Consider the following 176,651-nt stretch of genomic DNA (forward strand, 5'->3'; position numbering starts at 1 on the left):
TACACAACCTGAGCGGCGCGGCTGAACGCGGCGGTATGGACGACGGCCTTGCTCGAACAAAACACCCACTGATACGCATTGCATCCCTCGATCCGCATGCCCGTCTCGTCACAGGCGACAACTTCGGCGCCGCGCAAGGCCGCCAGGGCATCGTCGCGTCCCGCGGCAAAGACCGGTGCGGTGCGTTTGAACATGTTCATCAGCGCGCCCTGGCTGAGTTGCAGGCCGAACAGATCGGCAAGCGCGCCTTGCAGCCGTTCATAGGAAAACAGCTGGTTCGATTTGAGATAAAGCGCCAGCGCATGGATCCTGTGCCCGAACGGCGTGCCTTGCGCTGCTGCCGGCAAGGGCGCCGCCGACGTCTTGCCGCAGCTGGCACAACGGCATTTCAGCCGCCGGTGCCGTCTGACCAGAGGCTTGATCTCGGGCAGGTCGATCTCGTCATACTCCCCGATCACCGCGCAGGACGCATCCTCGGCAAACGCCAGACCGCAGTGGTCACAATGCGCCGGGCGATGGTCTTCGTGAGCATCGGGCACTTCAGCCAGTACGCGGGCGTACCCCTTATGACCGAGCTTGGCGCCGCCGGGCCGCGAACTTTCCCGCTTTGCCTTCCTGTCCGTCGATGGTGGCTTCGAAGAGGTGCGCGACGTCTTGTCCGGGCGCTGCATCCCAAGAACCAGATCGATCAACTCAGGCTTCGTAAGCCCCTCGAGTTCCTCACGTTTCATAAACAGGATGAATCACGGACTGCCCGGTTTGACAAGGGGGTGGGTAATTACCGGTTGGGAGCACGTCGCGCATCCGGCCGGGCCTCAATGGGAAGGGCAGTTCTTCATCGACGAGATGCCGGGGGTCGAACGACTACTGCCGGTCACTCCGGGACAGGTACCTGACCGAATTCGGGAATTCGTCGAGGGGGTCGAAGGGAGTTTGATCATTGCGTTTTGGAGAGCGGATGAGAGCTATCCGCTTGGCATCGGGACTTACCTTAAAAGAGATCGCAAGGGCCGCCGGCGTCTCGATCGCGTTGCTGTCCAGGCTCGAGCGCGCGCAGGCGCCACGATCCCGCCTGTTCCGCTTGGAGCAGCGAACGGTGGATGGGGAGCAAGTGCCAGTGCTGGTAGTCCGCAACTCGCACCTAAATGCGATATGGTCCGCGCGCGACGTAGATTGACTGACTTACCGGCTGCTTCCGAGGTAATTCGGGTGGATAGCGGTCTGTCCGATATCGGAACGCGACCTGTGTAAACGGCCGTTCCTTCATGTGGCAGAGCGGCAACTCCGAGCGCGCGCCGGGTGTGCGAGCTCGATCCCCTGTCGCACGTGTTCGCCAGTGTTGACGGCCCGAAAGCACCGGAGTTCGTCAAGCGCGGATTGAGATCGACAGCTTGGGCGATCGCCATGAGCAGGACAGCGGTGTCCGTGGGATTTCGGATCACTCTAGCTGACTGGCGTAATGGGAGCGAGGTTGGACGCCATAAGATTGGGGCAGCCTTTCGATGCGCCTATGGTGCATAGCGCCAGGAACACGGCAATCGAAATGCAGCGCGGGTGAGCGTTCCCGCAGAGGTGAAGGCGATTTCGATCGACCGGGTCGGTCTGGATCGCGGCCAGTAGGCAACACCCGCGCTGTTGGGATTTCGCGTTCGGACAAAATTAATCCAATAGGTCTGCAGCGGGGGCGCTGCAGCCTCCAGGCCCGTATTTGGCGATGCGAACACGCTGCGCAATTCGCTTCCGTGGGTCACTGCCGCACCGTCTGGTGGCGTATAATCATACGTGTACCGCCAAACCGAACCGCCGCGCGTGGCCACGGCCTTGGCGGCTACGTTCGTCGGGCAACGGAAGGTCAAGTCGGTGGCGAGCTGCAGGGTCGCGTCACCCAGCCGCGGGTCGGACCGCGGAACCTGCCCCGGACCGAGCCCATAATAGGCGAGTGCGACGCCGGCGGTATCCCCGAACGCGCCTGTGGCGATCGCGCGCGCTGCGGAGAGGTCACCGTGCAGCGGCAGCTCGCGGGCATTGGTGCCGATGATCAGCGGCACGGGATTGGATCGCCCGCGCGCGAGCAGGCGCGCCGGCGTATCGGTCAACACGCGACCATCGACCACCGCCTGCAGCCAGATGAAGCTATTATCGTCGAGGCCCGGCACGACGACCGCTTCTTGCGCTACAAGAATGCGTTCGACCGGAAGCGCGCGCAGCTGAGCCGCTGTAGGGTCACGGGCGAGGCCCGCCGCCTGGGCGAACGACGCGCCGACCGCTTCGTTCTGCGCGAGACTGCGCGGCGGCACGCCGAACCCCGCAGTCCCGCTTTCCTGGATCGCAGCATGGAACAGCCCGTGCGCGAGCGGGGATAGTTGTTGCAACGCGACGTCTTGCGCGCCGGCCGATTCTCCAGCGATCGTCACTCGTCGCGGATCGCCGCCGAACCGCGCGATGTTCCGCTGGACCCACCGGAGCGCGAGCTGTTGATCGAGCAGCGCGTAGTTGCCCGAATGCCCACCAGCCTCGGCGCTAAGCGCCGGGTGACTGAGGAAACCGAGTGCGCCCAGGCGATACTGAATGCTGACGAGTACGATCCGGTGTTCGGTGATGCGGCTCTCGACGGTGCCGCCGGCGGCCCCGCCGCGATTGCCGCCGCCGTGGATCCATACCATCACTGGAAGCCTGGCAACGCGCGACAGGAACGGGGTGCGGACGTCGACGAACAGGCAGTCCTCCGCGCCGCTGCGCGCCGCCGCCCGGTTCCACGTGCCATAGTCGGATTGCGGGCAGGCGGCATGGTCGGCGACCGCCGCGACGGGCTGCGTCCAAGGGCGGGGGCGGACCGGCGCCCGCCAGCGCAAAGCGCCGGTCGGCGGTGCGCCATAGCGGATTCCGCGGAACACCGCCCCGCCGCCCGCGATCGCTTCGCCGCGGACCGGGCCGTCGTCGGTTGTCACGATTGGACCGGCGGCTGCCAGCGCCAGCGCCAGCAACAGGCTCACCGCGGCAGGCCGACCGGGGCAGGGCGGGCGAGCGCATCGCGGATCGCGGCCTCGGCCACCGGCGCCATCGCGGCATAGCCGGCTTCGTTGGGGTGAACCCCGTCGACGGTGAAGGCGGCGCGCTGCGCCTGGCCGTCGTGGAGCGCGCTCCAGTAATCGGCATAGGTCGCGCCGATCTGGGCGGCGTAGCGCTTGAGCCAGGCATTCATCCGCTCGATCTTCGACGAAACCTCGAGCCCCGGGCGCCACGGGAAATTGGCCGCGGGTGGGATCGACGCGAGGATCACGCGAGTCCCGTTCGCGCGCGCGAGATCGCACATCATGATGATGTTGGCCTGCGTCTGCTCGAGCGTCATCGGGCCGGTGTTGCTGGCGATGTCGTTGGTGCCGCCCATGATCTGGACCGCGGCCGGATGCAGGTCGATCACGTCCTGGTGGAAGCGCAGCACCATCTGCGGCGTAGTCTGGCCGCCGATGCCGCGATCGACACGGTCGGGGCCGAAGAAGCTCGGGACCTTGTCGAACCACCCCTGGGTGATCGAATCGCCGATGAAGACGACGCGCTGGCCTGTTGCAGAGGGGGCGAGCGCCGCATTGGCGGGCTGGTAGCGGCCGAGCCACGCCCAATCCTCATGCAATCGCTGTTCGGCTTCCTGCGCCTGGCGGGCCTTGGCATCTGCAGGCGTTTGCGCGTTTGCGGCCGTGGCCAAAGGCAGTAGCACGGACAGCAATATCATGGCGTGGCGCATCAGCGGGACTCCATCATCCGGGCGTGCATCGCATCGAGCGCGACGCCCTTGGTTTCGGGGAAGAACAGCAGCACGACGACGCATTGCACCGCCATCGCAACCGCGAAGATCACGAACGGCGCGCCCGCCGACCACGCGACGAGCACCGGAAACACGCCGGCGATGGCGGCGTTCATCAGCCAGTGCGTACTTGCCCCAAGACCGCTGCCGCGCGCGCGCACCGCGCTCGGGAAGATCTCCGACAGATAGACCCAGATGACCGCGCCCTGGCTGGTCGCGAAGAAGGCGATGAAGCCGACCAAGGCGGGCAGCAGCGCGGCGTTGCCGATCCGTCCGAACAGCACCAGCGCGGCGACCGACAGGCAGACCGTCATCCCCGCCGCGCCTGCGGCGAGCAGCGTCCGCCGCCCGACGCGATCGATAAGCGCCATGCCCACCAGCGTGAACAGCAGATTGGCCGCGCCGATCAGGATCGCCTGCCGATCGGGTGAAAAGCTGCCGGCTTTGGCGAAGATGTCGTTGAGATAATAAAGGACCGCGTTGATCCCGGCGAGCTGGTTGAACATCGCGGTCGCGACCGCCAGCAGGATCGGCTTGCGATGCTTGCGCCACGACAGCGTCTCGCCCGGCGCATCCTGCCGCAGCGCGTTCTCGACCGACGCAAGCTCGGCGGACGCCTCGTCCGCGCTCAGGCCGATCCGCGTCATCGCGGTGCGCGCATCGTCCAGTCGGCCCGACAGGATCAGCCAGCGCGGGCTGTCCGGAATGCGCGCGAGCAGGACCAGGAACAGGATCGCGGGCGCGGCGGTGACGCCAAGCTTCCAGCGCCATGCCGCCTCGCTGACGAGCGATCCGACAACCGCATTGCTGAGATAGGCGACTAGGATCCCGGTGACGATCGCGAGCTGGAACAGCCCGACTAGCATCCCACGCCGGGCAGGCGGGGCGATCTCGGCGATATAGACCGGTGCGAGCACCGAGGACCCGCCGATCGCCAGCCCGCAGGCGAAGCGGAAGGCGAGGAACGCGGTCCAATCGGTGACCAGGGCGCAGCCGAGCCCGGCGAGAACATACAATATGCCGAGCAGGCCGAGCACACGGCGGCTGCCATAGCGATCTCCCGGCTTGCCGGTGAACAGCGCACCGATCAGCGTTCCCCACAGCGCCGCGGACACCGTGACCCCGAGCGTTTCAGGGGTCAGGCGGTAGATCCGCGTGAGGTCGCCGGTGACGCCCGCGATCACCGCGGTGTCGAACCCGAACAACAGCCCGGCGAGCGCGGCGGTGCCGATGCTCGCCGCCAGGACGCCGCGGCCGCTCACCGCAGTGCCGTGCTCGATGCGGCGACGTTCCAGCCGCGCAGCGTGACGCTCGGGGTGGCAGCCTTGGCGGTCGGGTAGCGGATCTCGACCGTGCGGCTTTCGCCGGGCAGCAGCGAGACGTAATTGTCGGTGAAATAGGCTGGCAGGACCTGGCTGCCGTCCGCGTTCAGGACGGTCAGCTTGGTTTCGATCGCCGGGGTCTGGCTCGAATTGGTGAGCGTGACCGTCGCGACCGTCTCGGCGCCATCGACCCGGCTGCTCGCTTGGGTCTGCAGCGTGACTGGGGCGAGCGCATTGAGCGCCTGGAACTGCGGGTCGGTGGCGGCCTGCCAGTAGAGGTTGGTCGACAGGACCTTGCCCGCCGCGTCGCGCGCCTCGAGTCGAACCAATGCGACGCCCTTGGCGAGGATCGGCGCGAGGTCGAGCGTGAACGCCGTGTTGGCGGTCTCACCGGTCGCCGTCAGCGTGGTACGCTTTTCGGCGAGCACGCGGTTGTCAAGGCTGACGACCTTGGCCGAAACCGTCACCCCGCGCAGATCGCCGACGCGGTTGTTGACCAGCATCACGTTGTAATCGGGCAGGTTCATCTGGACGTGGACCGGTTCGGACGCCTTCTTGACGCCGTAGAACGACGCCTGCGTGTCGTAATCCGACGAGAACATCTGCCATGCCGACGACGGCCACGCCGGCTGCGTCATCCACAGCATCCGGCCGCTATTCTGCGTCCACAGCCCGGCGTTCATGCCCTCGAAGATCGCGCGGTACGATTCATACTGCATCATCTGCGCCTTGCGCTCGAAATCCTCGAGGCTCGTGCCCGGGCCGAAACGCGTCGCGAGCGCGTTCATATAGCTCGTCACTGCGCCGTTCCCGGTCTGGTGCCAGTCATGATATGCCCAGCTGTCGCTGATCGGCCAGCGATCGGGCTCGGGGATCGCACGCTTCCACGCCTCGAGCGTCGGCAGCGACGGCGTGCCGCTCTCGACCGAGAAACCCTTGGCGTGCTCGGTGAAATATTCGACCGGGGGACGCCAATTGTACGGCCCGCTGTTCTGCAGATTCACGCGATTTGACGAGCCCATGTAGATCCGCGTCCCATCCTCCTTGTGGATCAGCGCCTGCAGGCCTTCGTTGAGGATCGGCTGCGGCACGCCTTCGTTGCGGCCGAACCACACTACGATCGAGGGGTGGTTGCGATAGCGCTTAACCACGTCGGTCGCGTTCTTGAGGAACAGCGCCGGGTCCTGCGCCTCGATGTTATAGTCCTGCGTCGATTCCCAGAAATCGTTGAGGATCATCAGGCCGTATTCGTCGGCGAGATCGTAGAAAGAGTCCTCGGTGTTCTGCCCAACCCAGTTGCGGATCATGTTCATGTGCGCATCCTGATGAAGCCGGAAGAACGGCTCCAGCCGCGCACGGTCGACGCGCTTCATCAAGTCGTCCATGCCGATATTGCCACCGCGCGCCGCGATCCGCACGCCGTTGACGCGAATTACGAGATACGGCGTCAGGCCGTCCTCATCCTTGATCCGCCGTACCGCGGGCGAGCTTTCCGCGCCCGGCACCAACGACGCCGCCCAGCCGTCCTTGATCTTGCGGATCCCGTCATGGCTGCCGTCGACGATCTGCTGGCCGAGCGCGCGCGCCTTCGACAGATCAATCCCGACGCGTTCGAGCTCGCCCTTCTGGTCCATCAGCGAGATGTCGTAGGTGACCTGGCGCATGCCGAAGCGCAGCGTGCGGGTGTCGCTCGGCTGGCCGGCGATGGTGCTGGTCAGCGTCAGCGTGTGGAGCGCGGGGGCGCCATAGCCGTTCGGCCACCACAGCTTGGGGTTGCGGACGGACAATTGCGGGAAATCGGACGGACGCAGGACAACCTGACTGCTCTGTCCGGGCGCGAGCGTCACCGTCTTCTCGACCGCGACGTCGTCGAACGCGGCGCGCACGACGGTCATGACCGGCTGCGCCGACGCGTTGGCGACGGGCACGGTGATCTCGACATCGGCGACGCTGTTGTCGGCGCGTGGCAAGGTAGTGACGACCTGCGCATCGCCGAGCGTCGCCGCGCCCGTCGCCGCGAGCGTGACACCCTGCCACAGGCCGGTGTTGCGGTCGCGGATGCTCGGGATCCAGTCCCACCCTTCGGCCGCGCCGAAGGTCGGGCCGTCGAGCATCATGATCCCGCCATTCTCGCCGACGCCCGCAGTCAGCGATTCCTCCTGCGGGATGCCGGGATGCGGTGCGGGCGAGACCTTGACCGCAATCGCGTTGCGGCCGGGGAGCAGCTTGCCGGTCACGTCGAATTGGCCGCGGATGAAGGCGCCCTTCATCGTGCCGATCACCTGGCCGTTGAGCCAGACTTCGGCGGCATAGTTGACGCCCTTGAAGGTCAGCTGCTGGTGCTTGCCCGCGGCCTCTGCCGGAACGTCGAATTCGGTGCGATACCAATATTCCTGCCGCGCCAGCGTTTCGGGGATCGCCAGATTGTTGAGCCCGTGCGCCGGGTCGGGATAGACGCCACGATCGACCAGCGTGGTCAGCACGGTGCCGGGGACGGTCGCGGCGTACCAGCCCTTCGTGTCGAACCCGGCGCGGCTGAGCGTCGTGCCGGGGGCGACGACTTTCGGCGCCTCGGCCAGTTGCCAGCCGTTGACGTCCCATTGCCCCGGCCCGGTCGCGACGATCGCCGCCGCGGTCGATACCGGCTTCGCGACCGGCGTATCGAACGGAGCCTTCGACGTCGGTAGCGTCGCCGCGTCCTGCGGTGCGGTCTGGCCATACATCTGGTGGACCTGGACCGGCCAGGTCGGGCTGCCCTGCTGGAAGGCGATGAGCGCGGGGTCGGGCGCGCGCGCAGCGGCGGCAGCGATCGTAGCTGCGTCCGCTGCCCCTGCGACGAGCGCGAAGTTCGCGACACGTCCGGCAAAGACCGGCGCGTTCGCCCGCGGGGCGAGCGTCAGCACCGGCGACACCGCCGCCGCCGCCATTTTGCGCTGCGCGACTGGCTTGCCATCGACGAACAGCCGGGCGGTCGTCCCGTCGAAGCTGGCCGCGACATGATGCCAGGAAGCGGACCCGAGCCGCGCGGGGGAGACGAGCGTGCCAGCCTCGGTGACGAGGCTCGGCTTCCCGCCGTCGAGCGCGAGAAAGCGGCGCGGGCCAGTGCCGGGATCGCCGAATCCGCCGATCAGCGCACTCCCGGTAGGAAGCGCGCTGGGCTCGATCCACGCCGACAGCGTCCAGGTCGGCGTGGCGATCGCCAGGGCGTCGGCACCGCCTATCCGGCTCACGATCGCATCGCCGCCCGCAGGCAGGTTGGCGTTGATCGGTCCATAGGTTTGCGCGCGCGCCGTTGCGGCGGTCGCCAGCAGAGCGATCACTGTCGCGCTTATCCGTACCATGCCCATCGATCGCCTCCCAGGATGCCGATCACGTCGGCTTGCCGCGACCAAAAGCACAGCGGCGGTAGATTGCCAAATCAAATTTGTTTACTTCGGCAGCGGGCATCTCGAGTGCTTTTCGAGTGTCAGGGTCCCGTAGCGATGGGCGCGCACAGTCGGCCAGTGAGGCCTTTGCCGGAGGGAATGCCTTGAAAATCATCGTTCCGCAGCTGGCGCAACGAAAGGCTTTGGGACGTCAGAACCGTTACGAAGTGGAACCATATAAAATGCCAAATTGCATTATTTAATCGTTGACGTGCGCGCGGACTTGGTGGATTTGTCGCGCATCGGAGACGACGGCAAGTCGCGAACGCGGTTTTGGGGGAGGGGACAGGCACTGCCTGGACCGCACATTCTCTTCATCCCGTGCAACGTGACAAGGCCGCGGGCCGCCGACGCAGGGCTGGAGAGGATTGGGGAATGAAATTGAAATTTGGGCATAAGGCGACGTTGTTGATCGCCGTATCCGGCGCGGCCTTGCTGACCGGCACCGCCGCGTCGGCACAGCAGAGCGGAACGACACAAGGTGTGCTCGCGACTGCGCCAGCCGCGCAAGCCGCATCGCCATCGGCTGCGACCGCCGACCAGAAAAGCGCCGCGTCCGACCCCGTCGCCGCACCTTCATCCGCCGCCGACGACAGCGCCGCGACTCCGGACATCGTCGTGACCGGCATTCGCGGTGCGCAGCAGCGTGCGGTGAACCTGAAGCGCTCCGCTGGATCGGTGACCGACTCGATTTCCGCCGAGGATATCGGCAAGCTGCCCGACGTGACAATTTCGGATTCGCTCCAGCGTATCCCGGGTGTCCAGATCCGTCGCGACGCGGGCGAGGGCGCTGCGATCAACATCCGCGGCCTGCCGCAGGTGACGACGCTCCTCAACGGCGAGGCCTATCTCGGCGCACAGTCGATCACGACGATCCAGCCGAACTTCAACGATATCCCTTCGCAGCTGTTCGCCGGCGCCGACGTCATCAAGTCGAGCACCGCGGACCTGCTCAACGCCGGCATCACCGGTACGGTAAACCTGCGCACGCGGCGTCCGATGGACCTCAAGCGCGGCCTCACGCTCGCTGCAGCGGCGGAAGGGTCGTATGGCGACAAGTCGAAGGAGCTCGACAAGAGCTTCAACGGGCTGGTCGGTTATCACGGCGAGCGCTTCGGCGTGCTCGTGTCGGGCACCTATTCCAACCTGCATCTGTCGAATTCGCACAACGGCATCCAGGAAGGGTACGGCGTCGGGCTGCACAACGAGCAGTTCAACACCGCGGCCAATCCGAGCGGCGACGTCAACACGACCAACGGCTTCTCGCCCGCGAACCGGCCGCACGGGACGATCGTCGGCACCGGTCTCGACGTCAACGGCAACGGCACGTCGAACGACATCTTCATGACGCCGCAGGCGTTCACCGCGTGGAACAAGATCAACGAGCGCGAGCGGATCGGCGTCAACGCGTCGGCGCAATGGGAAATCAGCGATCAGCTGACGCTCGTCGCCGACGCCTTCTTCACGCGCCAGAACGAACATGACCGCACCGCGGGCATCCAGCTGCAAAACGTCAACTGGCAGGCGGGCGAAGCGACCCCGGGCGCCTCGCGCAATACCGGCGCGACGATCACGCAGACCGCGAACGGCATCCCGCACAGCTACAATCTCTATTCCACCCAGGTCTACAATTACGACCTCGGCAATTTCGATTCCTATTCGCAGAACGATCACTACAAGTCGCAATCGCAGAACTACAATGCCGAGCTTAAGTACGACAACGGCAGCGGTCTGAAGGCCAGCCTGCGCGGGATCTACGGCAAGGCTTCGCAGGATTACGACCAGAGCTATCTGCAGTTCAGCGTCAGCAACGGCGCGCAGTGGCAGCCGGGCGGCATCGGTCGCTATCCGAGCGGAAACGTCGCGTTCAACCCCGGCGGGTATGCGGTCAACACGATTGCGGGCGCCGCATCGCTACCGGCGACGGTCAATTTTTCCGGCAGCCAGCCGGTCTTCACGCTGCCATCGCAGCTCACCTCGCTGCTCGGCAACATCAACAATTATGCGATGAAGACGACCTCGTCGGAAGGGAATTACCGCCGCAACGGGGATCTCAAGCTGATCCGCGGCGATGTGTCATACGAAGCCAACGAGTCGGTCAGCCTCAGCGCAGGCGCGCGCTACAGCGAACGCTCGGTGACCGATTTCGAATTCGATCGCGCCGCGCCGCTCTATGCAGGGCAGGCCTCCAAGGCGGGCGGGTGTCTCGTCAAGTGGAAGGCGTTCGACGTTCCGCTGAACGATCCGAGCTGCTCGGCGGGCCCGGTCGGCGCCGCTTACACCGCCGGCGTCGTCCGCAATGCCAACAACGCAATCTTCAACGGCCAGGTGAAGCAATACACGCTGCCGGGCGTGGGCCTGCCGGGGATCTATGTCCTCAACCCTGGCGCGATGGACAATGCTCTGGCGTTCCAGAACAGCTTCTACCCGGGCAATGTCGAGGTGCAGAACCCCGGTGCGTCGTTCAACGTCGGCGTGAAGCAGATCTCGGGCTATCTGCAGATGAACGTGAAGGGCGAGATCTTCGGGATCCCCGTGTCGGGCAACGCCGGCGCAAAGATCATCAACACCAAGCTCGACATCGTCCAGTTCGTCACCGGTTCGCCGCAGCCTTATGGTCTGGCGAACCTCAGCAACGGGATCGTCGAGACCAAGCGCAACTTCACCGATGTGCTGCCGGCGTTCAACATGGCGTTCGATTTCTCGCGCAATCTCAAGCTGCGTGTCGCGTTCAGCCAGACGATGACGCTGCTCGATCTCAACCAGTGGGGCGGGGGTCTCAACCCGACCTATGCGATCGACACCACCAATGCCGGGTCGCCGGTGTTCCGCGTGACCGGCGGCAGCTCGAACGGCAACCCGCAGCTCGATCCGTGGCGTGCCACCAATGTCGAGGGTTCGCTCGAATATTATATCGGGCGGAGCAGCTTGCTGAGCCTCGGCGCCTTCTACATCGATGTCGCCAGCTTCATTCAGTCGGGCACGGTGACGCGCACTGACCTGCCCGACAATGACGGCGTCGTGCGCGGTCGCACCGTGTTCATCACGACGCCGGTGCAAGGACGTGGCGGCACGCTCAAGGGGCTCGAGGCGGGCTGGAAGCAGTCGTTCAGCGACTTGGGCTTCATGCCGCACGTGTTGTCGAACTTCGGCATCGACGCGAACATCACTTATTCGCCATCGAATTCGGGGCAGACCGATCTCGCGGGCGCGTCGATCCCGTTCCAGGACAATTCGAAGATCCAGACCAACCTCGCCGGCTTCTATCAGGACGGGCATCTGCAGGCGCGCGTCGCCTGGAACTATCGCTCAAAGCGGGCGGTGCAGTCGGATTTCAGCGGGATCAGCGGGCTCGAACTATACCAGCAGCCGACCAACTACGTCGATGCATCGCTCAGCTACGACATCAATTCGCACTTCACCTTCTACGCGCAGGGCTCGAACCTGACGGGCGAGTATGAGAAATATTACCTGACCTTCCCCGATGCGAAGGCGTACAACAACATCTACGAACGGCGTTTCACCGGCGGCGTCCGCGTCAAGTTCTGACGCTGGCACCGTACCCGACCGCCCCGACACCCGTTCGCTCCGACAGGCGCGAACGGGTGTCGGGTGCGGGCGGAACGCCTGGGCGCGGGCAGCGCTATGGGAAGATCGCATGACCGGACAGAGCGAGAGGATCCACGGCGAGCGAGCGATACGCTCGATCGTCATCGTTGGCGGCGGGACCGCGGGGTGGATGGCCGCGGCGATGCTCGCGCGCCGGCTCGAGAAGCAGCGGGTCAAGATCACCGTCGTCGAATCGAGCGCGATCGGCACCGTCGGTGTCGGCGAGGCGACCGTGCCCGGCATCCGCGATTTCTTCCGCGAGATTGGGGTGACCGAACGCGAGGTGATGGCGGCGTCGCACGGCACGGTTAAGCTCGGCATCGAGTTCGCGGATTGGAAGCGGCCGGGGCACAGCTTTTTCCATCCGTTTGGGCTGTACGGGATGCGCTCGCGCGGCGTCGCATTCCATCACTATTGGCAGAAACTGCGCGCGGCGGGCGAACCGGTCGAGCTCGCCGACTATTGCCTGGCAACCGCGATGGCGAAGCAGAACGTCTTCATGCTGCCGACCGATCGGCCGGTCCACGACCTGCTGTTCTTCGACTGGGCGGTGCATTTCGATGCCGGGCTGTTCGCCAAGTTTCTGGCGACTCGCGCCGTTTCGGATGGCGTCACGCGGGTCGACGCGACGATCAGCACCGTCCGGATCAACGCGCAGACCGGGCTGATCGACGGCGTTGACACCAATTGCGGCAAGGCGATCGACGGTGACCTGTTCATCGATTGCACGGGCTTCCGCTCGTTGCTGCTCGGGGCAGCGCTCGGCAGCGGCTATGAGGATTGGAGCAATCTACTGCCGTGCGATCGCGCGGTGGCGATGCCGTGCGAACGCGCAGGGCCGCTGACGCCGTTTACGCGCAGCACGGCCTTCGCACAGGGCTGGCAATGGCGCATTCCGCTCCAGCACCGCGTCGGCAACGGGCTGGTCTATGCCAGCCGGCATTTGTCCGACGACGAGGCGGTTGCCACGCTGCGCTCGCGGATCGAGGGGGCACCGCTAGCCGAGCCCAATCTGATCCGCTTCCGCACCGGGCATCGGCGCGACTTCTGGCGCGGGAACTGCGTCGGGCTCGGGCTGGCCGCGGGGTTCATGGAGCCGCTCGAATCGACCAGCATCACGCTGATCCAGACCGGCATCGAAAAGCTGCTCGCGCTTTTCCCGGATCGCGACTTCGACCCAGCGCTGGCGAGCGAATACAATCGCTCAACGACGCTCGAATACGAGCGGATTCGCGATTTCCTGCTGCTGCACTATTGGGCGAACGATCGGCGTGGCGAGCCGATGTGGGATCAATGTCGCGACACCGCCTTGCCCGAGGCGTTGGCCAACAAGCTCCGGCTGTTCCGTGCGCGCGGGCATCTGGTCCGGTACGAATGGGAATCGTTCCAGGATCCGAGCTGGCTTTCGATGTATGCCGGTTTCGACATCGCGGCGCGGACGTACGATCCTGCGGCCGATTATTTCTCGATTCCCGATCTGCAATCAGCGCTCGCGCGGATGCGGGAGTCGATCGGCAAGGCGGTCGCGCTGGGGGAACCGCATGATGCCTTCCTGAAGGCTTATGCTGTAGCGTCGGCATGATCGCCTGCGCAGCGCCCCTAGAGGCGCACGCAGGGGTGGGCGGGGGCTGGCGACCGCCAGGGTGCGGCGCTCGGGCAACGAGGATATGATGGTGCAGGGAGCGGACGGAATTTTGGATCTTTCGGACTTCACCCCGACGGGACCAGGCGTGACCGCGAGCGACCGCGCCGCGCGGCTCGGCACCAGCCTGTCGGGGACCAACCTCGTGCGCGCCGGCGACTATAATCAGCGCGTTGTCCTCCAGGTGATCCGCAAGAACCCCGACATCACGCGTACCGAGATTGCGGCGATGACCGGGCTGACCGCCCCGACCATCGCCAACATCACCGCCCGCCTGTTCGAGAGCGATCTGGTCGTCGAGTCGGGCCGGCGTACGGGCGGGCGCGGCCAACCCGCTACGCGCTTGCGGATCAACCCCGACGGCTGTTTCGCGATCGGTCTCAACGTCGACCGCGATCACGTCACGCTCGTATCGCTCGATCTTGCGGGAACGGTTCGGTCACGGCTGACGCGGCAGATCGCGTTCGCGATGCCCGACGATGTCGTCGCGATCGTCCGCGAGGGGCTCGGCGAGATCCAGCGCAGCGGCGCGCTCCGCGAGGACCGCATCCTCGGCATGGGCGTCGCCGTGCCCGACGATCTCGGCCGGGTTGCCCTGCCGCACCGCCCTGCGAATTACGAGCGCTGGAGCGAGGTCGATCTGCCCGCGCTGCTCGGCGCGATCGTGCCCTTGTCGATCCATGTCGACAACGACGCCGCTGCCGCGGCGATCGGCGAGGCGCAGTTCGGCGGCGGGCTCGACCATGAAAGCTTTTTCTACATCCTCGTCAGCGCCGGCCTCGGCGGCGGTCTCGTGATCGACGGTGCATATTACCGCGGCGCCAACGCCCGCAGCGGAGAGATCGGCTTCCTTCCGCTGCACCGCTACGATCCCGGCGGGCAGGTGTTGCAGGATGTCGTCTCGCTGTCGGCGCTGTCCGCCAGGATCGAGCGCGCGGGCGTATCGCTCGACGGGGTCGATCCGACGATCGCGTTTCCGGACGCCGCCAAGCCGTATATCGACGGATGGATCGACGATGCGACTGACGCGCTGATACCCCCGCTGACCGCGGTCAATTGCCTGATCAACCCGGCGGTGGTGTTGATTGGCGGGCGCCTGCCTGACGAGATCCTCGACCGGCTCGCGGAGGCGAGCAATCGCAAGCTGCGCGCAATGGCGCCCAACATCCCCGCGCTGGCGCCGATGGCGCGCGCTACGCTGTCGCGCGATGCCCCTGCCGTTGGGGCGGCGATCTTGCCGTTTCTCGATCGGATCCTTCCCTCGGATTCGATCCTGATCAAGAGCAAAGCGGCGATTATATAAATTGACTTTGTTTATTGGCGGGGCAGGGTTGCCCGGTGCGATATGTCGCGCCGGACAGCGCGGCGGACCCTTGGAAGGCATTTAAGTGGTGATACAGATCGGCGTCGATTTCGGCGGGACCAAGATCGAAGCGGCTGCGCTCGATGCGGCGGGGCAGTATGTCGTGCGGACCCGGATCCCCAATCCCGGCAGCTACGATGCGGCGATCCGCGACGTGCGCGATCTGATCGCTGCGGTCGAACGCGACGCCGGTGCGACGGGAACGATCGGGATCGGCACGCCGGGGTCGGTCGACCCGCGGTCGGGGCTGATGCGCAACGCAAATTCGACCTATCTTAACGGTCGCACCTTTCGCTACGACCTCGAGCATGCGATCGGGCGCGAACTGCGCATCGCCAACGATGCCAATTGCATGGCGCTGTCCGAAGCCGTCGACGGCGCGGCGGTTGGCGCCCGCACGGCCTTTGCCGTCATCATCGGTACCGGCGTGGGCGGCGGTCTCGTGGTCGACGGGCAGATCGTCGAGGGTGCAAATGGGATCGGCGGCGAATGGGGCCATGTTCCGTTGCCGTGGATGACCGCCGAGGAATTTCCAGGCCCGGCCTGTTGGTGCGGCCAAGCCGGGTGCCTCGACATGCTGATTTCCGGGACGGGGCTTCGCAAGGATTACGCCGCGTGCGGCGGCGAGGGGCTAGATTGCCCCGCCATTGTGGCCGCGGCGCGAGAGGCCGATCCGCTCGCGGTGGCGGCCCTTGATGCCTATGTCAGCCGGCTCGGACGGGCGATGGCGATGATTGTGAATATCGTCGATCCTGATGTGTTCGTGGTTGCGGGCGGCATGTCGAACGTCACCGAAATCTATCCTGCTTTGCCCGATATCGTCCGCGCGCATGTATTTGGCGGGGTGTGGGAGGGGCGCATTGTTCCGGCACAATGGGGCGATGCGTCGGGAGTGCGCGGTGCGGCGCGGCTGTGGGGACGCTGATGACCGAGACATCGCGTCGAACCGGACCTTGATAGATACGGGCCAGTCCCGATAGCGTCATAATCGCCGGCACATCTTCCCCCCTTTAGAGCGGCGTTTCCAAAAGCCGATTGAGCATTCCTTGATCGATCCGGCACCCAGGAGACGCAGCAGTGGCAGACGCGTGATTGAACGAGCGCGCGCCTGAAAGGCAGAACATCCGGACGCCACTATCGTGTTGGGACAGCTCGAGCGTTCCACGCAAACTTGGCTATAGTTTTCCGCGGACCAAACGGACAGCCTAGAGCCGAAACTGCGCCAAAAAGGGGTCATGAACAGACGGCGAGTTTTGAGGAGCGGATAGGGCCTTCTCACTCTCGGATACTGGGTCCGCTCAGACCTCAGTGCGTTCGGCCAGTTCCAAAGCGTCCTCCACGTCAACGCCCAAGTAGCGCACCGTGCTGTCGATCTTGGCATGGCCAAGAAGGATCTGAACGGCGCGGAGGTCGCCAGTCGCCTTGTAGATGATCGATGCTTTCGTGCGCCGAAGCGAGTGCGTCCCGCAATCCTGAGCCGGAAGGCCGATGCCGACCACCCACTCGTGCACGAGACGGGCATATTGCCGCGTGCTCACGTGGGCCATGTAGTCGTTTGGGCTCGGGAAGACGAAGTCGTTCAGTGTCCCGCCGCGTCGCTCCAACCATGCCCGCATCGTCTTTCGTGCCGTGTCCATCAGCTCGAACTGGACCGGTCGTTTGGTCTTCTGCTGAACCACGACGGCGCGGTCACGGACGCGCCCGCCGGAAACCACATCCCCGATCCGCACCCTGACCACATCACAGCCGCGCAGCTTGCTATCGATGGCGAAGTCGAACTTCGCTCTGTCGCGCAGTCGGCTATGCTGGTCGAGCCAGAAGCGAATGGCCCAAGCGCCTGCGATGTGGTCCTGCCGTTTGCTTACCTACGGAGGTGAAATCGACAATCTCTGGATCACTTCGTTGAGAGAGTGTGAACGAACGGCCGTTTACGCATTTCCCCGTCCGAAAGTGGACAGGCTGTTTTCACCACGTTCCGCCGTTCGACCGGCTGTAGCGCGTGGTGGCCCTGAGCAAGGGGGATGGGATTGAAACCTTTCCCTCAAAGCTGGAAGGAGCGCGGGGCAGGGGGTCAAACTGAAACCAAAAGAGAATGTCGCACTCGGCTCGTGCGCCTCCCCGCAACCACACCCACATACCAAACCGTCTCAGGGTACCCCGAGGCGGTTTTTTTGTGCCTGCTTTCCGTGGCTTGTCGCCAATTCGTCGCCGCTTGCTGCGCGCTATTGGGTGCCTTTTTGAACGATGATGTCGAGTTTCTTGGGATATTTTGAGGATCCAACGCTGCATCCACGCATGAGATATCTCCATGGCGCTCAGCGCCAGCCTCTATGCGTTCGTCTGCCCGAACCGCTCGAAGCTCTGGCGATTTACGTATCGGTTCGACAATGACAAGAACCTGCTGTCGCCCGGTCGCTATCCGAGGCTTGGCCTCGCGGTTTCGTGGCATCGCCGCGGGGGAGCCAAGCTGGCATTGCAGCAGGGCCGGGACCGGCGCGCTCAGCTGGTGCCGGTTTCGTGGACACCAGGATACAGAAGGTTTTGGAACCGCACGGTGAAATGCGGCAGCGCAAGTTCGCGCGCAAATTCCAGCGCGAGGTGACGAAATCTACCCGCGATCGGCGGCGGCGGTCACATTGGCCGCGCATGACCTGGCTCTGTACGAGAACGTCCGGCGCAAACCCGTCGGCGAAGCCGAAGCCCATCCCCCGTCGGTAATCCCTGACACCGGCCAGATGAAGCCCGAACAGCAGGACGCAGTCAGTTAGGCGCAAAACAGGAGCGAGACAAGTGGCCGGGGTTGCGCAGCTTCGGGACCACGTGGATGTCGTCCCGGGGCCGCGCCGCCCGTTTCAGTTTCTCAACTGGCTCAAGGCCGCTGCCAGGTCGTCCCTACGGAACGGTTTCGTCAGCCGCGGAAGGGTGGCGTCGATCCCGGCTGTCTCCGCGTAGCCCGACACGATGAGCACGGGGCGCTCGGGGGACAGGTCGCGCACGGCGTAGGCGAGGTCGGTGCCGGTCATCCCCGGCATCAGATGGTCGGTCACGAGCACATCGAATCGAACGCCCGCGCCGATCAACCGCATCGCTCCCTCGCCCGAGCTTGCCTCGATGACGTGATATCCCAGATCGACCAGCATGTCCGCGGTGGTCATGCGCACCAAATCCTCGTCATCGACGACCAGTGCAGTGCCGGTGGCGACGTGCGAAACGATCTTTTCGACGGCCATCTCTACTGGTGTTTCCCCGGCGCTCACCGGTAGCCACAGCTCGACGGTCGTGCCGACGCCGGTCTGACTGTGCAGCGTGAGCGCGCCGCCGAGCTGCGAGGCCAGTCCGTGGACCATCGACAAGCCCAGGCCGGTCCCTTTGCCCACGCCCTTGGTGGAAAAGAATGGCTCGGTCGCGCGCGCGAGCGTTGCTTCGTCCATTCCGGATCCGGTGTCCGAGATTGCAATGCAGAGATAGCGGTCGGGGTTGAGACCAGAGCGGTGGCCTTGCCCAATGGCCGCGGTGCTCGCCGACAGGCGCAACGTGCCGCCATCGGGCATCGCGTCGCGCGCGTTGACCGAGAGGTTTAGGATGGCCATTTCGAGCTGGTTATGGTCGGCGCGCGCGCAGGGTAGGTCGGCGCCTGCGTCGATCACCACATGGACCTGGGGGCCGGTGGTGCTCGATATGAGCTCGCCCATGCCGCTCACGAGCTTGCCGATGTCGACCGCCACGGGTTGGAGCGGCTGACGCCGCGCAAACGCCAACAATCGCTGAACGAGGATCTTCGCGCGTTCCGCCGATTGCATGGCGCCCGCGATCAGACGCTGCTCGCGTTCCCCGCCGACGCCCTTGCGCTGGAGCAGGTCCAAGCTGCCGATGATCGGCGTGAGCAGGTTGTTGAAATCATGCGCCACGCCGCCGGTCAGCTGACCCATGCTTTCCATCTTCTGGCTCTGGCGCAGCGCCTCCTGCACTTCCTCGCGGTCTTTGAGCGCCGTCGCTATGCGGGCTTCCAGCGTCGCGTTGAGCTCGCGCAGCGCTTCCTCGGCCCGCTTACGCCCCGTAATCTCGACCACCGTGCCCGCGACGCGGAGGCAGCGCCCCGTTTCGTCGAAGACGCCGCGACCCTTGGCGGCGATCCAGCGAACGATCCCGTCCTCCTTGCCGACCGTGCGATACTCCACGTCGTAGAGCGCGCGCTGGCCGGGATCGATCGCCGCCGTGAACGCGACGGCGGTCGGTTCGCGATCTTCGGGGTGCAGGCCTTCGTAAAAGTCCGTCAGCGTGACCGGAACGTCGGGTGAGATGCCGAACATCGCCTTGGTGCGCGGCGGCCAGACCAAGGCGTCGTTGACGACGTCCAGATCCCAGAAGCCGATCTCGGCATTGTCGACCGCGAGCCGCAGGCGCTCCTCGCTTTCCCGCAGCCGCGCCTCCGCGCCGATCCGCCCGACATGCGCCCAGCACCGCTCGACCACCTCCTTGACGAGCAGGATTTCGTTTGCGGTCCAATCGCGCGCGTGGTCCTGATGCACCGCCATTATAGCCGAAAGCCGACCGTCGCCGCCGATCAGCGGGCAGCAGATGATCGCGTCGATCGAGATGCCCTGGAACATCTCGCGCCCACCGCCGGGCTCAAGTTCGCGGGCGATATCGCGCAAGACGACCGCCTCCCCGGCGCGAAGGTTCTGCGATGCGCGGGGCCCGAACAGGTCGAGACTGTATGCCCCGACCGAACTTTCCTGTCCCGGCGCGGTATAGTCGCTCCGGATCCAGAACCGGTCGCCGTCGCGATCGACGTCGGCATAGGCGCAGCGCGATGCGCTCAGCTTGCGTCCGAGCAATTCCGAGGCGGCGCTCATCGCATGCCACGCGTCTGACGACCGGAGCAGCCGGTCGTTGAGCTCGCTGAAGAAGTGCAGGCGTTCCTCGCGCTCGGCGCTTGTCCGCAAGAGGTGCTCGACCCAAACCGCCGCGAGGCCGAGCAGCAGAACGAACAGCGTGACCAAGCCGATCGCGGTCGCCAGGTACGCCTGTCCCAGGCTCGCAAGCCCGTTCGCCTCGCCGACGCCGCGCGACCGCGTGAACGTCGCCGCGTACATCCCCACGTAATGCATTCCGGCGATGGCGAACCCCATGACGACCGAGGCTCCCGCGCGGCCGCCCGATCGCTGATCGCGACCCGCCAGCCAGACGGCCAATGTCGCCGCGACGATCGCGATCGCAACGGAAACGGCAACCCAGCGCGCGTCGTAGCGCAGCGTCGCGGGCATGCGCATCGCCGCCATTCCGAGATAGTGCATCGAAGCAACGCCAGTGCCGATCAACAGGCCCGCCGCAAGCATTCTGGCAACCGACGCGCGCTGCCAATCGACGATCGCCAGGCCCGCGCCGGTGAACCCGATCGCGAGACATAGCGAGAGCAGCGTCGGGGCGAGCTCGTAGCGCATCAACATGCCGGGCATGCTGAATGCGAGCATCGCGACGAAGTGCATCGACCAGATTCCGCCCCCCAGCGCAGCCGCAGCCGCCGCGAGCCAAGCGGCGCGGGAACGGCCGCTCGAGCGCCGGATCCGGCTCGCGAGGCTGAGCGCGGTGAACGATCCGATAATCGCGATCACGATCGACAGGGAGACGAGATATGGGTCGTGAACCCCGGTCATGGTCATGACGCGACATTTCCACAGAGAACTGACGTTCGCAACTCCGGCGCGGCCGCGCGCAGCGGATGTGCGTGAGGAGGGTCGCATGGGTCGCCCGGCGCGCCCCGATGTGACGCGGCTAACGTAGCGTAACGCCGACCGAAACCGAACCGCGCCTGCAAAACGAGAAACCTAACTGGCCAAGAAAGATCAAGTCGCCGTGGTTTCTCGATAAAACCCGCAGAGGAGGAAACGCATTTCGGGAGTGCGCATTCGGCAACCGCCGCCGTGGGGCGCAGTCACGAACGGGAAGGCTGTGCTGTCGGAGTCGGACGAGCCGTTCGGCACTGTCGCCCGCAACGCAATTTCGATCGCCCGCGTGAGGGAGGAGGACATAGGCCGCCGCGCCCCATTCAGCGCATAAGGTTCAAGGTGCCGCCAACGCGGAGGGCCGGGTACTGGAATTCGGGCAGGTGCCCGTCACCGATAGCCCGCGGCCTGGAGTTCGAACAACTCGGCATAGCGGCCGCCGGCAGCGAGCAGATCGCCATGGGTTCCGGATGCCTCGACACGACCGTTGCTGAGGACGAGGATCCGATCCGCCATTCGCACGCTGGAGAAGCGGTGCGAGATCAGCACGGCCGAGCGTCCGGCGCTCAACTCGCGGAACCGTTGGAACACCTCATATTCCGCTCGCGCATCAAGCGCCGCCGTGGGCTCGTCGAGAATCAACACCTGGGCGTCGCGCATATAGGCGCGGGCGATCGCCATCTTCTGCCACTCGCCGCCCGACAGGTCGACGCCGCCCTGGAACCGCCTGCCGATCATCTGGTCATAGCCGTTCGGCAGGTTGGCGACCACACCGTCGGCGAGCGCGGCGGATGCCGCAGCCTCGATCCGCGCGCGATCGCCCCGCGCTTCGATGCGGCCGACCGCGATGTTATCGGTGGCGGGCAGATTATAGCGGACGAAGTCCTGGAAGATCACGCCGATCGCGGCGCGCAGGCCGTCGAGGTCGTAGTCGCGCAGGTCGCGTCCATCGAGCAGGACGCGGCCCTCGACAGGATCATAGAGCCGCGAGAGCAGCTTCACGAGGGTGGTCTTGCCAGCCCCGTTCTCGCCGACCAACGCCAGCACCTCGCCGGGCGCTAACGTGAACGACAGATGCCGCACCGCCCATCGTTCGGCACCCGCATAGCGGAAGCCCACATCCTCGAAGACGAAGCCTTGCCGGACGGGATCGGGGAACGGCAGCGCTCCTGCGGGCGAGCGGATGCCCGGCTCCGTCCGCAAGAAGGAGAACAGGTCGTCGATGTACAATGCCTGCCCAGCGGTCGAGGAAAAGCCGGTGAGCAAGTTTTCCAATAGCCCACGAAGCCGCAGGAACGAGGCGGCGAGGAAGGTGAGGTCACCGATCGTGATGACCCCGCTCACCGCGCGCCAGGCGATGTAGGCGTAGGCGGCGTAATAGGCGATCGTGCCGAGGGCTGCGAAGCCGGATCCCCAGACTGCGCGGCGCAGCGCCAACCGCCTGCTCGCCTGGTAGGTGTCGCGTGAGATGGTGCGATACCGGTCGATCAGGAACGGGCTGAGGCCGAAGATCTTGACCTCCTTGGCCGTGTCCGCGCTTGCCGCGACCTGTCGGACATAATCGAGCTCGCGGCGTTGCGGCGTGCGGACGTAGCTGAGCGCGTAACTCAGCGCGTTGAAGTGCGCCTCGCCGAGGAACGAGGGTATCAGGGCGATGGCGAGCAGGACGATCAGCCACGGCGCATAGACGACCAGGCCGGCGGCGAAGCTCAATACCGTGACGATGTCTTGTACCTGTCCGAACAGCTGCCCCATCAGCGACATGCGCCCGCTCGCCTGCATGCGCGCGCGATCCATGCGGTCCTGGAAGGCGGCGTCTTCAAAGTCGGCGAGATCGAGGGTGGCGGCGTGCTCCATCAGCCGTACGCTCGCGTCGTTGCTGACACGGTCGGAAAGCAGCCCGTCGACCAGCGAGACGGCCCGGCCGAGGAGATCGGAGGCGACCGCCAGAGCGAACTCGACCAGGAGCAGCAGCTCGAGCCGGCCGAGCAGACCGGAGCCCAGCCAAGCCGCGAGGCTATCGGGGGGAACCGCGAGGTGACTTAAGTGCACGACCTCGTCGATGATGAGCTTGCCGACAAACAGCGTCGCCACCGGTAGCAACGCACGCACCAGCCGTACGGCGACGGTCGTGGCGGTCAGCTGCCAACTGCTGTCCCACACCATGGCAAGGAACGGGGGCAGGTTGCGCAGCGCACCCAGCCGCTCGCGCCAGCTGGTAGGCCGGGGCGGAACACCGCCACGACCCTGTCTAACGCCGAGAGCCATTCAACCGTTCCGAGACGACATGCTGGCCGCTTCGTACCGGGGTCGGGAAGGGGATAACGTCATCTGCATACCCACCCGATACACAATCGGTACCTGGGTTGGCAGGGGTACTCGATGTTTCCCTCTCGATGCTGCGAGCAGTTCGATCCTAGCCGAGCGGCACCGACACCTGTTCGTCGAAGAGACCGACGTGCGCGAACGATGAATGCGTGCCTAAAGTTGGCGCGAAAATGCAGTTGGGAGAGACGGCTTGTGGGTCAATTGGCAGGGATTCGCTCCACGATGACGTCTTACGCTGAAATCAGACGAAACCGAGATTCCAGGACGACGGATTGTAATTGCCGATGTTCGGCAACACCGTCGGCATGGCGCCGGCCGACACGCCGAACCAGCTCGCGAGTGTCGCGGCATATTGATCGACCGAGATTGTCGGCAGCAAGCGGCCTTGCCCGACATCGTCGGCGGTGCCGTTGCCGATCGCCGGCGGGGTGCCGTAGATCTTCCGGCCGTTGACCGCGCCGCCCATGACGAAGTGCATCGACCCCCAGCCATGATCGGCACCGCTGGTGTTCGACACGAGCGTGCGGCCGAAATCGCTCGCGGTGAAGGCGGTCACTTGGTTGGACACGCCCAGCGCGACGGTCGTGTCGTAGAACGCGCGCATCGCATCGGCGACGAGCCCGATCTGTGTCGGATGCGCGGTGGCGAGGTTCTGGTGCATGTCGAAGCCGCCGAGCGAAACGAAGAACACTTGCCGTTTGGCGCTCAGCGTTTGCGACACCGAGATCATCTGCGCGACGATGCGCAATTGCAGCGCGAGCGAGTTGGTCGTCGGAAAGAGCGGGAAGTTCGCCGCGGGTGCGCTCGCCAGCGCGCTCGAGACCTGGCTGTAGAGGTTGAGCGCCCGCGCGCTGACCTTGCCGTGTTCGTTCGCGAGGATGTTCCCCGAGGACGCGGTCATCAGCGTGCGCAGCGTCGACGCGGCGGTGGTCGAGCCGTAGAGGCTCGTCGCATTGTTGATCAGCGCGGTCGGGCCACCCGTGCCGATCGCATATTGGATCGCCTGTTTGCCGGCGAGGTATACCGCGTTGCCGCTGGCGTTGATGCACGTCAGCGTCGCGGTGCCGTTGCCGCTTTCGAACAGATCGCCCATCCGTCCGCCCCAGCCCGAGGTCGCGCCTTCGGGGCTCGATGCCTGGAAATAGCTTTGCTGGTCGTTGTGGCTGAACAATTTCGGCGGCAGCCGGACCGAGGCGGCGCTGTACTGCGCCTTGGTCGTCGGCTGGACGAGCGTGCCGACGTTGAGCGCGACCGCCATCTTGCCGGCGTTGAACACCGGGAGCAGCGACCCCATCGTCGGCGCCATCGCATATTGCCGCCCGCCGAGGCTATTGGTCGGGCTGAGCGCGGTCGCCGCGAGCGCATCGCGGGCGTGCGCGATGTTCGATCGCTGCGCCTGATAGAGTGCGTAGCTCTCCGCGTCGTAGGGCGGCAGCGTGTTGGCGTAATCGTTGCCGCCGTACAGGAAGATGCAGACCAGCGCCTTGTAATCGCCCGCCGTCGCCGCCGCGGCCTCGCCGATCGCGCCTAGGCTGGTCACGAAGGGCGTCGCAACGCCCGCCAGCCCCAATTGCGCCGACCGGCGAAGGAATGCGCGCCGTGACTCATCGTGATCGAAAACGCTCATGTCACTTCACCGTCAGATAATCGGGCGACGCAAGCGCCAGGAGGATCGCGATCTGAACACGGGTGCTCGCTCCGTTGGTCGCGCTCGCCGCGACGCTATCCACCGCGCTCTTGATCGAAGCGATGGTGGTCGCCGACAATTGCCCCGCCGCCAGCACCGTGTTGACCTCGTCGACCAGCGCTGCGCTATCCGATGCCTTGGTCAGGATATCGGTATAGTCGGCCTTCACGTCGCCGATCCCGCTGGCGACGAGCGTCTGCATGAAATTGACATAGGCGACGACGGACTGTTCGTTGGTGATCTGGAACTCGGGCGCAACGAGCCCGGCGGTGGCGATCGCGGTGTCGGGCGGGGTGTAGCCGGGGCGGAACCAGTTGAAGACCGTCTGGCTGCGCCCCATCGACTGGCCGAGCCGTGTCGTCGTGCTCGACGTGTCGCCGATCGCCCAGGCGGCAGACGGCGATGTGACACCATAAGCGCGCGCCCAGCTCGTCAATCGCAGCACGGGCTCGCGCAATTTGCCCGCGGCGGTCGCGCTCAGCGTGGCGTCGCTGCGCGCCTCGGTATCGAGCAGGATCGCGCGGAGCACCGCTTGCATGTCGCCGCGCACGCCCTTGCCGTTGTCGGCGAACACTCCCGCCACGCGCCCGATATAGCCCGGCGAGGGATTGCTCGTGACCAATCGCTGGATAAGCTGCTTCGAGACGAAGGGCGGTACGTTGGGATGCGCGAAGATCGTGTCGAGCGCGGTGTTGACCGCCGCCACGCCGCCACCCGACACGCTGGTGCCGAGAAAGCTGGCGCTCCCGGTCTCGTTGAGCGCCGCGTTCATCACCAGCGGGGCTCGGTAGACATCGGGCGTGGTCGTGCTGCTCGAGGCGAGCGAGAGGCCGGTGAACACGCGCGCGAGGCCCGAGACGTCGGCTTGGGTATAGGTCTCGAGCGGGGCACCGTTTGCGGTCTTAATGCTGCCGTCCATGTTGAGCTGGTAGAGCCCCAGCGTGAACAGCTGCATCAGCTCGCGTGCGTAATTCTCGTCGGGCTGCGATCCCGTCGTCGCATTGGCCTTGCGGTTGCCGAGGAAGGTGAGGAACGATCCCATCGCGGGATTGGTGGTGATCGCGCCAAGGATTTGGCGATACGTGCTGAAGGCGTTGTCGAGCAGCACGTCGACATAGGCGGCCGTCGCAAACGCCTTCCAGTTGACGTTCACCCCGTCGATGCCGACCACCAGGATGTCGAGCAGCGCCATGCCGACGCGCTGGCGCAGCTGGTCGGGGTCGGAAATCATCCCGCGCCACATCGTCGGATCGAAGCCGGTTTGGCTATTGATGTTGGCGGCGGCGTTGTAGCCGTTTGCGACCAGCCAGTCCCAATGCGTCGTCGTCCGGGCTCGCGCGAACTGTGCAGTCAACCAGCCATCGAAACCGGTCGATACGACCTCGGTGATCATGCCGCGCGTTGCACCCATCGTTGATTGCGCTAGAAAGCGGCTCGCCTGGCTGGACGTGATTGCTTGCGCCACCACGATCGGGGGCGGCGGGCTGCTGCTGGATGCGCTGGAGCTGCCATCGCCGCCACACGCCGCCAGCGCGACGGCGGGGGTCAGCGCGCCGATCGCCTTGAGGATAGACGATCGATCGATGCCACCTGAGTCGAAATCAGCATCCGCGACGCAAACGTCGCTAGGGCGCGGCAACAACACGGTGTCCGAAATTCGCATTACCATCACCCCACCACGACTTTTCTTTGCGCCTGGAATGCTGGTTCGCGCAAGTGCCATGCGCTCGAAAGATCATGACAGGCCTAACGGCGGTTGTGGCGCAACGTCACTCGATCTCGACTGCGCGATGAAACGAAAAACGTCATATTTGATCGCGGGTCAGAGGCCGAGGCAAGGCAGACCAGCTTCAAACGCCCCAACAGGGTGAGGGGGCGGACTGGTAGCGGGACGCTGCTCAGCACGACCGAGAGGACATGCCTGGGGCTTGGCGCTGCAAGTACAGTCCGTCCCGTAGAGGACGGACCGTCTGCGCGATCAGAGGCTCGACGTGTTGCCGTAGCGCGCGCGCTCGGCCGCAACGTCGTCGTCGGTGTAGGCGGGCGCCGTGTCGTCGAAGCTGTTCCAGCCCGACTGGCGATAGGCGGCGCCGCGCGCGGTGGCCTCGACCGACTTGTTGCGCTCGAGCACCGCCTCGGCATCGGCTGCGAGCGCATCATCAACTCGAGCGCTGACCAAGGTGCCGCCGCGGCGTACGCCCTCGGAATAGACGTTTGCCTCTTCGTCGGTATGGCCCGCTTCCTTCAGCGCCCCGACGACCCCACCGGTTGCTGCGCCGCCGGCCGCGCCGATCCCAGCGCCGACCGCAGTGGACGCGAGCCAGCCCGCCGCCACGATCGGACCCAGGCCTGGGATTGCGAGCAGACCGAGGCCAGCGAGCAAGCCGCCCGCGCCGCCCAGCAGCGCGCCGGTCGAGGCGCCACGCGTCACGTCACCGTCGTCATTGACGTCGTCGATGCCGGTCGTGCCGTCACGGTCGGTATGGTCGCGCGAGTTGGCCATGATGCTGAGGTCGTCGTGCGGGACGCCGAGCCGTTCGAGTTCGTTCACCGCGTTGGTCGCGTCGGCATAGCTATCAAACAGGCGGGTGATGGTCTTGGTCATGATGTCTCTCCTGAAGGTGTCGCTTAGCGGGTTGTAACGTTGCCCTTATAGTCGAGCCCGACTTGCACCCGCTTGCCATGGCGCATCGCCACGCCGCGCCAGACGCCGTCGCGGTCCTTCGCCAGCTTCGAGACTCCGGCATAGCCAGCCTTAGCGATCCGACCGCGGGCCTGCGCTTCGGTGAATGAATTGCTGCCGCTTGCCGGGGTCGCGACTTGACCGACGTCGCTGTCCTTGATGGCTGGGTTGTGCGATCCGGGATGCCCGGACTGCGCGAGCGCGATCGACGACAATGCCGCGACTGCGGCGGCGGCGAAAATGATACGCTTCACGATTGCTCTCCTGTGATCGGTGCCGACTGCACCGCGATCCTAAAAATGCCGCGGCGATCCGGAGCCGGATCGCCGCGTTGTCCCTCAGCGAACGGTGCCGCGACGAAGAAGGTTGACGATCGCAAGCAACACGACCGCGCCGAGCAGCGACACCAGAATCGACTGGATATTGATCGCGCCATCCATGATCGACGCGCCGCCGATGAGCGGGGTGATGATGAACCCGGCGAGCAGCGCGCCGACGATCCCGACGACGACGTTGAGGATGATCCCCTGTTGGCCGTCGGTCCGCATGATCATGCTGGCAACCCAGCCGATGAGACCGCCGACGACGAGAAGAATGATAAGGTTCATAGGTAAAGCCCTCCAGTTTTGGTAAGGCGACTAAAACCAAGGGGAAGGCGTCGATGTTCCGGTTCCGCCTTCCGCGGCCTCCGCTCGACTTGGTTGTTTCGCATCAGCACGATTGGTAGATTGCCGGGCCTGCGAGGGAACTTGCAGCGCTGTCTTGCGCTTCGACACGATGATCTCTCGCACAAATCGCCCCGTTCACGGTCCCACGCTCCATCATCTCGAGCAGTTGATGGAAAGTCTGCTCGCTGGCGTCATTCTGATGGACCCGACCGGCGTCATCCTCGGCGCCAATGCCGCAGCGCTGGAGATGCACGGCATCGACCGGGTCGAGGATCTGGGCGGGACGGCGGACGATTATGCGCAGCGCTTCTGCCTGCGCTACCGCGACCAGCGCCGCCTGCCGCGCCGCGAATATCCGCTCGTGCGCTTGCTCGCGGGCGAGAGCTTCCCCGACCTGATCGTCGAGGTCGCGCCGCTCGGCAGCAACACGCCGCGCTGGGTCCATCAAGTGCGCGACGTCGCGATGGACGACGATGGCGGCGAACCCGACTGCCTGGCGCTGGTCATCCACGACGTGTCGGAGCGCTTCGACGCAGAGGACCGCTTCGAGGCGATGTTCCAGGCCAATCCCGCACCCGCGATCATCGTCCGCGTGTCGGACCAGCGCTATGTCCGCGCCAATCAGGGCTTTCTCGATCTCGGCGGCTATCATCGCGGCGACATCGTCGGTCGCAGCCTGTTCGAGCTCGACCTGCTGGCCAACGTCGATCGGCGCGACCACGTCAAGGACTGCGTCGCGGCGGGCAAGGTCATCCCGCAGCTCGAGGCCGAGCTGCCGCTCGCCGACGGATCGACCAAGCTCGTCATCCTTGCCGGCCAGCCGATCGAGGTCGAAAACGATCCGTGCCTGCTGTTCACCTTCGCCGATCTTGAGCCGCGCCGCCGGGCGGAGCGAGCACTGGAGACCAGCGAGCAACACTTCGCGACGGTCTTCGACATGGCGCCCGTCGCGATGGTGGTGACCAAGGGCGACGACTATCGCATCATCAACGTGAATGACGCGTTCCGGCGCCTGACCGGCTATTCCGGGCACGATGCCATCGGCAGGGTCGCGGACGATCTGCAGCTCTGGAACGACGCCGCCCAGCGCGAGGGGCTGGAGGCGGAGATCGTGTCGCGCAGCGGCTTTCGCGGGCATGACGTCCGCGTGATCGGCAAGGACGGCGCGCCGGTCGACTGCATCGTCTCGGCCGAACGGATCAGCGTGCGCAGCGACGAGTGCGTGCTCTGGCTCTACCAGGACATCAGCGCCCGCCGGCGAAGCGAGCTGGAACTGGTCGAGGCGATCGAGGCGGTGATGAAGGACGCCAATTGGCTCAGTCGCTCGATCATGGACAAGCTGGCGACGCTCCGCGGCCCGCGCGGTGCAGCACTGGTGCGCAAGGATGCTGCCGAAATCAGCCCACGCGAGCGAGAGGTGCTCGAACTGATCTGCCAGGGCGTCGACGATAGCGGCATCGCGGAAAAGCTCGCGCTGTCGCGCAACACGGTGCGCAACCATGTGGCGCGGCTGTACGCGAAGATCGGCGTCAACCGCCGCAGTGCGGCGATCGTCTGGGCACGCGAACGGGGCATCGAAGGGTGAGCGCGACGCGGTCTTTCGAAAGGCGCGACCTGAACCCGCGCGGAGGTATGGGATGAACACCGCAGGGGCGCACGCCTTCGTCGATCAGCTCGCCAAGCTGCTCGAACTCGTCGGGGTCGGAATCATCATCGGCGGGGTCGCGCTGGCGGCGGTCGTGTTCGTGCGATCGGGATTGCGCAGTGGCCAGTGGCAGGCCGCCTATCAGGACTGCAGGTCCAACCTCGGTCGCGGCATCCTGCTCGGGCTCGAGTTGCTGGTCGGGGCGGACATCATCTCGACGATTACCGCACCGCTCACCGTCCAGAGCGTCGCGCTGCTCGGCGGCATCATCGTGATCCGGACCTTTCTCAGCTTCTCGCTCGAGACCGAGATCGAAGGCTGCTGGCCTTGGCAGCGCGCCGGCCGCAACCGGAGCGAACGGGAGGGGCCTACCTCGCCCGGCTAAGCACTTTGGCGGGTCGATTTCGCACGCAGCGAACCGTAGAACAGCAGAATACGCGGCCGAGCGCTGGCAGATGGTCGGGGTCAGCGAACAGATTCAGACGGGGTGCAGGGGGTATCGACGACAAGGGGCGGGCGTCATCGAGATCCTATATCGGCCAGTCGAGCTGCCGATAGGCCGAGTCCCAGAACATCCATTCGTAGCGGGTGGCCGTGCGAAAAGCCTTGGCCATTGCCGCGCGGACCGATGGCGGCGCAAGGCTTGCGGCGTGGTCCACCAACGCGCTGACCCGACGCGTTGCTTCGCCGAACCCGGGGTCGGCATAGGTGGTGATCCACGCCTCGTACGGATTGGGCGATCTGGCGATCGATTTGATCGCGCATCCAACCTCCCAATACACCGAAAAGCACGGCAGGATCCCGGCGATCAGTTCCTCGTAGCTCCGCGTGGCAGCGAGGCTCGCAAGGTAGCCGGTATAGCCGAGACAGACCGGGCTGGGCTCGCTCATGGCCACCATTGCGGGGGTGATATCGAAGTGTTCGAAGAAGGTCTGGTGCAGGATTTCCTCGACCTGCACCGCAACCTTGGCGCCGTCGGAAAATTCGAGCCGAGCCGCAGCACTGGGCGCGCGCGCCGCGGCGATCGCCAGGACGCGTGCGTACTCGGCCAGATACAGGCTGTCCTGCACGATGTAATGCCGAAAGCTGTCGGGCGCGAGCGATCCGTCGGCGAGTTCTGCAAGGAACGGCTGCGCGAGGATGGACTGTCGCAGCGGGGCAACGTCTTCCCATACCGCTTCGCAGAAGCTCATCGTAGAATCCTCCCTGAAAGTCTTGCAATCGCCATGCAGGCTGACGCGCCCGCCGTCACTCGCCGATTGCGGCAGCAAACCGAGGTGCGCCGTGACATTCCCGTCATAGCGCAGATTCGTATTGAGTTGCGGACCGCGGCTAGTGCACGCCTGGCAAGGCTGCCTCGAGTCCGTCATCGAACTTTGTCGGCTGGTCTCTCGGAGGGCACCGTGACCGGTATCCCGACCGCGCCGAGGCCCGGCCGGCAGCTCGATTTTGGCTAAACGACGAACCAATCCGCCGTCGCGACGCGTAGTTTCCCGTCGAGATCGGCCTGGCGGAGATACAGGCGAAGATCGCGCGACAGCCGACCGATCTCGCTGCCGCGGCGATGCATCGCGGTGCCGTTGATGCGCTCGACCAACGCCAGCAGGCGCGTTGCGGCTTGCTCGATCGCTTCGCGCGCGAACAAGGTGGTCGCTACCGCCTCGCCCGGGGGCGCTTGCGGGGTTTCCACCGCGAGGCAGGCGGCGCGGGCCCACAATGCGGCGCCCTTCGCCTCCATCGCAAGATGCCCGAGCCGATGCGCGGCGAGCGGGTCGCCGCGACTGCCTGTCCGGTTCACCTGGCGGGAGGTCAAGCGCGCCAATCGCTCCATCGCGCCGGCATAGCAGGCGCACAACCGCCACACTCCGCCGTTGAAATCGGGCTCGATGAACAGCGCATCGACCGCGCCGAGGCAGTCTGCCGGCCCCGCCGGGAGCCCCGTACACTCGAACCGGCCCGACTGGCTGCCGACCATGCCGTCGACGTCCCAATCGAGGATTTCGCCGCGCGCGGGATCGGTGGCGTCGGTCAGCACCATCCGCAGCCCATCGGCGACACGCGCGGTGACGATGGCGAGCGTCACGTCGCCGAGCCCCGAGGCGAACGTCTTGACCCCCGTCAGCAGCCCGTCGCCGTCGATGCTGACCGGCTGATCGCGCTCCGCACCCCAGACGCCGAGGATCGCGCCCGCGACGACCGCATCGCAGACCCGGTCCTGCTGGCTCCGGTCCCCATGGCGCAGGACGAGCTTGATCGCGTTGACATGCCCTTCGTAGATCCGCGCGAGCGGGAGGCTGGCGCCGCCCAGCGTCGCCAACAACGCGAGCATCGGCTCTGCGCCTGGCGCGCTCGTTCCCCAACCGCGGCCACCACGATCCGCCGGTAAGGGCGCCGAGAGCAAACCGGCGTCGGCGAGCAGCGCGAGTTCGCGCGTCGGTCCGCGCTCACCGCGATCGAGCGCTTCGTCGCCAGCGCGGATCGCCGCGAGCAGATCATCGGCCAATATCGTCTCAGGCATTCGAGGCTATCCAGTCGCGCAGGCGGTCGATTTCGGCAGGGAGGTCGGCCGGGCGCAGCCGGGGGGCGATATGCGATTTGCGCACGGTCGCCGCCCACGCGGCGCCGAAGGTCGATCGATCCGTCGCATCGGCCCGCCATGTGGCGCGTGCGGCATGACGCGCTCGCCACATCGCAACCAGCGCATCGGCAGGCGCGAGCTGGTCATCGCACAGATAGTCGGCCGCCAGCCGCAGGCGCAACGCGTCGGCCATGCCACCGCCGGCGCGTCCGACCAGGCGTGCCGAGGCCGTGACATGCGGCGCGCGATCGTGGCGGATGCGACCGTCCGCCAGCTCGACCGCGGCAAGCAGCGCGCGGTCTTCGCCGGTCGCCAGCGCGGGCACCCCGCCGACCCGCTCGAGCATCGCGCGGGTTATGCCGAGATTGGCGCCGCAGCGTTGGGCGTGGCGGGGGGCGGGGTCGTGCGCGAGCGGGTCGAAAAGCGGCTCGGCCTCGGCGATCAGGCCGAGATAAGTCCATTCGAGCTCGCCGATCCGCAGCGCGGGGGCGGGGTGGAGCGACAATTCCGACCAGTCCGCGCTGACCCGCCCCGCCACCGCATCGGCGCCACGCGCAAAGGCCGCGCGATGCGCGCGGACCCAGTCGCGATCGGCAACGCAATCGGCATCGGTGGTGAGCACGATCGTGCCAAGCTGCGCAGCCTGCGCCATCGCCATGCGGCGCGCCGCGCCCGCGCCGCGTTCGTGCTCGGCGAAGGCGTGTTCGACGACCTCGACTTGGATTGCGCGCGGCGCGCGCGCGATCTCGGCGGTCACATCGCTGCAATTGTTGGCGACGACGACCGCGACGATCGGCCCGGGATCGTCCTGCGCCGCGAGCGAGTCGAGGCATCGCCCGATCCGGTCGGCTTCATCGTACGCGGGTATCGCAATGGCGACGATATCGCTGATCATACCCGGGCCATGACGTCGATCCTGAGGCGATCGGTGCGTTCGGCGTGGATCCGCGTCCAGCCCGGAAGATGCGCGATCGCGATCTCGGCGGCCATCTCGCCGGTGATGACGGTATCGGTCTCGCCGAGATAGCTGGCCAGGAAGATGCGCGCATCGGGCGTCGCAGACCGCTCGATCGCGGCCATCAGCGCGACAACGCCGTCGAGGCCGAGATAATACAGCATGTCGCTCGCGACGATCAGGTCGAAGCGCGCGTCGGGCATATCCTGTGGCATCGTCCGTTGCTCGAGCACGACATTCGCGCGCGCACCGATGCGATCGCGCGCCGCGCTCAGCGCAGCCTGCGAAGCGTCGGTCGCGAGCAATCGGTCGCACAACGGCGCGAGCTGCTCGGTCAGCGCGCCGTTCGCGCAGCCCAGTTCGAGCGCGGAGCGATACCGGCGCCCGGCCAGCGCGGCGACCGTCCGCTGGAACCGATCGCGTTCATAGGGCTCGCTGTCATAGCGCCACGGGTCGGGCGACTGCGTGAACAGCGAATCGAAATGCGCGGCAGGGATCGCGTCGTTGCTCCGGTCGAGGCGGTCATAAGCGGTCCGCACATATTCGACCGTGGTGAACGCGTCGCAAATGTCGGGCGCGAGCGAAAATCCCGCAACCGGGTCGAGCTGGCTCCGGTGACAGGCGAGGGCTGCCCGCTTGCGCGCGGCGAAATCCCCGACCGCGATGGCGTCATAGCCAGTCGGGTCGAACCGGCGATCGACTCGCTGGCTCACCGGCATCACTTGAAGCACCCGGCCGGTACCCGAGCCGATGATGCGGCTGGCGAGGCCGAACGCGGCCTTGTGATCGGGGTGCCCGTCGGCAGGATCGGTGACGAGAATCGTATCCGGCGCCGCCTCAGCGACAAATGCCGCGAGTGCGGCCATCTGGGGGCGGGGGATCGCGGTGCTCGACAGGCTGCCATCGGGCTGGTCGAGGAAGAGGAGCGGGGGGACATATCCCAGCATCCGCTCGAGCCCGGCCCGGCATTCTTCGCGCCGCAGGCTCGCCAAGGTCGTGGCGTCGCGCCCGGGGTCGGACGCCGCGCCGTCGGTCGCGACGATGACGGCCACCCGCGCACCGGCCTGCGCGGCGCGCGCCATGATCGCCCCCGCGCCCAGGATTTCGTCGTCTGCATGCGGCGCTATGACGAGCAGCGACTGGCTCATGCGAGTTCCGCCACGATGGCGTCGAGCCGGACGCGCGTCGCTGGCGTCAGCGCGATGTCGGTGGCTACGACCAGGGGTTGCGGCAGAGACGCAAACGCAATGCCTAGGTCGGCGAGATCGATCGGGACCGGGGCGGGGGAGGTTCCCGGACGCCAGTCGGCGACCCTCTGCCACAAGGCCGTGCGATCGTCCCTGCGCCGGGCACTCGCATAGCCCGTCGCGGTGGCTGCGGTCAGGCTATCGGGTTGCTCGTATTTGTCGAGCAGGACATCGTCGATGAACCAGATATGCGCGCCCGCCATCAGCGCGCGGTTCCGCAGGTCGCGATCTTCCTCGACGCTCTCGGCATAGCCGCCGATCCGGGTGAAGAGATGACGCCGAAACAGCCCGCTGTTGATCAACACCCAGTCGCCGGGCGGCCCTGCGGAGAATTGCAGATTGGGGAAGAAATCCTCGACCAGCGAAAGCGTGCGGGCGATCCGCGCCGCGCGACCATCCGCCGAAAGGAAGCGATGTGCGGTCAGCACCAAGTCGAGTTCGGCGGGCGCATCCGCGACCTGGCCGCCGCCCGCAAGATGCCAGGGCGCGCAATCGGCAGCGACGAGACCCGAGCGCGCGAGCGTGCGCTGTTGGCGGAGCAGCTTGTCGATATGCGGAATGTCGTCGGAATCGTGGAAGGTGATCGCATCGAACGCAAGCAGCGCAAGCGCGACATTCTTGGCGGCCGCCGTGCCGAGGTTCCGGTCGAGCTTGATGTAGCCGAAGCGGGGGTGGCCGAACCACTGCGCACACGCGGCTTGGGTTTCATCGGTCGATCCATCGTCGATCACGACGACGCTGACGTCGTGCTGCGATTGCGCCAACGCCGCTTCGACGGCACGCACGATCTGATGCGCGCGCTGGTAGGTCGGGATCGCTATGAGACTTTGCATGGGCGACCTGACGCGAGGAAAATGAGAGCGGTCCGAAGGATCCAATCGTGCCCGATTTCGACGATGCCACTCTGCCCAGGTCTTCTGGGTATTTTATTTTCTGCGCGCATTCTCGACCTCCACATAACCGCTGAACGCGTGTCACGGGAATTCGACGCCTCAGGCCGTGAGTGCAGGGCGATGTCATGCGTCGAAATACCCGCCCGCTAAAGAGTAGGAGCCTTCGCGCTGATGCAAATCAATATAAAATCCAGGGCAATTGGGGTTTGCATGCGCAACCACACCATGAACCCTGCGTTAATGGGGTCGGCTCCGGCAGGAGCACCTATCCCTTGACTTGAGGTTTTGCGTCCCTTGTTCATCATGTCGGTTGCCCTTGGCGGGTGCCTTAAAGGCCCGCCCATTGAATTCGGCCTGACCGAAGATACCGGCGGACATATCACCTATGCGCTGGGGGCAGCCCAGGCGTTGGCGCAGCGCGGCGATGTCGACCGGGTCGAGATCGTCACGCGCTTGATCGAAGATGGGATTCTGGGTGCGGCCTATGCGGTCCCGTTCGAGCCGATCACCGAAAAGCTCGCGATCCGTCGCATCGAAACCGCCGATCGGCAATACCTCTGCAAGGGCGCTGCGGCGGCCGATCGTCCCGCTTTCGCCGCGGCGTTGATCGCGCACATCGCGACGCTCGACCGGCGCCCCGATGTGATTCATGCCCATTTCGCCGATGCGGCCGACGTCGCTGCGGCGGTGCGCGATCGTTTCGACATTCCCTTCGTCTACACCGCGCATTCGCTCGGCATCGACAAGGCGAACCATGCGACGGGGCTTAGCGAGGCGATGGCGTCGCGGATCGCCGAGGAGAACCGCGCGATCGCCGCCGCCGATGCGATAATTGCATCGTCGCGCGACGAAGCCGAGCGGCAGCTGATGGCGTATCCCGCGGCGTGCCCCGCAAAGATCCATTGTGTCCCGCCCGGGGCCGGGCTCGCGCATACCACGCCAAGCGATTTGACCCGCGCCCGTGCGTTGATCGCGCCGTTCCTGCGCGATCCCGACAAGCCGATGATCCTCGCGATCGCGCGGCCGGTCGCGAAAAAGAACCTCGGCGGGCTGATCGACCTTTTCGCGGCCGATGCCGGGCTACGCGATCGCGCCAATCTGGTGATTGTCGCGGGTCTGCGCGACGGCCCCCACACGGGCGAGGATGAACAGCGCAGCGTGATCGCGGGCCTGCTGGCCGGACTCGACCGCCACGATCTTTACGGGACGCTGGCGCTGCCCAAGCGGCATACCGCCGACGATGTTGCCGCGCTTTACGCGCTTGCCCGCGAAACGCGGGGCATCTTCGTCAATCCCGCGCTGACCGAACCTTACGGATTGACGCTGACCGAAGCGGCCCTGCACGGGCTGCCGGTGGTGGCGACGTGCCACGGCGGTCCTGCCGACATCGTCGCGCGACTGGGCCACGGCATGGTCGCCGATCCGCGCGATCCCGCGAGCTTCGCGGCTGCGATCACGACATTGCTCGACGACGAGGTGGCATGGGCGCGGGCGTCGAGCGCCGGACGCGTAAATGCGCGGGCGCTCGACTGGCATGGCTATGCGGCGCGGTTCGTCGCGATCGTCGAGGGTCTTGCCACGGTCGCCCCGGCAAAACCGCGCCCCTCGCGGTTATTGCTCTGCGATATCGACAATACGCTGACGGGGTGCACCGTCGGAGCGCTCGGCATGGCGGCGTATCTCGAGGCTGAACCCAATCTCGCCTTCGGTGTCGCGACCGGGCGGTCGCTGCAGGAAGCCGAGCGATTGCTCGGCGAATGGGGGCAACCCGCGCCCGACGTCCTGATCACCTCGGTCGGCGCTGAAATCTACTGGCGTCACGGCGCGCGGCTCGTCGCGGACGCCGACTATGCCGCGCACATCGATCGCGGCTGGGATCCGGCGGCGGTCGATGCGCGCGTCTCGGGTCTTGCAGGCGTCGAGCGCCAGCCGGCGGTCGAGCAACGCCGCCACAAGCGCAGCTATTTCGCCGAGGAGCCCGCGGTGGTCGCTGCCATCCGCAGCGCGGTCGCCGATCTGCCGGTGCGCGTCATCCACAGTCACGGGCGGCTGCTCGACATCGTTCCGACGCGCGCCGGCAAGGGTGCCGCGATGCAATGGACGGCGCTCGCCTTGGGCGTCGCGCCCGATCAGGTCTATGCCGCCGGCGATAGCGGCAACGATCTCGATATGCTCGCGCAGTGCCAGAACGGCATCCTCGTCGCCAATTACAGCACCGAGCTTGCCGAACTGATCGGGCGTCCGACGATCTACCTCGCACGCCGCGCGCATGCCGCCGGCGTCGTCGAAGGTATGCGCGCCTTTGCGATGGCGCGCGCGGCATGACGCGGCCGATCGGCTATTTCGTCCATCATCAGGGGCGCGGCCATGCCGAGCGCGCCGCGGCGATCGTCAATGCCTTGCCCGCTGACCGTCCGGTGGTGCTCTTCTCGGCGCGCGCCGACATCTTCCCGCCGCTTGCTGCGAACGTCACGGTGCGCACGATCCCGTCGCTGTTCGAAGCGGTCGGCGACGAACCGGCCGGTCTGGCAAACGTACCGACGCCCGCGAACCTCCATTGCGCGCCGCTCGGCTGGAAGAGCATCACGCACGCTGTCGCGGTCATCGCTTCGTGGTTCGACACCGCCCAGCCTGCACTGTTCATCACCGACGTATCGGCCGAACTGGCGCAGCTCGCCCGGATCGCATCGGTCCCGTGCATAAGCGTCCTCCAGCACGGCGACCGTAACGATCCGGGGCATATGGCGGCGTATGAATCGGCGCTGGGGATCTTGGCACCCTATGCCCCGTCGCTCGAACAGCCGGGACGGCCGGCGTGGATGCTCGCGAAGACGCACTATGCGCCGGGCGTCGGGGTTGCGGTCGACACGATCGAGCGCGACGCTGCGCGGACTGCGCTTGGCCTGCCGCTCGATGCCGAGATCGTCGTCGTGATCGCCGGGGGCGGGGGTACCGGCACGCCCGCGACCCCGCTCACGCTCGGCGCGCGGGCCGAGCCCGACGTGCTCTGGCTGACGATCGGGTCGGTCGAGCACGAATGGCACGCGACGGCGCCGGGGAACCTCCGGCATCTCGGATGGGTCGATACGCCGGCGCTGTATATCGCGGCGGCGGATCGCGTCGTCTCCTCGGCCGGCAATACCACGGTCCATATGATAGCGGCGGTCGGGCGCCCGTGGATCGTCGTGCCCGAATGGCGCTATTTCGACGAACAGCTGTGGAAAGCGCGGATGCTCGATCACGCCGGCGCGGCGACAATGCTCGAGCATTGGCCGTCGCATGTCGGCGCCTGGACCCGGGCCTGGGCGCACGCTGCGTCGCTCGACCTGTCGCGGCAACGCGCGCTGTACAACGCCAATGCGCCACAGGATGTCGCCGCATGGCTGTCGCGCGTCGCGGAGTCGGCCTGGACGCCGCCCCGGGTCGCGGCATCGCCCGAACTCGCCCCTGTCGATCAGCTCCTTTGTGAAAGCCTGTCATGACCGTCTCGATCTGTACGCTCGCCCATGGTCGCTCGGCGCATTTGGTCAACGTCGTCCGTGCCCTCGATCTGCAGACGCAAACGCCCGACGAGTTGGTGATCGCGGTGATGCAAAGCGAAGCGTATGACTTGCCCGAGACGCGGTTTCCGGTGCGGCAGATCCTGATGGGGGCCGACGGCATCCCGTTGGCATCGGCGCGGAATGCCGCCGCCGAGGCAGCGCACGGTGAGCATCTGATCTTTCTCGACGTCGACTGCATTCCCGAGCCGTCGCTCGTCGCGGACTATGGCACGCAGTTGCGATCGGTCGATGCCGTGCTGATGGGGGAGGTCTTGTACCTGCCGTCGGGCGCCACCGCAGAGGGGCTCGATTTCGACCGGTTCGCCGCGATCGGGGTCAAGCATTCGGACCGGGCGGGGCCACCGGTCGAGGCGCTGGGCGATTGCACCGACTATCGCTGTTTCTGGTCGCTCAACTTCGCGATGCGGCGCGCGACGTTCGTCGCACTCGGCGGCTTCGACGAACGCTATGTCGGTTATGGCGGGGAAGACACCGATTTCGGGCGCGTCGCGATGACCGCGGGCGTGCCGATCAACTGGGTGCGCGGCGCGCGAGTCTATCATCAATACCACCCGCACCACATGCCGCCCGTCCACCATATCGACAGCGTGATCGCCAACGCCGCGCACTTCCGCGACAAATGGGGGCATTTCACGATGGAGCATTGGCTCAAGGCGTTCACGCTGATGGGCTTGATCACGCTGCGCGACGGCGAGCATGTTCGGTTGCGGGAGGTCGGCGAGGACGATCTGGCGCTGACCCGCCAGCAGGCCGACCAGCCCTATGCGAGCACCTCGGTCGTGCTGGCGCAGCTCGAGGCGCGCGCGCCCGCGATCGCGGCGGCATAGGCGGCTTCATACCCGTCGAGCATCGATGTCAGCGAGAACTCGCGTGTCACGCGTTCCCGGCATGCGGCACGCGGAAACGCTCGGGCGCGACCGATAGCCTCGGCAAGTGTCGCCGCGTCGGTCGCGAGCGCGCCGCAATCGCCAACGACTTCGCGCATCGCCCCGCGATCGAGCGCAGCGACGGGGACGCCGCACGCGAGCGCTTCTGCGGCGATCAGGCCGAACGGTTCGTCCCACATCGGGGTCGAGAGCAAGACCGATGCCGCGCCGATCGCATCGACCAACGCCTCACCGCCCAGATGGCCATGATAGACCCGGGCCTCGTCGAGCAGCGGTGCGACGTGATCGGTGAAGTAATCCATGCAGTCGATCGGCCCGATCACGTCCAGGCCTATGCCGGCCAGACGCGCCGCCTCGAGCGCGACTGCGGTGCCCTTGTTCGGCGTTATGCGCCCCGCCCAGACCGCCCGACCGTTGCCGGTCGAGCGGAATTGCCAGCGTGCGGTGTCGATGCCGTTATGGACGACCGAGGCTGTGTCGGGCGGGGTGGTCCACCACGTGGCCAGATGCGCCCGAGACGTGGTCGTCTGAAGCATCCAGGCTGCAATATTGGCCGCGATCGAGTCGGCGAGGCCCGCGAAAGGAGGAACGTGGAGCGACGTCACCATCGGTTTGCGATCGCGCTTGGCGAGGACGTGCAACGTCGGGTGCATCGTGTTGTTGTGAACGATATCGAAGTCCCCTCCGGCGATCTCGTCCCAGGCGTGACCGAAGGCGACGTCTTGGAATGCGGTGAGGTCGCGTGTTCCGTGCCATTGCGCCCACGGCAGCACGGCCTCGTAATGGCGTTCGGCGATGGGGTGAAGCGGCAGCGCGGGGTCGCTGTCGCCGCTGGCGAACAGCGTGACCTCATGGCCGCGTGCGACCAGCGCTGTGACGAGCTGATGACAATGCGCTTCCATGCCGCCCATGAACGGCATTGCAATCGGATGACGAAGATGCGCGATAACGGCGATCCGCAAGGGCGCACGTCCGTGAATGGCGGCATGTTGTGCGTCGATGGGCTCGGAGATGGTCATCAGGTCGAAACACCCCAATCGAGCTTTGGTGCCCACCACCGTAGCTGACAGCCGAGCCCCTCCTCGCCGGAAATAAAGCCCGTGCGATTGCCGCCGACGGCGTCGATACCGCGTTGATGGTTTGAAACCTGAAGTGGATAAAACGATGACGAACCCTCTGCTCGACACGCTGGACCTGCCGCGTTTCGGCGATATCCGGCCGGAGCACGTTGCGCCCGCGCTCGACAAGGTCATCGCCGACCATCGCGCGGTGGTTGAGCGGATCGTTGCGACGCAGCCGCGCAGCTTTGCCGAGGCATGGTTGCCGCTCGAGCGTGCGGACACTGCGATCACGGCGGTCTGGTCGGCGGTTTCGCACCTGCACGCTGTCGCCGACACGCCCGAACTGCGCGCCGCTTTCGTGGCCGGGCAGGAAAGGTTGGTCGAAAACAGCCTGCAGGTGATGCAGAACCAAGCGGTGTATGCGGTGCTGGTCGCGCTCACCACAACATCGGAATTCGCGGCGCTGGCAGACCCTGATCGCGCCGCCGTCGAGCACAGGATCCGCGATTTCGCCTTGGCAGGCGTCGCGTTGGAGGCAGCGGAGCGCGCGCGCTTTGCGGCGATCTCGGTCGAATTGTCGCACCTGTCGACCGCATTCGGCAACGCCGTGCTCGATGCGACCGACGCCTGGTTCGAGCATGTCGAGGATGCGGCCGTGTTGGCCGGCATTTCGGAGGCCGACACGGCGATGTTCGCCGCCGCGGCCGCCGCGCGCGGGCTGCCTGGATGGGTCGTGACGCTCCAGATGCCGAGCGTGAACGCCGTCCTGACGTTTGCCGAGGACCGCGGCCTGCGCGAGCGGGTGTATACCGCATTTGGCACGCGCGCATCGGATCAGGGACCGCATGCGGACCAGTTCGACAATTCGGGCCGGATCGCGGGGATCCTAGACCTGCGGCGCGAGGGTGCGCGGTTGCTCGGCTTCACCGATCCGGTCGCGTGGTCGCTGGCCACCAAGATGGCACCCGACGCCGGCGCGGTGCTGGCTTTTCTCCGCGATCTCGGCCGCCGGGCGAAGCCTGCCGCGACCCGCGAATATGCCGAGCTGGCGGAGTACGCCGCCGACCATCTGGGAATCGCGGCGCTTCAACCCTGGGATCTGGCCTATGTCTCGGATCGGCTGCGCGCCGCGCGCTATGCCGTCGACGAGCAGGCGGTGCGCGCTTATTTTCCGGTCGAACGCGTCATCGCCGGCTGGCAGCGGCTGCTCGATCGTCTGTTCGGCATCCGCATGATCGCGCGCGCCGACGTGCCCGTCTATCATCCCGATGCCTGCTATTACGACGTGACGGACGAGGATGGCGCAGTCATCGCCGGCATCTATGTCGACTTGCACGCTCGCAGCGGCAAGCGCGGCGGCGCGTGGATGGCGCAGGCGCGTCCGCGGCTGAAGGATGGCAACAGCCGACAGGTGCCGGTTGCCTATCTCGTCTGCAACTTTGCACCGAAAACCGAAGCAAGCCCCTCGCTGCTCAGCCACCGGGAAGTCGTCACCTTCCTGCACGAGACCGGGCATTGCCTGCACCATTTGTTCACCCGCGTCGATCGTCCCAGCATCGCCGGCACCAACGGGTTCGAATGGGACGCGATCGAGCTGCCGAGCCAGTTGATGGAGGATTTCGCCTGGGACCGCGACGTGCTGAGCGGCATGTCGGGCCATCACCAAACCGGTGCGCCGTTGCCAGACGGGGTGTTCGACACGCTGGTGGCGGCGCGCCGGTTCCTGTCCGGCATGTTCGTCGTCCGCCAGGTGGAATTCGCGCTGTTCGACCTGCTGCTGCATCTGGGCACGCTGGGCAGCGACCCGATGGAGGTGATCGAGGCCGTGCGCGACGAGGTCGCGGTGGTCCGCCCACCGGCATGGCACCGCTTCCCGCACGGCTTCACCCATATCTTCGCCGGCGGCTATGCATCGGGCTATTACAGCTATCTGTGGGCGGAAGTGCTTGCGGCGGACGGGTTCCAGCGTTTTGCGGAGGCAGGATTGGTCGACCGCGCCACCGCCGCTCTGTTTCGCGAAGAGGTGCTTTCGCGCGGTGCGAGTCGTCCAGCCGCAGACAGCTTCCGCGCCTTCCGCGGTCGCGATGCGGACCCGCAGGCAATCCTCGTCCGCCATGGCCTGGCGATGCACACCGACGGCTGATCGCAAGGTTGCCGATCGGCGGATCGGCTACGCTCGAGAAACTCAGCAAGGCCGCGGTCGAGAGCTATTTCTCTTGAGCGGGAACGCGATGCGCGCGGCATCGCGCGCTCGCCGTATTACACGGGCTTACAGATTGCACTGCGTGACAGCCCCTTCACCCAACGCAGCAGCATCAAGGGGATGGCGGGAACGCATGTGCGGGGCAATCTCGTAGGGGTGAACGCCAAGATGGGCCAAAGCCCGTATTGGGAGTCCGCTGTCACTATGGGAAGGCGACGCAGCGTCGGAGCGCAGCGATACCAACTCGCAAGAGGCGGTATGCGCTGACTTCAGGCGCGACACCGGCCCAGCCAAAGGATTCCATAATGACCGATCCACGCCACGATATCGTCGATACCGCCGTTGCTGCGGGTTCCTTCTCGACCCTGGTCGCCGCAGTGACTGCCGCAGGCCTTGTCGAGACGCTGAAAGGGGCCGGCCCCTTCACCGTGTTCGCGCCGTCGGACGACGCGTTCGCAGCCCTGCCCGCAGGGACCGTCGAGACGCTCGTCAAGCCCGAGAACAAGGACCAGCTGACCGCGATCCTCCTCCTCCACGTCATTCCCGGCAAGGTGATGGCGGCTGATGTCGCCGGCCAGGTGCTCGACCCGGCCACTGCCGGCGGTGCGACCGTCCATGTCGATGGAACGAATGGCGTGACCGTCGACGGCGCGAAGGTCGTCACCGCCGACATCGAGTGCACGAATGGCGTGATTCACGTCATCGACGCCGTGATCTTGCCCAAGGCCTGACCGTCGACACCGGCGGCGCTTGGTCTTTATAGCGCCGCCGGTGTCATACGTCGTGCCTATCGGACGGGAACTCGAATGAAGATCGCCATCGTCGGCGCAGGGATCGCAGGAGCGTCCTGCGCTGAAACGCTGCAGGCCCGCGGCCACACCGTCCTGATGTTCGACAAAGGGCGCGGGCCCGGCGGGCGGATGGCGACGCGGCGCGCGCCGGGACCCGACGGCGACGTCGCCTTTGACCACGGCGCGCAATATTTCACGGCACGCGACTCCGCCTTTGCCGCGCAAGTCGCGCAGTGGGCCACCGCGAACGTCACGGCGGCATGGCCGAGCGCGGGCGACGATGCCTGGGTCGGAACGCCCGGGATGAGCGCGGTGGTCAAGGCCATCGCAGAACGGTTGGACGTCCACTGGACCACCAAGGTCGACACGATCCGCCAGGACGGCGCGTTCTGGAAGCTCGACCCTGCTTCGGACATGGCGTTCGACGCGGTCGTGATCGCGACGCCTGCCGAGCAGGCAGCACCGCTGCTGGTCGCGCATGATCCCGCGATGGCGGCGATGGCGCAGGCGTGCCCGTCGGCACCGTGCTGGACCGCGATGGTGGCGTTCGACGAACCGATCGCGATAGCAACCGACATTCTGCGCGACACCGGCATCCTTGGCTGGGCGGCCCGCAACAGCGCCAAGCCCGGACGCGGCGCTGGGGAAGCCTGGGTGCTCCAGGCGACGCCGGACTGGTCCCGCCTACATCTCGAGGATGCGGCCGAGAGCGTCGTAGATGCTTTGCTCGCCGCGCTGGCGGACCAAGCCACGCGCGCACTGCCCCCGCCCACCGTCCGGATCGGTCACCGCTGGCGCTATGCGCGCGTCAAGGCGACACAGCACGGGGCGCTGTGGAATCCCGCCAAGCGCATCGGCGCGGTCGGCGACTGGCTGGTCGCGCCGCGGATCGAAAGCGCGTGGCTGTCCGGCCGGATGCTCGCCGACCGGATCGGCCCAGCCTAGCGCGCCGCCGGGACGCCCGCGACGATCGCCGGATCGATCGCGTAATCGCGCGCGATCTCGCGTGCGGTCATCTTCGCGGACATCATCACCGACGGCGTCCCGCCGCCCGGCTGCGTGCCCTGGCCGACGAGATAGAGGTTGGTGATGTCCTCACTGCGATTGTGCGGGCGGAAGAAAGCCGTCTGCGTCAACCGCGGCTCGACCCCGAAGCCGTTGCCGGCATACGCGCCGAGCACTTGCTCGAAATAGTCGGGCGTGACGAAGCTCTGATAGACCAGCCGCTCGCCGAGGTCGGGGATGTAGCCGCGCTCGTCGAGGAAGGTCAGCACCTTCTGCGCGAAGGCCTCGCCCACCACGTCCCAGTCGACATCGCCGAGCGTGTTGGGGACGGGGATCAGCGTGTAGGCCGCGTGATGCCCTGGCGGCGCGAGGCTGGGGTCGGTCATCGTCGGGATGTGGAGATATTGCGAGAAGTCTTCCGCGAGGATCTTGCGCTCGAAAATGTCGGTCAGTAGTTCCTCGTAGCGCGGGCCGAGGATGATGTTGTGGTGGCGCAAATCGGGATCGCCGTCGCGCTTCTGATAGCCGAAATAGATCACCATCAGCGACATGCTTTGCTTGCGGAACTTGACCACCGCGTCGCGATTGATCCGCCGATGCGCCTTGTCGATCAGCTTGAGATAGGTCGTCGCATAATCGCCGTTCGACACGACGAGATCGGTAGCGAGCCGCTCGCCCGACGCCAGCGTCACGCCCGTCGCGACGCGCTTGCTGCCGCGCTTCTCGACGTCGATCCGCGCAACCTCGGCGTTGAGCTGCACCGTGCCGCCAAGTTCCTCGAACTTGGTTACCATCGCCTTCACCAGCGCGCCGGTGCCGCCCATCGCGAAATGCACGCCCCAGGTCTTTTCGACGAAGTGGATCATCGCATAGATGGCGGGCACCTTAAGCGGGTTGCCGCCGATCAGCAGCGGCTCGAAGCTAAACACCTGCCGCATCTTGTCGCTCTTGAAATATTTGCTGATGAGCGAGAACAGCGGCTGGACCGCACCGAGCTTGAGCAGGTCGGGCACGACGCCGAGCATCGAGCCAAGGCTGCCGAAATAAGTGTAGCCGAGCTCGAGGAAGCCACGCTGGAAGATCGCACGCGCGGCTTCGTGGAAGCGTTCGTAGCCGTCGAGATCCTCGGGCGCGAGCTGGGCGATCTGCGCGCGGACGTTGACCGGGTCGGCGTCGTAATCGAAGAAAGTGCCGTCGTCGAAATAGATCCGGTAGAAGGGCAGGACGGGGACGATCTCGAGATAGCGACTGGTGTTGGGCCCACCGCTGACACCTTCGAGAATCCGCTTTTCGGCAAGTACTTCGGCGGGAAAGTCGGGTTGCGCCAGCATCGCGTGATCGCGCTCAAGCGAGAACAGTTCCTCGATGAAATGCGGCACGGTCAGCACGGTCGGCCCCATGTCGAAGGTGAAGCCCTCGGCGCGCCTAACATACGCGCGGCCCCCGACATCATCGAGCTGTTCGACGATCCTGGTGTCGAAGCCGAGGCTCTGCAAGCGGATCGCGCACGCGATGCCGCCAATGCCGGAGCCAATTACGATCGCAGTACGACGAGTCATGGGGTCGATGTCTTTTCGTGAGAGTAAGGCACGGCGATAAGCCGTCTTTCGATCCAGCGCGAGAGCAACAGATGCGGCACCGCCACCGACGCTAGCAGTTGAAACGCCTGCGCGACCAGGCTCGCGTCGACGCGGGACGGAACGAAGCCACGCAGGCACCACCAGCCAAGGATCGCGAGGCCGGAGAGCAAAGCGCCAGTCCCGATCCAGCGCCCTAGTGTCATGTCATGTAAGGCCGAACGGGTCTGCGCCAAGTGCCGCGGCGAATGGAGGAAGACGAAAAACAGCGCGAAGCCCGTGACGGGCGGGAGGATGACAAGCAGGACAAGGCACAGACTCATCGCCGCAGCCCAGTGGCGGCTGCCATCGCGCCACGCAAGCGCGACGCCGACCGCGGTGACGAGCAGCGCGACCGGCGCTGCGGCGGTGATGATTTGCGCAATGACCGCCGCGCGCGGATCGCTCATCGCGGCGAACAGCGCCGACACCTCGGCGGGATGACCAAGCGTCGCCGCCGCGATCACCGCGGCGCCCGCGGCAAACCGCAGCAGCGGTTCTTCGAGCATCGGCCAATCCTCGCCGAAATGGACCGACGCGACCGCCAGGAACACCACAAGAGCGACCAGCGGCAGCGTCATCCACAGCGCGACCATCAGCACGGCGATCGCCACATATCCGCCGACCGCGAGCCAGAGCCCCGAACGGTCGAGTGCGACCGATCGACGCAACAGCGCGATGTCATAGGCCCCGTGCGGGAGCCCGCCCGCGATAAAGACCAGCGCGGCGGCGGTTTGCGTGAGCGGAACGCCCATCAGCGTCATCCCGATCAGTCCGGCCGCCGCGATCCAATAGGCTGGATACACGACATCGCCGCGCCCGGGAGGGGCACGGCGAACCGATGGCGGGTGCGGGTAGGCAAGCGCCGTCATGCGATCAGGCAGCATAGCCCTTATGCCCGTCGGCTTCGGCTTCCGACTTGCGGACCGCGATCAGGAAAATCAGGATGCCGAGGCCGGCCTTGGCGACGATATCGGCGATCGTATACCCGATCTGGATCGTCGTGGTGACGTTGCCGCCGGTCAGCCCGGCATACGGTGCCATGTAGACGATCGGGTAGAAACCCCACGATGCGAAGGTCAGCAGGCGCGCCTTGCGAACCAGACCTTGTGCGCTGGCAGGCTGCTGCTTGATCGAGGCGCCGAGGCCGCTGAACAATTCCCACACGATGTAGACGAACGGGATCGCCGACAGCGTCCCCCAGATCGCGCGGGTCGGGATGTCGCTGGCGATCTCACCGGGATAGCCGAGGATGATCATCAGCGCCGCCGCCGAGCCGAGGCGGATCGCCTTGGACGACGTCTCCTCGCGCGACAGCCGCATCACGAGCACGAGTTCGATCAGCAGCAGCGGCACGGTCAACAGCCAGTCGACGTAGCGATACGCATCGTTGAACGCGTAGCCCGTCGCGGTGACGATGCCGTCCTTGAAGGTATAGGCTTCGTTCCAGCTCTCGAAGATCCGGAAATAGTGATAGGCGGCGATTCCGGTGACGAGCCCCGAAATGGTCAGCGCGGTGCGATAGGCCGGCGCGACTTGCCCGCGGCTGAGCCAGAGGAATGCGGTCGCGGCGCCCATCGCCGCGAAGGTGAACGAGAACGCATTGTAGACGAGCGAGAATTGAAAGGGCGTGACGATATCCATCGGAATCTCCGTCGCAAGGGTACGCGGCACGGATGCGCCGGGCAGGGGGGGATTCAGGATGCCGCTCAGTCGTGGCGGAGCGCCCCTTCATCTCCAGATTTGTCGCCACAGCAGCACCACACGGGCGAGGGTAACCCTGACCGCACACCGAATGGCTGAACGGGTGCGGCAATGCCGCTGTGGCAACCCCACTTTCCTAGAATGAGCCGGTAGCGGCGGCGATACGGGCTTTGTGCCGTACCGGGGTAACGCGGTATTACAGGCCAGCCTCGACAGCGAGGCGGATAAGGTCTGCGGTCGTGTTCAACCCCAGGCGATCCATCAGAATGGCACGGTGCATCTTGACCGTCTTTTCGGCCAGATTGAGTTCGGCCGCGATCTGCTTGTTGAGCAGGCCGTTCGCGACGAGCTTGAGCACCTGGCCCTGCCGCGGCGACAGCGCCTTGACCATTTCCGCCGCGCGGATACGGCGCATGCTCGATGGGCTTGCCGCGCCGGCGTCGATCTCGAGTTGCGATCCGAGGAAATACAGCAACGCGTCCTGCTCGTCATAGATCGGCGCGACGAGCACGGCATTGCGGAATGGCTGGCCGCTGCGCTTGTAGTTGAGGATTTCGACGAGCACGGGGCGATGCTCGCGGACCCCGCGCCGGATTTCCTCGGTCAGCCAGGGTTCGGTCGCGGGGCCAGAGAGGAAACGGCAGTTCCGTCCGACGACGAGGTCTGCCGGATATCCGGTCAAATCGCAGAACGCATCGTTGCAGGCGACGATCGGATTGTCGGGCAATCGCGGATCACTGATCACCGACGGAATCGGGCTATCTTTGACAAGACGGATGTGGCGGTTCGGGGCAGACGGGAGTTCCAACGTTTGTGCCATACCGAGTGTGCGCCCATTTCCTGTGGGCTGTTCTACCGCCGACAGGAGGATAAGCCACGCACTTTGTGCCCTATCTCGGGCCATTTTCCGATCACACTGATCGGAGCGATCATTCGACGCGATTTCCCTGATGTCGTCAGCCATTCTCGGCCCGATGCAGGATTTTCAGAGCTCCGGATCGTCATCCGCGGACCGAGGCTGCCTCGGGGGGCAGCCCACGGCAACGAACCCGCCGCAGACCCGCGCGATCATGCGATCCTGACACGCAAAATCCGTGTTCGGGGCTCCGCGCGATAGGACGAGACTAGCAGCCCGTGCGAGCTTCGACGGATGCAAGCATGCGGCGGGGATTACGCGGATTCTACGCGTTTGCCGCCCAAACAGTCTCGCGCCTTTATGCGCGCAGTCGCTATTTGGCTTCCTGCAAGGACATCCGCTCTCGAGCGTCGCTGCGGCGGTATCGGTTTCTGGGATGATCCGCATGAGGAAGTCGAGACATGACAGCATCACTCAACCCGGAGCCCGACCAAGCGCGCCCGGTTTTGAAAGTTGGACAGGATCGCGCCGGCCATTGGCTGGTGCAGGATAGCGGCGGCGCGCTCGAAGGCCGCTTCGTGTCGCGTGCCGCGGCGATCGGTTTTGCGCGCAGCGAGCTGCATGCCTTTGCGGGCGCCGTGATCGTGATGGCGGCGTCTCCGCTGGTCGCGACGATTTCCTTTGCGCCGGTTCAGCCGTGGGAAACCGCGCGCGATCATCGGAAGGCCGCCTGATGCGCCCGATCTCCCGCCGCAATGCGCTTTCGGGTGCACAGCAATGACCTATGCTGCCGAACATACGATCGATGGCCCGTCCTGCCTTCACCGCGGTACCCGCAAACGCATCGTCGCTGCCCCGCGCCGCCCGCGCTGCCGCGACACGCGCTGGCCCGAAGTTGCAGCGACGCTCGCCGCCTTGCGCGCCGCCAAGCGCTGCAGCGTGCGGATCGTCGATGTCGATTGCGGGGCGGGGACGCTGCTGCTGTGCGCGGTGCGGTTCGCGCGCGCGCTCGGCTTCACCGCGATCGAGGCGCGCGGCATCGACGCCGCCCCGACGCTGATCGGGCGCGCCAGGGTTGCCGCCGCGGCAGTCCGCGACCCGGCGATCGGAATCGTCTTCGAACGCGGTGATCCCGTTGCGGCGTTAGGCGCGGAATGCGATTTTCCGGCCGACATCGTGCTGTGGCACGGATGCGGCGGGGCCCATGGCGACGCTGCAATCCGCGCCGAGCGGACCGCGCTTTGTGCCGGCCATGCCGTGATCGTGGATCACCCGGCGGCACGGTGCGCGGCGTGACGCAGCGCGATCTCCTCTGGCGTGGGCTCGGCGTCGCGCTGGTCGTCGTCGCCACCAGCGTCCGGGTGGCGGATGGCGATGGCACGCACGCGGCGGCGAGCCTCGTCGCGTTCATCCTGACGCTCACCGGGCTCGTCCTGATCGTCCAGGGCAAGCGCGTCCCCGCTGCGCTCCGCGTCGAGCGCAGCCGACACCGCCTGCTCGCGCAGGCGATCCGCGTCCGACGCCACAAGCGGACCGACGACGGCAACGCTTGATCCACGCGTCTCCACACGATCCTTCCCGGAACGGACTCCTATGCCTTTTCCTTTCGACTGTCGTGACGGCGTCCTCCATGTCGAGGACGTCGCGCTGCCGGCGATCGCCGCCGCGGTCGGCACCCCGGCCTACGTCTATTCGACCGCCGCGCTCCGCACCTCCGCGCGCGCGTTCCGCGCCGGGCTGGCGTCCGTGCCGCGCAAGCAGCTTGCCTTCGCAGTGAAGGCCAATCCCAACCTCGCCGTGCTGAAGCTGCTCGCCGCAGAAGGTTATGGCGCCGATATCGTTTCGGCGGGCGAGATGCTGCATGCACGCGCCGCAGGAATGCCGGCTGAGAGCATCGTCTTTTCGGGGGTGGGGAAATCCCGTCGTGAACTCGCCGCCGCGCTCGACGCCGGGATCGGGCAGTTCAACCTCGAACTCGAAGCGGAAGGCGTGGTCCTCGCCGCGATGGCGGCAGCGCGCGGCGTGCGCGCCTCCGCGGTGCTGCGCGTGAACCCTGATGTCGACGCGGGCACCCACGCGAAGATCTCGACCGGCCGCAAGCAGAACAAGTTCGGTGTTGCGCTGGACGATGCGGCGGCGATCTATGCGCGTCTCGCCGGGCGCGACGGGCTCGATTTGCGCGGAATCGCGATCCATATCGGCAGCCAGCTGTCGGATCTTGCGCCGCTCGAAGCCGCTTACGCGCGCGTCGGCGCGCTCGTGGCGCGGCTGCGCGCGGCGGGGCACACGATCACGCACGTCGATCTCGGGGGAGGTCTTGGCTTGTCATACCGGCCGGGCGAGCAAATGCCGAGCCCGGCGGCGTACGGCGCGATGGTGGCGCGCGTGACGCGCGGCTGGGATGTGACGCTGCTGTTCGAGCCTGGCCGCTTCATCGCCGGCGACGCGGGCGTGCTGCTAACGGAAGTGCTGTGGGTGAAGCCGGGCGCGGTCGACCCCTATGTCATCGTCGACGCTGCGATGAACGATCTTGCGCGGCCCGCGCTCTATGACGCGTTCCACGACTTTGTAGCGGTCCGGCCGAGCGGGCAGCGGATGACCGCCAACATTGCCGGCCCGGTCTGCGAAAGTGGTGACACCTTCGCGATGGGGCGCGAGATCGATGCGGTGGCGTCGGGCGACCTCGCCGTGTTTCGCACCGCCGGGGCGTATGGCGCGACGATGGCGTCGACCTACAATTGCCGCGCACTGGTGCCCGAAGTGCTCGTCGATGGCGATCGCTTCGCGGTCGTCGCCGACCGGATCGCGCCCGAGGCGATGCTCGCCGCACAGCATATCCCGCACTGGATGGCGGAGGTCGAGGCGGCCCCGCGCAAGGCCGCCTGACGCCCCGCTACGGGGCGAGCGCTGGGGGCGGCTCGTGGACCGCGATCTCGTCGAAGCGCATCCAGCGATAGATCAGGAAGCTGATGATCCAGGCGCTCGCGAACAGGCCGATGATCCAGAAGCCGAGCAGATTGAGGTGGCTGCCGAGCCCGTTCGCCACGTCCCAGATCCCGCCCGACAGGCTGAGCTTGTCGGCGAGCAAGGCGGCGGTCTCGATCCCGCCGATCATCACCGCGACCAGCGCCGAGACCGCGGTGATCGTCACGTTATAATAGAGTTTGCGGATCGGCCGGACGAACGCCCATTCATAGGCGCCGAGCATGAGGATGGCGTCGGCGGTATCGACCAGCGCCATCCCGACCGCGAACAGCGCCGGGAACACCAGCACCGCGGCAAACGAGAAACCGTGTGCCGCCTGTGCGGTCGAGAGGCCGAGGATCGCCACTTCGGTCGCGGTGTCGAAGCCCAGGCCGAAGAGGAAACCGAGCGGCGCCATGTGCCACGGCCGCGTGATCAACCGGAACAACGGCCGGAACAGGCGCGAGAGGGGCCCCTTGCCGGCGAGCAGCACGTCGAGATCGTCGGCGTCGTAGCTCCCGCCGTCGCGGACGTGGCGGAAGGTCCTCCAGACCGAGCAGAGGATGACGAGGTTGATCGCCGCGATCGCGAACAGGAAGCCGGCGGAGAATATCGTCGCGATGACGCCCCCCGCGGCCTTGAGCGTCTCGAACTGCGCGAGCGCGTTGGCGGTGGCGGCGATCGCGACCGAGGCGATCAGGATCACCGCGCTGTGCCCGATCGCGAACCACAGGCCGACGCTGATCGGCCGCGTGCCGTCCTGCATCAGCTTGCGCGTGACGTTGTCGATCGCGGCGATGTGATCGGCATCGACCGCGTGGCGCAGCCCCAGCGTCCAGGCGAGCAGCGCGGTGCCGAGCATGGCAGGGGCGGCGTGGAACAGGCTGCCGGCCCAGATCCACGCGCCGATATTCGCCGCGAGAAGCAGCGCGAACAGCGCGATGATGCGCGCCCGCAAACGCCGTTTGCGGCTTGGCTGGAGCGCGGTCATCGGGCCGCCCGCTGCGCGCTGGAGTGATGCGCGGCCGGTACCCGATCCGCGCAGAACGATCGAAATCGCATGAAAAGTCCCCCGGCGTCGGACGAAACCGGCGGGCCTTCCGTATCGACGGCGACAGTCGTGCCGCCCGGACGCCATCGCGACCGGCACGCCTGCTCGTGCGGCCCCCCGCACTTTCGTCGCTCGACGGACTTCACCGTGCCGCGGCCATCCCCTGGACCAAGGCAAGAGCGACCCACGCCGGCAGGTCTCCTGGCTCACGGGTCACCGCCACGCTGCACGGCCTTCCCAGGGCGATCACGCAAGCGTGTCCGGCCCAGTGGCTGCCCCCGTCGCACAGACGCGGGCGATGTGCAGCGCGCTCGCCGCTTACAGTTGCAGGGACAGCCTCGGCTTCGGGGCAACCCCTCACCGCGTTCCCTTTTAAATCCCTCGCGGGACACCAGCGCAGTCACGAGACGGGCGATCCTGGGGACCGTTCGCCTCGATGGATGGCGTATCGAAACGACCGCGCGCGGGCAAGCGCGAATCGTCAGCGCTCGAAGAGGCGATCGGCGAGCGGTTCGCGCGCTTGCCAGTCGCGGCGTTCGAGCTCGGGAATGTCGGAGGGGGCGAGCGGCGTGCCGAGGCACAGCAGGGCGACGAACGACCAAGTCGCCGGCACGTCAAGCAGCGCCGTCACCGCCTCTGCATCGAGGATCGACACCCAGCCGAGACCGTAGCCGCGCGCGTGCGCCGCGAGCCAGAGCGTATGGATCGCGGTGACCGTGGAGTCGCGCAACGTCGCGGCGATCGTCGCGCGGCCAAGGCCGTGGCCGGCCAGTGGATCGAGCGCGTTGAACACCGCCAGGATCTCGGGGGCCTCGCGCAGGCCGTGGAGCTTCAGCGTGGAATAGTGCGCGCGGCGCGCCGGATCGACGAGGCGATCGGCCGCGGCGTGGCTGGCCGTATCGACATGCTCGGCAAGACGGTCGCGCAACGCCGGTGAACGGATGCGGATGATCCGCCAGGGCTGCGCATTGCCGACCGACGGCGCAAAGGCGACCGTCGCGATCAGGTCCTGCAGATCGCGTTCGGGGATCGGCCGCGTATCGAAATGCCGGACGTCGCGCCGCCAGCGGAACAGGTCATCCAGTCGCGCGACGAACGCGGCATCGAAGACCGGTGGCGTCATGGCGGTGCTGTCCGGCGCAGCAGATAGATGTCCATGATCCAGCCATGCTCGGCGCGCAACGCCGCGCGGCGCTCCACGATCTCCTCGGCAACGTCGCCAAGCGAGCCGGCGATCAGCGCCTCGTGTGGCATGCCGAGATAGGCGCCCCACCAGATCGCGGCACACTCCGGCGCCAGCGTGGTGAAGCCGCAATCACCGTCGAGCATCACCGCGACGCTGTCGGCCGCCTCGGGCCAGCCATGCTCGCGCAGCCGGCGACCGGTGGTGATGACCACCGGCGCGCCGAGCGTGTTGAGCGGGATCGCATGCGCGGCAGTCAGCGCCTGCAGGCTGGTGATGCCGGGGATGAGCTGGACACGCAGCGCCATGCCGTCCGCCCGCAGCCGCTCGGCGATGCGCAGCGTGCTGTCGTAGAGCGAGGGATCGCCCCAGACGAGCAACGCGAGCCGACCGCCCTGCGGCAGGTGCTCGGCGATCTGTGTCGCCCAGGTCGCGGCGATCGCATCGTGCCAGTCGCCCACGGCTGCAAGGTATTCACCAGTCGCGTCACGAATCGGCAGGTCGAACTCGACGATCCGAACCGGCCGCGTTAGCGCGGTGGCGCAGAGTGTGCGGCGCAGGTCGATCAAGTCCGACTTGGCGTCGCCCTTGCGCGGCAGCAGGATCAGGTCGGCGGCGTTCATCGCCGCCTCGGCCTGGCGCGTGAGGTGATCGGGATTGCCCGTGCCGATGCCGATCAGATCGAGGTCGATCATGGCGCCTCTTCCTCCATCAGCGGGCCATAGAGGATCAGCGCCGGCGCCGTGCCGATGTCGGTCGCGAGGCTTTCCGCCAGCTCGCTGATCGTCGAGCGGAGCAGCCGCTGATCGGGATGCCCGACATTTTCCGCGAGCAGGGCGGGGGTGGTCGGCGGCAGGCCGTGCTCGACGAGGCGCGCGACGAGCGCGGCGAAGGTGCGTTTGGGCATGAAGATCACCGTGGTCGCCTCGGCATCGGCGAGTGCGGCCATGTTGAGCGCGCCGGGCAAGCCGCCGGTGATGTCGTGCCCGGTGACGAACTGCACCCGCCGCGCGCTGAGCCGGCGAGTCAGCGGGATCGCGGCGGCGGCGGCCGCGGCCGAAGCGGAGGTGACGCCGGGGACGATCTCGAACGCGATCCCCGCGGCGCGAAGTGCGACGATCTCTTCCTCGAGCCGCCCGAAGATTGCCGGGTCGCCCGACTTGAGCCGGACGACGCGCGCGCCGGTCGCGGCATGATCGACCAGCAATTGCGAGACATGCGCCTGGCTCGGCGAGGCGCGCCCGGCGCGCTTGCCGACCGCAACGAGCTCGGCGCCGGGGCGGATATGGCCTAGAAGCGGGCCTGACGAGAGATCGTCGAACAGCACGACATCGGCCGCCTGCAGCCGCGCGACGGCTTTGAGCGTCAGCAGTTCGGGATCGCCCGGGCCCGATCCGACGAAGGAGACGAAGCCGCTCACTGTGCGGGCGCGATCAGGTGGAAGAAGGTGCCCGAGACCCGCCCGCGATACGATCCGGATTCGGCGACGGCCGTGCCCTCGGCATCGACGACATGCGCGAGTGCGGCGTCGGGCTGATCGAGGATCGTCGAATAATGGAATTCGTGGCCACGCAGCGCCGTGCCGCCGGGCAGCCCCGCCATCGGTGCGAGCAGCGTGGCATGGCGATAGCCGAGATGCATTTTGCGTTTCGCATAGCTCGTCACGAGCCCGAGCAGCCCCGCCATCCGGTGGCTGGTCCCGTCGGCATCGATCAGCGCCTCGCCGAGTGCCATATAGCCGCCGCACTCGCCATGGATCGCGCGGGTGCGGGCATGCTCGGCGAGGCCGGCTTGGAAGGTCGAAGCGGCGGCGAGGCGACCGGCGTGGAGCTCGGGGTAGCCGCCGGGCAGCCAGACGAGGTCTGCGCTGGCGTTGGGCGCCTCGTCGGCGAGTGGCGAGAAGGGCAGGATCTCCGCGCCCGCGTTACGCCACGCATCGAGGATATGCGGGTAAGTAAATGAGAACGCAGCGTCCTGTGCGAGCGCGATGCGCTGTGCGGGGGGTGCGAAACGCCATTCTTCGGACGCGATGTGAGGTTTAGCTGATGCGGCCTCGCGCAATGCGGCGAGGTCGACATGCTCGCGCAGGAAGGTCGCGTACTGTGCGATGCGCGCGTCGAGATCGGCATGTTCGCCGGCCTGCACCAAACCCAGATGCCGTTCGGGGAGCGTGAGGTCGCTCCGCCGCGGCAGCGCGCCGAACACGCGGATGCCTGCCGCCGCCATCCCGCTGCGCGCGAGCCGGTCGTGGCGCGGGCTCGCCACGCGGTTGAGGATCACGCCCGCGATCCGCAGATCGGGATCGTAGCGCGCGAAGCCGAGCGCGGTCGCGGCGGCGGATTGTGCCTGGCCCGACACGTCGATGACGAGCACGACTGGCCATCCCATCCGCCGCGCTATGTCGGCGCTGGCGCCGTTGCCCGTCGCGCCCGCCGCCGCGACGCCGTCGAACAGCCCCATCGATCCCTCGGCCAGCACGAGATCGGCGTCGCGCGCGCTGGCGGCGAGGCTGTGGAGCATCGGCTCGGGCATCGCCCAACTGTCGAGGTTGAACGATCGCCGGCCGCTTGCCGCATGGTGGAAGGCGGGGTCGATATAATCTGGGCCGCTTTTGAACGGCTGGACGCTCAAGCCGTCGTCGCTAAGCGCGCGGAGCAGGCCGAGCATCACCGTGGTCTTGCCGGTGCCCGAGGCGGGCGCGGCGATCATCAGGCCGGGGGTCATGTCGCGGACTCGCTGAAGGGGGAGGTGGCGCTCTGCGGGCGGAAGCGGCGGTCGTAGCCGGGGGCGTAGAGGCTGCTTTCGATGAAATCGTCCGCGGCGAGCACGCGGCCGACGAGGATCAGCGCAGTGCGTTCGGGGCCGTCCGCCGCAGCAGTCGCGATCGTCGCGAGCGTCGCGCGGACGATCCGCTCGTCGGGCCAGCTCGCGCGCCACACGATCGCGACCGGGCACTCCGGCCCGTAAGCGGGGATGAGGTCGGCGACGACGCGATCGAGCGCGTGGATCGACAAATGGATCGCGAGCGTCGCGCCGGTGGTGGCGAAGGTGGTAAGGCGCTCGGCGGGCGGCATCGTGCTCGCGCGGCCCGGGGTGCGCGTCAGCACGACCGATTGCGTCAGGCCGGGCAGCGTCAGCTCGGCCTCGAGCGCGGCGGCGGCGGCGGCGAAGGCGGGGACGCCCGGCGTGATCGTGAACGGAATGTCGAGCGCACGCAGGCGGCGGAGTTGCTCGCCCATCGCCGACCAGATCGAGAGATCGCCCGAATGGAGCCGCGCGACGTCCTGGCCCGCCGCATCCGCCGCCGCGATCTCGGCGACGATCGCGTCGAGCGACAGCGGCGCTGTGTTCACGATCCGCGCGCCCGGCGGGCAATGGTCGAGCAGCGCCTGCGGGACGAGCGACCCGGCATAGAGGCAGACCGGCGACCCGGCGATGCGGTCGCGCCCGCGCAGCGTCAGCAGGTCGGGCGCGCCGGGGCCGGCGCCGATGAAATGGACGGTCATGGATCAGGACTTTCGGCGATGGCGCAGCTGGCCATGCGGTCGGGGGAGATATGGCGCTGCGCGATCAGACGAGCGCCGGGGCCTGCGGCGGCGAGCGCGGCGGCTTCGGCCACGCTGCCCGCGCCGCGTGCGGCGAGGCTGGCGGGGGATTGGGTCGCGGTCGGCGTGGCGCGCAATGCTGGCGGTGCAACTGCGAGCAGCGGGATGCCCATCGCTTCGGCGAGCGCGGCGAGCAGCGCAGTCTTGTCGGATGGCGCCGCGAGCGCTGTGACCGGCGGATGTCCGGCGCGCGCCAGGTCAAGCGCTGCAGACAGCGATTCCTCGCGTGCGCCGGTGCGATAGCCGAAGCCTGCGACGATCACAGCGCCACGCTCCACTGCACGATGGGATAGTTCGAACGCCAGCCACGCCGAGTGCCGATCGGGGCGGCCCGCGCGAGTTCGATCCGCAGCAAGTCGCCGCCCTTATCGCGCTGCGACTGCGAGAGCAGCGCCTCGGATTCGAGCGTGACGGCGTTTGCGACGAGCCGCGTACCCGATGGCAGATGCTGCCACAGCCACACGAGCAACGCTTCGGACAACCCGCCGCCGATCACGACCGCATCGGGGATGGGCTCGCCGGCAAGCGTATCCGGCACACGACCATCGACAATGCGAAGCCGATCCATGCCGAGCGCGGCGGCATTGTCGCGCGCGCGGGCGGCACGGGACGGGTCGGCTTCGAACGCCAGCGCGCGCATCGATGGGGCGCAGAGCAGCCATTCGATTGCGATCGACCCTGATCCGGCGCCGATGTCCCACAGCAATTCCCCCGGACGCGGAGCGAGCGCCGAGAGGGTAAGCGCGCGGACCGGTTGCTTGGTGATCTGTCCGTCATGCGCAAACCAGTCGTCGGGTCGGCCGCTGGCGCCTGGCAGTACCGCGCCCTCGCCAGCAACCTCGATCGCGACAGCGACCGGATGCTGGATGTCAGCGAACGCTTCTGAAGAAGCGCCGGTCTGACGGATGCGTTCACGCGGCCCGCCAAGCGCCTCGAGGATCCACAGCGCGCTGTCGCCAAAGCCGCATCCGGTCAGATAGCCGGCCAGCCCTGCGACCGCCGCGCCATCGCGAACCGTGACGATCGCGCGGCGGCCGGGCGCGAGATGCTGGCGCAGCCGCTGGAACGGCGCGGCGTGGAGGCCGAGGCACTGCGTCTCCTCGATCGCCCAGCCGAGCCGGGCCGCAGCAAGCGCGAAGCTCGACGGGGCAGGGTGCGCCACCCATTCGTGCGGCGCCAGCTGCCGCGTGACGACCGACCCCGCGCCGAACCAGAACGGATCGCCCGACACGAGCATCACCACCCGGCGCCCACGCCGCGCAAGTACCGACGCGATGCCGTCGGCGAAGGGGACCGGCCAGCACGCCGTTTCGCACCCGGGATCGGCGAGCAAGGCGAGGTGCCGCGCCGCCCCCGTCAGCCAATCGGCCTGCGCGATCGCATCGCGGCTTGCGGCGGACAGGCCTGCCGGTCCATCCTCGCCGATCCCGACGATCGTCAGCCACGGATTGCCGACACCCTCAGCCATGACGCACGTCCTGATCCTTGGTGGCACGACCGAAGCCAGCGCGCTCGCGACCGCGCTCGCCGAACGCGGCGTGCCCGCGACGCTGAGCTATGCCGGGCGCGTCGCCAGCCCGAAGCCGCAACCGGTGGCGGTGCGGGTCGGCGGTTTCGGCGGCGTCGCTGGCTTGGTGGAGTGGCTGCGCGAGGCTCAGGCCACGCATCTGGTCGATGCGACGCATCCCTTCGCCGCGCAGATGAGCGCGAACGCCGTCTCCGCCGCGACGCTGGCGGGGGTACCGCACATTGCGCTGAGCCGTCCCGGTTGGGTCGAAGAGGATGGCGACCGCTGGATCCGCGTCGCCGATATTCCCGCGGCGGTCGCTGCCCTTGCCGGTCCGCCCCGAGACGTGATGCTTGCGCTGGGGCGGATGCATGTCGCGGCCTTCGCGGCGCAACCGCAGCATGGCTACTTGCTCCGCTTCGTCGATATCCCGTCTGCGCCGGTCGCGCTGCCCGACTATCGGCTGGTCGTCGATCGCGGCCCCTTCACCGTCACGGGCGATGTCGCGCTGCTGCGGGAGAACGCGATCGATCTGATCGTCTGCAAGGATGCCGGCGGCACCGGCGCGCAGGCGAAGCTGATCGCCGCGCGCAGCCTGGGCGTGCCGGTCGTGATGATTGATCGCCCGCCGTTGCCCCAATGGCTCGAGGTCCACGATGTAGCGGCGGTACTGGCCTGGATTGGTCATGCCGCCGACCGCGGCGTATAGAGGAAGCGCGTTCCGGGGATTATGCGCGTGCGGCTCGAGCCGACGATGACCACCGTGCGCATGTCGGCCATCTCCGCGCGAGCCTCTGGCAGCGCGACGACATCGAGCTGCTCGTCGGGCGTCGAGACGGCGCGCGCGAAGAGCACCGGGCGCGCGTCGGCACAGGTCTCGCGCAGGATCGCCAGCGCCGAAACCAACCCGTCGGGCCGCGCCTTCGAGCGCGGATTGTAGAAGGCGATCGCGAAATCGGCCTCCGCCGCGAGCCGCACGCGGCGATCGATCACCGCCTGCGGCTTGAGATTGTCGGAAAGGTTGATCGCGCAGAAATCGTGGCCCAGCGGCGCGCCGGCGCGCGCGGCGGCGGCGAGCATCGCGGTAATGCCGGGAAGCACCCGGACGTCGAGCGTCCGCCATTCGGGCGCGCCCTGTTCGATCGCCTCGAACACCGCCGCCGCCATCGCGAACACGCCGGGATCGCCCGACGACACGACGACGACGCGATGCCCGGCGAGCGCGAGCTCGAGTGCGTGCCGCGCGCGCTCGAGCTCGACGCGATTGTCCGACGGATGCAGCGTCAGCCCGTCGCGTGGCGCAACGCGCGCGACATAGGGGATGTAGCCGATCACATCGCTCGCCTCGGCGAGCGCCGCGCTCACCTCGGGCGTCACCAGCGCCGCGTCGCCCGGCCCCAGCCCGGCGATGGCGAGCCAGCCGGTCACGGTCGCCGCCCTTGCCCGTGGATCAGCAGGATCGCGAAATAGGGGGCGACCGCGCCCGCATCGACCAGCCGCGTGACGCGCTGGTCGGGCATTGCGGCATGTTCGACCAACCAGGCGGCATCCTCGCGCCCCGCAGCGGCGACGGCCCGGCGCAATTTGCCGAGGTGGCGGCCGATCTTCATCACCACCAGCGCGTCGGTATCGCGGATGCGCCGCGCGAGCTCGGCCTCGGGCATCGTCGCGGTCAGCACGGTCAGCACGTCGTCGCCCCAGGTGATCGGACTCGCGCTCGCGGTCCACGCGCCCGACATGCCGGTGATGCCGGGGACGACCTGGACGGGCACGAGTCCGGTCAGGCGGCTGTGAAGGTGCATGAACGACCCGTAGAAGAACGGATCGCCCTCGCACAGCACGACGACATCCGCGCCGCCCTGCGCCAGCGTCGCGAGGTGTTGCGCGCACTCGGCGTAGAAGCCGCTCAGCTGGGCGTTGTAGCGCGGGTCGGTGAGCGGGATCTCGGTGGTGACGGGATATTCCATCGCGAATTCGACCGCGTCGTCGCGCAGCATCCCCTCGACGATACAGCGCGCATGGCCGGGGCGCCCGGCCTTGCGGAAGAAGGCGATGTGGCGCGCCTGGCGCACCAGCCGGTCGGCGCGCACGCTCATCAGATCCTGCGCGCCGGGGCCGAGGCCGACGCCATGGATGGTGCCGCAGGTCATTCGGCGCGGCTCGCCAGCGCGTTGATCGCGGCGACGGTGATCGCGCTGCCGCCCATCCGCCCCTCGACGATGACGCACGGCACTGGCTGTTCGGCCCACAACGCCGCCTTCGACTCCATCGCGCCGACGAAGCCGACGGGGCAGCCGATGATCGCGGCGGGGCGCGGGCACGCCGGGTCTTCGAGCATGTTGAGCAAATGGAACAAGGCGGTCGGCGCGTTGCCGATCGCGACCAGCGCGCCGGCGAGATGCGGGCGCCACAGTTCGAGCGCGGCAGCCGAGCGCGTGTTGCCCATCGCGCAGGCGAGTTCGAGCGTCTCGGGCGCGTGGAGCGTGCAGATTACGGCATTGTCGGCGGGCAGGCGCGCGCGCGTGATCCCTTCGGTGACCATGCGCGCGTCGCACAGGATCGGCGCGCCGGCTTGAAGCGCCGTCCGCGCGACGCTGGCGAAGCCAGGCGAGAAGCGGATTTGGGCTGCGAGCTCGACCAGCCCGGCGGCGTGGATCATCCGTACCGCGACGGGTTCCTCGTCGCGGTCGAAGCGCGACAGCGCGGCTTCGGCGCGGATCGTAGCGAACGACTGGCGATAGATTGCGGCGCCATCGGTCTCATAGACATGCGGCATCAGGCGGCTCCGAAATGGTCGAGAATCTGGCGCACGTCGAGGCCCGCGCGCGCCGGCGGCGACCCGGCGCGGGCGTCGAACGCGAGGTCGTAGCGCCCGTCGCGGCCGGTCAGCACGACGGAAGCGGGGGCGGCACGCGCGCAGCCCTTGGCGCACCCCGAGACGTGGAGGTGGCCGGTGACGAACGGGGCGAGCCGGGTGGCAAGGTCGCGTGTCGTCACACTGGCTTGCGGGCAGGCGGGTGCGCCGACACAGGCATCGGTCGCGGCGAGCGGGTCGGGGGCGGGGATGTGGGTTGCGCCTTCGATCAGCAGTAGGCGCCACGGCGTGGTGCGGACGGCGCTGGCGGGCGAGGTGGCCAGCATCGCGATGAAGGTGTCGGCATCGATCCGGCCGAACGGAAGCGGCTGCGCGGCACCGAGCGGATGGCGGCCGGGGGCAAGCGGCGCTCCGGGCGGGGCGGGGTGATCGTCGCCGTTCGCCCAGCCGGGGAGCGGTGCTGTATGGCGCGCCATCCGACCGGCCTCCGCGCCGCCGGTGGCGACGAACCACTGGGCGAGCGCGATCAGCGCATCGACTTCTTTGCCGAGCGCGATCGCAACGCCAGTCTCGCGGCCTTCCGCTCGCAGGATCAGACGGCCTGTGGCGGCGCGTTCGATACGAAAGTCGGCGGGCGCGGTCGTCAGGATCGGTGCGGCACCAGCGTCGATTGCAAAGCCGACCTTGCCCGGCAACTCGGGAAGTTCTGCGAGGCGGACCTTGAGTTCGGTAGCGATGCGATACGTGTCGTCGCTTGTCTGCCAGTCGGGCGCGACGAGGATCGCCCGGCGGGCTTCGCGTTGTGGATCGGGATCGACCAAAGCCAGGTTCACCAGCGCGGCGACAAGCGCTTCCCAACTGGAGTCGGTAGCCCCGCGAATCTGCAAATTCGCCCGATTGGTCACGTCGATCTGGCCGTTGCCGTACTGCACCGCCGCCGCGCACAGGCCGAGTATCTGGTCACGGTCGAGCCGCCCGAGCCGCGGCCGCACGCGCACCAGCAAGCCGTCGCCCGCCGCCATCGGCCGCCACGCGGTCGGGCACCAGCCACGCACCGCGCTCATGCCGCGCCGTCCAGTTGCGCGAGGATCGAATTGCGCCGCGTCTGCCACAGGCCCGCCGTGCGCAAAGCCGCAAACCGCGCCTCCATCGCCGCGAGCGCACCCGGGTTGGCCTCCGCGATGAACGCGCGGACATCGTCGCGCGCCAGCGTCGCGTCGAAATAGAGGTCGAACGATTCGGGCGTCACCGCGCCCGCGAGATGCGCGAAGCTGCCGAGATGATCGAGCGTCGCCGCGATCTCCGCCGCACCGCGATAGCCGTGGCGCATCATCCCGGCGATCCAGCCAGGATGTGCGGCGCGCGCGCGGACGACGCGCGCGATTTCTTCGGGAAGCGGCCGCGCGCGCGGACGATCGGGATCGGTCGCATCGAGGTGATAGGCCGCCGCATTGCCGCCCGTCACCGCCTGCGCGGCAGCGAAGCCGGCTTCGTGCGCGGCATAATCGGCGGCGAGCAGCAGGTCGGTTTCGGGCAGGTCCTGGACATGGACGAACAGATCGGCCGCAGCGATCCGCGCGCGGATCCCGGCGGGATCCGCGTGTTCAGCCTGGCCATCGAACGCGTGCGACGAAGCGGCGAGCCACGCTTCGCCAGCCGATCGGCGCGCCTCGGGCGTGTAGGTGTCGACGCTGTCGCCCAGGCCGACGCCATAACGACCGGGCGCGGGACCGAACACGCGCGCTGCGGCCGGCGCGCCCACGAACGGGTTGCGATCGGCGGGCTCGTCGCGCGCGGCAATCGCGCGCACCGCCTGGCCGAACATAACGCACAGCGTCGGGAAAGCATCGCGGAACAGGCCGGATATGCGCAGCGTGACATCGATCCGCGGCCGGTCGAGCAACAGCAGCGGCAGGATTTCGACCCCGGTTATGCGCTCCGACCCCATGTCCCACACCGGCTCTGCGCCGAGCAGATGGAGCGCCATCGCGAACTCCTCGCCCGCGGTGCGCATCGTCGCCGATCCCCACAGGTCGATGACGAGCGCGCGCGGATAGTCGCCCTGATCCTGCAAGTGGCGGCGGATCAGTTCGTCAGCGAGCCGCACGCCCTGCGCGTGCGCCGAGCGCGACGGCACCGCGCGTGGATCGGTGGTGTAGAGGTTGCGTCCGGTCGGCAGCACGTCGCTTCGCCCGCGCCACGGTGAGCCCGATGGCCCCGCCGCCACACGTCGCCCATCGAGCGCGGCGAGCAGTCCGTCGCGTTCCGCCGCACCTTGGTGCTCGCGACCGAAGACGTGGAGCCCGTCGCCGAACTGGCTGTCCTTGACGTCGCAGACGAAGGTGTCGATCCGCGTGATCGCCTCGGCATCCGAGCGCGCCGCGTCGAGGCCGAGCACCCCGTCGAGCCCGAGCGCGCGCGCCTCGTCGCGGATGTCGCCGCGCAGCCGCGCACGTCGCGGCGGATCGAGCCCGTCGGCGTTGGAGAATTCGTCGAGCAAAACCTCGAGCCGCCCAAGCCCGGCGCCGCTCCCGCTGCGTTCGAGCGGGGGGGGGACATGCCCGATCGTCACCGCGCCGATGCGGCGCTTGGCCTGCGCCGCTTCGCCCGGATCGTTGACGATGAACGGGTAGATCACGGGCAGCGCGCCGGTCAGCGCCTCGGGCCAGCAGGCGTTCGACAGCGCGACCGCCTTGCCCGGCAGCCATTCGAGCGTGCCGTGCGCGCCGACATGGACCAGCGCGTGCGTGCCGCGCGCCTGCAGCCAGAGGTAGAAGGCGACGTACCCGTGGCGCGGGCAGCGCGACAGGTCGTGATATTCGTCCGACCGGACTGCAGGACGCCCGCGTTCGGGTTGCAGCGCGACGATGCTCTCGCCGCTGGCATAGGCGGCAAAACGAAACTGGCCTTCGCTGACGGTAGGGTCGCCCTCCGGCTCGCCCCACGCGGCGAAGAGATCCTGGCGCAACGTCGCCGGCAACCCGAGCAATGCCGCACGATATTCCGCGACCGGCCAGTCGAGCGTCCGCGTCGCGAGCAGGACGGGCAGATCGGCGGGGCCGGGTCCGGTCGCATAGCCGGCTCCAGCGAGATCCTCCAGCATCGCCGCGACCGAGGCGACCGCGTCGAGGCCGACCGCGTGCGCCATCTGGTGCGTCTTGCCCGGATAGGTCGAGACGACGATCGCGAGCCGTCGCTCCCCCACCGGAGTCTGGGCGAGCGAGATCCAGCCAAGGACCCGCGCCACAATCGCGATGATCCGCGCGGGATCGGCACGATGCTCGCGGCGCGCGAATTGCAGGTCGGGATCGAACGGCGCGTCGTCCTTGAAGCTCGCGACGCCCGCGAACAGGCGGCCATCGACCTCGGGCAGCACGACATGCATCGCCAGATCAACCGGCGACAGCCCGCGCTGCGCGCCTGCCCAGGCCGCGCGATCCGATGTGGCGAGCGCAACCTGGAACACCGGCACGCCCGCCCCATCGAGCGGCGTGGTGCCGGTTTCATCGCGCGCTGAGAACGCGGTGGCATTGATGATCGCGGCAGGCGCGAGGCTCGCGACCCAGCGCCGCATCCATCCGCTCGCTTCCGGGTCCTTGAGCGACGGCGCGAACAGCGCAAGGACGTCGCAGCCGCGCGCCTCGAACCCAGCTTGCAGCGCGGCGATCGGGTCGAGATCGGCGGCGGTGAGATACGATCGGTAGAAGACGATCAGGATCCGCAGCCGCGTCGCAGTGAGCGCGAACGCCGCGGGGCAGACGATGCCGCGCCCGGCTTGCCACCCCCCGACCGGCGCGATAGCGCGCGCGCCGTGAAGCGGTCGCACATAGCAGCCCGATGCCAGCGCGAACTGCGCAAGCGCCGCCTGCGCCGCCGCCGCGCCGCCGATATCGCACAGCTGCGCGATCCGATGCAGCGTCGAGACCGGCACCGTCGACGCGGCCTCGAGCCGTTCGTCGCGGCGTCCATCGGCCGGGATCACCGCCAGCGCGATTCCCTCGCGCCGCGCCAGCGCCGCGACCTGTTGCAACCCATAGGACCAATAGGCCGCGCCGCCGATCAGCCGGATCAGGATGCCCTTCGCGCCCGCCAAGGTGCGCTCGACATAGGTGTCGACCGACAGCGGGTGCGTCAGCTCGGCGAGATTGGCGAGCCGTACGCTCGGCAGCGCGGCATCGCCCGCATCCGCCACGGCGCTGCGCCACCCGGCCGCGAACGCGCCGAGATCGCTGTCGGAAAACGACAAGAGCACGAGATCGGCGGCGTCCTGCCCCAGATCGCGCGGCGATGCGCTCTCCTCCAACCCGTGGGTTTCGCGGAAGATGACGTGCATCGCGGCGTCAGCCCTGCAGCGCCGCCCGGATTGCCGCGGGGTCGAGCCGATCGCGCTCGGCGATCACCACCAGGCGCGTGGCGCGGGGTTCGTCGCTCCGCCACGGCCGGTCGTAATGCGTGCGGACGCGCGCGCCCACCGCCTGGACCAGCAGCCGCATCGGCTTGCCCGCCACCGCGGCATAGCCCTTCACGCGCAGCACCTCGCCACCGCCGCCGAGCGTCTCGATCCGCGCGGCAAGGTCATCGGGCGCGGCGATCTCGCCGAGGTCGAGCACGATGCTGTCGAAATCGTCATGCTCGTGCTCGTCCGCGCCATCGTGATGCGACGGGCGCGCGGCGATATCGTCCTCCGCCGCCGCGCCGATGCCGAGCACGATGCGCGGATCGACGACGCCGTCGATCAGTTCGAGCACGGGCAGCGCGCGCGGCGTCTCGGCGGCGATCACCGCGCGCGCCGCAGCGATGCCCTCGGGACCGGCCAAGTCGCATTTGGTGAGGAGTACCATATCGGCGCAGGCGAGCTGATCCTCGAACACTTCGGACAGCGGGGTTTCATGGTCGATGCTGGGATCGGCGGCGCGCTGCGCATCGAGTGCCGCGAGATCGGGGGCGAAGCGTCCGGCGGCGACCGCCTCGGCATCGGCGAGCGCGATGACACCGTCGACGGTGATCCGCGAGCGGATCGCCGGCCAGTCGAACGCCTTGAGCAGCGGCTTTGGCAAAGCGAGCCCCGAGGTTTCGATCAGGATATGGTCGGGTCGCGGGTCGAGCGCGAGCAGAGTCTCGACGGTCGGGATGAAATCGTTGGCGACGGTGCAGCAGATGCAGCCATTGGCGAGCTCGACGATATTCTCCGCTGGGCAATCGGGGATCGCACAGCCCTGGAGGATATCGCCGTCGACGCCGAGCGTGCCGAATTCGTTGACGATCACCGCGAGCCGGCGACCGCCCGACTGGCGGATTAGATGGCTGATGAGCGTCGTCTTGCCCGCGCCGAGAAAGCCGGTGACGATGGTAACGGGGATTTTCGTAAGATCGGACATCGGGATTCCCACGGCTCTGGCAACGACCGGCGGGGACCTCATGTCGGTCGGCGCACGCCTTCGATGGGCGCCGAAAGCCCCCCGCAAGCGCACACCGATGCGGCCCCAGCCACACAGGCTCGTCGCTCAGACGGAGAACCGTGCCGCAGCCATCCCCTGGGCCGAAGCAAGAGCGACCTTATCGCCGGCAGGTCTCCTGGCTTGCGGGTCAAAGCTCGGGCATCGCCTTCCCAGGAGCGCATCGCTGGATGCGGTATCCCAGTGGCTGCTCCTGAGTGGAGCCTGACGCCGTCGCTCACCGCTCACAGTTGCAGGGACAGCCGCGGATTTGGGGCGAACCCCGCACCGCATTCCCATTCAAGCCCCTCGCGGGGCACCGGCGCGATCATCGGGACGCGAAAACGCTTCCCGATCATGGTTGTAGCTCCGGCGCGACGGATTGCCAATCGGTCATTCGCGCGGCCGGCGATCATCGGCCGCCGGGATACGCCCTGCCTAGGCCGCGAGCTCTTCGCCCGGCAGGGTTTCGGTATCGATCTGCGCTTGCATCGCTGCGGGATAGCGTGCGCCCTTGAGCGCCCCCGCCGGAAACAGACGGTCGACCGCAGCGACCAGATCGGCGGCGAGCGGGCGTTCTGCCGCGGCGAGATTTTCGGCGAGATGCGCCAAGCTGGTCGTCCCCGGAATCGGCACGGTGAACGGCCGCTGCGCCAGCACCCAGCCGAGCGCGAGTTGCGCCGGCGTCAGCCCCGCTTGCGCGGCAAGCGCGTCGAAGTCCGCCACGGTCTTCAGATTCTGTGACAGCAGCGGCTCGACGAAGCGCGGCATGGGGCGGCGGATGTCACCCTCGGCATAGCTGTCGTCGTGGACCGCGCCCGCGAGCAGCCCGCGCGCCACCGGCGAGAAAGCGACGAGCGCGATGTCGAGCTCGGCGCAGGCATCGAGCACGGCGACTTCGGGATTGCGCACTGCGGGCGAATATTCGGACTGCACCGCCGCGATCGGATGGACCGCGTGCGCACGGCGGATCGTCTCCGCGGACATTTCCGACAGCCCGATTGCGCCGATCTTGCCCGCTTCCTTGGCGCGGACCAAGGCGCCGACCGACTCCTCGATCGGCACCTTCCGGTCGAGGCGGTGCATGTAATAGAGGTCGATATGGTCGGTCCCGAGCCGCCCCAGCGCGCCGTCGAGCGTGCGCGTGATCGCGGCTGGCGTTGCGTCGAGGATGCGCTTACCATCGACCAAGTCGAGCACGCATTTCGAGGACAGCGTGAATTCGGCGCGGCGATGCATCACCGCGCGCCCGATCAGCCGCTCATTCTCGCCGCCGCCATAAAGCGCCGCGGTGTCGAGCAGCGTGTAGCCGCGATCGAGCGCCGCGTTGAGCAAGCGCGCGCCGTCTTCTGCGCTCGGTGGCACGCCGTAAGCATGGCTGAGGTTCATGCAGCCAAGCCCGATCGCCGAGACGGTGAACGGGCCGATCGAACGGGTCGGCAGGGTCATGGCAGCTCCGAATGCAATGGGCGGGTCAGCCCAATTCCTCGGGCCAATACAGCCGCATCGGATTGTCGACCAGAAGCTTGCGCTGCAACTCGGCAGTCGGAGCGATTCGCGGGATGACGTCGACCAGCGTGCCGTCGTCGGGGATGCGATGCTCCATATTGGGGTGCGGCCAGTCGGTGCCCCACAGCACGCGGTCGGGGAAGCGCTCGACCACCGGGCGGATCACCGCGACGAAATCGTCGAACGGCGGGCCCTGCGGCGACAGCCGCTCGGCGCCCGATACCTTGGTCCAGATGTTGGGGTGATCGTCGAGCAGCTGCACGAAGCGCGTGATGTCGGCGCCGCCGGGGCCCTGCGCGATGTCGGGCCGGCCGAGGTGATCGACCACGATCGTCGTCGGGATCGCGGCGAGGAAAGGTTCTAACTCCTCGAGAATGTCCGCCTCGAAATAGACGACGACGTGCCAGCCGAGCGGGGCGATGCGCCGTACGATGTCGAGGAACTTGTCCTTGGGCGCATCGTCGACGAGGCGCTTGAGGAAGTTGAAGCGCACGCCGCGGATGCCGCCGTCGTGGAGCCTCTGCAGTTCGGCATCGTCGATATCGGGGCTGACCACCGCGACCCCGCGCGCTAGGCCGTCGGACTTGGCGATTGCGTTTAACGTCGCTGCATTGTCGGTGCCGTGGCAGCTCGCCTGGACGATCACGTTGCGCGCGAAGCCGAGCTGCTCGCGGAGCGCGAACAGCATTTCGGGCGTGGCGTCCTCGGGGTGATATTTCGCCTTGGGGCTGAACGGGAAGTCGGCCTCGGGCCCGAAGACGTGGACGTGCGCGTCGATCGCGCCGGGGGGCGGGGCGTAAGCGGGCGCGCTCGGCTGGTCGACCCAGGTCTTGGTGCGGCTCATGCGAAAACCTCTCCGTCCATCAACTTGCGCGCGGTGCGCAGCATGCCTGCCTCCACCGGTTGGCCGTTAGCGTCGATCGTCACGACGCATTCGGTGACGCCGCTGGGGTGCTCGACGCCGAGCGTCTTGGTATTGCCGTCGGGCACGTGCGCGAGCGCGGCGGCGGGCGAGCCCTCGATCAGGCACGCGGTCGCGACACTCACCGCACCGAGCACGCCGATCGAGGCATGGACGCGGTGCGGGATGAGCGAGCGCACCGCGATCGCGCCGCCATCCTTGGGCGCTGCAACGAGCATCATCTTGGGGACCGATTTTTCGGTGACGTCGCCGAGGTTCATCAGCGGCCCGGCCTTCAGGCGGATCGCCTCGATCTTCGCCTTCATCGCGGCGTTCGCATCGAGCGTCTCGCGGTCTTCATACCCGGTGACGCCGACATCGGTGGCTGCGAAGACGACGCAGGGCATGCCATTGTCGATCAGCGTGACCTGAACGCCATCGATCGTGTCGACGCCGTTGCCGGTCGGCAGCAGCGCGCCGCACGACGATCCGGCGGTATCGCGAAACGCGAGCGAGATCGGCGCGGCGGCGCCGGGGACGCCGCTGATCGCGGCAGCGCCATCGTAGCGGACCTGGCCGCCCGGCGTCTGCAGCGTGGCGACCGCGACTTGTCCCGTATTCTCCATGAAGATCGCGACGCGGGTTTCGTCGCCGCTCGGCGTCACCAGCCCGCGCTCGACCGCGAACGGGCCGACACCGGCGAGCATGTTGCCGCAATTCTGGCTGTCGCTGACGAGCGGCTGATCGACGAACACCTGGAGGAAGAGATAGTCGACGTCGACGCCCTCGCGCGCCGATTTCGAGACGACCGCGACCTTCGACGTGAGCGGATCGGCGCCGCCCATGCCGTCGATCTGGCGCGGATCGGGCGAACCCATGATCCGCAGCAGCAACGCGTCGCGCGCCGCGGGATCGGCGGGCAGATCCTCGGCAAGGAAGAACGCGCCCTTCGACGTGCCACCGCGCATCCACATGCAGCGCACGCCATCACTCATAGCGCAGCCCCAGCGCTTCGAGCTTGCCGCGCATGTCGTAAATGTCGAGCCCGAGCTCGCCCGCCGCGAGCCGCTGGCGCTTCGATTCCTCGTTCGCCTCGCGCTTGCGCGCCGCTTCGAGCACCGCGGGCGCATCGGCGCGTTTGACCGCGCAGACGCCGTCGTCATCGGCGACGATCACGTCGCCCGCCGCGATCGCCGCGCCCGCGCAGACGATCGGCACGTTGACCGAACCGAGCGTCGCCTTGATCGTGCCTTGCGCGAACACCGCCTTCGACCAGACCGGGAAGGCCATGTCCTTGAGGTCGCGGACGTCGCGCACGCCCGCGTCGATCACCAGCCCGCGACACCCGCGCGCCATCGCGCTGGTCGCCAGCAGGTCGCCGAAATAGCCGTCGACACACGGCGAGGTCGGCGCGAGGACGAGGATGTCGCCCTCCTTCAATTGCTCGATCGCGACGTGGAGCATCCAATTGTCGCCCGGCGGCGACGAGATGGTGACCGCCGACCCGGCGATCCGCGCTCCGGAATAGATTGGGCGCATGTAATGCGCGAGCAGGCCGATGCGCCCTTGCGCCTCGTGCACCGTCGCCACGCCGGCATGGGCGAGACCATCGATCACGCTCTGCTCCACTCGCGAAATCTCGCGTACCACGCGTCCGGCCATGCTCACTCTCCTTGCGGCGTCGGAGTGCCCGGCGCCGGCCAAACCCCCAAATCAAATCTCGTGCACGGCCATAAGATTATACTATGAGAGGATTATGGCGCACGATCCGCTCGACCTCAATCTCCGCCACCTCCACGCGCTGGCGACCGCGACCGAGCTCGGCAGCATCAGCCTTGCGGCCGAGGCGGAGAATCTGTCGCAGCCGGCGCTGACGCAGGGGATCGCCAAGGTCGAGCGGCAGCTCGGCGTCGCCTTGCTCGATCGCCGCGCCGACGGGGTGAGCGCGACCGCGCCGGGCGCCGCGCTGGTGGTGCGAATCCGCGCCGCTTATGCGCGGCTCGCCGAAGCGTCGCGGGCGAGTGCGCGGAGCGGGGCGCGGGGGTTCGCGCGGCCCGAACGGCTGATCACCGCGACGCAGTTGCGCGCGTACCTCGCTTTGGCGAATGCCGGCAGCTTCGCGGCGGCGGCGCTCCAGCAAGGGCAGTCGCAGCCGGCGGTGCATCGAGCCGTGCGCGATCTCGAGAGTCTCTACGGCGTGCCTTTGGTCGAGCGGCGCGGGCGCGGCGTGGCGTTGACGCATGCCGGGCGACGCCTCGCGCGCGGCGCGCGGCTGGCGGTGCTCGAGCTTGCTGCGGGTCTGGTCGAGGCGCTGCCCGAAGGCGCAGCCGAGCGGATCGCGATCGGCGCGATGCCCTTGTGCCGCGCGCTCGTGCTGCCACACGCGATCGCGGCGTTCGCGCGGAGCGAGGCGCGCGTGACGGTCGACGTGCGTGAGGGGTCGTGGCGCGAGCTGGTCGAGCCGCTGCTCGATGGCGAGATCGACGTGATGATCGGCGCGTTGCGCGACGTCGCGCCTGCCGGGCTCGAGCAGACGCCGTTGTTCGAGGATCGGCTGGTGATCGTCGGGCGGGTCGATCATCCGCTCGCCGGTCGCACGCCCGAACCCGCCGACTTGCTGCGCTATCCGTGGATCGCCGCCCCGCACGGATCACCGCTGCGCGCGTTATGGCAGGGCTTGTTCGCTGGCGGCGCTGTGCCCGAAGCCCTGATCGAATGCGGATCGGTGATGGTAATCCGCGGCGTGCTGCGCGACAGCGATTTCCTGACGCTGCTGTCGCCCGACCAGGTCGCGCCCGAGCTCGCGACCGGCGTGCTGTCTCAGATCGGGGCTCCGATCGATCACGCCGTGCGGACGATCGGGCTTACCGTGCGGCAAAATTGGCGGCCCACGCCCGAGCAAGAGCATTTCCTCCAGCTGCTCCATGCAGCGGTTGGAGAAACGAGACTTCCGGAAAACCGATAGCAGCGTGCAATTGTGATTGGCGGCGCGCGCGCGGGTTTGCCACCACCGCTGCATGGCGACGCAAGATCCCAGTTTCATCGGTTTCGGAGAGGCGGCGATGGCCTTCGCCGGTGGCCTCTCGTCATCGGGCTATGATCGCAAGCTCGCCGATCCCGCGACGCGCGCCGCTAAGCTCGCCGATTTCGCTACACTCCAGACGCATGCGGCAATGGCTAACCGCGAGGCGGTCGAGGGCAGGGCGGTGATCCTGTCGCTCGTCACTGCCGACCAGGCGCGCGCTGCCGCCGAAGAAACCGCCCTGTCGATCGCCCCGGGCGCTGTGTTCTGCGACCTCAACTCGGTCGCCCCCGAAACCAAGCGCAACGCCGCGCAAGCGATCGAGCAGGCCGGTGGCCGCTATGTCGACGTCGCGGTGATGGCGCCGGTCCATCCCCTCGGCCGCAAGGTGCCACTGCTCGTGGCGGGCCCCCATGCCGAGGCCGGCGCCGCGGCCCTCACCGCGATCGGCTTCACCAACGTCCGCATCGTCGGCGCCAGCATCGGCGCAGCGAGCGCGATCAAGATGATCCGCTCGGTGATGGTCAAGGGGCTCGAGGCGCTCACCGCCGAATGCCTGCTCGCGGCCGAAGCGGCGGGGGTGCGCGACGAAGTGCTCGCCTCGCTCGACGCCAGCGAACGCGCGCGGCCCTGGGCCGAGCGCGGCGCCTACAATCTCGAACGGATGATCGTCCATGGCGGCCGCCGCGCCGAGGAAATGTTCGAAGTCGTTAAGACGCTCGATGGGCTCGGCACCGGCTCGGCGATGGCGCGTGCCACCACCGAGCGCCAGCGCGCGATCGGCGCACTCGGCGTCGTCCCCACCGATACCCTCGATTCCACGCTCGCGCTCCTCAATGCGCGGCTTTCTCCTGCTGTCGGATGTGCCGCATGACCCTCGTGATCGACTGCCATGGCCATTACACCACCGCCCCGCCTCAGCATGACGCGTGGCGCGCCGAACAGACCGCGGCGTTCAAGGCGGGCACCCCGGTCCCGGCCTACCCCGCGATCAGCGACGACGAGATCCGCGCGACGATCGAGGCGAACCAGCTCAAGCTGATCCGCGAGCGCGGCGCCGACATGACGATCTTCAGCCCGCGCGCCTCGACGATGGCGCCGCACGTCGGCGAGGAGAGCATCGCGCTGCAATGGGCGCAGGTGTCGAACGACCTGATCGCGCGCGTCTGCGACCTCTATCCCGAGACCTTCGTCGGCGTCTGCATGCTGCCGCAGAACCCGCAGGCCGACATGGCGGGCTCGATCGCCGAACTCGAGCGCTGCGTGACCGAGCTTGGCTTCATCGGCTGCAACCTCAACCCCGATCCCGGTGGCGGCCATTTCACCGCGCCGCCGCTGACCGACCGCTTCTGGTACCCGTTCTACGAGAAGATGGTCGAGCTCGACGTGCCCGCGATGATCCACGTCTCGGGATCGTGCAATCCGGCGATGCACGCCACCGGCGCCTATTACATCGCCGCCGACACGATCGCCTTCATGCAGCTGATCCAGGGCGACCTGTTCCGCGATTTTCCGACGCTGCGTTTCATCATCCCGCATGGCGGCGGGGCGGTGCCCTATCATTGGGGGCGCTACCGCGGGCTCGCCGACATGCTCAAGCAGCCCGATCTGGCGACGCATCTGATGAACAACGTGTTCTTCGACACCTGCGTCTACCACCAGCCCGGCGTGAATCTGCTCGCCGAAGTCATCGACAGCAAAAACATCCTGTTCGGCAGCGAGATGGTCGGCGCGGTGCGCGGGATCGACCCGCAGACCGGCCACTATTTCGACGACACCAAGCGCTATGTCGACGCGCTCGCCATCCCCGAGGCGGATCGCGCGGCGATCTTTGCGGGCAATGCGCGCCGCGTCTTCCCGCGGCTCGATGCCAAATTGAAGGAGCGCGGGCTGTGAGCACCTGGGTCACCAACGCCTGGTACGTCGCCGGCTGGGACAGCGAAGTCGACCATACGCCGCTCGCGCGCACGATCTGCGGCGTGCCGGTGATGCTCTACCGCAAGCTCGACCGGCAGGTGGTGGCGATGCGCGATGCCTGCCCGCACCGCTTGCTGCCGCTGTCGATGGGGATCCGCGAGGGCGATTCGATCCGCTGCAAATATCACGGGCTGAAGCTCGGCCCCGACGGCGTCGCCGAGGAAATGCCGCTCAAGACCGACCGCGTGAACACGCGCGTCTGTGCCGAGACCTATGTCGTCGCCGAGAAGCATCGCTTCGTGTGGCTGTGGGTCGGCGACAAAGCCCGCGCCGATGAAGCGCTGATCCCCGATCTGTGGCCATGCTCGACGCCGGGCTGGACCTTCGACGGTGGCTATTATCATGTCGCGGCCGACTACCGGCTGATGATCGACAATCTGATGGACCTGACGCACGAGACGCACGTCCATTCGGGCTCGATCGGCCAGCCCGAACTGATGGAGGCGCCGCTGCAGACGCGCGTCGAGGGCGACCGCGCCTATGTCGCGCGCTGGATGCCGGGCGTCGATGCGCCGCCCTTCTGGCGCGGCGCGCTCAAGCAGCCGGGGCCGGTGGATCGCTGGCAGATCTGCGAATTCCTCGCGCCCTCCTCGGTGATGATCGACGTCGGCGTCGCGCCGGTCGGCGCGGGCGCGACGCTCGAGAGCCATGACCAGGGCGTGCGCGGGATGGTGGTCGATTGCATGACCCCCGAGAGCGAGGGCACGATGCACTATTTCTGGGGCATGGCGCGCAGCTTCGACCAGGACGATCCCGGCTTCACCGCGCGTTTCAAGCGCGCGCAGGGCGGCGTGTTCCTGGAGGACAAGGAAATCCTCGAGGCGCAGCAGCGCGCGATCGCGCTCAACCCCGATCTCAAGCTCAACGCCTACAATATCGACGAGGGCGGCACGCGCGCGCGGCAGATCATCCGCCGCCTGATCGCCGCCGAGGCGGCAAGGGCATGACGGCACCACGCGACATCCACGCCTATCTCGCCGAGCTGGAAACGATCCCCGGCACGCGCGTCTACACCGCGGCGCGGGCGCGCAAAGGCTTCCACCTCAACCAGTTCGCCTTCAGCCTGATGCAGGCCGGAAATCGCGAAAGGTTCAAGGCCGACGAGCGCGCCTATCTCGACGCCTGGCCGCTGACCGAAGCACAGAAGGCGGCCGTACTGGCGCGCGATTACAATGCGATGCTCGACGAAGGCGGAAACATCTACTTCCTGGCGAAGATCTTCTCCACCGACGGCAAGAGCTTCCAATATGCCGCCGGCACGATGACCGGCATGAGCCAGGAGGAATATGCCGCGATGATGCTCGGCGGCGGGCGCTCGCCCGAGGGCTTGCGCTCGCATGCCGAGCAAGCGGCGCTCGCCGAGGTGGCCGAGATCGCCGCCGAAATCCCCAACGCGCCGACGGCGGAGAACTGACATGGCCCGCATCACCGCCGGCATCACGACCAGCCACATCCCCGCAGTCGGCGCCGCGCTCGACAATGGCAAGGCAGACGAGCCCTATTGGCAGCCGGTGTTCGCCGGCTACGAGTTCGCGCGGGCCTATGAGCGCGACACCAAGCCCGACGTCGTGATCCTGGTCTATAACGATCACGCCTCGGCGTTCGACATGACCTTCATCCCGACCTTCGCGATCGGCTGTGCCGAGAGCTTTCCGATCGCGGACGAGGGCTGGGGCCCGCGCCCGGTGCCCGAAGTGCAGGGCCATGCCGATCTCGCCTGGCACATCGCGCAGAGCTGCATCCTCGACGAATTCGACATGACGATCATCAACGCGATGGCGGTCGACCACGGGCTGACCGTGCCGATGTCGCTGATGTTCGGGCAGGTCGATGCCTGGCCGGTCAAGGTCGTGCCGATCGCGGTCAATGTCGTCACCTATCCGCCGCCCTCGGGCAACCGCTGCTGGCTGCTCGGCGAGGCGATCGCGCGTGCGGTGGCGAGTTATCCCGAGGATCTCAACGTGCAGATCTGGGGCACCGGCGGGATGAGCCACCAGCTCCAGGGCCCGCGCGCCGGGCTGATCAACAAGGCATGGGACACCGCCTTCCTCGACAAGCTCACCGCCGACCCGGCCGCTTTGCGGCACATGCCGCACATCGACTATCTGCGCGAAGCGGGGAGCGAGGGGATCGAACTCGTCATGTGGCTCATCATGCGCGGCGCGCTGGGGCCCGAGGTGCGCGAGCTGCACCGTCATTATCACGTGCCGGCGTCGAACACCGCCGTCGGCCATATCGTTCTGGAGCCATTGCCATGGAGATCGCCCTCGCCGGTGCCGGCGCTTTCGGGGAAAAGCATCTCGACGCCCTGCAGAAGATCGACGGAGTCGAGGTCGTTTCGATCGTCGGCCGCCGATTGGAGCCGACCCAGGCGGTCGCCGCCAAATACGGCGTGCAGCATGCCTGTACCGAGCTCAGCGAAGCGCTCGAACAGCCCGGGCTCGATGCGGTGATCCTTGCGACGCCGACGCAAATGCATGCCGAGCAGGCAATCCAGTGCATGGCGGCGGGCAAGCATGTCCAGGTCGAGATTCCTTTGTGCGACAGCCTCGCCGACGGTGAATCCGTGCTGGCGAAGGCCGAGGAGACCGGCCTCGTCGCGATGGTCGGCCATACGCGGCGCTTCAACCCGTCGCACCAGTATATCCACGACAAGATCGTCGCGGGCGACCTCGCCGTCCAGCAGATGGACGTGCAGACCTATTTCTTCCGCCGCAAGAACATGAACGCCAGGGGCGAAGCACGCAGCTGGACGGATCACCTGCTCTGGCACCACGCCGCGCACACCGTCGACCTGTTCGCCTATCAGGCGGGGCCGATCGTCCAGGCGAATGCGATCGCCGGGCCGCTCCATCCCGAGCTTGGCATCGCGATGGATATGTCGATCCAGCTCAAGGCCGAGAGCGGCGCGATCTGCACGCTGTCGCTAAGCTTCAACAATGACGGGCCGCTCGGCACCTTCTTCCGCTAAATCTGTGACAACGGCACCTGGATCGCGCGCTACGACGATCTCGTGACGGGGCGCGAGGAGCCGATCGACCTGTCGGGCGTGGCGGTGTCGAGCAACGGCATCGAGCTGCAGGACCGCGAATTCGTCGCGGCGATCCGCGAGGGCCGCGAGCCCAATGCAAGCGTTGCGCAGGTGCTGCCGTGCTACCGCATTCTCGACCAGCTCGAGCGTCAGCTCGCGGCATGAGCACGCGCCGCACCCAAGTCGCGGTGATCGGCGCCGGACCCGCCGGGCTGCTGCTCGCGCATCTGCTGCGCGTCGAGGGGATCGACGTGATCGTGATCGAGCGCCAGACGCCCGATTACGTCCTCGGGCGGATCCGCGCCGGGGTGCTCGAACGCGGCACGACCGATCTGCTCCACCAGCTCGGGCTCGGCGCGCGGCTGACCGCCGAGGGGATGGTCGAAGACGGCTTCAACCTCGCCGATGGCGAACATCTGATCCGCATCGACATCGCCGCGCTGACCGGCAAGCGCGTCACCGTCTACGGCCAGACCGAGGTGACGCGCGACCTGATGGATGCGGCGCCGGCCCGCGGGATCGAGATCGTCTATGGTGCTTCGGATGTCGCGCTGCATGATCTCACTAACGACCGGGCGGCGGTGACCTTCAGCGTCGACGGCGTCGAACAGCGGATCGAGGCCGATTTCATCGCCGGCTGCGACGGCTTTCACGGCCCGTCGCGCAAAGCGATCCCGATGGCCGAGCGGCGCGAGTTCGAGCGCGTCTATCCGTTCGGCTGGCTCGGCATCCTCGCCGACGTGCCGCCGTGCCATCCCGAACTGATCTACGCCAACGGCCCCAAGGGCTTCGCGCTCGCCTCGATGCGCTCGCCGACGCGCAGCCGCTATTACATCCAGGTGCCGCTGACCGACCGGATCGAGCACTGGCCCGAGGCGCGGTTGTGGGACGAGCTCGAGGCGCGTTTCGCGCCGCTCGCCGCCGGGCCAGTGACGCGCGGGCCCGCGCTCGAAATGTCGATCGCGCCGCTGCGGTCGTATGTGTTCGAGACGATGCGCTACGGTCGGCTGTTTCTCGCGGGCGATTCCGCGCACATCGTCCCGCCGACCGGGGCGAAGGGGCTCAACCTCGCCGCGTCCGACGTCGCCTATCTCAGCCAGGCGATGATCGCGCATTACCGGCGCGGCGACGATAGCGGGCTCGACGGCTATCAGGCCAAGGCGCTCGCGCGGATCTGGAAGGCCGAGCGCTTCAGCTGGTTCCTGACCAAGCTGATGCACCGCTTCCCCGAGGATGGCCCGTTCGAGCACCGCATGCAATCCGCCGAGCTCGCCTATCTCGCCAGCTCGACCGCGATGCAGACGGCGGTGGCGGAGAATTACGTCGGCCTGCCATTATAAGAGGTTGAACCGGGTCAAGAACGGACGTGGACCCGCAGCGCCCGACGCTGCATAAGGCGCCGACCGCAATGGGAGCCGGACGATGACCTTTTCGCTATACGATGCCGTGGTGCCGTCCAACCTTCAGATCCTCGGGGCGATCGACGCGCTGCTCGACAAGGCCGCGGCGTTCTGCGCCGAGCAGGGGACGTCCGAGGCCGAGCTGATCGATGCCCGCCTCGCGCCCGACATGCTGCCGTTCGGCTATCAAGTGAAGTCGTGCGCGGCGCATTCGATCGGCGGGATCGACGGCGTCCGCGCGGGCACCTTCTCCCCGGATCTGAAGCCGTGGCCGACCAACTTTGCGAGCCTCCACGGCGTCGTGCAGGACGCCATCGCGAGCCTCAAGGCGATCGACCGCGCCGAATTCGATGCGCTGGCCGACAGCGATACCGAGTTCGCGTTCGGCGAGACGCGGATGCCGTATACGGGCGCCAATTTCCTGCTCTCCTTCTCGCAGCCGAACTTCTATTTTCATGCCACCACCGCGTACGCCATCCTGCGCGCGCAGGGCGTCAAGCTTGGCAAGCGCGACTTCATCGGCATCCCGCGTTTGAAGCGGTAAGCCTGATCGACCCGCGACGGCGCAGGCCGCCGGAGCGGGTCGATCCCATCGATAAGGACATCCCCTGCGCGCCGTAGCCCTCTTGAAATGGTTTCGCCGCCGCGTGCGCGCGAGCGAAGCGATGTTCATCGTACTCGCGACGATCGTGGGGGCGGGGGCCGGTCTGCTGAGCGTCGTCCAGGGGACGATGGCGCGGACGATCCAGCGAATCCTGTTCGGGCTGCCGCCGGGCCAGCGGCTCAGCGCCGTACCGTCCCTGCCGCTGGCTGCGTTGCTCGTGCTCCCGGTCGGCGGGCTCGTGCTCGCTGCCTTCTCCTGGGGCGTGCGCGCGCGGCGGCGGCGGTTGGTCGACGCGGTCGAGGCGAATGCGCTCCATGGCGGGCGGATGACGCTCGGCGACAGCTTGGTGATTTCGGGCCAGACGGTGATTTCGAACGGATTTGGTGCGTCGGTCGGGCTCGAGGCGGCTTATGCGCAGCTCGGCGGCGCGCTGGCGTCGCTCGCGGGCGGGGCGTTCAATCTGCGGCGTGCCGATCTGCGTAACCTTGTCGGTGCGGGAACGGGGGCGGCGATCGGCGCCGCGTTCGGGGCGCCGCTGGCCGGTGCCTTCTACGCTTTCGAGATCGTGATCGGTGCGTACACGCCGTCGGCGCTCGCGCCGGTGGTCGCGGCGGCGCTCGCGGGCACCTTGGTCGCGCAAGGCCTGGGCGCGCAGCCCTATGTCATCGACGCTGCGACGATGCCGACCGAGACGCATCATTACCTCATCTATGCCGGGCTCGGTGCGCTCTGCGCGGGGCTCGGGATCGTGCTGATGCGCGCGGTGGCCTTGGTCGAGGCGGGTACGCGGCGCTTGCCACTGTTCGATTGGGCGCGGCCCGCGATCGGCGGCCTGTTGCTGATCCCGATCGCGATGCTCTCGCCGCAGGCGCTGTCGGCGGGGCATGGCGCGCTCCATGCCGATCTCGCGCTCGGTGCGCCGCTGACGCTCATCCTGATGGTGTTGCTGGTGAAATGCGCGGCGTCGATCGTGTCGCTCGGCTTCGGTTTCCGCGGCGGGCTGTTCTTCGCGTCGTTGTTTCTCGGCACGCTGGTCGGGCATCTGTTTGCGGGTGGATTGGCGCTGGCGATCGGCCACGATGTCGTCGATCCACGCAATGCCGCGCTCGTCGGGATGGCAGCGCTCGCGGTCGCGGTGGTCGGCGGGCCGATGACGATGGCGATGGTCGTGCTGCAGGCGACGCAGGATTTCGCGCTGACCGGCGCGGTGCTCGCGGCCGCGCTGGTCTCCTCGGCGATCGTGCGCGAGACGTTCGGCTACAGCTTCTCGACCTGGCGGCTGCATCTGCGCGGCGAGACGATCAAGAGCGCGCGCGATGTCGGCTGGGTCAAGACGTTGACCGCGGGGCAGATGATGCGCCGCGGAGTCGCGGTGGTGGCGGCGGACACGCCGCTTGGCACGTTCCGCAGCCATGTCCCGCTGGGATCGTCGAGCCGTACCGTGCTGGTCGATGGCGCGACGCACTACGCGGGCATCGTCCAGACCCCGGCAGCCTATGCCGAGGGCCTCGATACCCACGCCGCGGTCGGCCAGCTCGCGATCAACGTCGACGCGGCGCTGAAGCCAGGGATGGACATTGCCGAGGTGATGCGGCGCTTCGACGCATCGGGCGCCGACGAACTCGCCGTCCTCGACGACGATCGCGCGGTGCTCGGCATCCTGTCGGAATCGTTCGTCCGGCGGCGCTATGCCGAGGAGCTCGAAAAGACACAGCGCGAGCTGTTTGGCGAACGCTAGCCCCGCCGCCCTGTCCCCGCGCGCGTTCGTGTACCCGGGCGGAGGACGGATGCGCGCAGTTGCCGACGCCCGCTCAAGCTGCGCGCACCGCATCGCGGAATAGATCCTCGCCGACCGACGATGGTTGACGGCGTACGCCGTCGTGCGGCACTCCCGCCGCGTGGAGACAGCCCCCGACTTGGAAACCACGTTGCTCGGCCCGGTCCTCGCCGACCGCGCGTGTGGCGATTGCACCGCGTGTTGCACCGTTCTCACGGTCAACACGCCCGAGTTCGCAAAGCCCGCGGGAACGCCGTGCGTTCATCTTGCGACGCAAGGGTGCGGCATCCACGCCGTGCGCCCCCGCATCTGCCGCACCTGGTTCTGCGCGTGGCGGCGCATCGCGCGCATGCCCGAGGACGCGCGCCCCGACCGATCGGGCCTGCTCGTCTCGCTCACCTTCGTCCAGCACCCGCAAAACTGCCTCGAAGGCGTGTCGATCACCGTCCGCGCGCTCGAGGGGAGCAACGCGATCGAAAACGGCATGGCCGCCGCGGTGCTCGACAGCGTGTGCGATCGGTTGGTCCCCGTCTGGTTCAGCGACGGGTCCGAGAAGATGTTGATGCACCCCGACGCCGAAATCGCCGGCTTCGTCCTCTCGGGCGACCCCGCACCCGCCGAACTCCAAGACGAAGTCGTCGCCTGGCGCGCGCGCTACGGCGTTTTCGCGTCCGACGCTTAGTCGCGCGCGCGCGACCCCCGCCGCTGCGCTGGTTTCGGTCGCCCCCGCGCTTTAAGGGACTTGCAGACACGACGACGGGAGCTCGATCTGTGCTGGACGAGGTGACACGATGACGGCTGTAGCGATCCTGCTGGCACAGGCGGTCAGCCTGGCCGCGACCAACTATTCGGTCGACGTGCCGATGCGCGCGCCCGTGGCGCCGCCGGTCTGGGCGGACGAGTTCAACCAAAAGATCGACCACACCCGCTGGCGTTTCGACACCGAGCGCAACACGCAGGGCTGGGCCAATCACGAGAAGCAATATTACGCCGCCGACCGGCGCGAGAATGCGCGAATCGAGCACGGGGTGCTGGTGATCGAGGCGCGGCGTGAGGCGCTGCGCGCCGAGCCCGACTGGGGTGGGCAGGCATACAGCTCGGCCAAGCTCGTCAGCCGCAAGTCGCTCGGCTATGGTTTTTACGAAGTGCGCGCCAAGCTGCCGTGCGGGCGCGGCACCTGGCCGGCGATATGGTTGTTACCCCAGAGCGGGACATGGCCCGACATGGGGGAGATCGACCTGATGGAGATGGTCGGCTGGCAGCCACGCGTGGTGCATGCCACGGTGCATAGCGGGGCGTTCAACCATGTACGCGGTACGCAGCGCGGCGCCGAAACCCGCATTGCCAGCGCGTGCTCCGCCTATCACCGGTATCAACTCGACTGGCAGCCCCATTCGATCACGATCGGCGTCGACGGGCATGGCTACATGCGCGTTGTCGACGATCAGCCGGGCGGGCACGCCGCTTGGCCGTTCACCGTGCCGTATCGGCTGATCCTCAATCTCGCGGTCGGTGGCGATTGGGGCGGCGTCAAGGGGATCGACGATGCCGCGCTGCCGCAGCGCATGTCGGTCGACTACGTCCGCTACTGGCGCGCACCGTGAGCGAACCCGCGATCACCGTCCACCGCGTCGGGCGCGAGGCGCAGCCGGTGGTGGTGATCGACGGCTTTTCCGCCGAGCCTGATGCGTTGCGCGCCGCCGCGATCGCGGCGAGCTTTGGTCCTGCCGCGCAGCATTACCCGGGTATCCGCGCGGCGCTTCCGTTGGCGTATGTGCCCACGCACCTCGCGGTGTTGGCGAGCGTGCTCGGCCCGGTGCTCGGGCGTGGCGGTGCGGTCGACCTGATCGACGCGAGCTTCTCGATCGTCACGACGCCGCCCGCAGCGCTCGATATCCGCCAGCGCTTGCCGCATTGCGACGCGTTCGGCGCCGACCGGATCGCGCTGGTCCACTATCTCGCCCCGCACCATGCCGACGGAACCGCCTTCTTCCGGCATCGCTCGACCGGGTTCGAGACGATCGACGACGAACGCGCACCGATCTTCTTCGGCCAGCTCGAGGCCGAGCTCCGCCACGGCGGCGTGCCGCCCGCGCGCTATGTCAAGGGCGACACGCCGCTGTTCGAGCGCACCCTCGAAATCGAGGCGCGCTACAACCGCGCGCTCGTCTACCCGAGCTATCTGCTCCACAGCGGCGCGATCGCGCCCGACGCATTGCTGTCGGGCGATCCCGCGGACGGGCGGCTGACGGTCACCGCCTTCCTGTCGGTCGGTTAGGGTTTCATCGTCGCCGCCGAGACGTTCGCGGTCGAAACAAGCGCGCGATCGGTCGCATCATGCGCCAGTGCCACCCGGTAGCGGCCACCCGCGACCCGCCAGCCGGGCAGCGCCGGATCGTAATCCGCGAGGATCCGCGGCTCGGCGACGAGCGTGACGCGCTTTGCCTCGCCCGGCTTCAGCGTGACGCGCTGGAATGCCGCGAGCCGCATCGGCACCGCGGTGCCGTCGCGCGTAACGTACATCTGCGGCACGTCGGCGCCCGCGACGCGTCCGGTATTGACCACCTCGAAGCTGATGCTGAGCGTGGCGCCGCCCGTCACCACCGGGTTGCGATAGGCGAAGCGCGTGTAGCTAAGCCCGTATCCGAACGCGAAGAGCGGCGTGGCACGCGTCTTTTCGTACCAGCGATACCCGACATCGGCGCCTTCGGTGTACTCGATCGGGAAGCTCGCCAGTTGATGGTCGCTGGCATGGCCGGGGTCGGCGGCGGCCTGCGCCTCGGCGCTCGTCAGGCGGTCGAGCCCGACGGGAGCGGCGCGCGGTGCCTGGCTTGCACTGGCGGGGAAGGTGATCGGCAAGCGACCCGATGGATTGACGCGACCGGTAAGGATGTTGGCGATGGCGGGGCCGCCACGTTGGCCGGGATACCAGGCCTGGACGACTGCTGGCACCGCCGACAGCCACGGCATCAGCACGGGGCCGCCTGTTTCGATCACCGCGATCGTCTTGGGCTGCGCGGCGGCGACCGCGGCGATCACGTCGTCCTGACGGTCGGGCAGCGAAAGGTCGGCGACGTCCTGCGCCTCGGTCGCCCATTGCGTCGCGAACACGATTGCGACGTCGGCAGCCTTGGCGGCGGCAGCGGCGGCGACCGGGTCGCGGCCATCGATCCATGTGACCTGCGCTTGCGGCATCGCCGCGCGGATCGCGAGCAGCGGCGAGGAGGCGTGCCAGGTGATGCGCGCAAACGACGACGCGGCACCGCTGGTGAGCGGGATCTCGACCGGCGCGCCGCCGACCGAACGCACCTGGCTCGATCCTCCGCCCGACAGGACGCCGACATCGGCACGCCCGCCGATCAGCACGACGCGCTTCGCTGTGCGGGAAAGCGGCAGGAGGTTGCCCTCGTTCTTTAGCAGGACGATCCCGGCTTCGGCCGCGCGCTGTGCGACTTCGGCATGCGCGTCGTACGAGATCGGCTGCGCGGTATCGGCGGGCGCATCATAGGCGCCGGTCTCGATCAGCCCGGTCAGATAGCGGATCACCATGTCGTCGAGCCGCGCCATCGGCACGCGGCCGGCGGCGATATCGGTCTTGAGCGGATCACCGAAATAGATGGCGCGATCGAGTTCCTGCCCGGATTCCTGATCGAGCCCGGCGTTCGCCGCCTTGGCGGTCGAATGCACCGCGCCCCAATCGCTCATCACCCAGCCGCGATAGCCCCAGTCGCGCTTGAGCACGTCGTTCATCAGATGCGCATTCTCGCACGCCCAGTCGCCATTGACCTTGTTGTATGCGCACATCACCGAGCCGGGCTTGCCCGTCTCGATCGCGATCTGGAACGCGAGCAAGTCGCTCATCCGCAGCGCCGCCTCGCCAATCCTGGCGTCGACGACGGTACGGCCGGTTTCCTGCGAATTGAGGGCGAAATGCTTGACCGTCGAAACGATGTGGTTCGACTGGACGCCTGCGATGTGGGCGCCCGCGAGCATGCCCGAAAGTAGCGGATCCTCGCCGAGATATTCGAAGTTGCGGCCGTTCCACGGATCGCGTGTCAGATTGACCCCGCCGGCAAGCAGCACGGTGAAGCGCTTGGCGCGCGCTTCGGCGCCGATCATCGCGCCGCCGGCCCGCGCGATCGCGGGATCGAAGGTTGCCGCGGTCGCGAGGCTCGAGGGGAGGGCGGTCGCGACGTCGCCCTTGCGCTGTTCGATCTGGTTGGCGACGCCAAGCGAGGCGTCGCTTTCGCGAATCAGCGGAACACCCAGGTGCGGAATGCCATCGATATGGCCGGCCGACGGAATCAGCTCGTTTGGCGTCTTGCCCTTGGCCATTGGCGGGAAGAGTCCGTGAACGAGCGCGATTTTCTCGTCGAGTGTCATTTTGGCAACGATCGCCGCCGCACGCGCGCGCGCGTCCTGCGCCGCAGCTTTCGCGGGCGATTGGCGCGCGACGACGGGCGACGTGCAGGCGATGCCGGAAAGCAGCGTTGCGCCCAGCAGCCAGCGGTGAAACGTCTTCGCCATTTCAGAAATCCTCCCAGATCTTGGCGCGCTGCCCTCGCCGACGCGGGCTACCCCGCGCGGCAGTGCCGCCGCCTGCGGTGCCTAGACAGCACATCCCGGGAACGTTCACAACCACCCGTTTCCGCCAGTTCGTCGACTTGACAATCGCTTTGCTGCGGAACAAGTGAACGTTCTCAAATCAAGAGGGCGCAGGGGTAACGCGCCGCTACTCAGGGAGGATGATGATGGGGGGCTTTAGCAGCCGTTTGGCGACGCGTTTGGCGCTTGGCGTATCGACGCTCGCGCTCGCGGGCTATCCGATGATGGCCGTTGCGCAGGACGCGGCATCGACGATGGGCAACACCGGTCCGTCGACCACACAGGACGCGCCGACCGGCACCGCGACGACGCAGAGCACCGCGACCGCAGACGGGACCGATGCGAGCGGCGATATCGTCGTCACCGGCATCCGCGCCTCGCTCCGTAGCTCGATCAACCTCAAGCGCAACGCGCAGGGCATTGTCGACGCGATCTCGGCCGAGGACATCGGCAAGTTCCCCGACACCAACCTGGCCGAATCGCTCCAGCGCATCACCGGCGTGTCGATCGACCGTTCGAACGGCGAAGGCCAGTTCGTCACCGTCCGCGGCTTCGGCCCCGAGTACAATCTCGTCACGCTCAACGGCCGCCAGCTCGCGACCTCGACGATCGGCGACGGCAACAGCGCCCCGGTCTCGCGTTCGTTCGATTTCGCGAACCTCGCTTCTGAGGGCGTCGCCGCGCTCGAAGTTTATAAGTCGGGCCGCGCGAGCGTTCCGTCGGGCGGCATCGGTTCGACGATCAACATTCGCACCCCGCGTCCCTTCGACAAGCCCGGGATGCGCGGCTCGCTGTCGGCGCGCGGCGTGGTCGACACGTCGCAGAATGGCGGCAAGGACGTGACGCCCGAAGTTTCGGGCATCTTCTCCGACACCTTCGCCGACGATCGTATCGGCGTGCTCATCCTCGGTTCGTTCCAGGAGCGGCGTTTCAGCGCGAACCAGGCCAATGTCGGCTTCCGCGACGGCTATCTCGGTGCCGAGAACAATTGGGGTTCGCTCGCGCAACCAGGCGACCCGCGCGCCGCCAACATCGCCAATCGCCCGGGCGCGACCGACGTCTATCAGGTGCCGCAGAACGCGGGCTACGACGTCGTCAACGGCAAGCGCCAGCGCATCAACGGGCAGGCGGTACTCCAGTTCAAGCCGACCGACACCCTGACCGCAACGTTCGACTATACCTATTCGCGCAACACCGTCGACATTCGCGATAACAGCGTCGGCATCTGGTACAACCACAACGACACGTCGAGCTCGTGGACCAACGGCCCTGTCGCGGGCCCGAACTTCTACACCGAGCGGTTCGGCGCGGGCGAGACCAAGGATCTGGCGTATTCGGCGTCGCAGACGTCGGCGCGCAGCGAGAACAAGGCGATCGGCGGCAACCTCACTTGGAAGGGGCCGGGCGGGGTCACCGTCGTGCTCGACGTCAATCACTCGACCGCGACGTCGAAGCCCAACAGCCCGTACGGCAACAGCAACTCGGTCGGCACCGCGGTATTCGGCGTCCAGAACCAGACGATCAACTTCCAGAACCAGTTGCCTGTCATCTCGTATAACATGTATTCGGGCATCGATCCGCTCAATGCCGCGAACATCGTCCCGACCGGCAACGCCTTCCGCAATTCCTACTTCCGCGACGAGATCAACCAGATCCAGCTGAAGGGGCATTACGATCACAGCCACGGCTTCCTCGAAAGCCTCGACTGGGGCGTGCAATATACCGACAACAAGGTCCGCTCGGCCTATAGCGTGTTGCAGAACGACACGTGGGGCGGAACCGGCGGCGACAGCGCGGCGCAACGCGCGGCGGCGGCGGCATTGCTGCCCGACAGCCTGTTCACGCTGACCAGCATTCCCGACAAGTTCTCCGGGATCAGCGGCGCGAATTCTGCGGACATCGTCAAGTCGTTCTACACGTTCGACCTGCCGAGCGTCGTCAAGCTGCTCGACCAGGCGTACAAGATCTGTGGCGGGGCCGGCCAGTGCCTGCTCCCGTACACCACCGATTCGCGCGTCCGCGAGAAGACGATCGCGCCGTACTTCCAGTTCAACGGCAAGTTCGACGTGTTCTCGGTGCCCGGCCACATCATCGGTGGCGTGCGCTACGAAACGACCGACGTCAGCGCGACCGCGCTCGTGCCGAACCCATCGGGCGCGCGGCAGAATTCGCAGAACGAGTTCAACATCCTGTTCAACGGCAACGGTTTCACGTCGTTCAAGGGCAGCTATCAGAACTGGCTCCCGTCGGTCGATTTCGACATCGAGCCGACCGACACGATCAAGCTGCGGGCGTCGTACAGCCACACCATCACTCGTGCGGACTATGGCAGCCTGCAGGGCGGTCGCCGGCTCGATCAGCTGTTCCGGGTCGGCGGTGGTACCGGCTCGGTCGGCAATCCCAATCTGATCCCGTTCAAGTCGAAGAACATCGATCTGTCGGCAGAATGGTATTACACCAAGGAGAGTTACATCTCGGTCGGCTATTTCCACAAGAACGTGTCGAACTATATCAGCACGACCGTCGTCAATCAGACGATCCCGGGCATCACCTCGCCGACGACGACGTTCAACGGCGTGACGCAGAACGGTCCGCGGTATCAGGCGGCACTCAATGCACTCGGAGCGAATGCGACCTTCGCGCAGATTCGCGACTATATCGGCGCCAATTATCCGGGCGGCGTGGTCAATGGGACGATCGTTGCGCAGGCGAACGATCCGCTAGTCAACTTCGTGATCCAGACGCCGTTCAACAGCGCGCAGACCGCCAGTGTCGACGGCTTCGAATTCGCGATCCAGCACAATTTCTGGAACACCGGGTTCGGCACGATCCTGAACTACACGATCGTCCGCGGCAATCAGAACTATAACAACCGCTTGCCGTCGAGCGTGCCGCAGTTCGCGATCACGGGTCTTTCGGACAGCGCCAACGCAGTGCTGTTCTATGACAAGAACGGGCTGCAGGCGCGCGCCGCGTATAACTGGCGCAAGGGGTATTTGGCGGGGGCCGGCGTCAACCCGACCTACATCAATACCTACGGCCAGCTCGACGTCAGCGCGAGCTACGCGATTACCAAGAACATCTCGGTGTTCGTCGAGGGCATTAACGTGAACAGCGAGAATCGCAGCGGCCATCTCCGCTCGGACCGCAATGTCACGTTCGTGACCAAGCAGGATCCACGCTACTCGGCGGGGGCGAGGATCTCCTTCTAGCAACCGGTGCCACCCTCGCGATGCGAGGGTGGCGTTTTCCGGGGCCACGCGGCACAAGCGTCAGCGAACCGGGCCCGAGTACGGACCCCGCAACAGGACGGGCCAATTGGATACGGCCATCTCTAAAGTCGTCATCGTCGGTGGCGGTACCGCCGGTTGGCTTGCCGCGTGTCGTATCGCCGCGGCGGCGCGGCCCTCCGCGGCGCATCCGATCACGGTGACCCTCGTCGAATCTCCCGACGTTGCGACGATCGGGGTGGGCGAGGGGACGTGGCCGACGATGCGCGCGACGCTCGAGCGGATCGGGATCGGCGAGGCCGAGTTCCTGCTCGCCTGCGATGCTTCGTTCAAGCATGGCTCGCGCTTCCACGGCTGGGCGACCGGCGCGGCGGACGACGTTTACTTCCATCCCTTCACGCCGCCCCTGGAAGCCGACGCGCGCGCGCTCGTCGCCGCGTGGCAGGCCGAAGCCGCGGGTGCCGCGTTCGCCGACGTGGTCACGCCGCAATCGCAGGTTGCAGGACAGTGCCTCGCGCCACGCCAGCGATCGATGCCCGATTATGCGGGCGCGCTGAACTATGGCTATCATCTCGATGCGGGCAAGCTCGCGGCTTTGCTGATGCGGCATGCGACCGAACGGCTCGGCGTGCGGCACGTGCGCGATCATGTGATCGGTGTCGATCGCACGGCGACGGGCGAGGTGATCGCCGTAAATACCCGCGACACCGGCGCCGTCACAGGCGATCTGTTCCTCGATTGCACCGGCCACGCCGCGCTGCTCGTGGGCGACGTGCCGTTCATCGACCGCAGCGACGTGCTGTTCAACGATCGCGCGCTGGCGGTGCAGGTCCCCGTCGCCGCCGACAGTCCGATCGCCGCGCAGACCGACGCGACCGCGCATGCGGCGGGCTGGATCTGGGACATTGGCTTGCCCACCAGGCGCGGTGTCGGCTGCGTCTATTCCTCCGCGCACATGAGCGACGACGCCGCGCTGGAAACGTTGAGCGCGTATCTTGGCAGCGACGAACCGGTCACGCCGCGCCGGCTGACCTTCCGCTCGGGCCACCGCGACCGCTTCTGGACCGGCAATTGCCTCGCGATCGGGCTCTCGGCGGGGTTCCTCGAGCCGCTCGAGGCGTCGGCGATCGTGACGATCGAGCTGGCGCTCGACGCGCTGCTCGACGACTGGCCGACGCACGAAACGATGCCGCTGACGGCGGCGCGCTTCAACACGCTGTTCCGCTATCGCTGGGACCGGATCGTCGAATTCCTCAAGCTGCACTACGTGCTCAGCCGGCGCGAAGGGCGGTATTGGCAGGACCACCGCGATCCCGCGTCAATCCCGCCGCGGCTCGCCGAGCTGCTCGCGCTGTGGCAGCACCGGCCGCCGACGCGCGCCGATCTGCCGATGGTCGACGAGCTGTTTCCGGCGGCGAGCTATCAGTATATCCTGTACGGCATGGGGGCACGGGTCCCCGATCCCGGCCCGCTGCGTGGCGGTCCGCTACCGTCGTTCGCCCCGATCGCCCAGCGCACGCGCGGAATGGTCGCGACGCTGCCGCCGATCCGCGCGTACCTCGACGCGTGCCGGGCGGCATTTCAACCGATCGCTATGGAGCATATGAACTGATGGCCAACCACGTCCTGCTCACCAGCGACGATCACCGAACGCTCCGCATCACCTCCGAGCGTAGTGCCGCGCTTGGCGACGCGGTGATGTCGTGCCTGATCGTGCCGAGCGAGTTTCGGCGCGTGCAGAACGAATATCCGATCCTGTTTCGTCTCACCCCACAGCGCGATCGTTTCCAGGCGCTCGCGATGTTCGGCTTCGAACCCGGCGAGAACCTGTTCCTCGCTGGCGAGCGGTGGGAAGCCCGCTACCGTCCGCTCGCGCTCGAGATCCAGCCCTTCCTCATCGGGCATCCCGCGACCGAGGGCGGCGACAAGCAGATCCATCTCGACCTCGACCATCCGCGCGTCGCGACCGGCGGCGAGGGGGTGCGCGTGTTCGACGATCTCGGCCGGGCGACGCCGTATCTCGAGACGATCGCCGAGCAGCTCGGCGAGCTCGATGCTGGCTGGCAAGCGAGCGAAGGCTTCTTCGCCGCGCTCGCGCGCCACGAATTGCTCGAGCCGCTGACGCTCGAGATCACGCTCGCCGACGGCAGCACCAACCGGCTGGTCGGCTATCACGGAATCGCCGAGGAACGGCTGCAGCAGCTCGACACCGTGGCGCTGGGGGAACTCCACGCCGACGGGTATCTGCTGCCAGTGTTCATGGCGCTCGCTTCGCTCGCCAACGTCGCCGAGCTGGTCGAGCGCAAGAGCCGACGGGGCGACCTGCGTGGCTGAAGCCGTCCCCTTCGTCTTCAAGGATCTCGCGTCCGTGCCCGAGGTCGAGGTCGCCGACGCGGCCGAGCTCGACGCACGGCTGCGCGCGGCCGATGCGCCGTTCGTCGTGCGCGGGCTGGTCAAGGACTGGCCGCTGGTCGAGGCGGGGCGCCGCTCGTCGCGCGACGCGCGCGTTTATCTGCTGCGCCACCACCGCGACACCGGCTTCACCGTCGCGATCGGCGAGCCCGGCGGCGATGGCCGGCTGTTCTACGATGCGGCGATGGCGATGAATTTCCGCACGCTGCGCGCCAAGCTGCCCGACATCTTCGGGCGGATTGATGCGATCGAAGGCAAGGCGGGGGCGCCGCCGGTCTATCTCGCCTCGATCGACATGCACCAGTTCTTCAAGGGTCTGTATGAGGCGAACCATGTCGATCTCGGCGATCGGACGTGTCTTGCAAGCATCTGGATCGGCACCAGGACGCGGATCGCCGCGCATAACGATCTGCCCAACAATCTGGCGTGCGTGGGCGTGGGGCGGCGGCGTTTCACGCTGTTCCCGCGCGAGCAGTTCCGTAATCTCCATCTCGGGCCGATCGACAACACGCCTGCGGGGCGCGCGATCAGCATGGTCGATTTCCACGCGCCCGACGCGCAGCTGCACCCGCGTTTCCCCGACGCGCTCGCGCACGCCCAGGTCGCCGAACTCGAGGCGGGCGACGCGCTCTATATCCCCGCGCTGTGGTGGCATCACGTCGAGGGGCTCGCCGATTTCAATGTGCTGGTGAACTATTGGTGGCGCGAGACGCCGCGCTGGATGGGCTCGCCGCAGGACGCGCTCAACCATGCGCTGCTCGCGATTCGCGACTTGCCCGCCGACCAGAAACAGCATTGGCGCGACCTGTTCGAGTATTACGTCTTTACCAACGGCGACGACGTGACCGCGCATATCCCGGAGGCGGGGCGCAGCATCCTCGCCCCGCTCACCCCGGAAAGCGCCGATCGCATCCGCGCCTTCCTGCTCAGGAACCTCAGCCAATGATCGCCAGCCCACGCCGTATCGTCGTTGCCGGGGGCGGAACCGCGGGCTGGATGGCCGCCGCCGCGATCGCGCGGACGATGGGCCGCACCGCCGAAGTGACGCTGATCGAATCCGATGCGATCGGGACGGTCGGGGTGGGCGAATCGACGATCCCGCCGCTCGTCACCTACAATCGGCTGCTCGGCATCGGCGAGGCCGATTTCATGCGCGCGACGCAGGCGACCTTCAAGCTCGGCATCCTGTTCGATGGCTGGAAGGACGGGACCGACCGGTATTTCCACTCGTTCGGGACGACCGGGCAGGACCATTGGTCGGCCGGCTTCCAGCATTTCTGGATGAACGGCCGCGAGCGCGGGCATGACGCGGCTTACGACGCCTATTGCCTCGAGCTGGTCGCCGCGATGGAGGGCAAGTTCGCGCATCTCCCCGACGAGCGGATGAACTACGCCTATCAGCTCGATTCCTCGCTCTATGCGCAATTCCTGCGACGGATGGCCGAGGGTGACGGCACGCGGCGGATCGAAGGCAAGATCGCACGCGTCGCGCTCGATGGCGAGACCGGCGACGTCGCCGCACTGCATCTGGAATCTGGCGTGGTCGTCGAGGGTGACCTGTTCCTCGACTGTACCGGCTTTCGCGCGCTGCTGATCGAGCAGGCGTTGCACACCGGCTATGACGACTGGAGCCACTTTCTGCCGTGTGACTCGGCGATCGCGGTGCAGACCGAGAACGTCCGGCCACCCGTTCCCTATACGCGCGCGATGGCGCACGATGCGGGCTGGCAGTGGCGCATCCCGCTGCAGCATCGCACCGGCAACGGCATCGTCTATTGCAGCCGCTACCTCGACCGCGACGCCGCGCTCGAGCGCCTGCTCGGCAATGTCGAGGGCACGGTGCTGACCGAGCCGAACAATATCCGCTTCGTTACCGGCGCGCGGCGCCGGCAATGGCACCGCAACGTCGTCGCGATCGGGCTGTCGGGCGGGTTCATGGAGCCGCTCGAATCGACCAGCATCCATCTCATCCAGCGCGCGATCCTGCGGCTGATCCGGATGATGCCGGGCGGCGCGATCTCGCCGCGCGACGTGGCCGAATTCAACGATCAGCAATTCGCCGACATGGAGCAGATCCGCGACTTCCTGATCCTCCACTACAAGGCGACCAACCGCCGCGACTCCCCGTTCTGGCGGCAATGTGCGGCGATGGAGGTGCCCGAGAGCCTGGCACAGAAGATCGCCTTGTTCCGCGAGACCGGCCGTGTGTTCCGGCGCAACGAGGAACTGTTCGCCGAGAATAGCTGGGTGCAAGTGATGCTGGGGCAGGGGATCGAGCCTGCCGCCAATCACCCGATCGCCGACAAATTGCCCGATGAAGAACTGGCGCGGTTTCTGGGGACGCTGCGCGAGAATGTCGCCCGCACCGTCGCCGGGTTGCCGGCGCATGCCGACTATGTCGCGCAATATTGCGGCGGCTGAGCGGGATGGCGCGCAGACGGCAGGCCGTCACGATCAAGCATGTCGCGGCGGATGCAGGGGTGTCGCTGCAGACCGTCAGCCGTGTCGTCAACAAGGAGGCCGGCGTCCGGCCCGAGATGGTCGCGCGGGTGCAGGAAGCGATCGACCGGCTCGGCTACGTCCCCTCGATCGCGGCGCAGCGGATGGGCGGTTCGCGCTCGTATCTGATCGTCGCGCTCAACGACCGCGAGCGTACGATCGCCGACTGGCGCGCGCGGGAGGGAACCGACTGGGTCGACCAGATGCTGCTCGGCGGGATGCTGACCTGCGCGACCTACGGCTATCGCATGATCGTCGAGCTGGTCGACACGCATAGCGACCATATCGCGCGCGAGCTGATGGGGGCGATCGCCGCGCTCCAGCCCGACGGCGTGATCCTGACGCCGCCGCATTCGGAAAATCCGCTGATCATCGACTTGCTCGAGGCGCAGCGGATCAGCTTCGCGCGGATCGGCTCGCGGCGCGCAGGCGCGGGTTTCGCGCTGACGATGGATGACGAGCGCGCGGCACAGCTGGCGACGAAGCACCTGATTGCGCTTGGCCATCAGCGGATCGGCTTCATCGCCGGCCCTTCCGAATACACGTTGAGCGGGTGGCGCATCGACGGCTGGCGCGCGGCGATGGCGGCGGCGGGGCTCGCCGACGATCTACTCGCCCGCGGCGATTTCGGTTATGCGTCGGGCCGGGCCGCAGCGGCGGCATTGCTCGACGCGGCCGAGCCGGCGACCGCGATCATCGCCAGCAACGATCAGATGTCGCTTGCCACGCTCGAACTGTGCCGCGAGCGCGGGATCGCGGTGCCGCACGATGTGTCGCTGATCAGCTTCGACAACACCCCGATCGTCCGCTTCACCCATCCGCCGCTCACCGCGATCGACCAGCCGATCGCCGATCTGGCCGCGCGCGCGGTCGAACTCATTATCGGCGAGCTTGCGGGACGCGAGGCACCCGAGCAGCCGATCATCGTGTCGGCGAAGCTCGAATTGCGGCAATCGACCGCACCGCGCCGCTGACCGCGTTCAAACGCTTGGCCGTGGCGGGTGCTACGTCCTAAGCGTCGCGCGTATGACCGTGTATCAGGACCGCTTCTTCTCCGCTCGCCGCGCCGCGCGATCGACCCTGCTGGTTCCGGTGCTGGGTGCGCTCGGCTATGCCGGATGCGTCACTGCCTATCTCCCGCTGCTGACGCTGCTGCTGCCGCTGCGGGTCGAGCAGATCGCGGGGGACGCGCGGTTCGGCGTGCTCGCGACGGCGCTGATCGCCGGGGCGGTGATGGCGAGCGTGTCGGGGATCGTCTTCGGCTGGCTGAGCGACCGCGCGCTCGAACGCGGCGGTGGGCGGCGGCCGTGGATCGCGGCGGGGCTGATCGCGACGCTCGCTTCGTACGCCGGCATCGCAGTCGCGCGCACGCCCGAAATGCTCGTCGTCGCGGTGATGGTGTTTCAGGTGGCGCTCAACGCCGCGCTCGCGCCGCTCGTCGCGTTGCTGGCCGAGGAGAGCCTCGATCGGCAGAAGGGCGTGATGAGCGGCTTGCTCGGCGCCGCGCAGCCGTTCGCCGCGGCCATCGGCCCGCTGTTGATCGCCTGGACCGCGCCGGGACTGGGGCTTCGCCTCGCGGCGATCGGGGTGATCGCGACGCTGTGCCTGATCCCGCTGCTGGCGACGTCGGCCAGACCGACCGCGCAGCCCGGCGATCGGACCGTCGCGGCGTCCTCACGCGACCTCGGGCTTGCCTGGATTGCGCGGCTGCTCGTCCAGATCGCGGGCAATGTGCTGTTTGCCTATCTGCTGTTCTTCATGGAGCAATTCGTCGCGCCGTCCGCGCGCGCCACCGTGCCGGTCGAGGTCGGCGGGCTGATCCTCGCCGCCAATATCGTGCCGTTGCCGATCGCGCTCGTGCTCGGCCGCTGGTCGGACCGGATCGGACGCCGCAAGCCCTTCCTCGTCGCGGCGGCGCTGCTCGATGCGACGGGGCTGGTGGTGATGGCGGTCGCGCAGGGATGGGCCGTCGCGGCGATCGGCTTCGGCCTGTATTCGATCGGCTGGTCGGTCTTTCTGACGCTGCAGATTGGCTTCGTCATGCAATTGTTGCCAAACCCACGACGGCGCGGACGCGATCTGGGGCTGATCAACCTGTCGAACACGGCACCAGTGCTGATCGGGCCGGCATTGGCCTGGGGGTTGGCGAGCCCGCAGTCCTTCGCTCCGCTGCTGCTGACGCTTGCCGCCTTGTCGCTGGCTGGGGGCATCGCGATGCTCGGGGTCAAGGGACGCAAATGACGCGCGGCGCGATCCGGCCGGCCGCTGGCAGCATTCGGGAGTGATCTTGGCGTAGCGCATGCCCACCCGTCACTCGGCGGTCGTGTAGATGGACCGAAGTGCGATGTTCGTCCCGCTGCTCGCGGCGTCGCTCGCTGGCAAGCGCCGTCGGCATCCAGCACGAGTACGATCAGTTAAGGAAACAGGCTCTATGCAACGGTATGAGCAAGTTCGACCTCGATACGATATGGCCCACGCAAACGCTGCTGCCGACCGCTTCCCGCCTGCTGGATATGTTGCCGGGGCTCGTCGCCTATTTCGGACCCGACCTGCGGTATCGCTATGCCAATGCGACGTATGCGACGTGGCGCGGTCTCAAACCCGCGCAGATCATCGGCCGGACGTGCCGCGAGATCGTCGGCGAGGCGAACTATCAAAGCGTGGAAATGCGGCTCGAGGCAGCGCTTCAGGGCAAGACGGTCACTGCCGAATATACGCTGTTCGACGGGAACAATGCGCGCCGCGTACAAGGCAGCTATGTCCCCGATATCGATCCGGCCGGGTGCGTGCTTGGCGTCGTCGCGCTCGTTACCGACATCAGCGTTCGTGAAGATCTCGAGGCGCGGATCGTCGAGACCGAAGGCATGTTCGACGATGCCTTCGATCATGCCCCGATCGGGATGGTCGTCATCAACGTCGATGGGCGGATGGAGCGCGTCAACGAGGCCTTCTCGACGATGCTGGGCCGGTCGAGCGAAGCGCTGACCGGAACCGATTTTCGTGCGATCACGCATCCCGATGACGTCGCGGCTGACGATCGCCAATTCCGCCAGTTGGTCGCCGGACGGCGCGCCGGCTATCGCATGGACAAACGCTATCTGCGCGGCGATGGCGAGGTCGTCCACACGACGCTTGCCGTCTCCGCGGTGCGGGGGCTGGACGGCGCCGCCCCGGTGCGGCTCATAGCGCAGATCGAAGACGTTTCGGAACGCCGCACGGCCGAACGCGAGCAGCAGGAGATCACCGCGCGGCTGATGCTGGCGATGGAAGCGGTGCGCGGCGGCTTCTGGCATATCGATGTCGAAAGCATGCGTTTCGAGATGTCGCCGTCGTTCCAGCGCTTCGTCACCGGCAGCGATACGGGTGCCTCCTCCGATCTCGCGGATTACGCCGAGCGAATCCTGCCCCCCACGCGCGAGGCGGCGTCGGTCCAGGCGTTGCTCGACGGGACGATCGACGAGACGTCGGTCGAATATGCGTTGCAGACCATTGCAGGGCCGCGCTGGATGCGGTGCGACCGCCGCTTGCTGCGCGCGCCCGACGGCAGCCCGCTTCGCATCGTCGGCGTGACGATCGACGTCTCGGAAGACCGTGAGCGCCAACTCAAGGCCGAAGCCGAAGCGGGAACCGATCCCTTGACGGGGCTGCTCAATCGGCGGGGCCTCGACCAATGCCTTGCCGACCCCGCATTGCGCCTGCCGCTCGGCGTGCTGGCGATCGATCTGGATCGCTTCAAGTCGATCAACGACAGCTTCGGCCATTCGGTCGGGGATGCCGTGCTGGTCGAGGTCGCTGAGCGCCTGCGCCAGGCGGTTCGGCCGACCGATCATGTCGCCCGGCTCGGCGGCGACGAATTCGCGGTGCTGTTGCCCGAATCGACCGACGACCGCGTCGCAGCCGTCGCCGAGCGGATCGAGACAGCGCTCAATCACGCCATGGTGAGCGCGGGCGTTACGGTATCGATCAGCGCGAGCGTAGGGGCGGTGTCGAACGAGGCGGACGATGGCGCAACTGCGGTCGAGCGCTTCAATGCGGCGTGGCGTCGCGCCGATGCCGCGCTCTACGAGGCCAAACGCGCTCGCCACAGGCGCTGGCTGCACCGCGACTGATTTCGCCGGCGGATATCGCGGTGGAAAGAAGCGGACCCAGGCTCCGCAGTCCGCACGGCACCGACCGTGGGGATCGCTGCCGACGGTGTCGTTTGGCGCGCGTTTCTATAGCGATGCCGGATGGCGGTGGGCTTCGTCCGCGTGCTGCGCGACGCAACCGCGCTTGGCCGCAAGGTCGCGGAGATGCTCGACGCCACGGTGCCCGCGGCGAGGCGGCGTCGCCTCAGCGAAACAGCGCGAGTGGGATCGCCTGGCCCATCCGGGCATAGCCCTTGGCCGAGGGGTGCAGTCCATCGCCCGAGTCGAATGCCGCCGCCAGCCGGGCGGGATCGGCGGGATCGCGCATCACCGCGTCGAAATCGACCACTGCGTCGAACACGCCCGACGTCCGGATCCAGGCGTTCACGGCGAGGCGATCGGCTTCGCCCGCTGTGCCGGGATGATAATAGGCCGATCCGCCATCGGGCAGGATCGTCGCGCCAATGACCTTGATCCCATGGGCATGCGCGCGCGCGACGATCTGGCGATAGCCTTGCTCGAGCTCGGCGACGAGTGCGGCATGCTCGGCCGCGGACACCGGATGGTCGCGCGTGAGAACGCCGAGATCGTTGACCCCCTCGAGCACGATCAGATAGCGCACGCCGGCTTGCGCGAGCACGTCGCGGTCGAGCCGGGCGAGCGCGTTGGGGCCGAGCCCGTCGCGCAGCACGCGATTGCCGCCGATCCCGTGGTTGACGAGCGACAGCCCCGATCCGGCGGGGAGCCGCGCCGCGAGCACGTCGGTCCAGCGATCGTCGCGGTCGGTGGTGGCGCCGTGCCCGTCGGTGATCGAATCGCCGAGTGCGACGATCGTCCTGCCGCAGCCGGCGACATCGACACCCGATGCGAAATACCAATGCCCGACGCGGTCGCCGACGAGCGCGGTGTCGCCGCTATGGTTGCCCGCGGCGATGTAGCTGCTCGTACGTGAGCCCGGGTGGCTGGTCACCGCGGAGGGCGCTTCGGGCAGATGGAGGCTGATCGACAGGGTCGCGCGATCGGATCGGAAACGTAGTCGGCGCCGGCCGGTATGCTGATTTGGGATTGGCCGCCGAACGTGACGGCATGGTCGCTGCCGGCGCGGATGCGCGGCGAACCGCTCGCCTCGGCCAGCGCCACGTGCGCCGAGTCGATCGTCAGCGGGGCGGTCCCGACGAGGTTCGATAGGTGGATCCGCACGCGCTTGCCGCCGCGCGAGAGCCGGACCGTCTGGCGCAGCGTCGCATCGCGCAGCTTGGCGGCGATGCCGGTCTCGGCCGGGTCGGCATCGCGTTGCGACGAGGCCCAGCTCGCGCTCCAGCTTGCGGTGCAGGCCGGAGCGGCGGTTGCGAGCGCGGGCACGCTCAGCGCGAGCAACGCCGTAAACGAGCGAATGAGCATCGAGCGGTCTCCCCGTTGGTCAGTGGCGGTCACCCGGTCCGCTCCGCTGCAACCGGCGTATAGCGCGGAACGAGAAAGGGGATCACGCTGAATGCCACGCTATACGCGCACGAGGCGATGAGGAAGATCGGCTGATAGCTGCCGAGCATATCGAGGATGGTCCCGGCGAACTTCGCCATGATCATCCCGCCGACAGCCCGCCAAGCCCGATCACCGAACGGCGCGACCGCGCGGGAACAGGTCGCCCGGCAGCACATCGACGCTGACCGAGAAGCCCTGATGCGTCGCGCACGCGAGGCCGATCGACAGCACCGCGACCCACATACTGGGCACCTGCGCGGCCAACGCGATCGGCTGAGCGAACAGCGCGCAGGCAAACATCGCGGTGTTGCGCGCACGGCCCGTCTGCCAGCCGCGCAGCAACAGCCGCGACGACAGCCACCCGCCGCCGTCGAACACAATCTTCGCATCGTCGAGGCGGTGCTCCCGGCGCACTGTGCCCGGGCGGATACCGTCAGGATCTGGCGGCTCGACGACACTGTCGGGCTCGAGTGGGTGAAAGCACGCGTCGTTTCGCCCTGATCCCTGCTCGGGCGCGGTCAGAACAGCGGCGCGGCCATCGTCAGCAGATTGTCCACGAAGCGGCGGGGGAGCGATCGCTGGGCGACGCCACCATGATCGATCTCGGTCGCAGCGGCGAGCCAGCGGCGTTGCTGCGCGCCGACCTCGGCCGCCAGTGCGGGCGATTCGAACAGCACGTTGTTCTCGAAATTGAGGTCGAGGCTCCGGCGGTCCATGTTGGCCGAGCCAACGAGCCCAAGCGCCTCGTCGACGACGAGCGTCTTGGCATGGAGCAGGCCGCCGCGAAACTCGTGGATATGCACGCCCGCGCGCGCCAGCATGGGGTAATAGGCGCGGCTGATCGCGCCGACGATGCGACTGTCGTTGCGCTGCGGAAAGACGATCGTGACTTGTACCCCGCGCCGCGCGGCCGCGATAATCGCGTTGAGCAAGGGCGGGTCGGGCGCGAAATACGGGGTGGTGATCACCGCTTGCTCGCGCGCCGCCGCGAGCACCGCGACGAAGATGTTGGTCATCGTCGCATGGGGCGACAGCGGGCCGGTGCCGACCGCGATCGCCGGGAAGCCGCCGGCGCGCGGCGCAGGCGGGGCGGCTGCGAGTACGGGGCGCATGTCCTCGCCGGTCTCGGCCATCCACGCCGAGGCGAAGATCAGCTCGGCCTGGCGCGCGACGGGGCCTTCGTAGCGGATCAGGATGTCGACCCACGGCGCGAAGTGGCGCTTGGGGAGGAAGGCCGGATCGGCGCAGTTCTGGCTGCCACACCACGTGATCCCGCCATCGACGACGATGATCTTGCGGTGGTTGCGCAAGTCGGTGCGATGCCCGGAAAGCACGCCAAGCCCGAGCGGGACGGGCAGCGAAGCGTAGACGTGCGCGCCGGCGTCGCGCATCGCAGTCCATTGTCGCGAGCGGATCAGCGCGCGCGAGCCGATCGCATCGGCGACGATCCGGCATGCGACGCCGCGGCGCGCGGCGCGGCATACGGCGTCGACGACCTTGGTGCCGTTGCTGTCGCCGAGCCAGATGTAGAAGGACAAATGGACCGTCCGCGTCGCGGCATCGATGTCGGCGACGATCGCGGTGATCGCCGCATCCGCGCCCGATGCGACTTGCGCCGTATTGCCCGTTGCCACCGGCCACCGGCTCGTCGCTTCGCACGTCCGGAAGGAGCCTTCCATCGCGGGAGACAGCATTGGCGTCGGCGCCAACGGCGCGTAGGGTAACAGCGTCGTGTACGCCGCGCGGGCGCGCTGCTTGAACGCGGTGGAGATCCACGGCTCGCCGAACAGCAGATAGAGCACCGTCCCGATCCCCGGCAACGCGATCAGCAGCAGCAGCCACGCCGCGCGCGCATAGGCGTCGCGCCCCTCGAGCAGGATCGCGCGCACGATCACCGCGAGATGCAGCGCGCCGAGCGTGAACCAGAGCGCCGTCTTGAAATCGATCATGCTTCACCCGCATTCGCCACGCGCCCACATCGGCGCGGCGGACGCCTTTCGCTAGCGGTATCGCGGGGCGCTGTCAGCGGCGTCCTCGCGCCCTCGTCGACAGGCGTGCGCCGCTCAGCGCATGGCAAGGTCGGGCGCGGCCGCAAGCCGCTGCATCAGATCGACCAGACGATGAATCTCGCGCGATCGCTTTGCATCGGCGAGCGACCAGACACCGAACCGCCACGACGTCGCCGTTGCGACGCGCAACACCGTGATGGCCTGGTGCCGTTGATCGCACAGGATCTCCGCACACAGCGTGTCGACCGCCGCGGGGTTCCTTCGATGGTCTGCGCGCCATGCCGATCGGTCGCGACCAGCGCGCCGGCAATCGAGGGCCGGAACCATTAGTCCGTCGTTGTGCGCTCCGCCGCAGCGGGTGCGTCGAGCGCGACGAGCTCGGGCCTCCCCAGTGCCACGCGCACCGCACGTTTGAGAGCATCCGCGTCATACGGCTTGGCGAGCACGATCGTTCGCGCGTCCTCGAGCCCCGCCACGGCTTCGGCATCGCCAGTGGCGAACACGATCCCGACCGTCGGCCGCAGCGTCCGCGCGCGCGACGCGAGCTCGGGCCCCGACATGCCTGGCAGATTGACGTCGGTCACGAGCACGTCGATCGCGGCGGTCTGCAGCGCCATCGCCGCGTCCTCGGCGCTCGCCGCCTCGACGACGCCGACGCCGCTCGCCTCGAGCATCGCTGCGGTGTCGGCGCGGATCATCGCGTCGTCCTCGACCAGCAACACCATCGGTCGTGCCGACGATGCCGGATCGGCGGGCGGCAGCGGGGTTGCACCGGGCTCGGCGATCCCGCGCCGCGCGCGCTGGCCGGCGAGCATTTGCTCGAATTTCCGGGCGAGCGCCTCGCGCGTGTAGGGCTTCGACAGCAAGTCGATCCCGGCATCGAGCTTGCCGCCATGGACGATCGAGTTCTCGGTATAGCCCGAGGTGAACAGCACCGCGAGATCGGGCAGCCGCTCGCGCGCACGGCGCGCGAGCTCGGGGCTCTTCAGCTGGCCAGGCATGACGACGTCGGTGAACAGCATGTCGATCGGAATGCCGCTCTCGATCACGCTCAGCGCACTGCCGGCATCGACCGCCTTGAGCACTTGATAGCCAAGCTCGCCGAGCATCTCGACCACCGTCGCGCGGACTTCGTCATCGTCCTCGACCACCAACACGGTCTCGGTCCCGCCGACGATCGGCCCCGCGGTCGCCGCGACCTCGAGATCTTCCGACGCCATCGCGCGCGGAAGATACAGCTTGATCGTCGTGCCTTCGCCGAGCTCCGAATAGATCTTCACGTGGCCGCCCGACTGTTTGACGAGACCGTAAACCATCGACAGGCCAAGCCCCGATCCCTTGCCCTCGCTCTTGGTCGAGAAGAACGGCTCGAACACCTTGTCGATGATGTCGGGTGACATCCCGGTACCGGTGTCGCTCACCGCGAGCATGACATATTGGCCGGGGGTCACCTCGGCATGCGTCCGGGCGTATGCATCGTCGAGGCTGGCATTGCCGAGCTCGATCGTCAGCTTGCCCTGGCCGTCCATCGCATCGCGCGCGTTGATTGCGAGGTTGAGCAAGGCATTCTCGATCTGTGCGGGATCGACGAAGGTGTTCCACAGCCCGCCGCCGACGATCGTCTCGATCTCGATGCCCTCGCCGATCGCGCGGCGCAGCATGTCGTCCATTCCGCGTACGAAGCGGGTGACATTGACGACCTTGGGCTCGAGCGCCTGGCGGCGGCCGAAGGCGAGCAGTTGCGCCGCAAGCTTGGCACCGCGCGACACGCCCGCCATCGCATTGGTCACGCGCTTCTCGGCGCGCGCATTGCCCGCGACGTCGAAGGCGAGCAGCTGCAGATTGCCCGAGACGACTTGCAGCAGATTGTTGAAATCGTGCGCCACGCCGCCGGTGAGCTTGCCGATCGTCTCCATCTTCTGCGACTGGGCGAGCACCGCCTCGGTCTGGCGGCGCTCCTCGATTTCCTGGATGACGCGCGCTTCGAGCGTCTCGTTGAGGTGGCGCAGTTGCCCCTCGGCACGCGCGCGATGCGCGGCCTCGCGCTCGAGCGCCTCGGCCCGGCGGACGCGCTCCTCGATGTCGAACACCATCACGTGGAAGCCCGGCACCGACCCGTCGGCCTCGATGCGCGGGATATAGCGGATCTCCGCGCGCCGTGGGCCGTCGGTATGCGGCATCACATCGTCGACGGTGATATCCTCGCCAGCGAGCGCGCGCGCGATCATCGGCGCGCGACGGAGGTAGAGTTTGTTGCCCATCACCTCGCGGATCGACCGGCCGATGATCTCGCTGCGTGGCCGGCCGGTCCAGGTTTCGTAATAGCTGTTGGCGAAGCGATAGATCAGGTCGCGATCGATATACGAGATCAGGATCGGCATCGCGTCGGTGACGGTGCGCAGCTCGGCTTCGCGCCATGCGAGCAGGCGTTGCGCCGCGACCTTCTCGGTATTTTCGAGGACGGTACACATCACCCCGCCGACGGCGCCGTGATCGTCATAGACGGGGGTGTAGAACAGGTCGAACACCGCCGTTTCGGGTTTCCCGTAGCGATTGAGCACCATCGATTGGTCGGGAAGCGACTGGACTTCGCCGCGGAACCCGGTCGCCAACATCGCTTTGTTGAAGTCCCAGATCTCGGGCCAGATCTCGCGCAACGTGCCGCCGAGCGCGCGCGGATGGTTGTCGCCGGCGATCACACTATAGGCGTCATTATAGAGCATGACGTGCTCGCTGCCCCACATCAGCACCTTGGCGACGGGCGAATTGACGATGTTGTTGACCGTCGCGCGCAGCGATCCCGGCCAGCTGACGAGGCTGCCGAGCGGCGTCGGCGACCAGTCACGCTCACGGATCATCGCACCGCAGCTTCCGCCGCCGATCAGCCATGGGGCGGTTGCCTTCGTGTCGACTGACCGCTCGTCGCGCAGCCGCGCGATCGCGTCGCTTATGACCGCGTCGGCAGTGGCGTAAGCGCCGAGCGCGACGCGCTCCTCGATGAACTGCTCAAGCTCGGACGGGAGCGAGACGGTGCGACTCTGAGGGCTAGGCATGGCAACCCTTTGCAACGCGGTCGGCATGTGTCAACAAATCCGCGGGTTTCGGCGGTTCGTACCGTGCGCTAGCCCAGATGCCACACCCACGCGATCAGCGGCGTCCCGACCAGGATCACCAGCACGGACAAGGGCAAACCGAGCTTCCAATAATCCCCGAAGCGATAGCCGCCGGGGCCCATGACGAGCGTGTTGCACTGGTGCCCGATCGGCGTGAGGAAATCGCAGCCGGCACCGGTCGCCACCGCCATCAGGAAGGGGTCGGGGTTGAGGTGCAGGCCGCTCGCCACGCCGACCGCGATCGGCGCGAGCACCAGGACCGTCGGCGCGTTGTGCAGGAACGGCGAGCAGGCCATCGCCGCGACCATGATGACGCCGAGCGCGAGCATCGCCGGAATGCCGAGCAACATCGCCGACAGCGCATGCGCGATCAGGCCGGTGCCGCCGCTATGCTGCACGGCTTCGCTGAGCGGGGTCAACGCGCCGATCAGCACCAGCACTTCGGGCTCGAGCGCGCCATAGGCCTCGCGCGTCGACAGCGCCCCGACCACGATCATCAGCACTGCCGCCCCGAAAAACGCGCTGACCACGGGCACGATCTTGAGCGCGACCAGAACCATCGCCACGGCGAGGATCATCACCGGAACATAGCGCCCGCGCCGGTCGCCGAGCTTGACCATTCGCTCGACCAGCGGGAGCAACCCGAGCTCAGTCATCGTCTCGGGCAGGGTGTTCTCGCCGGCACGCAGCACCAGAACGTCGCCCGCGCGAAGCTGAATGTCGCGTAACCGCTCGGTGATCCGCGCATCGCTGCGGCCGACCCCCAGCAACTGGACGCCGTGCCGGTCCTGTAGCCGCGCGCGTTCGGCGGAATCGCCGATCAGCGACGAGCCTGGCTGAATCACCGCCTCGACGGTGCGCATTTCCTCGTTGGGCTCGTCCTTCGACAATTGCTTGACGTCGCGCGCTTGCTCGAGCGGGACGCGCGCGAACAGCCGGTCGAGCGCTTCGTCATCGCCCTCGAGCACCAGGCTGGTGCCCGGCGTCAGCGTGGCGTCGTCGGATGCCGCATGCGGACGACCATCGCTCCCGACGATCCCGCGCAGCTTCACCCCCGCATCGGCAAGATTCAGGTCGGCAACGGTCGCGATGCCTTCAGGAAGGCTTTCGGGGACCTTCGCTTCGGTTGCATAAGAGGCTTCGGCGGCGATGCTGTCCAGCCCGCCGCGTCCCTGGCGGTCGCGTGGCAGCAGCCGCCAGCCGAAGCTCACGAAGACGAAGCCGAGCGCGGTAAGCACGAGCCCGACCGGCGCGAAATCGTACATCTGGAAGGGTTTGCCGAGCGTGTCCTGCCGCACCTGGCTAACGATGATGTTGGTCGACGTGCCGACCAACGTGACCAGGCCGCCGAGCAGCGACATGAACGCCATCGGCATCAACAGCGACGATGCCGAAGTCTCGGTCTTGCGGCCGATCCGCAGCGCGACCGGCATCATGATCGCCAGCGCACCGACATTCTTGGTCAGCATCGACAGCAAGGCGGTCGTCCCGGCGAGCGCGGGCACTTGCGTCGCGGTGCTGTGCAGCCGCCCCATCAGCGGTCGCACAGCCCATTCGATCACGCCCGAGCGCGCGATCGCGGCGCTGACGATCAGGGCCGAGGCGATGATCACGACCACATCGCTGGTGAACCCGCTGAACGCCTGTTTGACGGGGACGTCGCCGGTCGCGATGCCGATCAGCAAGGCGACCAGCGCGATGAGATCGTAGCGAAACCGGCCCCAAACGAACATCGCCACCGCGCCGCCGATCACGGCGAAGGACAGACCCTGAGCGTAGGTCATCGCGGCGGCATCCCGGCCAGCGGGTTTGCCTTGGCCGCGGCCGATGGGTGTTCGATGGTCATCGTGGTTGAACGCGCCCGCGTTCCTTCCGCTCCGTTGGCGCCTTCCAAAACACGGGCAGGCGGGCAATTTGGCGCGCCATCGCAGGGTCTAGCCGCGTACCAGCGGCATCGCGCGCCGAGCTGGTGATCCGGTCGGACGCGCGCTGCAGGTCCGGCCGCCTTGCAACGATCCCCCGTCAGCGCTGCTTCTTCGTCGTGCCGGCGGTGAAATCGGGATCCTTCTTCGCGACCCAATCGACGAACTTGCGCACCGCAGGTTCGGCGAGCAATGCCTCGGCGTTCATGCCGTGCCGCTCGAGCTCGGAATTGGTGAAGTTGGCGGTCACCGTCTGCTGGCAGATCGGGTGCATCGGCACGACATCGCGACCGCCGCGGCTTTTGGGGACGGGATGGTGCCAGACGATGGTCTTGCCGGTCGGACGACCGCAGAGCCAGCACGGCGGTGCCACCTCAACCGTTTCTTCCTCGCCCATCGGGTCTTCGTAACCGCCGTGTTTCGAGTGCTTGCGAGCCATGCGTCTCTCTGGATCCGTGCCTGCGCCGCCCGTCATGGGCGGCGCGCTCGGTTCCCCTACACCAGCGCTGGATCGATACCGAGTGCGAATACTCCGTCCGGAGCGATCAGCGGTCCGTCAGCTTGCGGGTGCGGGGCGCCCGGTCATGCCCGCGCCGCCAGCCGCGCCGTAACCGAGCGCACGAAGGGTTTGCACGCCTCGAGCAAGACCAGCAGGAGCAAGCCCAGCCCGATCGCCAGCGCCATGTCGCGCCACCCGATCGATCCGAACTTGAGCAGCGCCTGCGCGCTTGGCAGGAACAGGATCAAACCCGTCACCGCGACGATCGCGCCCGCGACATAGCGGAGTGCGGCGTTGTGCCGCGTCAGGGCATCGCGCAGCGAAGCGCCGAACGAGCGGTTGACCAGGATCAGCGCGACGATCTCGGCGATCAGCGCGAAGAAGATCAGCGCGCGCAGTTCGAATTCGCCCATTCCCGAGCGGTGCTCGACCAGGAAGACTGTTCCGAGCATCGCGAACGCCAGCCCGCCCTGAAAGACGCTCCACACGATCATCGGCAGCGAGAACAACGCTTCGGCGGGATCGCGCGGGGGGCGCCGCATGATGGTGTCCTCGTCGCGCTCGGCCTCGAACACCAGGGCGCAGACCGGATCGATCACCATTTCGAGCAAGGCGATGTGGATTGGCCCGAACAGGATCGGCAGCCCGGCGAAGAGCGGCAGCAACGCAAGCCCGGCGATCGGGACGTGCACCGCGAAGATGAACGCCATCGCCTTGCGGAGATTGTCGTAGATTCGTCGTCCGAGCCGTACCGATTGCACGATCGATCCGAAATCGTCCTCGATCAGCACGATCGCCGCCGCTTCGCGCGCGACGTCGGTGCCGCGCTTCCCCATCGCGACGCCGATATGCGCGGCCTTGAGCGAGGGCGCGTCATTGACCCCGTCACCGGTCATCGCGACGATCTCGCCCGCCGCCTTGAACGCCTCTACGATCCGCAGCTTCTGTTCGGGCATGATGCGCGCGAACACCGTCACCGACTTCAGGCGCTCCGCCAACGCCGCGTCGTCGAGCGCCGCCAGATCGTCGCCGGTCAGCACGTCGCCTTCGGCAATTCCGGCCTGGCGCGCAATCGAGCGCGCGGTCGCGGCATAGTCGCCGGTAATCATCACGACGCGGATCCCCGCACGGCGACACTCGGCGACTGCGTCGGGGACACTCGCGCGGATCGGGTCGGCAAGGCCGACAAGGCCGGTCAGCGCATAGGCATAGTCGCCTTGGGTCGCGGCCCAATCCCGGTCTTTCGCCGTAGCGCGCGCGACGGCAAGCACGCGGATGCCGCGAACCGCCATCGCCTCGACAGCGGCCGTCATCGCCGCCAGTTCGGCCGCCGACAGATGACACAGGCGAGCGATAGCCTCGGGCGCGCCCTTGGCCGCGATCGTCAAGGTATCGCCATCCGCCCAGACGTTCGACATCGCCAGCAAATCGGGTCGCAGCGCATAGGCATGGACCAAGGTGCCTGTGGGCAGCGACGCGGTCGTCGCGTTCGCCGCGCGGGCGCTGTGCAACGCCAACTCCATCGGATCGGTCGGCTCGGCCGCGCTGGCGAGTGCGGCAGTGGCGAGAAGATCACGATACGCCGCACCGACCGCGAGATCGGGCTGCAATGCGAACGCTTCGCCCGACGGCAGCCAGAGCACGGTGAGTGACATCCGGTTCTCGGTCAGCGTGCCGGTCTTGTCGGTGCACAGCACGGTGGCCGATCCGAGCGTCTCGATCGCAGCGGCGCGCCGCGTCAGCACGCCGACCGCACCGATCCGCCAAGCCCCCATCGCGAGAAACACCGTCAGCACGACGGGGAATTCCTCGGGCAGCATCGACATGCCGATCGCGATCCCGGCGAGCGCCGCGTCGATCCAGCCGCCGCGCAGCAGCCCGTACAGCAGCACGACGAGCAGCGCGACCGCGCCGCCGCCGATCCCGCACGACGTGACGATCCGCGTCGTCTCGCGCCGCAGCCGCGGCGCTTCGGTCTCGAGCGTGGCGAGCGACTGTCCGATCTTGCCGATCTCGCTGCGCGGCCCGGTCGCCAGTACACTCGCGATGCCGCTGCCGCGCGTCACCAGCGAACCCGAATAGACATAGGGCTGGTCGTCGCCGCCCGGACGCCGCGCCGCGCCCGTATCCTGCTCGCTGCCGGCGACCTTGTCGACGGGCAGCGACTCCCCCGTCAGCAACGATTCATCGGCCTGCAGATCGGCAGCCTCGACCAGCATCGCGTCGGCGGCGACGCGGTCGCCCTGTTCGAGCACGAGCAGATCGTCGCGCACCACGTCGCGGCCCGCGATCCGGACCCGAACCCCATCGCGGATGACGAGCGCGCGCGGCGCGGACAGGTCGCGCAGCGCGTCGAGCACGTGTTCGGTGCGGGTCTCCTGGACCACCGTCACGACGATCGAGAATGTCGCGAAGGCGAGCAGGATCAGCGCTTCGGTAAGGTCGCCGAGCAGCAGATAGGCGACGCCGCCCGCGAGCAACAGGACGAGCATCGGCTCGCGGAAGACGTCGAGCGCGATGCGGAGCATCGATCGCCGTCCAGCGCTTTGCAGCGCGTTGGGGCCGTCGCTCGCCAGGCGCTCGGCCGCAGCGGCCGTTGAAAGGCCGGGGTGGCGTGGTGGAACGGTCATCGCGCCTGGTGCCGTAACGCGCGGCAATCGTCGGCGAGGATGGTCTGCACGCGTCCTGTGATCGTGACGTACACTGCGTGCCGCATTCAATGGGCCATCAGGACGGGCAGGCGCGGGTCGGCGATCAGGCTGCGCGTCACCCCGCCGAGCAGGATTTCGCGGACGCGGGCGTGTCCGAAGCCACCCACCGCAAGCAGATCGGCCCCATGTTCGAGGGCGAAGCCGGTGAGCGTGTCGTGCGTGCGCTCCGAGCGTTCGAGCGCATGGCCCGTGACGGAAAAACCATGCCGCTCGAGCAGCGTGACGACCGGTGCGAGGTCGGTCTCGGCGAGGTCGTCGAGGCCATGCTTGACCGAGACAACGTCGATGCGGGCGCCGGGCGCGGCGAGATGGATCAGATGGTGCAAGCTGCGCATCGCCGCAGGACCCGGCTTCCACCCGAACACCGCATGGTCGATCGCGCGAAGCGACCGCCCCGATGGCAGCAGCAGCAGCGGCGAGCCCGACGACAGCAGGATCGTCTCGATCGTGCGGCGCCGCAGCCAGTCGATCGACCAGGTTTCGGCGGGGCCAAAGACGACGAGATCGGCAAGCGGGGCTGTCGCGCGGACGTCGCCCGGGATCCAGCCGACATCGTCGAAATGCGAGACGACTTCGGCAGGCGCGCCCGGCGGCAGCATCGCGCGGACGCTATCGGCGTGCGATTGCGCGAGCTGCCGGATCTGCCCGGGCAAGGTGTAGAGCGTCCCGAGCGGCGCAAGCTGTTCCGACAGTAGCGGGGCCGCGGTCAGCACGTCGAAGATGACATGCGCTTGCCGGAGCTCGGCGAGTGCCAGAACCGTGTCGATGAAACCCGATTTCCGTGCGGGCCCTTCGACAATCGCGAGAAGTGTCTTGATCATGGCGGCCCCCGTTGAAGGCGCCATATTGCGCCGGACGGGGCGCTGTCGCTCTACGTGACTCTACGGACGATCGTCCGCCCAGCGCGCAAACCATGTGGCCGGGCTGGGTCGGAGGCGACTGCGATCACGACGGCTCAGACGGCGGCAGCCGGTCGATGCGAACGTCCTCGCGCGCCCAGGCGTCGCGGGACTGGCACGTGTCGATCGATGGACCAGGATGCGGATCGGCAGCGGGCGGATCGGCAAAGAAGCGGACACAATAGACGTCGCGCCGCGCGTCATACCGCACGCGGTAGTCCTCGGTCGTCGTGGCGCCCGACCGTGCGGTGGCCGCGGGTGGCTGACCCGTCACCAATACCGCAACGGCAATAAGCGTGATCGTTGTGATACCCGTCATATCCAAGCTCCCGGTTGCGGCGGCCGTCCGTGGCGCCGCGTACTGGTCGCTCTGCAAGTCGTGTGCCATGCGAGTAATACACCTGCAAGCGCAGCGGGCGCAAAGCGGCTGTCGGTGCGAGCCGCCACAAGATGGCGGATCCCGCCAGACACAGGTCGTTCGCCAGGCGCGATTGTGCTGCTTCGCGCCTAGCGTGACGAACTGACGACGATCGCCTTATTCGGTTCGCGGCGGAGCCAGGTCTGCCTTCGCCGCCGCTGCTTCAGGAAGCGCGTTGTCGGCGAATTGACGCCGGATAAAATCGAGCTTGGGGTCGATATAGCGGCGGCAAAACGGCCTCTGCGGGTCGGTCCGATAATAATTGCGATAGCGCGCCTCCGACGGTTCGAAGCCGACAAAGGCAAGCACCAGCGTTCGAGGAGCCTCTCGCGAAGCACTGGCGAACTGATCGATTGCGCGCTCGGCCACTGCGCGCTGCTCCGCTGTGAAAACATAGACTGCGCTGCGATAGCGGCCGCCTGGCGAGTAGGTCCCGCTGGCCGAATGCGTCCTGAGATGGACCTCGATGAGCGTCGAAAGGCTGATGATTGCCGGATCGAAGCCGACGATCACGCCTTCCGCCGCGGCCTCCCACGGTGCTTCCGACCGAATGAAGCCCTGGTCGACCTGTTCGACCCCGCGCAGTGCCTGGCATACGCCCTCGGTGCACCAATGACAGCCGCCGCCAAAGCCGATCGTTTCCACGGTTGCTTCTCAGCGCCGACCGGATCAGACAGATGCAGCGCCGCGCGGCACCGCAATCTCGACAGCCTGCGCAGCGATCTTGGCAACGACTGGGGTCTTGGCGAGGACTTCGCCGTCGATCGAGATCTTCATCCGCGGCGTCGTCTCGATCCGGAAGGTGCAGCCGCGAAATTCGCGCGTGTGCGCCTGCCGGTCACGCAGCCGGAAGAACTTGGCGTACCAGTCGGCGGCAAGGCGCGCGCGGCTGCGACCGACGACCGCCTGGATGACGATCTCGCCGCTTTCCAGATTTGCGTTGTCGGACAGTTCGACACCACCATGATAGCATCCGTTGAGAATGCGGACCTCGGTCGACCACATCCGCCGCTCGACGATCCCGTCGTCGATCATCAGCCGGAACGCGCGGAAGCGGATCGAGCAGCGTAATGCCCAGAGGAGATATCCGACACGGCCGAGGTACCGCTTCAGCGCATGCGGCACGGTCTGCCCGATCAAGGCGGGCAGGCCGATCGAAGCGCCGTTGACGAAATAGTCGCCGTCGATCATCCCCAGATCGACGCGCCGGCGCTTGCCACCGGCAATCACCGCGATCGCGCCGTCGAGATCGAGCGGCAGCTCGAGCGTGCGCGCAAAGCTGTTGGCGGTGCCGAGCGGCAGGACCGCGAAGACGCAACTCTGGCCGATCAGTTCGTCGATCGTCCCCGACAAGGTGCCATCGCCCCCGCCGACGATCACCATCGGCGCGCCGTTCGCCACCGCGCGGCGGACCGTTTCGGCGAGCGCGTCGGGGTCCTCGACCGCATGGGCTTCGGTCAGCGTCATCCCCGCCGCCTCGAGCTTGGCCTTCGCCTCGACGAAGAGATCGCGCCCGCTCCGCGAATGCGCGTTGACGATCAGGGCCGCGGCGCGGGGGAGGGGGGCTGGAGTCATCGCATGACAACTCTCATGCAACGGTTTGGATGCCGCGCAGCACGGCGTGTTGGAACGACGGTGTTCGACGCCAACGGCATCTCCGGGCTTTCCGCGGTCGCTTCGTGCCAGCACGGTCGTCGTCAGGAGCGGGCGCTGGCATCCTCGCGAATTGGCGCGCCGTCGGTTCCGGCTGGATCGCCCAGCCGCTTTTCGGTCAGGATGCTCCAGCCCGTGATGAACAGCGCGCCAGCGATCGGGCCGACGACGATACCGCTGAGGCCGACCAGCTCGACGCCGCCCAGCGTCGTCACCAGGACGAGCCAATCGGGAATGCCGGTGTCGCGCCCGACCAGCATTGGCCGCAGAATGTTGTCGGCCAGGCCGATCACCAGCATGCCAGACGCAACGACCACGCCGGCTTGCCAATACGCACTCGTGGCCAGCAGGTAGACCGCCACCGGCGCCCAGATGATCGTCGGCCCGATCGCGGGCAGCAGCGCGGCGATCGCCATCAACACGCCCCACAACAAGGCCGCAGGCAGCCCGACGATCCAGAAGGTCGCGGCGCCGAGCGCACCTTGCACCAGGGCCACGACGACAGAGCCCTTGATCGTCGCCCGTGCGACCGAAACGAACTGGTCGGCGATCCGGGTCGCGACGCTCTGCTCGAGCGGAAGGCCGCGGACGATCGCCGGGCCGAGCCGCTCGCCGTCGCGCAGCAGGAAGAAGGTGACGTACAGCCCGACGCCGAATGCGAGCAGGAACGCCGCGGCGTTGGCGCCGATCGAGAGCGCGCGCCCGGCAAGCAGGCTCGCGCTGTTGCTCACCGCATCGACGACTTGGGTCTGCGCGCGCTCGAAGCTGCCGAAGCCGGCGCTGTCGAGCATTTGCTGGAGGCGGATCGGCAAGGCGTCGTGGATCTTTTCGAAATAGGACGCGATGTTGATCTGGCCTGAGCGGATCTGGGTATAGACGCCCGCTGCCTGGTCGACGACCATGCTGCTCACGATCAACGACGGCAGCACGATCGCGACGGTGATGATCAGCAGCGCGACCAGGGCGGCGCGGTTGCGGCGTCCCGGCCAATAGCCAAGCAAGCGCTGGTAGAGCGGCTGGAACAGGATCGCGGCAAGCGCGGACCACAGCAGCGCGCCGAGGAAGCTCGACACGACCAGTACCAGTCCGACCGAGATCGCGGTCACAAAGAGGATAAGCCCGCCGTTTTCAACGCGCTGTCGATCGATCGCGATTGTCTGGTCCTCCAAAGATGTTAGCCGGTGCAATGCGGTGGCAAGGCGACGAAATCTGTCGTTGCGGGGCCGTAACGCGCAACGGTGCGGATCGCTCCGTAAAAAACTGCCGCGCGGTTTATGCGTGCCCGCCGCGCAGCCGCGTCACCGCAGAATGCCCGAGCACGATCGCGCCGCCGACGACAAGGCCGACCACCGCCGCGAAGGCAGCGCCCGCGGTCCAGCTCGCCACGCCGCCGATCGCCGGCAGCGCGGCCGCGGCCGTGCTGAGGGCGTGGCTGACATGCGCCGGGCCGCGCACCCCGAAGGTCTCGAGCCCATGCACAAGGATGCCCCCGCCGACCCAGATCATCGCTGCCGTGCCGATGATCGCCAAGACGCGCATCAATATCGGCATGCCGATCACCAATCCGCGGCCGACCGCGCGGGAAACTGCGCCCTGCCGTTTCGCCAGGAACAGGCCGATGTCGTCCATCTTCACGATCAGCGCGACCACACCGTAAACCCCGAGCGTGATCGCGACGCTGACCAGCGCCAGCACGATCGCCTGAGTGATGATCGGCGACGACGCCACTTCGGCAAGCGCGATCGCCATGATTTCGGCCGACAGGATCAAGTCGGTGCGGATCGCGCCCGACACTTTCTGCGCCTCCAGCGTCGCGGCGTCGCCTTCCACAGGCGCGGCTTCCGCCGCATGCCCGCCGAAGATCGCCTCGACGACTTTCTCGGTCCCCTCATAACACAGATAGGCGCCGCCGAGCATCAACAGCGGGGTCACCAGCCACGGCGCGAAGGCGCTCAGCAGCAGCGCCGCCGGAAGCAGGATCAGCAATTTATTGCGCAGCGACCCGAGCGCGATCTTGCCGATGATCGGCAATTCGCGCTTGGCGGTGAAGCCCGCGACGTAGCGCGGCGTCACCGCGGCATCGTCGACGATCACGCCCATCGCCTTGCTGCCGGCCTTGCCGGTTGCGGCGGCGACGTCGTCGAGCGACGTGGCGGCGAGCTTGGTAATCGCGGCGACATCGTCGAGCAGTGCTACGAGTCCTGACGGCATGGTATTCCCTGTTATTGTCGGGTGATTGTCGAGTGGTTGTCGGTCCGCGAACGCGCGGATGTTCGGGGCGGGGCAAAACCAAGGTGAGGTAACGGTGGGCGAGACGGCAGCTCAGGCGGTGCTAACCGATCCAGGTACGATGGCTCAACGCGGCAACACGCTTCGTCGTCGCGCAGACATGCAATGTAACGCGCCAGCAACGGTGCGGAAACACAAAGCTGTCGGGAAGCGTGCCGAAATTGTGGCTCCGAGTGGCCCGCGGGAACGCTAGTGGAAGGCAGGTGTTCAGGCACCGCGTCACATGATCGGGCGCTGGAAACGGGCAGAGCTATTGAACGCGCAAGGGCATGACGCCACCACCCCGTGGCAGATGCCACCAAAGGCCTGGCTCAGCGTCGCAAAGCGCACCTGGGCCGAAACGGGGACCGACAATATTGGTCTGATCGCCGCTGGCGTCGCCTTTTACGGCTTTCTCGCGCTCGTGCCGCTGCTCGGCGCGATCGTACTGATCTATGGCATTGCCGCCGAGCCTTCGACCGTGATGCACAACATGAAGCAGTTGATGGCGGTCATGCCCGCCGAAGTTGCCAAGCTGATCGGCGAACAGCTGATGAACGTCGTCAAGACGTCCGACGGCAAGAAGGGCTTCGGCTTGTTGCTCGCGGTCGGTCTCGCGCTGTTTGGCGCGCGCAATGGGGCGGGCGCCGTGATCACCGCGCTCAATGTCGTGTATGAGGAGCAGGAAGCACGCGGTTTCGTACGGCTCAATCTGCTGGCGCTCGGCATCACCGCCGCCGCCGTGCTCGTGGCGATCCTGGCGCTGGTCGCGGTCGCGGCGCTCGGCTATCTCCAGGCGGTGCTTCCGCAGGCGCCCGATGCGGTCGTCGTGCTCGGGAAGCTCGTCGCCTATTTGCTGCTGACACTGGCCGGGGCGGGCGCGGCGGCGACGCTGTACCGCTATGGCCCGTCGCGGCAGAATGCGCGCTGGATATGGTTGACGCCGGGTTCGCTGTTCGCGGCGCTGATGTGGCTGGCGCTGACGGTCGGTTTCGGCGTCTACGTCGCCAATTTCGGCAATTACAATGCGACCTACGGCTCACTCGGTACGGTCGTGGTGACGCTGACCTGGCTCTATCTCTCGAGCTACATCCTGTTGTTCGGAGCCGAGCTCAATGCCGAGCTCGAGCATCAGACCGCCACGGATACGACCACGGCCGATGCGCCACTCGGGGCGCGTGGCGCCTGGGTCGCCGATTATGTCGCCGATGACGGTATCCCCGATGCACCGACCGCGGGCCTGACGGCGGCCAAACCGAGCCGGCTTGGAGACGTGGTCGCGAGCCGTGGGGCAGTCCATGCTGCACAGATGATCGGTCTGCCGAAAGTCGGATGGGTGCCATCGGCCGCGGCAACGCTCGGGCTCGCTTTGTTGCGGCGGGGGCGCGGGGTGTCGGGTGTGGCTGTGATCGGCGTTACCGCGGCGACTATATGGGCTTTGCGCGAACGCCCGGCAGCCCATTCGCGCGAGCCGGACCCGCCGCAATCCCCGGTGAGCGATCGATAACCGCCTTATCGCCGCATCACTTTGGACCGCTCGCGAACCGGGCAAGGAAATCGATGAGAGTCGATATTGATGAACGCGGGGCTCTGACCTGGGCGGCGGACCCGACTGTCCGATGCGGCAGCCCAATACGGACGGCCAATACCGCAGATCACCGGAACGCGGACGTGCTGGATCAGCGCCGCAGCGTTTCGCTTCGATCGCGCACCGCCTTGAACTCGGATCCGTCCTTCCAGCGTGGCCAGCCCGATGTGTGGGCGAGTTCGTCACCGATCTGACCGATCAAGCCGATGTCCTGCACCGCACCGGCGAGGTTCCAATCGGGGCTCCACTCGTCGCAGGCCTGGTGATAGCATTGCCCGGTATAGGCATCGATCCACGCTTGGCCGGCCTTGATGCCGCCTTGCTTGAGGTCGGTCGCGCCGGCAATTCCCATCATGAGCAACACCGGCACGCCGCGCTTGGCGAAGGAGAAATGGTCGGCGCGGTAGAACAGCCCGCGTTCGGGCAAGCCTTCGGGCGTGATGCGGCGGCCCTGCGTCGCCGCGACGCGCGCCATATCGTCTTCGAGCGTATCCTGCCCCTTGCCGACCAGCACCACGTCGTTGCCGGCCCCCGCGGTCTGGAGGATATCAATCGCGAGGTTGGCGACGGTCGTTTCGAGCGGGAAGACGGGGTGGGTCGCGTAATATTCGGACCCGAGCAACCCGCGCTCCTCGGCGGTCCAGGCGGCGAACACGACGCTGCGATCGGGCGCAGGACCCGCCTTGATCGACCGGGCGATCTCGAGCAGCCCGGCGATGCCGAGCGCATCGTCGTTGGCGCCGGCGCGATAGATGCGGCCCTGCGCATCGGGCGGGCCCTTGCCATACGCATCCCAGTGCGCGCCGAACATCACGCTTTCCTGCGCGCGCTTCGTGCCAGCGATCCGCGCGAGCACGTTGTGGCTGTCGATCCGTTCGTGGGTAACCGGGATGCTCGCATCGAGCGTCACGCCGGGCAGCGGCACCGGTCGGAAACCCGGGGTTCGGGCGGTGACTTCGAGCGCGGCGAGATCGAGCCCCGCCGCGGTGAAGAGCGCGCTGGCGGCATCGCCGGCGATCCAGCCTTGCAAGCGCAGGCTGGTAACGTCCTCTGGCTTGCGCGCGATGTCGTAATTCTCGCCGCCCGGGCTGATCACGACGTTCCAGCCATATCCCGCGCCTGCGGTCTCATGCACGATCAGCGCACCGATCGCCCCGCGCCGCGCGGCTTCCTCGAACTTGTACGTCCAGCGACCGTAATAGGTCATCGTGCGGCCGCCGAACTTGCCCGCCGCGGGTTCGCCGGGCTTGGCGGCGAAATCGGGGTCGTTGACGAGGAACACAAGCACCTTGCCCTTCACGTCGACGCCCTTGAAATCGTCCCAGCCACGCTCGGGCGCGGTGACGCCGTAGCCAACGAAGACCAGCGGGGCCTTGGCGATGCTGGCGACATCGTCGGGGCGGATCGTCGAGACATAGACCGAGCGCGATTGTTCGAGCGCGACTGCTGCCTTGGGCGTGTTGAAGCGCAGCACGCTCGGCGTTCCCAGCCGCGTATGGAGCAACGGCACCGTTTGCACCCATTGCCCGTTGGGGCCGCCGGGCTCGAGCCCGAGCGCCTGGAAGCGCGCGATGAGATAGCCGACCGTCCGGTCTTCCCCCGCGGTCCCGGGCGCGCGGCCCTCGAACGTGTCCGACGCGAGCGTCTTGACCGTTTCGGTCAAGCGGGCGGGGTCGATCGTCTGCTTGGCAAAAGCGGGGGTGGCGCTCGCGAGGAGCGCGGCGATCAAAGCGAGGGTGCGGAGCGTCATCGCCGCACTGTATCGCGCGCCTCTCGCAGCGCAACAGCGCGACGCTCGACCGTATGCGCCGTACCGACAAGAACGGATCCGCGTTGCACGGGACAGAGGAAGCGCGCGCTGCGCCGGTATGACCTTCGCCAGAGTCACCACCCGTAACGACTGTCTCCCATTTATCACAACATCTGCTGAAAAGGCCGATCCGGGCAGATTGCGCCTTGCCACCCCACGACAGATTGTTTCAGTTTCGTCGCATAGATCCGGAGAGAATGTCGCGAAGACGACTAACGGGGGATCGAATCATGCAAAACTTGACGTCGCGATACTATGCGAGTGGTGCCATGCTCGCACTCGCTGCGGGGCTGGCGGTCGCACCGGCATCGGCGCAGACCGTGCCGGACAGCGCAGCGTCGGCTTCCGATCAGGACATCGTCGTCACCGGATCGCGCATTCGTCGCAGTCCGCTCGACCAGGACAAGCCGGTCATCACCGTCGATCAGACCGCGATCGCGCGAACCGGCCTCAGTTCGGTCGCCGACGTGCTGCAACGCTTGCCGAGCGCGGGCGGCGGTCTCAACACCAAGGTCAACAATGCCGGCAATATCGGCGGCCCGCCCGATGGCACGGGCGTGAGCTCGGGTGCGGCGGAGATCGACTTGCGCTATCTCGGCGCGAAGCGGACGCTCGTGCTCGTCGATGGCCTGCGCTACGTCAACGGATCGTCGGCGGGGGGCATCCCGGCGTCGGTCGATCTCAACGAAATTCCGATGAACTCGATCGAACGGATCGAAGTGCTCCAATCGGGCGCTTCGCCGCTCTACGGCACCGATGCTGTGGCGGGTGTGGTCAACATCATCACCAAGCAAAACCAGAAGGGTCTGCGGGCCAACGCCCAGTTCGGCACCTTCCGCCAGGGCGACGGCCACACGCAGAATTACGAGCTGAGCTACGGCATCCAGAAGCCCGAAAGCGGGACGTCGGTGGTGCTCGGCGGCTATTACACCAAGCAGGAAGCGGTCAGCACCGCCAACCGCGCGATTTCGCAATTTCCGTCGGCGGGTGCGGTCTCGTGCGCCGACCCGGCCTTTGCCGCGAGTGGCGGGGTGGGATGTAGCGGTTCGCCGCCGCTCGGGCGCTACCGGGTGCTTGGCCAGAACCTGACGCTCAAGGCGCCGGTGATCGGCCGCACTGCGACGCTTGCCGATTTCAAGACCTTCACCGATGCCGACCGCTTCAACTTCGCGCCGTTCAACTATCTGCTGACGCCGTCCGAGCGCTACGGCGGCTTCCTCAACTTCAAGCAGGCGCTGAGCGATGCGGTCAACATGCGCGTCAAGTTGGTGTACAACCACCGGCATTCGCGGACCCAGGCGGCGTTCCTTCCGCTCGTGATCGGACCGGGCGCTGGCAACGGCAATCTGCTCGACCGGATCTCGGTCGATGCGAGCAACCCGTTCAACCCGTTCGGCGTCACGCTTTCCTCGGGCGTCAACCTCGACGGTACGCCGTCGGGGCGCCCGGCGAACTACGTCGCGATCAATCGGCGCTTCGTCGAGGGCGGCCAGCGCGTCTTCACGCAGGACGTCGATACCTTCTCGGGCACGGTGACGCTCGACGGCTCGTTCCATATCGGCGACCATAAATGGTTCTGGGACGCGAACGCGGTCTACGGGCTCAACGACGCGCACCAGCTGTTCACTGGCAACGTCAACGCCGCCAAGCTCGCGCAAGCGCTCGGGCCGGTGTCGCAATGCACCGGGGCGTGCGTGCCGTTCAACATTTTTGGCGGCGCGACGGTCGGCGGGGCCGGGTCGATCACCCCGGCGATGCTGTCGTTCGTGACCTTCGACCAGCGCGACAAGAGCCAGCAGGAGCTGAACGATTTCAGCGCCAATCTGTCGGGCGCGCTCTTCACGCTCCCCGGGGGCGATGTCGGCGTGGCGATCGGCTATGAGCATCGCGACCAGGGCGCGAGCTACGATCCCGATCCCGTGATCGTCGCGGGGCTCGGTGCCGACGTCCCGACCCAGCCAAGCCGCGGTCGCTTCAACGTCGATGAGATTTACGGCGAGCTGCGCGTGCCGATCCTCACGAACACGCCGTTCTTCCAGAAGCTCGAATTCGACGGTGCGGTGCGCCATTCGAACTATTCGACCTTCGGCAGCAACACCGTGTTCACCGCATCGGGCTTGTGGAAGCCGACCGCAGACCTGCTGTTGCGCGGCGGCTATGCCGAGAGCTTGCGCGCACCGAGCATCGGCGAGCTTTACGCCGGCGCGTCGCGGTCCGACCAGACGATCCAGGATCCGTGCACCAGCGGGCTCGGCGGATCGTTCCAGACGAACGCTACCGTGAAAACGAACTGCATCGCCAACGGCGTGCCCGCAAATGGCAGCTATGCCGAGCCCGCCGGGCAGATCGGCGTGTTCTCCGGGGGTAACGTCAAGCTCAAGCCGGAGACCGCGGTGACCTGGACCGCGGGCGGGGTGTACAGCCCGTCCTGGGCGCGGGGCGGCATCGCCAGCGTGCTCAGCCTCGAGGTCAATTACTATGCGATCAGCTTGAGCAACGCGATCGACTCGGCGCCCGCGTCCCTGATCCTGTCGCGTTGCGCGTTCAATGCCGATGCGCCAAACTGTGCGCTCGTCAAGCGCACGACCGTGGGCACCATCGCATCGGTGGGGGCTGTCTTGCAGAACCTCAACTCGATCAAGACCGACGGGCTCGACGGCACGTTCCTCTACCGCACGCCGCAGATCCACGGCGGAACCGCCGGGCTCAGCGTCAACGCCGCCTATCTGCTGAAATATGACGCGCTGCTGCCGACCGGCCTGCAGCAATGCGTCGGGAAGGAGCGCTGCCTCTCGGTCGACCAGGCGTTCCCGCGCTTCAAGCTCAATGCGACGGTCGATTTTGCGACGCCGGCGTTCGGGGCGTCGTTCACCGGTCGCTACATCAGCGCGGTGACCGAGAACAATGCGACCAAGCACCGGATGGCGCCGACCTTCTACGGCGATATCCAGCTGTATCTGTCGCCCGCGTGGATGCAGAAGTTCAAGCTCGTTGCGGGCGTGAACAACGTCTTCAACAAGCAGCCGCCGGTCTGCATCACGTGCGACGGCGCGAACTTCGATGCGACGACCTACGATGTCCCCGGCCAGTTCGGCTATCTGCGGCTGTCGTACGGCTTCTGAGGCATCGGTCGGAGCGACCGACCGACGAGGATTGATCTTGTCGCCGCCCTGGCAAGCGGCGACAAGGGCTGATGGCCCATCCTGTTCTGCTGACGGTGCGCGCGCTCGCGAAAAGCGTTCCCGGACCGCGATCGCTGTTTCATGCGCTCGATCTCGAGGTGGCGGCGGGGGAGATCGTCGCGATCACCGGCGAATCGGGGGTCGGCAAATCGACGTTGCTCAATATCCTCGCCGGGCTCGACGATGCCGATACCGGCGAAGTGGCGGTCGAGGGCGTCGTGCTCGGCACGCTCGGGGAGACGGCGCGCACGCGGTTGCGGCGCGAGCGGATCGGCTTCGTCTTCCAGGCCTTCCACATCCTGCCCTATCTGACCTTGCGCCAGAACGTCGCCTTGCCGCTCGCGTTGGTGTCGGCCGACGGCGCGGCGGCGCAGGCCGAGGCGGAGGCGATGCTCGTCGCGGTCGGGCTTGGCGGGCGCGGCGAAGGCTATGCGCGCGATCTGTCGGGCGGAGAGTTGCAGCGCGTCGCGATTGCACGCGCGCTCGTCCACCGCCCGGCACTGATCCTCGCCGATGAGCCGACCGGCAACCTCGATCCCGAGACCGCTTCGCGCGTCCTGACGCTCTTCGCCAATGCTGCGCGAGAACGTGGTGCGGCGGCGGTCATGGTCACGCATTCCGATGCCACTGCTGCGATTGCCGACCGCGTACTGACGCTCACCGCCGAGGGGCTGGTCGCGCGTGCGCGCTGAGCCCGGCCTGTGGTCGGGACGGCTGGCGCTCGGCTGGCTGATCGGCGGCGAGTGGCGCTTTCACCCGGCGCGTTTCCTCGTCACCGCGCTGGCGATCGCGGTGGGGGTTGCGCTCGGCTTTGCGGTGCACCTCGTCAACGGATCGGCGCTGGCGTCGTTCGACAGCGCGGTGCGCGGGGTCAATGGCAGCGCCGACCTGAGCGTGAAGGCGACGAGCCGGCTCGGCTTCGACGAACGCCTCTACCCGCGCGTCGCGAGCGCGACGGGCGTTATGGACGCAAGCCCGGTCGTTCAGCTCGACGCGCGGATCGGGACGGCACGCGTGACGCTGCTCGGGCTCGACATTCTCCGCGCCGCAGCGGTGACGCCGACGCTGATCGGGGTTGGTGCGCAAGCGGCGAACGGGGTCGGCGGCGATGTCTTCGACGAAGCGAGCGTGTTCCTGTCACGCACGGCGCTCGAGCGGAGCGGGGCGAAACTGGGTGCGCGCGTCACGGTCGATGCGAACGGACGCGCGGTCCCGCTGCGGGTTGCGGGCACGCTGCCGGGGGTGGCCGACGGGAGTGCGGTCGCGGTGATCGACATCGCCGCGGCGCAGTGGAAGTTCGACCGGATCGGACGGCTCGATCGGCTCGACGTGGCGGTGACGGATCGCGCAGCGGCGGAAGGTGCGCTCGCCACGCTCCTGCCGGGCGATGCCGTCGTCTCGACCGCGCAGGCGCAGAGTTCGCAGGGCGATGCGCTGTCGCGCGCGTACCGCGTCAATCTCGACATGCTCGCGCTCGTCGCGTTGCTGACCGGCGGCTTCCTCGTGTATTCGGCGCAGTCGCTGTCGGTTGTCCGACGCCAGCGCGCGTTCGCGTTGCTGCGCACGCTCGGCATGCCGCGCGGCGGGGTGATCGCCGCGGTCGTCGCCGAGGGCGTGGCGATCGGCGTGATCGGATCGGGTCTCGGGCTGGCGGCAGGCTATGGCCTTGCCTGGGCCGCGGTGCAGTGGCTCGGCGGCGATCTGGGCGCCGGCTATTTTCGCGGGGCCGGGGCAGGGGTGGTGTTCCAGCCCTGGGCCGCGCTCGGCTTTTTCGCGATCGGCTTGCTTGCGGCGATCGTCGGGAGCGCGGTGCCGGCGCGGCTGGCGGCGCGCGCGGCGCCTGCCGCGGCGCTTAAGAACGCCGGCGATGTGCTCGATCCGCGGCAGCGCGTGGCGTGGTGGCCCGCCGCGCTGTTGCTGCTGACGGGGGGCGTGGTGTCGCTGCTGCCGCCTATCGCGCACTTGCCGGTGTTCGGCTTTGTCGGGATGGCGCTGTTGCTCGCCGGGGGCATAGCGGGCGTGCCGTGGTTCGCCCGCGCGCTGCTCGCGCCGCTCGCCGCGCGCGCGATCGGAACCGTCCCGCGCCGGCTCGCGATCCGGCATTTGCACGGTGCGCCGGGCGAGGCCGCGACAGCGCTGTGCGGTATCGTCGCCTCGACTGCGCTGATGATTGCGATGGCGACGATGGTGACGAGCTTCCGCGGCGCGGTCGACGACTGGCTCGGCGATGTGCTCAGCGCCGATCTCTACATGCGCACCAATGCCGGCGCGAGCTTCGACCCCACGACGCGCGCGACGCTCGCCGCGACGCCTGGCGTTGCGCGTCTCGCCTTCGGGCGACAGCTCCAGCTGACGATCGCGCCCGATCGTCCCCCGATCGCGCTTGTCGCGCGGCCAACGCCCGACGCCGGGGATCGGCAGTTGGTGCTGATCGCGCGCGCCGACGCGCTTCCGGCGGGCGTTCCACCGATATGGGTGTCGGAGCCGGCGGAGCGGCTTTACGGCTGGCACCCCGGCGCCGTGATCCGATTGCCGATCGGCGGTGGCACGCGCTTTGCGGTCGCGGGGGTGTGGCGTGACTATGCCCGCCAAGGCGGGGCGGTGCTGATCGATGCGGCGGCGTATCAGCGCTTGACCGGTGACACTGGGCGCGACGAGGCCTCGGTCACGCTCGAGCCGGGCAGCGACGCCGCGGCGGTGATCCAGCGGCTGCGCGCGCGGCTGAGCCCGGCGCTCAGCGATCAAGTCGACATCACGCAGCCGGCGACGCTGCGCCGCTTCGCGCTGACGCTGTTCGATCGGAGCTTTGCCGTGACCTATCTGCTCGAGGCGATCGCGATCCTGGTCGGGCTGGCGGGCGTGGCAGCGACGATGTCGGCGCAGACGCTGGCGCGCGAACGCGAGTTCGGAATGCTCCGCCATCTTGGCCTGACGCGGCGCCAGCTCGGGGCGATGCTCGCGACCGAGGGGGCGATCGTCGGGCTGACGGGTGCGCTGGCGGGGATCGGGCTCGGCCTCGTGCTGTCGCAGGTGCTGATCCATGTCATCAACCCGCAATCGTTCAACTGGACGATGGCGACGCGCGTGCCCGTCGGGACGCTGGTCGCGGTGGCGGCCGCGCTCACCGGGGCGGCGGCGGTGACCGCGCTGCTGGCTGGGCGACGCGCGACGTCGCGCAGCGCAGTGCAATCGGTACGGGAGGATTGGTGATGCGCGTCTCCCCGGTCATCGCAATGCTCGCCGCGGCGAGCCTGACCGCGTCGGCGCCGGCGCCCTATCCCGTGGTGAAGCCCGGCATCACGCTGCGCTTTCCGCGTGACCACGGCGCGCATCCGCAGTTCCGCACCGAATGGTGGTACGTGACGGGCTGGCTGCGCACCGCCGACGGCGCCGATCTCGGCTTCCAGGTCACGTTCTTCCGCACGCGGCCGCCGGTCGATCCGGCCAATCCGAGCCGCTTTGCCGCCGGGCAAGTGCTCTTCGCCCACGCAGCGCTGTCCGACCCGCGGATCGGGCGCTTGCTCCACGGCGAGCGCTCCGCCCGCGCCGGGTTCGGCCTTGCGGGCGCGAGCCCCGCCGATGCCGATGTCACGATCCGCGACTGGCGTCTGCGCCGCAGCTCCGACGGGCATTGGGCGACGCAGGTGGCTGCGCGCGACTTCGCGCTTGCGCTCGCCTTCGCGCCGACCCAGCCGCCGCTGCCGCAAGGCGCGGGGGGCTATAGCCGGAAGGGCCCGGAACCTAGTGCAGCGAGCTATTATTATTCGATCCCGCACCTCAAGGTCTCGGGCCAGGTGCGGCGCGGCGACAAGTCGGTCGCGGTGACCGGCGAGGCGTGGCTCGATCGCGAATGGTCGTCCAACTATCTGCAGGGCGAAGCGCAGGGCTGGGACTGGACCGGCCTCAACTTCGACGACGGCAGCGCGCTGATGGCGTTCCGCATCCGGCGCAAGACGGGCGGCACGCTATGGGCGGGGGGATCGCTGCGCCGCGCCGACGGCACGACGGTCGTGCTCGCGCCGGGCGACGTGGCGTTCCGCCCGGTGGCACGGTGGCGCAGCCCGGTGACGGGCGCGGTCTATCCGGTCGCGCAGGAGCTCAGCGTGCGGTTGCCCGACGGCGTGCACCGCTGGCCGCTCACCCCGCTGTTCGCGGCGCAGGAACTCGACGCGCGGCGCAGCGGTCTGCCGGTCTATTGGGAGGGCGCGGTGCGGACGACGGGCGGGCGCGGCTATCTCGAGCTGACGGGCTATGACCGCGCATTGAAGATGTGACGTCTTGGCGGTTTACGCCGTAAGGTGCGTTGCCAAGCGCCGCATCCTTGTGGATGATGCGCCATGCCCCCATCACCCCAATCCGACGCCGCGCTCGAAGCGCGCATTGCCGCCGACCCGCGATACGCCGCGCTCGTGCGCGACCGGCAGCGCTTTTCGTGGACGCTCACCGCGATCACCGTGATCGTCTATAGCAGCTTCATTTCGCTCATCGCGTTCGACAAGCCGCTGATGGCGCAGCCGATCGGCGGCGGCACGATCAGCCTCGCGGTGGTGCTCGGCGCGGCGATGCTGATCGGCACGGTGGCGATTTGCGCGGTCTATGTCCGGCGCGCGAACGGCGAATACGACGCCCGGCTCGCCGAGCTGCTCGCGAGCGTTGCCGCGTGACGCGCAACCTGTGGTGGACCGCCGGCCTGCTCGCGTTGCTCGGCTGGGCGACCGGCGCGACCGCGGCGATCGGCGGCGCGATCCAGCGTCAGCCGACGAACTGGACCGCGATCCTGATGTTCGCAGGGTTTGTCGGGATCACCTTGTTCATCACCGGCGCGGCTGCCCGGCGGACGCGGACGGTCTCCGATTTCTATACCGGCGGCGGCATCACCGGCTTCCAGAACGGCCTAGCGATGGCGGGCGACTATTGCTCGGCGGCGTCGTTCCTCGGGATCACGTCGCAGATCTTCAACGATGGCTATGACGGGTTGATCTACGCGATCGGCTTCCTCGTCGGCTGGCCGATCGTGTTGTTCCTCGTGGCCGAGAAGCTGCGCAACCTCGGCCAGTTCACCTTCGCCGACGTCGCCTCGTACCGCTTCCTCCAGGGCCCGGTGCGCAGCTTTGCCGCGCTGAGCACGCTGCTCGTCGTCTCCTTCTATCTCATCGCGCAGATGGTTGGTGCCGGGCAGCTCGTCCAGCTGCTGTTCGGTCTGCCGTATCTCTATGCGATCACCGTCGTCGGCGGGCTGATGATGATCTACGTGCTGTTCGGCGGGATGCGCGCGACGTCGTGGGTGCAGATCATCAAGGCGGTGATGCTGCTGTGCGGTGCGAGCTTCCTCGTGCTCGGCGTGATGGCGCATGTCGGTTTCTCGTTCGAGACGCTGTTCGCGCGCGCCGTCGCGATCAAGACGCGGCTGGCGCTCGAGAGCGGTCTTTCACCCGCCGATGCGGCGGCCAAGGGGCGTGCGATCATGGGGCCGGGCGGGTTCATCAAGGATCCGATCTCGGCGCTATCGTTCGGCTTTGCGCTGATGCTCGGCACTGCCGGGCTGCCGCACATCCTGATGCGCTTCTTCACCGTTCCCGACGCGCGCGAGGCGCGCAAGTCGATCATGTGGGCGACCGTCTGGATCGGCTATTTCTACGCGCTCACCTTCGTCCTCGGATTCGGCGCGATCGTGATGATCTCGTTCAACCCGGACTATGTCGGCGTGGACGGGCTCTTGCGCGGCGGCAACAACATGGCGGTGATGCACCTCGCGCATGCGATCGGCGGGAATCTGTTCCTCGGCTTCATCTCGGCGGTCGCTTTCGCGACGATCCTCGCGGTGGTGGCGGGGCTGACGCTATCGGCGGCGTCGGCGATCTCGCACGACATCTATGCGAGCGTGCTCCGCAAGGGCGATGCCGATCCGGTCAAGGAATTGCGCGTGTCGCGGATCACGACGATCCTGCTCGGGATCTCGGCGATCATCCTCGGCGTCGTGTTCGAAAAGCAGAACGTCGCGTTCATGGTCAGCCTCGCCTTCGCGCTCGCCGCGTCGGGCAACTTCCCGGTGCTGGTGATGTCGCTGCTGTGGAAGGGCTGCACCACCAAGGGCGCGGCATGGGGCGGCGCGATCGGCCTGCTCGCGGCGTTCGGCCTGACGGTCGTGTCGCCGGTGATCTGGGTAGCGGTGTTCGGGTTCGATCACGCGATCTTCCCGTACAGCTCGCCGGCGTTGTTCTCGGTGCCGGCCGGGTTCTTCGCGATCTGGTTGATTTCGACGCTCGACCGGTCGCCCCGCGCGGCGATCGACCGGGCGGCTTATCCAGCGCAGCGCCTGCGGTCCGAAACCGGCATCGGCGTCCACGACTCGGTCGCGCACTGAGCGGGAGGGACGCGCCGCCGGTTTGGTGGCGGGCGGTGCGCAAGCGGGGGTGCTGCGAGTCGCGGAGCATGATGCCGCCGCGACCTGCACCCCGTGCGCGCATCGGGATCCGGTCGGGTCCCGATGCGCGACGATGGATCAGCCGTTCAGCGCATCCTTGAGCGCCTTGGCGGGCGCGAAGCCGAGCTTCTTCGACGCTGCGATCTGGATGGTTTCGCCGTTCGAAGGGTTGCGGCCTTCGCGTGCGGGGCTGTCCTTGACCTTGAACTTGCCGAACCCGGCAAGCGCGATTTCTTCACCGGCCTGCGCCGCTTCGGTGATCGCTGCGAAGACGCTATCGACGATCGCCTTGGCGTCGGTCTTGGGGATGCCGTGTGCGGTGGCGATTTTTTCGTTCAGGTCGGCATTGTTCATGAGACATGTCCTGCAGAAGAAAGGGAGCCGGCGCCCTAACGAGCGATCCGCGCCATGACCAGTGGGTGTGTGACGGACAGAGCCCGGATTCGGTGCGGTTTGTGCGCAAAATCGGTGGATGCGAGGCGCAAAGACCGCAAATGCGGGGTTAACTGCGGGCCGTGGGCGCCGCGGCCGGCCGAGCGCGGCTCACTCCCCGAATCCGACGAAAACCGCGGCGTCCGCGACCGATCGGCGCTCGGACACGACGGCGTTCGCGGGAAATTCAGCGTCGGGCCAGCCCAGGGCGATGCTCTTCATGATGACCTGATCGTCGGGGATCCCGGCATGTTCGCGCACGACGGGGGATTGCATGATCCCCTGACTGTTGATCACCGTGCCGAGTCCGCGCGACCAGGCGGCGTTGACCAGCGCGGTCGCGACTGCGCCGCAGTCGAACGCGGTGTCGTCGCTTTCCGCGAGGTCGCGATCGTAGGTGATGATGACGCAGATCGGCGCGTCGAACTGCCGAAAGCCGCGCATCACCCAGTCCTGCCGCGCATCCTTGTCGTCGCGCGCGATGCCCATCGCGGCGAAGAGCTGCTTGGCGACGCCGATCTGGCGGTCGCGATGCGGGCCGGCGAACGCGGTCCCGGTGCGGAATTCGCGCGACTGCGGGATTCCCGCCATCATCCGTTCGGTGTTGCCGGCGCGGATCGCATCGAGCGCGCTGCCGCCGATGACGTAGAAATGATAGGGCTGGGTGTTCATCGACGAGGGCGCGCGCATCGCCAGCATCAGGATCTCCTCGATCAGCGGGCGCGGCACCGGGTCGGGGCGATAGCCGCGGATGCTGCGCCGTCCGAGGATCACATCGTCAAAGTCCATGGGAGCTCCTTTTCGGGGGATGGCTACGCCGCGTCACGCGCTAAGATCTCGCGCCACGTTGCAAGCAGGGCCGAAGCCCCGGCTACGGGAAGCGCCAGCCGGGAAACCGCATGCCCCATCACCCGAACGGATGGCGAAGCCGACGAAAAAGTCCGCGCTTGGCGACGCTTTCGAAGATTTCGGACGGGTTTTCTGGGTCGAGCACCTCATTGTCGGCGAGCCAAGCTTCGACCTCGCTGAGATCGGGGATTTCGTACGGCCGCAGCGATCGGCCCGTGCCGCGCAGCGCCTCGATCGTCGCGATCAGCGAGCCGCTCGAGTCGATCTGCGCGGCTACCTTGGCGACCGACACGCCGAGATGCTCCGCGATGAGGCCATCGCGGATCGCGCGAATGGCATCGGCACCTTCGTCGCCGGCGTCGATCGTCACGTCGCATTCGGTGTCGAGGCCCAGCGAGCGATTGTTCATGTTCGCCGATCCGATCCGGAGCATGCGCCCATCGACGATCATCACCTTGGCGTGGACATAGATCGGCGTGCCCTTCTCCGTGAACGGATGGTACAGCCGGAGCCGGCCGTGGGGGTCGCGCTGCTTCAGCGCTGCGACGAGGCGCGCGCGCGCCGTGTCCATCGCGAGTGGCTCGAGCCAGCCCTGGGCGTGCTCGGGATTGATGATCACGATCTCGGGACCGTCGGCTTCGGTCAGTCGCGCCGCGATTGCCTCGGCGATCTTGCGCGACGCGAAATACTGGCTTTCTGCATAGATCGAGACCTTCGCCGAAGCGATCTGCGCGACGAACAAATGCTCGATCTCGCGAATTTCGGGGCAGTCGGGCATGTCGGGCGAGGTTCGGGCAATCCCGACCTGAACCTGCTCGAACTCGGTTGCCAGCCCCTTGGGCCAGCAGCGCCCCGGCGTATCGGCCGCCTCGACCGGGTCGAGCGGGTGCCCGCCGGCATGTCCCCAGCGATCGCGGGCGAGCTCGCCCAGCGCCGCCGCAACGGGGCCCTGCAACGCGGTCGTCGCATCGTGCCAGGGCGTATAGGGTTTGCCATTGGCCAGTACACGGCGTGGCTCGACATCGCGGTGATGCCGCGTGTCCCACCGCTCGCTCGTCATGTCGATCCCGCCGCAGAATGCGAAACAATCGTCGATCACGACGATCTTCTGGTGATGCGAACCGCCGGTCGGGTGGAAACTGTCGAGCTTGGTATGGATCCGCGGATGCTGCATCCACCGCGCCAGCGTGAGGATGTTGGAGCCGCGCACGAGCGTCTTGAGCGCGCCGACGTCCCACCGCAGCAGGAAGATCTCGAGCTCGGGATTGCGCTCGGCGAGCCAATAGATGAAGTCGCCGACCGCCTCCGGCTCGCCGGCTTCACGGTCAGATCCGACGAGGTGGATGCGTGCGTCGAAATCCCAGCCGATCAGCATGATCCGGCGACGCGCCTGAAGCATCGCCAGCCGGGCGTTCTTGAAATAGTCGTCGGCGTCGATGAGCACGCTCATCCGGGTTGCCTCAGCGACGCGCCAGAATGCCTTGTTGTCCAAGCCCACGCGATGTCTTCCCAATTGCGTCGTGTAACGATCCGTCCAAAGGCTGATTGGCCAAGGTCGGCTCCACACGCAATCGCTTCTTATCAGACTCGCGTCACGCAGCCCTAAAGGTCTTGTGGCAGCTTGCTCAGAAACGCCGGGCTGAATCGCTGTCGGCTACGGCGATTCAGTCGCCGCCAACCGTCAGAGCCGCCTTGCTTGCATCGGCCTTGCCGGTGAGGCCCGGCACCTCGTCGAGCTGGCGCAGATCGGTAAATCGACCACGCTCGCCGCGATAGCGCACGATCTCGAATCCGTGGCCTTCCAATCCCGGCACTTGGTCGAGTTCCTGGGCGCTGGCGGTATTCACGTCGATGAGGGGCGCCGTGCTCATAGATTTGCCTGCTCTTCCTCGGGGAGGGTCGCGTCGGGTCCGTAATAGAGGGTGGCGCATTCGTCGGCGAGGCAGCCGCCCTCGATCGTGATGTCGTCGCGATAGGCATCCTGGATGAAACCCAGCGTATCGACGTGGCGCGCCTCGAAATACATCGGGTGGACATCGTCCCGGCCCGCCCCGAAGACGACGCGCCCGACCTTCGACCAGATCGAGGCCATCGTGCACATGCCGCACGGCTGCAGCGTCGAATACAGCGTCGCGCCGCGCAGTTCGAGTTCGCCCGTGTCTTCGCAGGCTCGGCGGATCGCCATCATTTCCGCATGTGCGGTCGCATCGGGCAGTTCGTGCGTCTGGTTGCGCTCGGCTGCGATGACCTTGCCATCGAGCACGATTACGCAGCCGAGCGGCGAGGTTGATGGGTCCGAACCCTTCGACCGCGCGACCTCGATCGCCATGCGCATATACATCTCATCGTCATTCGCGTGCATCGGAATCTCCTTGGTGAAGGCGCAACGCATATCGCGCGAAATCGACGCGTCAGGCGGCGAGCGCATAGCGACGGCAATGGTCGAGATAGCCCGCCTCATGGCTGCCCGCGAGCGAAACGACGCTTTCCCAGAGCCACGACGGCGTGTCGATCGCACCGCGACGGTCGGCCTCGAGCACGGTGATCCACGCCTCGCGCGTCGCGCTGTCCATTTGCCGGGCGTGCGCCTTGCCGACGACGAAGGCGAGATAGCGCGCCGAGCGAACGGCTTCTGCATGGTTGAACTGGTCGACCTCGAGCTTGAGATCCTGCGGCGCCAGTTCGCGGATGAACAGTGACCGGCCGAGCATGCGAACCGCCTTCATCCGCGTGCCCAGATGCGGCGAGAGCGCGCGCGCCGCGGCGACGACGCGGTCGCCATTGTCCGCGGGCATGGCCGCGTCGGCGGCGGCGGGTGCGATCGGCGCGGTTGCTTCCTTCAAATCGACCAGCGCGTACGACCAGCGCCCCTTGCTCGTCTTCATCCCGACGATCGCGGCATAGCGGAGCAGCCCGAGCGAACTGCAGCCCTTCATCCAATATGCGGCATCGACCAGGCGCACTTCGCGATCAGCCGGCTTGCCCTTCATCGACAGGATGAGGTGCGCGACAGCAGGATCGGCGAAGAGCTGTTCGAGCGCGGCACGCTCGTCTGCCGCCAGCGCCCAGAACTTCTTGCCGAGCGGTATGCGCGGCTCGATCGCTTCGAGCCGCTCCTTGGCGAGATGCCGCCAGCGCCGGCCCAGCGCCGCACGCTTGATGCTGCGGACGACCTCGGGCTCGACGCCCGGGTCGCCGCTGGTCGGATCGTGAATGGCGGCGGCATAGCCATCGATCATTTCTTCCATCATCCGGGCGGTCGTGACGCCAGGCAGATCCGACCCGCGCGCAGCAGTCGCCAGGGACAGGCCAAGCCGGATGAGATCATGCGCGGGATTGCCGATGACGGCCTGATCCAGGTCGCGGATCTGGATCTCGACCCGCCCGTCGCCATTGGCGAGGGGGCCGAGATTGCCGAGATGGCAGTCGCCGCAAATCCAGATCGCCGGACCTTCGGGCACGCGGCGCGCGGCAGGCGAGCCCGCGAGCCACTCGTAGAATTTGGCGGTGTTTCCGCGAACATAGGCGTGCGCCGAGCGCGCCATCTTCAGTGTGCGTGTGGCTTCGAGAACGGCGGTACGGTCGGTAGGCAAAGGCATCGTCAGGCGGACCTCGGTGAGTGGCGATCGCATCAACGCGCATCGGCCGCATTTGTAACGCAGTGTTGCGGAAGTGTTGGGACGCCGGGGAAAACGTCTGGAATTTGTCCGCGACGCGCGCGTCGAGCGGGGCGATGCAGCCAGGCCGCAGCTTCGGCATCGGAACGCCGCGGGGGCGGGGGGACACCGCCGCGGACCGATCCGCGCCCGCGTAAAAGATCGCTCCGCCAAGGCTTCCCGATTGCCCTTTGTCTGCGCATAGTGTGCGCCAAGGGACGCCAGACACGGGGAAGCACGATGAAGAATGCCGCGACGATCGCCATCGGATTGGCGACGCTGACGAGCCTGTTTGCGGCGCAGCCCAGCGCGGCGCAAACGCTGCGGCCCGACCAGCAGGCGTTCCGCGCGCTTTACAAGGAAATGGTCGAAACCGACACCAGCATCACGACGGGCAGCTGCACCGCGCTTGCCGGCAAGGTTGCCGCGCGCTTCAAGGCGGCGGGCTTCGCCGACGCACAGATCACGCCGTTTTCGGTCCCCGATCATCCCAAGGAAGGCGGGCTGGTCGTCGTCTATCCGGGCAGCTCGAAGAGCGTCAAGCCGATGCTGCTGCTCGGCCATATCGACGTGGTCGTCGCCAAGCGCGAGGATTGGGTGCGCGATCCGTACACGCTGATCGAGGAAAACGGCTATTTCTACGGCCGCGGCACCGCCGACATGAAGGCGCTCGACGCGATCTGGGTCGACAGCCTGATCCGCTTCAAGCAGCAGGGATACCAGCCCAAGCGCACGATCAAGCTTGCCTTGACGTGTGGCGAAGAAACGAGCTGGGCGTTCAACGGCGCGTCGTGGCTCGCGGCGAACAAGCCCGAGCTGATCGCTGCCGAATTCGCGCTCAACGAAGGCGGTGGCGGGCGCAGCGACGGGCATGGCAAGCTCGTCATCTCGACGCTGCACGTCGGCGAGAAGACCGCGATCAACTACCGCGTCGAGGCGACCAATCCGGGCGGGCACAGCTCGGCCCCGGTCAAGGAAAACGCGATCTACCAGCTGTCCGACGCGATGATCCGGCTGCGCGCCTATGATTTTCCCGTGATGATGACCGACACGACCAAGGCCTATTTCCGCACCGCCGGCGTCGCGCGCGGCGACGCGATGGGGCGTGCGATGATCTCGCTTGCCGCCAATCCCGCCGATACCGCGGCGCTGGCACTGGTCGACACCGACAAGAGCTACCATTCGATGCTGCGCACGACGTGCGTCGCGACGCTGCTCGACGGTGGCCATGCCAATAACGCGCTGCCACAGCGAGCCGGCGCGAACATCAACTGCCGGATCTTCCCTGGCGTTTCGCCCGACGCCGTGCGCGACCAGATCGCTGCCGTCGTCGCCGATCCCGCACTGACCGTAAAGCAGACCGACAGCCGCGGGCCAGTCGCCAAGCCAGTGCCGCTCGACCCGAAAATCGTCGAGCCCGCGCGGACGCTGCTCGCCAAATACTATCCCGGCGTGCCGCTGAGTCCGATGATGTCGACCGGCGCGACCGACGGCATCTTCTTCGAGGCGATCGGCATCCCGGTCTATGGCCCGCCGGGCACGTACGGCGACCCCGACGGCAACGGCACGCACGGCCTCAACGAGCGCGCGATCGTCAAGGCGGTCTATTCGGGGCGCGATTACCTGTTCGATCTGATCAAGGCCTATGCCGGCTGAGCAACGCCGGGCGGGATGATCGCCCGGGGTCGACACGCTGCGGCTGCCTTCGCTAGGCTCGCCGCATCCCGAAAGGACTGAAGATGCGCCATGTTTTCCTGCTTGCTACCGTTGCCGCGGTGATCGGCTTCGCGCCCGCCCAGGCCGAAAATCCCTTCGCGCAGCGCAGCTCGCTGCCGTATCAGGCGCCGCCGTTCGACAAGATCCAGGACGGCGATTACCAGCCGGCGATCGAGCAGGGGATCGCCGAAAGCCTCGCCGAAGTGCGCGCCATCGCCGACAATCCCGCCGCGCCGACCTTCGACAACACGATCGTCGCGATGGAACGGCAGGGGCAGATGCTGGCGCGCGCGCAAGCTGCGTTCGGGCAAGTCGCGCAGGCAAACACCAATCCGACGCTGCAGGCCGCCCAAGCCGTCCTGGCACCCAAGCTCGCCGCCTATGGCGACACGATCTTCCTCGATCCCAAGCTGTTTGCCCGCGTCAAGAGTTTGTACGACCGCAAGGCGTCGCTCAAGCTGGATGCCGAGCAAGCGATGCTCGTCGAGGAATACTATACGAACTTCGTGCGCGCCGGCGCGCAATTGTCGGCGGCCGATCAAACTACGCTGCGCGATCTCAACAAGCAGATCTCGATGGCCGGCATCGCGTTTCGCCAGCGCTTGCTCGCGGGCACCAAGGCGGGGGCGCTGGTGGTCGACGATCCGGCCAAGCTCGCCGGGATGTCGGCGGGCGAGGTCCAGTCGGCAGCGCGCGACGCCGCCGAGCGCAAGCTGCCGGGCAAGTATCTCCTGCCGCTGCAGAACACGACCGGCCAGCCCGCGCTCGAGGCGCTAAGCGACCGCGCGACGCGCAAGGCGCTGTTCGACCAGAGCTGGACGCGCACGCAAAAGGGCGACGCCAACGACACGCGCGCCGCGATCCTCCAGCTGATCGCGCTGCGCACGCGCAAGGCCAATCTGCTCGGCTACAAGACCTGGGCGGATTATTCACTGGCGGAGCAGATGGCCAAGACCGCCGACACGGCGCGCGGCTTCCTCGATGCGCTCGATGCTCCGACCGCTGCGGCGCAGGCGGCGCAGGTCGGCGAGCTTCAGCAAGCGATCGATGCGGAGAAGGGGGGCTTCAAGCTCGAGCCGTGGGATTGGGAATTGTACGCCGAGAAGGTCCGCAAGGCGAAGTTCGACCTCGATCTCAACGAAACCAAGCCGTATCTCGAGATCTGGAACGTGCTCGAAAACGGAATCTTCTACGCCGCCAACCAGCTTTATGGGCTGACCTTCAAGCGGCGTAGCGACATTCCGACCTATCATCCCGACATTCGCGTCTACGAAGTGTTCGAGGAAAACGGCAAGCCGCTCGGGCTCGCCTATTTCGATTACTGGAAGCGCGACAACAAGTCGGGTGGCGCGTGGATGAACAGCTTCGTTCGGCAGGCGAAGATCTTCGGAACCAAGCCGGTTATCTCGAACACCGCCAATTTCACCAAGCCGGCGGCCGGCCAGCCGGGGCTGGTGACGTTCAGCGACGTGCGGACGATGTTCCACGAATTCGGCCACGGGTTGCACGGGCTGTTCGCGAACCAGACCTATCCGACGCTGTCGGGCACCGCGGTGGCGCGCGATTTCGTCGAATTCCCGTCGCAGTTCAACGAGCATTGGGCGCTCGAGCCGCGCGTGCTCGCGCATTACGCGCACCATTATCAGACCGGGGCGGCGATGCCGCAGGCGCTGGTCGACAAGATCAAGCGCGCCGAGACGTTCAACCAGGGCTACAGCTTCGGCGAGACGCTGGCGGCGGCGCAACTCGACATGGCGTGGCATTCGGTCCCGGCGACCGCGGTGCCGAGCGACGTCGATGCGTTCGAGGCCAAGGCGCTCGGCGCGACCGGGCTCGACGTGGCGCATGTGCCGCCGCGCTATCGCTCCAGCTATTTCGCGCACATCTGGGGCTCGGGCTATGCGGCGGGCTATTACGCCTATCTGTGGACCGACATGATCCAGCAGAATGTCTATGACTGGTTCGTCCAGCATGGCGGGATGACGCGCGCGAACGGACAGCGCATCCGCGACCTGGTGCTGTCGCGCGGCCATACCGAGGATTACTCGGTCATGTTCCGCGCGATGACGGGACACGACCCGCAAGTCGCGCCGCTGCTGCGCAAGCACGGCCTCGACCCGAAGACCCCCTAAGCGGCATCGCCGGCGGCCGGCGGCCGCCGGCGAGCGTCCGCCGACTTCCGAGCGGACACGCGCCGGGGCCTATCGAACGATCTGGCCCGCTTCGACGAGGCTGGCCGGCGACGCCGACGTGCCGACCCACACCCTGTAGCGACCCGACGGGATCACCCATCGATGCTCCGCGCTGTTCCAGACGCCGAGCGGATGATGGCTGGCGGCGGGATCGATCGTGATCGTCACGCTCTGCGTCGCGCCGGGCGCGACCGTGACGCGCCCGAACCCGACGAGGCGCTTCGGCGGCTGTTTGACGCCCAGCCGATCCGCACCCTCGGGGAGCGAGACATACGCCTGGACGACCTCGGACCCCGAACGCTGCCCGGTGTTCCTGACACTGAGCGAGACGCGGTAGCGGCCCGTCGCAGCGTCGGCGGTGAGTTTCGGTGCCGATGTGGCGAAGCGGGTGTAGGACAAGCCGTGGCCGAACGCGAACGCCACGCAGGGGTTCACCCCGCCGACCGGCGCGCATTTCCCGAGCGGATTGGCGTCGTACCAGCGATAGCCGACGGCGAGCTTCTCGCTATACTGAACGGCCTGGAACGCGCCGCCCGGATCGCGCACGCCGGGGAATTGATCGGCGGCGATGTCGTCGAGAAATCCCTTCCCCGCAACGGGGAAGGTAACCGGCAGCCGGCCGACCGGATCGACCCGGCCGAACAGCAGATCGGCGACGATGTTGCCGTCTTCCTGGCCGGGAAACCACGTTTCGAGGATCGCGGGGCCTTGGCTCCCGAGCAACGCCGGGTCCATCGCGACGCTGGCATTGTCCTTGAGCACGAGCACGGTCTTTGCCGGCATCGCGACGCCGGTGGTCGAGCGCGCAGCGAGGATCGCCTGCAGCATCGCCCCGGTCTGGCTCGACTTGGCGGTATTGCCCGCGGGATCGGTCGTGGCGATCGCGCTCGGCTTGGCGACGTACCAGTCGAGCGACAGGCCCGTCGCCGCCGCCGCCGCCAGCTGGTGCCCGTCCTTGTCGACGAAGGTCGCGCGATCGGCGCCTTCCTCGGCATTGGTGCCGGCCATCACGACCACCGAATCCGACGCGCCGATCGTCTCGAGCGCCTTGGCGAACGGGACCGAAACCCCGTCGATCGTCGCGCTCGCGTTGGCATCGTCGATCAGCACCAGCTTGACCACCGCGTCGCCGCGCCCGAGCTCGCGCAGCGCGGTGCGGATGCCGTCGAGCGGGGACACGGTATAGTCTGGCACCACGTCGGAGCTCCCGCCGCCCGCACCCATCGCCTTGCCAAGGATCGAGCCGCCGGCGATCGCTTGCTGCGCATAGGGTTGCGACGCCTTGCCGACGAGCGCGATGCTGCGCGCGGTCGGCGACAGCGGCAATGCGCCGTTATTCTGCAACAGCACCGCCGCGCGCGTGCCGATGGCCCGCGCGGCTTTCCCGCCCGCGACGAAATCGATCGGCGTCTGGACGAGCTTGCGGTCGAAGATCCCAGCCTTGAACATCTGCGTGTAGCGCCGTTCGAGCGCGGTATCGATCTGGCCGATCGCCAGGCTGTGCTGGCCGAGTGCGGCGCTGATCTTGTCGGGCGACCAATAGAGCGGCGTCGGCATTTCGTGATCGGTGCCTGCTTCGAGCGACGGCACCGTGTTCTTCAGCGCGAAGAAATCGGTCTGGACGTAGCCGCTGAAGTTCCAGTCGTCGCGCAGCACGCCGGTCAGCATCGCCTTGTTGGCGCACGCCTGCAGGCCGTTGAGATAATTGTACGAACACATGATCGCGGCGACCTTGCCGTCCTTCACGCTCATTTCGAACGGGAGCAGATACAGTTCGCGCAGGACTTGGTCGTCGACGGTCTCGCGGATCGTCATCCGGTTGGTTTCCTGCTCGTTGGCGACGAAATGCTTCGCCATCGCGATGATCCCGGCGGACTGTACCGCCTTGGTCTCGGCGACCGCCATCGTGCCCGAAAGATACGGATCCTCGCCGAAATATTCAAAGTTGCGGCCGAGGATCGGCAAGCGCGCGAGGTTCATCCCCGGCGCTTCGAAGACGTGCAGCGCAAGGTTGTTCATCTCGGTCGCGATTACGCCGCCAAAGTCGGCCGCGACGCGCGGGTCGAACGATGCCGCCACCGCCATGCCCGACGGGAGCGCGGTCGCATGCGCCGAGCTCGGGTGCGAATAGGGGAGAAAGAACGGCGCGCCCGGAACTGTGCGCGCCTTTTCGACGTCGCGCGAGACGCAGTCGTTCTGGCCGACCCCGACCGGGCCGTTGGTGATGCGAAAGGTCGGGATGGCGAGCGCGGCAATCCCCGTGACGTGGCGCGCGCCGAAGCATTCGGGGAGTTCGGGGAGGACCGACGGTTCGCTGCCGGTCAATTGCTGGAGCTTCTGCGCGAGCGTCATCGCCGCGACGAGCTGACGCGCACGCGACCGGGCGATCGCCTCCTTGGCCGCATCCGCGCGCGCGGCGGCTTGTTTTGCAACCGTGGCGCGCGCCATCCACGGGTGTGGTGTCGCAGCGTATGTCGGGCCGGGGAGGCCCAGCGCTAGCGCCGCCACTCCTGCGAAATGGGCGATGCGCGCGGTGCGGATGGTCATGCTCTGCTCTCCTGTAGGGCCGCTTCGCGCGGCCTCGTCACTTCGCGCGGGGTGTCGCCTTGGCGTCGTAATAGGTCGCCAGCACGCCGAACGCCTGCTTGCGCTCGCCCGTCTCCGAGATCAGCCCCTTGCGGTTCCAGCCTTGCTGGAAGTCGGGGTTTTGCCGACGCGGCGAGCGGAAATCCTTGAGGATCCACGGCGACATGCCGCGCAGCGTCGGTACGCGATCGGCCATCGCCAGCGTCGCGCGGTAGAAGTCGGCCTGGAATTCCTCGGAGAATTTCTGCGGCGCGGCACCGATGTCGTGGAAGCCGGCGCGGGCATCGGCGCCGAATTCGGAAAAGACCAGCGGCTTGCCGGCCGGCACGCGCCAGCTGATGCCGGGAACGTCGGCGAGCCGGTCGGGCGTGTACCAGCCGTTATAGGTGTTGATCGCGAGCACATCGAGCACGTCGGCGAGCGGATCGGCCATCGTCATCACCGGTCCGGTCGGGCCCTTCGAGCGTTCGACCAGCAGCGCCGCGCTGACGAGCCGCGTGTCGTCGAGCGCGCGTACGTCGCTGACGAGCGTGCGCAGGAAGGTGTTGCGCGCAGCGGTCACCGGGGTTTCGTTGGCGACGCTCCAGATCGCGATCGAGGCGCGGTTGCGGTCGCGCAGGATGTTTTCCGCCACCATGTTGCGCGCCGTCGCCAGCGTGTCGGGGTTGGACCAGGCGACGAGCCAGTAGACCGGCACTTCGCTCCACACGATCAGGCCCATCTCGTCGGCCATCCGCGTCATCACCTCGGAATGCGGATAGTGCGACAGCCGGACATAGTTGCCGTGCAACCCGTCCTTGATCTCGCCGAGCAGCGCACGTGCCGCCGCCTGGGTGATGGCGCGGGTCGGCTCGGTGCCGATCTCCTCCTCGTGGAGCGAGATGCCGCGCAGGAAGATCGGTTTGCCGTTGAGCAGGATGTCGGTGCCGCGGACTTCGATCGTGCGGAAGCCGATCCGATCGCGCCACGTGTCGGCCCCGGCGGCGATCGTCACGTCATAAAGCTGCGGGCGTTCGGGCGACCAGCGGATCAGCGCGCGCGGCGCGGCGACGGTCGCGCGCCAATCGCCCTTCGCATCGGTGCGGCCCGCCAGATCGAGCCCGAGCTTGGCGATGCGCAGATGGAGTGGCTGGTCGCCGGCCTGCGGACCACGCAGATGCGCCTCGACCGCCAGCTTGCCGTCGCGCGTCATGCGCACCCAGGCGTCGTCGACATAGGTGTCGGGCGTCGAGATCAGCCGCACGGCGCGCGTGATGCCGCCGTAATTCTCCCAATCGGTGACGGGCGGCGGCACGGTGGCCGCAGTTGCTTGGGAATCGACTCCGACGGTAATCTGGTTGTCGCCGTCGCGCAGCAGTCCGGTGACGTCGAACGCGAAGGGCGTGAAGCCGCCTTCATGGCGCCCGAGCGGCTTGCCGTTGAGATAGACGACGGTCGCATAATTGGCGGCGCCGAAGCGCAGGAAGCTGCGTCCCTTGCGCTGCGCCGGCGCGGGGAAGCTGCGCTGATACCACATCAGCCCCTGATAATGGCGCAGCTCGGGTGCCTCGGTGAGCCAGGACGAGGGCAGGGTGGTGACGGGCGAGTGCGGCAGGTCGAACTCGAACAGCGCGCGATTGTCGTCGCGCATCGCCTTGCCGACGTCGAGATCGAGATAGCGTTGCTGCGACAGCCCCGGCACTTCGCCGTGAAAGCCGGCCAGCCCCGAGCGGAACGGGTCGATCGAATAATGCCACGGCCCCGAGAGATCGACTCCGTCGCGCATGTCGGCCGAGGCGAGCAGTGGACTGTTCTTGACCGTCGCCAGCGTCAGCGGCTGCGGCGCAACCTCCTGCGCCGCGACCGGCGCCGCACCGACGAGCACCGCCGCCACCAAATACCGAATCTTGCGAGTCATCTGCACGTCAGCGTTCCTCTGTGGTGATCTGTGGATTTGCGGCGTCGGCGCGCGCGAAGGCGATGCCGCGTTCGAGCCCGCGCAATTCGGCGAGCCCGCGCATCCGGCCGAGCAGCGAATAGCCCGGGTTGGTGCGCTTGGTCAGATCGTCGAGCATCTGGTGCCCGTGATCGGGGCGCATCGGGATCGAGCGGCCGAGCCGTTGCTGCAGCCGGTGCACCGCGCCGACGATCGCCGCCATGTTGGCATCGCCTTCGAGATGCGGGGCTTCGTGGAAGGCACCACTTGGCTCGCGCTGGACCGATCGCAAATGGAGGAAGCCGATCCGGTCGCCGAGCCGATCGACCATGCCGGGCAGATCATTGTCCGCGCGAACCCCGAACGATCCCGCGCAGAAGCACAGCCCGTTGGCGCGGCTCGGCACGCGCGCGAACAGGTCGGCGACATCGGCCTCGGTGCTGACGGTGCGCGGCAGGCCGAAGATCGGGAAGGGCGGGTCGTCGGGATGGACGACCAGCTGCACGCCGACCTCTTCGGCGACGGGGCAGACGGCTTCGAGAAAGGCGATATGGTTGGCGCTTAACTGGTCAGGGCCGATCTCGGCATAGGTGTCGATCGCCGCGAGAAATTCAGCCTCGGTGAAGCTCTCCTCGCTGCCCGGCAGCCCGGCAACGATCGTCCGCGCCAGTGCGGTGCGCGCTGCGTCGTCCATCGCAGCGAAGCGGCGGGCTGCGGCCTCGACCAGCGCGGGCGCATAATCGCCCTCGGCACCGCGACGGCGCAGGATGTGGATGTCGTAGGTCGCGACCGCCTCGAGCTCGAAGCGCAGCGCGAGCGCGCCATCGGGCATTGCCCAGGCCAGATCGGTGCGAGTCCAGTCGAGCAGCGGCATGAAATTGTAGGTGACGACCGTGATCCCGCACGCCGCCAGATTGCGCAGACTCTCGCAATAGTGCGCGGTCAGGCGGTCGCAGTCGGGCCCGCGCGTCTTGATCGCCTCGTGCACCGGCACGCTCTCGACGACACTCCAGCCAAGCCCGGCTTGCTCGATCATCGTCTTGCGCGCGGCGATCGCGGCGCGCGGCCAGACGTCGCTATTCGCCACCTCGTGCAGCGCGGTCACCACTTCGCTTGCGCCGGCCTGGCGTATATCGCGGAGCGACACCGGATCCTTGGGGCCGAACCAGCGCATCGTCTGTGTCATCAACATGAAGGCACTAGCTCCCGAGCCGTTGCACCGATGTGCGGCGTGGCCCTCATCGTGTTTGCCTACCCTGCGGGTTTGAATTCGAAGCTCATGCCCGCCGCCTTGCTTGGCTGGAAACCCTTCCACAGCGTCGCGGCCGGCGGCCCGGGGCTGTATTCGGTGTGGCGGCCGGGCGTCAGGCCGGCCCAGACGCCATCGTTCGAATTGGGCACCAGCCCGTCGAGATAGCTGGCCTTAGCGGCGTCGTCCTTGACGTAGCGGTCGAGGAACGCGGTGATGAAATGCGCTTCGACCGCGAGCAGCCGATCCTTGCGCCACACCGCATCCTCGAACCAGTCCTTGTCCCAGAAGGTGCGCTGCATCGCCGGTGGCGCGGCGATCAACCCGATGCTGTGGCCGGCCTCGCGAAAGGTGAGGAGATAGCGCGGCGCGTGCACGGCATCGTCGAACAGCGTGCGCACGCCAGGCGCATAGCCGACGGTGCGGTCCTGGCTGCCGACGATGAACAGCGTCGGGGCCGTGAGCGCGCCGAGGCCGGGTTTGGCCCAGAGCGGCGTGCCACGGATCACGCTTGCCGGGGAAATCGCCACCACGGCTTTCAGGTTGGCGACCTTGAGCGTGTCGGCCGCGCGGGCACCCGCGACATACGGCGCGAGCACGCCGCGCGTGGCGGCCGCGAGCCCTGGATCGAGCGGTGCGCCCGCCGCGGTCAACACGCCGTAACCGCCCATCGAATAGCCGATCAGCGCGGTGCGCGTCGGGTCGGCGCTGGCGAACAGGCCTTGCCCGGCGGTCGCGCGCCGCTGCGCCTCGGCCGCGACGAAGGCGATGTCGAGCGGGCGCCGCGTGATCGGGCCGGCGGCGGCAGCCGCGGTGCGGATCGTGATCGAGGGATCGCGAAACGCCGGGGTGACGACGACATACCCCTTGCTCGCGAGGTTCTCGCCGAGCCAGGACAGCACTTCGGGGGTGTTGCTGTAGCCGTGCGCGAGGATGACGAGCGGGAAGCGGCCGGCGGCGGCCTGCGCGCCTGGGGTGGCGATGCCCGCAACGGTAAAGACGACGTCGCGGCCGTCTTCGCCCGGCAAGCCGGTGCGATAGCGCGTCCCGCGTCCGGCTGCTGCGGCGGGGTACCAGATTTTGAGCGGGAGATGCCGGTCAGCCACGGCTGGTGCAGGTGTGCCCGTCAGCGGATCGGCCTGTGCCGGTTGGACGAACTCCACGTCCGCGACCCCGACCGGATGCACGCCAAGCCGCGCGAGTTCGGGCGCATCGATGCCGGGCCGAGCTTGTGCGGTTTGCGCCGACGCCTCTCCGGCAGGTGCCCGTTGGGCCGGGGCGGCGCTGGTAAGGAGCGCCCCGGCGCCACACGCGGCGAGCGCGATCTTGAGGTTGTGCTGCATCATACGGTCCCTGATCAAGTTCGATGCCAGCAACGCGGGCGGGGGGCGGCAACGGCCGCTCCCCGCAGACCTTTAGAAGTTCAGCGCGAGCCGTACCCCGCCATAACGCCGGAAATCGCGTGGCAAAATCGCCTGCGTTGCCTGCGCACCACCGAAATTGCCCGCCGTGTTCACCAGTGCCGGGAAATATTGCTTGTCGAACAGATTGTTGACGAAGCCGACCAGTTCCCAGCGGCGGTTGGCATCGCGGATGCCGAGGCCGATGTTGAAGATGCTGTACGCCTTCTGGATCGTCTCGGGATCCTGCGACAGCGAGTAGTTGACCGTGCTGGTATATTGCCAGTTGATCTGCGCCACGCCGCGCAGCGTATCGCCGATCGCCGGCGAATAATCCGCCCCGGCCGACAGCTTCCATTCGGGCGCCTGCGCCGCGCGCGCGCCGGCCAGATTTTGGCGTGCCGGCGTGCCGGTGCAGCCCTGCGCCGCGGTCTGCCCGATATAGCATTGCGCGACCGGGAACGATTTGATCCGCGCATCGAGATAGGTCGCGGCGGCATTGATCGACACGTCGTGGCCGATCCGCGCCGTGCTCTCGACCTCGACACCGCGCGTGTTGAGCTTGCCGACATTGGCGAGGCGGAAATTCTGCGTGCCGTCGGGCAGCGTCTCGATGCCCTGTGCCTGGAGGTTGGTGAAGTTGGTATCGAACACCGTGGCGTTGAGCGTCACGCGGCGATTCAGGAACTGCGTCCGCAGGCCCAATTCGAAGTCGCGCGAGGTCTCGGGCTTGATCGGCCCGGCGAGCGCACGGTTTGCGTTGAAGCCGGTGGTCAGATCGTAGGTCTGGCCTTTGTACCCGGTCGAATAGGTCCCGAACACGCTCACGTCGGGCGTGAATTCGTAGCGCAGGCTGACGCGGTGCGTCTCGGCGGTATCTTCCGCACCGCCGCTGAAGAACGCGTTGCCGTTCTGGATGTCGCGGAAGGTGTAGTTGATCTTCTCGTTCTGGACACGCAGCCCGCCGGTCAGCGTCGCCTTGGGCAGGAATTCCCAATCGGCCTGGACGAAGCCCGCAAGCTGGCGCGAGGCCGACGTGGCGTACCAATTGGCGAGCGAGAAGGCCGGACCGCGATAGAACGGGCGGTTGAAGTCGACCTTCGCGAAATAGGCGCCGATCGTGTAGCGGAACGGCTTGTCGCCGGGCGACTGCAGCCGCAGTTCCTGCGTCACCAGCTTCGAATTGAACGTCCCGATCTGGACGTTGCTGCCGATCGGCACGGTCAGCGCGGTATCGTCCTGATCGAGGAAGTCGTTGAGCTGGAACTTGTCGTACGAGGTAATCGACACCAGCGTCAGATCGCCAAGCCCGAATTCGCCACGCAGATAGCCGCCATACCCTTCGTAATTGGTACGTGCGTTGTAATTGTTGCTGATCTTGTCGTTCTGCGTGCTGGGCGTGAAGCCTGGGAACACCACCGCTGGCGTCAGCCCCGCAGTGTTGCGGAACAGCGCGTTGGGCGCGACGCGGATGAAGGGACGACCGACGTCGGTCTTGCCGTTGAGATAGTTGGCCGACAGCGTGATGGCGATGTCGTCGCTCGGCTTCCAGCGCAGCTTGCCGCGCGTGTTGAACGTCCGCCGGCCATTGACGTCCTTGCCGTTGAAGACGTTACGGACGTTGCCGTCGTAGTAGTTGTAGCTGCCCGAAAAGACGTAGCCGAGCTCGGGGCTGATCGGCCCCGACAGGCTGAAATTGCCGCCATATTCCTGATCGCTCGTCACCAGCGCGTTGGCGCGGGCGTGGAAGGTGGGTGTCGGGTTGCGGGTGATGATATTGATCAGGCCAGCCGACGCCGCCTTGCCGTAAAGCGTGCTCTGCGGCCCACGCAGCACTTCGATCCGCTCGACATCGGGCAGATCGGAAAAGGCGCGTGCCTGGAACGCGAGCGGGACTTCGTCGACCAGCACGGCGACGCTCGGCTCGACGCCGATCCCGAACGCGAAGGTGCCAACGCCGCGCAGCGAGACATTGGCGTTGACCGGATGCTCGGCGGGGCGGACGACCAGTGACGGGGCGACTCGGCCAAGATCCTGGAACTCGCGTACGCCCGCCGCCTGGAGCTGCGCAGGCTGCAGAACCGAAACCGCGAGCGGCACGTCCTGCACGTTCTCGGCGCGTTTGTTGGCGGTGACGATGATGTCGGTTGCGCTGTCAGGGTCGGGTGCGACGGTACTGGTCGGGCCACCTGGGGCGCTTTGCGATGGTTGGGTTAGTGCGCCCGGCGCGGCGGTTTGTGCCAGAGCGGGCGTGGCCCCGACGAGCATTACAGCGATCAACGCGTTACGGCACACGGAATTGCACAGGATCGTCATGGTGTCCCCCCCAAATCGGACCGCAACTTCTTTGGTGTTTGCGGACCCGTTAGAAGCGAAAGCTATCAAATGGCCTGACCACATGCAAGGGGTTGCCAAGTATCATGGTATGTCCAGCTATGTGCATGCTTTATAGGCAAACTCAGGATTTTGTTGCCGTCGGAGACGATATTTTCCGATGGCGGCCTGGACAAATTTGAACAGACCAATTGTCGCGATTGCAGACTTTAGGCAGACGAGGGACACAACGACCGCCGAGTCGAGTGTCGGTTGCTTCATCGATTCTGGACGGTAGTCAGCGACTACCGAGCGGCTTTGGGACAATCTATTGGGGTGCGCCGAAAGGGCCGTTCGTCTCGTCCCGCGCGGAGCGAGCTGGCTAGGCAGTCGAAGAGGTGCCAGTCGGTGACCTCCATGCCCTCACCATGGCCTTGGCTGCGTTGGTGTGAGCGTGAGGTCGTGACTTGCGGTCTCGCCGTCGGTGGGGGGCACGCGCCGGGAGCACCCGATCAACGACCATCGAAGCGGTTGCCACCACCATTGGCACGCCGCAGATGGTCATCAGGGCTATGGTCGCATTGCACGGTCGTCGGTGTCGGCGAAGCGATGTAGTGTAGCGAACGCAACGGACTAAGCGGCGCACGTGCTTCGGCCTCGCGCAGCGACACAGGGGATCCGCGACATGGCAAGGATATCGGCACGCAAACGCGCACTCGCCAAATGGGCCGGCGGCGCCGTCATCGCCCTTATCCCGCTCGCTGCAGCGCAAGCCGGCCCGCTCGCCTCGATCGACCGTAACGGCAGTCGCGTCGCGATCGAACCCTATGCTCCCAACATCGTGCGCGTGACGATCGCGCTCGACCGCGATCTCGCCGAGGCCGCGCCCGGGCCTGGCCCGAATGCCACGCCCGACGCATCGGGCTGGAGCCACCGCGCCGACGCATCGGGCGACGTGTTCGCCTCGTCTGCGCTGTCGCTCACCGTCGATGCGCAGCCCTGGCCCAAGGCGCCGAGCCAGATGGAGCGCTATTTCGCGCCGTCGCTGCCGCCGGTGTCGATCAGCGTGAACGGCGCCGACGGACACCGCATCACGCAGATGACCGGGTGGGAAATGGCGCCGCACACCGTTGCGGGCGAAAAGACCTTCAAGATCGGCGCGAGCTTCGCCGCCCCGCTCGACGAGCATTATTACGGGCTCGGCCAGAACCAGGACGGCAAGCTCGACCTGCGCGGCCGCACGATCGACTGCCGCCACAATTACGATGCCCCCGCGGGCGAGACGGTGTGTGTGCCGTTCATGGTGACCAACAAGGGTTATGGCATCGTCTGGGACAATCCCTCGGCGACGACGGTGTCGCCCGGGCTGCACAACAGCACGCACTGGCAATCGGAGGTCGGCGAGCGCGTCTCGTTCTTCATCATCACTGGCGCAACCACCGACGCGCTCTATGCCGGTTATGCCAGGCTGACCGGCGAGACGCCGCTCCCGCCCAAGGCGGCGTTCGGGCTCATCCAGAGCAAGGCGCGCTACGAGAGCCAGGCCGAACTGCTCGCCGTGGCGGAGGGCTATCGCAGCCGCGGCTATCCGCTCGACGTGATGGTGCTCGACTGGTTCTACTGGACCCGGATGGGGCAGCTCGACATCGATCGCACCTTCTTCCCCGACCCCAAGGGGATGAACGCCAAGCTCAAGGGGCTCGGCCTGCGCAGCATCATCAGCGTGTGGCCGCGGTTCGAGAAGGAGTCGCGCTACTTCAACATGCTCGCCGCCAAGGGCTGGCTGCTGCACGATTCCGACGGCAGCGTCGTCGATGGGCTGCCGATCCGCTCGGATCGCGCGGGCGCTCTGCTCGACAGCACCAACACCGATGCGCGCGGCTGGTTCTGGGATCGCATCCGCGACAATATCGCCTCGCAGGGCTTCGACTGGTTCTGGCTCGACGAGACCGAGCCCGACCTCGTCCCCGACGGCCATCAGTTCGCGATCGGCTCGGGCGATCGCTATCACAATCTCTTCCCGCTCGTGCACACCGCCAGCGTCGCCGATGGATCGGCCAAGGACCGGCCCGATTTCCGCAACCTGATCCTGTGCCGCGCCGCCTATCTGGGCGCGCAGCGCAACGGCTGCCTGTTCTGGTCGTCGGACGTCCAGGCGACCTGGGAAGCACTCAGGCGCCAAGTGCCGACCGGGCTCAACTTCACCGCGTCGGGCCTTGCGTACTGGAGCAGCGACACGGGCGGGTGGCAGTATCCTAATGGCCCCAAGGCCGAGCACCCCGTGCTGCTCGATCCTGCCGGCGCGACCGCGATGTCGCCGAGCTATGCCGATTATCCCGAGCTGTTCGTGCGCTGGTTCGAGTACAACACCTTCACTCCGACGCTGCGCATCCACGGTCAGCGGCCCGGCACCGCGATCTGGGAGTATGGCAAGGCGGCCGAGCCGGTGCTCGCGCACTATCTGAAGCTGCGCTACGCGCTGGTGCCGTATCTCTATGCGATGGCGCACCACACCCATGAGAGCGGCGCGCCGTTCATGCGCGCCCTGTTCATGGATTTCCCGAACGACCCCAAGGTCACCGATATGGGCGACGAATATATGTTCGGTCCCGCCTTCCTCGTCGCACCCGTGACCGAGCAAGGCGCGACGAGCCGGTCGGTCTATCTGCCGACAGGCGCCGACTGGTACGATTACTGGACCAACGAGCGGCATACCGGCGGCCAGACGATCACCGCTGCCGCACCGATCGACACGATCCCGTTGTTCGTCCGCGCCGGATCGATCGTGCCGATGGGGGCGCAAGTCCCCAGCACCGCGACGCGCCAGCCGCTCGAGAGCATCTGCGTCTATCCCGGGCGCTCGACCAGCTTCACGCTGTACGACGATGACGGCGTGAGCAACGCCTATCGCAAGGGCGGCGGCACCGCGACGTTGCGCTGGGACGATGCCGCCGGCCGGCTGACCGCCTCGGGCAAGCTGCCGAGCGGGCAGGATCTGGGCATGCTGGTCAAGGTGATCGGGCGCTAACGTCCGGAGCCCGCTTTCAATCGCATGCGCCATCCCATGGTCGTGGCGGCGGTGCGACGCCGTGCCTGAGGGGGCCCGCTGGACGAGAATGAGGCGGGGGACCGCACCGGTCGGCTGGGTCGATCCGGCGGACCTGCGGGCGCCTGCGCGGATTGCGGCGCTTGCGCGACACGTCGTGCTGCAGGGGCTGACGGCAGCACCGGCCCGAGCTGGACCGGGGCGTTGGGATCGGCGCCTGCGGGCGCTATGCCACGATGGTGCCGCTCGACACCAAGGATAGTGTGCCGATAACGATCGAGCCAATGACGCGCGGTTGCGCGATCTGAAGGTCGGGCGTGGCTACCCGGTCAGGCCTTGCCGATCGGTGCCCGGCTTATCGACCCGCCTTCCGGTCGGCGTCCGTCGCGGCACGAAGCGCTCCATATTCGGCACCGGTGTTCCATGTCGGCCAGGCGGATGCATTCGCAACCTCGAGGCCGAGATCATAGGCGACGGTCGCCTCCTGGACGGTGCCCGCAAAGCTCCATGCCGGATCAAACGCGTCGCTCGGCTGGTGATAGCGCTTTGCATTGTAGTCGGCCACGATCGCTGCGCCCGTCGCCAGGCCACCGTTGACGAGATCGCGACCGGCACGGAAGGTGACGGCGGGCACGCCCCGCCGGGCGAAGGAAAATTGGTCGGATCGGAAGTACCAGCCGGCCTCGATCGCAGGTTCGTCGATGACGCTGAGCGCCTGGGCCCCGGCAATGCGGCGCAGATCGGCTTCGAGCGAAACGCGGCCACCGCCGATCAGCTCGATGTCCTTTGCCGCAGGCAGCACCACGTGCGGATCGAGGTTGATAACCGCCGCGGTGGTGGCGAGGGGATAGACCGGATGCGCGGCGTAATACTCGGACCCCAGCAGCCCCTTCTCTTCCGCGGTCCAGGCCGCAAAGACCACGCTACGCGCCGGCCGTGGCCCGCGCGCGAAAGCGCGGGCGACCTCGATCAACTCGGCTGTGCCCGTCGCATTGTCGACGGCGCCGTTTCGGATGCCGTCGCCCGCGACCGGGCCGTTCTGCCCGTTTGCGTCCCAATGCGCACCGTAGAGGACGGTTTCGTCCGGCCGACGTGTCCCGCGCACTCTACCGATGACATTATGGCTGACGATCGGCGTCGCCTTCAGGCTGCCCTGTGCTGCCACGCTGCCGTCGCCGAGCGGGAAGGCGCGGAACCTTGGGTCGCGCGCGCGTGCCTTGAGGGTCGCCAGATCGAGCCCTGCGTGGCTGAGCATCAAGGCAGCGACATCGCCGCGCAGCCAGCCCGACAGCATGAAACCGGGTGAGGGCGGGAGCGGTGCGATGACCATTGCCGGCAAAGCGTCGCCGCTTGCCACTTGCAGGAACGGATAGCTGGCGGCCGCATCCTCGTGGATCACGAGGACGCCGGCAGCGCCCGCCTTGGCAGCGGCTGCGAATTTCTCGCCCACGCGTCCTTCGAAGGCGAGCCGACGACCTTCGAAGCCGAGATCGCGGCCCGCCTCAAAGTCGGGGTCATTGGCCAAGACGACGGCGATCTTGCCGCGCATGTCGATGCCGGCATAGGCGTCCCAGCCGAGCTTTGCGTTGACGACCCCGTAGCCCGCGAACACCAGCGGCGCATGTGCGAGCGTCGTGTCGCCAGGGTTGCGGAGCGACAAGGTCGCATCGTGACCGAGCGCCAGAGACCGGTGCCATTTCCCGACCGTCAGCGCGAGCGTCGCCCCGGCTTGTCGATCTAGCCGGATGAGCGGCACGTCCTGATACCAGCCGCCATGCTCACCCGCAGGTTCCAGTCCGGCTGCGGCAAATTGTCGGGCGATGTGGTCGATCGTCTTGTCTTCGCCAGCCTCGCCCGGTCCGCGACCCAGGAACGCATCGGACGACAGGGTCCGGACATCGGCTTTGATCCGGTCGGCCGAGATCGGGGTGACGACAGCGGCGGCGAGAGCGACGAGCGGTATGAGCATGCTGGCATCTTGGGATGAGCCATGCCGTCCTGGCAACCATCATTCGATCGGCCATGCTGCGATCGGCTCGCCGAAACCCTTTTCGGCGCAAGTGCGCCGGGTCATTTAATCGCGCGGGGGACGCATCATCCGCACCTTTGAGGGCTCCGGCGCTCGCGTACTCCGCTCCATTTCGCGGGATGGGCCGATCAGATTGGCGAGCGCGGGGACGATCGGTGCGATACCGGCCATACCGAAAGCGCGGCCGGTCGTGCGACCGGCCGCGCTGTAGCGATCAGCAACCGTTGCGATAGTTTTGCGAACGATCGTGCTTCTGGTCGAGGCTCTTGCCGAGCAGGCCGCCACCAACCGCGCCGAGGATCGTGCCAAGCGTCCCGCCGCCGAGCACCGAACCCAGCACCGCACCGCCAGCGCCCCCGGCGATCAGGCCGGTCGTGCCGCTCGACCGGCGGCAATCCTGGTAATTGCGGCGCGCATAGCTGCGATACACCCGGCCGTCGGTATAGCCGCCGGTATCGCTGCGCTGATATTGCGCGCGGTCGTAATCGTAATTGCGCTCGTATTGCGCACGATCATTGTAGCCGTAGCGCTGCGCCTGTGCTGGTGCTGCAACGGCCATCGGCAGGATCGCGGCAGCCGCAAGGGCGGTGAGGGCGATCTTTTGCTTCAACATCGTACGTCTCCTTTCAAGTGATGAAGACGGTCTAGTGAGTCGCGCCCGAACCAATCCTGAACTCGCTTTGCAACGTCTGTTCATCTCGAAGATGAGCGAGCTCCAGCGCCGATGCCTCGCGGCCTCGAATGCGCTGGACTCTATTCCGGGAGAGGCGCCGAGCGTCGGGCAAGTACGGACACAGCGCCGCGTTGGCGCGCAGCCCCACCGACGGATCGGGCGATCGGTCAGCACCCGCGCGGTGTGCGTCGACGATGGCGTCGCCGCGCCCCTGTGGCACGGGATTGAGCGTCAAATACTGATCGTCGCGGGCAGCGCCGGCGTCCGCGCTTTCGCTGCCCGTTTGTAGCGGGTGGCTGCCGTCTCGACGTTCGTGGTCCAACCCAAGGCAACGAAACCGCAGCGGCGAGGTCGCTCAGTCGATCCGCGCCGCCTGCGCGCGGATCTGCTCGATCAGCCAGCGGACGCCCGGATCGGCCACACGAGTCTCGTGGATCTGCACCAGTTCGCGGAGCGGCTCGAACGCGAAGGGCAGGGGTCGATATTGGATATCGAAGCTCTTGGCCGAGATCCGCGCCAGCCGCTCGTGCATCAGGCTCAGCCGCGTCGTGCCGACCAGAAGGTACGGCACGACCGAGAACGATGCCGTCGACACTTCGATCACCCGCCGGTGCGCCAGCAGATCGAGCCGCCGGTCGCCGACGGTATAGCCGCGCGGTCCGCCGATCGACACGGAGACATGACCGTAGCGGAACACATCCTCGGTCGTGATGTCGCCCGTGAAGATCGGGTGCTGTCCCCACCCGGCGACGACATAGGTCTCTTCACACAAGGGTTCGGTCGGAATACCCGCCACCGCGAATTCGACCGGCGTGATCAGCAAGTCGATCTCGGCATGGCGCAAGTGTTCGCCAGCGGTCTCGGACACCTGGATGAAGCTGAAGCGCAAATGCGGCGCGCGCGTTGCGAGATCTTCGAGCAGCGGTGCCATCACCGAGGCCAGGATATAATCGGAAACCATCAGGCGAAACAGGCGATCGGCCGTCGCCGGGTCGAACTGCGCCGACGTCGTGATGACGCCTTCGGCCTCGCGCAGGCATTGCCGGATCTTGGGAAGCAGCATTTCGGCAAAGGGAGTCGGATACATCCGTCGTCCCTTCACCAGCAGCAACGGGTCGCCGAAATAGTCGCGCAACCGCGCCAGCGCGGCGCTGGCGGCAGGCTGGCTGAGCCCCAGCCGCTCGCCCGCCAGCGCGGTATTGTGCGTTTCCATCAACGCCTCGAACGCGACGAAAAGGTTGAGATCGAGACCCTTGAACCGCACTTTGCATCCTCTCCTGATCTGCAGACGACAAATCGTACAAATCGTTTGCGAGAAAAACAATCAATTTGAGCAAAATGGCCTGACCAGTTAGACCAATCTTATAAGAAAATGGTCAAGACAGGAGAGGTCATGAAACTCAAAGCAGCACTTTTGCTTGCCGCGATGCCGCTGTTCGTAGCACCGGCCTATGCGCAAAATGCCACGTCGACGCCGCCGGCAGGCTCTGCCCCCGAAGCATCGGCGACCCCTTCCACGATCGCCAGCGCCGAAGCCGAGCAGAACGCGACGGCAGCCGGCGACATCATCGTCACCGCCCAGCGGCGCAGCGAAAGCCTGCAGCGCGTTCCGGTCAGCCTGACCGCCTTGTCGGCCGAGACGCTGACGTCGCGCAACCTCAACGATCTCACCCAGATCTCGCGCGCTGCGCCGACGCTGCAGGTCGGCATCGACAACACCTTCTCGGTTCGCGGCGTCGGCACGCTCGCCTTCGCCGGCACGATCGACAGCAGCGTCGCCACCGCGATCGACGAGGTCAATCTCGGTCGACCGATCCTCAATACGCCGCTGCTCAACGATCTGACGCGGGTCGAAGTGCTCAACGGGCCGCAGGGCCTGCTGTTCGGCAAGAATGCCTCGGCTGGATTGATCAACATCGTGACCGCGCGTCCGGTGCTCGGCGTTGTCTCGAGCGCAACCGACGTCGAATTCGCCTCGCGCGCCACTCCGGGCATCCGCCGCACGGCACCTGGCATCATCGCCCGCGAGACGCTCAACATCCCGGTCAGCGCAACCTCGGCGTTGCGCTTGAACATGCTCTATTCGTACCAGGAGCCCGGCACGACCTATGTCGGCACGCCGCGGAACGGCACCCGGCATGATCTCAATGCGCGCTCCTTCTCGCTGAAGGGCAAGTATTTCTGGCAAGCGACCGACGCGTTGTCCTTCTATCTGATCGGCGATTATAACGAGAGCTACGGTATCGCGGGGATCGCCGACGTCACCTATCGTCAGGTCTCGCCGACCAGCCTCAACAATGGACCGCTCGCCGCCGACGGAATCGTCGCGGGTCCGAACAATCTGAAATTCGGTGGCGATGGCGACCAGTATCGCGATCTCGCGACGGGTGGCGCGCAGGCCAAGGCGACCTACAGCTTCGCCAGCGGCTGGGAATTGAGCAATTTGTTTGCGTGGCGGTATTATAAGCAGGACCAGAATTTCGACACCGATTACCTGTCGGCGAACGGGCTCAACCGCAACGAATCGCACGCGAAATATAATCAATATTCCAACGAACTGCGGCTCGCATTGCCGTCCTCGGGTCGGCTGAGCGGCCAGGCTGGCCTGTATTATTTCCAGTCTGACCTCAGCCTTCGCCGCAACCTGGGCGGCAACAGCTACACGCCCGACTTCGTCGCCGCCGGTTCGCCGTTCTGCGTCGGCGCGATCGTCGGCACGACCCCGCGCTGCTCCGTCAGCAACGTGTCGCAGATCGGCAGCGACGCCAATTACGTGCTGCGGACCAAGAGCTATGCGGCTTTCGGGCAATTGACCTATACGATCGCCGCCGGGTTGACCGCGTTTGCCGGCGGGCGTGTCACCCGCGACGATATCGACTTCACCACCGCGCAAAACCAGCTCAACTATTTCTCCGCACTGGGCGGTCCGCGCGGGACGTTCTCCGCGAGCTATGGCAACACCGATTTCAGCTGGAAGGCGGGCGCGCAGTACCAGGCGACCCCGACGATCATGGCCTACGGTTTTTACGGGCGCGGCTATAAGGGGCCGGGTTTCAACGATTCCTTCCCGACCGCGACATCGAACGTCATCGTGCGGGGCGAGACGTCGAACACCGGCGAGATCGGCGTCAAGACGAGCTTTCTCGACCGTCGTCTGACGGTGAACGTCTCGGCATTCTATACCAAGTTCAGCAATTTCCAGGTCCAGGCTTTCAATCCCGTGACGGTGTCGTTCCTGGTCCAGAATGCGGCGAAGGTGAAGTCGAAGGGGGTCGAAGTGGCGGTCGGGCTGCGTCCGTTCGCCGGGTTCAGCATCAACGAGAGCGCGTCGTTCCTGTCATCGAAGTTCGACAGTTTTGCCGGCGCACAATGCTATCCCACGCAGACCACGCGCGGCTGCTCCGCGACGGTCCAGACGTTCGATGCGTCGGGCCTGCGGCTCCCCGCGGCGCCGGCCTTCACCTCGAGCTTCCAGGCGATGTACGAAGTGCCGACCGAAGGGCCGGTGGCACCCTTCATCGAAGGCAATTGGTATCACCGCTCGAGCATCAACTACGTCGTGAGCCAGGCACCGGGCGCAACGTTCAACGCGGTCGATATCTTCGGAGCAAGTGTCGGTGCGAAGGTCGGCAAGGCGCTGCGCATCGCGCTGTTCTGCAAGAATTGCACGAACAAGATCACACCGACCGCAATCGGCGTGGATTCGGGCGACGCCAATGCCCGCAATGCGCGCGGACAGGCGACGCCGATGTTGTCCTACACCCAGCAATTCGGGCTCGATTCGGTTCGGACGATCGGTTTGTCTGCGCAGTTTCGGTTCTAGCGCGGGACGGGCAGGGGGCAGCGCCCTCTGCCCGATCTATCAATTATATTGATAGAATAGGATCAATATAAGTAGATTTACATATACGTTCAGCCCGATATGGTCGCGTCGAGGAGAGAGAAAATGATCGCGTCGAAGCCTAAAACGGCCCGTAGTTGCTGATGGAAAACGCCACTATTTTGATCGTCGGTGGCGGTATCGGCGGCCTCACGGCGGCGATCGCGCTGCGCAAGCGCGGCTTTGCGGTCGATCTCGTCGAGCGCGATCCGACGTGGTCGGTTTACGGCGTCGGAATCATCCAGCAGGCCAATGTGCTGCGCGCGGTCGACGCGCTCGGGATCCTGCAGGATTATATCGGCGCGGGCTTTCCGTTCGACAGCGTCGACATCTACCTCCCCAACGGCCGCCATGCCGCGACCATTCCAAGCCACAAATTGGTCGATGGCCAGCCCGCCAATCTCGGGATCGGGAGGCGCGCGCTGCACGATGTGCTCGGCAAGCGCGCGATCGAGGCTGGCACCACGATCCGACTTGGCGTTATGCCCGAGCGACTCGATGATGACGGCGCCGGTGTCACCGCCTATTTCTCCGACGGGACAAACGCACGCTACGATCTCGTAATTGGTGCCGACGGCGTCTACTCGCAGACGCGCGCCGCACTATTTCCCGATGCGCCAGCCCCGCTTTTCACCGGCCAAGGCGTGTGGCGCTACAATTTCCCACGCCCTGCCGAGGTTACCAGCTTGCACGCCTTTCAGGGGCCGCTCGGGATCGGGCTGGTCCCGCTGTCCGACGACCTGATGTACATGTTCGTGACGACGCCCGAGCCCGATAACCGGCGCTACGAGCGGACCGAACTCGCCAGTGCGATGCGCGACAAGCTTTCTGGCGCACCGCCCGAGATCGCGGCGCTGGCAGCGCAGATCACCGACGACGATGGCGTGGTCTATCGTCCGCTCGAATGGTTGCTGGTCGAGGGGCCGTGGCACAAGGGCCGGGTCGTCCTGCTCGGCGACGCGGTCCACGCGACGACGCCGCATCTCGGCCAAGGTGCCGGCATGGCGATCGAGGATTCGCTCGTGCTCGCCGAGGAACTGTCGCGCGCTGCCGATCCCGAGACGGCGTTTGCCGCATATCGCGCGCGGCGGTTCGATCGCTGTGCCTACATTGTGCGCGCGTCGATCGCGATTTGTGACGGGCAGCTGGGTCGCGGGCCGATGGTCGACCAGGCGGCGGCCACTTTCGAAATGTTTCAACTGACGGCGCAACCGATCTGAGTGTGCCGCTCTGCGTGAGGATATGACTATGAGCCGTGTTACCGAGATCCGCTATGTCGGATATGGCGTCGTCGACTTGCCGGCCGAGCGCGAATTCTACACCGAAAAATGGGGCCTCAAGACCGTCGCCGAGCAGGACGGGATGACCTATCTCGCGACGCATGGCGACGAGGAGCTGTACGTCGTGCGGCTGCGCGAAGCCGAGGACAATCGCATCGACGTGATCGCGCTGGCGACCGAGACCGATGCCGATGTCGCAGCGCTCCACCAGCGCGTCGTCGACGCCGGCTGCAAGATCATCTTCGCGCCCAAGGCGCTCGAGAGCTTCGGCGGCGGCTATGGCTTCCGCTTCTTCTCGCCCGATGGTCTGCCGTTCGAAGTCTCGGCGGGCGTCGCGCGCGGCGACAAGCGCGATATCGTCAAATGGGAAGGCATCCCGCGCAACATCAGCCACATCGTGTTGCATTCGCCCGACCATAAGGCGGCGGTGCAGTTCTTCATCGACGTGCTCGGCTTCAAGCTCAGCGACTGGCTGGGCGATTTCATGGCGTTCCTGCGCTGCAACAGCTGCCACCACCGGATCGCCTTCCTGCCGGGACCGCCGTGCCTCAACCACGTCGCCTATGAGGTCGCGTCGATCGACGACATGATGCGCGGCGTTTCGCGGCTGCGGAAGAAGGATGTCGACATCAAGTGGGGGCCAGGCCGCCACACTGCGGGCAACAACACCTTCAGCTATTTCACCACGCCCAACGGGTTCGCGGTCGAATATACCGCCGAGGTCGAGGCGGTCGATTTCGAGACGCACCAAGCGACGGTGCACGAGGCTGGACCCAATACGATGGACCAGTGGGGCACCGGCATCGGTGGCCCGCAGACGATGCCAAAGCCTGCACCCGACAAGGGTCTCTTCCAGCCAGTGGCAGTCTGAACCATGGCACTTTTCCAATATTTCCCGAACTATGTCTGGAACCTGTCGCTCGCGATCGCGCTCGAGAGCGGCGCCAAGATTGGCGAGATCGTCGACATGTGCGCGCCGTTGCTCGACGCGGCGGAGCGCGGTGAGGATGCCGGCACGCCCGCCTTCATGGCGCAGTGGGTGGCGATGGCCGAGCGGCTGAGTGGCCTCGCCGACGAGGATGAGGCGCGTGGGCGGCTCTTCTCGGCGGGCGAGAAGCTCAAGCGCGCGAGCCTCTATTTCGCGGTGGCCGAGCGGATGCAGGGGCACGGGCATCCCGGCAAGGCCGAGACCTATTCGCGCCAACTCGCCAGCTTCGAGAAGGGCACGCGCTTCGCCGGGGAATCGGCCGAGCGCGTCGAGATCGCGTACGAGGGCAAGACCTTGTCGGCGATCTGGACTCGCGCGCCGGGTGCCGCGAACGGGCCGAGCGTGATCTATTGCAACGGGCTCGACAGCACCAAGGAGCTCCTCTATTTTTCGGGGCTCCCGCAAGCGCTCGCCAAGCGCGGCATCTCGACGCTGAGCGTCGACCAGCCCGGCACCGGCGAGGCGCTGCGGTTGCAGAGCCTTCCCGCAACGCATGAGAGCGAGCGCTGGGCATCGGCCTGGGTCGACTGGCTCGAGACGCAGCCCGAGGTCGATCCCAAGCGGATCGGCATGACCGGCATTTCGCTCGGCGGTTATTACACGCCGCGTGCGGTTGCGTTCGAGCCGCGCTTTGCCGCGGGCGCGGTGTGGGGCGCCAACCACGATTGGGCCGAGGTCCAGCAGAAGCGCCTGCGTCGCGAAGGCGAGAACCCCGTGCCGCATTATTGGGGGCATGTGCACTGGGTGTTCGGCGCGAGCGACATGGACGATTTCCTCGAGAAATCGAAGGGCATGACGCTCGACGGCGTGATGGAGCGGATCAAGGTGCCGTTCCTCGTCACGCACGGCGAGAAGGACCGCCAGATCGGGCTCGAATATGCGCACAAGAGCTACGACCAGCTGACCAACGCCGCCAAGCGCGAGCTCAAGATCTTCACCGAGCGCGAAGGCGGGGTCGAGCATGTCGGCGCCGACAATATGGCGTTCGGCAAGGATTATATCGCCGACTGGTTCGCCGATACGTTGGGAGGGAAGCTCGGATGACACGCCGCTTCGTCGATCTGTCGATCACGCTCGACAATGATGTCATCACCGATCCGCCTTTCATGCGGCCGGAGATCACCTACGAGACGCATGACGAGACGACCGCGGGGATGCAGGTGTTCTTCCCGGGCCTGACGTCGGAGCAGTTGCGCGGCGGCAAGGGGTTTGCCGCTGCGGAAACGGTCAAGATGACGACGCACAACGGCACGCATCTCGACGCGCCATGGCATTTCCATCCGACGATGAACGGTGGCGAGCGCGCGATCACGATCGACGAAGTGCCGCTCGACTGGTGCTTCCGTCCGGGCGTCAAGCTCGACTTCCGCCATTTCGAGGACGGCTATGTCGCGACCGCGGCGGATGTCGAGGCCGAGCTCAAGCGCATCGGGCACGATCTGCAACCGCTCGACATCGTGCTGGTGAACACCGCCGCGGGGGCGGCGCTCGGGCAGCCCGACTATGTCAGCAAGGGTTGCGGCATGGGCTATGAAGCGACGATGTACCTCACCTCGCGTGGTGTGCGCGTGACCGGCACCGATGCCTGGTCGTGGGATGCGCCGTTCGTCCACACCGCAAAGCGCGTCGCCGAGACGGGCGATACCTCGCTGATCTGGGAAGGCCACAAGGCGGGCGCGGACATCGGCTATTGCCATCTCGAGAAACTCCACAATCTCGAGGCGTTGCCCGCGACCGGCTACACCGTGTCGTGCTTCCCGCACAAGGTGAAGGCCGGCTCGGCCGGCTGGACCCGCGCGGTCGCGATCTTCGAAGACTGACCAGGCGGCTCCTACCAACACAGGATTGTTTTCGATGAAGCTCGCCACGCTTGCCAATGGGCGGCCCGACGGTCGCCTCGTGATCGTCTCGCCCGATGGCGAGCGTTATGCCGGTGCCGAGGCGATCGCGCCGACGCTGCAGGACGCGCTCGAACGCTGGGACGCGGTCGAGCCGGCGCTGCGGGCGCTCGCCGCCGAGCTCGCCGCGGGCGGGGGTGACCCGCTGGCGGGCGAAGCGCTCGAGGCACCGTTGCCGCGCGCGTGGCAGTGGCTCGATGGGTCGGCTTTCCCGAACCACGGCGTGCTGATGCAGCGCGCGTACAACGCACCGCCGATCGAGACCGAGCTGCCGCTGATGTACCAGGGCATGTCGCACTGCTTCCTCGCGCCGACCGCCGACGTGCCGCTGCCGGATGAGGCGCATGGCATCGATTTCGAGGGCGAGTTCGGCGTCATCACCGCCGCCGTGCCGATGGGCACGAGCGCCGCGGATGCCGCCGCGCTGATCCGGCTGGTGGTGCAGATCAACGACTGGTCGCTGCGCACACTCGCTGGCCCCGAGATGAAGACCGGGTTCGGGTGGGTCCAGGCCAAGCCGGCGTGCAGCATGGCGCCCGTCGCGGTGACGCCCGACGCGCTGGGCGCGGCATGGGCGGAGGGGCGCGTGTGTCTTCCGCTCGAGGTGCAATGGAACGGGGAGCCCTTCGGTCGCGCGCGCGGCGATGCGATGGCGGTGAGCTTTCCCGAGCTGGTCGCGCACGCCGCGCGCACGCGCGCGCTCCCGGCGGGGACGATCATCGGATCGGGGACGGTCGCCAATGTCGACTATCGCGAGGTCGGGTCGTCGTGCATCGCCGAGCGTCGCGCGATCGAGATGATCGAGCAGGGCGCCCCGGTGACGGGCTTCATGCGCTTTGGCGACCGGGTGCGGATGGAAGCCCGCGGCGTCGATGGCGCGTTGGTGTTCGGCGCGATCGACCAGCGCGTGGTCAAGGGCTGAGGCCCTAGCTTATCGAACCATGATTTCCGCTCGCGGGGATATCCGCAGCGTTACCACAGCCGCGCTTCCCCGGCGCGGTGTAGGTGACCTGTGCGTCGGCGGTCCAATACGCGTTCTGATACTCGACCTGCGTGAACTCGAGGCCGGTCAGCGTGCGGCTCTGGTAATGCGCGCGGACGTTGCCGACGATCTTCCCGTCGTTCGCCAGCCTTACCGTCTGCTCGGCGCCGAGATTGATCGTCCATTCGGGCGCGTTGGGCGGGCGGCGGCCCGAGCAATCGATGACATAGGTCGCGCCCGGCGTCCCGCGCGTGGCGCAGGCCGTGCCATTGTCGCGCCCGCCATTGTTGTTGGGCGCGCTGTAGACGAACGAATCGTAGCGCGCGTCGAGATACTGCGCGTCGGCGGTCAGCTGCGTCGAGCGCGTGACGAGCAGGCGCCCTTCGACCTCGACCCCCTTGAAGGTCGCCTGGCCGACATTCTCGGTCGCGAGGATCTGGCTGCCCGACGAGTCGGCGACGACATGGCTGATCTGCTGGTCGTGGTAGCGCCAGTAGAATGCCTCGAGATTGAGCTGGAGGCGATTGTCGAAGAAGCGGTTCTTCGACCCCAGCGTCCAGGCGCCGATCCGCTCGGGGCGGAACACGCCGCGATCGACCGTCTGGAAGAAGCCGCCCGACTTGAAGCCGGTCTCGTAGCTCGCATAGACCAGGTTGCGCGGCGTGATGTCCCAGTCCGCCGCCGCGCGATAGGTGATGCGATCGAACGAGGCGCGCTTGGCCTTCAGACCCTGATAGGTGCCGGTCGCGAGCGTGGTGATCGTACCATCGATGAACGGGTTGAAATTGGGCGTCGGCACGACCGACGGGATCGCCGTCGACACCGCGATCGGCTGCGCGGTCGGGCAGCCCGCGACATAGGTCGGGAAGAAGCTGCTCGGACGCGTGCAGAGCCGCAGCGCCGCTGTGGTAAAGCCATCGAGCGACTTGTCCTCGGTGGTGTAGCGTGCGCCCGCGGTGACGCGGAACGTCGGCGCGATCGCATAGGTCAGCCGCCCGAACACCGCCATGCTCTTGGTCCGCTGGTCGGCGACGTTCGAGTTCACGCTCGCTTGCTGGTTGATATAGCTGCCGGGGACGTGGTTGCTCTCGTCATAGTAGAACAGCCCGGCGATGTAGCGCAGCGGATGCGTCTCGTCCGACGCGATCCGCGCTTCCAGGCTGGTCTGCTTGTCCTTCTCGACCTGGCGGATGTAGAAACCCGGCGAGTAGGACAGGTAATCGAGCTTGCCCTCGCGATAGGCCGGGATGACGGTGATCGTGCCGGCGGGCGTGTTGAGCTCGATCGTCGACGACACGCCCCAATAGCTGTTGTTGAGGAATTGCGGCGTCGTCTGCGCGACCATCGTACGGCCGAGCACTTGGTCGACCTGACCGTTGACGAACGCTTGGCCGGCGGGCGAGAAGAAGCCGTCGCGATTGTCGGGATTGAGCCCGAGCGGCGTCGCGCCGGTGCCGCGGCCGCGTTGGCGGAAATAATCGGCGGTGAGGTTGATCGACAGCGTGTTGGTCGGACGCAGCCGGAGGGAAACGCGGCCACCGGCATCCTTCTGATTGTCGGTGCCGTCGTTCATATAGGCGTCGTGGCGGACATAGATGCCCGCGGCGCGCAGCGCGACATTCTCGCCGAGCGGAACGTTGACCGCGGCATCGAGCCGCAGCGCGTTGTAATTGCCGTACTCGACATTGCCCTCGGCGCTGGCCTTGTCGAAATCGGGGCGCTTGGGGATGACGTTGATCGCGCCGCCGGTGGCGTTGCGGCCGTACAGCGTACCCTGTGGGCCCTTGACCACTTCGACGCGCTCGAGGTCGTAGAAGAAGCCCGTGGTCGAGCTCGGGCGGCCGACATAGACGCCGTTGAAATTGAACGCGACCGCCGAGTCAGACAGCGCGTTGCCGTTGAAATTGCCGACGCCGCGCAGATAGAACAGCGCGTACGGGCCCGCCGCGGGCGCGACCTGGAGCGACGGGACGACCGAGGTCAGCTCGGTCGGGCGCGTGATGCCGGCGCTGGCGAGCGTGTCGCCCGACACGGCGCTGATCGCGACCGCGGCGCGCTGCAGATTTTCCGAGCGGCGCTGCGCGGTGACGATGATGTCCTGCAACCCGGCTTCGGCGGGCGCGCTCGCTTGCGTCTCGGCGGGGGGCGGGGACGACACCTGGGCCTGTGCTGCCGTCGCGCTGCCCAGCAGGGCGCACCGCAAGATCCATCGCGCTGTTCTCATGCTTTCTCTCCTTTTGGGCCGTTCTTCCGACAACCGTCTTCAAAGGATATGCGACTTTGTGCGATTTGAATAACTGCTTATAATAATCGCGATCGATCAGGACTGGTAATTATCTGAGTCTGCCGTACGTACAAATCCTGTGTATTCGCAGGCCCTTATCGAAAACGCGCGGCGCGACGCGGGCGGCGCAGCCTATCGCGCTTTGCGTGTCACGCAGACGTGGTCGCGGCAGGCGTTTCCGGCAGCGAACGCGCCGTCCGACCAATACTCCCGCTAGGCGGCTGCGGTCGCCAGGTCCGCTCCGTCGTCCGTCATGTCGAGCCCTTCGCCATTGTCGGGGCGCAGAACGAGGTGGCCGATCGCGGTATTGCTGCACGGCACATGATAGTGGCGGTGCAACGCGCGCGTGCGCTTGCCGAGCGCACCGCGCATCACCAACCACATCACCATTTCGATCCCCTCGGACCCCGTCTCGCGCAGATATTCGAGGTGCGGGATCCGCCGCAGATCGTCGCCTTCGCCCGTCAGCCCGTCGAGGAAGCGATTGTCCCATTCGCGGTTGATCAGGCCGGCGCGCGGGCCCTGCAGCTGGTGGCTCATCCCCCCGGTGCCCCAGATCTGGACGTTGAGATCCTCGCCATAACTTTCGACCGCACGGCGGATCGCCTCGCCCAGCGCCCAGCAGCGGTTGCCCGAGGGGGGCGGGTAGGTGACGACATTGACCGCGAGCGGGATGACCTTGGTCGGCCATGCCGCGGGCTTGCCGTACATCATCGTCAGCGGGACGGTGAGGCCGTGATCGACATCCATCTCGTTGATGATCGTCATGTCGAACTCGTCGAGCACCAGACTTTGCGCGATGTGCCAGGCGAGATCGGGATGCCCCTCGACATCGGGCACCGGGCGCGCGCCCCAGCCTTCGTCGGCCGAGGCATAGCGTTCGCCGCACCCGATCGCGAAGGTCGGGATGATCTTCATGTCGAACGCCGAGGCGTGGTCGTTATAGACCAGGATCACGACGTCGGGCTTCTCGGCCTGCTGCCATTCTCGCGTCCAGTCATAGCCAGCGAAGATCGGGCCGAAATAGGCGTCGCGATCCTTGCCTTGGTCGGATGCGACGCCGAGCAGCGGCACGTGGCTGGTGGCAATGCCTGCGGTGATGCGCGCCATGTCAGTTCGTCTCCGTCGGGGCGGTCTGGTCGCCCGAATTTGCCTTGATGCTGCGATTGCCGACCGGCGAGCGCCCGCCCGCGAGCATCATCTTGGTATAGTCCTCGAAATTGAGGTCGGTCATCGACGACACCGCCTGGGCAAAGCCGATGCCGTCGGTCGCGAACACCTTGGCAAGGAAATAGACGTTGCCGCCAAGATCGAGCAGCCGGTTGTAGTCGCGTTTGAGCAGCGCGTCCTTCTGCTCGGGCGTGATGTTCCATGCGTCGAGATAGGCGCTCTCGTCGGCGCGGAAGCGTGCGCGGTTCTCGTCCTTCATAAGGCTCATCGCGCACTGGTTGAGGTTATAGCCCTGACGCGCGCGTCGTGCGGTGAAGACGCGCGTGCCCGGAATATCCTCGAACTCGGCGAGATAGGCGTGGATGTCGCTGCTGGGCGGTACGGGTGCGGTCATCGTCATCGCTCCTTGAATGTCATGCGGTCACCGAAAGACGACGGTGCGCGCGCCGTTGAGCAGCACGCGGTCCTGCAGATGATAGCCCACCGCCTGCGCGAGCACGCGGCGTTCGATATCGCGTCCCTTGCGGACGAGATCGTCGGGCAGCTCGGCGTGCGTGATGAACTCGGCGTCCTGCGCGATGATCGGGCCCTCGTCGAGATCGGCGGTGACGTAATGCGCGGTCGCACCGATCATCTTGACGCCGCGCTCGTGCGCCTGGTGATACGGTTTGGCGCCCTTGAAGCCGGGCAGGAAGCTGTGGTGGATGTTGATGCAGCGCCCCGACAGGAACCCCGCCAGATCGTCCGACAGGATCTGCATGTAGCGCGCCAGCACGATCAAGTCGGCGCCGGTGTCGGTGACGATCTGCTTGATCTGCGCTTCCTGCGCCGCCTTGGTCTGCTGCGTGACGGGCAGATGATGGAACGGGATGTCGCCGATCATGCTGACATGCAGTGCGCGCTGCGGATGGTTCGAGACGATCCCGACCACGTCCATCGCCAGCTCGCCGATGCGGTAGCGGTAGAGCAGATCGCCGAGGCAATGGTCGAACTTCGACACCAGCAGCAACACGCGCTGGCGCTCCTGCGTGCTGCGCAGCGTCCATTCGGCGTCGATCGCTGCGGCGAGCGGCGCGAACGCGCGGCGCAGCGTGTCCACATCGCGCTCGATCTCGAAAACGACGCGCATGAAGAAGCGGCCGTTGAGCCGGTCGTCGAATTGCTGTGCGTCGGTGATGTTGCCGCCTGCACTGGCAAGAAACCCGGCGACCTGCGCGACCAGACCGGGGCGGTCGGGGCAGGAGAGGCGAAGCGTCAGCGTCTCAATCATGGGCGCTCCCTTCATAAGCCTTGATCCAATCGACCGCGCGGACGAGCCCGCCGAACGGATAGAAATGCAGCCGCACAGGGCCGTGCGCCGGCGTCAGCCGTTCCGCGAGCCGATCGATTAGCGCGTCGGGGCCAGTCGAGCCCAGCAACTTGGTCAGCGAGATCCCGTATTTGCCAAGCGCCGAAACCGAGGCGCCAACGCCGCAATGCGCGGCAAAACGCAGCAGCGTCTTGATCCCGGCAGGGCCCGGCACACCGATCCGCACCGGCGAATCGATCCCGTTCGCGCGCAGGTCTTCGAGCCAGGTGATGAACGGGTCGGGATCGAACCCGAATTGCGTGACGATCAGCGTCGCCATGCCACGCGCAGCGATCTCGTCGCGCTTGGCCTTGAGCACCGTAAGGCACGTCGCCGAATCCATCGCCGGATGCCCTTCGGGATGCCCGGCAATGCCGATCGCGGTGATGCCGTTGCGCTCGAACAACCCGGTCTGGAGCAGCGCCATCGTATCGGCGAACGGGCCGACCGGGGTTGGCGGATCCCCGGCGACGAGAAACATGCGGCGGACGCCCGCTTCGGCGACGGTCCGTTCGACGGTCGCGGAGAGTTCGTCGAGCGACGCGATGCGACGCGCCGACAGATGCGGCATCGGTTCAAATCCGAGCGTGCGCACTTCGACGGCAGCCGCGATCCGCGCGTCGATCGTCTCGCCGGGGAGGAAGGTGATTGCGACGGGCGTATCGGGCGCGATGCGGTCCGCCGCCTCGCGCAGCGCGGGGCGATCCTTGGCGGTCATCTCGAGCGAATAGCCGTCGGTCATTCCGGTCGGCGCCCGCGTCCAGGCGGGATGGATGGCGGGAATGGTCGTCATTCGTCCTCTCCGGTCGGGCGCGATTGTGCCTCGCACTGTGGCAAATTGGCCTAGCCGAATGGCGTTGGTTCGGATAGATGAAATCTTCATGAACGCGAACTCATCCTTACCGTTGCCCAGCGAGCCGTTGCTGCTCCTGCCGGGTCTGATGTGCGATGCGCGCGTGTTTGCGGCGCAGCGCGCAGCCTTCGCGGACGCCGTGGCAGCGCCGGACTATGGCGATCTCGCGACGCTCGGCGCGATGGCGGAGCGGGTGCTCACCGCGGCGCCCGCGCGCTTTGCGGTGCTCGGCCACTCGATGGGCGCGCGGATCGCGCTCGAAGTGGTGCGGCGTGCGCCAGGTCGCGTGACACGCCTCGCGCTGGTCAGCACCGGCGTCCATCTGCCGCTGCCGAGCGAACCCGAAAAGCGCCACGCGCTGCGCGATGTCGGGCGCCTGCACGGCATGGCCGCGTTGGTCGACGCCTGGCTGCCGCCGATGGTGGCACCGTCGCGCAAGAGCGATACCGCGTTGCTGCTGCCGCTCCGCGCGATGTGCATCGAGGCCGGGCTGGCGCAGTTCGAAGCGCAGATCGCGGCCTTGCTCGCGCGGCCCGAGGTCGAGACGCTGCTGCCGCAGCTCGCCTGCCCGGTCCTCGTCGCGTGCGGCAGCGAAGACCGCTGGAGCCCGCCCGCGCAGCACGCGGCGATGGCGGCGGTGATTCCGCACGCCCGCGTCGTCGTGGTCGATGGCGCCGGACACATGCTGCCGGCCGAAGCGCCCGACGCGCTCAATTCTGCAATCGCCGACTGGCTCAGCGCGACGCCAAAACCGCTCTGACGCCCGTCGAAACCGCTACAGCACAAGGAGAGCCCGATGACTGAAACGACCCTGCAACAGATGCTCGATACGAGCGGCGACATCGTCACGCTGCTGCGCAACCAGCAGACCGGACCCAATGCCTATCCCGGCGTCCCCGCCGAATATTCCAACTGGCGCGCCGAGCAGCAGGCCTGGTCGAAGACCTGCGTGCTGTTCAACCAGTCGTTCCACATGGTCGATCTCTCGGTCGAAGGCCCCGACGCGCTGGCGATGCTCAACCATCTCGGTGTCAACAGCTTCAAGGGCTTCGTGCCCGATCGCGCCAAGCAGTTCGTTCCCGTCACGCCCGAGGGTTATGTCATCGGCGACGTGATCCTGTTCTATCTCGATGAGAATGCGTTCAATCTGGTCGGCCGCGCGCCGGTGATCGAATGGGTCGAATTCCATGCTGCGACGGGCGATTGGGACGTCACCGTCTCGCGCGACGAGCGTACCGCGGCGCGGCCCGACCCCGAAACGCGCCGGAGCTACCGCTTCCAGCTCCAGGGCCCGAACGCGATGCAGACGCTCGAAAAGGCAATGGGCCAGACCCCGCCCGAGCTCAAATTCTTCCACATGGCGCGGCTGTCGATCGCGGGCGCCGAAGTCCGCGCGCTGCGGCACGGCATGGCCGGGCAACCGGGCTACGAACTGTTCGGTCCGTGGGCCGATTACGACACCGTCCGCAACGCGCTGATCGAAGCGGGCAAGGACTTCGGGCTCGCGCTCGTCGGTGGCCGGACCTACGCGTCGAACACGATCGAGTCGGGCTGGATCCCGTCGCCGCTGCCCGCGACCTATTCCGGCGCCGGCACGCAGGCGTTTCGCGAATGGCTCACCACCAAATCCTATGAAGCCAAGGCGTCTATCGGTGGCAGCTATGTCCCCGACAGCGTCGAGGGCTATTATCTGACGCCGTGGGATCTGGGATACGGCCCGTTCGTCAAGTTCGACCATGACTTTATCGGACGCGAGGCGCTCGAGGCGATGGCCGGGCAGCCGCATCGCAAGAAGGTGACGCTCGCGCTCGACACCGAAGACGTGATGCGCGTGATCAGCTCGCAATTCGCCAAGGACAATCGCGCGAAGTACATCGATTTCCCGTCGGCGGTGTATGCGATGCATCCGTACGATCAGGTGCTCAAGGACGGCAAGCTCGTCGGGCTGTCGACCTGGATCGGCTATAGCGCGAACGAGGGCCGAATGCTGACGCTCGCGATGGTCGATGCCGACATGGCCGAGCCCGGCACCGAAGTGACGCTGCTATGGGGCGAGCCCGATGGCGGCACGCGCAAGCCGACGGTCGAGCGCCATGTGCAGACCGAAATCAAGGCGATCGTCAGCCCGGCGCCATATTCTGAAGTCGCGCGCGACAGCTATGCCGAGAGCTGGCGCAACCGCCAGCCGGCCTGAGCCTTGCGGGGGGGGCCGGGATCCGGCTCTCCCCAAAGAGCCGTGTCGTCAGGCGGCTTCAAGCAACGCGACGGTGCGCTTTAGCAAGTCGCTGACCCGCGCCTCGACCACCGCGTCGAAGCGCACGTTGGGGATGGCGACGCTGAACGCGCCGAGCAGATCGTCCCCGACGATCAGCGCGCGTCCCAGGCCCTGGATCCCTGGCGTATGCTCCTCGCGCGTCCGCGCGTTGCCCGTGCGGCGGATTTCGGCGATCTCGGCGCGCAGGCGATCGGGCGCGGTGATCGTCGCAGGCGTGAAGGCAGCGCGGTCGACCTCGCCGAGATAGACCTCGAACTCGTCCTCCGGCAGCGCGGCGAGGATCGCCTTGCCCGCCGCAAAGCTGTGCAACGGGGTGCGCGCGCCGGTCGCCACCGCGTAGCGCAGCGCATGGTCGCTGGTCTCGGTCGCCAGCGCCTCGACCTCCCAGCCCTTGCGCACGAAGAACGAAACCGTCTCGTTGAGCTGGACGCGCAGCGCGCGCACCAGCGGGGCGACGCGGTCGGCGAGCGCGAAGCCGTTCGCGCGGGTCTGCAACCGCGCCAGACCGGGGCCCGGCGTATAGCGCCGGCCCTCGCGCGCGAGGTACCCGCGATCCGCCAGCGTGGTGAGCAGATAGGACAGGCTGCTAACGGGGATCACCAGCGCCGCGGCGATTTCCTGCGCGACCACCGGGCGATCGCGCGCGACGACATATTCGATGATGTCGAGCGTGCGGAGCGCCGATTTGACGGGGGTCGCGATCTCTACCATCGCCGCGCTATAGCCCGTCCGTCGCGGCCTGCCACCTCACAACCGCGCGGCCGCCAGATCCGCGCCGGCGCGCAGGTTGCGCAGCTTTGCCCAGGTGACTGCGGGATCGATTTTGCCGTACCCGGCAAACGTCCCGAACCCGCAATCGGTGCTCGCGACGACGCGGTCCGCGCCGACGATCGCCGCGAAGCGCTCGATCCGCTGGGCGATCAGCTCGGGCGTCTCGAGATAGTTCGAGCAAGTGTCGATCAACCCGGGTGCCAGGATCTTGTGATCGGGCAGCGCGGCATCGCGCCAGACGATCCACTCATGCTCGTGGCGCGGATTGGCCGCCTCGAACAGGATCGTCGCCGGGCGCGCCTTGAGCACGATATCGATGATCCGCTCGAGCGGGATGTCGTGATCGTGCGGGCCTTCGTAATTGCCCCAGCAGACGTGCATCCGCATCTTCTCGGGCGCGATATCGGCGGTCGCGGCGTTGAGCGCTTCGACATTGGCCTCGATCGTCGCGAGGAACTGCGCTTCGTCCATTTCCTGATAGCCGGTGTGACGAGACATTGCGAGATCGGGGCAATCGAGCTGGAGCTCGAACCCGGCATCGACGATCGCCGCATATTCGGGCTGCATCGCGGTCACCAGATCGGCGAGATAGGCCTCGTGGCTCGGATAGAAGGCGTTCTTCTGGAACGCGGTGATCAGCCCGGGCGACGCCGCATTCATGAAGGCGCGCGTGCCCTCGCCGTGGCGATCGAGCGCGGTGCGGAAGCGGCGGATGTCGTCCTCGACCGGCTGCAGGTTCACCAATTTGACTTCGCCGATGCACGATGCGCGCGTGAAGTCCTGCGAGCCCATGATGTGCGCGAGTTTGCTGCGAAGCTCGGGCAGCGGCGCGAGGTCGAGCGCCGACATGCGTTCGCTATGCCCGCCGAAACCCGACAGCCGCTCGATCATATAGGTCGAATAGCCGACCTTGCCGAGCTCGCCGTCGCTGACGATCGTCACACCCGCCGCGACTTGTGCCGCAACCGCCGCATCGACTGCGGTCTGCACGACTTGATCGAACGCATCGGCGTCATACGGCTCGCCACGATCGCGGGCGAGGAGGAGGGGGGTGAGTTCGGGGCCACGCGGCAAGCTGCCGACATGGGTGGTGGCGATCGCCATAAAGCTTCCTCTCATGCGTTCGGGCGACCATGATTGCGTTTCGCATTGATGTACAGATCGTATATGCGAAATAACGAAATGGGCGCGGATGCCGGGATTGGAGAGATGCTGTCATGACCATGGTTTCGGCAACCGAGCGCCGTGAGATCGAGGCGGATTGCGCGCGATTGATCAACCTGTACGCGGCGCTCAACGATGCAGCACGATGGGCCGACGTCGCCGCGCTCTACGCCGAGGATGGCAGCATGACTCGCCCGACCGCGCCCGATGCGCCGGTCATCGGGCGTGCCGCGATCCTTGCCGCGTTCGAGGCGCGTCCGGCGCGCGTCACGCGCCATCTGACGGGGACGATCGTGGTCGCGGTGATCGATCGCGACACCGCCATCGCGACGAGCGCGATGCTTCTGTTTACCGCGCCCGATGCGCCGCCGCTGGTCGGCGGTTTCACCGATCGTTTCGTCCGGGTGGCGGGCGAGGGGTGGCGTTTCGCCGAACGGCGCGGATCGCTGACCTTCGCCTGAAGCGATGTCCGGGCGCTGGGCCGATCTGGAGGCGCCCCCAGGCGGTGGAGAAGCGGTACTGGCCGCTGCCGATCGCGATCACCGCCTCGGACGCATTGCTCGACACGATCATTATACCGGCACGATCGGTCACCGTGCGCCGCCTCTCGAACTCGCGCACGCCCAGTGCGAGTGGCACAGGAAGCTCGCCACGCATGACGGGCGGGCGCGTGACGTCGAGCGGGACCACGCTGTCGCTCTTTCGTTCCACAGCGCGCTGAGCATCGCGGCGTCGGTGACGCCAAGCCTCGCGCCGCGTAACGCGCACGCAGTGGTTGGCCGCTCGTCGCCGACATGCAATAGGATGGGATAGAGTTTTCCCAGTTCAGCATGAGCCCGCCTTTCAAGGCCAAGGTTCAAGGACGATCGATGCGCGTATTTCCGCTTTCCCACCTGCTGTGTTCCGGGCTCGCCGCAAGCCTTCTCGTTCCGGCCCCTGCAGCCGCCAGCTCGCCTGAGCTTATCGGGCTCGAGCGCCAGTTGAGCATGCTGGTCGCGGCAAAGCCGGGGGAATATGGCATTGCGGCACTCGACCTTCGCGATGGCTCTATCGTTGCCATCAACGGTGACACGCCGTTTCCGATGGCGAGCACGGTCAAGCTCGCCATCGCAGCCACCTATCTCGCCGAGATCGATCAGGGCCGACGCAGCCTCAGCGACATGGTCGTCGGCCGGCCCGCCGCGAAAGTCCTGGAACTGATGATCGTGCGCAGTAACAATCAAGCGGCGGACCAGCTGCTGGCCGCGGTCGGTGGTCCGGCTGCCGTCCAGCAGTGGCTCTCGTCGCAGAACATCATCGGGATCCGGGTCGACCGGACGATCGACCAGCTGCTTCGAGAACGCGGTCACCTGGCCGACATCAAGGATGTCGCCACGCCGGTTGCCATGGTCGCGCTGTTGCATAAGCTCGACAGTGGCGCGGTGTTGACGGCGCAAAGCCGCGCGTTCCTGTTCGAGTTGATGCGACGCTGCGAGACGGGCACGCGCCGCATCCGCGCGATGCTGCCCGCTGGTACTCCGGTCGAGGACAAGACGGGTACGCTCGACGGCGTCACGAATGACGTGGGGTTCATTACCATGCCCGATGGCCACCGCGTGGCCGTCGCCGTGTTCGCTCGCGGGGGACGCGATCGCCAGCCTGTCATCGCTGCTGTCGCCCGCGTCATCTATGATCGCTTCGCGGATAGCGCACGCACCGCGCTGTCGTACTTCCTGCGGATGCGGTGAACCGCGCCCCTCGATTCGGCTCTTCTTCCCCCCGCCGCCCAGCCTATCAGTGCTGGGAGCATTGAACCTCAACGCGTAGCAGCGTCAGAATAGCTTGCCTTGCACAGGGCGGTCGAGCACGGGCGGGCTGTATATTCCCCGGCGACGCACTTCGGTCTGCGCGGTGAACCGGACGTCCTCGTCTCGATCCCGCGCGAACTGGTCGAGCGCATCGGCTGAGAGGTCGCTCCAGGCACGCCCACGCTCGGGCCCGGCGACGACCCGCGGCAGAAGCCCGGGCTCGGCGCTCCAGGCAAGCAACTGTTCGATCGAGGCCGCATTCAGCATGTCGCGAAGGTGATGCGCGCTCACATAGGCGTCGGGCAACGCGCGGTGGACCGGCAAGCCAATCTCGCGGACCAGCCCGTGCGGCATCCGCCAGTATCGCAGGACTTGATTGGAGAAGCTCGGCGATCCAGGCCATAGCCGCAGCGCACACTTCCAGGTGCAGATCCACCGCGCGCCGCCCGACACGTGCGGGGTGCAAAATCGCTGTTCGAAGCTCGCACGATGCGCGGCCAGCGCGACGACGCCGCCTTCGGGCTTCAGAATGGCGGGCGCGACGTCCTGCCAATACCCCGCAGCGGCGACATCCGCGTCGACGATGTGGTGCACCGCCATCGTCACCGGAGGGATCGGCCGCCCGGGATTGACGAAGCTAGCGCCGCGTTCGTCTGTCACGGACCATTGCCCGTCAGCGCCAAGCGCGACGTCTTGCCAGCCAATTTCGCACACGCCGTGCGCCGGGGGACGCGAGCCAGTGGTTTCCAGATCGATGACGCGCACGCGAAGAGACATGATTGGAATATAGGGGCATCACCGCGTCATCCAATCGCCGTGGCATCCACGTCTGAGCATCGCGTTGAGTTGGCCGATGATCTGATGCGCGGCTCGCCATGCTAAAGCCGGAAACTGTCCGCAACCGGCTCCCCGCTACATAGCCCTCTGCTCTAGTCGTTCGGGATCTGCTCGGCCGGAGCAGCCTGGTTCGTCTGATCGCTGCGCGTCGTGCGTGCCGTCATACCCGTGGCCGATGCGTCGTCCATCAGCTGTTCGTCCGGCGCCGCCGCTACGGGCGCCCTTTCCGGCAGCGCGGCCGTCAGGTTGGTAACGGCGGTCGGGGTAGGTTCGGGCTCGGGCGCGCGCGTCTCGGGTGCCGTCGGTGTCGCTTCGTCGGCCGGTTCTGCGGGCGTCTCGGTGGACTGTTCGTCGCGCGTCGGCGCCTCGGTCGATTGCGAACACGCGCCGAGACCGGCGATCAACAGGATTGCCGCCAAGGCGAGGGGGAATTTGTGGGTCATTGGTGTCATCTCCTCAGCGCGCCGCAATCGCCTGGCGCGCGGACCGTTCCGCAATCTTGGTCGCCAGCGTTCCGTCCCAGCCATAGGGGTCGTTCCGGAAACCGACCTGCCCGTCCGCGTTCGCAAACGCCGTCCAGTACAGCAGATACACCGCAACGGGTGCCGCCAGTTTGGCGCGCACCGTCTTGCCCGCGGTGACCGTCGCATCGATCGTGTCCGCCGGCCATTCGGGCGTGCCCTCGAGCAGCCGCTTGGCAAGGTCGCCGGGCTTTTCGAGACGGACGCACCCATGGCTGGCCAAGCGGTCGAAGCGCGCGAACCCCGCCTGGGCGGGCGTGTCGTGCAGATAGACGGCAAACGGGTTGGCAAAATCGAACTTGTACTTCCCCAGCGCGCTATGGTCCGAGGATTGCTGGAGCCGCTTGCCGCCATCGCCGGTGTCGATCACTCGGAAGCCGTGCTGCGCGAGATAGCCGGGGTGGGCCTTCTCCTTGGGCCACAGTTCGCGCCCCGCGATCGTCGACGGCACGTTCCACGGCGGGTTGAGCACGATGCTGTGGATCTGCGAGGTCAGCATCGGCGTCTCGGCCCCGGGGCGCCCGGTCACTGCCTTCATCGACATGACCGGGGCGTCGCCGTCGAACAGCGTCAGCACGGCCGCGGCAATATTCACCTGGACGCGGTTCTTGGCGAGTTCTGCTGGCAACCAGCGCCAGCGCTCCATGTTCGCCTTGATCTGGCGAAGCCGCGCATCGACGGGCACGTTGAGCGCGGTGAGCGTCTGTGCGGCGACGATACCCGTCGGATTGAGCCCGTAGCGCCGTTGCGCGCGACGGACCGCGTCGAGCAGCGCGGCGTCGAAGCGGTCCTCCGACGACGTCACTTGCGGATCTTCGAGCGCCAGCCGCTTACGCAGCGCGGCGACGCGCGGGCCGGTGTTGCCGAGCGTCAGATCGGCGCCTGCACTCAGCGGCTCCCAGCCACCCGCGGCCGCGATCGTCCGGTACCGCGCAAGCGCAGCGACCAGTGCATCGTAGCCCGCATAGGGCGGCGGCAGCGAAGCGATCCATGCGGCCAGACGATCGTGCTCGACCGCATTCTTGAAGGCCGGTAGCGGGTCATAGACTGCAGGCCGCATCGCCCAATTCTGATCGAAATCGGCTTCCGCAAGGCGGCCGGCATGAACGGCATGGGCATGATCCAGCGCGTCGCGGACAAGACGGTCGTTGTCGACCGGGTCGATCGATTGTGAATCGGCGAGACCCTGCGCAACGATGTCTTTCTGAAGCAGAGCCGCAAGCGCGGCCGCTTGAGCCGGACTGAGTTGCGGCAGCGGCGTGGAGGGCGCTGGCTGCACGACCGGCGACGACATCGGCACATCGGTGCCCGGGCGCGCATCCTGTGCCATGGCGGGCGCTGCAACGAGTAACGCCGACAGAGCGAGATAGCGCGTCGTGCTCGACTTACGGCGGTTCAGAGTACGGGTTTGGCGATGCGTCTGTGTCATGCGCGCTGTCCTACACGGCGTTGTCGGCGACTGCATCGGTTATCTGGCATCTTCGCGTTCTCGAGGCCCGATACGTCGCTTGCAATGCAACAGTCTGATGCGTCGGATCCCCCACGGGGCACATTCGCTACGCCCGTACGGCGGTGGGATGACGTTCGGTCTGTAAATAGGCGTCGAACCGGGACCCCCGATCGGCGTCCAAAAGGGACCCCCTTATGGCGCTGCGGGCGTCGATGC

The 176,651-nt window shown here is 67.0% G+C and carries 140 protein-coding genes, 4 pseudogenes and 2 riboswitches; of the genes and pseudogenes, 62 read left to right on the plus strand and 82 right to left on the minus strand.

The genetic code is table 11. The annotated features are described in order from the left end of the window. A partial coding sequence (locus tag QN347_RS00005; RefSeq protein ID WP_323493936.1) for an IS66 family transposase occupies positions 1 to 692 on the minus strand: 692 nt, incomplete at its 3' end. A gap of 248 nt (positions 693 to 940) precedes the next feature. Here QN347_RS00005 and QN347_RS20945 point away from each other — a divergent pair. After that, positions 941 to 1,177: a helix-turn-helix domain-containing protein gene (locus QN347_RS20945; protein ID WP_416194505.1), complete on the plus strand. Its 237-nt coding sequence runs from the start codon at positions 941 to 943 to the stop codon at positions 1,175 to 1,177. A 331-nt stretch (positions 1,178 to 1,508) separates the two neighbouring features. Here the strand turns inward: QN347_RS20945 and QN347_RS00010 are convergent, their stop codons facing one another. Genes QN347_RS00010 through QN347_RS00025 form a run of 4 tightly spaced genes read right to left on the minus strand, consistent with a single transcriptional unit; the run spans position 1,509 to position 8,471 of the window. Beyond that, positions 1,509 to 2,993 carry a carboxylesterase/lipase family protein gene (locus QN347_RS00010; RefSeq protein ID WP_322164081.1) on the minus strand — a complete coding sequence of 495 codons (1,485 nt, stop codon included), beginning with the start codon at positions 2,991 to 2,993 and terminating at the stop codon, positions 1,509 to 1,511. Beyond that, the gene (locus QN347_RS00015; protein ID WP_133187613.1) at positions 2,990 to 3,742 is read right to left on the minus strand and encodes a GDSL-type esterase/lipase family protein; all 753 of its coding nucleotides are present in this window, start codon (positions 3,740 to 3,742) and stop codon (positions 2,990 to 2,992) included. Before QN347_RS00015 ends, QN347_RS00010 begins: the two co-directional genes overlap by 4 nt. After that, the gene (locus QN347_RS00020; protein WP_322164080.1) at positions 3,742 to 5,064 is read right to left on the minus strand and encodes a sugar porter family MFS transporter; all 1,323 of its coding nucleotides are present in this window, start codon (positions 5,062 to 5,064) and stop codon (positions 3,742 to 3,744) included. Before QN347_RS00020 ends, QN347_RS00015 begins: the two co-directional genes overlap by 1 nt. Beyond that, the gene (locus QN347_RS00025) at positions 5,061 to 8,471 is read right to left on the minus strand and encodes a glycosyl hydrolase 2 galactose-binding domain-containing protein (protein WP_416194504.1); all 3,411 of its coding nucleotides are present in this window, start codon (positions 8,469 to 8,471) and stop codon (positions 5,061 to 5,063) included. The genes QN347_RS00020 and QN347_RS00025 overlap by 4 nt, the downstream gene beginning before the upstream one ends. A gap of 453 nt (positions 8,472 to 8,924) precedes the next feature. On the opposite strand from QN347_RS00025, the gene QN347_RS00030 reads away from it, so the two are divergent. From QN347_RS00030 to QN347_RS00045, 4 genes are all read left to right on the plus strand, one after another. Further along, positions 8,925 to 12,098 (plus strand): TonB-dependent receptor, encoded by a 3,174-nt coding sequence (locus QN347_RS00030; RefSeq protein WP_322164078.1) that lies wholly within the window; start codon positions 8,925 to 8,927, stop codon positions 12,096 to 12,098. Between the two features lie 109 nt (positions 12,099 to 12,207). Continuing rightward, positions 12,208 to 13,740, plus strand: coding sequence for a tryptophan halogenase family protein (locus QN347_RS00035; RefSeq protein ID WP_322164077.1), 1,533 nt, complete (start codon positions 12,208 to 12,210; stop codon positions 13,738 to 13,740). A gap of 85 nt (positions 13,741 to 13,825) precedes the next feature. Then, positions 13,826 to 15,103, plus strand: a complete 1,278-nt coding sequence (locus QN347_RS00040) for an ROK family transcriptional regulator (RefSeq protein ID WP_010406416.1) — start codon at positions 13,826 to 13,828, stop codon at positions 15,101 to 15,103. 85 nt (positions 15,104 to 15,188) lie between these two features. Further along, positions 15,189 to 16,088, plus strand: coding sequence for an ROK family protein (locus tag QN347_RS00045; protein ID WP_323493937.1), 900 nt, complete (start codon positions 15,189 to 15,191; stop codon positions 16,086 to 16,088). A 373-nt stretch (positions 16,089 to 16,461) separates the two neighbouring features. Here the strand turns inward: QN347_RS00045 and QN347_RS00050 are convergent. Then, positions 16,462 to 16,995 (minus strand): annotated as a pseudogene (locus QN347_RS00050) (tyrosine-type recombinase/integrase); the annotation flags it as partial. 476 nt (positions 16,996 to 17,471) lie between these two features. Between QN347_RS00050 and QN347_RS00055 the strand changes: the two are divergent. Then, positions 17,472 to 17,765, plus strand: coding sequence for an Arm DNA-binding domain-containing protein (locus QN347_RS00055; RefSeq protein ID WP_322164075.1), 294 nt, complete (start codon positions 17,472 to 17,474; stop codon positions 17,763 to 17,765). 250 nt (positions 17,766 to 18,015) lie between these two features. Here QN347_RS00055 and QN347_RS00060 read toward each other — a convergent pair whose 3' ends face one another. From QN347_RS00060 to QN347_RS00075, 4 genes are all read right to left on the minus strand, one after another. After that, complete coding sequence (locus tag QN347_RS00060; RefSeq protein ID WP_322164074.1) at positions 18,016 to 20,826, minus strand: MHYT domain-containing protein; 2,811 nt, start codon at positions 20,824 to 20,826, stop codon at positions 18,016 to 18,018. A 453-nt stretch (positions 20,827 to 21,279) separates the two neighbouring features. Further along, entirely contained in the window at positions 21,280 to 23,157 is a 1,878-nt protein-coding gene (locus QN347_RS00065) for an ABC transporter ATP-binding protein (RefSeq protein ID WP_322164073.1), read from the minus strand. 301 nt (positions 23,158 to 23,458) lie between these two features. After that, the gene (locus QN347_RS00070; protein ID WP_322164072.1) at positions 23,459 to 24,844 is read right to left on the minus strand and encodes a DUF1501 domain-containing protein; all 1,386 of its coding nucleotides are present in this window, start codon (positions 24,842 to 24,844) and stop codon (positions 23,459 to 23,461) included. Between the two features lies 1 nt (position 24,845). Further along, a complete protein-coding gene (locus tag QN347_RS00075) occupies positions 24,846 to 26,297 on the minus strand; it encodes a DUF1800 domain-containing protein (protein WP_323493938.1) in 1,452 nt (483 codons plus the stop codon). On the opposite strand from QN347_RS00075, the gene QN347_RS00080 reads away from it, so the two are divergent. Next, positions 26,290 to 26,775 carry a hypothetical protein gene (locus QN347_RS00080; RefSeq protein ID WP_323493939.1) on the plus strand — a complete coding sequence of 162 codons (486 nt, stop codon included), beginning with the start codon at positions 26,290 to 26,292 and terminating at the stop codon, positions 26,773 to 26,775. The genes QN347_RS00075 and QN347_RS00080 overlap by 8 nt on opposite strands. A gap of 107 nt (positions 26,776 to 26,882) precedes the next feature. Here the strand turns inward: QN347_RS00080 and QN347_RS00085 are convergent, their stop codons facing one another. The 3 genes from QN347_RS00085 to QN347_RS00095 all read right to left on the minus strand — a co-directional run bounded on the left by QN347_RS00085 (position 26,883) and on the right by QN347_RS00095 (position 28,195). Next, positions 26,883 to 27,509, minus strand: coding sequence for a general stress protein (locus QN347_RS00085; protein WP_322164070.1), 627 nt, complete (start codon positions 27,507 to 27,509; stop codon positions 26,883 to 26,885). 23 nt (positions 27,510 to 27,532) lie between these two features. Then, entirely contained in the window at positions 27,533 to 27,841 is a 309-nt protein-coding gene (locus QN347_RS00090) for a hypothetical protein (protein ID WP_322164069.1), read from the minus strand. A gap of 84 nt (positions 27,842 to 27,925) precedes the next feature. After that, entirely contained in the window at positions 27,926 to 28,195 is a 270-nt protein-coding gene (locus QN347_RS00095; RefSeq protein WP_189677354.1) for a GlsB/YeaQ/YmgE family stress response membrane protein, read from the minus strand. A gap of 169 nt (positions 28,196 to 28,364) precedes the next feature. Here QN347_RS00095 and QN347_RS00100 point away from each other — a divergent pair, with 169 nt between their 5' ends. Further along, on the plus strand, positions 28,365 to 29,840 hold the full coding sequence (locus tag QN347_RS00100) for a PAS domain S-box protein (RefSeq protein WP_322164067.1): 1,476 nt from the start codon (positions 28,365 to 28,367) through the stop codon (positions 29,838 to 29,840). Positions 29,841 to 29,892: 52 nt separating this feature from the next. After that, on the plus strand, positions 29,893 to 30,285 hold the full coding sequence (locus QN347_RS00105) for a DUF1622 domain-containing protein (RefSeq protein WP_322164066.1): 393 nt from the start codon (positions 29,893 to 29,895) through the stop codon (positions 30,283 to 30,285). Positions 30,286 to 30,430: 145 nt separating this feature from the next. Here the strand turns inward: QN347_RS00105 and QN347_RS00110 are convergent, their stop codons facing one another. From QN347_RS00110 to QN347_RS00130, 5 genes are all read right to left on the minus strand, one after another. Next, a complete protein-coding gene (locus QN347_RS00110) occupies positions 30,431 to 31,093 on the minus strand; it encodes a TenA family protein (RefSeq protein ID WP_322164065.1) in 663 nt (220 codons plus the stop codon). Between the two features lie 260 nt (positions 31,094 to 31,353). Next, positions 31,354 to 32,418 (minus strand): acyl-CoA dehydrogenase family protein, encoded by a 1,065-nt coding sequence (locus QN347_RS00115; RefSeq protein WP_322164064.1) that lies wholly within the window; start codon positions 32,416 to 32,418, stop codon positions 31,354 to 31,356. After that, positions 32,411 to 33,373, minus strand: coding sequence for a glycosyltransferase (locus QN347_RS00120; RefSeq protein WP_322164063.1), 963 nt, complete (start codon positions 33,371 to 33,373; stop codon positions 32,411 to 32,413). The genes QN347_RS00115 and QN347_RS00120 overlap by 8 nt, the downstream gene beginning before the upstream one ends. After that, positions 33,370 to 34,581: a bifunctional PIG-L family deacetylase/class I SAM-dependent methyltransferase gene (locus QN347_RS00125; protein WP_322164062.1), complete on the minus strand. Its 1,212-nt coding sequence runs from the start codon at positions 34,579 to 34,581 to the stop codon at positions 33,370 to 33,372. The genes QN347_RS00120 and QN347_RS00125 overlap by 4 nt, the downstream gene beginning before the upstream one ends. Beyond that, complete coding sequence (locus QN347_RS00130) at positions 34,578 to 35,513, minus strand: glycosyltransferase family 2 protein (protein WP_322164061.1); 936 nt, start codon at positions 35,511 to 35,513, stop codon at positions 34,578 to 34,580. Before QN347_RS00130 ends, QN347_RS00125 begins: the two co-directional genes overlap by 4 nt. 345 nt (positions 35,514 to 35,858) lie before the next feature. Here QN347_RS00130 and QN347_RS00135 point away from each other — a divergent pair, with 345 nt between their 5' ends. From QN347_RS00135 to QN347_RS00145, 3 genes are read left to right on the plus strand one after another with little or no spacing between them, the layout of a single operon-like run. Further along, entirely contained in the window at positions 35,859 to 37,898 is a 2,040-nt protein-coding gene (locus QN347_RS00135; RefSeq protein ID WP_323493940.1) for an HAD-IIB family hydrolase, read from the plus strand. Then, entirely contained in the window at positions 37,895 to 39,055 is a 1,161-nt protein-coding gene (locus QN347_RS00140) for a glycosyltransferase (protein ID WP_322164059.1), read from the plus strand. Before QN347_RS00135 ends, QN347_RS00140 begins: the two co-directional genes overlap by 4 nt. Continuing rightward, positions 39,052 to 39,963 (plus strand): galactosyltransferase-related protein, encoded by a 912-nt coding sequence (locus QN347_RS00145; RefSeq protein ID WP_322164058.1) that lies wholly within the window; start codon positions 39,052 to 39,054, stop codon positions 39,961 to 39,963. Before QN347_RS00140 ends, QN347_RS00145 begins: the two co-directional genes overlap by 4 nt. On the opposite strand, the gene QN347_RS00150 is transcribed toward QN347_RS00145, so the two are convergent. Continuing rightward, positions 39,897 to 41,042, minus strand: coding sequence for a glycosyltransferase (locus QN347_RS00150; RefSeq protein ID WP_322164057.1), 1,146 nt, complete (start codon positions 41,040 to 41,042; stop codon positions 39,897 to 39,899). The genes QN347_RS00145 and QN347_RS00150 overlap by 67 nt on opposite strands. 145 nt (positions 41,043 to 41,187) lie before the next feature. Between QN347_RS00150 and QN347_RS00155 the strand changes: the two genes are divergently transcribed. From QN347_RS00155 to QN347_RS00165, 3 genes are all read left to right on the plus strand, one after another. Further along, positions 41,188 to 43,227 carry a M3 family metallopeptidase gene (locus tag QN347_RS00155; protein ID WP_322164056.1) on the plus strand — a complete coding sequence of 680 codons (2,040 nt, stop codon included), beginning with the start codon at positions 41,188 to 41,190 and terminating at the stop codon, positions 43,225 to 43,227. Between the two features lie 365 nt (positions 43,228 to 43,592). Beyond that, positions 43,593 to 44,018, plus strand: coding sequence for a fasciclin domain-containing protein (locus tag QN347_RS00160; protein WP_322164055.1), 426 nt, complete (start codon positions 43,593 to 43,595; stop codon positions 44,016 to 44,018). 75 nt (positions 44,019 to 44,093) lie between these two features. Beyond that, the gene (locus QN347_RS00165) at positions 44,094 to 45,023 is read left to right on the plus strand and encodes an NAD(P)/FAD-dependent oxidoreductase (RefSeq protein ID WP_322164054.1); all 930 of its coding nucleotides are present in this window, start codon (positions 44,094 to 44,096) and stop codon (positions 45,021 to 45,023) included. On the opposite strand, the gene crtI is transcribed toward QN347_RS00165, so the two are convergent. The 4 genes from crtI to QN347_RS00185 all read right to left on the minus strand — a co-directional run bounded on the left by crtI (position 45,020) and on the right by QN347_RS00185 (position 49,223). Continuing rightward, complete coding sequence (gene crtI, locus QN347_RS00170; protein WP_322164053.1) at positions 45,020 to 46,642, minus strand: phytoene desaturase family protein; 1,623 nt, start codon at positions 46,640 to 46,642, stop codon at positions 45,020 to 45,022. The two genes, QN347_RS00165 and crtI, sit on opposite strands and share 4 nt — an antisense overlap. Beyond that, positions 46,639 to 47,571, minus strand: a complete 933-nt coding sequence (locus tag QN347_RS00175; protein WP_322164052.1) for a Brp/Blh family beta-carotene 15,15'-dioxygenase — start codon at positions 47,569 to 47,571, stop codon at positions 46,639 to 46,641. The genes crtI and QN347_RS00175 overlap by 4 nt, the downstream gene beginning before the upstream one ends. Positions 47,572 to 47,575: 4 nt before the next feature. Continuing rightward, positions 47,576 to 48,343, minus strand: coding sequence for a bacteriorhodopsin-like (locus tag QN347_RS00180; protein WP_133187805.1), 768 nt, complete (start codon positions 48,341 to 48,343; stop codon positions 47,576 to 47,578). 256 nt (positions 48,344 to 48,599) lie between these two features. Then, entirely contained in the window at positions 48,600 to 49,223 is a 624-nt protein-coding gene (locus QN347_RS00185; protein WP_133191934.1) for a LuxR C-terminal-related transcriptional regulator, read from the minus strand. 497 nt (positions 49,224 to 49,720) lie between these two features. Between QN347_RS00185 and QN347_RS00190 the strand changes: the two genes are divergently transcribed. The 4 genes from QN347_RS00190 to lysA are packed head-to-tail and all read left to right on the plus strand — an operon-like array spanning position 49,721 to position 52,145. Beyond that, the gene (locus QN347_RS00190; RefSeq protein WP_322164051.1) at positions 49,721 to 49,993 is read left to right on the plus strand and encodes a hypothetical protein; all 273 of its coding nucleotides are present in this window, start codon (positions 49,721 to 49,723) and stop codon (positions 49,991 to 49,993) included. Between the two features lie 43 nt (positions 49,994 to 50,036). Beyond that, a complete protein-coding gene (locus QN347_RS00195; protein WP_322164050.1) occupies positions 50,037 to 50,555 on the plus strand; it encodes an SAM-dependent methyltransferase in 519 nt (172 codons plus the stop codon). Then, positions 50,552 to 50,812, plus strand: coding sequence for a hypothetical protein (locus QN347_RS00200; RefSeq protein WP_322164049.1), 261 nt, complete (start codon positions 50,552 to 50,554; stop codon positions 50,810 to 50,812). The genes QN347_RS00195 and QN347_RS00200 overlap by 4 nt, the downstream gene beginning before the upstream one ends. A 40-nt stretch (positions 50,813 to 50,852) precedes the next feature. Further along, the gene (gene lysA / locus QN347_RS00205; RefSeq protein WP_322164047.1) at positions 50,853 to 52,145 is read left to right on the plus strand and encodes a diaminopimelate decarboxylase; all 1,293 of its coding nucleotides are present in this window, start codon (positions 50,853 to 50,855) and stop codon (positions 52,143 to 52,145) included. A 7-nt stretch (positions 52,146 to 52,152) separates the two neighbouring features. Here lysA and QN347_RS00210 read toward each other — a convergent pair whose 3' ends face one another. The 8 genes from QN347_RS00210 to cbiE all read right to left on the minus strand — a co-directional run bounded on the left by QN347_RS00210 (position 52,153) and on the right by cbiE (position 59,530). Further along, positions 52,153 to 53,214 carry a HoxN/HupN/NixA family nickel/cobalt transporter gene (locus tag QN347_RS00210; RefSeq protein WP_322164046.1) on the minus strand — a complete coding sequence of 354 codons (1,062 nt, stop codon included), beginning with the start codon at positions 53,212 to 53,214 and terminating at the stop codon, positions 52,153 to 52,155. A 233-nt stretch (positions 53,215 to 53,447) separates the two neighbouring features. After that, positions 53,448 to 53,685, minus strand: a riboswitch (cobalamin riboswitch). 70 nt (positions 53,686 to 53,755) lie between these two features. After that, positions 53,756 to 54,397 carry a 5,6-dimethylbenzimidazole synthase gene (gene bluB, locus QN347_RS00215; protein ID WP_322164045.1) on the minus strand — a complete coding sequence of 214 codons (642 nt, stop codon included), beginning with the start codon at positions 54,395 to 54,397 and terminating at the stop codon, positions 53,756 to 53,758. After that, positions 54,394 to 55,152, minus strand: a complete 759-nt coding sequence (gene cobF / locus QN347_RS00220; RefSeq protein WP_322164044.1) for a precorrin-6A synthase (deacetylating) — start codon at positions 55,150 to 55,152, stop codon at positions 54,394 to 54,396. Before cobF ends, bluB begins: the two co-directional genes overlap by 4 nt. After that, positions 55,149 to 55,877, minus strand: a complete 729-nt coding sequence (cobA, locus tag QN347_RS00225) for a uroporphyrinogen-III C-methyltransferase (RefSeq protein ID WP_322164043.1) — start codon at positions 55,875 to 55,877, stop codon at positions 55,149 to 55,151. The genes cobF and cobA overlap by 4 nt, the downstream gene beginning before the upstream one ends. After that, entirely contained in the window at positions 55,874 to 57,181 is a 1,308-nt protein-coding gene (locus QN347_RS00230) for a cobyrinate a,c-diamide synthase (RefSeq protein ID WP_322164042.1), read from the minus strand. The genes cobA and QN347_RS00230 overlap by 4 nt, the downstream gene beginning before the upstream one ends. Beyond that, positions 57,178 to 57,963 (minus strand): precorrin-4 C(11)-methyltransferase, encoded by a 786-nt coding sequence (cobM, locus tag QN347_RS00235; RefSeq protein WP_322164041.1) that lies wholly within the window; start codon positions 57,961 to 57,963, stop codon positions 57,178 to 57,180. Before cobM ends, QN347_RS00230 begins: the two co-directional genes overlap by 4 nt. Then, positions 57,960 to 58,340 carry a cobalamin biosynthesis protein gene (locus QN347_RS00240; protein ID WP_323493941.1) on the minus strand — a complete coding sequence of 127 codons (381 nt, stop codon included), beginning with the start codon at positions 58,338 to 58,340 and terminating at the stop codon, positions 57,960 to 57,962. Before QN347_RS00240 ends, cobM begins: the two co-directional genes overlap by 4 nt. After that, a complete protein-coding gene (gene cbiE, locus QN347_RS00245) occupies positions 58,322 to 59,530 on the minus strand; it encodes a precorrin-6y C5,15-methyltransferase (decarboxylating) subunit CbiE (protein ID WP_322164039.1) in 1,209 nt (402 codons plus the stop codon). The genes QN347_RS00240 and cbiE overlap by 19 nt, the downstream gene beginning before the upstream one ends. Between cbiE and QN347_RS00250 the strand changes: the two genes are divergently transcribed. After that, positions 59,529 to 60,278, plus strand: a complete 750-nt coding sequence (locus QN347_RS00250) for a cobalt-precorrin-6A reductase (RefSeq protein WP_322164038.1) — start codon at positions 59,529 to 59,531, stop codon at positions 60,276 to 60,278. The two genes, cbiE and QN347_RS00250, sit on opposite strands and share 2 nt — an antisense overlap. On the opposite strand, the gene cobJ is transcribed toward QN347_RS00250, so the two are convergent. The 10 genes from cobJ to QN347_RS00300 all read right to left on the minus strand — a co-directional run bounded on the left by cobJ (position 60,254) and on the right by QN347_RS00300 (position 71,891). Continuing rightward, positions 60,254 to 60,997 carry a precorrin-3B C(17)-methyltransferase gene (cobJ, locus tag QN347_RS00255; protein ID WP_322164037.1) on the minus strand — a complete coding sequence of 248 codons (744 nt, stop codon included), beginning with the start codon at positions 60,995 to 60,997 and terminating at the stop codon, positions 60,254 to 60,256. The genes QN347_RS00250 and cobJ overlap by 25 nt on opposite strands. Further along, positions 60,994 to 61,719: a precorrin-2 C(20)-methyltransferase gene (cobI, locus tag QN347_RS00260; RefSeq protein WP_322164036.1), complete on the minus strand. Its 726-nt coding sequence runs from the start codon at positions 61,717 to 61,719 to the stop codon at positions 60,994 to 60,996. Before cobI ends, cobJ begins: the two co-directional genes overlap by 4 nt. Continuing rightward, on the minus strand, positions 61,716 to 62,345 hold the full coding sequence (locus tag QN347_RS00265) for a precorrin-8X methylmutase (protein ID WP_322164035.1): 630 nt from the start codon (positions 62,343 to 62,345) through the stop codon (positions 61,716 to 61,718). Before QN347_RS00265 ends, cobI begins: the two co-directional genes overlap by 4 nt. Further along, positions 62,345 to 63,448 carry a cobalamin biosynthesis protein CobG gene (locus QN347_RS00270; RefSeq protein WP_322164034.1) on the minus strand — a complete coding sequence of 368 codons (1,104 nt, stop codon included), beginning with the start codon at positions 63,446 to 63,448 and terminating at the stop codon, positions 62,345 to 62,347. Before QN347_RS00270 ends, QN347_RS00265 begins: the two co-directional genes overlap by 1 nt. Then, the gene (gene cobN, locus QN347_RS00275) at positions 63,445 to 66,717 is read right to left on the minus strand and encodes a cobaltochelatase subunit CobN (RefSeq protein ID WP_322164032.1); all 3,273 of its coding nucleotides are present in this window, start codon (positions 66,715 to 66,717) and stop codon (positions 63,445 to 63,447) included. Before cobN ends, QN347_RS00270 begins: the two co-directional genes overlap by 4 nt. A 7-nt stretch (positions 66,718 to 66,724) precedes the next feature. After that, on the minus strand, positions 66,725 to 67,762 hold the full coding sequence (cobW, locus tag QN347_RS00280; RefSeq protein ID WP_322164030.1) for a cobalamin biosynthesis protein CobW: 1,038 nt from the start codon (positions 67,760 to 67,762) through the stop codon (positions 66,725 to 66,727). 168 nt (positions 67,763 to 67,930) lie between these two features. After that, positions 67,931 to 68,158, minus strand: a riboswitch (cobalamin riboswitch). A 99-nt stretch (positions 68,159 to 68,257) separates the two neighbouring features. Continuing rightward, a complete protein-coding gene (locus QN347_RS00285) occupies positions 68,258 to 69,268 on the minus strand; it encodes an aldo/keto reductase (RefSeq protein ID WP_322164029.1) in 1,011 nt (336 codons plus the stop codon). Positions 69,269 to 69,293: 25 nt separating this feature from the next. Beyond that, positions 69,294 to 70,172, minus strand: coding sequence for an amidohydrolase family protein (locus QN347_RS00290; RefSeq protein WP_322164028.1), 879 nt, complete (start codon positions 70,170 to 70,172; stop codon positions 69,294 to 69,296). Next, positions 70,169 to 71,224 carry a 4-oxalomesaconate tautomerase gene (locus QN347_RS00295; protein WP_322164026.1) on the minus strand — a complete coding sequence of 352 codons (1,056 nt, stop codon included), beginning with the start codon at positions 71,222 to 71,224 and terminating at the stop codon, positions 70,169 to 70,171. Before QN347_RS00295 ends, QN347_RS00290 begins: the two co-directional genes overlap by 4 nt. After that, positions 71,217 to 71,891: a 4-carboxy-4-hydroxy-2-oxoadipate aldolase/oxaloacetate decarboxylase gene (locus QN347_RS00300; RefSeq protein ID WP_322164025.1), complete on the minus strand. Its 675-nt coding sequence runs from the start codon at positions 71,889 to 71,891 to the stop codon at positions 71,217 to 71,219. Before QN347_RS00300 ends, QN347_RS00295 begins: the two co-directional genes overlap by 8 nt. A gap of 94 nt (positions 71,892 to 71,985) precedes the next feature. Between QN347_RS00300 and QN347_RS00305 the strand changes: the two genes are divergently transcribed. The 13 genes and pseudogenes from QN347_RS00305 (at position 71,986) to QN347_RS00365 (ending at position 84,318) form a co-directional block, all read left to right on the plus strand. Next, positions 71,986 to 73,194 carry a LysR family transcriptional regulator gene (locus QN347_RS00305; RefSeq protein WP_322164024.1) on the plus strand — a complete coding sequence of 403 codons (1,209 nt, stop codon included), beginning with the start codon at positions 71,986 to 71,988 and terminating at the stop codon, positions 73,192 to 73,194. A 52-nt stretch (positions 73,195 to 73,246) separates the two neighbouring features. After that, a complete protein-coding gene (locus QN347_RS00310; protein ID WP_322164023.1) occupies positions 73,247 to 74,125 on the plus strand; it encodes an NAD(P)-dependent oxidoreductase in 879 nt (292 codons plus the stop codon). Beyond that, a complete protein-coding gene (locus QN347_RS00315) occupies positions 74,122 to 75,147 on the plus strand; it encodes an amidohydrolase family protein (protein WP_322164022.1) in 1,026 nt (341 codons plus the stop codon). Before QN347_RS00310 ends, QN347_RS00315 begins: the two co-directional genes overlap by 4 nt. After that, positions 75,144 to 76,175: an aromatic ring-hydroxylating dioxygenase subunit alpha gene (locus QN347_RS00320; protein ID WP_322164021.1), complete on the plus strand. Its 1,032-nt coding sequence runs from the start codon at positions 75,144 to 75,146 to the stop codon at positions 76,173 to 76,175. Before QN347_RS00315 ends, QN347_RS00320 begins: the two co-directional genes overlap by 4 nt. Beyond that, positions 76,172 to 76,642 carry a protocatechuate 4,5-dioxygenase subunit alpha gene (ligA, locus tag QN347_RS00325; protein ID WP_322164020.1) on the plus strand — a complete coding sequence of 157 codons (471 nt, stop codon included), beginning with the start codon at positions 76,172 to 76,174 and terminating at the stop codon, positions 76,640 to 76,642. The genes QN347_RS00320 and ligA (QN347_RS00325) overlap by 4 nt, the downstream gene beginning before the upstream one ends. Before the next feature lies 1 nt (position 76,643). Next, positions 76,644 to 77,480, plus strand: a pseudogene (locus QN347_RS00330) (class III extradiol dioxygenase subunit beta); the annotation flags it as partial. A gap of 2 nt (positions 77,481 to 77,482) precedes the next feature. Beyond that, positions 77,483 to 78,424 (plus strand): annotated as a pseudogene (locus QN347_RS00335) (Gfo/Idh/MocA family oxidoreductase). After that, positions 78,421 to 79,599 carry a 4-hydroxybenzoate 3-monooxygenase gene (pobA, locus tag QN347_RS00340; RefSeq protein ID WP_322164019.1) on the plus strand — a complete coding sequence of 393 codons (1,179 nt, stop codon included), beginning with the start codon at positions 78,421 to 78,423 and terminating at the stop codon, positions 79,597 to 79,599. The pseudogene QN347_RS00335 and the gene pobA overlap by 4 nt, the downstream one beginning before the upstream one ends. Positions 79,600 to 79,681: 82 nt before the next feature. Further along, positions 79,682 to 80,203: a DUF1993 domain-containing protein gene (locus tag QN347_RS00345; protein WP_322164018.1), complete on the plus strand. Its 522-nt coding sequence runs from the start codon at positions 79,682 to 79,684 to the stop codon at positions 80,201 to 80,203. Between the two features lie 121 nt (positions 80,204 to 80,324). Then, on the plus strand, positions 80,325 to 82,001 hold the full coding sequence (locus QN347_RS00350; RefSeq protein ID WP_322164209.1) for a chloride channel protein: 1,677 nt from the start codon (positions 80,325 to 80,327) through the stop codon (positions 81,999 to 82,001). Between the two features lie 160 nt (positions 82,002 to 82,161). Beyond that, a complete protein-coding gene (locus QN347_RS00355; RefSeq protein ID WP_322164017.1) occupies positions 82,162 to 82,722 on the plus strand; it encodes a YkgJ family cysteine cluster protein in 561 nt (186 codons plus the stop codon). A 109-nt stretch (positions 82,723 to 82,831) separates the two neighbouring features. Continuing rightward, positions 82,832 to 83,644: a glycoside hydrolase family 16 protein gene (locus QN347_RS00360; protein ID WP_322164016.1), complete on the plus strand. Its 813-nt coding sequence runs from the start codon at positions 82,832 to 82,834 to the stop codon at positions 83,642 to 83,644. Further along, positions 83,641 to 84,318, plus strand: coding sequence for a DUF6445 family protein (locus QN347_RS00365; protein ID WP_322164015.1), 678 nt, complete (start codon positions 83,641 to 83,643; stop codon positions 84,316 to 84,318). The genes QN347_RS00360 and QN347_RS00365 overlap by 4 nt, the downstream gene beginning before the upstream one ends. Here the strand turns inward: QN347_RS00365 and QN347_RS00370 are convergent. Beyond that, positions 84,315 to 86,567: a beta-glucosidase gene (locus tag QN347_RS00370; RefSeq protein ID WP_322164014.1), complete on the minus strand. Its 2,253-nt coding sequence runs from the start codon at positions 86,565 to 86,567 to the stop codon at positions 84,315 to 84,317. The genes QN347_RS00365 and QN347_RS00370 overlap by 4 nt on opposite strands. A gap of 218 nt (positions 86,568 to 86,785) precedes the next feature. On the opposite strand from QN347_RS00370, the gene QN347_RS00375 reads away from it, so the two are divergent. The 8 genes from QN347_RS00375 (at position 86,786) to QN347_RS00410 (ending at position 98,895) form a co-directional block, all read left to right on the plus strand. After that, positions 86,786 to 89,857, plus strand: coding sequence for a TonB-dependent receptor (locus tag QN347_RS00375; RefSeq protein ID WP_189677302.1), 3,072 nt, complete (start codon positions 86,786 to 86,788; stop codon positions 89,855 to 89,857). 106 nt (positions 89,858 to 89,963) lie between these two features. Beyond that, entirely contained in the window at positions 89,964 to 91,487 is a 1,524-nt protein-coding gene (locus QN347_RS00380) for a tryptophan halogenase family protein (protein WP_322164013.1), read from the plus strand. Beyond that, positions 91,487 to 92,209 carry a SapC family protein gene (locus QN347_RS00385; RefSeq protein ID WP_322164012.1) on the plus strand — a complete coding sequence of 241 codons (723 nt, stop codon included), beginning with the start codon at positions 91,487 to 91,489 and terminating at the stop codon, positions 92,207 to 92,209. Before QN347_RS00380 ends, QN347_RS00385 begins: the two co-directional genes overlap by 1 nt. Further along, positions 92,202 to 93,233 carry a cupin-like domain-containing protein gene (locus tag QN347_RS00390; protein WP_322164010.1) on the plus strand — a complete coding sequence of 344 codons (1,032 nt, stop codon included), beginning with the start codon at positions 92,202 to 92,204 and terminating at the stop codon, positions 93,231 to 93,233. The genes QN347_RS00385 and QN347_RS00390 overlap by 8 nt, the downstream gene beginning before the upstream one ends. Continuing rightward, entirely contained in the window at positions 93,230 to 94,708 is a 1,479-nt protein-coding gene (locus QN347_RS00395) for a tryptophan halogenase family protein (protein ID WP_322164009.1), read from the plus strand. Before QN347_RS00390 ends, QN347_RS00395 begins: the two co-directional genes overlap by 4 nt. A gap of 5 nt (positions 94,709 to 94,713) precedes the next feature. Then, entirely contained in the window at positions 94,714 to 95,760 is a 1,047-nt protein-coding gene (locus QN347_RS00400) for a LacI family DNA-binding transcriptional regulator (protein WP_206365646.1), read from the plus strand. 52 nt (positions 95,761 to 95,812) lie between these two features. Then, the gene (locus QN347_RS00405) at positions 95,813 to 97,027 is read left to right on the plus strand and encodes an MFS transporter (protein WP_322164008.1); all 1,215 of its coding nucleotides are present in this window, start codon (positions 95,813 to 95,815) and stop codon (positions 97,025 to 97,027) included. A 200-nt stretch (positions 97,028 to 97,227) separates the two neighbouring features. Then, positions 97,228 to 98,895: a GGDEF and EAL domain-containing protein gene (locus tag QN347_RS00410; protein WP_322164007.1), complete on the plus strand. Its 1,668-nt coding sequence runs from the start codon at positions 97,228 to 97,230 to the stop codon at positions 98,893 to 98,895. 223 nt (positions 98,896 to 99,118) lie between these two features. Here QN347_RS00410 and QN347_RS20950 read toward each other — a convergent pair whose 3' ends face one another. From QN347_RS20950 to QN347_RS00480, 15 genes and pseudogenes are all read right to left on the minus strand, one after another. After that, positions 99,119 to 99,883, minus strand: a complete 765-nt coding sequence (locus QN347_RS20950; protein WP_416194503.1) for an SGNH/GDSL hydrolase family protein — start codon at positions 99,881 to 99,883, stop codon at positions 99,119 to 99,121. Then, entirely contained in the window at positions 99,880 to 100,314 is a 435-nt protein-coding gene (locus QN347_RS20955) for a hypothetical protein (RefSeq protein ID WP_416194502.1), read from the minus strand. Before QN347_RS20955 ends, QN347_RS20950 begins: the two co-directional genes overlap by 4 nt. Before the next feature lie 29 nt (positions 100,315 to 100,343). Then, a pseudogene (locus QN347_RS00420) lies at positions 100,344 to 100,761 on the minus strand (MFS transporter); the annotation flags it as partial. A gap of 152 nt (positions 100,762 to 100,913) precedes the next feature. Further along, positions 100,914 to 102,344, minus strand: a complete 1,431-nt coding sequence (locus QN347_RS00425; RefSeq protein ID WP_322164006.1) for a phospholipase D-like domain-containing protein — start codon at positions 102,342 to 102,344, stop codon at positions 100,914 to 100,916. 114 nt (positions 102,345 to 102,458) lie between these two features. After that, entirely contained in the window at positions 102,459 to 102,731 is a 273-nt protein-coding gene (locus tag QN347_RS00430) for a hypothetical protein (protein ID WP_322164005.1), read from the minus strand. Next, positions 102,731 to 105,457 (minus strand): response regulator, encoded by a 2,727-nt coding sequence (locus QN347_RS00435; protein ID WP_322164004.1) that lies wholly within the window; start codon positions 105,455 to 105,457, stop codon positions 102,731 to 102,733. Before QN347_RS00435 ends, QN347_RS00430 begins: the two co-directional genes overlap by 1 nt. Positions 105,458 to 105,525: 68 nt before the next feature. Next, positions 105,526 to 107,301 carry an SLC13 family permease gene (locus QN347_RS00440; RefSeq protein ID WP_322164003.1) on the minus strand — a complete coding sequence of 592 codons (1,776 nt, stop codon included), beginning with the start codon at positions 107,299 to 107,301 and terminating at the stop codon, positions 105,526 to 105,528. A gap of 238 nt (positions 107,302 to 107,539) precedes the next feature. Beyond that, the gene (locus QN347_RS00445; RefSeq protein ID WP_133187904.1) at positions 107,540 to 107,878 is read right to left on the minus strand and encodes a hypothetical protein; all 339 of its coding nucleotides are present in this window, start codon (positions 107,876 to 107,878) and stop codon (positions 107,540 to 107,542) included. Between the two features lie 143 nt (positions 107,879 to 108,021). After that, entirely contained in the window at positions 108,022 to 110,568 is a 2,547-nt protein-coding gene (locus tag QN347_RS00450) for a cation-translocating P-type ATPase (protein ID WP_322164002.1), read from the minus strand. An 86-nt stretch (positions 110,569 to 110,654) separates the two neighbouring features. Then, positions 110,655 to 111,470, minus strand: a complete 816-nt coding sequence (locus QN347_RS00455; RefSeq protein ID WP_322164001.1) for a universal stress protein — start codon at positions 111,468 to 111,470, stop codon at positions 110,655 to 110,657. 124 nt (positions 111,471 to 111,594) lie between these two features. Then, positions 111,595 to 111,867, minus strand: coding sequence for a hypothetical protein (locus tag QN347_RS00460; RefSeq protein ID WP_322164000.1), 273 nt, complete (start codon positions 111,865 to 111,867; stop codon positions 111,595 to 111,597). Positions 111,868 to 112,083: 216 nt separating this feature from the next. Further along, positions 112,084 to 112,611, minus strand: a complete 528-nt coding sequence (locus tag QN347_RS00465; protein WP_322163999.1) for a peptide-methionine (S)-S-oxide reductase — start codon at positions 112,609 to 112,611, stop codon at positions 112,084 to 112,086. A gap of 24 nt (positions 112,612 to 112,635) precedes the next feature. Further along, complete coding sequence (locus QN347_RS00470) at positions 112,636 to 113,541, minus strand: diacylglycerol/lipid kinase family protein (protein ID WP_322163998.1); 906 nt, start codon at positions 113,539 to 113,541, stop codon at positions 112,636 to 112,638. A 122-nt stretch (positions 113,542 to 113,663) separates the two neighbouring features. Beyond that, positions 113,664 to 114,725, minus strand: a complete 1,062-nt coding sequence (locus tag QN347_RS00475; protein WP_322163997.1) for an AI-2E family transporter — start codon at positions 114,723 to 114,725, stop codon at positions 113,664 to 113,666. A gap of 166 nt (positions 114,726 to 114,891) precedes the next feature. After that, positions 114,892 to 115,830, minus strand: a complete 939-nt coding sequence (locus QN347_RS00480; RefSeq protein WP_322163996.1) for a DUF808 domain-containing protein — start codon at positions 115,828 to 115,830, stop codon at positions 114,892 to 114,894. Between the two features lie 370 nt (positions 115,831 to 116,200). Here QN347_RS00480 and QN347_RS00485 point away from each other — a divergent pair, with 370 nt between their 5' ends. Continuing rightward, positions 116,201 to 117,394 carry a YihY/virulence factor BrkB family protein gene (locus QN347_RS00485; protein WP_322163995.1) on the plus strand — a complete coding sequence of 398 codons (1,194 nt, stop codon included), beginning with the start codon at positions 116,201 to 116,203 and terminating at the stop codon, positions 117,392 to 117,394. Between the two features lie 172 nt (positions 117,395 to 117,566). Here QN347_RS00485 and QN347_RS00490 read toward each other — a convergent pair whose 3' ends face one another. Further along, positions 117,567 to 119,225 (minus strand): M28 family metallopeptidase, encoded by a 1,659-nt coding sequence (locus QN347_RS00490; protein WP_322163994.1) that lies wholly within the window; start codon positions 119,223 to 119,225, stop codon positions 117,567 to 117,569. Between the two features lie 329 nt (positions 119,226 to 119,554). Here QN347_RS00490 and QN347_RS00495 point away from each other — a divergent pair, with 329 nt between their 5' ends. The 6 genes from QN347_RS00495 (at position 119,555) to QN347_RS00520 (ending at position 128,831) form a co-directional block, all read left to right on the plus strand. Next, positions 119,555 to 122,407 (plus strand): TonB-dependent receptor domain-containing protein, encoded by a 2,853-nt coding sequence (locus QN347_RS00495; RefSeq protein WP_323493942.1) that lies wholly within the window; start codon positions 119,555 to 119,557, stop codon positions 122,405 to 122,407. A 71-nt stretch (positions 122,408 to 122,478) separates the two neighbouring features. Then, positions 122,479 to 123,159, plus strand: coding sequence for an ABC transporter ATP-binding protein (locus QN347_RS00500; protein ID WP_322163992.1), 681 nt, complete (start codon positions 122,479 to 122,481; stop codon positions 123,157 to 123,159). Further along, a complete protein-coding gene (locus tag QN347_RS00505) occupies positions 123,149 to 125,677 on the plus strand; it encodes an FtsX-like permease family protein (RefSeq protein WP_322163991.1) in 2,529 nt (842 codons plus the stop codon). The genes QN347_RS00500 and QN347_RS00505 overlap by 11 nt, the downstream gene beginning before the upstream one ends. After that, positions 125,677 to 126,741: a carotenoid 1,2-hydratase gene (locus QN347_RS00510; RefSeq protein WP_322163990.1), complete on the plus strand. Its 1,065-nt coding sequence runs from the start codon at positions 125,677 to 125,679 to the stop codon at positions 126,739 to 126,741. Before QN347_RS00505 ends, QN347_RS00510 begins: the two co-directional genes overlap by 1 nt. A gap of 63 nt (positions 126,742 to 126,804) precedes the next feature. Then, positions 126,805 to 127,131, plus strand: a complete 327-nt coding sequence (locus tag QN347_RS00515; RefSeq protein ID WP_133187926.1) for a DUF485 domain-containing protein — start codon at positions 126,805 to 126,807, stop codon at positions 127,129 to 127,131. Next, complete coding sequence (locus tag QN347_RS00520; protein WP_189677275.1) at positions 127,128 to 128,831, plus strand: cation acetate symporter; 1,704 nt, start codon at positions 127,128 to 127,130, stop codon at positions 128,829 to 128,831. The genes QN347_RS00515 and QN347_RS00520 overlap by 4 nt, the downstream gene beginning before the upstream one ends. 138 nt (positions 128,832 to 128,969) lie before the next feature. Here the strand turns inward: QN347_RS00520 and QN347_RS00525 are convergent, their stop codons facing one another. The 6 genes from QN347_RS00525 to QN347_RS00550 form a co-directional block, all read right to left on the minus strand. Next, entirely contained in the window at positions 128,970 to 129,245 is a 276-nt protein-coding gene (locus QN347_RS00525; RefSeq protein WP_133187930.1) for an HU family DNA-binding protein, read from the minus strand. Between the two features lie 189 nt (positions 129,246 to 129,434). Then, complete coding sequence (locus tag QN347_RS00530; protein WP_322163989.1) at positions 129,435 to 130,112, minus strand: nitroreductase; 678 nt, start codon at positions 130,110 to 130,112, stop codon at positions 129,435 to 129,437. 118 nt (positions 130,113 to 130,230) lie between these two features. Next, positions 130,231 to 131,622 (minus strand): phospholipase D-like domain-containing protein, encoded by a 1,392-nt coding sequence (locus tag QN347_RS00535; protein WP_322163988.1) that lies wholly within the window; start codon positions 131,620 to 131,622, stop codon positions 130,231 to 130,233. Positions 131,623 to 131,836: 214 nt separating this feature from the next. Then, positions 131,837 to 132,043, minus strand: a complete 207-nt coding sequence (locus QN347_RS00540; RefSeq protein WP_322163987.1) for a helix-hairpin-helix domain-containing protein — start codon at positions 132,041 to 132,043, stop codon at positions 131,837 to 131,839. After that, the gene (locus QN347_RS00545; RefSeq protein WP_322163986.1) at positions 132,040 to 132,534 is read right to left on the minus strand and encodes a nucleoside deaminase; all 495 of its coding nucleotides are present in this window, start codon (positions 132,532 to 132,534) and stop codon (positions 132,040 to 132,042) included. The genes QN347_RS00540 and QN347_RS00545 overlap by 4 nt, the downstream gene beginning before the upstream one ends. A gap of 49 nt (positions 132,535 to 132,583) precedes the next feature. Next, positions 132,584 to 133,771, minus strand: coding sequence for a DUF2252 family protein (locus QN347_RS00550; RefSeq protein WP_133191942.1), 1,188 nt, complete (start codon positions 133,769 to 133,771; stop codon positions 132,584 to 132,586). A 297-nt stretch (positions 133,772 to 134,068) separates the two neighbouring features. On the opposite strand from QN347_RS00550, the gene QN347_RS00555 reads away from it, so the two are divergent. Beyond that, on the plus strand, positions 134,069 to 135,484 hold the full coding sequence (locus tag QN347_RS00555) for a M20/M25/M40 family metallo-hydrolase (protein WP_322163985.1): 1,416 nt from the start codon (positions 134,069 to 134,071) through the stop codon (positions 135,482 to 135,484). Positions 135,485 to 135,567: 83 nt separating this feature from the next. Further along, complete coding sequence (locus QN347_RS00560) at positions 135,568 to 137,676, plus strand: M3 family metallopeptidase (protein ID WP_322163984.1); 2,109 nt, start codon at positions 135,568 to 135,570, stop codon at positions 137,674 to 137,676. Positions 137,677 to 137,745: 69 nt separating this feature from the next. On the opposite strand, the gene QN347_RS00565 is transcribed toward QN347_RS00560, so the two are convergent. The 5 genes from QN347_RS00565 to QN347_RS00585 all read right to left on the minus strand — a co-directional run bounded on the left by QN347_RS00565 (position 137,746) and on the right by QN347_RS00585 (position 147,202). Then, positions 137,746 to 140,283: a beta-glucosidase family protein gene (locus QN347_RS00565; protein ID WP_322163983.1), complete on the minus strand. Its 2,538-nt coding sequence runs from the start codon at positions 140,281 to 140,283 to the stop codon at positions 137,746 to 137,748. A 37-nt stretch (positions 140,284 to 140,320) separates the two neighbouring features. Continuing rightward, complete coding sequence (locus QN347_RS00570) at positions 140,321 to 142,219, minus strand: glycoside hydrolase family 2 protein (protein ID WP_322164208.1); 1,899 nt, start codon at positions 142,217 to 142,219, stop codon at positions 140,321 to 140,323. Between the two features lie 7 nt (positions 142,220 to 142,226). Then, positions 142,227 to 143,429 (minus strand): mannonate dehydratase, encoded by a 1,203-nt coding sequence (gene uxuA, locus QN347_RS00575; RefSeq protein ID WP_322163982.1) that lies wholly within the window; start codon positions 143,427 to 143,429, stop codon positions 142,227 to 142,229. Between the two features lie 59 nt (positions 143,430 to 143,488). Next, on the minus strand, positions 143,489 to 144,829 hold the full coding sequence (locus QN347_RS00580; protein WP_322163981.1) for a dienelactone hydrolase: 1,341 nt from the start codon (positions 144,827 to 144,829) through the stop codon (positions 143,489 to 143,491). A gap of 72 nt (positions 144,830 to 144,901) precedes the next feature. After that, complete coding sequence (locus QN347_RS00585) at positions 144,902 to 147,202, minus strand: TonB-dependent receptor (protein ID WP_323493943.1); 2,301 nt, start codon at positions 147,200 to 147,202, stop codon at positions 144,902 to 144,904. Between the two features lie 682 nt (positions 147,203 to 147,884). Between QN347_RS00585 and QN347_RS00590 the strand changes: the two genes are divergently transcribed. Beyond that, positions 147,885 to 150,227, plus strand: coding sequence for a TIM-barrel domain-containing protein (locus tag QN347_RS00590; RefSeq protein ID WP_322163979.1), 2,343 nt, complete (start codon positions 147,885 to 147,887; stop codon positions 150,225 to 150,227). A 373-nt stretch (positions 150,228 to 150,600) separates the two neighbouring features. Here the strand turns inward: QN347_RS00590 and QN347_RS00595 are convergent, their stop codons facing one another. The 3 genes from QN347_RS00595 to QN347_RS00605 form a co-directional block, all read right to left on the minus strand. Next, complete coding sequence (locus QN347_RS00595) at positions 150,601 to 152,214, minus strand: M28 family peptidase (RefSeq protein WP_322163978.1); 1,614 nt, start codon at positions 152,212 to 152,214, stop codon at positions 150,601 to 150,603. A gap of 274 nt (positions 152,215 to 152,488) precedes the next feature. Then, positions 152,489 to 152,887: a hypothetical protein gene (locus QN347_RS00600; RefSeq protein WP_322163977.1), complete on the minus strand. Its 399-nt coding sequence runs from the start codon at positions 152,885 to 152,887 to the stop codon at positions 152,489 to 152,491. A gap of 415 nt (positions 152,888 to 153,302) precedes the next feature. Then, positions 153,303 to 154,211, minus strand: coding sequence for a LysR family transcriptional regulator (locus tag QN347_RS00605; RefSeq protein ID WP_322163975.1), 909 nt, complete (start codon positions 154,209 to 154,211; stop codon positions 153,303 to 153,305). 129 nt (positions 154,212 to 154,340) lie between these two features. Here QN347_RS00605 and QN347_RS00610 point away from each other — a divergent pair, with 129 nt between their 5' ends. The 6 genes from QN347_RS00610 to QN347_RS00635 all read left to right on the plus strand — a co-directional run bounded on the left by QN347_RS00610 (position 154,341) and on the right by QN347_RS00635 (position 161,915). Then, the gene (locus tag QN347_RS00610; RefSeq protein ID WP_322163974.1) at positions 154,341 to 156,770 is read left to right on the plus strand and encodes a TonB-dependent receptor; all 2,430 of its coding nucleotides are present in this window, start codon (positions 154,341 to 154,343) and stop codon (positions 156,768 to 156,770) included. Between the two features lie 161 nt (positions 156,771 to 156,931). Beyond that, positions 156,932 to 158,047: an FAD-dependent oxidoreductase gene (locus QN347_RS00615; RefSeq protein ID WP_322163973.1), complete on the plus strand. Its 1,116-nt coding sequence runs from the start codon at positions 156,932 to 156,934 to the stop codon at positions 158,045 to 158,047. 28 nt (positions 158,048 to 158,075) lie between these two features. Further along, positions 158,076 to 158,978 (plus strand): VOC family protein, encoded by a 903-nt coding sequence (locus tag QN347_RS00620; RefSeq protein WP_322163972.1) that lies wholly within the window; start codon positions 158,076 to 158,078, stop codon positions 158,976 to 158,978. A gap of 3 nt (positions 158,979 to 158,981) precedes the next feature. Further along, positions 158,982 to 160,139, plus strand: coding sequence for an alpha/beta hydrolase family protein (locus tag QN347_RS00625; RefSeq protein ID WP_322163971.1), 1,158 nt, complete (start codon positions 158,982 to 158,984; stop codon positions 160,137 to 160,139). Next, the gene (locus QN347_RS00630) at positions 160,136 to 160,915 is read left to right on the plus strand and encodes a cyclase family protein (protein ID WP_133187964.1); all 780 of its coding nucleotides are present in this window, start codon (positions 160,136 to 160,138) and stop codon (positions 160,913 to 160,915) included. The genes QN347_RS00625 and QN347_RS00630 overlap by 4 nt, the downstream gene beginning before the upstream one ends. 34 nt (positions 160,916 to 160,949) lie before the next feature. Next, the gene (locus tag QN347_RS00635; RefSeq protein WP_322163970.1) at positions 160,950 to 161,915 is read left to right on the plus strand and encodes a fumarylacetoacetate hydrolase family protein; all 966 of its coding nucleotides are present in this window, start codon (positions 160,950 to 160,952) and stop codon (positions 161,913 to 161,915) included. A gap of 4 nt (positions 161,916 to 161,919) precedes the next feature. Here the strand turns inward: QN347_RS00635 and QN347_RS00640 are convergent, their stop codons facing one another. The 5 genes from QN347_RS00640 to QN347_RS00660 all read right to left on the minus strand — a co-directional run bounded on the left by QN347_RS00640 (position 161,920) and on the right by QN347_RS00660 (position 167,570). After that, positions 161,920 to 164,199, minus strand: coding sequence for a TonB-dependent receptor (locus QN347_RS00640; protein WP_323493944.1), 2,280 nt, complete (start codon positions 164,197 to 164,199; stop codon positions 161,920 to 161,922). A 273-nt stretch (positions 164,200 to 164,472) separates the two neighbouring features. Continuing rightward, complete coding sequence (locus QN347_RS00645; RefSeq protein WP_322163968.1) at positions 164,473 to 165,369, minus strand: class III extradiol dioxygenase subunit beta; 897 nt, start codon at positions 165,367 to 165,369, stop codon at positions 164,473 to 164,475. A gap of 1 nt (position 165,370) precedes the next feature. After that, entirely contained in the window at positions 165,371 to 165,823 is a 453-nt protein-coding gene (ligA, locus tag QN347_RS00650; protein WP_322163967.1) for a protocatechuate 4,5-dioxygenase subunit alpha, read from the minus strand. A gap of 27 nt (positions 165,824 to 165,850) precedes the next feature. After that, positions 165,851 to 166,699 (minus strand): formyltetrahydrofolate deformylase, encoded by an 849-nt coding sequence (purU, locus tag QN347_RS00655; RefSeq protein ID WP_322163966.1) that lies wholly within the window; start codon positions 166,697 to 166,699, stop codon positions 165,851 to 165,853. Beyond that, complete coding sequence (locus QN347_RS00660; RefSeq protein ID WP_322163965.1) at positions 166,692 to 167,570, minus strand: methylenetetrahydrofolate reductase; 879 nt, start codon at positions 167,568 to 167,570, stop codon at positions 166,692 to 166,694. Before QN347_RS00660 ends, purU begins: the two co-directional genes overlap by 8 nt. Before the next feature lie 88 nt (positions 167,571 to 167,658). Between QN347_RS00660 and QN347_RS00665 the strand changes: the two genes are divergently transcribed. Together QN347_RS00665 and desA are read left to right on the plus strand one after the other, a co-directional pair. After that, positions 167,659 to 168,390 (plus strand): alpha/beta hydrolase, encoded by a 732-nt coding sequence (locus QN347_RS00665; protein WP_323493945.1) that lies wholly within the window; start codon positions 167,659 to 167,661, stop codon positions 168,388 to 168,390. Between the two features lie 36 nt (positions 168,391 to 168,426). Then, positions 168,427 to 169,824 carry a syringate O-demethylase gene (gene desA, locus QN347_RS00670; RefSeq protein ID WP_322163963.1) on the plus strand — a complete coding sequence of 466 codons (1,398 nt, stop codon included), beginning with the start codon at positions 168,427 to 168,429 and terminating at the stop codon, positions 169,822 to 169,824. A 48-nt stretch (positions 169,825 to 169,872) separates the two neighbouring features. Here the strand turns inward: desA and QN347_RS00675 are convergent, their stop codons facing one another. Both QN347_RS00675 and QN347_RS00680 read right to left on the minus strand, forming a co-directional pair. Beyond that, positions 169,873 to 170,616 carry an IclR family transcriptional regulator gene (locus tag QN347_RS00675; protein WP_322163962.1) on the minus strand — a complete coding sequence of 248 codons (744 nt, stop codon included), beginning with the start codon at positions 170,614 to 170,616 and terminating at the stop codon, positions 169,873 to 169,875. Positions 170,617 to 170,652: 36 nt separating this feature from the next. Further along, entirely contained in the window at positions 170,653 to 171,780 is a 1,128-nt protein-coding gene (locus QN347_RS00680) for a cobalamin-independent methionine synthase II family protein (RefSeq protein WP_322163961.1), read from the minus strand. A 113-nt stretch (positions 171,781 to 171,893) separates the two neighbouring features. Between QN347_RS00680 and QN347_RS00685 the strand changes: the two genes are divergently transcribed. The 3 genes from QN347_RS00685 (at position 171,894) to QN347_RS00695 (ending at position 173,567) form a co-directional block, all read left to right on the plus strand. Continuing rightward, positions 171,894 to 172,301, plus strand: a complete 408-nt coding sequence (locus QN347_RS00685) for a nuclear transport factor 2 family protein (RefSeq protein ID WP_322163960.1) — start codon at positions 171,894 to 171,896, stop codon at positions 172,299 to 172,301. A gap of 44 nt (positions 172,302 to 172,345) precedes the next feature. Beyond that, on the plus strand, positions 172,346 to 172,561 hold the full coding sequence (locus QN347_RS00690; RefSeq protein ID WP_322163959.1) for a hypothetical protein: 216 nt from the start codon (positions 172,346 to 172,348) through the stop codon (positions 172,559 to 172,561). 148 nt (positions 172,562 to 172,709) lie between these two features. Then, positions 172,710 to 173,567, plus strand: coding sequence for a serine hydrolase (locus QN347_RS00695; protein WP_189677250.1), 858 nt, complete (start codon positions 172,710 to 172,712; stop codon positions 173,565 to 173,567). Between the two features lie 84 nt (positions 173,568 to 173,651). Here QN347_RS00695 and QN347_RS00700 read toward each other — a convergent pair whose 3' ends face one another. The 3 genes from QN347_RS00700 to QN347_RS00710 all read right to left on the minus strand — a co-directional run bounded on the left by QN347_RS00700 (position 173,652) and on the right by QN347_RS00710 (position 176,414). Then, a complete protein-coding gene (locus QN347_RS00700; RefSeq protein ID WP_322163957.1) occupies positions 173,652 to 174,404 on the minus strand; it encodes a 3'-5' exonuclease in 753 nt (250 codons plus the stop codon). Between the two features lie 152 nt (positions 174,405 to 174,556). Further along, complete coding sequence (locus tag QN347_RS00705) at positions 174,557 to 174,907, minus strand: hypothetical protein (RefSeq protein WP_322163956.1); 351 nt, start codon at positions 174,905 to 174,907, stop codon at positions 174,557 to 174,559. 13 nt (positions 174,908 to 174,920) lie between these two features. Beyond that, a complete protein-coding gene (locus tag QN347_RS00710; protein WP_322163955.1) occupies positions 174,921 to 176,414 on the minus strand; it encodes a L,D-transpeptidase family protein in 1,494 nt (497 codons plus the stop codon). Positions 176,415 to 176,651: the final 237 nt, after the last annotated feature.

The sequence above is a fragment of the Sphingomonas sp. 10B4 genome, assembly GCF_035019905.1.
In the GTDB taxonomy this organism is placed as follows: domain Bacteria; phylum Pseudomonadota; class Alphaproteobacteria; order Sphingomonadales; family Sphingomonadaceae; genus Sphingomonas; species Sphingomonas glacialis.

Excerpts from the sequence above, each read along its gene's own strand:
- QN347_RS00535 (WP_322163988.1), bottom strand. The coding sequence starts at position 131,622 with ATGAGCGTGCTCATCGACGCCGACGACTATTTCAAGAACGCCCGGCTG.
- QN347_RS00550 (WP_133191942.1), bottom strand. The coding sequence starts at position 133,771 with ATGCCTTTGCCTACCGACCGTACCGCCGTTCTCGAAGCCACACGCACA.
- QN347_RS00120 (WP_322164063.1), bottom strand. The coding sequence starts at position 33,373 with ATGATCAGCGATATCGTCGCCATTGCGATACCCGCGTACGATGAAGCC.
- QN347_RS00705 (WP_322163956.1), bottom strand. The coding sequence starts at position 174,907 with ATGACCCACAAATTCCCCCTCGCCTTGGCGGCAATCCTGTTGATCGCC.
- QN347_RS00665 (WP_323493945.1), top strand. The coding sequence starts at position 167,659 with ATGAACGCGAACTCATCCTTACCGTTGCCCAGCGAGCCGTTGCTGCTC.
- QN347_RS00490 (WP_322163994.1), bottom strand. The coding sequence starts at position 119,225 with ATGACGCTCCGCACCCTCGCTTTGATCGCCGCGCTCCTCGCGAGCGCC.
- QN347_RS00305 (WP_322164024.1), top strand. The coding sequence starts at position 71,986 with ATGGCGCACGATCCGCTCGACCTCAATCTCCGCCACCTCCACGCGCTG.
- QN347_RS00620 (WP_322163972.1), top strand. The coding sequence starts at position 158,076 with ATGAGCCGTGTTACCGAGATCCGCTATGTCGGATATGGCGTCGTCGAC.
- QN347_RS00515 (WP_133187926.1), top strand. The coding sequence starts at position 126,805 with ATGCCCCCATCACCCCAATCCGACGCCGCGCTCGAAGCGCGCATTGCC.
- QN347_RS00270 (WP_322164034.1), bottom strand. The coding sequence starts at position 63,448 with ATGAGCGCGGTGCGTGGCTGGTGCCCGACCGCGTGGCGGCCGATGGCG.
- QN347_RS00105 (WP_322164066.1), top strand. The coding sequence starts at position 29,893 with ATGAACACCGCAGGGGCGCACGCCTTCGTCGATCAGCTCGCCAAGCTG.
- QN347_RS00405 (WP_322164008.1), top strand. The coding sequence starts at position 95,813 with ATGACCGTGTATCAGGACCGCTTCTTCTCCGCTCGCCGCGCCGCGCGA.
- ligA (WP_322163967.1), bottom strand. The coding sequence starts at position 165,823 with ATGACCGCACCCGTACCGCCCAGCAGCGACATCCACGCCTATCTCGCC.
- QN347_RS00585 (WP_323493943.1), bottom strand. The coding sequence starts at position 147,202 with ATGACGATCCTGTGCAATTCCGTGTGCCGTAACGCGTTGATCGCTGTA.
- QN347_RS00440 (WP_322164003.1), bottom strand. The coding sequence starts at position 107,301 with ATGACCTACGCTCAGGGTCTGTCCTTCGCCGTGATCGGCGGCGCGGTG.
- QN347_RS00560 (WP_322163984.1), top strand. The coding sequence starts at position 135,568 with ATGCGCCATGTTTTCCTGCTTGCTACCGTTGCCGCGGTGATCGGCTTC.
- QN347_RS00190 (WP_322164051.1), top strand. The coding sequence starts at position 49,721 with ATGACAGCATCACTCAACCCGGAGCCCGACCAAGCGCGCCCGGTTTTG.
- QN347_RS00615 (WP_322163973.1), top strand. The coding sequence starts at position 156,932 with ATGGAAAACGCCACTATTTTGATCGTCGGTGGCGGTATCGGCGGCCTC.
- QN347_RS00410 (WP_322164007.1), top strand. The coding sequence starts at position 97,228 with ATGAGCAAGTTCGACCTCGATACGATATGGCCCACGCAAACGCTGCTG.
- QN347_RS00395 (WP_322164009.1), top strand. The coding sequence starts at position 93,230 with ATGATCGCCAGCCCACGCCGTATCGTCGTTGCCGGGGGCGGAACCGCG.
- QN347_RS00175 (WP_322164052.1), bottom strand. The coding sequence starts at position 47,571 with ATGACGGCGCTTGCCTACCCGCACCCGCCATCGGTTCGCCGTGCCCCT.
- QN347_RS00680 (WP_322163961.1), bottom strand. The coding sequence starts at position 171,780 with ATGGCGATCGCCACCACCCATGTCGGCAGCTTGCCGCGTGGCCCCGAA.
- QN347_RS00710 (WP_322163955.1), bottom strand. The coding sequence starts at position 176,414 with ATGACACAGACGCATCGCCAAACCCGTACTCTGAACCGCCGTAAGTCG.
- QN347_RS00675 (WP_322163962.1), bottom strand. The coding sequence starts at position 170,616 with ATGGTAGAGATCGCGACCCCCGTCAAATCGGCGCTCCGCACGCTCGAC.
- QN347_RS00025 (WP_416194504.1), bottom strand. The coding sequence starts at position 8,471 with ATGGGCATGGTACGGATAAGCGCGACAGTGATCGCTCTGCTGGCGACC.
- QN347_RS00635 (WP_322163970.1), top strand. The coding sequence starts at position 160,950 with ATGAAGCTCGCCACGCTTGCCAATGGGCGGCCCGACGGTCGCCTCGTG.
- QN347_RS00470 (WP_322163998.1), bottom strand. The coding sequence starts at position 113,541 with ATGACTCCAGCCCCCCTCCCCCGCGCCGCGGCCCTGATCGTCAACGCG.
- QN347_RS00595 (WP_322163978.1), bottom strand. The coding sequence starts at position 152,214 with ATGCTCATACCGCTCGTCGCTCTCGCCGCCGCTGTCGTCACCCCGATC.
- cbiE (WP_322164039.1), bottom strand. The coding sequence starts at position 59,530 with ATGGCTGAGGGTGTCGGCAATCCGTGGCTGACGATCGTCGGGATCGGC.
- QN347_RS00250 (WP_322164038.1), top strand. The coding sequence starts at position 59,529 with ATGACGCACGTCCTGATCCTTGGTGGCACGACCGAAGCCAGCGCGCTC.
- QN347_RS00145 (WP_322164058.1), top strand. The coding sequence starts at position 39,052 with ATGACCGTCTCGATCTGTACGCTCGCCCATGGTCGCTCGGCGCATTTG.
- QN347_RS00375 (WP_189677302.1), top strand. The coding sequence starts at position 86,786 with ATGATGATGGGGGGCTTTAGCAGCCGTTTGGCGACGCGTTTGGCGCTT.
- QN347_RS00640 (WP_323493944.1), bottom strand. The coding sequence starts at position 164,199 with ATGAGAACAGCGCGATGGATCTTGCGGTGCGCCCTGCTGGGCAGCGCG.
- QN347_RS00265 (WP_322164035.1), bottom strand. The coding sequence starts at position 62,345 with ATGCCGCATGTCTATGAGACCGATGGCGCCGCAATCTATCGCCAGTCG.
- QN347_RS00540 (WP_322163987.1), bottom strand. The coding sequence starts at position 132,043 with ATGAGCACGGCGCCCCTCATCGACGTGAATACCGCCAGCGCCCAGGAA.
- bluB (WP_322164045.1), bottom strand. The coding sequence starts at position 54,397 with ATGACGCCACCGGTCTTCGATGCCGCGTTCGTCGCGCGACTGGATGAC.
- QN347_RS00290 (WP_322164028.1), bottom strand. The coding sequence starts at position 70,172 with ATGAGCCGCACCAAGACCTGGGTCGACCAGCCGAGCGCGCCCGCTTAC.
- QN347_RS00370 (WP_322164014.1), bottom strand. The coding sequence starts at position 86,567 with ATGGCGAAGACGTTTCACCGCTGGCTGCTGGGCGCAACGCTGCTTTCC.
- cobI (WP_322164036.1), bottom strand. The coding sequence starts at position 61,719 with ATGACCTGCGGCACCATCCATGGCGTCGGCCTCGGCCCCGGCGCGCAG.
- QN347_RS00625 (WP_322163971.1), top strand. The coding sequence starts at position 158,982 with ATGGCACTTTTCCAATATTTCCCGAACTATGTCTGGAACCTGTCGCTC.
- QN347_RS00140 (WP_322164059.1), top strand. The coding sequence starts at position 37,895 with ATGACGCGGCCGATCGGCTATTTCGTCCATCATCAGGGGCGCGGCCAT.
- QN347_RS00095 (WP_189677354.1), bottom strand. The coding sequence starts at position 28,195 with ATGAACCTTATCATTCTTCTCGTCGTCGGCGGTCTCATCGGCTGGGTT.
- uxuA (WP_322163982.1), bottom strand. The coding sequence starts at position 143,429 with ATGTTGATGACACAGACGATGCGCTGGTTCGGCCCCAAGGATCCGGTG.
- QN347_RS00460 (WP_322164000.1), bottom strand. The coding sequence starts at position 111,867 with ATGACGGGTATCACAACGATCACGCTTATTGCCGTTGCGGTATTGGTG.
- QN347_RS00685 (WP_322163960.1), top strand. The coding sequence starts at position 171,894 with ATGACCATGGTTTCGGCAACCGAGCGCCGTGAGATCGAGGCGGATTGC.
- QN347_RS00295 (WP_322164026.1), bottom strand. The coding sequence starts at position 71,224 with ATGAGTGATGGCGTGCGCTGCATGTGGATGCGCGGTGGCACGTCGAAG.
- QN347_RS00630 (WP_133187964.1), top strand. The coding sequence starts at position 160,136 with ATGACACGCCGCTTCGTCGATCTGTCGATCACGCTCGACAATGATGTC.
- QN347_RS00350 (WP_322164209.1), top strand. The coding sequence starts at position 80,325 with ATGTTCATCGTACTCGCGACGATCGTGGGGGCGGGGGCCGGTCTGCTG.
- QN347_RS00430 (WP_322164005.1), bottom strand. The coding sequence starts at position 102,731 with ATGGTTCCGGCCCTCGATTGCCGGCGCGCTGGTCGCGACCGATCGGCA.
- QN347_RS00600 (WP_322163977.1), bottom strand. The coding sequence starts at position 152,887 with ATGTTGAAGCAAAAGATCGCCCTCACCGCCCTTGCGGCTGCCGCGATC.
- QN347_RS00510 (WP_322163990.1), top strand. The coding sequence starts at position 125,677 with ATGCGCGTCTCCCCGGTCATCGCAATGCTCGCCGCGGCGAGCCTGACC.
- QN347_RS00055 (WP_322164075.1), top strand. The coding sequence starts at position 17,472 with ATGGCGCTCAGCGCCAGCCTCTATGCGTTCGTCTGCCCGAACCGCTCG.
- QN347_RS00195 (WP_322164050.1), top strand. The coding sequence starts at position 50,037 with ATGACCTATGCTGCCGAACATACGATCGATGGCCCGTCCTGCCTTCAC.
- QN347_RS00485 (WP_322163995.1), top strand. The coding sequence starts at position 116,201 with ATGCCACCAAAGGCCTGGCTCAGCGTCGCAAAGCGCACCTGGGCCGAA.
- QN347_RS00285 (WP_322164029.1), bottom strand. The coding sequence starts at position 69,268 with ATGACCCTGCCGACCCGTTCGATCGGCCCGTTCACCGTCTCGGCGATC.
- QN347_RS00360 (WP_322164016.1), top strand. The coding sequence starts at position 82,832 with ATGACGGCTGTAGCGATCCTGCTGGCACAGGCGGTCAGCCTGGCCGCG.
- QN347_RS20955 (WP_416194502.1), bottom strand. The coding sequence starts at position 100,314 with ATGCTCATTCGCTCGTTTACGGCGTTGCTCGCGCTGAGCGTGCCCGCG.
- QN347_RS00555 (WP_322163985.1), top strand. The coding sequence starts at position 134,069 with ATGAAGAATGCCGCGACGATCGCCATCGGATTGGCGACGCTGACGAGC.
- QN347_RS00400 (WP_206365646.1), top strand. The coding sequence starts at position 94,714 with ATGGCGCGCAGACGGCAGGCCGTCACGATCAAGCATGTCGCGGCGGAT.
- QN347_RS00015 (WP_133187613.1), bottom strand. The coding sequence starts at position 3,742 with ATGCGCCACGCCATGATATTGCTGTCCGTGCTACTGCCTTTGGCCACG.
- cobM (WP_322164041.1), bottom strand. The coding sequence starts at position 57,963 with ATGACCGTCCATTTCATCGGCGCCGGCCCCGGCGCGCCCGACCTGCTG.
- QN347_RS00165 (WP_322164054.1), top strand. The coding sequence starts at position 44,094 with ATGAAGATCGCCATCGTCGGCGCAGGGATCGCAGGAGCGTCCTGCGCT.
- cobW (WP_322164030.1), bottom strand. The coding sequence starts at position 67,762 with ATGTCCGATCTTACGAAAATCCCCGTTACCATCGTCACCGGCTTTCTC.
- QN347_RS00155 (WP_322164056.1), top strand. The coding sequence starts at position 41,188 with ATGACGAACCCTCTGCTCGACACGCTGGACCTGCCGCGTTTCGGCGAT.
- QN347_RS00590 (WP_322163979.1), top strand. The coding sequence starts at position 147,885 with ATGGCAAGGATATCGGCACGCAAACGCGCACTCGCCAAATGGGCCGGC.
- QN347_RS00545 (WP_322163986.1), bottom strand. The coding sequence starts at position 132,534 with ATGCACGCGAATGACGATGAGATGTATATGCGCATGGCGATCGAGGTC.
- QN347_RS00570 (WP_322164208.1), bottom strand. The coding sequence starts at position 142,219 with ATGACTCGCAAGATTCGGTATTTGGTGGCGGCGGTGCTCGTCGGTGCG.
- QN347_RS00660 (WP_322163965.1), bottom strand. The coding sequence starts at position 167,570 with ATGACGACCATTCCCGCCATCCATCCCGCCTGGACGCGGGCGCCGACC.
- pobA (WP_322164019.1), top strand. The coding sequence starts at position 78,421 with ATGAGCACGCGCCGCACCCAAGTCGCGGTGATCGGCGCCGGACCCGCC.
- QN347_RS00300 (WP_322164025.1), bottom strand. The coding sequence starts at position 71,891 with ATGGCCGGACGCGTGGTACGCGAGATTTCGCGAGTGGAGCAGAGCGTG.
- QN347_RS00180 (WP_133187805.1), bottom strand. The coding sequence starts at position 48,343 with ATGGATATCGTCACGCCCTTTCAATTCTCGCTCGTCTACAATGCGTTC.
- lysA (WP_322164047.1), top strand. The coding sequence starts at position 50,853 with ATGCCTTTTCCTTTCGACTGTCGTGACGGCGTCCTCCATGTCGAGGAC.
- QN347_RS00610 (WP_322163974.1), top strand. The coding sequence starts at position 154,341 with ATGAAACTCAAAGCAGCACTTTTGCTTGCCGCGATGCCGCTGTTCGTA.
- cobN (WP_322164032.1), bottom strand. The coding sequence starts at position 66,717 with ATGCACGTCATCTTCCGCGAAACCCACGGGTTGGAGGAGAGCGCATCG.
- QN347_RS00310 (WP_322164023.1), top strand. The coding sequence starts at position 73,247 with ATGGCGACGCAAGATCCCAGTTTCATCGGTTTCGGAGAGGCGGCGATG.
- QN347_RS00480 (WP_322163996.1), bottom strand. The coding sequence starts at position 115,830 with ATGCCGTCAGGACTCGTAGCACTGCTCGACGATGTCGCCGCGATTACC.
- QN347_RS00450 (WP_322164002.1), bottom strand. The coding sequence starts at position 110,568 with ATGACCGTTCCACCACGCCACCCCGGCCTTTCAACGGCCGCTGCGGCC.
- QN347_RS00160 (WP_322164055.1), top strand. The coding sequence starts at position 43,593 with ATGACCGATCCACGCCACGATATCGTCGATACCGCCGTTGCTGCGGGT.
- QN347_RS00100 (WP_322164067.1), top strand. The coding sequence starts at position 28,365 with ATGATCTCTCGCACAAATCGCCCCGTTCACGGTCCCACGCTCCATCAT.
- QN347_RS00150 (WP_322164057.1), bottom strand. The coding sequence starts at position 41,042 with ATGACCATCTCCGAGCCCATCGACGCACAACATGCCGCCATTCACGGA.
- QN347_RS00030 (WP_322164078.1), top strand. The coding sequence starts at position 8,925 with ATGAAATTGAAATTTGGGCATAAGGCGACGTTGTTGATCGCCGTATCC.
- QN347_RS00075 (WP_323493938.1), bottom strand. The coding sequence starts at position 26,297 with ATGATCACCGAGGTCGTATCGACCGGTTTCGATGGCTGGTTGACTGCA.
- QN347_RS00345 (WP_322164018.1), top strand. The coding sequence starts at position 79,682 with ATGACCTTTTCGCTATACGATGCCGTGGTGCCGTCCAACCTTCAGATC.
- QN347_RS00530 (WP_322163989.1), bottom strand. The coding sequence starts at position 130,112 with ATGGACTTTGACGATGTGATCCTCGGACGGCGCAGCATCCGCGGCTAT.
- QN347_RS00065 (WP_322164073.1), bottom strand. The coding sequence starts at position 23,157 with ATGGCTCTCGGCGTTAGACAGGGTCGTGGCGGTGTTCCGCCCCGGCCT.
- QN347_RS00130 (WP_322164061.1), bottom strand. The coding sequence starts at position 35,513 with ATGCAAAGTCTCATAGCGATCCCGACCTACCAGCGCGCGCATCAGATC.
- QN347_RS00060 (WP_322164074.1), bottom strand. The coding sequence starts at position 20,826 with ATGACCATGACCGGGGTTCACGACCCATATCTCGTCTCCCTGTCGATC.
- QN347_RS00700 (WP_322163957.1), bottom strand. The coding sequence starts at position 174,404 with ATGTCTCTTCGCGTGCGCGTCATCGATCTGGAAACCACTGGCTCGCGT.
- QN347_RS00565 (WP_322163983.1), bottom strand. The coding sequence starts at position 140,283 with ATGACCATCCGCACCGCGCGCATCGCCCATTTCGCAGGAGTGGCGGCG.
- QN347_RS00695 (WP_189677250.1), top strand. The coding sequence starts at position 172,710 with ATGCGCGTATTTCCGCTTTCCCACCTGCTGTGTTCCGGGCTCGCCGCA.
- desA (WP_322163963.1), top strand. The coding sequence starts at position 168,427 with ATGACTGAAACGACCCTGCAACAGATGCTCGATACGAGCGGCGACATC.
- QN347_RS00455 (WP_322164001.1), bottom strand. The coding sequence starts at position 111,470 with ATGATCAAGACACTTCTCGCGATTGTCGAAGGGCCCGCACGGAAATCG.
- QN347_RS00115 (WP_322164064.1), bottom strand. The coding sequence starts at position 32,418 with ATGCCTGAGACGATATTGGCCGATGATCTGCTCGCGGCGATCCGCGCT.
- QN347_RS00500 (WP_322163992.1), top strand. The coding sequence starts at position 122,479 with ATGGCCCATCCTGTTCTGCTGACGGTGCGCGCGCTCGCGAAAAGCGTT.
- QN347_RS00445 (WP_133187904.1), bottom strand. The coding sequence starts at position 107,878 with ATGGCTCGCAAGCACTCGAAACACGGCGGTTACGAAGACCCGATGGGC.
- QN347_RS00035 (WP_322164077.1), top strand. The coding sequence starts at position 12,208 with ATGACCGGACAGAGCGAGAGGATCCACGGCGAGCGAGCGATACGCTCG.
- QN347_RS00580 (WP_322163981.1), bottom strand. The coding sequence starts at position 144,829 with ATGCAGCACAACCTCAAGATCGCGCTCGCCGCGTGTGGCGCCGGGGCG.
- QN347_RS00435 (WP_322164004.1), bottom strand. The coding sequence starts at position 105,457 with ATGCCTAGCCCTCAGAGTCGCACCGTCTCGCTCCCGTCCGAGCTTGAG.
- QN347_RS00230 (WP_322164042.1), bottom strand. The coding sequence starts at position 57,181 with ATGACCCCCGGCCTGATGATCGCCGCGCCCGCCTCGGGCACCGGCAAG.
- QN347_RS00070 (WP_322164072.1), bottom strand. The coding sequence starts at position 24,844 with ATGAGCGTTTTCGATCACGATGAGTCACGGCGCGCATTCCTTCGCCGG.
- QN347_RS00385 (WP_322164012.1), top strand. The coding sequence starts at position 91,487 with ATGGCCAACCACGTCCTGCTCACCAGCGACGATCACCGAACGCTCCGC.
- QN347_RS00525 (WP_133187930.1), bottom strand. The coding sequence starts at position 129,245 with ATGAACAATGCCGACCTGAACGAAAAAATCGCCACCGCACACGGCATC.
- QN347_RS00110 (WP_322164065.1), bottom strand. The coding sequence starts at position 31,093 with ATGAGCTTCTGCGAAGCGGTATGGGAAGACGTTGCCCCGCTGCGACAG.
- QN347_RS00210 (WP_322164046.1), bottom strand. The coding sequence starts at position 53,214 with ATGACCGCGCTCCAGCCAAGCCGCAAACGGCGTTTGCGGGCGCGCATC.
- ligA (WP_322164020.1), top strand. The coding sequence starts at position 76,172 with ATGACGGCACCACGCGACATCCACGCCTATCTCGCCGAGCTGGAAACG.
- QN347_RS00495 (WP_323493942.1), top strand. The coding sequence starts at position 119,555 with ATGCTCGCACTCGCTGCGGGGCTGGCGGTCGCACCGGCATCGGCGCAG.
- QN347_RS00125 (WP_322164062.1), bottom strand. The coding sequence starts at position 34,581 with ATGAGCCAGTCGCTGCTCGTCATAGCGCCGCATGCAGACGACGAAATC.
- QN347_RS00185 (WP_133191934.1), bottom strand. The coding sequence starts at position 49,223 with ATGGCACAAACGTTGGAACTCCCGTCTGCCCCGAACCGCCACATCCGT.
- QN347_RS00315 (WP_322164022.1), top strand. The coding sequence starts at position 74,122 with ATGACCCTCGTGATCGACTGCCATGGCCATTACACCACCGCCCCGCCT.
- QN347_RS00645 (WP_322163968.1), bottom strand. The coding sequence starts at position 165,369 with ATGGCGCGCATCACCGCAGGCATTGCCACCAGCCACGTGCCGCTGCTC.
- QN347_RS00425 (WP_322164006.1), bottom strand. The coding sequence starts at position 102,344 with ATGATCGATTTCAAGACGGCGCTCTGGTTCACGCTCGGCGCGCTGCAT.
- purU (WP_322163966.1), bottom strand. The coding sequence starts at position 166,699 with ATGATTGAGACGCTGACGCTTCGCCTCTCCTGCCCCGACCGCCCCGGT.
- QN347_RS00085 (WP_322164070.1), bottom strand. The coding sequence starts at position 27,509 with ATGACCAAGACCATCACCCGCCTGTTTGATAGCTATGCCGACGCGACC.
- crtI (WP_322164053.1), bottom strand. The coding sequence starts at position 46,642 with ATGACTCGTCGTACTGCGATCGTAATTGGCTCCGGCATTGGCGGCATC.
- cobF (WP_322164044.1), bottom strand. The coding sequence starts at position 55,152 with ATGATCGACCTCGATCTGATCGGCATCGGCACGGGCAATCCCGATCAC.
- QN347_RS00040 (WP_010406416.1), top strand. The coding sequence starts at position 13,826 with ATGATGGTGCAGGGAGCGGACGGAATTTTGGATCTTTCGGACTTCACC.